The sequence below is a fragment of the Pseudoruminococcus massiliensis genome (assembly GCF_900291955.1).
GTDB classification, from domain to species: Bacteria; Bacillota; Clostridia; order Oscillospirales; family Acutalibacteraceae; genus Pseudoruminococcus; species Pseudoruminococcus massiliensis.
In genome coordinates, this window is record NZ_OLMR01000001.1 from 288,358 (window position 1) to 519,043 (window position 230,686).

The 230,686-nt window shown below is 38.2% G+C and carries 223 protein-coding genes, 7 tRNA genes, 4 pseudogenes and 2 other annotated features (1 of these 236 cut by a window edge); of the genes and pseudogenes, 91 read left to right on the forward strand and 143 right to left on the reverse strand.

Annotation, left to right across the window (positions count from 1 at the left end):
- The 4 genes in view from C9914_RS01325 to C9914_RS01340 are tightly spaced (at most 17 nt apart) and all read left to right on the forward strand, a layout consistent with a single transcriptional unit that may run on beyond the window.
- On the forward strand, positions 1–196 hold the 3' portion of the coding sequence (locus tag C9914_RS01325; RefSeq protein ID WP_106762858.1) for a YodL domain-containing protein. It extends 3,518 nt beyond the left edge of the window; 196 of the gene's 3,714 nt are visible here — the last part of the coding sequence; its start codon lies beyond the left edge, outside the window; its stop codon occupies positions 194–196.
- 3 nt (positions 197–199) lie between these two features.
- Complete coding sequence (locus C9914_RS01330) at positions 200–1,153, forward strand: hypothetical protein (RefSeq protein ID WP_005928610.1); 954 nt, start codon at positions 200–202, stop codon at positions 1,151–1,153.
- Positions 1,154–1,155: 2 nt separating this feature from the next.
- Positions 1,156–1,362, forward strand: a complete 207-nt coding sequence (locus C9914_RS01335; RefSeq protein WP_015542400.1) for a transposon-transfer assisting family protein — start codon at positions 1,156–1,158, stop codon at positions 1,360–1,362.
- A gap of 17 nt (positions 1,363–1,379) precedes the next feature.
- The gene (locus C9914_RS01340) at positions 1,380–1,724 is read left to right on the forward strand and encodes a cysteine-rich VLP domain-containing protein (protein WP_456238918.1); all 345 of its coding nucleotides are present in this window, start codon (positions 1,380–1,382) and stop codon (positions 1,722–1,724) included.
- 177 nt (positions 1,725–1,901) lie between these two features.
- On the opposite strand, the gene C9914_RS01345 is transcribed toward C9914_RS01340, so the two are convergent.
- From C9914_RS01345 to C9914_RS01365, 5 genes are all read right to left on the reverse strand, one after another.
- Entirely contained in the window at positions 1,902–2,270 is a 369-nt protein-coding gene (locus C9914_RS01345) for a DUF6050 family protein (protein ID WP_005928622.1), read from the reverse strand.
- A 4-nt stretch (positions 2,271–2,274) separates the two neighbouring features.
- The gene (locus tag C9914_RS01350) at positions 2,275–2,505 is read right to left on the reverse strand and encodes a helix-turn-helix domain-containing protein (RefSeq protein ID WP_005928624.1); all 231 of its coding nucleotides are present in this window, start codon (positions 2,503–2,505) and stop codon (positions 2,275–2,277) included.
- Between the two features lie 92 nt (positions 2,506–2,597).
- The gene (locus C9914_RS01355) at positions 2,598–3,938 is read right to left on the reverse strand and encodes a relaxase/mobilization nuclease domain-containing protein (protein ID WP_106762862.1); all 1,341 of its coding nucleotides are present in this window, start codon (positions 3,936–3,938) and stop codon (positions 2,598–2,600) included.
- The gene (locus C9914_RS01360) at positions 3,899–4,228 is read right to left on the reverse strand and encodes a plasmid mobilization protein (RefSeq protein WP_005422959.1); all 330 of its coding nucleotides are present in this window, start codon (positions 4,226–4,228) and stop codon (positions 3,899–3,901) included. Before C9914_RS01360 ends, C9914_RS01355 begins: the two co-directional genes overlap by 40 nt.
- A gap of 244 nt (positions 4,229–4,472) precedes the next feature.
- Positions 4,473–4,835, reverse strand: coding sequence for a helix-turn-helix domain-containing protein (locus C9914_RS01365; RefSeq protein ID WP_442477682.1), 363 nt, complete (start codon positions 4,833–4,835; stop codon positions 4,473–4,475).
- A gap of 157 nt (positions 4,836–4,992) precedes the next feature.
- Here C9914_RS01365 and C9914_RS01370 point away from each other — a divergent pair, with 157 nt between their 5' ends.
- From C9914_RS01370 to C9914_RS01425, 12 genes are all read left to right on the forward strand, one after another.
- On the forward strand, positions 4,993–5,175 hold the full coding sequence (locus tag C9914_RS01370) for a helix-turn-helix domain-containing protein (protein WP_005422953.1): 183 nt from the start codon (positions 4,993–4,995) through the stop codon (positions 5,173–5,175).
- Positions 5,168–5,866, forward strand: coding sequence for a VanR-ABDEGLN family response regulator transcription factor (gene vanR, locus C9914_RS01375; protein ID WP_106762864.1), 699 nt, complete (start codon positions 5,168–5,170; stop codon positions 5,864–5,866). Before C9914_RS01370 ends, vanR begins: the two co-directional genes overlap by 8 nt.
- A gap of 172 nt (positions 5,867–6,038) precedes the next feature.
- Positions 6,039–6,941, forward strand: coding sequence for a sensor histidine kinase (locus C9914_RS01380; protein WP_456238920.1), 903 nt, complete (start codon positions 6,039–6,041; stop codon positions 6,939–6,941).
- A 152-nt stretch (positions 6,942–7,093) separates the two neighbouring features.
- The gene (locus tag C9914_RS01385) at positions 7,094–7,924 is read left to right on the forward strand and encodes an efflux RND transporter periplasmic adaptor subunit (RefSeq protein ID WP_330421768.1); all 831 of its coding nucleotides are present in this window, start codon (positions 7,094–7,096) and stop codon (positions 7,922–7,924) included.
- A gap of 1 nt (position 7,925) precedes the next feature.
- On the forward strand, positions 7,926–8,639 hold the full coding sequence (locus C9914_RS01390) for an ABC transporter ATP-binding protein (RefSeq protein WP_005422944.1): 714 nt from the start codon (positions 7,926–7,928) through the stop codon (positions 8,637–8,639).
- Positions 8,629–9,816: an ABC transporter permease gene (locus tag C9914_RS01395; RefSeq protein ID WP_106763257.1), complete on the forward strand. Its 1,188-nt coding sequence runs from the start codon at positions 8,629–8,631 to the stop codon at positions 9,814–9,816. The genes C9914_RS01390 and C9914_RS01395 overlap by 11 nt, the downstream gene beginning before the upstream one ends.
- 26 nt (positions 9,817–9,842) lie before the next feature.
- A complete protein-coding gene (locus C9914_RS01400) occupies positions 9,843–10,328 on the forward strand; it encodes a hypothetical protein (RefSeq protein WP_181013427.1) in 486 nt (161 codons plus the stop codon).
- A gap of 54 nt (positions 10,329–10,382) precedes the next feature.
- Positions 10,383–11,339 carry a D-alanyl-D-alanine carboxypeptidase family protein gene (locus C9914_RS01405; protein WP_106762868.1) on the forward strand — a complete coding sequence of 319 codons (957 nt, stop codon included), beginning with the start codon at positions 10,383–10,385 and terminating at the stop codon, positions 11,337–11,339.
- A gap of 464 nt (positions 11,340–11,803) precedes the next feature.
- On the forward strand, positions 11,804–12,244 hold the full coding sequence (locus C9914_RS01410) for an RNA polymerase sigma factor (RefSeq protein ID WP_065532039.1): 441 nt from the start codon (positions 11,804–11,806) through the stop codon (positions 12,242–12,244).
- Complete coding sequence (locus tag C9914_RS01415) at positions 12,225–12,485, forward strand: helix-turn-helix domain-containing protein (RefSeq protein WP_022263773.1); 261 nt, start codon at positions 12,225–12,227, stop codon at positions 12,483–12,485. Before C9914_RS01410 ends, C9914_RS01415 begins: the two co-directional genes overlap by 20 nt.
- Positions 12,486–12,907: 422 nt before the next feature.
- On the forward strand, positions 12,908–13,144 hold the full coding sequence (locus C9914_RS01420) for a MerR family transcriptional regulator (RefSeq protein WP_022263774.1): 237 nt from the start codon (positions 12,908–12,910) through the stop codon (positions 13,142–13,144).
- A 3-nt stretch (positions 13,145–13,147) separates the two neighbouring features.
- The gene (locus C9914_RS01425) at positions 13,148–14,452 is read left to right on the forward strand and encodes a tyrosine-type recombinase/integrase (RefSeq protein ID WP_106762869.1); all 1,305 of its coding nucleotides are present in this window, start codon (positions 13,148–13,150) and stop codon (positions 14,450–14,452) included.
- A gap of 236 nt (positions 14,453–14,688) precedes the next feature.
- Here the strand turns inward: C9914_RS01425 and C9914_RS01430 are convergent, their stop codons facing one another.
- From C9914_RS01430 to C9914_RS01485, 11 genes are all read right to left on the reverse strand, one after another.
- Positions 14,689–15,393, reverse strand: coding sequence for a DUF4238 domain-containing protein (locus C9914_RS01430; RefSeq protein ID WP_022263776.1), 705 nt, complete (start codon positions 15,391–15,393; stop codon positions 14,689–14,691).
- Between the two features lie 158 nt (positions 15,394–15,551).
- Positions 15,552–15,968, reverse strand: a complete 417-nt coding sequence (gene mutT / locus C9914_RS01435) for an 8-oxo-dGTP diphosphatase MutT (RefSeq protein ID WP_022263777.1) — start codon at positions 15,966–15,968, stop codon at positions 15,552–15,554.
- Positions 15,969–15,975: 7 nt separating this feature from the next.
- Positions 15,976–16,731, reverse strand: a complete 756-nt coding sequence (locus tag C9914_RS01440; protein ID WP_106762873.1) for an HNH endonuclease — start codon at positions 16,729–16,731, stop codon at positions 15,976–15,978.
- Between the two features lie 255 nt (positions 16,732–16,986).
- On the reverse strand, positions 16,987–18,663 hold the full coding sequence (locus C9914_RS01445; protein ID WP_106762874.1) for a recombinase family protein: 1,677 nt from the start codon (positions 18,661–18,663) through the stop codon (positions 16,987–16,989).
- Positions 18,664–18,715: 52 nt separating this feature from the next.
- Positions 18,716–18,868, reverse strand: coding sequence for a hypothetical protein (locus tag C9914_RS11585; protein ID WP_021418918.1), 153 nt, complete (start codon positions 18,866–18,868; stop codon positions 18,716–18,718).
- A 97-nt stretch (positions 18,869–18,965) separates the two neighbouring features.
- Positions 18,966–19,337, reverse strand: coding sequence for a type II toxin-antitoxin system PemK/MazF family toxin (locus tag C9914_RS01450; RefSeq protein ID WP_106762876.1), 372 nt, complete (start codon positions 19,335–19,337; stop codon positions 18,966–18,968).
- 586 nt (positions 19,338–19,923) lie between these two features.
- Complete coding sequence (locus tag C9914_RS01465) at positions 19,924–20,352, reverse strand: RNA polymerase sigma factor (protein WP_106762879.1); 429 nt, start codon at positions 20,350–20,352, stop codon at positions 19,924–19,926.
- 520 nt (positions 20,353–20,872) lie between these two features.
- Positions 20,873–21,481 carry an L-2-amino-thiazoline-4-carboxylic acid hydrolase gene (locus C9914_RS01470; RefSeq protein WP_158546304.1) on the reverse strand — a complete coding sequence of 203 codons (609 nt, stop codon included), beginning with the start codon at positions 21,479–21,481 and terminating at the stop codon, positions 20,873–20,875.
- A 16-nt stretch (positions 21,482–21,497) separates the two neighbouring features.
- Positions 21,498–21,683, reverse strand: coding sequence for a cysteine-rich KTR domain-containing protein (locus tag C9914_RS01475; protein ID WP_106762882.1), 186 nt, complete (start codon positions 21,681–21,683; stop codon positions 21,498–21,500).
- Positions 21,684–21,703: 20 nt separating this feature from the next.
- Entirely contained in the window at positions 21,704–22,342 is a 639-nt protein-coding gene (locus C9914_RS01480) for a DUF998 domain-containing protein (protein WP_106762884.1), read from the reverse strand.
- A 12-nt stretch (positions 22,343–22,354) separates the two neighbouring features.
- Complete coding sequence (locus C9914_RS01485; protein ID WP_106762885.1) at positions 22,355–22,822, reverse strand: hypothetical protein; 468 nt, start codon at positions 22,820–22,822, stop codon at positions 22,355–22,357.
- Between the two features lie 120 nt (positions 22,823–22,942).
- On the opposite strand from C9914_RS01485, the gene C9914_RS01490 reads away from it, so the two are divergent.
- A complete protein-coding gene (locus C9914_RS01490) occupies positions 22,943–23,479 on the forward strand; it encodes a PadR family transcriptional regulator (RefSeq protein WP_106762887.1) in 537 nt (178 codons plus the stop codon).
- 237 nt (positions 23,480–23,716) lie between these two features.
- Positions 23,717–24,076, forward strand: coding sequence for a helix-turn-helix transcriptional regulator (locus C9914_RS01495; protein ID WP_074082584.1), 360 nt, complete (start codon positions 23,717–23,719; stop codon positions 24,074–24,076).
- A 26-nt stretch (positions 24,077–24,102) separates the two neighbouring features.
- Here C9914_RS01495 and C9914_RS01500 read toward each other — a convergent pair whose 3' ends face one another.
- From C9914_RS01500 to rlmD (C9914_RS01670), 35 genes and pseudogenes are all read right to left on the reverse strand, one after another.
- Positions 24,103–25,878: a lysozyme family protein gene (locus C9914_RS01500; protein WP_106762889.1), complete on the reverse strand. Its 1,776-nt coding sequence runs from the start codon at positions 25,876–25,878 to the stop codon at positions 24,103–24,105.
- Between the two features lie 35 nt (positions 25,879–25,913).
- The gene (srtB, locus tag C9914_RS01505; RefSeq protein ID WP_106762891.1) at positions 25,914–26,687 is read right to left on the reverse strand and encodes a class B sortase; all 774 of its coding nucleotides are present in this window, start codon (positions 26,685–26,687) and stop codon (positions 25,914–25,916) included.
- A 14-nt stretch (positions 26,688–26,701) separates the two neighbouring features.
- Complete coding sequence (locus C9914_RS01510) at positions 26,702–27,106, reverse strand: DUF6075 family protein (protein ID WP_106762892.1); 405 nt, start codon at positions 27,104–27,106, stop codon at positions 26,702–26,704.
- A gap of 15 nt (positions 27,107–27,121) precedes the next feature.
- Positions 27,122–29,455 carry a VirB4-like conjugal transfer ATPase, CD1110 family gene (locus tag C9914_RS01515; RefSeq protein WP_106762894.1) on the reverse strand — a complete coding sequence of 778 codons (2,334 nt, stop codon included), beginning with the start codon at positions 29,453–29,455 and terminating at the stop codon, positions 27,122–27,124.
- A gap of 94 nt (positions 29,456–29,549) precedes the next feature.
- A pseudogene (locus C9914_RS01520) lies at positions 29,550–29,891 on the reverse strand (PrgI family protein); the annotation flags it as partial.
- Positions 29,892–29,905: 14 nt separating this feature from the next.
- Positions 29,906–30,742 (reverse strand): hypothetical protein, encoded by an 837-nt coding sequence (locus tag C9914_RS01525; RefSeq protein ID WP_106762896.1) that lies wholly within the window; start codon positions 30,740–30,742, stop codon positions 29,906–29,908.
- A 91-nt stretch (positions 30,743–30,833) separates the two neighbouring features.
- Positions 30,834–31,190 carry a hypothetical protein gene (locus C9914_RS01530; protein WP_015560134.1) on the reverse strand — a complete coding sequence of 119 codons (357 nt, stop codon included), beginning with the start codon at positions 31,188–31,190 and terminating at the stop codon, positions 30,834–30,836.
- A gap of 14 nt (positions 31,191–31,204) precedes the next feature.
- On the reverse strand, positions 31,205–32,995 hold the full coding sequence (locus tag C9914_RS01535) for a VirD4-like conjugal transfer protein, CD1115 family (protein WP_106762898.1): 1,791 nt from the start codon (positions 32,993–32,995) through the stop codon (positions 31,205–31,207).
- Positions 32,982–33,179 carry a hypothetical protein gene (locus C9914_RS01540; RefSeq protein WP_025577673.1) on the reverse strand — a complete coding sequence of 66 codons (198 nt, stop codon included), beginning with the start codon at positions 33,177–33,179 and terminating at the stop codon, positions 32,982–32,984. Before C9914_RS01540 ends, C9914_RS01535 begins: the two co-directional genes overlap by 14 nt.
- Positions 33,180–33,194: 15 nt before the next feature.
- A complete protein-coding gene (locus C9914_RS01545; RefSeq protein WP_025577671.1) occupies positions 33,195–34,058 on the reverse strand; it encodes a hypothetical protein in 864 nt (287 codons plus the stop codon).
- 6 nt (positions 34,059–34,064) lie between these two features.
- On the reverse strand, positions 34,065–34,877 hold the full coding sequence (locus tag C9914_RS01550) for a PcfB family protein (RefSeq protein WP_106762900.1): 813 nt from the start codon (positions 34,875–34,877) through the stop codon (positions 34,065–34,067).
- The gene (locus tag C9914_RS01555) at positions 34,819–36,231 is read right to left on the reverse strand and encodes a relaxase/mobilization nuclease domain-containing protein (protein ID WP_106762902.1); all 1,413 of its coding nucleotides are present in this window, start codon (positions 36,229–36,231) and stop codon (positions 34,819–34,821) included. The genes C9914_RS01550 and C9914_RS01555 overlap by 59 nt, the downstream gene beginning before the upstream one ends.
- Complete coding sequence (locus C9914_RS01560; protein ID WP_106762904.1) at positions 36,231–36,560, reverse strand: plasmid mobilization protein; 330 nt, start codon at positions 36,558–36,560, stop codon at positions 36,231–36,233. The genes C9914_RS01555 and C9914_RS01560 overlap by 1 nt, the downstream gene beginning before the upstream one ends.
- Positions 36,520–36,672 carry a DUF3789 domain-containing protein gene (locus C9914_RS01565; RefSeq protein ID WP_006857326.1) on the reverse strand — a complete coding sequence of 51 codons (153 nt, stop codon included), beginning with the start codon at positions 36,670–36,672 and terminating at the stop codon, positions 36,520–36,522. The genes C9914_RS01560 and C9914_RS01565 overlap by 41 nt, the downstream gene beginning before the upstream one ends.
- Positions 36,673–36,763: 91 nt before the next feature.
- Complete coding sequence (locus C9914_RS01570) at positions 36,764–37,057, reverse strand: hypothetical protein (RefSeq protein ID WP_106762906.1); 294 nt, start codon at positions 37,055–37,057, stop codon at positions 36,764–36,766.
- A 74-nt stretch (positions 37,058–37,131) separates the two neighbouring features.
- Positions 37,132–38,121, reverse strand: a complete 990-nt coding sequence (locus C9914_RS01575) for a DUF3991 and TOPRIM domain-containing protein (RefSeq protein WP_106762907.1) — start codon at positions 38,119–38,121, stop codon at positions 37,132–37,134.
- Between the two features lie 81 nt (positions 38,122–38,202).
- Positions 38,203–40,029 (reverse strand): hypothetical protein, encoded by a 1,827-nt coding sequence (locus C9914_RS01580; protein WP_106762909.1) that lies wholly within the window; start codon positions 40,027–40,029, stop codon positions 38,203–38,205.
- 212 nt (positions 40,030–40,241) lie between these two features.
- Entirely contained in the window at positions 40,242–42,644 is a 2,403-nt protein-coding gene (locus tag C9914_RS01585; RefSeq protein ID WP_106762910.1) for an HD domain-containing protein, read from the reverse strand.
- 150 nt (positions 42,645–42,794) lie between these two features.
- Positions 42,795–43,124: a DUF6664 family protein gene (locus tag C9914_RS01590; protein WP_242972033.1), complete on the reverse strand. Its 330-nt coding sequence runs from the start codon at positions 43,122–43,124 to the stop codon at positions 42,795–42,797.
- Between the two features lie 77 nt (positions 43,125–43,201).
- Positions 43,202–49,714, reverse strand: coding sequence for an LPD25 domain-containing protein (locus tag C9914_RS01595; RefSeq protein WP_306373295.1), 6,513 nt, complete (start codon positions 49,712–49,714; stop codon positions 43,202–43,204).
- Between the two features lie 59 nt (positions 49,715–49,773).
- Positions 49,774–50,226, reverse strand: a complete 453-nt coding sequence (locus tag C9914_RS11695) for a TnpV protein (protein WP_306373296.1) — start codon at positions 50,224–50,226, stop codon at positions 49,774–49,776.
- Between the two features lie 786 nt (positions 50,227–51,012).
- Positions 51,013–51,219: a hypothetical protein gene (locus tag C9914_RS01600; RefSeq protein WP_006857236.1), complete on the reverse strand. Its 207-nt coding sequence runs from the start codon at positions 51,217–51,219 to the stop codon at positions 51,013–51,015.
- 275 nt (positions 51,220–51,494) lie between these two features.
- Complete coding sequence (locus C9914_RS12055) at positions 51,495–51,941, reverse strand: hypothetical protein (protein WP_456238919.1); 447 nt, start codon at positions 51,939–51,941, stop codon at positions 51,495–51,497.
- Positions 51,942–52,069: 128 nt separating this feature from the next.
- Positions 52,070–52,366: a hypothetical protein gene (locus C9914_RS01615; protein ID WP_330377985.1), complete on the reverse strand. Its 297-nt coding sequence runs from the start codon at positions 52,364–52,366 to the stop codon at positions 52,070–52,072.
- Entirely contained in the window at positions 52,353–52,655 is a 303-nt protein-coding gene (locus C9914_RS01620; protein ID WP_106762915.1) for a hypothetical protein, read from the reverse strand. Before C9914_RS01620 ends, C9914_RS01615 begins: the two co-directional genes overlap by 14 nt.
- 145 nt (positions 52,656–52,800) lie before the next feature.
- On the reverse strand, positions 52,801–56,943 hold the full coding sequence (locus C9914_RS01625) for a SpaA isopeptide-forming pilin-related protein (RefSeq protein WP_106762916.1): 4,143 nt from the start codon (positions 56,941–56,943) through the stop codon (positions 52,801–52,803).
- Positions 56,944–57,132: 189 nt separating this feature from the next.
- Entirely contained in the window at positions 57,133–58,080 is a 948-nt protein-coding gene (locus tag C9914_RS01630; RefSeq protein WP_106762918.1) for a ParB/RepB/Spo0J family partition protein, read from the reverse strand.
- A complete protein-coding gene (locus C9914_RS01635; protein WP_106762919.1) occupies positions 58,034–58,861 on the reverse strand; it encodes a ParA family protein in 828 nt (275 codons plus the stop codon). The genes C9914_RS01630 and C9914_RS01635 overlap by 47 nt, the downstream gene beginning before the upstream one ends.
- Positions 58,862–58,986: 125 nt before the next feature.
- Positions 58,987–59,166: a hypothetical protein gene (locus tag C9914_RS01640; RefSeq protein WP_106762921.1), complete on the reverse strand. Its 180-nt coding sequence runs from the start codon at positions 59,164–59,166 to the stop codon at positions 58,987–58,989.
- A 181-nt stretch (positions 59,167–59,347) separates the two neighbouring features.
- Positions 59,348–60,169 (reverse strand): hypothetical protein, encoded by an 822-nt coding sequence (locus C9914_RS01645; protein ID WP_106762923.1) that lies wholly within the window; start codon positions 60,167–60,169, stop codon positions 59,348–59,350.
- Between the two features lie 63 nt (positions 60,170–60,232).
- Positions 60,233–61,531: an AbiJ-related protein gene (locus C9914_RS01650; RefSeq protein ID WP_106762924.1), complete on the reverse strand. Its 1,299-nt coding sequence runs from the start codon at positions 61,529–61,531 to the stop codon at positions 60,233–60,235.
- Between the two features lie 100 nt (positions 61,532–61,631).
- Entirely contained in the window at positions 61,632–61,985 is a 354-nt protein-coding gene (locus C9914_RS01655; RefSeq protein WP_106762926.1) for an RNA methyltransferase, read from the reverse strand.
- Between the two features lie 131 nt (positions 61,986–62,116).
- Positions 62,117–63,067, reverse strand: a complete 951-nt coding sequence (locus C9914_RS01660; protein WP_283158613.1) for a PDDEXK nuclease domain-containing protein — start codon at positions 63,065–63,067, stop codon at positions 62,117–62,119.
- A 105-nt stretch (positions 63,068–63,172) separates the two neighbouring features.
- Complete coding sequence (locus C9914_RS01665) at positions 63,173–63,577, reverse strand: hypothetical protein (protein WP_055169603.1); 405 nt, start codon at positions 63,575–63,577, stop codon at positions 63,173–63,175.
- Between the two features lie 22 nt (positions 63,578–63,599).
- Positions 63,600–65,276 (reverse strand): 23S rRNA (uracil(1939)-C(5))-methyltransferase RlmD, encoded by a 1,677-nt coding sequence (gene rlmD, locus C9914_RS01670; protein WP_106762927.1) that lies wholly within the window; start codon positions 65,274–65,276, stop codon positions 63,600–63,602.
- 253 nt (positions 65,277–65,529) lie between these two features.
- On the opposite strand from rlmD (C9914_RS01670), the gene C9914_RS01675 reads away from it, so the two are divergent.
- Positions 65,530–66,222: a hypothetical protein gene (locus tag C9914_RS01675; RefSeq protein ID WP_106762929.1), complete on the forward strand. Its 693-nt coding sequence runs from the start codon at positions 65,530–65,532 to the stop codon at positions 66,220–66,222.
- Positions 66,223–66,385: 163 nt separating this feature from the next.
- Entirely contained in the window at positions 66,386–67,738 is a 1,353-nt protein-coding gene (locus tag C9914_RS01680; protein WP_242972035.1) for an alanine/glycine:cation symporter family protein, read from the forward strand.
- A gap of 101 nt (positions 67,739–67,839) precedes the next feature.
- On the opposite strand, the gene C9914_RS01685 is transcribed toward C9914_RS01680, so the two are convergent.
- Together C9914_RS01685 and C9914_RS01690 are read right to left on the reverse strand one after the other, a co-directional pair.
- On the reverse strand, positions 67,840–68,931 hold the full coding sequence (locus C9914_RS01685; RefSeq protein ID WP_158707306.1) for a DUF3810 domain-containing protein: 1,092 nt from the start codon (positions 68,929–68,931) through the stop codon (positions 67,840–67,842).
- The gene (locus C9914_RS01690) at positions 68,928–69,593 is read right to left on the reverse strand and encodes an HAD family hydrolase (RefSeq protein WP_158707307.1); all 666 of its coding nucleotides are present in this window, start codon (positions 69,591–69,593) and stop codon (positions 68,928–68,930) included. The genes C9914_RS01685 and C9914_RS01690 overlap by 4 nt, the downstream gene beginning before the upstream one ends.
- A 173-nt stretch (positions 69,594–69,766) precedes the next feature.
- Here C9914_RS01690 and C9914_RS01695 point away from each other — a divergent pair, with 173 nt between their 5' ends.
- A complete protein-coding gene (locus C9914_RS01695) occupies positions 69,767–70,339 on the forward strand; it encodes an adaptor protein MecA (RefSeq protein WP_106762935.1) in 573 nt (190 codons plus the stop codon).
- 142 nt (positions 70,340–70,481) lie between these two features.
- Here the strand turns inward: C9914_RS01695 and C9914_RS01700 are convergent.
- The 5 genes from C9914_RS01700 to C9914_RS01720 all read right to left on the reverse strand — a co-directional run bounded on the left by C9914_RS01700 (position 70,482) and on the right by C9914_RS01720 (position 70,950).
- Positions 70,482–70,555: transfer RNA gene (locus C9914_RS01700), tRNA-Cys, on the reverse strand.
- Between the two features lie 79 nt (positions 70,556–70,634).
- Positions 70,635–70,710 (reverse strand) — tRNA-Gly (locus tag C9914_RS01705).
- Positions 70,711–70,715: 5 nt separating this feature from the next.
- A tRNA-Phe gene (locus tag C9914_RS01710) sits at positions 70,716–70,791 on the reverse strand.
- 3 nt (positions 70,792–70,794) lie between these two features.
- Positions 70,795–70,871 (reverse strand) — tRNA-Asp (locus C9914_RS01715).
- 3 nt (positions 70,872–70,874) lie between these two features.
- Positions 70,875–70,950, reverse strand: a tRNA-Val gene (locus C9914_RS01720).
- Between the two features lie 365 nt (positions 70,951–71,315).
- Here C9914_RS01720 and C9914_RS01725 point away from each other — a divergent pair.
- The 5 genes from C9914_RS01725 to C9914_RS01745 all read left to right on the forward strand — a co-directional run bounded on the left by C9914_RS01725 (position 71,316) and on the right by C9914_RS01745 (position 77,841).
- Positions 71,316–73,091: an HSP90 family protein gene (locus tag C9914_RS01725; RefSeq protein ID WP_106762937.1), complete on the forward strand. Its 1,776-nt coding sequence runs from the start codon at positions 71,316–71,318 to the stop codon at positions 73,089–73,091.
- Complete coding sequence (locus C9914_RS01730) at positions 73,088–74,149, forward strand: hypothetical protein (protein WP_106762938.1); 1,062 nt, start codon at positions 73,088–73,090, stop codon at positions 74,147–74,149. Before C9914_RS01725 ends, C9914_RS01730 begins: the two co-directional genes overlap by 4 nt.
- Before the next feature lie 2 nt (positions 74,150–74,151).
- Positions 74,152–75,372 (forward strand): BaiN/RdsA family NAD(P)/FAD-dependent oxidoreductase, encoded by a 1,221-nt coding sequence (locus tag C9914_RS01735; protein ID WP_106762940.1) that lies wholly within the window; start codon positions 74,152–74,154, stop codon positions 75,370–75,372.
- A gap of 53 nt (positions 75,373–75,425) precedes the next feature.
- Positions 75,426–77,027 carry an NAD(P)/FAD-dependent oxidoreductase gene (locus C9914_RS01740; RefSeq protein ID WP_106762942.1) on the forward strand — a complete coding sequence of 534 codons (1,602 nt, stop codon included), beginning with the start codon at positions 75,426–75,428 and terminating at the stop codon, positions 77,025–77,027.
- Positions 77,028–77,286: 259 nt separating this feature from the next.
- Complete coding sequence (locus C9914_RS01745; RefSeq protein ID WP_158707308.1) at positions 77,287–77,841, forward strand: phosphatase PAP2 family protein; 555 nt, start codon at positions 77,287–77,289, stop codon at positions 77,839–77,841.
- A 379-nt stretch (positions 77,842–78,220) separates the two neighbouring features.
- On the opposite strand, the gene rsmA is transcribed toward C9914_RS01745, so the two are convergent.
- Positions 78,221–79,072, reverse strand: a complete 852-nt coding sequence (rsmA, locus tag C9914_RS01750) for a 16S rRNA (adenine(1518)-N(6)/adenine(1519)-N(6))-dimethyltransferase RsmA (protein WP_106762946.1) — start codon at positions 79,070–79,072, stop codon at positions 78,221–78,223.
- A 161-nt stretch (positions 79,073–79,233) separates the two neighbouring features.
- Between rsmA and C9914_RS01755 the strand changes: the two genes are divergently transcribed.
- From C9914_RS01755 to ilvN, 6 genes are all read left to right on the forward strand, one after another.
- Positions 79,234–80,355, forward strand: coding sequence for a THUMP domain-containing class I SAM-dependent RNA methyltransferase (locus C9914_RS01755; RefSeq protein ID WP_106762948.1), 1,122 nt, complete (start codon positions 79,234–79,236; stop codon positions 80,353–80,355).
- Positions 80,356–80,358: 3 nt separating this feature from the next.
- Complete coding sequence (locus C9914_RS01760) at positions 80,359–80,742, forward strand: hypothetical protein (protein WP_106762950.1); 384 nt, start codon at positions 80,359–80,361, stop codon at positions 80,740–80,742.
- Between the two features lie 228 nt (positions 80,743–80,970).
- Complete coding sequence (locus C9914_RS01765) at positions 80,971–81,255, forward strand: co-chaperone GroES (RefSeq protein ID WP_022263866.1); 285 nt, start codon at positions 80,971–80,973, stop codon at positions 81,253–81,255.
- 43 nt (positions 81,256–81,298) lie between these two features.
- A complete protein-coding gene (gene groL / locus C9914_RS01770) occupies positions 81,299–82,930 on the forward strand; it encodes a chaperonin GroEL (RefSeq protein WP_106762951.1) in 1,632 nt (543 codons plus the stop codon).
- Positions 82,931–83,568: 638 nt separating this feature from the next.
- Positions 83,569–83,814, forward strand: a binding site (T-box leader).
- An 87-nt stretch (positions 83,815–83,901) separates the two neighbouring features.
- The gene (ilvB, locus tag C9914_RS01775; protein WP_022263864.1) at positions 83,902–85,575 is read left to right on the forward strand and encodes a biosynthetic-type acetolactate synthase large subunit; all 1,674 of its coding nucleotides are present in this window, start codon (positions 83,902–83,904) and stop codon (positions 85,573–85,575) included.
- A gap of 7 nt (positions 85,576–85,582) precedes the next feature.
- The gene (gene ilvN, locus C9914_RS01780; protein WP_022263863.1) at positions 85,583–86,095 is read left to right on the forward strand and encodes an acetolactate synthase small subunit; all 513 of its coding nucleotides are present in this window, start codon (positions 85,583–85,585) and stop codon (positions 86,093–86,095) included.
- 372 nt (positions 86,096–86,467) lie between these two features.
- Here ilvN and C9914_RS01785 read toward each other — a convergent pair whose 3' ends face one another.
- Positions 86,468–86,965, reverse strand: coding sequence for a CarD family transcriptional regulator (locus C9914_RS01785; protein WP_022263862.1), 498 nt, complete (start codon positions 86,963–86,965; stop codon positions 86,468–86,470).
- Positions 86,966–87,302: 337 nt separating this feature from the next.
- On the opposite strand from C9914_RS01785, the gene C9914_RS01790 reads away from it, so the two are divergent.
- The 8 genes from C9914_RS01790 to rpmA all read left to right on the forward strand — a co-directional run bounded on the left by C9914_RS01790 (position 87,303) and on the right by rpmA (position 92,456).
- Positions 87,303–87,512, forward strand: coding sequence for a FeoA family protein (locus tag C9914_RS01790; RefSeq protein ID WP_022263861.1), 210 nt, complete (start codon positions 87,303–87,305; stop codon positions 87,510–87,512).
- A 111-nt stretch (positions 87,513–87,623) separates the two neighbouring features.
- Positions 87,624–87,848, forward strand: coding sequence for a FeoA family protein (locus C9914_RS01795; RefSeq protein ID WP_106763261.1), 225 nt, complete (start codon positions 87,624–87,626; stop codon positions 87,846–87,848).
- Positions 87,849–87,945: 97 nt separating this feature from the next.
- On the forward strand, positions 87,946–90,360 hold the full coding sequence (gene feoB / locus C9914_RS01800; RefSeq protein WP_106762953.1) for a ferrous iron transporter B: 2,415 nt from the start codon (positions 87,946–87,948) through the stop codon (positions 90,358–90,360).
- 21 nt (positions 90,361–90,381) lie between these two features.
- Positions 90,382–90,588, forward strand: coding sequence for a FeoB-associated Cys-rich membrane protein (locus tag C9914_RS01805; protein ID WP_022263858.1), 207 nt, complete (start codon positions 90,382–90,384; stop codon positions 90,586–90,588).
- Positions 90,589–91,024: 436 nt separating this feature from the next.
- Positions 91,025–91,396, forward strand: coding sequence for a FeoB-associated Cys-rich membrane protein (locus C9914_RS01810; RefSeq protein WP_106763263.1), 372 nt, complete (start codon positions 91,025–91,027; stop codon positions 91,394–91,396).
- Positions 91,397–91,542: 146 nt separating this feature from the next.
- Complete coding sequence (rplU, locus tag C9914_RS01815; protein ID WP_022263856.1) at positions 91,543–91,851, forward strand: 50S ribosomal protein L21; 309 nt, start codon at positions 91,543–91,545, stop codon at positions 91,849–91,851.
- Positions 91,851–92,171, forward strand: coding sequence for a ribosomal-processing cysteine protease Prp (locus C9914_RS01820; RefSeq protein ID WP_022263855.1), 321 nt, complete (start codon positions 91,851–91,853; stop codon positions 92,169–92,171). Before rplU ends, C9914_RS01820 begins: the two co-directional genes overlap by 1 nt.
- A 3-nt stretch (positions 92,172–92,174) precedes the next feature.
- The gene (gene rpmA, locus C9914_RS01825) at positions 92,175–92,456 is read left to right on the forward strand and encodes a 50S ribosomal protein L27 (RefSeq protein WP_022263854.1); all 282 of its coding nucleotides are present in this window, start codon (positions 92,175–92,177) and stop codon (positions 92,454–92,456) included.
- A gap of 141 nt (positions 92,457–92,597) precedes the next feature.
- Here rpmA and C9914_RS01830 read toward each other — a convergent pair whose 3' ends face one another.
- The 5 genes from C9914_RS01830 to C9914_RS01850 all read right to left on the reverse strand — a co-directional run bounded on the left by C9914_RS01830 (position 92,598) and on the right by C9914_RS01850 (position 97,932).
- Positions 92,598–94,931, reverse strand: a complete 2,334-nt coding sequence (locus C9914_RS01830) for an ATP-dependent Clp protease ATP-binding subunit (RefSeq protein ID WP_106762955.1) — start codon at positions 94,929–94,931, stop codon at positions 92,598–92,600.
- Positions 94,932–95,127: 196 nt separating this feature from the next.
- Complete coding sequence (locus C9914_RS01835) at positions 95,128–95,739, reverse strand: CDP-alcohol phosphatidyltransferase family protein (protein WP_106762957.1); 612 nt, start codon at positions 95,737–95,739, stop codon at positions 95,128–95,130.
- A 20-nt stretch (positions 95,740–95,759) separates the two neighbouring features.
- On the reverse strand, positions 95,760–96,473 hold the full coding sequence (locus tag C9914_RS01840; protein ID WP_022263851.1) for a CvpA family protein: 714 nt from the start codon (positions 96,471–96,473) through the stop codon (positions 95,760–95,762).
- Positions 96,474–96,784: 311 nt separating this feature from the next.
- Positions 96,785–97,039, reverse strand: coding sequence for a 30S ribosomal protein S20 (rpsT, locus tag C9914_RS01845; RefSeq protein WP_022263850.1), 255 nt, complete (start codon positions 97,037–97,039; stop codon positions 96,785–96,787).
- Positions 97,040–97,179: 140 nt separating this feature from the next.
- On the reverse strand, positions 97,180–97,932 hold the full coding sequence (locus tag C9914_RS01850) for an ABC transporter ATP-binding protein (protein ID WP_022263849.1): 753 nt from the start codon (positions 97,930–97,932) through the stop codon (positions 97,180–97,182).
- A 261-nt stretch (positions 97,933–98,193) separates the two neighbouring features.
- Between C9914_RS01850 and C9914_RS01855 the strand changes: the two genes are divergently transcribed.
- Positions 98,194–98,766 carry a PduL/EutD family phosphate acyltransferase gene (locus tag C9914_RS01855; RefSeq protein WP_022263848.1) on the forward strand — a complete coding sequence of 191 codons (573 nt, stop codon included), beginning with the start codon at positions 98,194–98,196 and terminating at the stop codon, positions 98,764–98,766.
- 159 nt (positions 98,767–98,925) lie between these two features.
- Here the strand turns inward: C9914_RS01855 and C9914_RS01860 are convergent, their stop codons facing one another.
- The 9 genes from C9914_RS01860 to C9914_RS01900 all read right to left on the reverse strand — a co-directional run bounded on the left by C9914_RS01860 (position 98,926) and on the right by C9914_RS01900 (position 106,986).
- Positions 98,926–99,465, reverse strand: coding sequence for a phosphatase PAP2 family protein (locus C9914_RS01860; protein WP_106762959.1), 540 nt, complete (start codon positions 99,463–99,465; stop codon positions 98,926–98,928).
- Between the two features lie 229 nt (positions 99,466–99,694).
- Positions 99,695–100,705, reverse strand: a complete 1,011-nt coding sequence (gene spoVAD / locus C9914_RS01865; RefSeq protein WP_022263846.1) for a stage V sporulation protein AD — start codon at positions 100,703–100,705, stop codon at positions 99,695–99,697.
- Positions 100,706–100,899: 194 nt separating this feature from the next.
- The gene (obgE, locus tag C9914_RS01870; protein WP_106762960.1) at positions 100,900–102,171 is read right to left on the reverse strand and encodes a GTPase ObgE; all 1,272 of its coding nucleotides are present in this window, start codon (positions 102,169–102,171) and stop codon (positions 100,900–100,902) included.
- Between the two features lie 35 nt (positions 102,172–102,206).
- Positions 102,207–103,646: an AAA family ATPase gene (locus C9914_RS01875; RefSeq protein WP_106762962.1), complete on the reverse strand. Its 1,440-nt coding sequence runs from the start codon at positions 103,644–103,646 to the stop codon at positions 102,207–102,209.
- 16 nt (positions 103,647–103,662) lie between these two features.
- Positions 103,663–104,550, reverse strand: coding sequence for an Hsp33 family molecular chaperone HslO (gene hslO / locus C9914_RS01880; RefSeq protein ID WP_106762964.1), 888 nt, complete (start codon positions 104,548–104,550; stop codon positions 103,663–103,665).
- A gap of 148 nt (positions 104,551–104,698) precedes the next feature.
- The gene (locus C9914_RS01885) at positions 104,699–105,241 is read right to left on the reverse strand and encodes a GNAT family N-acetyltransferase (protein ID WP_106762966.1); all 543 of its coding nucleotides are present in this window, start codon (positions 105,239–105,241) and stop codon (positions 104,699–104,701) included.
- Between the two features lie 31 nt (positions 105,242–105,272).
- Positions 105,273–105,914: a Vat family streptogramin A O-acetyltransferase gene (locus C9914_RS01890; protein WP_106762967.1), complete on the reverse strand. Its 642-nt coding sequence runs from the start codon at positions 105,912–105,914 to the stop codon at positions 105,273–105,275.
- 23 nt (positions 105,915–105,937) lie between these two features.
- On the reverse strand, positions 105,938–106,678 hold the full coding sequence (locus C9914_RS01895) for a class I SAM-dependent DNA methyltransferase (protein ID WP_106762969.1): 741 nt from the start codon (positions 106,676–106,678) through the stop codon (positions 105,938–105,940).
- A complete protein-coding gene (locus C9914_RS01900; protein WP_022263841.1) occupies positions 106,675–106,986 on the reverse strand; it encodes a YerC/YecD family TrpR-related protein in 312 nt (103 codons plus the stop codon). Before C9914_RS01900 ends, C9914_RS01895 begins: the two co-directional genes overlap by 4 nt.
- A 427-nt stretch (positions 106,987–107,413) precedes the next feature.
- Between C9914_RS01900 and C9914_RS01905 the strand changes: the two genes are divergently transcribed.
- From C9914_RS01905 to C9914_RS11880, 4 genes are read left to right on the forward strand one after another with little or no spacing between them, the layout of a single operon-like run.
- Positions 107,414–107,809 carry a hypothetical protein gene (locus tag C9914_RS01905; protein WP_106762970.1) on the forward strand — a complete coding sequence of 132 codons (396 nt, stop codon included), beginning with the start codon at positions 107,414–107,416 and terminating at the stop codon, positions 107,807–107,809.
- Positions 107,806–108,060 carry a hypothetical protein gene (locus C9914_RS01910; protein ID WP_022263839.1) on the forward strand — a complete coding sequence of 85 codons (255 nt, stop codon included), beginning with the start codon at positions 107,806–107,808 and terminating at the stop codon, positions 108,058–108,060. Before C9914_RS01905 ends, C9914_RS01910 begins: the two co-directional genes overlap by 4 nt.
- Before the next feature lie 10 nt (positions 108,061–108,070).
- Positions 108,071–108,370 carry a phage holin family protein gene (locus C9914_RS01915; protein WP_106762972.1) on the forward strand — a complete coding sequence of 100 codons (300 nt, stop codon included), beginning with the start codon at positions 108,071–108,073 and terminating at the stop codon, positions 108,368–108,370.
- A 2-nt stretch (positions 108,371–108,372) separates the two neighbouring features.
- Positions 108,373–109,374, forward strand: a complete 1,002-nt coding sequence (locus tag C9914_RS11880) for a GH25 family lysozyme (protein WP_106762974.1) — start codon at positions 108,373–108,375, stop codon at positions 109,372–109,374.
- Positions 109,375–109,420: 46 nt separating this feature from the next.
- Here the strand turns inward: C9914_RS11880 and C9914_RS01925 are convergent, their stop codons facing one another.
- On the reverse strand, positions 109,421–109,645 hold the full coding sequence (locus C9914_RS01925) for a helix-turn-helix domain-containing protein (RefSeq protein ID WP_106762976.1): 225 nt from the start codon (positions 109,643–109,645) through the stop codon (positions 109,421–109,423).
- Between the two features lie 328 nt (positions 109,646–109,973).
- Between C9914_RS01925 and C9914_RS01930 the strand changes: the two genes are divergently transcribed.
- Positions 109,974–110,846, forward strand: a complete 873-nt coding sequence (locus C9914_RS01930) for a hypothetical protein (protein ID WP_106762977.1) — start codon at positions 109,974–109,976, stop codon at positions 110,844–110,846.
- Between the two features lie 50 nt (positions 110,847–110,896).
- A complete protein-coding gene (locus C9914_RS11450; RefSeq protein WP_158707309.1) occupies positions 110,897–111,061 on the forward strand; it encodes a hypothetical protein in 165 nt (54 codons plus the stop codon).
- A gap of 107 nt (positions 111,062–111,168) precedes the next feature.
- Here the strand turns inward: C9914_RS11450 and C9914_RS01935 are convergent, their stop codons facing one another.
- Genes C9914_RS01935 through C9914_RS01945 form a run of 3 tightly spaced genes read right to left on the reverse strand, consistent with a single transcriptional unit; the run spans position 111,169 to position 112,252 of the window.
- Positions 111,169–111,789: a manganese catalase family protein gene (locus C9914_RS01935; protein ID WP_022264039.1), complete on the reverse strand. Its 621-nt coding sequence runs from the start codon at positions 111,787–111,789 to the stop codon at positions 111,169–111,171.
- Positions 111,790–111,791: 2 nt separating this feature from the next.
- The gene (locus C9914_RS01940; RefSeq protein ID WP_022264038.1) at positions 111,792–112,049 is read right to left on the reverse strand and encodes a spore coat protein CotJB; all 258 of its coding nucleotides are present in this window, start codon (positions 112,047–112,049) and stop codon (positions 111,792–111,794) included.
- Positions 112,046–112,252 carry a spore coat associated protein CotJA gene (locus C9914_RS01945; protein WP_022264037.1) on the reverse strand — a complete coding sequence of 69 codons (207 nt, stop codon included), beginning with the start codon at positions 112,250–112,252 and terminating at the stop codon, positions 112,046–112,048. The genes C9914_RS01940 and C9914_RS01945 overlap by 4 nt, the downstream gene beginning before the upstream one ends.
- Positions 112,253–112,499: 247 nt before the next feature.
- On the opposite strand from C9914_RS01945, the gene C9914_RS01950 reads away from it, so the two are divergent.
- Both C9914_RS01950 and C9914_RS01955 read left to right on the forward strand, forming a co-directional pair.
- Positions 112,500–113,195, forward strand: coding sequence for a hypothetical protein (locus tag C9914_RS01950; RefSeq protein ID WP_022264036.1), 696 nt, complete (start codon positions 112,500–112,502; stop codon positions 113,193–113,195).
- Position 113,196: 1 nt separating this feature from the next.
- Positions 113,197–113,913, forward strand: coding sequence for a queuosine precursor transporter (locus C9914_RS01955; RefSeq protein WP_106762979.1), 717 nt, complete (start codon positions 113,197–113,199; stop codon positions 113,911–113,913).
- Between the two features lie 87 nt (positions 113,914–114,000).
- On the opposite strand, the gene C9914_RS01960 is transcribed toward C9914_RS01955, so the two are convergent.
- Together C9914_RS01960 and C9914_RS01965 are read right to left on the reverse strand one after the other, a co-directional pair.
- Positions 114,001–115,551, reverse strand: a complete 1,551-nt coding sequence (locus tag C9914_RS01960) for an alpha-amylase family glycosyl hydrolase (RefSeq protein ID WP_106762981.1) — start codon at positions 115,549–115,551, stop codon at positions 114,001–114,003.
- 97 nt (positions 115,552–115,648) lie between these two features.
- Positions 115,649–116,110 carry a hypothetical protein gene (locus tag C9914_RS01965; RefSeq protein ID WP_106762983.1) on the reverse strand — a complete coding sequence of 154 codons (462 nt, stop codon included), beginning with the start codon at positions 116,108–116,110 and terminating at the stop codon, positions 115,649–115,651.
- Positions 116,111–116,520: 410 nt separating this feature from the next.
- Here C9914_RS01965 and C9914_RS01970 point away from each other — a divergent pair, with 410 nt between their 5' ends.
- The 4 genes from C9914_RS01970 to C9914_RS01985 all read left to right on the forward strand — a co-directional run bounded on the left by C9914_RS01970 (position 116,521) and on the right by C9914_RS01985 (position 120,729).
- Entirely contained in the window at positions 116,521–117,492 is a 972-nt protein-coding gene (locus tag C9914_RS01970; RefSeq protein ID WP_106762985.1) for a DUF4430 domain-containing protein, read from the forward strand.
- Entirely contained in the window at positions 117,482–119,422 is a 1,941-nt protein-coding gene (locus C9914_RS11710; RefSeq protein ID WP_106762987.1) for a DUF4430 domain-containing protein, read from the forward strand. Before C9914_RS01970 ends, C9914_RS11710 begins: the two co-directional genes overlap by 11 nt.
- Positions 119,422–120,282: an energy-coupling factor transporter transmembrane component T gene (locus tag C9914_RS01980; protein ID WP_106762989.1), complete on the forward strand. Its 861-nt coding sequence runs from the start codon at positions 119,422–119,424 to the stop codon at positions 120,280–120,282. Before C9914_RS11710 ends, C9914_RS01980 begins: the two co-directional genes overlap by 1 nt.
- Positions 120,283–120,348: 66 nt before the next feature.
- Positions 120,349–120,729, forward strand: a complete 381-nt coding sequence (locus C9914_RS01985; protein WP_022264029.1) for a Mini-ribonuclease 3 — start codon at positions 120,349–120,351, stop codon at positions 120,727–120,729.
- Between the two features lie 570 nt (positions 120,730–121,299).
- Here C9914_RS01985 and C9914_RS01990 read toward each other — a convergent pair.
- The 5 genes from C9914_RS01990 to panB form a co-directional block, all read right to left on the reverse strand.
- Positions 121,300–122,502 carry an MGDG synthase family glycosyltransferase gene (locus C9914_RS01990; protein ID WP_106762990.1) on the reverse strand — a complete coding sequence of 401 codons (1,203 nt, stop codon included), beginning with the start codon at positions 122,500–122,502 and terminating at the stop codon, positions 121,300–121,302.
- A gap of 369 nt (positions 122,503–122,871) precedes the next feature.
- Positions 122,872–123,255: an aspartate 1-decarboxylase gene (gene panD / locus C9914_RS01995; RefSeq protein WP_022264027.1), complete on the reverse strand. Its 384-nt coding sequence runs from the start codon at positions 123,253–123,255 to the stop codon at positions 122,872–122,874.
- 18 nt (positions 123,256–123,273) lie between these two features.
- On the reverse strand, positions 123,274–124,119 hold the full coding sequence (panC, locus tag C9914_RS02000; RefSeq protein ID WP_106762992.1) for a pantoate--beta-alanine ligase: 846 nt from the start codon (positions 124,117–124,119) through the stop codon (positions 123,274–123,276).
- 60 nt (positions 124,120–124,179) lie between these two features.
- On the reverse strand, positions 124,180–124,659 hold the full coding sequence (locus C9914_RS02005; RefSeq protein WP_106762993.1) for a pyridoxamine 5'-phosphate oxidase family protein: 480 nt from the start codon (positions 124,657–124,659) through the stop codon (positions 124,180–124,182).
- 14 nt (positions 124,660–124,673) lie between these two features.
- Positions 124,674–125,468, reverse strand: a complete 795-nt coding sequence (panB, locus tag C9914_RS02010) for a 3-methyl-2-oxobutanoate hydroxymethyltransferase (RefSeq protein ID WP_106762995.1) — start codon at positions 125,466–125,468, stop codon at positions 124,674–124,676.
- Between the two features lie 521 nt (positions 125,469–125,989).
- Here panB and C9914_RS02015 point away from each other — a divergent pair.
- The 6 genes and pseudogenes from C9914_RS02015 (at position 125,990) to C9914_RS02030 (ending at position 128,993) form a co-directional block, all read left to right on the forward strand.
- Positions 125,990–126,484: a hypothetical protein gene (locus C9914_RS02015; RefSeq protein WP_106762997.1), complete on the forward strand. Its 495-nt coding sequence runs from the start codon at positions 125,990–125,992 to the stop codon at positions 126,482–126,484.
- 11 nt (positions 126,485–126,495) lie between these two features.
- Positions 126,496–127,152 carry a DUF3592 domain-containing protein gene (locus C9914_RS11590; RefSeq protein ID WP_022264022.1) on the forward strand — a complete coding sequence of 219 codons (657 nt, stop codon included), beginning with the start codon at positions 126,496–126,498 and terminating at the stop codon, positions 127,150–127,152.
- A gap of 26 nt (positions 127,153–127,178) precedes the next feature.
- On the forward strand, positions 127,179–127,355 hold the full coding sequence (locus C9914_RS11455) for a hypothetical protein (protein ID WP_158707310.1): 177 nt from the start codon (positions 127,179–127,181) through the stop codon (positions 127,353–127,355).
- A 24-nt stretch (positions 127,356–127,379) separates the two neighbouring features.
- Positions 127,380–127,637 (forward strand): annotated as a pseudogene (locus C9914_RS12060) (hypothetical protein); the annotation flags it as partial.
- 21 nt (positions 127,638–127,658) lie between these two features.
- Positions 127,659–128,105, forward strand: coding sequence for a DUF3592 domain-containing protein (locus C9914_RS02025; protein ID WP_106762998.1), 447 nt, complete (start codon positions 127,659–127,661; stop codon positions 128,103–128,105).
- A 141-nt stretch (positions 128,106–128,246) separates the two neighbouring features.
- Positions 128,247–128,993, forward strand: coding sequence for a YebC/PmpR family DNA-binding transcriptional regulator (locus tag C9914_RS02030; protein ID WP_106763000.1), 747 nt, complete (start codon positions 128,247–128,249; stop codon positions 128,991–128,993).
- A 125-nt stretch (positions 128,994–129,118) separates the two neighbouring features.
- Here the strand turns inward: C9914_RS02030 and C9914_RS11715 are convergent, their stop codons facing one another.
- On the reverse strand, positions 129,119–133,057 hold the full coding sequence (locus C9914_RS11715) for an alpha-amylase family glycosyl hydrolase (RefSeq protein ID WP_106763002.1): 3,939 nt from the start codon (positions 133,055–133,057) through the stop codon (positions 129,119–129,121).
- Positions 133,058–133,424: 367 nt separating this feature from the next.
- Positions 133,425–137,852: a starch-binding protein gene (locus C9914_RS02040; RefSeq protein WP_106763003.1), complete on the reverse strand. Its 4,428-nt coding sequence runs from the start codon at positions 137,850–137,852 to the stop codon at positions 133,425–133,427.
- A gap of 696 nt (positions 137,853–138,548) precedes the next feature.
- Between C9914_RS02040 and C9914_RS02045 the strand changes: the two genes are divergently transcribed.
- The 3 genes from C9914_RS02045 (at position 138,549) to C9914_RS02055 (ending at position 144,028) form a co-directional block, all read left to right on the forward strand.
- Positions 138,549–139,253 (forward strand): ABC transporter ATP-binding protein, encoded by a 705-nt coding sequence (locus tag C9914_RS02045; protein WP_022263767.1) that lies wholly within the window; start codon positions 138,549–138,551, stop codon positions 139,251–139,253.
- A gap of 33 nt (positions 139,254–139,286) precedes the next feature.
- On the forward strand, positions 139,287–142,775 hold the full coding sequence (locus C9914_RS02050; RefSeq protein WP_106763005.1) for an FtsX-like permease family protein: 3,489 nt from the start codon (positions 139,287–139,289) through the stop codon (positions 142,773–142,775).
- Between the two features lie 491 nt (positions 142,776–143,266).
- Positions 143,267–144,028, forward strand: coding sequence for a formate/nitrite transporter family protein (locus tag C9914_RS02055; RefSeq protein WP_106763007.1), 762 nt, complete (start codon positions 143,267–143,269; stop codon positions 144,026–144,028).
- Positions 144,029–144,070: 42 nt separating this feature from the next.
- Here the strand turns inward: C9914_RS02055 and C9914_RS02060 are convergent, their stop codons facing one another.
- The 18 genes from C9914_RS02060 to C9914_RS02145 all read right to left on the reverse strand — a co-directional run bounded on the left by C9914_RS02060 (position 144,071) and on the right by C9914_RS02145 (position 158,160).
- Entirely contained in the window at positions 144,071–144,466 is a 396-nt protein-coding gene (locus tag C9914_RS02060) for a metal-dependent transcriptional regulator (protein ID WP_106763008.1), read from the reverse strand.
- Between the two features lie 145 nt (positions 144,467–144,611).
- Complete coding sequence (gene hpf, locus C9914_RS02065; protein WP_106763010.1) at positions 144,612–145,151, reverse strand: ribosome hibernation-promoting factor, HPF/YfiA family; 540 nt, start codon at positions 145,149–145,151, stop codon at positions 144,612–144,614.
- 118 nt (positions 145,152–145,269) lie between these two features.
- Complete coding sequence (locus C9914_RS02070) at positions 145,270–146,433, reverse strand: amidohydrolase (protein ID WP_106763012.1); 1,164 nt, start codon at positions 146,431–146,433, stop codon at positions 145,270–145,272.
- Between the two features lie 58 nt (positions 146,434–146,491).
- Positions 146,492–146,722: a hypothetical protein gene (locus C9914_RS02075; RefSeq protein ID WP_022263760.1), complete on the reverse strand. Its 231-nt coding sequence runs from the start codon at positions 146,720–146,722 to the stop codon at positions 146,492–146,494.
- Between the two features lie 31 nt (positions 146,723–146,753).
- Entirely contained in the window at positions 146,754–147,083 is a 330-nt protein-coding gene (hisE, locus tag C9914_RS02080) for a phosphoribosyl-ATP diphosphatase (RefSeq protein WP_022263759.1), read from the reverse strand.
- 54 nt (positions 147,084–147,137) lie between these two features.
- Positions 147,138–147,470 (reverse strand): phosphoribosyl-AMP cyclohydrolase, encoded by a 333-nt coding sequence (gene hisI / locus C9914_RS02085; protein WP_181013428.1) that lies wholly within the window; start codon positions 147,468–147,470, stop codon positions 147,138–147,140.
- Positions 147,451–148,212: a 1-(5-phosphoribosyl)-5-[(5-phosphoribosylamino)methylideneamino]imidazole-4-carboxamide isomerase gene (hisA, locus tag C9914_RS02090; protein ID WP_022263757.1), complete on the reverse strand. Its 762-nt coding sequence runs from the start codon at positions 148,210–148,212 to the stop codon at positions 147,451–147,453. Before hisA ends, hisI begins: the two co-directional genes overlap by 20 nt.
- Positions 148,213–148,252: 40 nt before the next feature.
- Positions 148,253–148,828, reverse strand: a complete 576-nt coding sequence (hisB, locus tag C9914_RS02095; RefSeq protein ID WP_106763015.1) for an imidazoleglycerol-phosphate dehydratase HisB — start codon at positions 148,826–148,828, stop codon at positions 148,253–148,255.
- A gap of 34 nt (positions 148,829–148,862) precedes the next feature.
- Positions 148,863–149,927 carry a pyridoxal phosphate-dependent aminotransferase gene (locus C9914_RS02100; RefSeq protein WP_106763016.1) on the reverse strand — a complete coding sequence of 355 codons (1,065 nt, stop codon included), beginning with the start codon at positions 149,925–149,927 and terminating at the stop codon, positions 148,863–148,865.
- Between the two features lie 301 nt (positions 149,928–150,228).
- Positions 150,229–151,515, reverse strand: a complete 1,287-nt coding sequence (hisD, locus tag C9914_RS02105) for a histidinol dehydrogenase (protein WP_106763018.1) — start codon at positions 151,513–151,515, stop codon at positions 150,229–150,231.
- Positions 151,512–152,162 carry an ATP phosphoribosyltransferase gene (gene hisG, locus C9914_RS02110; protein WP_022263753.1) on the reverse strand — a complete coding sequence of 217 codons (651 nt, stop codon included), beginning with the start codon at positions 152,160–152,162 and terminating at the stop codon, positions 151,512–151,514. Before hisG ends, hisD begins: the two co-directional genes overlap by 4 nt.
- Positions 152,163–152,185: 23 nt before the next feature.
- Positions 152,186–153,382, reverse strand: a complete 1,197-nt coding sequence (gene hisZ / locus C9914_RS02115; protein ID WP_106763020.1) for an ATP phosphoribosyltransferase regulatory subunit — start codon at positions 153,380–153,382, stop codon at positions 152,186–152,188.
- 157 nt (positions 153,383–153,539) lie between these two features.
- Positions 153,540–154,340, reverse strand: coding sequence for a hypothetical protein (locus tag C9914_RS02120; RefSeq protein WP_158707311.1), 801 nt, complete (start codon positions 154,338–154,340; stop codon positions 153,540–153,542).
- Positions 154,341–154,384: 44 nt separating this feature from the next.
- Positions 154,385–154,819, reverse strand: coding sequence for an NUDIX hydrolase (locus C9914_RS02125; RefSeq protein ID WP_106763024.1), 435 nt, complete (start codon positions 154,817–154,819; stop codon positions 154,385–154,387).
- Positions 154,812–155,042: an RDAC family protein gene (locus tag C9914_RS02130; RefSeq protein ID WP_106763026.1), complete on the reverse strand. Its 231-nt coding sequence runs from the start codon at positions 155,040–155,042 to the stop codon at positions 154,812–154,814. The genes C9914_RS02125 and C9914_RS02130 overlap by 8 nt, the downstream gene beginning before the upstream one ends.
- A 129-nt stretch (positions 155,043–155,171) precedes the next feature.
- Entirely contained in the window at positions 155,172–156,362 is a 1,191-nt protein-coding gene (locus C9914_RS02135; protein ID WP_022263748.1) for a trans-sulfuration enzyme family protein, read from the reverse strand.
- A gap of 389 nt (positions 156,363–156,751) precedes the next feature.
- The gene (locus tag C9914_RS02140) at positions 156,752–157,321 is read right to left on the reverse strand and encodes a Fe-S-containing hydro-lyase (protein WP_022263747.1); all 570 of its coding nucleotides are present in this window, start codon (positions 157,319–157,321) and stop codon (positions 156,752–156,754) included.
- Entirely contained in the window at positions 157,318–158,160 is an 843-nt protein-coding gene (locus tag C9914_RS02145) for a fumarate hydratase (RefSeq protein ID WP_106763265.1), read from the reverse strand. The genes C9914_RS02140 and C9914_RS02145 overlap by 4 nt, the downstream gene beginning before the upstream one ends.
- A 225-nt stretch (positions 158,161–158,385) precedes the next feature.
- Between C9914_RS02145 and C9914_RS02150 the strand changes: the two genes are divergently transcribed.
- Entirely contained in the window at positions 158,386–160,236 is a 1,851-nt protein-coding gene (locus C9914_RS02150; RefSeq protein ID WP_106763027.1) for a tetratricopeptide repeat protein, read from the forward strand.
- A gap of 68 nt (positions 160,237–160,304) precedes the next feature.
- On the opposite strand, the gene C9914_RS02155 is transcribed toward C9914_RS02150, so the two are convergent.
- Together C9914_RS02155 and pyrB are read right to left on the reverse strand one after the other, a co-directional pair.
- The gene (locus C9914_RS02155; protein ID WP_106763029.1) at positions 160,305–160,928 is read right to left on the reverse strand and encodes a flavodoxin family protein; all 624 of its coding nucleotides are present in this window, start codon (positions 160,926–160,928) and stop codon (positions 160,305–160,307) included.
- Positions 160,879–161,955 (reverse strand): aspartate carbamoyltransferase, encoded by a 1,077-nt coding sequence (pyrB, locus tag C9914_RS02160; RefSeq protein ID WP_106763031.1) that lies wholly within the window; start codon positions 161,953–161,955, stop codon positions 160,879–160,881. The genes C9914_RS02155 and pyrB overlap by 50 nt, the downstream gene beginning before the upstream one ends.
- Before the next feature lie 304 nt (positions 161,956–162,259).
- Between pyrB and C9914_RS02165 the strand changes: the two genes are divergently transcribed.
- Positions 162,260–165,592, forward strand: coding sequence for a GGDEF domain-containing protein (locus C9914_RS02165; protein WP_106763032.1), 3,333 nt, complete (start codon positions 162,260–162,262; stop codon positions 165,590–165,592).
- 81 nt (positions 165,593–165,673) lie between these two features.
- On the opposite strand, the gene C9914_RS02170 is transcribed toward C9914_RS02165, so the two are convergent.
- The 4 genes from C9914_RS02170 to speD form a co-directional block, all read right to left on the reverse strand.
- Positions 165,674–166,873, reverse strand: coding sequence for a saccharopine dehydrogenase family protein (locus C9914_RS02170; RefSeq protein WP_022263741.1), 1,200 nt, complete (start codon positions 166,871–166,873; stop codon positions 165,674–165,676).
- 18 nt (positions 166,874–166,891) lie between these two features.
- Positions 166,892–167,734, reverse strand: coding sequence for a polyamine aminopropyltransferase (gene speE, locus C9914_RS02175; RefSeq protein ID WP_106763034.1), 843 nt, complete (start codon positions 167,732–167,734; stop codon positions 166,892–166,894).
- A gap of 100 nt (positions 167,735–167,834) precedes the next feature.
- Positions 167,835–169,280 carry an aminotransferase class I/II-fold pyridoxal phosphate-dependent enzyme gene (locus C9914_RS02180; protein ID WP_106763036.1) on the reverse strand — a complete coding sequence of 482 codons (1,446 nt, stop codon included), beginning with the start codon at positions 169,278–169,280 and terminating at the stop codon, positions 167,835–167,837.
- 11 nt (positions 169,281–169,291) lie between these two features.
- On the reverse strand, positions 169,292–170,095 hold the full coding sequence (speD, locus tag C9914_RS02185; RefSeq protein ID WP_178085482.1) for an adenosylmethionine decarboxylase: 804 nt from the start codon (positions 170,093–170,095) through the stop codon (positions 169,292–169,294).
- Between the two features lie 270 nt (positions 170,096–170,365).
- Between speD and C9914_RS02190 the strand changes: the two genes are divergently transcribed.
- Positions 170,366–171,625 (forward strand): diaminopimelate decarboxylase, encoded by a 1,260-nt coding sequence (locus C9914_RS02190; RefSeq protein ID WP_022263737.1) that lies wholly within the window; start codon positions 170,366–170,368, stop codon positions 171,623–171,625.
- 133 nt (positions 171,626–171,758) lie between these two features.
- On the opposite strand, the gene C9914_RS02195 is transcribed toward C9914_RS02190, so the two are convergent.
- Genes C9914_RS02195 through C9914_RS02205 form a run of 3 tightly spaced genes read right to left on the reverse strand, consistent with a single transcriptional unit; the run spans position 171,759 to position 175,321 of the window.
- Complete coding sequence (locus C9914_RS02195; protein WP_106763037.1) at positions 171,759–174,020, reverse strand: SLC5/6 family protein; 2,262 nt, start codon at positions 174,018–174,020, stop codon at positions 171,759–171,761.
- Positions 174,007–174,939, reverse strand: a complete 933-nt coding sequence (locus tag C9914_RS02200) for an ABC transporter ATP-binding protein (protein ID WP_022263735.1) — start codon at positions 174,937–174,939, stop codon at positions 174,007–174,009. The genes C9914_RS02195 and C9914_RS02200 overlap by 14 nt, the downstream gene beginning before the upstream one ends.
- Positions 174,932–175,321, reverse strand: coding sequence for a GntR family transcriptional regulator (locus tag C9914_RS02205; RefSeq protein WP_106763039.1), 390 nt, complete (start codon positions 175,319–175,321; stop codon positions 174,932–174,934). The genes C9914_RS02200 and C9914_RS02205 overlap by 8 nt, the downstream gene beginning before the upstream one ends.
- A gap of 225 nt (positions 175,322–175,546) precedes the next feature.
- Between C9914_RS02205 and C9914_RS02210 the strand changes: the two genes are divergently transcribed.
- The 3 genes from C9914_RS02210 (at position 175,547) to C9914_RS02220 (ending at position 179,910) form a co-directional block, all read left to right on the forward strand.
- Positions 175,547–176,872: a dockerin type I domain-containing protein gene (locus C9914_RS02210; protein WP_106763040.1), complete on the forward strand. Its 1,326-nt coding sequence runs from the start codon at positions 175,547–175,549 to the stop codon at positions 176,870–176,872.
- A 159-nt stretch (positions 176,873–177,031) separates the two neighbouring features.
- Positions 177,032–177,445: an ArsR/SmtB family transcription factor gene (locus C9914_RS02215; protein ID WP_022263732.1), complete on the forward strand. Its 414-nt coding sequence runs from the start codon at positions 177,032–177,034 to the stop codon at positions 177,443–177,445.
- 2 nt (positions 177,446–177,447) lie between these two features.
- Positions 177,448–179,910, forward strand: a complete 2,463-nt coding sequence (locus tag C9914_RS02220) for a heavy metal translocating P-type ATPase (RefSeq protein WP_106763042.1) — start codon at positions 177,448–177,450, stop codon at positions 179,908–179,910.
- A gap of 366 nt (positions 179,911–180,276) precedes the next feature.
- Here the strand turns inward: C9914_RS02220 and C9914_RS02225 are convergent, their stop codons facing one another.
- Positions 180,277–180,501 (reverse strand): DUF6514 family protein, encoded by a 225-nt coding sequence (locus tag C9914_RS02225; RefSeq protein WP_022263730.1) that lies wholly within the window; start codon positions 180,499–180,501, stop codon positions 180,277–180,279.
- A gap of 159 nt (positions 180,502–180,660) precedes the next feature.
- Between C9914_RS02225 and C9914_RS02230 the strand changes: the two genes are divergently transcribed.
- Positions 180,661–181,389 (forward strand): LytR/AlgR family response regulator transcription factor, encoded by a 729-nt coding sequence (locus C9914_RS02230; RefSeq protein WP_106763043.1) that lies wholly within the window; start codon positions 180,661–180,663, stop codon positions 181,387–181,389.
- Positions 181,390–181,445: 56 nt separating this feature from the next.
- Positions 181,446–181,814, forward strand: coding sequence for an Hpt domain-containing protein (locus C9914_RS02235; RefSeq protein WP_022263728.1), 369 nt, complete (start codon positions 181,446–181,448; stop codon positions 181,812–181,814).
- 544 nt (positions 181,815–182,358) lie between these two features.
- Here C9914_RS02235 and C9914_RS02240 read toward each other — a convergent pair.
- From C9914_RS02240 to C9914_RS02255, 4 genes are all read right to left on the reverse strand, one after another.
- Positions 182,359–182,435 (reverse strand) — tRNA-Pro (locus C9914_RS02240).
- Positions 182,436–182,944: 509 nt separating this feature from the next.
- Positions 182,945–184,150, reverse strand: coding sequence for an aspartate kinase (locus tag C9914_RS02245; RefSeq protein ID WP_022263726.1), 1,206 nt, complete (start codon positions 184,148–184,150; stop codon positions 182,945–182,947).
- Positions 184,151–184,263: 113 nt separating this feature from the next.
- On the reverse strand, positions 184,264–185,508 hold the full coding sequence (locus C9914_RS02250; RefSeq protein WP_106763045.1) for a homoserine dehydrogenase: 1,245 nt from the start codon (positions 185,506–185,508) through the stop codon (positions 184,264–184,266).
- A 35-nt stretch (positions 185,509–185,543) separates the two neighbouring features.
- Positions 185,544–187,910 (reverse strand): transglycosylase domain-containing protein, encoded by a 2,367-nt coding sequence (locus C9914_RS02255; RefSeq protein ID WP_106763046.1) that lies wholly within the window; start codon positions 187,908–187,910, stop codon positions 185,544–185,546.
- A gap of 272 nt (positions 187,911–188,182) precedes the next feature.
- On the opposite strand from C9914_RS02255, the gene C9914_RS02260 reads away from it, so the two are divergent.
- The 12 genes from C9914_RS02260 to cdd all read left to right on the forward strand — a co-directional run bounded on the left by C9914_RS02260 (position 188,183) and on the right by cdd (position 199,782).
- Positions 188,183–188,533, forward strand: coding sequence for a BofC C-terminal domain-containing protein (locus tag C9914_RS02260; RefSeq protein WP_106763048.1), 351 nt, complete (start codon positions 188,183–188,185; stop codon positions 188,531–188,533).
- 678 nt (positions 188,534–189,211) lie between these two features.
- Positions 189,212–190,171, forward strand: a complete 960-nt coding sequence (locus C9914_RS02265) for a beta-ketoacyl-ACP synthase III (RefSeq protein WP_022263722.1) — start codon at positions 189,212–189,214, stop codon at positions 190,169–190,171.
- 89 nt (positions 190,172–190,260) lie between these two features.
- Positions 190,261–191,178, forward strand: a complete 918-nt coding sequence (gene fabD, locus C9914_RS02270) for an ACP S-malonyltransferase (RefSeq protein ID WP_106763049.1) — start codon at positions 190,261–190,263, stop codon at positions 191,176–191,178.
- Between the two features lie 62 nt (positions 191,179–191,240).
- A complete protein-coding gene (gene fabG / locus C9914_RS02275; RefSeq protein ID WP_106763051.1) occupies positions 191,241–191,987 on the forward strand; it encodes a 3-oxoacyl-[acyl-carrier-protein] reductase in 747 nt (248 codons plus the stop codon).
- 84 nt (positions 191,988–192,071) lie between these two features.
- Entirely contained in the window at positions 192,072–193,298 is a 1,227-nt protein-coding gene (fabF, locus tag C9914_RS02280) for a beta-ketoacyl-ACP synthase II (protein ID WP_106763052.1), read from the forward strand.
- Between the two features lie 104 nt (positions 193,299–193,402).
- Entirely contained in the window at positions 193,403–193,888 is a 486-nt protein-coding gene (gene accB / locus C9914_RS02285; RefSeq protein WP_106763054.1) for an acetyl-CoA carboxylase biotin carboxyl carrier protein, read from the forward strand.
- Between the two features lie 90 nt (positions 193,889–193,978).
- On the forward strand, positions 193,979–194,398 hold the full coding sequence (gene fabZ, locus C9914_RS02290) for a 3-hydroxyacyl-ACP dehydratase FabZ (protein ID WP_106763056.1): 420 nt from the start codon (positions 193,979–193,981) through the stop codon (positions 194,396–194,398).
- 5 nt (positions 194,399–194,403) lie between these two features.
- Positions 194,404–195,765: an acetyl-CoA carboxylase biotin carboxylase subunit gene (gene accC, locus C9914_RS02295; RefSeq protein WP_106763058.1), complete on the forward strand. Its 1,362-nt coding sequence runs from the start codon at positions 194,404–194,406 to the stop codon at positions 195,763–195,765.
- Positions 195,766–195,834: 69 nt separating this feature from the next.
- Positions 195,835–196,704 carry an acetyl-CoA carboxylase, carboxyltransferase subunit beta gene (accD, locus tag C9914_RS02300; RefSeq protein ID WP_022263715.1) on the forward strand — a complete coding sequence of 290 codons (870 nt, stop codon included), beginning with the start codon at positions 195,835–195,837 and terminating at the stop codon, positions 196,702–196,704.
- Between the two features lies 1 nt (position 196,705).
- Positions 196,706–197,512 carry an acetyl-CoA carboxylase carboxyltransferase subunit alpha gene (locus tag C9914_RS02305; RefSeq protein ID WP_022263714.1) on the forward strand — a complete coding sequence of 269 codons (807 nt, stop codon included), beginning with the start codon at positions 196,706–196,708 and terminating at the stop codon, positions 197,510–197,512.
- A gap of 199 nt (positions 197,513–197,711) precedes the next feature.
- Positions 197,712–197,918 (forward strand) — a binding site (T-box leader).
- A gap of 47 nt (positions 197,919–197,965) precedes the next feature.
- Positions 197,966–199,369, forward strand: a complete 1,404-nt coding sequence (cysS, locus tag C9914_RS02310) for a cysteine--tRNA ligase (protein ID WP_106763059.1) — start codon at positions 197,966–197,968, stop codon at positions 199,367–199,369.
- Positions 199,369–199,782, forward strand: coding sequence for a cytidine deaminase (gene cdd / locus C9914_RS02315; RefSeq protein WP_106763061.1), 414 nt, complete (start codon positions 199,369–199,371; stop codon positions 199,780–199,782). Before cysS ends, cdd begins: the two co-directional genes overlap by 1 nt.
- A 285-nt stretch (positions 199,783–200,067) precedes the next feature.
- Here cdd and C9914_RS02320 read toward each other — a convergent pair whose 3' ends face one another.
- The gene (locus tag C9914_RS02320; RefSeq protein ID WP_106763063.1) at positions 200,068–200,511 is read right to left on the reverse strand and encodes a hypothetical protein; all 444 of its coding nucleotides are present in this window, start codon (positions 200,509–200,511) and stop codon (positions 200,068–200,070) included.
- A 423-nt stretch (positions 200,512–200,934) separates the two neighbouring features.
- Here C9914_RS02320 and C9914_RS02325 point away from each other — a divergent pair, with 423 nt between their 5' ends.
- Positions 200,935–201,987 (forward strand): branched-chain amino acid aminotransferase, encoded by a 1,053-nt coding sequence (locus tag C9914_RS02325; RefSeq protein WP_408003179.1) that lies wholly within the window; start codon positions 200,935–200,937, stop codon positions 201,985–201,987.
- A gap of 125 nt (positions 201,988–202,112) precedes the next feature.
- Positions 202,113–202,189: transfer RNA gene (locus C9914_RS02330), tRNA-Arg, on the forward strand.
- A 206-nt stretch (positions 202,190–202,395) separates the two neighbouring features.
- On the opposite strand, the gene C9914_RS02335 is transcribed toward C9914_RS02330, so the two are convergent.
- Complete coding sequence (locus C9914_RS02335) at positions 202,396–202,767, reverse strand: group II intron maturase-specific domain-containing protein (protein ID WP_158707312.1); 372 nt, start codon at positions 202,765–202,767, stop codon at positions 202,396–202,398.
- 141 nt (positions 202,768–202,908) lie between these two features.
- Between C9914_RS02335 and C9914_RS11990 the strand changes: the two are divergent.
- Positions 202,909–203,054 (forward strand): annotated as a pseudogene (locus tag C9914_RS11990) (DNA polymerase); the annotation flags it as partial.
- Positions 203,055–203,209: 155 nt separating this feature from the next.
- Here the strand turns inward: C9914_RS11990 and C9914_RS02340 are convergent.
- From C9914_RS02340 to melB, 5 genes are read right to left on the reverse strand one after another with little or no spacing between them, the layout of a single operon-like run.
- A complete protein-coding gene (locus C9914_RS02340; protein ID WP_106763066.1) occupies positions 203,210–204,277 on the reverse strand; it encodes an aldose epimerase family protein in 1,068 nt (355 codons plus the stop codon).
- 16 nt (positions 204,278–204,293) lie between these two features.
- The gene (galT, locus tag C9914_RS02345; RefSeq protein ID WP_106763067.1) at positions 204,294–205,805 is read right to left on the reverse strand and encodes a UDP-glucose--hexose-1-phosphate uridylyltransferase; all 1,512 of its coding nucleotides are present in this window, start codon (positions 205,803–205,805) and stop codon (positions 204,294–204,296) included.
- Between the two features lie 10 nt (positions 205,806–205,815).
- Positions 205,816–206,808, reverse strand: coding sequence for a UDP-glucose 4-epimerase GalE (gene galE, locus C9914_RS02350; protein ID WP_101029117.1), 993 nt, complete (start codon positions 206,806–206,808; stop codon positions 205,816–205,818).
- A 34-nt stretch (positions 206,809–206,842) separates the two neighbouring features.
- Positions 206,843–208,123 (reverse strand): galactokinase, encoded by a 1,281-nt coding sequence (locus tag C9914_RS02355; RefSeq protein WP_106763069.1) that lies wholly within the window; start codon positions 208,121–208,123, stop codon positions 206,843–206,845.
- A gap of 1 nt (position 208,124) precedes the next feature.
- The gene (melB, locus tag C9914_RS02360; RefSeq protein WP_106763070.1) at positions 208,125–209,600 is read right to left on the reverse strand and encodes a melibiose:sodium transporter MelB; all 1,476 of its coding nucleotides are present in this window, start codon (positions 209,598–209,600) and stop codon (positions 208,125–208,127) included.
- A gap of 219 nt (positions 209,601–209,819) precedes the next feature.
- On the opposite strand from melB, the gene C9914_RS02365 reads away from it, so the two are divergent.
- On the forward strand, positions 209,820–210,842 hold the full coding sequence (locus C9914_RS02365; protein WP_207654829.1) for a LacI family DNA-binding transcriptional regulator: 1,023 nt from the start codon (positions 209,820–209,822) through the stop codon (positions 210,840–210,842).
- 467 nt (positions 210,843–211,309) lie between these two features.
- Here C9914_RS02365 and C9914_RS02370 read toward each other — a convergent pair.
- Positions 211,310–211,543: pseudogene (locus tag C9914_RS02370) on the reverse strand (SPFH domain-containing protein); the annotation flags it as partial.
- 10 nt (positions 211,544–211,553) lie between these two features.
- The gene (locus C9914_RS11995; RefSeq protein ID WP_106763074.1) at positions 211,554–211,694 is read right to left on the reverse strand and encodes an NfeD family protein; all 141 of its coding nucleotides are present in this window, start codon (positions 211,692–211,694) and stop codon (positions 211,554–211,556) included.
- Positions 211,695–211,762: 68 nt separating this feature from the next.
- Here C9914_RS11995 and C9914_RS12065 point away from each other — a divergent pair, with 68 nt between their 5' ends.
- The gene (locus C9914_RS12065) at positions 211,763–212,020 is read left to right on the forward strand and encodes a hypothetical protein (protein ID WP_106763075.1); all 258 of its coding nucleotides are present in this window, start codon (positions 211,763–211,765) and stop codon (positions 212,018–212,020) included.
- A 440-nt stretch (positions 212,021–212,460) separates the two neighbouring features.
- The gene (gene rlmD / locus C9914_RS02385; RefSeq protein ID WP_106763077.1) at positions 212,461–213,633 is read left to right on the forward strand and encodes a 23S rRNA (uracil(1939)-C(5))-methyltransferase RlmD; all 1,173 of its coding nucleotides are present in this window, start codon (positions 212,461–212,463) and stop codon (positions 213,631–213,633) included.
- Between the two features lie 55 nt (positions 213,634–213,688).
- Here the strand turns inward: rlmD (C9914_RS02385) and C9914_RS02390 are convergent, their stop codons facing one another.
- The 3 genes from C9914_RS02390 to C9914_RS02400 form a co-directional block, all read right to left on the reverse strand.
- A complete protein-coding gene (locus C9914_RS02390; protein ID WP_158707314.1) occupies positions 213,689–214,156 on the reverse strand; it encodes a hypothetical protein in 468 nt (155 codons plus the stop codon).
- Positions 214,157–214,226: 70 nt separating this feature from the next.
- Positions 214,227–214,709 (reverse strand): RNA polymerase sigma factor, encoded by a 483-nt coding sequence (locus C9914_RS02395; RefSeq protein WP_022265211.1) that lies wholly within the window; start codon positions 214,707–214,709, stop codon positions 214,227–214,229.
- A gap of 130 nt (positions 214,710–214,839) precedes the next feature.
- A complete protein-coding gene (locus tag C9914_RS02400; protein ID WP_022265212.1) occupies positions 214,840–216,540 on the reverse strand; it encodes an FtsW/RodA/SpoVE family cell cycle protein in 1,701 nt (566 codons plus the stop codon).
- 115 nt (positions 216,541–216,655) lie between these two features.
- Here C9914_RS02400 and C9914_RS02405 point away from each other — a divergent pair, with 115 nt between their 5' ends.
- The 3 genes from C9914_RS02405 (at position 216,656) to C9914_RS02415 (ending at position 219,222) form a co-directional block, all read left to right on the forward strand.
- Positions 216,656–218,269, forward strand: coding sequence for an ABC transporter ATP-binding protein (locus tag C9914_RS02405; protein ID WP_106763082.1), 1,614 nt, complete (start codon positions 216,656–216,658; stop codon positions 218,267–218,269).
- Positions 218,266–218,934, forward strand: coding sequence for an ECF transporter S component (locus tag C9914_RS02410; protein ID WP_106763083.1), 669 nt, complete (start codon positions 218,266–218,268; stop codon positions 218,932–218,934). The genes C9914_RS02405 and C9914_RS02410 overlap by 4 nt, the downstream gene beginning before the upstream one ends.
- A gap of 75 nt (positions 218,935–219,009) precedes the next feature.
- Positions 219,010–219,222 carry a hypothetical protein gene (locus C9914_RS02415; RefSeq protein WP_106763085.1) on the forward strand — a complete coding sequence of 71 codons (213 nt, stop codon included), beginning with the start codon at positions 219,010–219,012 and terminating at the stop codon, positions 219,220–219,222.
- Positions 219,223–219,342: 120 nt separating this feature from the next.
- On the opposite strand, the gene C9914_RS02420 is transcribed toward C9914_RS02415, so the two are convergent.
- From C9914_RS02420 to C9914_RS02475, 12 genes are all read right to left on the reverse strand, one after another.
- On the reverse strand, positions 219,343–220,257 hold the full coding sequence (locus C9914_RS02420; protein WP_106763086.1) for a bifunctional riboflavin kinase/FAD synthetase: 915 nt from the start codon (positions 220,255–220,257) through the stop codon (positions 219,343–219,345).
- A 15-nt stretch (positions 220,258–220,272) separates the two neighbouring features.
- On the reverse strand, positions 220,273–221,169 hold the full coding sequence (truB, locus tag C9914_RS02425) for a tRNA pseudouridine(55) synthase TruB (RefSeq protein WP_106763088.1): 897 nt from the start codon (positions 221,167–221,169) through the stop codon (positions 220,273–220,275).
- Positions 221,169–222,119: a DHH family phosphoesterase gene (locus tag C9914_RS02430; RefSeq protein ID WP_106763090.1), complete on the reverse strand. Its 951-nt coding sequence runs from the start codon at positions 222,117–222,119 to the stop codon at positions 221,169–221,171. Before C9914_RS02430 ends, truB begins: the two co-directional genes overlap by 1 nt.
- Entirely contained in the window at positions 222,106–222,468 is a 363-nt protein-coding gene (gene rbfA, locus C9914_RS02435) for a 30S ribosome-binding factor RbfA (RefSeq protein ID WP_106763092.1), read from the reverse strand. The genes C9914_RS02430 and rbfA overlap by 14 nt, the downstream gene beginning before the upstream one ends.
- A 177-nt stretch (positions 222,469–222,645) precedes the next feature.
- Entirely contained in the window at positions 222,646–225,030 is a 2,385-nt protein-coding gene (gene infB / locus C9914_RS02440) for a translation initiation factor IF-2 (protein WP_106763093.1), read from the reverse strand.
- A gap of 4 nt (positions 225,031–225,034) precedes the next feature.
- Positions 225,035–225,352, reverse strand: a complete 318-nt coding sequence (locus tag C9914_RS02445) for a L7Ae/L30e/S12e/Gadd45 family ribosomal protein (protein ID WP_022265220.1) — start codon at positions 225,350–225,352, stop codon at positions 225,035–225,037.
- On the reverse strand, positions 225,345–225,644 hold the full coding sequence (gene rnpM, locus C9914_RS02450) for an RNase P modulator RnpM (RefSeq protein WP_106763267.1): 300 nt from the start codon (positions 225,642–225,644) through the stop codon (positions 225,345–225,347). Before rnpM ends, C9914_RS02445 begins: the two co-directional genes overlap by 8 nt.
- A gap of 93 nt (positions 225,645–225,737) precedes the next feature.
- Entirely contained in the window at positions 225,738–226,841 is a 1,104-nt protein-coding gene (nusA, locus tag C9914_RS02455; protein WP_106763096.1) for a transcription termination factor NusA, read from the reverse strand.
- A 17-nt stretch (positions 226,842–226,858) separates the two neighbouring features.
- Positions 226,859–227,338 carry a ribosome maturation factor RimP gene (locus tag C9914_RS02460; RefSeq protein ID WP_106763098.1) on the reverse strand — a complete coding sequence of 160 codons (480 nt, stop codon included), beginning with the start codon at positions 227,336–227,338 and terminating at the stop codon, positions 226,859–226,861.
- Between the two features lie 196 nt (positions 227,339–227,534).
- On the reverse strand, positions 227,535–228,245 hold the full coding sequence (locus C9914_RS02465; RefSeq protein WP_022265224.1) for a PIN domain-containing protein: 711 nt from the start codon (positions 228,243–228,245) through the stop codon (positions 227,535–227,537).
- Positions 228,246–228,272: 27 nt separating this feature from the next.
- Positions 228,273–229,418, reverse strand: coding sequence for a hypothetical protein (locus C9914_RS02470; RefSeq protein ID WP_106763100.1), 1,146 nt, complete (start codon positions 229,416–229,418; stop codon positions 228,273–228,275).
- Between the two features lie 116 nt (positions 229,419–229,534).
- A complete protein-coding gene (locus tag C9914_RS02475; protein WP_022265226.1) occupies positions 229,535–230,494 on the reverse strand; it encodes a ribose-phosphate diphosphokinase in 960 nt (319 codons plus the stop codon).
- Between the last annotated feature and the right edge of the window lie 192 nt (positions 230,495–230,686).

Consider the following 230,686-nt stretch of genomic DNA (forward strand, 5'->3'; position numbering starts at 1 on the left):
TACGGTTGACGAACTGGAAGCAAAGGTAAAAGCCGGGGAACAGATTTCCCTTGTTGACCTTGCAGAAGCGATTAAGGCAGACAAAGAACGCGGCAAAGAAAAGCCCTCTATCCGGGCGCAGCTTAAAGCTGACAAAGAACGGACGGGGAAAAAGAAGAACGCAAAGCAGAAGTCGCAGGACTTGGAAAGGAGCTGACACATGAGCAAATTAAATAAATTTGAAGATGTAGACGTGTTCGCTTCCCTCGATGCGATTATGAAGCAGAATACAGGCTTTTACCAAAGCGATTTTGATATTGACAGGGAGATTATCGCAAAAACGGCGGCAAGCGCAAGTAAAGAGGATAAGACCCTCTTATGGTTTTGCCGCCCGTCCGGGACGCATTGCTTCCGGGAGCGTGACGTTTTCCTAAAGGACACCGCGCCCCATAATACCTGGCGTTTTTACATGGAGCAGACAAGCGACCGTATTCTTGCCTATGCAATCGAGCTGACAGGCAAGGAGCATGGAAAAATCAAGGGCAATCTGTATGAACTTGACTATTCCCGCCATTATGAGCGCGTCAAAGAAAAAGGGCTGCCCGCCGATACGGTAAAGCTGATTTATGAGCGCGGGGAGCAGATGATACCCGCCGGACAGTATTTCAACGGAAGCCCAGACCCGCAGTTTGGGAAGTTTGAACGCTTTGAAGCCATACCCAACGACCCGGACGCTCTTAAATGGCTCTTACGGGAGGAACACCGCAACAGGGAGCAGCTTCCACCGGGAGATTTTAAGGCCCATATCGCCGCATTGCATGACGGACTGATTGAAACGGAAGCACGGCGCATTGTGCGGGAAATGAAGCGGCATGACACGCCGAACAGCCCGAACAAGACCCATTTCATGGTGGAGCTTTCCCCAGCGTTCATGCAGCTTGCGAACACAAAGGACATTGACCGCCTTTTCTCCATGCTGCCTTACAAGACCCTTTCCTTTTCCAAAATCGAGGGCAGACATGGAACGTATGCGCTGATTGACAAGGGAGAGAACCGGGACAAAGAGATTAAAAAGCCCCGCCCCTCTGTCCGGGCGCAGCTTGCCGCAGACAAGAAAACAGCCGCCCCGAAAAAGTCAGCGGCAAAAAGAAAAAATCACGATTTGGAGGTATGAGCATGAATAGATTTACTGTTGAGGAAACAAACCTTTTGAGCATTTACCATGAGGGAAGCAAGGCGCAGCTTATTGAGAACATGACCGCTGCGCTGCCTTACATGGACGCGGGATTACGGGAGCTTGCAGAGCGCACCATTTCCAAAGTGAACGCGCTGACCGACGCCGAGTACAAAGAGCTTTCCGTTTATCCTGCTGATGAAGTATGACCGGGATTAAGCGGCTGATGCCGCGACAAAGCCGCAAGGTAAACACCCTTGTGAAAAAGGAGTGCTGCAACTGCGAGAATGGCAACTGTATTTTACTGGACGACGGGGACACTTGCGTATGCCCGCAGCTCATTTCCTATTCCCTGCTCTGTAAGTGGTTTCGGATTGCCGTACTTCCTCTTGATAAGCTGCTCTATGCGGAACTCTATCAGACCGAGGACAGAAAGAAATGTACCGTGTGCGGCGCGTTCTTTGCGTCCACCTCTAACAGCGTCAAATACTGCCCGGACTGTCGGAAGCGGATTACCCGCAGACAGGCAGCCGAGCGCATGAGAAAACGGCGCGCTCTTGTTACGCGGTAAGGGCGAAAAAAGCCTTGTTTTACAGGCTTCTGACAACCGTTTCCTCATAGGGCAAGGGCTTTATACCTTTTCCCTTAAAAACGGCGTTCTACTGCGTAACATTTCAGAACTGCACCCATAAGAAAACCGGGGCGCGGATAGTCTTTACTGACTGTCTGCGTCCCGGTTTTTCCTTTGCTATTTTTCCATGTTGATTTGAGGGGTTGCGCCCTTATCTGTGGTAAGTAAACGGTATATCGTAAGGGGGATATACCATGCAGCCACGACGAGCCGCCATATCAAAATGACCCCACCGATAATGCCGCCCAAAATGAAGTTGAGGGCAATGATACCCACCGTTCCGGCTATGTCATACCCATGCGGTACAAGCCATACGAACATACGGCGAATACCAAAGGGAATACCGCAGCACAGCCACACATAAAAGTAATTGGTCTGCCCGTCCTCTGTAAAGACGTTCTTAAACATGAAGAATAAAAACAATGCGATAACGGCGGGCAAAACGGTTCTCTTAAAAAAGTCTTTCCAAATTTCCCCGCGTGTCATGGTATCACTCCTTTTCTATTGGGAATTGTGGGATAGCTTCTAACAGTTTCAGTATGAGCGTTTGCCGTAAATCGTCGTCGATTTCCTCTTTTACGCTTCCGTCCGGCTGACGCTTTTTTACCATTGCAAGGCGGTTGATTTCGTCACCGTAACAAGCAAGCACTTTTTCCAACGCCCATTTTTCGCCCGCAACGGCGGCGCGTATCGTTTCATAGTCCGGCATTTCCTGTTCCATTCTCTGACACTTCCTTTGCTGAAAATGTATCACTTTGGTATGTAACTACTGTTTTTGATAGGAACTATTATATCATACAAGTATGAACAAAGCTACTCCCCGCGTTCTTTTCCTTTTTCCCGTTCCGGTTCTCTTGGCTGCCGTAAAATGCTGTCTATGTTCTGTTTGATAACGTCGTACTCTTTGACCTGTTTTTTCAGTCTGCCATAGTCGGCGTAAAGGGCTTCTTTCTGTTCCTGGAGCTTTTCATATTCCGATTGCAGCGCGGTGAGGTTCGGGAGCTTGGAAACGCCCGCCGCCTTTAATGCCTTTGCCGCTGCTTCATGCAAGATGATTTCGCGCTCATGAGCTGCCCGGTAACTGTCCTTATTTCTTGCTTTGCGGTATGCGTCATAGGCGGGTTTTGTCTTTTGGAACGTGGAAACATTCTTGATAAGCACCGCCATATCTACAAGCCGTTTTTCCGCGCTCTTTAATGCGTCTGCCGCCTGTTCGCTCTCTGTCTGTATCTCTGCGATTTTTGCGGTCAAGTCGGTGTATTGTTCAATCTTGTGTTCCGTAATAAAATTCATGGTCTTAGCTGCCTGTTTCAGATTGTGGATTTTCGCCCATTGTTCATAACCCCGGCTCTGCGCCGCCTTGATACTGTTTTCAATATCAATGAGCAGGGACATGCCGCGTTCTGTCTTGGGAGCTTTGGCGGTGCGGGTACGCTTGCCCTCTATCCGTTCCCGGATTGCTTCCTCTGTATAATCTGCGCCGAGGGTTTTCAAACGGGTAAACCGTTCCTGTCCCGGAACCAAACAGGACACATATTTTCCCCGTTTGATTGTGAAGCCTTCTGCCTGTAACCGCGCGAGCAATTCTTCAAAGTCGGACACTTGGGGGATAAGGGTATCGACGGCAAGTTTCAATTTTGCTTTGGCGGTTTTCTCTTTCTTATACACCGCATAATTCTTTCCCTTGCCGCCTTTCTCCGGCACAAGGACGGACAAGCCGTTTTCCCGGCACAGCCTGTCGCTGATGTTGCGTATTCCGTAATAGGTGCGCTTGTTGGAAACATACTTGTGGTAGTCTACAAAGTTTACCGCACAAAAAATGATGTGGTTATGGATATGCCCTTTATCTATGTGAGTGGTAAGGACGTATTCATATTGCCCCTTTGTTACCGCGTCGGCAAGCTGTTTTCCGATTTCATGGGCTTTCTCATAATCGACTTCCCCCGGCTCAAAAGATTGTATCAAATGGTGTGCGAGGTTGTTTCCTCTGTCAAGAGCTTGCGACAATGTAAATCCGAACTCAATATCTGCCGTTTCATAGCTGCACCCGAACGAGGACACCAGCATTTTCCCGTCCGTCTTGTTCGGGTTTTGGATATAGTCAAGGGCTTTTTTTAACGTGCTTTTAATAGGCTTAATCTTTGTAACCGCCATATCTCCGCAAGCACCTCCTTGATTTCTTCTATATCCTCTTGGTAGACGCTGCCCGTCGCATTGACGCGCTTTGCAATCTGATTGACATTGACCCCGATTTTCTGTATCTCCGCTGTCATAGCTTTTATGTCGGCATGGTCTATCTGAATGATATACCCGTCGATTGCCATTTTCCGCAAGTAGGCTTCCATGTTCCGGGTAGGGACGAGCTGCATTTTCTGTTCAATGAACGCCCGTTCTTCCTCTGTTACTCTGAATTTAATTTGTACTGTCCGTTTCCTGCCGTTCATCGGCTCACACTCCTTTCCATTCCGAGGGTTTGGGACACTTCCCAACAAGCAATTTTCAACCGACGCGCCGCAGCGCAGGAGGGCGAAAATACGGAAAGGGTACCCCTTTCCTATGCTTGCTAAGAAACTTTCTCCCTTTATCCCTACTACATGGAAAATCTGATTTTGCCAAAGCAGGACAAAAGAAAAACGCCGCAAACTGCGACGTTTCAAACTGCTTTTTCTATGAAGAAACGAGGGAACTTTATTCCCCCGTTGTTTCGTTGTTGGCTTCCTCAATCCCTTTTGCGGTAGCTGACAGGATTTTCAAATCCTTTTCGCTCATGCCGTCGAGCATGGTATCAAGCTGACGGCGGCGTGTGGACTTTTCCTGTTCCCGTTCCGGGAAAAAGAACTGGTCTACCGATACGTCAAGCAGGGTTACAAGCTCATACAAAATCTGCAAACTTGGGTGCTGCCCGCTGTTTTCAATGGACGCGATATATCGCGGCGCAATGTTCAGCTTATCCGCTAACTGGTTGCGGGAAATTCCCTTTGCTTTTCTTGCCGCTTTGATAGCCTGTCCGAAAGCCTTAAAATCAAACTTTTCTTTGCTCTGCTTCATAATCATTTCACCCAACTACATTGTATATTTCATCTCTCTTTCAAGATATGATTACACGCATCATAGTATGGATAGAAATAGAGCATATCATGTACTTGCTATTATTCGGTTATCCGAGTATAATTATATTGATAATGTTTGAAGAAAGGACGGTTACGATATGGAATATATGTCTTGTCCCGAAGCAGCGGAAAAATGGGGTATTTCTGAACGGCGTGTGCAGATACTTTGTAAAGAAAATCGAATACCTGGTGTTTCAAAAATCGGTTATATGTGGTTGATACCCAAGAGCGCAGTAAAACCATTTGATAAAAGGATAAAAAGGAGTGTAGACAATGAATGAAAAAATTTTAGTTGTAGATGATGAAAAAGAGATAGCAGATTTACTTGAAGTTTATCTTAAAAACGATAATTATATAGTACACAAATATTACAATGGAATTGAAGCATTGGAATGTATTCAGAAAACGGAAATTGATTTGGCGATATTGGACGTTATGCTTCCTGATATAGACGGATTCCGTATTTGCCAAAAAATTAGAGAAAATTTTTATTTCCCTGTTATTATGCTTACAGCTAAAATTGATGATGGCGATAAAATAATGGGGCTAACAATAGGTGCCGATGATTATATAACAAAACCTTTTAATCCCCTTGAAGTCATTGCAAGAGTGAAAACACAGTTAAGACGCTATCAGAAGTACAACAATCCAACAAAAAAGCAGTTTTTTCCAAAAAGTGAATATGACATTAGAGGATTGATTATCAATAAGGACACGCATAAATGCTTTTTGTTCGGAAAAGAAATATCTTTAACTCCTATCGAGTTTTCAATCCTTTGGTATTTATGTGAACATCAAGGCAAAGTTGTTTCAACTGAGGAACTATTTGAAAATATCTGGAAAGAAAAATATTTAGATAATAACAACACCGTAATGGCACATATAGGGCGGCTTAGAGAAAAATTAAATGAACCCGCCAAAAATCCAAAATTTATCAAAACAGTTTGGGGGGTAGGTTATGAAATTGAATAAAAATGAACAAAATTATCTGCTTACAATCCTGTTTAAAAGTTATATCTTACAGAGTGTAATTTGTTCGGGAATTATCTTAGTGTGTACGGTTTCGTTAGATATGGGACTTACTTGGGTACTGGATAGATATGTGGAACATTACTACCTGATATATAGGGGACTTTATGTTTATATGGTAGGGCTTATATTATGGGTAGTTTGCATTTTGTATTTGACTTATAAACTTTTGAAAAAGGTTGTTAATTATGTCTACGAGTTACAAGCTGCAACAGGAAAACTATTTGATAAATCAGTAGATTATATTGAACTCTCACCGGAACTAAGCGAAATTGCTATCAACATAAATCGCTTAAAGCAAGAAGCAGAAAACAATGCGCGACTTGCACAGGAAAATGAACAGCGCAAGAATGATTTGATTATGTACCTTGCACATGATTTGAAAACGCCGCTTTCTTCCGTCATTGGCTATCTAACACTACTGCATGATGATGAACAACAAATATCACAGGAGTTAAGAGAAAAGTATCTTTCTATTTCTCTTGATAAAGCAGAACGTCTTGAAGATTTGATAAACGAGTTTTTTGAAATCACACGATTTAACTTATCTAACATAACATTACAATACAGCAACATAAATTTGACCCGTTTATTAGAACAACTTATCTATGAATTTAAGCCCATATTAAAGGAAAAAAATTTGAAATGTACTCTCAATAGTACAAGCGACATTATGCTACATTGCGACGCAAACAAAATACAACGTGTGTTCGATAATCTCTTGCGTAATGCGGTAATTTACAGTTATACAGATACAGAAGTTGCAATAACCACAGAACTTCAAGAGAACACTATTGTAATTACTTTTGAAAATTTTGGGAATCCTATCGCAGAAGAAAAACTAAAACTAATATTTGAGCAGTTTTACCGAGTTGACACATCAAGAAATACTACAAGTGGTGGTGCCGGATTGGGACTTGCGATTGCGAAACATATTGTAGAACTACATAAGGGGACTATTGTTGCTCATAGTAAAGACGAGTGTATAAAATTTATAGTTACACTTCCACTTTCGTAGGAAAATCGTAAGAAATTCCGTAGCAAAAAAGAGGATTTTCTTGCGAACAATCATCAAAATTAAGGCTTTTATTTTGATACAATTATTGTATCAAGGTGAAAGCCTTTTATCTTTAAACGAAATATAATATACAATAACAAGGAGGTATGTTGGTGAAATACCAAAATCGAATTATGGCGTTACCTATGCTATGTATGATAATAATTGTGTTATCTGCCTGTTGTTTTGACGAGCAGAAAAATGAAACCAGTAACGTAAATCCAAAAGTACAATCCGTTGAAACGGTATCCGTTACTCGCGGTAATCTTACTCCAACGGTATCTGCTCACACAACTATTATTCCGGCTTTGGATTTTGTTTTATGTTCTTCTGTTGAGGGTACTTTTGAAGCCTGTTCCTCAGCCGGCAACAAAATTACTGAGGGTGGTGTGATTGGGAAAGTATCTGAAGAAGAAATAAAATCCCCAGTTGACGCAACGATTCTTTCTATTATCTCATCTAATGAGAGTGTTCCCAAAAATTATCCCTTAGCAACAGCTAAGTACACAGGTTTTGCTCTCAATATTGAAGCTGAAAATTTTTTGAAAATATTGCCGGAAAATGCAGCATTAAAAGCAAAGTTTCAAGTAGTTGATGGTGTGGGACCTACGGAAGCGATTGCAGTTGTAGTACCAGTATCAGAAAATGCAGAAAGCACATTGCAATGTTTAATTGGAAAAGATATTGATGTAAAACCCGGACAAAGTGCTACCGTTGTCATAACAGCCGAAACTAGAAAAGATGTGCTTTTGTTACCACTTTCAGTCATTGCGGGCAGACAAGGTAAGGGAATGGTAACCGTAATAAATGACGGAAAACAAATTCAAACAGAAGTTATGCTGGGTGCAACTGATGGTGCATATATAGAAATATTGTCGGGTGTAAATGAGGGCGATACAATTTCTTCTATTCCCCCAAACCTTGACCCAAGGAGTAATTTGTAACATGGAAAAAACGAATGGAGGAAATTTAATTCAAATAAAAAACTTGGTAGCGACTGTTAATTTGAATAATGGTGATACCTTAGTAACTGTAAACAAAGCAAATATGGAACTAAAGCGAGGAAACAGCTATGCTATTGTAGGCAAATCGGGTTCAGGAAAAACAAGCCTTATATCAATTATAGGTTTACTCAACCACTCATATCAAGGCGAATTTCTTTATAATGGTATGTCTGTTTCCACTTTAACAGATAGCCAGCTATCTATGCTTCGAGCAAGTAATATCGGTTTTGTTTTTCAAAACTATTCTTTAATTAAACATTTAAGAGTTTGGGAAAATATTGAGCTTCCTTTACTTTATTCCAAAAAGAAAATGAATACAAGACAGCGGAAAGAAGCAATACGAAATCTTTTGCAAAGTGTTGGATTAGAAGGAAAAGAAAATGATTATCCATCTAATTTATCAGGAGGCGAACAACAAAGAGTGGCGATTGCCCGCGCACTTGCAGTATCGCCGGAAGCCATTTTATGTGATGAACCTACTGGTGCTTTAGATAAAAAAACCGGAAAACAAATTATGGACCTTTTACATCAAGTTGTGCTTAAAAATGGCATTATGCTTTTAATAGTAACTCATGACCTCGATATTGCAAAGACTTGTAATACAATTTTTGAAATGGACGGAGGGAGGCTTCAATGTGTTAAATATGATTCTTAAAGACCTTCGTATTTCTCCTCTCCGCAATATTTTAACCAGTATTTCTATGCTTGTAGGAATTATAGCAATGATAGGTTCCGTTTTGGTTGGTACTCTTGGTAAAGAGTATTTAATTTCTGTTAATGCACAGATATACGGTTGGGTTCCAACATACTCCTTTTCAATAATGGATTGCCGTTTTGAAGATGCCGCTAAAATGCAGAATTTTTTGACAAAAGTACAGCAATTAGATGACTCGATAGCCGTTACTCTGTCTATGCAGGAAAATATAAGCTTTGCACCGATTCCATCCCTTTCATCATTGAAAGATAAAAATGACACACTTTATAAAGATTTTATACCTGTTGATGTCATTTTCACAACAACAGGTTACAATAAAGTCTATAATTTACCTATGTCATCGGGAAATTGGTTTTACTCCTCCGAAACAAACAATATTCTTTGTATGGTAGTAAATAAAGAGGCTGAATCCTATTTCAATACTTCGTATGCCGTAGGTAATCCAAAAAACAGCCTTGCATTAACACCGTTTAACGTAACTGGGATTGTAAATGACGGAAAGGATATACCTACAATCTATATTGACGTACAAGCAATAGAACAGCTTGTTCCTAATATGTGGCAAGTACAAAGTGCAAATATTTATTGGCACATGACTAATGGACTTACAACAAAACAAATGTATTCTGCCTTACAAGATATTTTGAAAGAAACAATAGGAGGTCATTTAGAAAATACAGGAAGAAGCGATATTGGTAATGCTTATGATTCTGTATTAGCTATGCTTCAACTAGGACTTTTAGTAACATCGTTTTTATTATTGTTTGTTTCTGTTTTGGGACAGATTAACATAGGTTTATCTTCTTTAGAACAACGTACACATGAGCTGTTGATTAGAAGAGCAATAGGAGCTTCCCGCGCAAATATTGTTACTTTGGTTTTAGGTACGCAACTGATTATTTCAATATTCGTTTGCATTGCGTCAATTTTACTCTCGCTACTTATCGTTGAAGGTATCAGTGTATTGCTTCCACCTGATTCACCAATAACAGCACCAAGTTATCCTATTTTTTCGGCTGTCATAGCTGTAATAACTTCTGTTATTGTTGCATTATTAGGCGGGTTATTGCCCGCAATAAAAGCAGCAAAACTGGAACCTGCATTAGCACTTAGATAAAAGTTTAAGAAATTGGAGGAATAAATATGAAAATATTATCTGCTAAAACAAAAATTCTTTTAGGAATGATTTTTACTTTAATGATATGCTTAATGTTTGCGGGGTGTTCTAATTCTGATACTACATCTGATTCAAGAGGATTTACAGACTTTGAGCATATCGAAGAAGAATATCTTGCAACCATTGACAGTTTGGATTGGCCAGATGGAGTTGAACTTCCTAAAAAGTTGGAAAATGAAGATACAGGGGCTTCTTTCCAAGTTGGCTATGGTGAAACAAGAGCTTCTAACTTGTGGGAATATTCATGGATGAAAGAATGGCTTGACACTTATAATACAAATCCGGAAAGAGCCGAAAAAGCATTAGAAGAATTGGAAAAAGCATTTGATATGCCATATATGGGAAAAGACAGGTGCGATGACGCTACTCGTAATTATTTGCGAGAAAATATTGACAAAGCAAAACTAGGTGATCCATCTGGTTTTAGGGAGTGTATAGATGTTAATTATTGATTGGTCTTACTAACAAGTAATTTTCAAGTACATTTAGGGAGGTGAATTAAGTAGATGAGAAGAAATTATAAGAGAAAAAAATTCCATGTAAGCGGTATCTGTATTTTTCTTGTTTTGATAATATTTAGTGTTGCTTTTGTATTGTGGGCAATGAAACCTGACAATTTTCGCAATGAGAAGAATAAAATCAACTCTTGGCTGAATGGAATTTCCTTTCAAGATTTTTATAATGCAAAATCCCTCATATTAGTTGACCTTTCTAATGACAATATATTTATTTCAAAGCGAGAAAACGAGCAACAGCTTCCTGCCAGCTTAGCCAAATTATTTGTCATTGAATACGCAGCAACACTTGCGGATTTAGATAGTATTGTTCCTGCAAATTATGAAGCAATCCAATTAACTAAACCTGGTTCATCTGTTGCGAATATAGACGCGAAAAAATATTTTCTCCACAATTTGTTTGCTGCCATGTTGGTTCCATCTGGAAATGACGCTGCTTATGTAGTCGCGGATTATTGTGGTTCTATTCTTTCACCACAAGCTAAGAATAGTCAAGAACGTATTAATGTTTTTATGGAACATCTAAATAATTACTTACAAAATCAAGGGTATGAAAACACAATTTTATATGACCCAAGCGGATATGATGTCAATGCTCTCACTACCGTTTCAGACCTAAAATCAGTATCTACTCACCTTTTAGAGAAGCAATGGTTTAGAGATATTGTTTCAAAGAGTAATTATACAGCTACTTTACCTGACGGAAGTACGCAGACATGGAGGAATACTAATACTTTTCTTGACCAAACATCAGAATATTACAATGAAAATGTTAAAGGTATCAAGACAGGTTCCTTATCTAATGACTATAATTTAGTTGTTCTTTATCAACAACATGGAAAGGAATTTTTAATATGTAGTTTAGGCTCTCAATCGGATTCTTCAAGATATGATGATGTGAATTATATTCTTAAAACAATAGATGAATCTGACTATTTAACTAAATGATTTCATCTGCCGGACGACGGCAAAAGAAAAAAAGCCGTCGCAGAGCAGACACATTTTCACGCGCCTACTCTATTTCGGCGGCTTTGATTATCAGAGCCGCCGTTTCTTTTTATCCATCTAAATTCCAACGACGACCCTCTACCATGTAAAGGCATGGCGGCTTTAGGAGGTAGCCGCCATGCACTTATCAACTTATCGACACAAATCGACATTCCCCCAATTATCAAAAAAAGTCTATCCCCTGCAACGGGGTATTTCGGGCATAAAGATGAACAATCACATCATCTAAATACTTTTTATGTTTCCTTTGCGTCTGTCTGCGCCTTGCAGATGGGCGCATTTTGCATTTTACAGAACTTTTTTCAAAGAAATTTTTGCTTTCGTCCAGCGTTTGAAAAAGTCGTCTGTATTATCACGCGAAAAGGGGAGGTACTACCACCTTTCGACAGAAAGGAGGTGAGAACATGGAACCTAATCGCAGAGAATTTCAAAAGCAATGTGCCTTTCAAAGTTTCTGTAAACGGGTGCTGCACAACGAAGCGTGCAACGCCCACGACGAAATCCGGCGACGCAGAAAACGGGAAGTATCGTTTTGCGACCTTGCCTTGCATGAGGAACGGCAGCTTTACACCGTTGACAAGTATTTTCAAGACGAAGAAGCTGAACCGCGTTATCAAATGGCAGGAAAAGAGATAACCCCGAAACTGCTGCTTGAAGCAATCCGCACTTTGCCGGAGGAAAAAAGGACTGCTATCCTGCTGTACTATTTCGAGGGCATGACCGACGTGGAAATCGGAAAGATGTTCAATACGTCGCGCAGCACGATACAGTACAGACGGACAAGCTCTTTTGAACTGTTAAAGAAATATTTGGAGGGACACGCTGATGAATGGGAAGAATGGTAAACAATCCGACTACCCGGAAATCGCCCTTGTTCCCTATCCCGTCATTGTGGCGGCGAGCAAAGGCGACCCGGACGCTATGAAAATAGTCTTGCAGCATTTCAGCGGCTACATAGCGAGCCTGTCCATGCGGAAGCTCTACGACGAGCGCGGCAACGTCTACTATGGCGTTGACGAGGACATACGGGAACGGCTGCAAGCAAGACTGATGAGGGCTATCCTCACATTTCGGGCTGATGAATAGTTGAGCATGACCGTAAAACGTCTTGTAACCCCTTTTCCGTTTTACGGCAAGCAGAACAGCCATCTTGTTCTTTGAAAAAGAAAGCGGCGCAAGAGAACGGCGACGCAGTATAGGGCAAATCGGATACGTTCCTTTTGTGCCGAGCCATACAGCGGGTGCGCCATGACTTCCCTTTCGGGAACGAGCGAACAACACTACACCGCAAAGCAAGTCAGCAGCTTGCGGGCGACGACACACAAGAGGGATAATGATACTCCCTTACAGCCACAGTCCGAGCGTTAGAAGCGTCGCAGGCAATGGGTAGGGCTGCGTGAGAACCACGCAGGAGTGAAATTCTCGTGGAGCTATGCTAATAGCCGTTCGATTAAAGCCCCTTTTATTCAAAAACATACCTTTGAGCCATTTTGAAAGGGGGTATTCCTATGGCTAAAAAGGAAACTACAAACCATGCCGCCCCTGTTTTGCCTATGCTGAAAACAGTAGAGCAAATGAGCAAGGTTAGCGGTATTGGAGAAAATAAATTACGCGAGCTTATGGATAACGGCGAACTGGAATACGTTCAAAACGGAAACCGCCGCTTGATTGCCGATACCGCTATATGGGATTGGTACGAGCGAGCGAAAAACGCCGTAAAGCCCCCGGCAGAGCAAGGGGGTTAAGTTATGGCAATCTCAACAAGACAGGTAAAAAACAAACGCGACAGCAACGGCGTACTGACCGGACGACCCGGCACAGTCTACGACGTAAACATAAAGTACACCGCCCCGGACGGAAAAAAGAAGTCGTATGCAAAAAAGGGCTTTGCCACCAAAAAGGAAGCAGCACAGCATGAAGCGGAAATGAAAACGAAGCTCCAAAATCCGGGGCAAGTTGCTTCTATTACTTCACAGAGGAAACAGACTGTCGCTGCCTATCTCAATGACTGGGTGGAAAGCTATGCAAGAGTGAACTTGCGCCCCTCTACTTATGACGGGTATAAAAAGACGATTGCAAACTATATCAATCCGTATATCGGCGGCGTTGCCCTCAATCAGCTTACCCCTGCTATGGTAGACAAGATGTTTCAGCAGATTATAGACAAAGGCTTGAAGCCGTCCACCGCAGCCGGGGCAAAACGTGTTTTGAGTGTGGCGTTGAGCCATGCCCGCAAATACCGCTATATCGAAACCAACGCGGCAAAAGATACCCTTACGAAGTTTGGGAAAGGCGACAAGACCCCTGACCCTTACACGCCGGAACAGGTGAAAGCCTTAATGCAGCGCGTCGAGGGTACTGTTTGGGAAATGCCTGTTATCTTGGGCGGGCTTTACGGTATGCGCCGTTCTGAAATCTTAGGCTTGCGTTGGCGCAATGTGGATTTGGAGAACAACACCTTTGATGTTACCGAGCAGCTACCTTTCAAGGTACCGCCAAAAACAAAAGTCATTGAAGAAATGGCACCGCCGAAATCCAACGGCAGAAAGCTACCCATTACGGAGCTTGCCCGCCCGTTCTTCCTCAAACAGCTTGCCATGCAGGAAGTACAGAAAGAACAGGCAGCAAAAGACGGAAAGCCTTACTATGACAATGACCTTGTTGTAGCAAAGCCGGACGGCGCACCTATCGCCGCGTCGTGGGTGTCCTCTCAATTTGGAAAGCTGCTTGAAGATTTGGATATGCCGCACATTCGTTTTCACGATTTACGACATACGGCAGCGACCAATATGCACCAACTGACAGGCGACTTCTATACGGTTGGCGAAGTCTTGGGACATACTCTTGCGGGTATCGGCGCGTCGCTTGGGCTTTCCATGAACTTTGAAGCTGTTACCGCCCGTTATGTGGACGTGCGGCTTGAACGAAAAAAAGAAGTTTTGGACGCTTACCATAGCGCGGTGGAAAAAGCAGCCCCGGAGAAACCAAAGGAAGCCGAGCCGAAAAAAGGAAAACGGGCAGCAAAGAAAAAACACAGCGAAATAGACCTTTAACCGCTGTATCTCTTTACTGCTCTTTACAACCTTTTATATGCCCGCGTGGAATTTGGGCACCATTTGGGCACCATTTACGGAAAAAGCACCATGAAAACAGAGGGTAAAAGAAACGCCGACAACTCACAAAAACGTAGTGTTCATGCGGGTTTTCGGCGTTTTCCTATCCCTTAACGGGCTTCTATTCATCTTGTGCGAGAGAGAAAAATTCTACTATTTTTTATTATTTAATAAGCTTATAATAAACAGAGATTATAAAATCCTTTGAAAACCCTTACAGTCGAGTACTGAAGTGAAGCAAGAGGATTGTCACTGGTATTAAATGTCTCAGGTTCATCTGCAACAGGAAAATGAAAAGATATATTAGATAAATTTGCCATTGCATGTGTATATATCACTCCAGAATCATTTAAATACTGACGATAAAATTTCAATAACAAATTATGTTTCATTTCTTCTGCAGCATTATCAAGTATAGGAAGTCCTCGTTCTTCTTCAGGAATGTCTATTTCATCTAAGCAAAGAACTTCCTTGCAAAGCCACTCCCATGCATCGTTAAACTGCATGTTAGATTTAATACTTCTCCAATCTAACGCCGTATAAAATTTCATTAAATACTCTTTATTAGCATTGGGAATAATTCCGTCCGCCGAATTAAATATTAAATTTTCAAGTTCTGAACGAACTGTCCTCCATGCATCTTCATATTTTGAAGACCATAATTCTTCTATATCTCGTATTTTTACTTTCTCTATTTCCGCTTTCAGTTTCTTCTTGCTTACAACAGATCCGTCCTTTCTCTGGATCGTCCAATTATCAAAGTCGTAATAAATTTTATTCAATTCTAGATTATCAGAAACAACTGCTTCTCCATAATGAAACTCTAAATCTTTGAGGCACGCAAAGATTTTATCTGCATCTTCTTGGGTTACAATGGGCATCCCAGCTACAATCGAATGATAGTTTGTTATTCCCGCTATATTATCTTTATTTCGCTCAACTACACTTTCTTTGTCCTCAAGAAAACGTATATATAAAGTACCATTCCCATGCAGATAGATATGTTCTTGGAATCAAATGATGATACTTTGCTTTTGTCTCACCCATTGAATCTCCCCCATTTCAAGTGTTTATTGAATAATTCTAATTTCTCAATCAGCTTCATATCAGCTGGTAACCAGTCAACGCTGTATAATTCATCTTTACAAAGCCAGCGCGCGTTCTCTGCTTCTTTGAGTGTTATTTCACCATCAGTCACAATGCACCAGAAGCAGTCCATACTTAAATGAAATGATGGGTAATCATATTCAATAGTGTCTATCAAATCGCCAACTTCGATTTTTACATCAAGCTCCTCTTGAATTTCCCTTACTAAGGCTTCTTGTGGTGTTTCCTCAAGTTCGATCTTTCCTCCAGGAAACTCCCATTGGCCCTTAAATTCACCGTATCCTCTCGCTGTGGCAAAAATCTTATCTTCGCTACGAATCACTGCAGCGACAACTCTAATCCTCTTCATATCTTCCTTATATAAACTCCAGCAACTTCTTTTCCATGCAGAATTCATACCCCATCTTTTTTAATCCAACCTTATCAAACTGAACGACTATCGTAGTTCCTTCAATCGCTGTAATCTTGCCAAGGCCAAATGCTTTATGTTTCACCTGTCTTCCGACAATATCGGTCGGTATTTCCATCTGCGGTTTTAGCTCTGGTTTCGGAACAATCGGTGCAACAAATACAGGCTTCTTTGTTCCTTTTTTCTTGGCAGCAGCCATCATTTTTGTATACTCAGCATCAACATTCTTACCACGATTTTCGTAGTCATCCATATCCTTAAATACAAACATTTGTGGCTTCTTTACATCATTATCTGGTACAGGCCTTATCGGGAACATCCATACTTTTCGATCATTACCATCTTCACCGGGCTGCACATCTGTGTATGGCTTGCTCACAAGTTCTATTCTTCCGCAGTAGATATATTCTCCAGCATCTATAACTTCAAACAGATGAACATCAACTCCATTATAATCAGACTCAGCCAATGTGGCATTCTGCGCCCAAAGAATGTCTTGGTCACCTGATTTGCCCATGCCTGTATAATGTAAACCCCCGCCGATCCACTTATCATGATAAAGACCTTTTGTATAATCCGATACGATAACAAGTGTATTCGTTGTTCTTGACCGGCGCATACCTCCCATATTTCCGCATTTGAATATTCCAACAATATCTGCGTTCTTTATAATTTGTCCTATTTTTAGTCCAGGATTAAACATAAATATGCCTCCAATTCTCCTCACATCCATTCCACTGCCTGCAAACACCCAAAATGGTCGAGTTGCCGGATTGGTTGTCACCCTTTTTCATTTTCCAAAAATCATCCAAAAATGCCTGACATCTAATCCGAGGTTACAACCTGACACACATTTTGCAGTAGATATGTTTTCCTACAAGAAAACCGAGCTTTCCGCAAGGCTTCTCTGATAATACTAACCTCGCAAAAAGCCCGGAAATACGCCACTTTTCAGCCTTTATTTATCTTTTCTTGACAGCAAACAGACCGTCTCAACGGTATTACCTTTTTCCCACAAGAGCCGCCTTACCTCTTGACCATCCCGATATATTGGGAAATTAAACTCTATCGACTTCAAAGGCTGCTCTGACTCCCCATTTGGATATATCTGAATTTCTTTTATAAGATAAGTAATAAGGCTTTTCTTTTCCTCGTCACTTATTATATCATAGAGCTTTCCGAAATTCAGCATAAGCTTGTAAATATTGTCCAGAGTGATTGTTTCCATTTCGATAGAACTTTTTCTCAGCTTTGCATCTTCAATCCGTTCTTCCAACTCTACAATCGTATCATACAAGGCATCAAGTCTTAAAGTCATGTCGTGGATTTTCCTTTCTCTGAAACGAGCATCAATAGGCAGATTATCAATCTCTCGTTCCAGACGGGCTTTATTCAAATCTACTTCTTTCAACTTACTCTCGTAATTGGCAAGTTCCTTATCAATAGCTGTTGTATCGGTCTGTACGCCAATACGCTTTTCAATCTCTTTTGCAAAATACTTATCGCTTACCAATTCCTTAACAGCTTCAATTACAAGCGGCTCAATATCTGTTTTTCTTAGCGATGCTTTATAATCACAATGATGTCCTCGCTCCTGCTTATTTCTGCCGCAAATATAATAGTAAACCTCTTTGTATGTGCCGTCTTTATTTGTCCAAGCGTGTTTGTTCGTATACATTGAACTTCCACAAAGGGGACACTTTAATATCCCCGTCAAAAGGTGTGACCTATCCTTACCGATTTTGGATGGCTGTTTAATTCCTGTCGCCATACGCTTTGCGTGAACCTTTTGCCACAATTCCTCGCTGATAATTCCTTCATGTTGTCCATCTTCCAGAATGTAATCCTCTGCATGAACCTGCTTATATTCATTTTTTGTACCTTTTACCTTTTCTCGTGTTCTTCTGCCATAAGCAATCTTTCCACAATAAACAGGATTATCTAATATCAACCGTATAAAATGACTGCTCCAAGTTTCCAATGTGCCGTTCTGACGAGGTATCTTCTTTATACCTTGAAGATTAAGATATTTTGCTACTCCGCCAAGTCCTATATCAGAATTAGCAAATTTATCAAATATAATTCTGATTGCTTCAGCTTCCGTTTCTTCTATCAAGAGCTGATTGTCTTTCAGATAATATCCGTATGGTGCAAATCCACCATTCCACCCACCTTGTCGTGCTTTTTCTCTCCGTCCATTCATTGTCTGTTCAATGATATTTTCTCTTTCTATTTCTGCAACCGCAGACAAAACAGAGATTAAAAGTTTTCCACTTGTCTGTGACGAGTCAATTCCTTCTTCAATACAAATAAGATTTATTCCATAAGATTGTACAAACTCTAATGAATTTAGAATATCCGCTGCATTTCTTCCGAAACGGGAAAGTTTATAAACCAGAATATAGTCTATCTCCAATCCGTTTTTTATATCGGAAAGCATTTTCTTAAATGCAGGTCGTCCTTCAATAGATTTTCCTGATTTACCTGCATCCTCATAGATACCGACAATTTCCATTTCTTCTCGGTCAGCAAATCGTTTTAATCCGTTTTTTTGTCCTTCAAGGCTATATCCGTCTACCTGCATTTCGGTACTTACTCTCGGATACAGGACACATTTCTTTCCTTCTCTGTTCATCGTACCACCTCCATAATTTTATAGGGAAATGTGATATGTAAGGCTGCGTAGCTTACGCAGCACAATCCAATTCTTGCAAAACTGTCTTTCCGTATTTTTCAACTATCTGCACCATAACATTGATAAATGAATTAAATACTTCGCTTTCATCTTTCATCTGTTCATTTTGCAATTCTGAATTTTGGATATAGTTTTCATTTCCCATAATGAGTACCTCCGCTATAAAACAAGCGGCTGTACTCTAAATTATAGAAATACAGCCGCATTTTTACCAATGTGCAAATTTATCGTTCTCGTCCCTTTTACACATCTGTTGCCTTCATTTTCTCCAATGCAACACTAATGGCAAGAGCCTTATCAACCCTTGCCACTATATCGTCTGGTATCATTCCCAAATACTGCTTTAGTCGCTGCTTATCAATCGTTCTTACCTGTTCAAGCAAAATGATTGAGTTCTTATCCAAACCTTCAAAATCATTGATTAAAGTGTGCGTCGGCAATTTTGCTTTAGCGTGTATTCGGCTTGTGATGGGTGCGACAATAACCGTAGGGCTATGCTTATTGCCGACATCGTTTGAAATGATAAGTACAGGTCTTGTTCCGCCTTGCTCCGAGCCGATAACGGGATTTAGATATGCGTAGTAAATATCTCCACGCTTGATTTTTCTTTCCATTATGTTTGACCTCCCAGATTTATTTAGGCAGGTATGTTCTGCCTATGTAGGCAGCCAAACAAAAGGAAGTATTTAAGGTCGGGAGAGTATAAACAAAATCTCTGTTCTTATGACCGCCTTTCGTTTGGCTGAATATGATAGGAGCATTTCAATTTGTCCTCGACACCCCGAAATGCTATGGGAAGTCGCCAAACGGTCAGCAGCGAACTGACACCACGGGAGTTCCACCCCAACTGTCGGTCTGACAGAGCCGCCCTCATTGCCTGCGACGTTTTTTTCACGCTCGGACTGTGACTGGACGGGAGTATCATTATCCTCTTTGTGGATTATGGCGAAATCGGGAGCTGCCCGATATTTTGAGTCGGTAAAGATAGGCTCACCACCTTTCAATCGCTCGCTGCCTTTTGACAGGTCGTGGCGTACCGCTGCACACGCTTATGCTCATCACAATCACAAAGAGAAAGTATTTGGCGAATGGGTATTCGGTTGTCAAGGAGCTATCCCGTTTTCGCCACACAAAGGAAAACAGGGTAAGAGGTTTTTGTCCTCTCACCCTGTAGCCCGTGGGAATATTCAATTTTCCCCTCTACTCAAAAAACTTTTTTAATTTTTCTTTGAGCCTGTCCATTCTTCTGTAAACAGCTTTTTCAGTAATATCCAGATACACCGCAATTTCACGGGTTGAATATCCTTGTACCTTCATCAAAGCAATCTGCAATGTAAGCATGTCCACCTTAATCAAAACTTGATAGAGGTGCTGATTTTCGATGCTGTCCAGAAAATCCTCAACCGTTTTGACTTCGGGCTGTGTAGTATCTTCAACAAGCTCGTCAAGATATGTACCTGTTTCCTGCACTCGCTGATAATACCGTCTGTCGGAATTAAAAATCGCCCAATCGTGAACACGGAGCTTCTCTATATCGTCCTCATTAACTCCCAAGCTCCGTAACTGTTTTTCCTCGGCTTCTTTCCAGAGCCGCCATTTCTTTTCTTCTCTGGCTTTGTTGTAAGCCATAATGTGTACCTCCAATCTGAATTTTTTGAGAAAATTCAGATTGAGGTGGGCTACGACAGCCACTGCCCGAAACAGGCTTCTCCTGCGTTCCAATAAAAAACGACAAACAAAAAGCCGCAAAGGTACTAAGACCTCTACGGCAATACGCATAATTATCTCTATGATATGGATATGTGACTTCTACTTGGAAAGTAGAAAAGTGCCACGAGCAAGCAAGGCTTTTTTTAATAAGTTATCCTCACTTCTGCGTGACACTATGTAAATAGCTGCTGCTTCTGACAAGCAGCGTGGTGGTCGTGCTTGACCAACACATAAAAATCCCCCCAAACTCAAACGGGTTTAGAGGGAAGATAAGTTTTTTTCAGGGCATGTCAAATCAGCCCACCAAAGCACCGTTTTTTTATTTGGTGGGTTGTGCGACCAATTCTGAAAAAAAGAGAGAGCCGATGATCTGTGAGTTTCTTCACAAGTTCATCGGCTCTGCGTCTTTGCGTCTGGCTCTTTGATGATTTGTATTTTTTTACTTTCCGCGAATAAAATGGAAATCGCAACAATTAGCGCCTTCCCCGATTGTTCCTAACCTTTCAAATCTAATTTTGGGTTTATATCCTGCAAAGGCAGTTACATCACTCTGGCAAAACACCGTGCACAATTCGGGACAACAATATTTTTCACACATTTCTTTATAAATACAGCGAACTATGTCAAAATGGATTTCTTTGTAATCATATCTTCTCCATTTCACCGTAAAACCTTCTATTGGATATTTTTTCTTCATGTGTGATTTAGCAAACATCTTGAACAAACTATATGTAAAAGGCATTTTTGTAAGCTTGGTATTTTCTTTTGCTTTATAGTTAGCATTGCGTTGTATTTCTTCATGAGCAACCGCAAGTGCTTTTTCTTTGGTAAAACCGTTTTCTATGAGGGTTATATATACACCTATTGTTGGTAGTATTCTGTTAAAAATATGCTCGTTCATCTCGTCATTTTCAAATCTTATTTCATATTTACATAGGTCGGTATATTTTTGACACATTAAAGAATAAAGCAACTCAGCTTGTTTTTTCCCGTATTCTCTTGATAAATCATCATATAAAAAATTCAAATCCGTTTCCTTATAATCCAAAATTAGCATCTCCGTTTCATACAATATTTAGTTTATCTCGATTATCAATAACTGTTACTTTCAGATACTTTGCTTCAATCAATGTTTCCTGTTTGCACTTCGGACAGTATAGAGGAAAATTCAAAAGAACAGTATCATCTCTGATTTGGTTACGAGTTTTGTTGCCACAAAAGGGGCAGAGTATCCATTCCGTTTTTTTCATTCCAATACCTCACTATCGCCCTAAAATATTAAATTGCTCATAGTCTTATAAATAAAAGGAATATATAGACAAAATAAAGTAAGGCGTTCCCATAACCCTTCATACTTCATAATGGTATTTTGAAATTGTTCTTTATCTCCCATAACAAAGCAGGCGAAGAAAATAAGAGATAAAACAAATGAGCTTATACTGATAATACCCTCCATTATGTCTTTTTGCTTAAATGATACAATTCCATTTAGAAGCGGAAAAAATAATAAAGCCATAAAACCGATTGCAGCACCTACACCATGTATCTTTGAAGCTGTAGTAATTATGTCTTTGCTTTCGTTTACACTAAAAAATCCAGAAATAAGCCCCGCACCAACAGCAAAAATTCCAATCGAAAGAAGCATGAAAACCGCCAGAACAGGAAACCTTGCTCTTAATGACAAAAAGTATGCACCTGCTGTATATGTTAAGAAACCTCCAAGCCAGATAAGCCATAAATTATAAACAAATCGGACAGGACTTTGCGGACTTCCTAAAGCACTCATAACCATTGTTTTGCCGTTGTATGCAGCATAAAACTGTTCTAATATCCACGGGACTAAAAACTCTCCTATAATCGTGAATAACAAAATTATATTGAATAACCGATTGTCTGCTATGTTCCTCATTTCGTTATTCTCCTAATATTTCTTTATGCTTCCTTGAAAGTTATGGGCTTTTTCCAACAGCGGTCCTTTTGCACCCATAGTAAATGCAATATCACTGCTGCGAATAGATAGCAACTCCATTCCAGATTGTAGTTCTAAGACCGCCAAAGTGCTATGTGGCAATTTAATCACACCATTTTTATCAATATCAAGCCAAGCATATTTACGCCCTTTATATTGCATAAACTCACCCTCTGAAAGCAAACAATCCCTTAATACAGGGCAATCCTCTAAAATATGCTTTAACTTTGAGTTTGACAGCAACGAATATGTAGTAATGCAAAAACCTCCTGTTATTTTGCTTCCTGTAAAGATAATAACTTTCCCATCTCGTGTTGCACCATACTCCAACAATGCTTGTGGTGGAATATGAATTGTTAAATCTGGGCGTATAACAGAAAGCCCAAATACAAATTTACCTCCTTTATTAAGCTGTGGCATAAAAACCTCCTTTTCAAGTATTCCATTTTCAAGTTGATTGTGGTATAATAGTAGTACTTATTAAAACTACTTTATATATAAAGTACTACAAATATAAAGAAATGTCAAGGAGGAAACCGCATGTTATCAAAGCCTGCCACTATGCTTTTAGGTCTTATTTATGAAAAGCCACTTAACGCATATGAGATAATAAAACACTTAAACTACATGAATGTAAAATGGTGGTTTAACATCGCTGATTCAACCGTATATTCTACGCTGAAAACTCTCGAAAAAAAGGAGTACATAATAGGCACAACCGAAAAAGTCGGGAATATGCCAGACCGTACTGTTTATAGTCTTTCTGACAAGGGGAAAGACGAATTTATAGCTACACTAAGGACATCCATCCTGAAATTCAATTATGATACAAACATCTTTTCTATTGCTGCTTTCTTTCTAAATACTTTTTCGCCTTGTGAACAGCGAGAGCTTTTGCAAAAACGCCTTAAGGCTTTACAGAAATACCGTGAAGGGATTGAAAAACAAATCAATCCTTTGTGGGAAAACGAGGTTTCTGCTATTCATTCCGCAAATGTAAAACGGATGATTGATTTAGTAGACGCTGAAATAACAGGAACAAATCGTTTGCTTGATAGCTGTAGTAAAAACGATTAGTATAAGTACATGAAAGAGCCGATGAGCTGTGAATTATCTCACAAGCTCATCGGCTCTGCGTCTTATGCGTCTGAATTTGCGATGATTAGTAGTAGCAAATTCTTTACATTTCGGTATTTACAACTCTTGCTATAGGATATTTTACTTCCTGTAACAAGAGATTTCAAATCGTTTAACTGGAAGCCACATCTCTGTAAAATATATAGGTAAGATTTTCAGAGTATAGGTGGTGAGCTAATGGACGAAAGGAACAATCATTTTGACTTCGATTTTACACCGATAGGACAGGCTATCAAAAAAGCCCGTGAAGCCAGAGGGATGACAAGGGAACAGCTTTCTGGGATAATCGGCTATGCCCCCAGACACATTCAATCTATCGAAAATGAGGGACAGTATCCAAGTATTGAGCTGTTTATTCAACTCATTACGATGTTTGATGTGTCGGTTGACGAATACATATTCCCAAACAAGGAAGTCGAAAAAAGTTCTGTCCGCAGACGCTTAGACGCACAGCTCAACAGATTAGATGATAAAGAGCTTTCCGTCATAGAAGCAACGGTAAACGGGCTATGTAAGGCAAAAGAGCCAGAGGAATAAACCTCTGGTTTTTCTTTTGCCCATTTTTAATAGGCAGGAACGCCGTAGCCATAGATGGAGCTGCTTCCAACCGTATATTGATTTTGCCTGCAAGCGTCTCCAGAGTTACCCTCCACGGTGTAAACGACACCGTTTTCGCATTTATCCACAATGCCTACATGGTCGGTTTCTCCGTCGCCCTCCCAATCAAAGAAAATAATATCGCCTGTCTGCGGCTCGTAGTTTCTGTCTTGCCATTGTCCGTTACCCTTAAACCAATTTGAGCCGTCCACGCAGCCAGAAAATTTAGGGATAATCCCGCTCTCAATATATCCGCATTGGTCGGCACACCATGACACAAAGCAGGCACACCATTCCACACGCCCCTCAAAGCCATACCAACTCCAATAAGGCTGACCGCCCTCATTTCCGAGCTGTGTCAAAGCGACCTCCACAATCGCCTGGTTACCGCCGCTTGTGAACGCCCGCCCGTATGGATAATACCGCAGCACATGGGCGGGATACTGCGTGTCGCCATAGCTGTCCCAACCTAACCGTGCCGCCTGCATGGTGGAAAACTCCACCGCATTGGCATAGGAATAGCCGCCATAGTTGGTCTTAGCCCACGAGATATAGCCATTACCGAAATTGTAACCTTGCAAGGCAAGTTTAATATGCTCCATATCAATCGGATTTTCTACCTCAGCAGAGATAAGGGCAGCCTTTAATTCCTGCACCCCGCACTCAACCGAATATTCTGGGTCTTTAATCCCATTTGGCTCGTGGGGATACCTTGTGTTAAAGCTGCCTTCCGCCGCCTGCATGGGGTCAAGTCCACGCCCGCCAGATTCCTGCATCATTACCGCCTTGATAAGCTCCACATATTCGGGAATACCATACTGTTTGGCATATTTCTGTATCAGCGGCTCATAGGCTTCCACCTCCGCACTGACAGGGGTATAGGCGTTACTTCCGCTTCCGCCGCCAAACAGGGAAACGGCACAGCCGAGCAGGACAACAATGAGAATAATCACAACTGCAATCCAACCACCTGCAATTAAAGCGGAAATCAGAGCTTTTGTACCTGCAATAATCGCCTTGACCGCAGCTATGGTGGCTCTGACCGTCGCTTTCGTTGCTTCGGCGGTTGCCTTTGCGGTGACTTTTGCCGCCTGTGCCGCCTTTTGGGCAGTTTTCGCAGAAGCCTTTGCCGCTACCTGTGCTGTTTTTACTGAGTTTTCCGTCGTTTTGATTGCCGCCTTAGAAGTTGCCTGTGCGGTTTTAATTCCCTTTTCGGTTGTCTTGACCGTTCCCTTAGCAGTTGCTTTCACCGCTTTTTCTGTATTTCGGGCTGTGGTCTTAATCATTTTTTGCCCCTGCTGTCGGGTCTTTATCAACTGCGATTTTGCTGTCTGGGAAACATCGGGGGCAGCGGAACGGCTTGCAGCCCCATGACGGATCTGCAAGCCGTGTTGCTCTGACATATTCTGTGCTGCTTTCTGTTCTGCTGCTTTGACAGCCCGACTTTGCTTGAAATCGGTTATTTTATCTTTTGCCTTACCGATATTATCCTGCGTTGTCTTGACTGCCTTTTGCCCCTGCTTATTGAACTGGTGGATACCTTCGTCCTTTACACGGTCTGCCGCAAAAGAAATCCTGTCCGTAGCATATTCTGTGGCAGAGCTTTCATCAGCGTAATATCCCTGTTCCGCCTTGTCCTTTATCCCCACATAGGCAGATTTCATACGCTCACTGGCTATGGTGGCTTTATCTATGGTCTTTATCGTGCCTTTAACCGCATCTCTGGTTTTAATATCAGCCATAGAAAACCTCCTTTCCCAGAGGATTTGCGTTCAAATCAGCCGACCTTTTTTGCCACTACAACGAGTCTGCCGTTCTGTGCGGAGTATTCGCAGGTGGAAAGGGTAATGAGCCTGTCGCCGTATTCAGCGGTCACACCTGTATCATGCAAAGCAAGCTCCTTGCACTTCCCGACATAGGAATTAAATTCTTCCTCATTCTCCGCATCAACAAAGTCGTAGTATCGGAAGCCCTCAGAACTGTACGCCACAGTCTTAAATACAGCGACGATTTCATACTCTGCCTGCTCTGTGAGGGTATCAAACTGAATAGTCTTGTGTTCCTCATAGAAGCTCTTGGACTTGTAATCCTCCAACGCTCCAAACATCTTGCCACCCTTGATGTGATGACCGTAGATAACCAGATTGTCACTTTCGGCAATATCACAATTCTCCTGCACATAAGGCGTACCTAAGTCGCTGTACTCTTTTTCAAAATTGTGCTTCAGATAAAAATTCGGATTGTTCCTGCTCTGCATCACAGGATAATTGATTGTCGTGCCGGCAATGGAAATCCAACCGACCATATCCTCATTCTGTAAATACAATTCCAGATACTTGGCAAGCACATCTTCTCCCTCGCTGACAGGGGCATCGTCTGGCACGGTTTCATCCGTTGGAGCCTGCTCTACCATCTCGGCAATCTCCTCAAAGGCTTCTGTCTGCTCGTCCACCTCTGCATAGTAATGATAAATGCGGAAGCCGCAAAAAGCCGCCGTACCTAACAGGCACACGGCGGCTACAACACAGATAATAGATTTATAATTCTTCATAGGCTTTTCCTTTCTTATCTTGAAATTTCCGTCTGTTTTCTGGGAGCAGGAAGCTCCCTGCAATATTCGGGGTATCTGACCTTGATACCCTCCATAAAGTAGGGAGCAAACTCACAGCAGAACAACTCCTCTGGCGTGAAATACCGTTCCCGCCCTTCCTCTGCATACCCGTTCCAAAGGTTAAAAGCAAGATGGCAGACCTTGACTGTTCCACTTGTCTGCCAGCCGCCGTGCATACCCTCTGGCTCGATGCAGTCCTCCTTGAAATTGAACATCTGGTTGATGTTCGCCCTCGTTTCCGAAGCGATACCCATCACATAGAAAAACGCCCTGTGATAACAGTCGTTCACTCTGCATTTCATCATATTTTCCAAAAAGAAATCACGATGATCCGTATCACGGAATTTAATATCAGCCATAAAAGACCTCCTTTCTTAGACCTCACCGAACTTGGTCGTCATCAACTTGTAAAGCTCGGTATTGCGTGGGAACTTGTTTACAAACGGTACAAGAGAGCTGCCAACTTTGAGTAATCCCTGTCCTGCACCGACATTCGTGATATAGCTCATCTGAAGGTCGGAGATATTAAGGAGCTTGGCAAGCTCAAGTCTGTCCGTAGATGCTTGGTTAAGCATAATGATAAATTCGCTGTTAGCAAGCATCGTCTTTGCCGTATGGCTCTGCAAAAGGTCGTCCACATTCTGCGTAATACCCGTACAGTACGCACCGTATTTACGCACACGCTTCCAGAGGGTAAAGAGGAAGTTTGCAGAGTATTCATGCTGAAAGAGCAGATAGATTTCATCAATGAAAATAAAAGTGTTTCTGCCTTTGGCTCTGTTCTGCGTGATACGGTTTAAGATGCTGTCAAGCACCACAAGCATACCGATAGGCTGTAACTGCTTGCCCAAATCCAGAATGTCATAGCAGATAAGACGGCTGTGGGTATCAACATTCGTGTGCTTTGCAAAGGTGTTGAGCGACCCGTCCGTAAACAGCTCAATCGCAAGGGCGATTTCCTGTGCTTCTGGCTCATTCTGTTTTAACAGCTCCTCACGGAAGTCCTGCAAGGTGGGCGGCGTTCCCATATAGTTGCCCTGCTGATAATAGCGGTACACGCTTGCCGTGCAGCGGTCAATGATGGATTTCTGCTTTGCTCCCAAGTTCGTGCCACCGATGAGCTGTTCGCAAAGGGATAAAATAAACTCCGATTTCAAAATGACAGGGTTTGCACCGTCACCGTAATCGGAGTTCATATCCATAGCATTGATGTGATTTTCACTTGTCGCAGAGATATGAATGACTTCTCCCTTCATTGCTTTCACAAGCGGGGAATACTCACGCTCTGGGTCAATGATGATAATATCAGCGTTGGGGTCGGTCAGAATGATATTCGTCATTTCTTCCTTTGCGGTAAAGGATTTTCCTGCACCCGACACACCGAGAATAAAGGAATTGCCGTTAAGGAGCTGCCTGCGGTTGGCGATAATCATATTTTTGCTGATAACATTCTGACCGTAATACACACCGTTTTCATGGTAGATTTCCTGCACACGGAACGGGATAAACACTGCAAGGCTCTCTGTTGTGAGGGTACGCAGGGCATCTATCTTCCGTACACCAAATGGCAGGGCTGTATTCAATCCGTCCATCTGCTGATATTTCAGCACCGCAAACTGGCACAAATGCTTTCTTGCGGTAGTCAAGAGAGCTTCTGTATCATTGTCGAGCTGCTCTTTGGAATCTGCCGTATGCACCATCGTCAGCACGGCAAACATCATTCTCTGGTCACGGATTGTCAAATCATCCAGAAATTCCTTGCTTTCTTTTCGCTGCTGTTCCAAATCATAGGGGATAACGGCAGAAAAATTGTTGTTCTGGTTCTGCTTCCTCTGCCAATTCGTGATATTGGTTTCCACACCAAGCAGACGGTTTTCCACCTCCCGCACGGCTTCATCTGTGGGAACGGGGATAATATCAACGGACAGCATCATATTCCTGTTCAGCTCACAAAGCTCCGCAACCATACTGTCCTTGATATATGCCGCATACTCTCTGAGAAAAATCACACGCCCATATCTGTCACCCATTCTGAAGCAGTCGCTCTCAAATTCAAAGGTATCAGGGCAGATAAAATCCTTGAAATCGTGACCTTTCCGCATCGTCTGGGTAATATCGAAGTGGAACGCTGTTTCTTCTCCTGTACGGTAGAAGTCGTGGAAGATACGCAGCTTGTCGCCTGCGTCCAGTTCCACACACTTCGACCCCAGACGGTTAAAGTGGGCGATAAGGTCAGCACCCACACGGGCGAAGTAGTTTCGGGCTTCCTCGATATTCTTCTTGCAGACAGATACGGTTACATACTTATCCTGTACGATGGAATTAGCCCCTGTCGCCTTATCCAGAAGCATTTTGTTGTATTCCTTGCGGTACTTATCCAGACCGTCATCAGCCATTGGGATTAAAATAGTCTGTTCAAAATCAGCTTTGTTCAAGCGACGGTTGTTGATAGTGATTTTCGTGGTCGCACCGCTGTCAAGGGAATTAAGAAGCTCCGAGTATTCAAGGAACATTGCTTCCTTATCCTCACGGCTTGCCACGGCATAGTTTATATCCTCAAATTTAAAGGTCTTTGCGTACTTGTTCCTGCCGACAAGGAATATGCCGTCCTCCCAGATTGTCTTAATCGGGATAACATTCTGTACCGACTTCGGCACAACAAACTTTTCCCTGTCCTGCTTGAACAGATTTTTAAGAGTTCTCAGCATTGTTTACCTCCTTGCTGCGTTTCGCTTTTTTCTTTTTCGTTTTCTTTGGTTTCGGTGTCCTGCCTTTCTGCTTTTTCCGTACTGTCGGCAACCCTTTTTCATGGGCTTCAATGGTCGGCTTCATCGTTTCGTAATAGAGATTATCTGGCAGGAACATCAGCTTTTTCGGCATCAGAAATTCCGATTTAATCCACGCCCAGACAAACTGCTCTGCGGTCATACCGTTGTATTTGATAAATCCCATTGCCGCAAAGGGGAACGCACCTAAGATACAAACCCAACTGAGGGTTTCCGTACCAAACCGTGGACGGAGAAGAAAATACAAACCCACCGCCACGCCGCAGGCAAGGACAGAAAAAATGAACTGTCTGAGGGACAGTCCAAAAAACATACTCTCCGTATAATTACGGATTTCCTTATTTATCTTGACTTCCAATCATAGCACCTCCCTTACAAGCCCATCATTTCTCTTACAACACGGTCTGCCATTTTGACCGCACCGACAAGGACGAGCATATTGAACACAAGCTCCCCGATATAGCTCCATACCATTGTAACCGCCGCCGCATCGGGATTGACCACAGGCGGAGAAGAAGCAAATAGGGAAAAGATAATGCAGGCAAGCACGATAACCGCACCTTCAAGGCATACAGCGGCATAGCTCTTAATGAAGCTCTTGCCGACACTTTGGCTCGGCTCTCCAGCAAAAGTGGAAAGGGGTACGGGTGCTATGGCAGTATAGATATACAGCTTGAAAAACCTGCCATATACCGACATAATCATTATGAATGACAGCACCGTAATAAACAGCCCGCCTATCAGCGTGACCGCCCATAGCGGGATACTCTCAAAAAATCCGCAGTCTTCAACGGCTGTCACGATTTCCTGCGGCAACACCGTCTGCTGTGCCGAGCCAAATCCTGCGGCATTCATAATCGTGGAAATCATACCCTGCACAATCTTAAACAGTGCCATCATCAGTTCTAATCCGTAGGTCACTGCACCTTTGGCAATGGCAAAGCGGATAAACAGCTTCAAAGCCTGCTCTGGTCGCTTGACTTCTGCAAAATTTCCGCAGGTACGCATCACACCCACAACAAAGAACAGCACGAGCAGGGCAAGTCCAATAGCCTGCACCGCACCGTGAATATCCACGATGACATTCCATATCGTGCCTCCCTTAAAGTTCTCTGGGGATTGGGTAATGAGCTGCCATATCTCGGCTAATTTCTTATTCCAGGTGTTTAGGGCGTTCTCTAAATTCTGTACCACCCAGTTATCAGACATTTGACCACCTCCTTGATGATATTAGATAACGGGAGCGAGTTCCGCACTCGGCGGATCTGCTCCCGTTATCTTTTTGTGTCAGTCTGTTATCTTAGCCTGTGATAAGAGTCAAGATTTCTTTTGCGAAGGTAATGACAACGCCGCCTGCAAGGGTCAAAAATCCGTTAGCTCTCTGGGACGGGTCATGGGATTTGAGAGAAAGACCAATCTGCACGATACCAAAGCCGAGCATAATCATACCAACAGCCCTCACCAGACCGAAAATGAAATCGGACAGATTGTTGACTACCTGAATGGGGTCATTGGCAGCAAAGGCGGTTACGGAAGTACCAAGCACAAATGTCATTGCCATAACAGCCATACAGTAATAACGGAAGCCTTTCTTAACCTTTCCAGTCATCGGCAGTTTCGTGGTTTTCTTGTTCTCGTTCTTCTTAAAAAGTTTCATAGGGTAAATCCTCCTTATAAATTGAATATTTCTTCCAAGTCCTCATCGGACAGAAGCTCATAGGAAGTGCTGACAGCTTTCACGCTCACGGCGTTATCTGGAATATCACTGTCAAACACAAGGGTTGCGACAGCCTGCGTAGGCTCTCCGTGGATATACGGCGGTTGCCCTCCGTCAGCCGTCAGCTTCACATTCGGGTGCTTCAAGATGTCATACTTGAAGTCCATAACGGGGCGTTCTCCACGCACAAAAAGAAGTGCGTAACGGTTATCAAGCATACGCACTTCGTCTGGGGTCATCAGCTCACGCCCCGAAATCTGATAATTTGTTGAATAGTTACCACTCCGCCCAGAGCTTTTCCCGTAGGTGTTGGTATCAATGGTTTCCTTGCCCAAAAGCTCTGACACATATTTGTGGGTGCTTTGCTCGTTGCCACCCAGATACAGAAACTCATCGCAGTTGCCAACAATGCTTTCCCATTGCTTTTCAAAAAGGGCTTTGAGCTGTGCCAGATTTTGCAGGATAATGGATACCGATACCCCTCTGGAACGCATAACGGACAGGATTTTATCAAAGTCATCAGGCAATGAAACATTCGCAAATTCGTCCATTATGAAATGGCAATGCACAGGCAGGCTTCCGCCGTACTTGTGGTCTGCCAGATAAAAAAGCTGTTGAAAGAGCTGGGTATAAAGGATACTGACAAGGAAGTTAAAGCTCGTGTCGTTGTCTGGTATCAGAGCGAACAGAGCGACCTTCTTTTCTCCCAGACTTGGCAGGTCAAGCTCATCGGTGGCGGTAAGCCCTGCAAGGCTCTCCAGATTGAATTTTTCAAGCCTTGCGGCAAGGGTTATCTGGATACTCTTTAAGGTCTTTGCACTACCACTGTGGTAATCCCTGTAATACTTTAGGGCGATATGCTCTGGGTTTACCATTTCCAGACGGTCAAACAGCTCGTCCAGAGGGCTTACATAGCTGTCATCGTCCTCTCGGACTTCGCCTGCACGGAGCAGCTCCATAACCATCGGGAAATTCTGCTCGTCTGGCGGTGCTTCATATTTCAGATAGAACACCAGAGCCAGAAGCAGCATACTCGCCGCCGTATCCCAGAACGGGTCTTGCGACTGTGAGCCTTTCGGCGTGGTCGCCTTAAACAAGTTTGTTACCAACCTCTGAACATCGTTATCGTTCCGCAGATAGACAAAGGGATTGTAACAATGGCTGCGGTGCATATTGATAAGGTCAAGCACACGCACCTCATAGCCTTTGTTTTCCAACAGACCGCCGATGTCACGGACGATTTCGCCCTTTGGGTCGAGTATTACAAAAGATGTGTTGCACTGCATAGCATTTGGCTTGCAGAAAAACCTCGTTTTTCCCGCACCAGAGCCGCCGCAGACTAAAATATTCAGATTCCTACGGTGCTTTTTCCCGTCCAACCCGATACGGACATTCTGAGTCAAGAGCTTATTGGCTGACGGGTCTTTATCTCGGTACTTCTTATTCAAAGCACCTGCGTTGCCCCATTTCGCAGAGCCGTGTTCCTCACGCCTGCGGTAATTCCTGAGTGTAGAGAAATAAACGCCGATGCCCATAGCGTAGGCAAGTAAAAAAATAAGGACAGTCTTTACGCTGTCCTCACATACCATTATTTCAAACGGATTGCCCATCGCCACAGGCAGACCTCGGATAATCTCTACAAGACCGCCGCTGACATAGGGTGCTGTCAGCAGGGCAAGCCATACGACAGGAAGTATGCCGCAGACAGAAAGGATTAGGCTCGTTTTCTGGTCATCGTTCCTCATTGCACCTGCAATGCACGACCTTAACCTTTTTTGTCGGAGCGTGTGCCACCTTGCTTATCAGCTCGTCAACAGGCTCGGTGGGGCGTTCCTCCTGTAACTGCCTTGTACGCAGGGTGTTTAAGGCGTTGATGACGATATTCTTATCGTACTTATCAAGTGCGATATGGTATCGTTTCTCTCTCATAGTCTGCACCTCCGATTAGCGTTCCTGCTCTTTGTTCTTTGCAGGCTTGTTCTTCTCCATACTCTTATACATATCGCTCTGGATTTCGCCCAGAACATCACGCATCGTGCCAAGCTCTCCCTTGAACGCCTGTGTATCCATTTCCGCATACTCTCTGGGAAGTCTGGAAAAGTCAAAACCTCTGGTATCCACGCCATAACGGGAGCTTACCATATAGGCAACGCAGAAGGATTTGAAATCGGAAGCATCACGGCTCTCGTTGTGCTTAAAGTCATAGACCGCCGCCGACACTTCTTTTGCCATACTCACGAACAGCACTTCCTCGGAAAGCCCCTTCTTGACAAAAATGGTCTGCTGAGAGCTGTCATAATAGGCAGGCAGTTCAAGCTCACCGACAGGAACACAGGGTACAGGGCTTGCATCAATCAGAGCCGACACAAGCTCACGCATGGATTTCGGCTCCTGTTCCTGCTGCCTGTCCTTTGCCGAGGTTTCGGAAATATCATAAACCACTTTGGCATTGTAAGAGACGCCCTTTGTCCCGTCCTCACGGGTGTATTCCTTGCTCGGCTCAAGGATAATGATTTTCTGTGCGTCCTTGTTCACATAGACACGGTTCGCTTTCCATTTGCTGTACTCTTTAAGCTGCGTTGCTTCGGGCATCTGTGCTGATACCAGAATAGCGTTAGCCACGGAGTAACGGTCAAAGCGACCCTGCACATCAAGATACTGACGGAAGCTGTCGCCGCTTGCCACCATTTCAGAGCAGGTATTGTCAATCAGCTCATAGGCTTCTTTCCGCTGTGCCTGCTTTGCGGCAGCCCATTCCTCTTTATCAAAAGGTCTGTTGCCGCCGCTGAATACATCGTAAATACTCATAGCTGTTTACCTCGTTTCTTTGGATTTTGGTTTCTTTTTCTTTCTTGGGGGCTGTTTATGCTCCGTTTTCCTGTTAGCACTTTTCGCCCTGTCGGAAGCACCGCTTTTGTCCAGGTCGGAAGTGCCAATCTCTGCTTCCTGCTCCTTGCGGCTCTCCTTGATTTTCCGCAGTTCCTCTCTGACAGAAGGTTTCTCCTTAGTCATAGTAGCCCCCTCTGCGGACTTCTTTGGCTGCTCTAAGGTAGGCTCGGACTGAGGGGATTTTTCTGCCTTTGCCACCGAGGGGTTTGGGGCGTTTTCCTCCTTCTGGACAGGCTTGCCCATAAGCTCGTCAAGCAGCTTGTCTTTCTCCGCCTTTTCCTGCACACCAATATCTGGCTCTGGCTGACCGTCCTTTGCATCTTTGGATTTCTCGGCTTCCGTCACAATAGAAGCGGTATCCACCGAAGCAAGATTAAAGCGTTCCACGATACGACTGATTTTCGATGCGTCCTCGGCACGGGCGATGACATCGACCTCCGCATTGGGGTCTTTGTTTTTCCTGTCCGTGAGGACACAGTAAAGCACACCGTATTTTTTCGCTTCCTGCGTGAACTTCTTTAAGTCGCCGTTTTTGACGGTAAAGACTTTCAGCTCCTTACCAGAACGGAGCATACTCGTCAGCCTTGCTTTGCCTTTGGTTTTCTTTTCTTCTTTGAGAATGGAATACAACAGGATAGCGATGTTCTTCGCACCTGCACCTGTAATTTTGGCAGCGACCTCAAAGCCCTCCAAGCTCATTCGGGCGATTTGTTCTGCCGCTTCGCCGCCTGTGTTCATTCTTCATCAGCTCCTTTCTTTGCTGTTCGTGTTCGTCTGCCCGTATCGTCTGCAATTTTTCCTTGAGGGTATCACTACGGGCGGAAATGCCCTCGCACAGTCTGACCTCCTTTCGGATAATTTTCAGCCGCCCCGAAATATCGGACAGCTCTGCCTTGACTGCTTCCTTTTCTTCGCCGCTTGTTCTGCGGGATTTAGAGTAAAGCTCCTTTCTCTTCTGAAGCAGGGCAGACATCTCCGTTTTCAGAGAGCCTTTATATGAACAAAGCTGCTCCGCCGTATCAATGTGATTGCGGCAAAGCAGCCTTGTTTCCTGTGTGATGGCTTCCATCTTCATAAGGTCGTCCTTTAAGAGATAATGAAGCCGTGCATAATTTTGTTTTCTGCCTTTTGGCAGGATACCGAGCTTGTAGCAGTAATGGAGATACAGTCCACGCAAGCCACCAATTTTCTTAGCGTTCTTCAAAGAGCCTTTGACCCGATAGACCTTAATCTGTGGCTGTGGCTCCGAGAAGCTCTGGAATTTGACCGCATAGGAATTTTCTCTGATACGCTCCATAATCCTGTCATTGGTGTATTCCTCTCCGAGCTTATAAAGCCGCTTGGGTCTTTGCCAGCCCTTGCCGATAATCGTCCAATACTTGCGGTTGGGGTCAAAGTTTATGCGGTAGCCCATTTCTGCCAACTGGCGGTCAAAGTCTTTCAGCGTGAATGATTTGCTGATAGCTTCGTCCACCGCCTGTCTTGCAACATTATCCCTCGTGGGTCGCCCCTGCTTTTCGGCTTGGTAAAGGGCGTAGGGCTTTTTCTTGCCGCTTGGGTGTTCGATGACGGACAGGGCATACTCACGGCAAAGCTCATCGGAGTGCTGACGGAGCAGCCGCAGATTTGCTTTGTTGTCGTGGTAGTGCATACCGTCAGCAAAAGAAACAGAGTTCACGACAAAGTGATTATGCAGGCAGTCGGTATTCAGATGGGTGGCAACGATGACTTGAAATCTGTTGCCCCACATTCGCTCAGCAAGTTTAACGCCGACTTCGTGAGCCTGCTCTGGCGTAACCTCACCGTGCTTGAAGCTCTGAAAGCCGTGGTAACAGACAATCTCGCTCATGTCGTTCCACCCCGCTTTGGTAATCATCATTTCATCTCTAGCGGTGGTCGGGTCACAGTTTACGCCTGTGACAAAGAAACGCTGCTCGGTCTTATTCTTATTAGTAGCGTACTCCATTACATCGACCATCGCCTGCAGGTCGGCTTCGGTGTATTTGGGGTTGGCTGTCTTTTCGGGATTTTCGGCATAGTCGATTGGGTGGTCGAGCCTGCCACGCACATCCCATATCTCGCAGACCGCCATTACGATGACCTGCGTGGAAGCAGATACCTTTTGCGAATTTCAATCTGAAATTCGTGCCACCTCCTTGCTTCCTCACGGAGCATCGGAGTATCCACAAAGCCGAGGGCGTTTGCCTTAACCGCAAGCTGATTGATACGGTTGCCAATAGCGGACAGCTCACGCATCATTTTATAGAACTCTGGGTCGGGCTTTTCGCAGAGCTGATAGCCCCTTACCATTTCTCTTAAAAAGGCTTCTTTTGAGCGACCCGATTTCCGCACAAGCTCATTAAGGTGTTCGGCTTCCTCCTCAGTCAGACGGAAAAGTATCTGCACATTTCTTTTTCGCATTGTCCACTTCCTTTCTCTCGGAAAGTCTGTTTATCTGCAAGCAGCACATACACGCAACGCCGAACAGACCGCCGAGCATTGTGCCGATAATGAAAAATAAGAACTCACTCATTCTTGAACTCCTTTCTGTTCTCACGGGGTATTAGGGGCTGACCCCTAACAAGCGAATTTGGCTAACCAAATTCAGTGCTTGGTAAGACATCTCATTCTTCGCAGTCCTCCTCATACATACACTCACCGCACACGGGGCAGAAGTACGGACAATCCGAACAATCCTCATTTTCCTGTAGTGTGTTCTCGCACGCACTATCAAGACTGTCCTCTCTCTGCTCGGTAATATCGGCTTCGCCGCAGACAAAATCATCATCAGTAAAGTTGATAAGGTCTGTATCGAACAGGATAATTTTTGTTTTTTCTTTTGCCTGTTCGGGGCTTTCTGCATAGACGGAAACGGTCTTTTGATAATGGGCGGTAAGGGTTACATCATACTTTTTCAATGGTTCATTCCTCGCTTTCAGCATTAAATTTTGATTTGGTTTCGGTATCTTTCTGGGAAAAAACTGCTACACAATCAACGGACATCACTCCTTTCACGCTTAGACTTTGGTCTTGTAATCCCCAGATAGGACAACAAAAAATCGTTGAAGTCCTTGCCGACAGGCGGTGGATCATCAACGATTTTGTAGTCTTTCTGCAACAGTTCTTTCAAAGTAGCGGTACAAAGCCTGCCTACCTTATCATTATCCAGATGCAGAACTATGGTCTTAATTTGTGGATTGGCACTCAAAAAAGTTGTGAGGGCTATGGGTATTTTGCTGTCCTTCATCTCTTTCTTTGGCTGATACACGCCCGAAAGAGAAAGCAGACTCTCCGATTTGCAGTCCTTGTCCTCGCATTTTAGATAAGTGGCATAGGACAGTAAATCAATGGCGGCTTCAAATAAATGCACGGTATCCGCAGGCTTCTTTGCCAGAAGTCGGAACGAATACCGCTTGTCGCTGCCCGATGCGTCCTGCTTGAAAGTGCTGCCGAGAGTGCCTCGCAGGGCGGCATATTTCGGTGTTCCGCTTTCGTCTTTGCCGATAAAAACAGCATTGTGATAATCGGCACTTTCATAAAGCGTGCCATCTGAGATACACTCCTGTATGAGCTGATAGTCAATACCACGCCCGAAAAGATACTGTATCACTCTGTTACAATCCTTATTTTTTGGCGGCAGAAGCAGAACTTTCGGCTCATCTTTCTTGGGAGTAGGGGGTGGCTTCCAGTCCGCCATAGTCTGTCCCGTGAGAATTTCCACGGCTTCCACAAAGTCATATTCCTTAACTTTGATAAGATAATCGAGGGCAGAATAGCCGCCGAAACCTCTCGACCACCAATACCATTTACCGTTGGAAATCTTTAAGCTGTCGTGTTCTGCGGTACAGTACACATTGCTTGTGCCTTTGACCTTAACAAGATTGCTCGGCTCAAACTCCCGCAGATAGGATAACAGGTCAATCTGTCGTATCCGTTCAAGCACATCTGGGTCAATCTGCACATAGGGTTGCTTAGTTCTCAATGGATAAAATCACCTCCAGAAATAGAAAAAACCGAGGGGCTTTCGTTAAATGAAAACCTCTCGGCTATGTATAATTTAATCCTAATTTGGTTGTTGTTGCATATCTTTTATTTTTAATAATGCGGCATTCACTTTCCCCAAAATTTGCTTAACATCTGTGTTGATATTACATCTAAACAAACCTTTAACCACTGACAGAAACTCCATATTAATTCTTAAATAGTCATATCCTTGGTCAATAACACTATTTAGTCTTTCCAATACATATTCCCAAAATTCTTTGCTTAAAAATTCATTCCTTAATTCCAATAAATCCTTTTTGTCATCTACCTGTCCATAAATTTTTTCGTAATATGGATTTACCAGCCAATATGCAACTTGAATAGGTCTGTATCTTTCCAGAGTATCATAGTCCGCTATTGTTTTATCTCCAATCATATCATTGAATAATGCCCCAAAACATTGATGCTCCTCAGACGAGCGTATTACACGTTCATAATATTTTTGATACCCATGAATAAAACGATACATCTTTTCAGTTTCGCTTTTTCTGGATAACATATGCACTAACATTCCCATATCTAATATCAATTCTTTTGCAAAAATTTCGTCTTGAATCTGTTCGTCTGGATTCCCCTTATACCTTCCGTGGGCAATTTTATTGCGAATCATATTGTTAAAATAATACATAAAATATTCAACCGCTTCTGGATAGATGTCGCTCTTAACTTCTTGCAAATGTCTAATCTTATCTTTTAAAACAGCATTTGAATAAATATCCATTTTGGAAAAACGTAAAAATGTTGTTGTATCCTGCAAATAATCTGCAAACATTCCTTCTATCTGTATTGGCAAGATGTTATTAAATACTTCATATTCACCTTGCTTATATAATTCGACTGCTTTTAGTAAAACGCGTTTTCTTTCTCGAAGACAAACACTCGATTCCAACTTATCTTGTAATTCCTCCAACAGTCTATAATCTAAAATCAACTTCTCCAAAGCGGCATTGTAATTAACAGAATTACTACTTTTATATAACTGTAAATCATCAATTTTAGGGATCTGTTGAATATAATTTTTATATTCATCTATTGCCTCATCATCCGATTTCGTATAACAAGAATACCGATATTGCTTTCTTGCATTTTCTAAGATAACATATATTTTCACTTTGAAAAACAGAGCATACGGTCTATCTAAATCATCTTCCGCTATATCTACATAATCCCGATATGATGAAAAAGAAAAATCCGCACCGTAAGAATCTTCTTTACTCAATTTCAAGGTTTCCTGTTTTTTCGCATTTTCAACGCTCTGCATATCTTGCATATCACAGAAATCTGACAACTTTGAAGTTACATAGTCAATTACAAACGTCAACATTTCTTTTCGTGTTCTTAAAGAATTACATTTCGAACTAAGTTCATAAAGTTTTTGTTCTTCAGTAGATATATCTCTCATAAAAGAATAACTTGGCGTGGCATTTTTTATTGCATCAGCAGAAGTCTTTGTTTGAGTAAGTTCTGTATCTATTTTATTTATCTCTGTTTGAAATTTTTGCATTACCACGCCATATTTCTGAACAAATATTTCATCATATTCTCTTTCAACATCAGTCCACACTTCAGACGGTAATTTTTTGAAATACAAAATTTTACACAATGCAACATAATAATCTTCCTGAGTTATACATTCCACATTCCTTGGTTTTATAGTTCTTATCACTGCATTTAATAAATGAGTGTCTGCATTTTCAACCTCATTTAGTACATGATTATAATACAGTTCTCCCAATTCCTTCATAGATGTCTTTGTAAAAATTTGATTGTCCATCCAATCATCTAATTTTTTTGTTATATATTGAAAAATATTATCACATATTTTTTGCTTTTCATCTGCTGTCATATCTGAACATCTCCCTGTTTTTTTATTATTATACTATATTTGCGAGAAGTTTTCTACTTGTGTGACTATGTAAAAGGCGGCATCAGCTCAACGCCAATGCCGCCTTTTACAAAATCAAACCGATATAAATTTTCGCCTTATTTAGATATTGGGATTACATTAACAGCGACAAAGTATTTACCCTTGATAAAACAATTACTGACTTTCACTTCTCACTCAAAGCTATTTGCAACTCGGCTAAACGTGTCTGTATTATTTTTTTGAATTATTTCATTCAATATTTTCCAATCAGATGACGAAAGAATATCCTTAAGTCTTCTACAAATAATTCGATATAAGTTTTCTTCAAAAGTCAACCACTTCTCATCATAAATAATCTGGTCTCTTGCAGAATTTAGATTCAAGTCACTATTTACACCAATATCCAGTCTGAAGGAAAAAGGAAATGGTATTTTAAGGACTGCTTTCGACATCCTATTCGAATAATCAGGAAACAAGTTGTAAGGAACTTCTATTCCATGTATAGATAATGAGGCTTTGGATTTAAATCTTTCCGACCATGATGTATTTGTATCAATTTCACCGTCTTCATCTACTGAAATGCTTGTTGATGTTTCTGTAATACAATTAGTTTTATATTTTATATTTGAAGACAGGGTATAAATCTCACCATCAATTTCAACATCTTTTGATAATATTTCAATTTCCTCTGCTGGCAAGCCATTTTTAGTAAGTATTCCTATACAACCTCTCCCTTTAAATCCATACTCTTCACAAGTCAAATCAATATCTATTTTACGGATATTTTTTGTATTATTCCAAGAATAATCTAATAAAGGTTCTAAATCTAAATCATCAAAATAATCACTTGAATATAATTCGCTTCCTTTGTTTGTTTCAATCTCAATTTGTACTGCTGGATTTGGCACAATGACTTTTATACACTGCATAAATTCTTCTTCATTCATTCTATCCCACGGATGCACTGGACGTAATGTTAATATAGTATCCGTTCCAGGTTCTTTTTTATCAGAATCCGAAATAACAAAAAGACTTTCATAACCTTCAATCGATATATGCAATGCTTCATCGCACTCGAATCTTTCTCTAATTCTCCTAGTTGTCACTTCCATAGAGTCACATACCATAAAACATGAAAGAATGCCTATACCAAATCTAGATATCGGAGTGAACGAAGATTTGAACGAAACCATTAACTCACTAAATTCTCGAGAAGAATAATATGAGCATCCGACATTGGTGTAATAATTATCAATTATATGCTGGTTCATGCCAACACCATTATCACTTACTCGCAAATAATCAACATTATTTTTTGTATATAATGACACCTTAACTTTAGGGGTGTACTCTATTCCCCATAACTCAGAGAGTTTTTGTCTAAGCAAACAAGCATCAATGGAATTTTGTAACAGTTCACGCAATGCAACTTCTGGCTTACCATACAGCTTAGTTCCCATTAACAAATCAATTATTTGTTTCTTACTTAATGAAAATTTTGTGTCATGGTAACGATAAATAGACTTTCCTGATATTATATCTTTTTTAGCTTGTATTTTTCTTCTATCTACTTGAGGTGGCAATGGAATTTTATAGACCTCCACATCAATATCCATTCCCTCATCTGATAGATTAGACAAAATAACAGTGCCATTCCTCAATTCTTCATCAATTTGATCGCAAAAAGCAAGAATAGTCGCTTCAATTGCAGGGTGTTCGCACTGAGCCGAAAATAAAAGTTTTCTGGGCGATATTGTCCATGCATTTATACTTTGATGCTTTTTCCATTCACTCAACGATACAGGATTTTTTACAGCTAGATGAGAAAACAGAACAGAAGGTGTTCTTTTAGGGTCAAAATCAATTATATCGGCTAATCGTAATACTGTTGCCACAAATGGAATACACAGGTATTCATCTTGACCACAGACTCTAAAGGTTTCCATTTGGAGTAAATATGTGTAACTTTCATTATGGCTAAAACAAATCGTTGCCAAATCCTCCGTTAAATCTGTATCTTGGTATACTATTTCCCCTGCCCAATACTTTGCGATAACTTCCCTTGCACGAATCGAATGAGTTGTTCTTATATATTCAGTAACAATATAATCTTCAAGAAGCTGCGCTTTCGAAAACTCTTGTTCTGTTTCAAGCCGTTCAATGTCAGCTAATTGATGTGTATACGTTAGACGAAAACGAGCAAACTTTTCTCTTTCTTCTTTTAATTCCTCGTCATATTCTGTCTCGGGAAGTTGATTTTTCCATGCTAATATATGCTTTTCATCAGGAGCCATACCTATATCATGTAGGAATACTGAAACAATCAACATGAATAAGTCTGGCGTAGATAATTTTCTCATGTTCTCTTGCGGAATAAGTTTTCCAATAATAGTGAGCATATTAAAAATATGAGTATCATCATGCAGGGTGAACTCAGGCATATTTTTAATCACTGTCTTTAGGCGTTCAACTGCAAAAGTACCAACTTTCGCTACAAGAGCCAATACTTCATGTTGATTATTCCTTTCACAATTATCTTTTAATTGCTGATAAACTACCGACTTATTTAATTGATTTTGCAAATATTCATTCATATAATATTCCTTTCGTGCATTTAACGGCTAAAATTCATAGCAGTATCACAACGTATTTTTCTTATCATACCATATAGATTAAATTTTTTCTATCTCTACTACTATGTAAAAAGACGGCATCAGCTCCACGCCAATGCCGCCCATTCTCGGTTATAGTATTCCTGCCTTTTTGAGATACCCAACGCTGTCATAGCACCCTCTGAAATAGATTGCTTCCTGCTGCATATCGCTGAGCCTGTTCCGAAGCTCCAAAACTTCTATCAAAGCCTTACACTCCTGCTCGGATAAATCACTCGGCTTTTCCGTATCCAAAACTGCCATCACTTTGGGATACTCCTTGTAAAGTTCCTCAATTTTTTCCTCTACGGAGCGGTATTCTGGATTTTCTTTTGGCAGCTTTGCAATAACGGAGCTTAGATATTCAGCAAAGATGTTGCTATGCACATCAACAAAGGTTTCAAATCTGAAATTATCAAGCACACCTTTCACCTCCGACATTTACTAATCTACACCTATTATACTTCCCAGAAATCAGCAATACAAATATGCAAACCGCATTATCTCTCCCGACTTGCACATTTTCTTTCGGGCTGTTCTTCTGTCTGCTCTGGCTCGGTATCCATAACGGAAGTATCTTTTTCATTCAGATTCAGCTCAATGTTAAGAGTGTTCAGCCGTTCTGTTTTTTCTTTCAGCTCATCTTCAAAGGCAAAAGGCTTCTTGATTTCCTCCTTTGCGATTTCAAGCTGTGCGATAGTTTCCGCCTTTTTGGTCTTGGCAGCTTCCAGTCTGGCGAGGAGCTTTGACAGCTCGTTCTCAATTCGGGTCAGATTTCCGAGAGCATCAGAGCCTAAATCCACCTTATGCTTTGCCTTTCCGCAGAGGTTCATACAGTAATGGGCGTTGACGGTATCATAATAAATCTCCATTCGGAAACCTCGATAGCTGCCGATTTCGGTAGGTGCAGACATCGGATAATCCTTGCAGATTGCAAGAAGCATTTCGCCTGCGTCTGCCTTTTCGGTGTAGGTCACGCCTTTTAGGGTCATCGGGCAGAACTTATCCTCGCCCTGCGGCTTGTGCTGCTCGGCAAGAGCTACATCATTTTCATAGCCTGCAATGCGTTCCTCATACTCCTTAATGGTCTGGGGATAGTATTTCAGCACCCTGTCCTCAAGGTCGTAATGTTCGGAAAGATAACTCTGCTTTAACACTCGGAGCTTGGAAACCTGTATATCCAAATCCATCTTTTCCTTAAAACGGGCATCGCCTGTGGCAAGCATTTTAACCTCCGCAAAGGACAGGGCAACCTCGTCCACATCTTCGGCAGAGCGTACAGGGCTTTTGCTCGTCATTATCTGGCTGATAAATTTCTGCTTGCTCTCCACCAACTGATAGAGGTAGGCATCAAAAGTTTGCTCGGTCACATAGCGGTAAACCTCCACCTCTGGGAACATATTTCCCTGCCGTTCAATACGCCCCTGCCTTTGTTCAAGGTCGGAAGGACGCCACGGACAGTCAAGGTTATGGATTGCTATGAGCCTGTCCTGCACATTCGTACCTGCTCCCATCTTAGGAGTAGAGCCGAACAGCACACGGACTTCGCCGCTTCTGACCTTGCCGAACAACTCTTTTTTCTGTGCATCGGTGTTCGCTTCGTGGATAAATCGTATCTGCTCCGCAGGGATACCACGGGCTATCAGTTTCTCCCTCATATCGTCGTAGACATTGAAAGTGCCGTCATTTTTCGGGGTTGACAGGTCGCAGAACACAAGCTGTGTCGCTTTGGTATCGGCGTGTTCCTCCCAGATGCGGTACACATTATCCACGCAGGCATTGACTTTACTGTCTGGGTCATCTGGCAGCATCGGGTCAATTATCCTCTGGTCAAGAGCCAGTTTCCGCCCGTCATTGGTTATCTTGAGCATATTGTCGATGTTCGGCTCGACAAGCCTTGCCCTGACTTTCTCAGCCCGCTTCGCAAGGGAAGCTACCATCTCGGTCTGTATCTCGCTCGGCTTGGTCTTAATATTGTGGTAATTGACCGTTGGCACAGGGAGCTTTAGCATATCGGCGGTCTGTATATCCGCCACCTCACGGAACATCTGCATCAGCTCTGGCAGGTTATAGAACTTGGCAAACCTCGTCTTAGCTCGGTAATTCGTGCCTTCGGGTGCTAATTCCAGAGCTGTAACCGTTTCTCCAAAGGTAGAAGCCCAACTATCAAAATGCTGCAAACCGTTCTGTGCAAGGGTATCATACTGCAAGTACCTCTGAACGGAGTACAGCTCAACCATTGAATTGCTAACAGGCGTACCCGTTGCGAAAACCGTGCCACGGTTGCCCGTGATTTCATCCAGATAGCGGCATTTCATAAAGAGGTCGCTTGATTTCTGAGCTTCGGTCTGGGCGATACCGCCTACATTTCGCATCTTGGTGTAGAGGTACAAATTCTTATAAAAATGGCTCTCATCAATGAAAAGCCTGTCAACGCCGAGCTGTTCAAAGTCGATGACCGTATCCTTACGCTTGGTGTCGTTAAGCTTTTCGAGCTTCGTCTTGATTGCCTTTCGGGTTTTCATTAGCTGTTTGACCGTGAACTGCTCGCCTTTGGAAGCCTGCACATCGTCAATGCCACGCTCAATATCATCAAGTTGCTTTTCCAACTGCTCCCTCTGGCGTTCTATGCTCATCGGGATTTTTTCAAACTGCGAATGCCCGATAATGACTGCGTCATAGTCGCCTGTGGCAATCCTGCCGCAGAACTTTTTGCGGTTTCCTGTTTCAAAATCCTGCTTTGTTGTAACAAGGATATTTGCACTCGGATAGAGCCGCAGATACTCGGAAGCCCACTGACCGACAAGATGATTCGGCACAACAAACATAGATTTCTGGCATAAACCGAGCCGTTTGCTTTCCTGTGCGGCGGCTACCATTTCAAAGGTTTTTCCTGCTCCAACCTTATGGGCAAGAAGCGTATTGCCGCCATAAAGGATATGGGCGATAGCGTTGACTTGATGGGGTCTTAGTGTGATTTCTGGACTGATACCTCCAAAAGTGATATGGCTTCCGTCATACTCACGGGGTCGCACAGAGTTAAAAGTGTCGTTGTAATAACGGACAAGGCGGTTTCGCCGTTCTGGGTCTTTCCATAACCAATCCTGAAACGCCTGCTTGATGACTTCCTGCTTCGCCTGTGCCGCCGTGGTTTCCTTTGCATTGAACACCGCTTTTTTATTGCCGTGTTCGTCATACACATAATCAAAGATACGGGTGTCACGCAGGTTTAAGGTGTCCTCAATAATACGATAGGCGGAAGCCCTTTTCGTACCATAGGTGCTGTCTGCCTTTATATTCCCCATATCGGAGCTTTTATTCTCTATGAACCAGTCACCGTTTATCGGGGTGTATCGTACCTTTAATCTTCCTGCGGCATAACTTGACGGAGTTAAAAGCTCCATCACAAACCGCTGTATATCTTCCTGCGGTATCCAAGTCGCACCCAGACGGACAGAGATTTCCGCCGCCGATAGGTCTTTGGGAATGACCTTCTTCAAGGCTTCCACATTAACTGCAAGCTCTGGGTCATTCTTGGCAGCAAGCTCCGCAACCGTCAGCTTGTTTCGGACATTTCCCGACAGATACTCGTCTGAGGCTACATAGGAAACAGGCTCACAGTTCGGTACTTTGAAGATAACACCTTGTAAATCCTGCACAAGCTCAGCCTGCGTTTTGCCTGTGAGCTGCTCCATATAAGGCAAATCAACACGGGCTTTCTCTCCGATAGAGAGGGCGAGGGCTTCGCTTGCGGTTTCAACAGAGGTAATCTCACGGTGGGGCTTGATAGTCCGCTTCGTGAACATATCTGCCTTCCGTTTGAAGTTGCCCTCATCATCAAGCACCTCCAGAGAACATAAAAGGAAGTAGCTCTCGTCTGAAGCAAAAGCAAGATAGTTTCCTCGGCTGTTGATTAGACCGTATTTTGCGGTATAAACATCATACAGACGGTTGAGGTTTTCCTGCTCGGTGCGTATCATTTCCTCTGGGTAATCCTCGGTCTGATACTCAATGAGCTTACGCACACAGTCACGGATTTGGATAAGCCCTTTGATACGGTTTTCTGCGGTCATCGACACAGAAGCAGGTTGCATACGGTCATTCTCTCGGAAGTAAACCCTGCCGTCCACCAGAGTAAAAGAGAAGTTACGCACATTCGGGTCAGCAGGAACGGAAAGCTCCTGCTCATCAGAGATTTCATCAACCCCATTATCAAGCTCTGGGATTTCGCCGTTTATCCTCTGAACTGCATTGGACAGAAACTCGGAAAGTGGTATATCCTTACAGGCTTTACAAACAGGCTCAAAAGTACCAAAGCGTGTGCTTTCCATCTTTATTTCGCCCAACACCATTTCGGGGTGTTCGACAAAATATCTGTTCATCGTAACACCGTTTTCGTCCGTATCAAGGTGTACCCAGTCTGGCTCTATATCCATCACTCGCTCACGCTTTTGCAGGATAAGAATATCGCTCGTGACCTCCGTGCCTGCGTTTGCCTTAAAGGTGTTGTCAGGCAGACGGATAGCACCTAAAAGCTCGGCTCTCTGGGCGATATACTTGCGTACCTCTGGACCTGCTTTATCCATCGTACCCTTTGAGGTAATGAACATCACAACGCCGCCGGCACGGACTTTATCCAGAGCCTTTGCAAAAAAGTAGTCGTGTATGAGAAATTTCTGGGCGTTGTATCGGCTGTCATTGACCCTTATCTCCCCAAACGGCACATTGCCGAGGACTACATCAAAATGGTCGTCTGGGAGATTCGTTTTCTCAAAACCCTCAATGGCAATGTTCGCTTTTTGGTAGAGCTGCTTTGCAATCCTGCCTGTGAGAGAGTCGATTTCCACACCGTGAAGCTTGCTGTTTTGCATACTTTCGGGAAGCAGACCAAAGAAATTGCCTGTACCGCAGGACGGCTCCAAGATATTGCCCTGTGAAAAGCCCAGGCGGTCAAGTGCGCCATACATCGCCCTGATAACAACAGGCGGCGTATAAAAAGCGGTCAGCGTTGACTCCATAGCGGCACGGTATTCCTCTGGGGAAAGGCTGGCATATAGCTCCTTAAACTCCCCCGCCCACGCCGCATTGTGTTCATCAAATGCCATAGAAAGACCGCCCCAACCAACATACCGAGATAGGACTTCCTGTTCTTCAGGTGTGGCAAGGCGGTTTTCGATTTCAAGCTCGTGCAGCAGGTTGATTGCCACCATATTGTTACGGAACTTTTCTTTTGCTCCGCCGATACCGATGGCATCATCGGTAATACGGAAATTATGACGGTCTGTGGCAGGAGCTTCCGTTTTTTCTTCGGGTGGTAATTCGGTTTTTTCCTGTTCCAATAGCTTTTGGATATATTCGATTTTCTCCACTCGGTTTATCGGAAAACCCACATTGTTCTGGAATGTGATGTCACGCAGGGACACATCGCCGCTGATTTTCCCGATGCTCTCAATAAGATATTTACGGTTGTCTATGATGATTTCCCTGCCTATGAGGTCGTCTGTGGATTGCTCCGTTTCAATGGCAGGAGCTTCTGAGCCATTCAGTTTATCGGCATACACCTGTGGTTTTTCTTCGGCTTCCTCGGCTGTCCTGTACCAATCACTTTCGGTAGCCATAATCTCATCAAGGAACTTCTCGTCCTCTTGGGTCAGCTCGGTGTGCTGTTCCAAAAATGGGATAAACTCATCTCTGCCACGGAGCAGGCTTTCTCGGTCATCTCCATATAGCTGTTCGCCCTTTGGCGATAAGGCATAATCGTAAAAATTCTTAATGTGGGCAATTAAATCGCCCTCACCATCGCCAATATCAAACCGCCCTTCATAGTTAAATTTCTCGCCGCCGATAACAGCCTTGATAACAAAATCTGTCTTGTGATACCACCCGATATTTTTATCGCCCTCACGCTCACGGTGCTGTTTCTCGTCCAAAATACCAAGCAGCTTATTACCCAGAGCAAAGCTCAAATCCGTATAGCGGTCATTAAGCTGTCTGTCATAAAAGGCAGGGTGTTCGGAAAAACCGATAGAAAACTGTATTCCGTCCTGCTTTTCCTCGGACGGTGCTTCTGTCCTCTGTTTCTCGGTTACGACCACCTTCAGATGGTCGTTTGCAGGATTTTCCGTTAGCTTTTCTTCAAAGTCAGCTCGGCTGTATTCCTGCCCCAAGATAGGGAACTCGGCATTTTGCAGGTAGACCTTTTCCTCAGTAAGTGTTGCAATCTCATATTTATCCGCACCGATATACACCACATCGCCCTCATTGTAGAGGTAGCAAAATGGGGGCAGCTCCCTTAATTCCTCGGTAAACTTCCACCCATTACTGCGGCTGAAAACTGAGGTCGTTTTCCATTGTACCTGTGCAAGAAAGTCTATGAGCTGTTGAACGGTTGAGGGGTCGGACAGATGCTGTTCCATTTGCTCGGCGGTAACATCTGCAAGGTCGCTTCGTTCCACAACAGATAACAGGTCTTTTTCGTACCTGTCCAAGTCACGGATAAAGTCAGATAGCCGCAAAGCAAGGGTATCCCGTTTGTCGGCAGGCGGCAGGTCACGGTGGGCGTCAATAAAACGCTGCCTTGCTATTTTCCTCTGGGTGTCAATCTCATATTGGGGAGCTGACATGCTCTCCAGATAATCGGCATAATGGTCTTTTTCTTTCGGATTGAGATAGCGGTTATCCTTAATCATCTCACGCAGACGCTTTTCAACCTGTGACCATTTCAACACAAGGTCGTGATTGGTATAAGTGCCGTTTCGGTCAATGGCAAGACCTTTGCTGTCATGCCAAGAATGACCGCTGAAACCATCGGGGAAGATGTGCGTACCGCCGCCCGTTCCATACTCATTTTTAAGGAACTCAATATTTTTCTGTCTGTCCTCGCCCTTTTGGAATTGGCGGTAGATACGGTATTTTCCGTCCGCAACGCCACTGCCTTTCTGAAGCACGGAGTCAATATCTTCTTTGGAAATAGTAAAAGCAGAGGCATTTTCGTCCTCTGCTTCGGCTATCATTTCGATTTGTTCATCTACGGTTGGAAGATTGACCCTAACCTCATCCTCTTTGGCAACGCTTACTTGTAAATCAGTTCGGTCAGTATCACTTCCTCCGCTTGACTGCGGATGTTGTTCATCATTCCGACCCACTGCATCGGTGCTTTCTCTTTCAGTTCCTCTGTCACGCCCTGCTCGGCTGAGAGCTGCTTCGTCAGAAGCTCCAACCTCTGGAGTGCTGTCTGCTCTACCTCGTGCAGATGCCCGTTCAGCCTGCCCGATGTCAGCAGATTGAGATAGGTCACTCGCTTGTGCTTCTCCAGATAATCCCTGTGCATCAAAGCGTACCTGCCAAGCGGAAGCTCTGGCTCTGTCGGTAATGTTAGGTCGGGAATAAGATAATCCCCCTGTCTGCTGTAAGTGATTTCGCTCATTGTATTCGCTCCTTTCGGGTTGTTGTCTGTCTTTATCATACTGAGCCTGCGTTCTTTGTGCAAAGGTGCGATTCTGGTCTTTTTCCGCCATTTGCACATTTCGGATAGACTGTGAGATTTCCCGTAACGCCATTTCCGCAATATCGCTCGTGGCAATGCCGATGGCGTTTATCGTTGCAGGGGTATTGAAATTTACAATATCCGCAACATCATCACGGTCAAAAAACTCATTCGTATCCAGACCGCAGCGGCTGATCAGCATAAAAGCAACGCTGTTTGCTGCCAGCCGCCTGTAAATGACTTCTATATTAAAGTCATCCAGTTCTTCCAAAAAGCTGTCTTTCGTGCAGTCCTTTAACTGAGAAAAATAGTCTTGCAGATTGTCCTCCACGGCGTTCTTTGCCGTTTCCATTAAGGCTGAAGCAAGGTCAGTGCTTTCCACATCTCCAAACCTGTCCGAGAGTCTTTCCATAACAGCCTGCTCGTATCGCTCATCCATCTGCCATATTGGAACAGGGCGGCTGCCATAATAGCCCTCGTGGGTGTCGGACACATCAAAATAGTATTTCAGCGTATTCCTGCGACCTTTCGGGTCAAATACGGCAATACCCTTGCTGTCCTTATTGACCCAACGCTTGAACTGCCTGTTCCAAGTTTCGAGCTTCGCAACGGCGACAGCATCGGGGCGTTGGGCGTATATTAAAAGCTGTTCGTCAAAACGGCATTTATAGTTGCGGCAGGCAGAGGACAGAAAGCCCTGCCACGCCTGCGGATTTTTTGCAACCGCAACGCCTGTACGCCGATACAGCTCTGTGATTAGCTGATACTTCGCAGCCATTCAACCTACACCTCCTTATCGTTTTTGTTTCAAATATTCCTGTTTGCTCACTCCGCACCACCGCCAAGAAAAGAAATGACCTTGTTCGATTTAATGCTCTTTTGCAGGTCATTGATGAGAGTAATATCCGCAACCGTGATGCCCTGCATAGAAAGAATATCGTCCATAGTCATAGCGGCAATCGCTTTTTCATCGGTAAAGCCTGCTTCCAAGACCTTATTCAAGACCTTGACGGCTTTCTGATTAACAGCCATATTCTAAATCCTCCTTATCGTTCTAAATCCTTGTGCTTCGGTGTTTTCTGCGGCGTTTGTTCCGCAGATTTCGGCTCATAGGTCGCCCCGTTTTTCTGCATACGCTCGGCAAACTCGCAGATGTGGTACAGATTGCTGCCGACTTCGGTATGGTATTCATCAATAAAGCGGCAGGGATACTCCCGTTTCTCTCCCCAAGAGGTCGTGACAATGACCTTTCCGCCGTCTGGGATACGGAACAGTTCTTTATATTGAGGGTCAATAAAGCGGATACCTCATTCCGCTTTCTGGATATGCTTATCAAGCCATTCCTTCACATAACAATAGCAGTAAAAATTATAGTCGCCTTTGGTGGGATTGCACCGAAGCAGAAAAGCGTGTTTCTCCGTATCTACACGGAAACCGTACTCAGTACAATAGTTGCCCTTTATCGCACTTTCTGGAAAATGCCTTGCAAACGCACTCATATCATAGCGGTTATGCAAAAGCCCTTTATCCTCCCGTAAAGCATTGATGACCGTATCAAGGTCTGCCTTAAATTCGTCAGATTTCCATTGGGGTCTGGTATCAAACCAAGTGGTGTAAAAGCCATAGCCCGTTGTGGCAAAGTCACCACGCAGATGCCCGATAGTGCCTGTCTGCCCCTCAAGCTGCATGCTCTGGGCATAGGTGTATTTCTGTTCTGTCGGGGTTAAAGGTCTTGTCTTTATTTCATTACTCATTCGGCTGCTCCTTTCTTTCCTTTTTCTCTTTCTGCTCGTCTAAAATCTTGCGGATACAGACATCGCAGAAAATAACTGACCCATCCTTATATCGGGGATAAGGACAGGTCGTGCAGTCATATTTTATTTTATCGCTCACGGTCATCACCGTTTTTCTGCTTCTGGGCAGGCTGATTATAGGGCATACGGCACTCTGACTGGTATCGTTCATTCAGCTTTTGCCGTGCATCATCAAGCTCATTCGTGTAATAACCCCAGAAATAATTTGAGCCGCCCTTGCAGTACCAACACACATAAGGGTTGGGTGCGTTGGGATTGTGACCGATGACAAGCTCTGTACTCCCGATAGTACAGCTCTCAATGATTTCATAGTTCTGATTGGAGCGTTTTTCTTCGTCCATAAGCACCTCTCTATTCTTTGGCATAACGCCGATAGGCTTTTTCGCCCGTGGCTCTCATTTTTTGAACAGGGCGGCTCCCTGCAAGCTCTGGATACCGTGCCTGCAGCTTGCGGCGTGTCCTGCTGACGCTCTCAAAGCTCGGCAGACCGAGATATTTGTGCTGCGTCATTATCTCTGCAAGCGGCATTGCCCCTGCATCCTTCAGACAGGCATTACAAAGTGCAAGATATAGCACCATATCGTCATTTCTGGCATCTTCATTCTTTTCCAGAACAGCCCTGACTTTCTTTTCAATGGTTTTAAGGTTTTTCATTGTTACCTCCATAAAGGAAAGGGCGGCATCTTTCAGCCGCCCAAACCACTTACTTATTCTTTCTGTTACGGATATTCAGCCATACCGCCGCACCCACAATGAACACGACAAGCACGATTGCGATAATGGTTTTAGCGTCCATCAATTAGTCCTCCTTTTTCTTCTTTCTGTTCTTATAGCCGACAAATCCGAGAACGCCTGCACCGACAACAGACAGAGCTGCAAGGCTTACCCATAAGCCCAGATTGAAGTCATCGCCTGTTTTCGGGGTATCCCTGAACTCATTGTGCATCTGCACGATAGCCGTAGCGTCCACCTTGACCGTTGCCTGTTTATCGGCAGGCAGGATATATCCTGCGGAAGCCTTGTCGCTTACTTCGGATACGGTATAGTCACCAATCCGCAAGCCCTCAATCACGATTTCTCCGTTCTTATCTGTCTTAAAGGTCTGGTCATAGTCCACGCCTGTCACACGGAAAGAGAAGCCCTCCACCTTACCGTCAGAGGAAGTCTTTACGATTTTAAGAGAGCCTTTCTGTGCTGCATTGATAAATCCTACACCCGCCTTATTTTCCACGGTGTAGGTCTTGCCGTTCTCCTCAACGGATACGGAATACACATTTTCATCAAGCACAAAGCCTGTCGGAGCTTTGGTTTCCTTTACCAGATATTTGCCGTAGCGGAGTTCACTCATCTGGTAAACGCCGCCGTCAAGTTCTTTCATTTCGCCAAGCAACGTATCGTCTTTATCCAGTTTCCCATCGCCATTGGTATCGGAGTAAACCTCAAATACCGCACCAGACAGCTTGTTGTCGGGATAATCCTCATCAACCTTTGTCAAAACGATATTGCCCTTAATGAAGTAGTTGACAAGTTCGATTTCCACAACTTCGTCCACCTTGCCGATAGTCACGGCGATTTCTTCCTCGGAGAGTACATATCCCTTCGGGCTTTCGATTTCACGGATTATCCAAGTTCCATACGGTACTTTGGCAAAAGAAAAACTACCATCATCTTTTGATGTGGTAGCTGCAATCGCATTTTCCTTTGTAAACTCGGTAGTTCCTGTCGTAAAGATACCGATAACTGCACCTCCCAGAGCCTTTCCGTCCTCATCAGATTTCTTACCGCTTACAGAGCCGTAAATAATGTCATTTGTGATAGCTTCGCCCTCATTGGCTGTGATGCGGACAGTTTCGGTATCCTGTCCTGCGTATTCAAAAATAACAGGGTATTTTGCATCACTGACAATATATGCGGAATTGGTCGAGATTTCCTGCACATAATAGCTGCCCATCGGCAGGTCGCTGATTGCTTTCCCGTGACCGCTTTCATCAAGGGAAATGACCTCAATCAGACCGTCCACAGGAATGGTCTTTCCGTCTGCGGCTGTGAGTTCCTCTGCCGCATACAATCCAAAGGTCACATCAAAAATTTCCCCGTTCTTGCCAATGCCGTAGGCATCATCAATGGCAAGGCTCTTGATGAGGTCGATTTCAACACGCTGTCTTTCATTATAGAAAGAAGTAGCCGTTTCCGTTACATCAACATTCTGTCCTGCATACACAAGCTCAACAGAATGGACTTCCTCATTCAGCACCATTCCATACGGAGCTGTGATTTCCTTAACCTCATATTTTCCGAGATACAGTTCTTTGGATTTTGCTGTACCGTCCTTTCCTGTCGTAACGGTATCCACAACCTCTCCCTTGTTTGCTCTGACCGTTCCGTCCAGAGTGACAATATCCTCGGCTGCGGTAATCTCATAGACTGCACCCTCAAGACCGCTGACAGAGAAAATCGGCTGATACAACCCCTTATCGCCTGCCACGGAGCTGAATACCTCGCCAGACTTTTCTACAGTAATTGTGCCTTTCTGTGCCATATTGGAACGTACTACCTCAATAACGGTAATGCCGCTTTCTTCCTCAGAGTTTTCCTGCACCACATCAAAATAAACAGGCTCGGAATTTAAGACATACCCATACGGGGCTTGTACTTCCACAAGGGAATAGCCTTTGCCGTATTCCAATGTCTGCGGTGTGATAAGGTCGCCGTCTGCCGTAGTATAGAAGGTGTCAATGGTCGTCACTTCGGGATAAGTGAAAGTCATAGTCACAAGATTTCCATTCGGGTCGTAAATCTGGAAGCCTGCACCTGCATACGGGATTGTATTGCCTGTTTCTGCATCTTTCTTTACAATTTTGATATAGCTCTCAAAGTTAGCGTTGTTGATAAGGTAGCGGTAGGTCTGACCGTCCTTGCTGATAAACACATCAAAGTCTTTCATCAGTTCACGCCCCTCCCAACCAGAGGTCTGGCGGACGGTATAAATGCCATACGGCATATCCTTTGTCTGGGCAAAACCGTTCTCGTCACATGTCAGCACATCACGCTCGGTTTCCTTTGCATTTTCATAGCTGCCTGCGGATTTGAGGAACACTTCAAATACCGCACCTTCTTCGGGTGTTTCAATCTGGGTTTCCCCGTTATCCGTATGCTTGATGAGTGCGATATTGCCTTTGATGACCTGTTCATTCACATCGTTTGCGGTACTGTTCAGCTCTACCGTGTATAGCTCTGGTTCTGCACCTACCTTGTGTATTGCGGTATCCAGAAGATACCCCTCGGACGGGCTGATTTCACGGACAGTCCAATCATTATCACAGATATAATACTTGGTCGTAAACTGACCGTTTTCATCAGTCGTGTAGGTGTCAATCAGTTCCTCACCTTTATAGATGCCGTAAACCGCACCTGCAAGGGAAGCATTGCCCTGCGGAGAACCTGTTTCTGCATCGGTCTTTGTCACAGTCACTTGGAATTTCTTCAATACATTATCGAAGCTGCGTTTTGTGACCTTGTTCCATTCAATCGGAGCTGTCTGGGAAGCAGGAACAACATAGCGGACTGCGGTATCCACTTCCTCAACCACATACGGGGTATCGCCGCTGATAAGGACATTTTCAAACTTTGCCAGACCGTTTTTATCAGTCACGGCATACTCGTCAACAGGCAAGCCGCTTAAAGATGTGCCGTAAAGGTGGAATTTCATTCCCTCCACCAGATTGTCCTCGGAAGTCTTGACGATTTCCAGACTGCCACGCTTCAAAGTATTGCTGAAGGTCACAGTAGAGGTTTTTCCTCCAATAAGGGTCACGGTCTGGGTTTTCTGCGGCTCATAACGGTCAATGGACTGTTCTGTGACGGTATAAGTGCCAGGGAATAATCCCTCCACGGAGACAGAGCCGTCCTTTCCTGTCTTAACTGTCTTATCGAAGTTATCACCTTTGATTGTAAAAGAGATGCCCTCCACAACTCCGTCCTCCGAAGTCTTTTTGAGGGCAATCGTGCCTGTCGGCGTTTCGATATTGATATATGCAGACACGGTATCAGCATTCTCCACACCTGTTACCAAGTCCTGCAAGTTCGGGTCGCCATAGGCAATGAGCTTTGCACTGCTGCTGACCGTCGGCACATTGTTCCTCTTTGCCGTAATGCGGACAGAACCGCTGATAGCTACGGTGGAGCTGATTGTCAGCTTATTTCCAGACTTCGATACACTCACATTGCTGTCAGAGCTTGAAAAGCTGTAATCAGAAAGGATGCCGTTGCTGTCTGTCAATGTGATGCTATACTTTCCGTCCTTGTAGGCAAGCTCCTTTGTGATGTCATTCTTACCGCCCGACATAAAGCTCGGAATGGTGTTATGCTCACGCAGCATTGCAACAATCTGGTCATACACTGCCCTTGCTCCGCTGTTGGCATAATTTGAACCGAAGTGCAGGCTGTAAACGGTAGTGCTTGTCTGGTTATATGAGCCTGTGGCTTCACGGCAGCCTGTGACAAACTCCCAAACGAGTGTCTGCGTGGCAAGCCATTTTTCATCATCACTTCCTGACAGATTATTTCGGTTGCCCTGATACCCATAGAGCAGGGCAAGCCCAACCGCCTTTTTCTGGTTGGCTGAAAGGGCGTTCCAAGTATCAGAGGAAGCCTTTTTTAAGGTGTTTCCTGTTTTCAGCGGTACTCCCGGCTGAATACAAAACGCATTCTCGCCATCCACAAACATACGGTACTTGTAATTTCCTGTTCCGCCTGCGGTATAGCCGCCGATATTCGCACTGGAATTGTACCTCATCGTATTACCGTTGCTGTCATAGGTGTGGGAAAAGGAAATCGTCCCGATGTCACCCGCAGCAAACGCCGTCGCAGGCATTATGGATAATGCCGTGACCGCAGCCATTACAAAAGCCGCAGCCTTTTTGAACAATTTAGGGATTTTCATAGTTACCTCCTGTAATTTGGATTGAATATTTTGCCTTACTGACCGAAAAAAGCTGCCCGTTATGGACAGCCTAAAGTATTTCTTTTCTCGGATAGTTACTGGCAGTAGTTAGGGGGTGAGGTGTGGAGAGGGGGAAGCCAAAATAATGGCTATCCACTCAAAAAGGCAGACCTCGCCCTCGGTGTGTGGCTATCTCTCGTGAGCCTTGTTCCGCTGCAAGTGTCGGTTATAAAACTCCAACGCTTTGACAACAAAATCCGTTTCCTGCCCTCTAGGAACAGTCTTGGGAATGAGCTTGGTTATCCTCTCGTCACGGAAAGCAGGTTTTTCCTTCTGGTTGGGCTTTTCTTCCTCCATAATGGACTGGATAACCTCGGAAGTGAGTTTACCGTCTTGGTTATACTTCTTCATTTTGATAGCCTGTGCCAATGACGGGGTAGCATCGTTGTACTCCATTGCTTCAAGCAGGGTGTATTGCTGTTCCTCGGTCAGATAGGAAATTTCAACCGCAGGACGAAAAGCAATCTGCCTTTCATCTACCATTTGCAGGATTTCGGGTACAAGCTCCGTTAGACGGATATAGCGGAAGATTTGATTTTTGCTTTCACCGACTTTTTCGGCAAGTTCATCACTTGAAGTAGCGAACTCAGAATTATTACCCACTGGGGAATAATTTTCTTTTGCGGGTCTGCCTGCCTGTCGTTTCATAGCTTCCAACCGCATTTTATACGCAAAGGCTTTTTCACTTGGTAGAATAACGGAGCGTTGGAGATTACTTTCCACCATCACAATAATGGCTTCGTCACGGGTAAGCTCTTTAACCTCGCATTTCAGCGTTTCAATCCCCGCAAGTTCACAAGCCTTTTTTCGCCTGTGACCGCTGATAAGCTCATACCGTCCGTCCTCTTTTAAGCGAACTGTCGCAGGGGTCATTACACCGTTTCGCTTGATACTCTCGACAAGCTGTTCCATATCCTCGTCCATTAAAACCTTGAACGGGTGGTCTGGAAACTCGTCAATCTCCGATATGGGAATATCCCTTATCTTAGAGAGCTTTGCTTCCTCACGGCTTTCGTCCGTTTGGAAAAGGTCATCGTATGCGGTCAGCTCGATTTTGGTTTCTCTGCTTCTCGCCAATCTCTGCCACCTCCTTTCCTAACTGCTCATAGGCTACGGCAACCTTGCCGCTTTTGTCGTAAGCAAAAATACTTTTGCCTTCTGCGGTAGCTTCCACCGCACGGATAGAATGTGGTATCTCGGTATCAAACACCTTGATTTTCTGACCATATGCACTTTTGACCGTTGCCGTAATTTCCTTAGAAATGTTGGTACGGGGCATTACCATAGTCATTAAGATACCGTCTATCCGCAGCTTGGGGTTGATTTGCCGCTTGACCATTGATACGGAGCGAAGCAAAAGCTCCAGACCTTTAGCCGAGAGATAGTGGGGCTGTGTAGGGATAATCACGCTGTCAGCCGCTGCCAGAGCATTGATGGTTATCATCCCTAAACTCGGCATACAATCAATAAGCACATAATCGTAATTCTTTTTAACCTCATTGACATAGGTTTTCAGCACACACTCACGGCTCATTGCATTGATTAGCCTTACCTCAAAGCCCGACAGCTCAATGTTTGACGGAAGCAGGTCAATGCCCTCTCTGTGGTGGATAATACCCTGTGAAACATCAAGCGTTTTATCGTCTATGATGTTCTGCATCACAGTAGAGAGCGTTATGGGAATATCGTCTGGTCTGTTATAACCCAGAACCATCGTGAGATTTGCCTGTGCATCAGCGTCAATCAGCAGGACTTTTTTACCCTGTTGCACCAGACTTACGCCCAGATTGACTGCTGTGGTTGTTTTTCCGACACCGCCTTTCTGGTTAGTCAGAGCAATCACTTTGCAATTTGACATAGATGCGTCCTCCTTTCACATAGATTTAGCCACTTTGTCAAGGTGGCTATGTAAACAGTACCAGAGAACGCAAAAAAGCCGCCTACTCTTAAAATCAATAAGAATAAGCGGCTTTGTAATTTGCCTTAGACATATTCAATTTTCATTCTCTTGGTCGGTGTATTTATGACCTTAAAAATAAGCTCGTCAACACAATCCGTATATCTGCCTTGCTGAATGAGCTGATTTTTTAACTCTACAAGGCTATGTATCAAAAGTTTTCTTTCGTGACTATCCAAATATATATGATATTTCTGTTCTCTCATAAATAGCACCCCCTCTTTGGCTTCATTGTATAATAGTAAAAAAGGACTGTCAAAACTATAACTTCACATTTCTTGGATTTACGATACAATAAATCACATTATACACATCTACTAGGTAATATAATTACCAATCCATAAAAATGTGATGATGCGTTCAAAGAGGATAATTACTTAATCATTTTCATTGCAAATCACAATCAGATGACATTAGCAAATTTTCTAATTTATTCTGAGCAAATCTCTGAAGATAAAAATACTTATCAATAATTTTATAATTCATATTTCTATCAATTTGTTCAAAACAAAAGTCTATTAACTCTTTTATAAAACTTTCACCAGACAGATAGTAATCCTGCAAGATTATATTATTCTCTGGAAAGTGCAGATAATTATAAATATATTTTTCATCAATATCCTGTTCAATGATTCCCTCACCTGTTCCTGGCATTTTAGGAACCAGTCCTGCCCCCAAAATAGATATATATTCAGGGTTTTTTGCAACTATTTTATATTTTACTGATGATATATTTTCTAAAACTGCTTCAGCAATATAATCATCTATAACAATACGAGGATGAATTGCTATTTCTGACTCCATCTTATACGCTTTATTCACCGCATCTCCAAAAAACATACTTTTTGAAGGGTCAACATAAGCATCACCATAAGATATTCCACCTCTAAAAAGAATTCTTTCTTTAATGAATCGTAAAAATATTGGCTCACAATTACACAATGCCACTTTAAATAGTTCGCCCTCATCTTTACGTTCATCAGATATTCCGTCTTTAAAGCCATAGAAAATATAAGCACAATCAGAAAATGTATATATTTTTCTAAAATACACCGTGTGCATCATATCATTTTGCTTGTTTCTTTCAAGCTCTTCATGAAAAATTTTGTTAATTTTATATGTCTCTTGAAAATCAACTCTATTTTGGCTTCCAAGAATATCTACAAATATGACTAAATATTTAGCGAAACCATTTGGCTCATTACTCATCAAAATCCACCTCTACTATTGTCCTTTTTCATTTAACTTCTTTATTACGCAAAGCTGTATCTGTTATAAACCTCGTCCATCCAAATACTGAATAGCTGTTGAAATCAAGGATAAGCATCGCTTATAAAAATACTCATAATGCCTTTTATCCTGAATATCCGTTTTTGTTGTTTCATGGTGTCGAATTCTAAAATTATTGCCAAGTATGGTAAGCTCATGAAATTCCTTTTCAAATAATTCTAAAAACGGCTGTTGATTATTACCCATATCCATTATGATCTTATTAACTGATTTCTTCTTATCTACAGTCGATGAGCAGTAATATGTCTTTAGTCTCTCAAATGCATCCCAAAGTTTCTCCACTGCAATTTGCAAATTGTTTTCATCATAATATTTTGAAGCCTCTTGTAATAACTCTTTCAGTCCTACTTCTTGAACAGCCACTAATGAATTTTTATTTATCTGGGTATCAAATGTATTCATTAGCTTCCCCTTGGAAAGCTGAAACGGTATCTCATTCAGTTTTAATATAGCATTAATCTGTGGTTCAAAGTCATCTGAGATACTATGTTTCGCAAAAAACTCTATTGCGTCCAACACGCAAAATGGAGAATTAGAAAGTATGAATGCTTGCAAATCAGCAGTTTCAACATATTCTTTTTTATCATTATAACACTTTGGCACATAAAATTGCCTTATTTCATTGAAAACATCCTCAGCTACTGTTGTATTATAATTCCATCCCGTTTCGTCAGTCGCTTGATATACGATATTATATCGCTCCAGAAACTGATAAATTTGATTTCTCGCTTTCCGCTTTATGGACAATACTATCTTTTTTGCTTTTATGTCCTTTGCATTTCGTTGAGAATATGGAATAAACAACGTATTATCTTCTTGCTGATATATTCTCCATCCATAAACATCACGATTGGATATTTTCTCAGCAGGGTAAATCTCATAACCGTCATTTTGTAATAGCTTGTTAATTGCCACTAAAAATTCTTTCCAGTATCCCTTATCATATCGAACAGCAGGGTGAAATACTTCACAAAGAAATTTTAAATATACTTCATCGCTACCATCTTGTAAATTGAATCTTTTGTCTTCAAAAACCCAGCAGTATGGATAATCATCATTATTCACTGTATGTTGCCAAATATCCTGTTCTGCATTTACAAATCTTGAATCAAAACTTGGCATTCTCTCTAAATCATATAATCTTTTAAGAAAATCTATTTCTTCAAGGCGACCATAATAATTGTAAGTAACGGTTCGGGTTTGAAAAAATTCGTCTATCTCCAATCCATTCTGAAATAAATCTAAAATATCTCGCTTTGTTATTTCTGTAATACGGTTCACTCCATTTTCCTCCCTTCAAACGTATTCAGCACTTATATATTACTTCACAAATATTTTAAAGAAAAGCGTACCACTATTTTTAATGATACGCTCATCATTATTAAATCACTTCAAAATGCTTCAATGCATCTTTTATCGCTTCCACTTTCTCCACCGTCGGATGCTTCCTCGGTTGCTTCAATTCCTCCACTGCATTAGGAGCATCATACATCGGCAAGCCTAAATCTCTCTTTACCTCTGCGATATATGCGGTATGTACCTTGAAGCCGTATTTTGCTTCTATGTACTCCTTTATCATTTTGTAGGTCACTCGCTCCTTGGGCTTGTATGTTTCAGCTCTTTTAGCAATATTATCAAGTGGAACTTTTCCCTCGCCCTCGCCAAACTCAACTTTTACGTTGATATGTCCGTCTGGCTTTTTGTGGGAAAGCAGTACAACCGTCTCAACATGCATACCAAATTAAAACATATCTCCACAAAACCACAGAAATATGATCAATAGTTATACAGTACTAATACTGCACGTGCATCCTCTTTCCCACAAAATATTAGTTTCATAAATTTTGCACCACCCTGATGTAAAATTTATTCTTTTTTCATACCGTCAATATATTCTTCATCTGTCTTGCCAGCTTCCAATGCTCGATATTCCTGATTTAATTCTCTCAACAATTCTTCTTCGCTTGGCAAATATAATTTATACTTTGAAGCAAAAATTTGTGTTTCATTTTCCGGCAATGTATATTTAACTACAGACTCACTCTTGTCTGCACATAACACAATACCTATCGGCGGATTATCTCCCTCATTCATAAGCTCTCGCTCATAATAATGAACATACATCTGCATCTGTCCTAAATCCTGATGTGTTAAGTCTCCAACCTTTAAATCAATCAATACAAAACATTTTAAGATGTAATTATAAAATACAAGGTCAATTCTAAAATGGCGTCCATCAAACGTTATTCTTTTCTGCCTTGCGACAAATGAAAAGCCTCTGCCAAGTTCCAAAAGGAATTTCTGCAAATGTGTAATTAACGCTTGCTCTAAATCACTTTCATAAAAATCATCATTGGGTGTCAGTCCAAGAAATTCCAGTACATATGGGTCACGGATAACATCTTCTGGGCTTTTTGCCATCTCCAATGTCTGAATTTCTGCCGCAACCTGCTCTTTATTTTTACTGGATAATAATCTTTCATAAAAGAAAGAATTTATCTGTCTTTCAAGCTGTCTGGTACTCCATTGTGATTTTACAGCTTCCTGCATATAAAATTCTCGTGCTTTATCATTTTCCACACGCATCAAAAGCCGATAATGAGTCCAACTCAATTCGCTACGCAGTGCGTAGCCATTTGGAAATATCAAATAAAACTGCCTCATATTTTTCAAATTGGCAACAGTAAATCCTTTTCCAAAATCTTGAGTCATTTGTTTCGATAATTCTTTCAATAAACCTGTCCCATACTCCGCCTTTTCGTTACCGCCCTGTTCTTCAATGATTGATTTTCCGATATTCCAATAGGCTTCGACCATTGCAAATTGGCTGTTTGATAGACTTTATTTCTTGCTGTTATCAAGATGTTCTTTATCTCATCATAAAATTTTTGTTCCATAAAAACCTCCGCAAGACACCTAGTTTTATTTGTATAAATCCTTTCTCAATCGATTTACAAGTATATTAAATTGTTCCTCACTTTTCTGGTAAATAAATTTTTCTAATTCCTTGACAAGACCATCATCTTTTGAAATTAACTTCAACTTAGGAATTGCCATCTTCAAATCATTTATTGCATTATTTCTATTTTCATCATCTGATAGCTCTTGTATATTATACCTTGCAACTCCTAAAGAAAATTTCGCTTCGGCTGGAAAAAGTACAATTTGCGCAAATACAATTATAGATTCATATACTCTCTTTTTTTCCTCAAAAACATACTTTTTCTTATCTTGCAATGGTTGAAAAATAAATGTGGACAAAATCAACGTTATTACAGAAGAACCTAATATACTAATAATTATGGAAATTACATTATCTATACTCATTTGCACCCCTTCCCTGCTACAATTAAATCACTTCAAAATGCTTCAATGCATCCTTTATCGCTTCCACTTTCTCTGCCGTCGGATGTTTCCGCGGCTGTTTCAATTCTTCTACCGCATTAGGAGCATCATACATCGGCAATCCTAAATCTCTCTTTACCTCTGCGATATATGCAGTATGTACTTTGAAGCCATATTTAGCTTCTATGTACTCCTTTATCATTTTGTAGGTCACTCGTTCCTTGGGCTTGTATTCTTCGGCTCTTTTAGCGATATTATCAAGCGGAACTTTTCCCTCACCCTCACCAAACTCAACTTTTACGTTGATATGTCCGTCTGGCTTTTTGTGGGAAAGCAGGACAACCGTCTCCACATGCCCTGTTCTTGGAAATAAATCCACAGGTATAACTTTAAAAGCAGAGTAACCTAATTCATTAAAAATTTTTAGGTCACGAGCAAGTGTAGCTGGGTCACATGATATATATATTACTCTTGGTGGAGAAAATTTTTCTGATATTGTATTAATAAGTGTAGAATCACAGCCTTTTCTTGGAGGGTCTATAATTATACAATCAGCTTTTATACCTTGTTGTGCCAATTTTTCTGCTGCTAAAGAGGCATCTCCACAGAAAAATTCTGCATTTTTAATATTATTAATTTCTGCATTAATTTTAGCATCTTCTATTGCTTGTGGAATTATTTCAACACCATATAGTCTTTTTACACTATCAGCCATAGTCAAGCCAATGGTACCTGTTCCACAGTAAAGGTCCAGCAAGGTCTCATCTGGTTTAAGCTCTGCAAAATCTCTTGCTATAGTATAAAGCTTTTCTGCTTGAGAGCGGTTAACCTGATAAAATGACAAAGGAGATATTCTAAATGAAAGTCCACAAAGCTTGTCTGTAATATATCCACTTCCAAAAATAGTCCTACATTCTTTTCCTGTAATCACATTAGTTTTATCACAATTTATATTTATAACAATCGTCTTTATTCGATTTTCCACAGCAATAAGCCTTTCACAAAGTTCATTTTCGTGTGGAAGTTTCTTGCCATTTATTATGATACACACCATAATTTCGTCTGTTTCCATTGCATGACGCATATACAGATGACGCAAAAGTCCACTATGCGATTTCTCATCGTATGGAGTAAGCTTATATTCATTTGCAAAATCAGTAAAGCAGTCAATTATAGGGTTAAATGCCTCTGAATGTAATAAACAATTATCAACAGATATAACTCTATGACTTCTTTGTGCAAAAAAACCAACAGTAATATTTCCATTTTTATCATAAGCAATAGGAAGCTGTGCTTTATTTCTATAAGCCATTATTCTATCTGATGGAATAATTTCTCCAACCAGTGAACCATCTATTCCACCTATTCTTGTTATAGCATCATAAACTCTTTGATGTTTAAACTTCAATTCCGCCTCATAGCTGATATGCCTAAACATACATCCACCGCATTTCAAGCTTATGGGGCAATCCGATGTAATTCTATCAGAAGATGGTGTAATAATATTTTCTACAATTCCAAAAGCATATTTCTTTAATACCTTCACAATTCGAACATTAAGAATATCACCAACAGCGGTATTTGGTACAAAAACTGCCATAGAATCAATGTGACATACTCCGTTTCCTTCGCTTGTAAGTCCAGTTATTTCAGTTTTATATATTTGATTTTTATTAAGCAAGAGAACCTCTCCCCTTAAAGATATTTTATATAATTATAGCATAATCAATTATTAATTATCAAGCAAACACTTATCACTCTGACTATAAAACATCAATTCAATTAAAATAAGATTGTCAATTCTTAATATAGCTATTTAAAATATTCATTAAATTACTTATAATTTATTCTATAAAAGCATAAAGTTTAATGCAGTTTAAGTGTATAATATAATTATTAATTTAATAGCATCTAATTTTTAAAGGAGAGGTAATATGAAAAAAATGACAGTAGTAATTTTAACAGCCGCACTGGCTGCTATTATGGCAGGTTGCTCAGGTAATTCTAATAATTCCCCAAGCAACACATCAACAGAATCTACAACATCTTCAAATTCTTCAACAGTAAGCACCAATGAAAGTAAAGCAAACAATGAAGAATCCAAAAATTCTTCAAAATCAGAAAGTAACACTTCAAAAGAAAACAGCAAAGGGTCCTCTAAATCCGAAAGTACAACATCAAAAAGCAACGATTCTAAAGAAAATACAAAAACAGAAAAAATCGCTGCAATCAAATATAACAATATAGAAATCAAGATTGATATGGAGGTTTCACCACTCCTTGAAAAGCTCGGTGAACCAGACCATAAAGAAACAATTGAAGCCGACGAAGAAAACTCCGAAGAATCATATTCTTATACATATGATAATATGACTATTTATGCTTACCTTAAAGATAAAAAGCAGTATGTAGCTGATGTTTCCATAAGTGGTCCTGGAGATGCGTCTACCGCAAACGGAATTAAAGTTGGTGCGTCTAAGGATAATGTAGCTAAAATATATGGTAAAGTCACTGATGAAAATATGGCATCTTATGAAATAGATAAAAATGTTATAATGTTTATTTTTGAAGATGACTCTGTTACTAATATATCTCTTAGCCGAGGACTTAGCGACGAAGAATTATAATTAAACCAAGTAGGCGAATACAATTCCCCTTAATTACAAGGTAAAAGTATTCGCCTATTTTTTTGCAAATTTAAATTTTCTCAAAATACATAGTTATATTCAAATAACATACTCATCTATATACAAGCATATAAATTATAAATGTTTTGTAGAAGGTGAGTTTGTGGAATTTGTCGTAAAAATAAACCATGCTATAAATTCAATTGTATGGGGACCTGTTGCCTTAGTTGCATTACTTTTGATTGGAATATTTTTTTCATTCAGACTTAGCTTTTTACAAATAACCAAATTCAAGCTTTGGTGGAAGGAAACTATCGGCTCACTTTTTTCCAACGAAAATAAATCCGCCGAAAAAGGCAAAATAACACCATTTCGAGCTATGGCAACCGCTCTCGCTGGTGCAATAGGTACAGGCAATATCGTGGGTGTAGCAAGTGCCATTTCACTTGGCGGTGCGGGTGCTATATTCTGGATGTGGATTTCAAGCATTTTTGGTATGGCAACCATATTTGCCGAAAATGTTCTCGGTGTGAAATATCGTGAAACAAGAAACAGCAAATATGTCGGCGGACCTATGTACTATATAAAAAACGGACTGCACTGCAAATGGCTTGCGGCTATTTTTGCAATAGCTTGTACATTAGCCTCTCTTGGAATGGGAAATATGACTCAATCCAATGCTGTTGCAGGAGCATTAGAAGTCGGCTTCGATGTTTCACCTGTTGTAACAGGAACATTTCTGACAGCCTTAGTCGGAGTTGTAATATTTGGCGGTATAGAAAGAATATCATCATTTACAGCAAAAATAGTGCCTTTTATGGCAATTCTCTATACTCTTGGAGCATTGATTGTTGTATTCATAAATATTAAAAAAATCCCCGAAGCATTCGGGGAAATTTTTTCATCAGCCTTTGATATAAGCTCTATGGCTGGTGGATTTATGGGTTATGGAATGTCACGAGCCTTAAAATACGGAATTTCAAGAGGTGTATTTTCTAATGAAGCGGGCTTAGGAAGCTCGCCGATAGTTCATGCAGCTGCTGATACTGATAATCCTTGTAAGCAAGGAATGTGGGGAATATTTCAGGTTTTTGTTGATACTATTGTTCTGTGTACGCTTATGGCTCTGTGCATAATCTGTACAGGCTCCCACAAGACAAACCTCGATGCTGTTGCAGTAAGCTCCTACTGTTTTGAAAGCGTTTTCGGCACTTTTGGAAAATATTTTATGTCGCTTTCAATAACACTTTTTGGAGTAGCGACACTTGTTTCGTGGTCATATTTTGGTGAACGCTCTGTTGAGTATCTGACAAACGGACGCTTTATCAGCTCATACAGAATCGCCTATACTCTTATTACTTTTGTTGGTTGTATACTCAACCTCAACCTTGTTTGGGAAATCTCCGATACCTTCAATGGACTTATGGCTATACCAAATATGATTGCTATTGTCTTGCTTTCAGGTGTAGTCAAAAAAGAGTATGATAAATATAAGCTAAATTATAATTCTATATAATGTAATATGGTATTTTCATACTTTCCATATTTCTATTTAAGCATAAATATCTTCTTTTCTACACTTTTTACTTATATATTTATTAAAAATTTTCCTTTCAGTCATTTCCTTGAATAAGCCAAAAGTAAATCTACCATTCTGCCATAGCTTTTAGTTCCGTCATCTTGAGAATTAGCTTTAAGATATGAATCATTTATGCTTGATGCCACCTCAGCAACAGGTGTTTCATACTTAGCCCAATATTCGTTATTTGCGTTCAAATCAGACTTAGCCTTGTCGCTCAAATAACTGAAAACCTCCTGATATTTTTCCACATCAGAACTATACAACGCATTTACCGAATGAATAAAAGCAAGCATATATCCCGAATATTGCACCTCTGCATTATCGCTGTTTATACAAGCAAGATAAGCTATAAAATTAGCCTCGTCCTCTCTCGCAAAGCCTCTTAGATGTGAAAGCTCGTGGCACATTGTTGCTGGTATACTAAATTCAGGCACAGCTACATTTACATTAGCTTCAAATGTGAATGGAAAAAAGACTCCAGTTATCTGAGTATATGACATCAATTCAGAGAGCATAACAGATTTCGTTTTTGAATATCCGCCAAAAATAGTTGGATATTTTTCATACAAGCTGTTCATAGCTTTTTGAGTTTCAGCCTTTGCCTCATTTAGGCTTGTAAGTGTCATAATTCCATCATTTTCAGAAAGATTTTCACGAGCCTTAGACGCATTTTTCGCAAGGTCTATGCATAAAGAATAAAGCTCATCAACAGTGGACTCACGAATTTCTATACCATTTGTTTCAGCAAAAGTATTTCTGTAATAGCAAATTCCAAAATTCGTTATAAACAGAAAAAATACAAGACTTACTGCACAGATAACATTCAAAAATGCTTTATATGCTGTTTTTCCCCTACTTCCCTTTTTCTTTATAATTTTCACAATAGAAACCACTATATAAGTTAATGCAAACGGAGCAAGCATAACCACTATAAATTCCGCAAGTGAAAACGGCAATAACGCTGAAAGAAAATTCCAGGCCTGTGATATATAATGATAGATATTAACTGTATACCATTCCGCAAAGGCGGAATTATTTTTTGCAATTAAAACCAAAATAAAGGCTATTGGAGCAAGCAATCCAATAAATAATCTCTTATAGCCGAATATAGCTTTTAGAATTTTCACTTCAATTCACCCTTAATAAGCGGAATAGCCTCATCAAGACTCTTAAAACGCCTATAAATCATAGGAAGAATTTCCTCTGTCGGCTCTACCATATCAGGCACCATAATAGGCTTCATTCCCGCATTATAAGCCGCCTTAATTCCATTTATAGAATCCTCAAATACAATGCAGTTCTCAGGCTCAACAGAAATTCTTCTTGCTGCCTCAAGGAATATATCAGGTGCAGGCTTTCCATTCTTTATGTTATCTCCACCAACTAAGTCCTCAAAGTGTGGAAGTATTCCCGCATCAATAAGCTCCTCTTTTGCCGTAGATTCCCTTGTAGAGGTTGCAACACAAAGTCTGTAGCCCTCTTGCTTTAAAGCCTCTAAAAGCTCAAAAAGTCCTTTCTTTACAGGAACTCCATTTGTCCTGAAATAATTATGCACAAATTTAGAAACATTAGGCTTAAAGCTGTCATAATCAAAGCCTTTGCCCATTCCTTCATTAAATTTTCTGCGTGTATCATCATATGTAAGTCCTATACAGCTCTTAGCCAAATTAAGAATTTCCTTACCATAGCCAAACTTGTTCATAGCGAACTCATAGCCCATAAGGACGATTTTTTCAGAATCTATCATCAGACCGTCCATATCAAAAATTGCACCTTTATTCAACATCATCTCTCCTCCCGAAATCATTTATAAAATATATTTTATCAACATTATCCCCTTGCTGTCAATATGAGGTTCAATTATATATCAAGGTAATGATTTACAACCTTAAATATCCACTTGCACACTGCCTGTCTATCTAATATTATATTATATAGATAAAAACTACGGTGGTGCTTGATATGACTATTGAACAGATAGATAGCAATCGAATACTTATTGCACTCTGTGATGATGATATGAAATCCTTTTCGCTTGAATTTGAAAGTATGACACTTTCCAACCCTCATGTCAAAGAAATGATACAGCGGTTATTAAAATTTGCAAGTAACGAAACAGGAATTTCCGTAAAAAACAAAAAAATGCTTATAGAAGCCATTCCATATATAAACGGCTGTCTTTTTCTTATCACTCTTTCACAGAAAACTCACAAAAGAAAGATATATAAAATCAAAAACCCCCGCCCAATAATAATAGAATTCATAGAAATCGAAGATATGCTTCGGTGTATTTCTATTGTCTATAAATCAAAAATACAATACATTCATTCAGATTTATATAAATATGGCTCTCGATATTTTTTAATAATAAAGCCTGTCCGAGGAATTTCACGCAGACTTGAGGCTTTTTTATATGAATATGGAGAAAAAATTTCAGGTGGAAATTTAACCGTATCTAAACTAAGAGAATATGGAAAAATCATTGCAAAAGATACAGCTATCGAAAAAATCGGCAAAGCCCTTGTCAAAAAGTAATCACTTATAAAGCTTAAAAGTTTTGCTTAAGGCAGTGAGCATCAGCTTCCAAGATACATTCCACAAAGTAAGAGCTATAATCAAACCCATATTAAAATAAGCACAAAAAATCCCGAACGCATAAGCATTCGGGATTTTAATTTGGAGGTGCCACCCAGATTTGAACTGGGGATCAGGGTTTTGCAGACCCACGCCTTACCGCTTGGCTATGGCACCGAATAAAAAAGGTGCTTAACTTTCTAAGCACCTTTCGGAAGCTTAATAAAAAATATGTATTAAACATTCCTTTTAGAACTGGAGCGGATGACGAGGCTCGAACTCGCTACCTCCACCTTGGCAAGGTGGCGCTCTACCAGATGAGCTACATCCGCAGATATGGTGCCTTCGGGCGGAATCGAACCACCGACACGGGGATTTTCAGTCCCCTGCTCTACCGACTGAGCTACAAAGGCAAATGGCGACCCGGATCGGGTTCGAACCGACGACCTCTAGCGTGACAGGCTAGCGTTCTAACCAACTGAACTACCGGGCCAAATGGTGGGAACAACAGGGCTCGAACCTGTGACCCCCTGCTTGTAAGGCAGGTGCTCTCCCAGCTGAGCTATGCTCCCATCTGTCTGGGTTTGTCATCTGGCGTTCTCGCCAGCGACAGGTATTATATTATCACAACACCCTCAGAATGTCAACACTTTTTTTGAATTTTTTTCAAAAAAAATTTCAAAAGCCTGAAAAAGCTCTATTTTATGCGATTTTTAGGAATTATATTTTTCAAAATTTTTTCAAAACTCTTCTGAAATTTTCAAATAAATAGCTCTGTATCTTATTTTAAGATACTTAAAACAAATATTATCATTCTAATTTTAAAGGCAACATCAGAAAATTAAAGTAGCATTGCATAAGAATTATTCTATATAAGAATTTTATACTATTCTTACTGTGATATTCTTATTTATATCTATTTTCAGGAGCGATATATATGTCAGAAGAAAACAGATTTAAAGTCAATCTGCGTGGTATGATTGACATACTATCTAATCATCTTTATAGTTCGCCAGATGTTTTTATTCGTGAACTTCTCCAAAACGGTACAGATGCTATTTCCGCAAGAAAACTTTTTGATAAAAAATTCAGCAACGGCACAATCACTATTGAGCCTAAAATTATAGCTGGCAAGAAAACTATTATATTCAGTGATAACGGAATTGGGCTTTCATATGATGAAATAAACCAATTTTTAGCTGTTATTGGGCAATCCTCCAAGCGTGATATTATCACAGGAAGAATTTCCGAAGAATTTATCGGTCGTTTCGGAATAGGCTTGCTCTCTTGCTTTATGGTTACAAATGAAATCCGTTTAACAACACATTCCGCTAAAACTGGTGAATACCTTGAATGGATAGGTACTCCAGATGGCATTTATAAGATAAATCATCTTGAAAGCTGCCCTGACGGAACTTCTTTCTATATAACATTAAACAAAAATTCCGAGGAATACTTTGAGGCTGATAGAATTATTGAGCTTGTAAGATATTATGGACTTCCGCTCCCATTCCCTATTATGCTCAAAACCGAAGAAGGTTCTCAACGCATAAATACTGTTGTTGACTACAATAGCGATATGCATGATTCGATAATGTCATTCGGCAAGGACCTTTTCGGCATTGAATTTATGGATTATATCCCATTAAATTCCCCTACAGGGCTTTTCAGCGGTGTTGCATATATTCTTCCTTATAGAATAGCAGCCACAGCAAAGAACAGCCATAGAATCTACCTAAAGCATATGCTCCTCACCGAAAACGGCAGTACACTTTTGCCAGAATGGGCATTTTTTGTAAGGTGCTTTATAAATACAAATTCTCTGCGTCCAACTGCATCTCGTGAAGATTTCTACGAAGATGATACTCTCGAAGCCGCAAAAGAAGAAATTGGAGAATGTATCGAAAGCTATCTTATGAGCCTTTCCAAGACAAAACCCGATATATTAAGAAAAATGGTTTCCATACATAACCTTGCTATAAAGAGTATGGCTATCGACAACAATGAGCTTTTCAATATCTTTATAGACTATCTTGAGTTTGAAACCACCTCTGGAATTATGACTGGCTCACAGATAAGAGATTTCGATGAGCCTTTCACGGTTGCATTCCAAATAGATAAATTCAAGCAATATTCGCCAATATTCTCTGCACAAAATAATCTTTTAGTTAATGCTGGCTATGTCTATGATGATAAACTAATATGCAATCTAATTGATGAATATGAGCTTGATGCAACAGCTCTTGACGAAGAAATGTTTCTGCAAACTCTTGAAGATATTCCGCTATCAGAGCATAGTGAATATCGTAATTTTCTTGATATTGCCAATGAAACACTTATAGACTTTGATTGCCAAGCGGAAATCAAAGCATTTCAGCCTTATGAACTTTCTGCTCTTTATATTATGGACGAGCAGGCAGAGCTTTTCAGACAAATTCTCCACGCAAAGGAAAATAGTGATTCACTTTTTGCAGATATTTATGATGCTTTTGCAGAAGAAATTGACAATCACCACACCACTACACTTGTATTTAATAGTGAGAATACTCTCATACAAAATCTCAAAAATATAAGCCAAGCTCAACTTACAAATATCATTAAGATACTTTATGTTCAATCATTATTGCTTGGACATTATCCACTCAGAAATAACGAAATTACGATTATGAATAAAAGTATCGAAGGGCTTATAAACGGAGGTATATTAAAATGATTGATGGATTTGAAATACAAAAACGATATGAAAGCCTGCCACATGGTGAACTACGATTACAGGCTATTAAAAATGCTATTGCACTTGCTGACGCTGAGAAAGATTACGAATTTATGTATATTTTTAGAAGTGACCTTATGAGTGAAAGTGAGCTTTATGGCGACAGCTTTCAGGCTTTTCTCACATTTCCAGAGATGATAAAAATTTTCGATGAACACGAAGAAGAGCTTGAGAAGTACAAACACGACTATATATGGGAATTCAAGTGGATTCTCTCGGACTGTGAAGACTTTTACCAAGTTTCAAAAACAAAGGCTTATGAGCTTTTTGCCGAATTCAGAAAGCGTTGTGAAAGATACGGATACTCACTAAGACCTTACTATCAATGTCTCTATCACTTTGAAAAAGCTTGCGATAAACAAGCTGCAAAAAAGGCATATCAACAATTTATTCTTGCAAAGCGTGATGAATTAGCCGATTGCTATGCCTGCGAATTAAATGCGATGGTTGACTATGAGCTTAATACAGCCTCTATGGGAAGAGCCTTAGAAACAGCTTATCCTATACTTTCAGGACAAGTAAGCTGTACTGAAATACCTGATGTTACATATAACAATATTATGCACCGCTACTATGAGCTTGGCGACTTTGAAAAAGCTGAAGAGTATCGTAAAAAATGCTACCGCAGGATTTCAAAAAACAGCTCCTATCTGTTTATTATAGGTGATATGCTTAAGCTTTACTCAAAAACAGATTTAACTAAGGGTGTAAAACTCTTTGAAAAGCATTTAGATTGGGTATTTACTTCCAAAAATCCTCATTCAAATATGAAATTTTATATGGGTGCGGCGGCAGTATTTACAAAACTCGCACAGAAAAAAGATGAAGTTAAACTAAAGCTTCCCGAAAAATTTGAGCTTTATAAGGCTGATGGCATTTACAGTACAAAGGCTCTTGCTGAATATTATCAGAGCAAAGCTCTTGACCTAATCAACAAATTTGACAAGCGAAACGAAAGTGATTTCTATATGAAAGAATACAACTACGCTATGGAGTAAATATGGATATTGCAATAATCGGCGGTGGTGCAAGCGGTCTTTGTTCCGCAATATGTGCCGCAAGGAACCTCAGAAAAAAAGGCTTATATGGTAAAGTAACTGTTCTTGAACGCAGTCAAAAAGTCGGCAGAAAGCTACTTGCTACTGGAAACGGTCGCTGTAATCTTATGAATGATAATATTTCTCTTTCAAGCTTTCATGGCGACATTAAAATCGCAGAAAGTGTATTTTCTCGCTTTAGCTATGATGAAATATCAGAATTTTTCTCATCTCTCGGACTTCTCACAAGAGCCGATTCTATGGGTAGAGTTTATCCCTACTCAAACCGAGCTGATACTGTGCTTTCAACACTGTTGCTTGCTTGTAAGCAATACGGAGTTGAAATTATAACGGATTTCACTGTTCTTGATATAAAGCGTCATAAGGACAAGCTTGAAATTATCTCGGAAAGCTGTAAAATTTCAGCCTCAAGCGTAATAATTGCCTGTGGTTCACGAGCAAATAAAGGCTTAGGCAGTAACCTTGGCTACGAACTTCTCGGAAAAATCGGCGTAAGCTATTCCCCACTCTTTCCGTCACTTACAAGCGTTGCCGTTTCTGAAAATATCTCAATGCTTAAAGGTGTTCGTGTTCGTGGAAATGTTAAGTTTCTTGCTGATAAGCAGATAATTCACAGCGAGGACGGCGAAATTCAATTCACCGATAAATCACTTTCAGGAATATGCGTTTTTAATATTTCAAGATATGCAGGCGAATTTTTCAGAATTGGCACTATAAACGGAAACAACTGCGAAAATATCAGAATTGAGCTTAATCTTATGCCGGAATATTCCTTCTCGGAAATAATCTCAATACTTCAAAATCGCCGAAAAGCCTTCCCAAAAGCCGATTGTAAAGAGCTTCTTGCAGGAATCCTTGATGAGAAATTAGCAAATTATATCGCAAAGAAAATTAATACAAAGTCGATAAATGACAGCGTAATCAAGCGTCTTGCGAATATTCTCTCAAAAATGGATTTCACGCCTATAAAATCTGACAATAACGCTACTGCACAAGTTACAGCTGGCGGTGTCACAAGCAAAGAAATTGATGTAAATACTCTTGCTTTAAAGTCAGATAAGCGAATAAAATTCTGTGGCGAAATATTAGATGTTGATGGCGATTGCGGAGGCTATAATCTCTCATTTGCGTGGGCAAGCGGTATGCTTTGTGCAGAGCTATAAATATTTTACAAAAACTTACTATCAATTTAGTAGGACAAGAAAGGTAAGCAAATATGATTAGAATTACTTCTGTTTCTCTGCCGATTGGCTTTACAGATAAAACTGTGCGAAAAGCTGTTGGCAAGAAACTCAGAATTGATGAGTCGCAAATCAGCGGTGCATCACTTTATCGCTGTTCTATTGACGCACGAAAAAAGGATAATATCCACTATACCGCAACTATTGATGTAAAGCTTTCGGGTGGTGAAAATACTATACTTAAACGCTATGGTTCTTCAAGTATTTTTAAAGCCGAACCATATAAATATCAGCTTCCCGAAAACAGACGAAAGCTAAATCAAAGACCGCTTGTTGTCGGGAGCGGTCCTGCGGGACTTTTTGCGGCTCTTATTCTCGCTCAGGCAGGAGAAAAGCCGATACTTATCGAGCGTGGCAGAGATGTAGATTCCCGTATAAGAGATGTCGAAAATTTCTGGAAAACAGGTATTCTCGACACGAAATCAAATGTTCAATTTGGTGAGGGCGGTGCAGGAACTTTTTCTGATGGAAAGCTGAATACTGGCACTAAGGATACTCGTGCAAGAAAAGTTCTTGAGGAGTTTGTTGAAAATGGTGCTACCGAAGATATTCTCTATCTTGCGAAACCCCATATCGGTACAGACAAGCTAAGACCTACTATAAAGAACATTCGCAAAAAGATAATATCTCTCGGCGGAGAGGTTTTCTTTGAAACAAAACTGACTAAAATTCTCACCAAGGACAATACTGTTATCGGTGCTGAAATTCAGCATGGAGAATCCACCGAAATAGTTGAAACAAATGATATTATTCTTGCAATAGGTCATAGTGCAAGAGATACCTTTGAAATGCTTGATAAAAACGGAATACTTATGGAGGCAAAGCCTTTTTCTGTTGGAGCAAGAATTGAACATCTGCAAAAAACAACTGACATTGCACAATTCGGTACAGAATCTGAAAAGCTTAAGCTCCCACCTGCCGACTACAAACTTGCTGTTCATCTTAAAAACGGCAGAGGTGTCTATACTTTTTGTATGTGTCCGGGTGGCTTTGTTGTTGCCGCCGCAAGTGAGGAAAACCGCCTTGTAACCAATGGCATGAGCCTTTATGACCGAAGTAATGTAAACTCGAACAGTGCTTTACTTGTTGGAATCTCTCCAAAGGATTTTGGCAGTGACAATGTTCTTGCTGGTATGGAGCTTCAAAGAAAGCTTGAAAGCTCAGCTTTTAAACTCGGTGGCGGTGGATATAAAGCACCTTGTCAGCGTGTGGGAGATTTTCTGAACCGCACAAAGAGTACAGCTTTTGGTGAGGTTCTTCCAACATATAAGCCAAGTGTTACGCTTTCTAATCTTGATAACTGTCTGCCTGATTTCATAACAGAATCTATGCGTAACGGTATTTTTGAAATGGATAGGCGTTTAAAAGGCTTCGCCTTAAATGACGCTCTCTTGACCGCAGTTGAAAGCAGAAGTTCATCTCCTGTGAGAATTATGCGTGATGATACCTTACAATCCCCAACACTTCGTGGGCTTTATCCCTGTGGAGAAGGTGCTGGTTATGCGGGTGGAATAATCTCCGCCGCAGTTGATGGCATAAAATGTGCTGAAATGCTCATTTCCAAAAAACAACAATAATAAACATAATTTTACTACATCAGCTTAATATATTTCGCTCTCTATAGATAATGACCAAAGCTTAAACTAAACTTTTAATTGGCAACGCTCTTATGCACCTACTTTTAGCAACTTATTCACCGCAAATACAATTAAAAGTTTAAAATTACACTTAATGTGTATATCTATATTTCAATTATAGAATGAAAATTTCTATATGTCAAGTATTTGCACACATTTTGTGTAAAAGTATATTTTTATGCCTAAGGAGGTTATTTTTATGGATTGGGAATTTGCTTTTCTTGATTCTATCAGAGACAATTTTTCAAATCCTGTCTTTGATGAAATTTCAAAATTCTTTGGCGATGCTGTTATTCCTATTATAATTGTGGCTATGATTCTTTTGATTATATTCAAAAAGACCAGACGAACAGGCATTGCCCTACTGATTTCAACTGTATCTGTTGTTATCATAGGAAATTTGATTCTAAAGCCTGCAATCGCAAGGGTTAGACCTTATGATGTCAATACTGCGGTTCAACTAATAGTAAGTGCGGAACACGATTTTTCGTTCCCATCGGCTCATACTTACTTTGCGTTTACAACTGCTACGGTAATCTTTATGCGATACAAAAAGGTTGGTATATGCTGTTACATTCTTGCTATACTTATGGCTTTATCAAGAATGTATCTATATGTGCATTATCCTACCGATGTTATTGCAGGAACTATATTTGGAATAGGCTTTGGTATAGCTGGATATTTCATTGAAAAGGCTTTATATAATTTCATTTCAAACAGGAAGTACAAGGCAAAACACGAAAAAAATGAATAGAGCGTAAAAAAGCGATAAGGCAATTCGTTTAGCCTTATCGCTTTTAAATTTATAGCAAGCCTCTAACCTAAGACAACTTAAAAGTTTCGCTCGAGCCTTTTTAAAGGCTCGCAGGGTTGAGGGACGGAGTCCCTCATGGGTTTTAAGGGCAACGCCCTTAACTTGTCTTGCCTCCTTATGGGCAAACTTTGCTCGCCACTAAAATTTCTTTTGGTAGCAACATTAGTAAATAATGGCGGACAAAATCCGCCATTTAGGTGCAAAGAATGTTAAGGGCTTCGCCCTTAAAACCCACCAAAGGCTCCGCCTTTGGAAACTGCAAGCTTTTGAAAAAGCTTGAGCAAAACTTTTAACTGTCGTTAGAGAAGTTGATTTAGCATTACAACAAATAATCTGCAAGCTTGCAGAAATCCTGCATAGAAAGTTCTTCCGCTCTCGCTGTTGGCTTTAAACCACAGCTTTCAAGAGCTTGTGCAATATCTGACTTTGAAACTCCAAGTCCTGATGAAAGCGAATTTGAAAGAGTTTTTCGTCTTTGTGCAAAGGCTGATTTAACTAATCGGAAAAATTGCTTTTCATCTTTTGGCTTAATCGGTGGTTCTGCAAGAATATCAAGCTTTATAACCTCGGAATCAACCTTTGGCGGTGGTACGAAACTTCCTGCACTTACTTTGAACAGCATTTCAGGTTCAGCATAATACCTTACTGCAATACTTACAGCACCAACATCTCTTGTTCCCGGTTCGGCACAAATTCTTTCTGCCGCCTCTTTCTGAACCATAACAGTAAGAGATTTTATAGGAAGTTTTTCCTCAAGTATACGCATAATTACAGGCGAGGTAATATAGTATGGCAGATTTGCACAAATAACTACATCTCCGCCATTGAACTCTTCCTCAATAAGCTTATGAAGGTCAAGCTTCATAGCATCACCATTGATGATTTTTACATTATCACAGCCTGACAAGGTTTCGTCAAGAACTGGCAAAAGTCTTTTATCAAGCTCTATTGCAACAACCTTATTTGCAACCTTTGAAAGTTCTCTTGTTAGAACACCTGCTCCTGGCCCGATTTCTATTACTCCACAATTTTCGGACGCTCCACAATACTCAGCCATCTTTGGACAAACTGTTGGATTTACAAGGAAATTCTGTCCCAATGCCTTAGAAAATGTAAATCCATGTCGGCTTAAAACAGATTTCATATAAGCTATATCAGTTAAATTTTGCATATCTACTCCAATAAAAATATTTTTTCTTTATTATACAACCTATGCCCTAAAATCGTCAAGATAAAACACTTTTTGACTTATATAACCTTCTAAGTTCGGCTTGCAAGAATCGGAATATAATGTTAAACTAATTATACTTTATTATAGAATTGGGGATTATTATGAGTGAAAACAGACTTGTTGCAACCTGTCTTTTAGGTTTAGAGGGCTTAGTCGCTGATGAACTTCGCAGAATGGATATTAAAAATGTAGAACCTCAGAATGGCAGAGTTCTTTTTTCGGGAAATCAGAGCGAAATCGCAAGGGCTAATATTTGTTCGAGATATAGCGAAAGAATACTTATAGAAATGGGCAGCTTTAGAGCATTAAGCTTTACCGAGCTTTTTGACAATGTAAAAAAACTTCCTTGGGAACAGTGGATTGGCAAAGATGACGCTTTTCCTGTCACTGGCAGAACTCTTAATTCTAAGCTTTCAAGTATACCTGACTGTCAATCTATCATCAAAAAGGCTATTGTTGAAAGACTTAAAACAAAGTATCGCATAAGCTGGTTTGAGGAAAGTGCTTCGTCTGTAAAGGTTAAATTTCTTATTATGAAAGATGTTGCAAGTATTATGATTGATACCTCTGGTGTCGGACTTCATAAGCGTGGCTATCGTGAAAATGCCGCTTCTGCACCTATTAAAGAAACTCTTGCGGCTGCTATGGCAGATTTATCACATATCAGACCATTCAGCAGAGTTATTGACCCATTCTGTGGCTCGGGAACTATTCTTATAGAATCAGCTTTAAAGGCTTTGAATATTGCACCCGGACTCCGCAGAAGATTTATTGCTGAAAAGTGGTCCTGTGCTGACCAAAATGCTTGGAGAGCCGAGAGAGAAAGAGCTCAGGACCTCATAGACCGCAGTGCTGAATTTCAGGCTTATGGCTACGATATAGACCCACAAGCAATAGAGCTTACAAACGAAAACGCAAAAAAAGCCGGTGTTGCTGCAAGAATCCATACAGAAGTAAGAAGTATTGCGGATTTCTCGTCAGACTTGCCGAAGGCGGCTGTTATATGCAATCCACCATATGGTGAAAGACTTCTTGATATTCAACAGGCACAGGATATTTACCGCACAATGGGAGAAAAATTTCTTAAGCGTGAGGGTTATAGCTATTGCATAATCAGCCCTGATGATAAATTTGAGGAAATTTTTGGCAGATCTGCGGATAAACGCAGAAAGCTTTATAATGGTATGATTAAGTGTCAAGTCTATATGTACTTCAAGAGGTAAATTGTGAATTATTTTACATTTGATAGTCTTTGTTTTAATATTTCAAACTCTGAGCAAGTTATAATTCTTATGATTTCGGCGAAAAGTGAGCATAGAGACTTTAAAGAATTTATAAATCGTGCTGTTGAAAGATGGTATGAAGAAAAATTATGTTATATAGGGATAGCTTTATCTGAACTAAAAGCACAAATAATAAACATACCTATATCCAATGAAGATAAACAATGTATGTTTCAAATGATTGAGGGTATGAACGAAAGAGTTCATATTCAGTTTGAAGAAATAGAAAATATAATAACCGTATTTGAAAGCGAATGGAATGACTGCACCTACGCTTTTGAAACAAAGAATTGCAGATATTATTTTAATTGGATGACAACTGCTTAATTTTGACATAGATTTACACTATGGATAATATAGAATTTAAGATAATGCAAAAAAGCAAAATCATATATTAAAGATTAAAGCTATATGAGATTGTTAATTTTTTTTGAATATGACATTTAGTACTTGATTTTTTCGTTGGAAAGTTTTACAATATATTTAGCACTCAAGAACAGAGAGTGCTAAATATTAAAAATCAATTTGCTATTATTTTAAAGGAGGCAATTTATTATGACTATCAAACCATTAACTGACAGAGTAGTCATTAAAGCGGAAGAATCAGAGGAAACAACTAAGAGCGGTATCGTTCTTACAGCTTCTTCTCAGGAGAAACCTCAGTTTGCAACTGTTGTTGCTGTTGGTGAGGGCGGAATCGTTGACGGCAAAGAAGTCAAGATGTATGTTAAGGTAGGCGATAAGGTTATCACAAGCAAATATTCTGGCACAGAGGTTAAGCTTGACGGTGAAGAATATACTATCGTTCGTCAAAACGATATTCTCGCAATCGTTGAATAATTTCAGCATTTCTAATATTTAATAGTAATTGGAGGAATATATCATGGCTAAACAAATTATATATGGCGAAGATGCAAGAAAGGCTCTTCTCAGCGGTATTAACCAACTCGCTGATACAGTTAAAATTACTCTCGGTCCTAAGGGCAGAAATGTTGTTCTTGATAAGAAGTTTGGTGCTCCACTTATCACAAACGACGGTGTAACTATTGCTAAGGAAATAGAGCTTGACGACCCATTCGAGAATATGGGTGCTCAGCTCGTTAAGGAAGTTTCTATCAAGACTAATGATGTTGCTGGTGACGGTACAACTACTGCTACACTTCTTGCTCAGGCTCTTATCCGTGAGGGTATGAAGAATGTTACAGCTGGTGCTAACCCAATGGTTCTCAAGAAGGGTATTCAGACAGCTGTTAATACTGCTGTTGAGGCTGTAAAGGCTAACTCTAAGGTTGTTTCTGGCACAAATGATATTGCAAGCGTTGCTGCTATTTCTGCTGCTGATGACTTCACTGGCAAGCTTATTGCAGAAGCTATGGAAAAGGTAAGCAAGGACGGCGTTATCACTGTTGAAGAATCTAAGACAGCTGAAACATATTCAGAGGTTGTTGAAGGTATGATGTTCGACAGAGGTTACATTGCTCCTTATATGGTAACTGATACAGATAAGATGATTGCTGACCTCGACAACCCATATATCCTTATCACAGATAAGAAGATTTCTAACATTCAAGAAATTCTTCCAATCCTTGAGCAGATTGTTCAGGCTGGCAGAAAGCTCCTTATCATTGCTGAGGACATCGAGGGCGACGCTCTTACAAACCTCGTTCTTAACAAGCTTCGTGGCGTATTTACTTGCGTTGGTGTTAAGGCTCCTGGTTTCGGTGACAGAAGAAAAGAAATGCTCCGTGATATTGCTATCCTTACAGGCGGTCAGGTAATTTCTTCTGAAATCGGTCTTGAACTCAAGGATACAACTCTTGACCAACTCGGTCAGGCTCGTCAGGTTAAGGTTGACAAGGAAAATACTATCATTGTTGACGGTGCTGGCAACGCAGACGAAATTAAGGGCAGAGTTGCTCAGATTCGTGCACAAATCGAAACAACTACTTCTGACTTTGACCGTGAAAAGCTTCAGGAAAGACTTGCAAAACTTGCTGGTGGCGTAGCTGTTATCAAGGTTGGTGCTGCAACAGAAGTTGAAATGAAGGAAAAGAAGCTCCGTATTGAGGATGCTCTTGCTGCTACAAAGGCTGCTGTTGAAGAAGGTATCGTAGCTGGTGGTGGTATCGCCCTTATGAACGCTATCCCAGCTGTTGAGAAGGCTATTGAGAGTGCAACTGGCGACGAAAAGACAGGTATGCAGATTGTTCTTAAAGCACTTGAAGAGCCAGTTCGTCAAATTGCAGAAAATGCAGGTCTTGAGGGTTCTGTTATCGTTGCTAATGTTAAGGCTGCTAACAAGGTTGGCTATGGCTTCAACGCATTCACAGAAGAATATGTTGATATGATTGATGCTGGCATCATCGACCCAACAAAGGTTACTCGTTCTGCACTTCAGAATGCTGCATCTGTTGCAAGTATGGTTCTTACAACAGAATCACTTGTAGCTGACATCAAGGAAGAAAAGGCTGCTGCTCCTGCTATGGACCCATCAGCTATGGGCGGAATGTACTAATTCATTAACCGTTGATTTTGGACGCATTTATAGTTAAAATTATGCGTCAGTTTAAATAGATTACGACTTTTTTCACAATATACTCCTAAAACAAAAGGGACTGTTCGAGAAATCGGGCAGTCCCTTTTGTGTGGGTGCCGACCCACGGCGAAGACGCGTAATCGCTCGGCAAGCCTCGCTCGACACTTATAAGGTAAGCTTATGGACGCGAATGACGAAACTACCGATTAGTTAGCAGATTTCTTTAAGATAAATAAAAGTTTTGCTCAAGCTTTTTCAAAAGCTTGCGGTTTCCAAAGGCGGAGCCTTTGGTGGGTTTTAAGGGCGAAGCCCTTAACATTCTTTGCTCCTAAAAGGCGGACTTTGTCCGCCATTATTTACTAATGTTGCTGCCAAAAAAATTTTAGTGGCGAACTTCGTTCGCCCTTTAGGGGCAAGAGATATTAAGGGCTTCGCCCTTAAAACCCACGAGGACTCCGTCCCTCGACCCTGCAAGCCTTTAAAAAGGCTTGACCTAAACTTTGAGTATCTTAGATAAGTACCTTAGTAAAGCAGTAAGAAGATACAAAACGATTTATTGTTTTAATTAGATATTGACAAATTCTGAAATTATATATACAATATATTAAGTAACATTTTTAAATGCTATGATGCGGAGGAGTAATTCGCTGGTTGCCGAATTAAGAGAACTGTCGGTTGGTGAAAGACAGTTCGGCACTCGAATGAAGGTCGCCGCTGAGCAGTTTTGCTGAAACTCTATGAGCATTAAGCAAAAACGCACGACAAGCGTTATTTCGTCATACATTTTACGGCTATCGCCGAGATGTAATTTTCAGAGAGTGGTACAACGAAGTTCCATATCCTTATGAGCCTTCGTCTCTTTTGAGAGATGACGGTTATTTTTTTACTTATTTTTACAAAATTTTATGCTTTAAACATAATTTAAGCATATAAAATGGAGGAGATATATTATGAAGCTTACAGGTGCAGAAATCATCGCAGAATGTTTGCTCGAACAGGGTGTTGACACTGTTTTCGGCTATCCGGGCGGTGCAGTTCTTAATATTTATGACGCACTCTATAAGTATAGTGACAAAATTAAGCATATCCTTACAGCACACGAACAAGGTGCTTCTCATGCGGCAGACGGTTATGCAAGAACCACTGGAAAACCTGGTGTTGTTATTGCAACTTCTGGTCCTGGTGCAACTAACCTTGTAACTGGTCTTGCTACTGCTTATATGGATTCTATTCCTATGGTTGCAATTACAGGTAATGTTTCAACCGACTTGCTTTCTCGTGATAGCTTCCAAGAGGTTGACATTACAGGTATTACTTTACCAATCACTAAGCATAATTTTATCGTAAAGGATATTGCTGACCTTGCAAATATTATTCGCAAGGCTTTCAGAATTGCCACTTCTGGCAGAAAAGGTCCTGTTCTCGTTGATATTCCTAAGGATATTACAGCCATAAGCTATGAATATGAACACGCTCCAATTCGTACTTATGAGAATGTAACTTCATCAAAGAATTATGAATTTGAAGCTGTTGCTCAAGCTATTAAAAACGCTAAGCGTCCTATGATTTATATGGGCGGTGGTGTTCTTCTCTCTGAGGCTACTGAACAGCTTATTAAATTTGCGGAAAAAATTGAATGCCCTGTATGCTCATCTGTTATGGGTCTTGGCGGTTTCCCTGCTTCACATAAGCTTTTCCTAGGTACTCTCGGTATGCACGGTGCTTACGAAACAGGTAAGACAACTGCCAACGCTGACCTTATCATTGCGGTAGGTGCAAGATTCTCTGATAGAGTTGCAGGTGATAGGGAGAAATTCGGCGAAAATGCTACAATCATTCATATGGATATTGATAAGGCAGAAATTAACAAGAATGTTAAGTCTAAATTTAGCCTTATCGGTGACTTAAAGGATACTCTTACAACTCTTACAGCTCTTTGTGAAAGCAAGAGTAATCCTGAATGGCTCAAGGAAATTTCAGATTGGAAAGCACAATTTGACAAGACTCCTGAATATAACTCAAAGGATTTCGCTCATGCTTACCATATCATAGAGTCTGTTCAAAAGCTTACAACTGCTGATGATATTATAGTAACTGATGTTGGTCAACATCAGATGTGGGTATCTCAGAAATATAAATTTGAGAAGCCAAGAACATGGTGTACTTCTGGCGGTCTTGGTACTATGGGATATGGTATGGGTGCTGCTATTGGCGCTCAGACTGCTAACCCTGACAAGCGTGTTGTACTCTTTACTGGTGACGGCAGTTTCCATATGAACCTTAACGAAACAGTAACTTTAAAATCATACAATCTTCCGATTATGGTTGTTGTTATGAATAACTCTGTTCTCGGAATGGTTCGTCAATGGCAAAAGCTTTTCTACGGACACCGTTTCTCTCAGACCGACCCTCACAGAGCAACTGATTTCGTTGAGCTTGCAAAGGCTTTTGGCATTGATGGTATGAGAGTTCACAATGACAGCGAGGTTGAAAGCGTTCTTGAAAAGGCATTTAACCTTAAAAAGCCTGTTATTGTAGATTGTGTTCTCTCCCCTGACGAAAATGTTCTTCCGATGATTCCTCCGGGAAAAACTGTTGACGATATGATTACAGAAATGGAGTGAGTTTAGAATGGTACACAAGCAGATTATCGGACTTTTTGTAAGAAACTACACAGGTGTTCTTCAGCGTGTAACAAGTCTTTTTACACGCAGAGGCTTTAATATTGACAGTCTTACTGTCAGCCCAACAAATAAAGAGGGTTACTCAAGAATTACTGTAAGAATCCTCGGTGACGATGAACAGCTTTCACAATTCATAAATCAAATGATGAAGTTGAATGATGTGAAAAAGGTTGAAGTTCTTCCTGAAAGCAGCTCTGTAATTTCAGAATTAATTTTCATTAAGGTTAAGATTAACAGCGAGGACAGAAATAAGATTCTTACAGCTGCATCTTCATATCACGCTTCTGTTGTAGATTTAGGAGAAACCTCTGCTACATTCAGAGCTTCAGGCTTACCTTCTGAAATTGATGAGCTTGTTTCAAGATTAGAACCATTCGGCATTATGGAGCTTGTTAGAACAGGTGCTATTGCCCTTCATTCAGGTGATGAGTGTATAGCAGACGATTTAGACATAGACTGACGGCGAGTGATTAGCTGATAAATTTTACCAAGACAATTAAAAGTTTTGCTCAAGCTTTTTCAAAAGCTTGCAGTTTCCAAAGGCAGAGCCTTTGGTCGCTCTCCACAGAGAGCGAAACACTTAATACTTCTCTAAGCGCAGGAGGGTAGAAAAACATTCCAGTGGAATGTTTTTCGTAGGGAACCCTCGCAGTGGGTTCCCTGATTGCGTGTATATTAGCTATCAAAACATAGAATAGCTTAATAAGTCTTACTCGTAGTGCATACAATAAATTAATTCTTACAGATAACGAAACCATCAATTAGTTGATAAATTTCAATAAAACAATTAAAAGTCTTACTTAGAACTCTTAAAGGTCTAAGTAAGACTTTTTTAGTTTATTCTTGATGATATGAACTTTGGAACTTCATCTGCTCTGATATTAAGAACAAGCGAAAATTCGGAATATAGCAATCTTTCTGCCTCTTTCATAAGCTGTTCATCTGAAAGGTGCATCTTTTTTCCATTTTTCAGCTGTTCTTGTTTATGTATATAAAGCTCTCGTATCATATTCAGGATTTCTAAACGATTGCCTGATGATAAAATTGTTCTGTAATGTTCTTTTCTTTCGTTATCATCTATAATCCAATTTATAGGCTTTGATGAAGCAGTTGTTATTAAATCACATATTTCTCCCTTAGATAAAATTCTTTTAATTCTATTGGTGAGGAGTTTATTATTTACAGGTACGAATATTGTCATTGTTTCATTGCTGAGCGGTGTTAAGATATAGTAATCTTTGATTACACCTGAAAATTCCTTTTGGCAAATATCTGTAATTCTACAAACACCATTTGCACCATATAATACAGTATCGTTTATGCTAAACATATTATCCTCCTTATTAAATTAACATAATTTATTTATAATTTTAATAATATCATAAAATTAAAATTATCGTAATACTTTACATTTAAAATTGTTTAAAATGCTTATAGCTGTTCATAACACTTTTGTGCAGTTTTTATAGTACAACCAAGCGGTTTTATGCGATTTTTAAAAAAATTTTTGACACAGTATTGCTTTTTTCTTATATTCGACTATTTTTTAAAATAGCCTTGACAAATCGGTTAGTATGTGCTAATTTATATATAGGATAGTTAATATTTCCTAACTCATTTTGAAAATAGGCAAATTGCGTCTATATAACTGAAAAGGAGTGAGCTATATGCCTTTAACTATGGCTGAAACTGGCGTAGAAAACCAGATTAAGAAAATTGGTGGCAAAAGTGATGTAAGACTTTTTCTTGAAAAACTTGGTTTCGTAGTAGGAAGTATAGTAACTGTTATTTCTCAAAACAATGGCAATCTTATCGTTAATATTAAGGATACTCGTGTTGCTATAAGCAAAGAAATGGCTTGCAAAATTATGATTTAATTTTGCTTGAATTTAATATATGATTTCAGAATTTATAAAGTAGGAGTTAAAGTTATATTTTCTCCTACTTTTAAATTCCTTAAATAATCAAAATTGAGAAAGGGAGAATGTATCATGACTCTTAGAGATGCAAAGGTTGGCGAAACTGTTAAAGTCGTCAAGCTTCATGGAGAGGGTGCTGTTAAGCGTCGTATTATGGATATGGGCATAACTAAAGGTGTAGAAATCTATATTCGCAAGGTTGCTCCGCTTGGTGACCCTATTGAAGTCACTATTCGTGGCTACGAGCTTTCTTTGAGAAAAGCTGACGCAGAAATGATTGATGTTGTTAAGTAAATTACTTCATCATCGTGCTTAGTCTTTGTTTTATGCTTAGGAATGTCTGAGCACTATGCAAAGGTTAGGCTAAACTAATATTTTGGGAGGAAAAGCTATGTCGATTAAAATCGCACTCGCAGGTAATCCAAACTGCGGTAAAACGACTTTATTTAACGCCTTAACCGGTTCTAATCAATATGTCGGTAACTGGCCGGGTGTTACAGTCGAGAAAAAGGAAGGTAAGCTCAAAAGCAATAAAGATGTTATTATTATGGACTTGCCGGGTATATATTCCCTTTCTCCTTATACTCTTGAAGAAGTTGTTGCAAGAAACTATCTTATAACAGAGCGTCCTGATGCTATTCTTAACATCATAGACGGTACTAACCTGGAAAGAAACCTTTATCTTACAACTCAGCTCACAGAACTTGGTATTCCTGTTGTTATCGCTATAAATATGCTCGATGTTCTCGAGAAAAAGGGCGATATTATCAACATTCAAGAGCTTTCTAAGAAAATTGGCTGCCCTGTTTATGAAATTTCTGCTCTTAAAGGCAAGGGTATTCAGGAAGCTGCCGATGCAGTTGTAAAATTTGCTAAGGAAAACAAGAAGTTTGAAGTTGCTCACGTTTTTGCTAAGAATGTTGAGGATATTCTTGAAAATATCGCTGAAAAGCTTCCTAAGGATATTCCTGAGGAGCAAAAACGATTCTATGCTATTAAACTCTTTGAGCGTGACAGCAAGATTCTTGAAACAAGAGAAGATTTTCCAGATATAGAGTCTATCATTGCTGACGCTGAAAATGAATTTGATGATGACTCCGAAAGTATCATCACAAATGAAAGATATACATATATCAGCAGTATTATTAAGGGCTGTTACAAGAAAAAGAGCAAGGAAAAGCTTTCAACTTCAGATAAAATTGACCGTATCGTAACTAACCGTTGGCTTGCACTTCCAATCTTTGCAATAATTATGATTATTGTCTATTATGTTTCTGTTACATCTGTTGGTTCTCTTGTTACTGACTTTACTAATGACCAGCTCTTTGGCGAAGATGGCTGGTATCTTTTCGGAATAGGCAGAAGCGACTATGATGCTGCTACTGATAAATTCGTCGAGGAGAATATTTTCAACCACAAGACGGAAATGGAAGCTGAACTCCAGAAGGCTGTTGATGAACATATAAAGGGCTCTGAAGAAATTCTTGCAGCTGTTCAGGACGAAGATTTTGATGCCTTTGAAGAGGCTATGGGTTCGTATAGTGTAGCTCTCGAAAGTGAAGGAATTGATATTTCTGAATATTATAATGATGATATTATGGAAAATGCTCCAGACAAAGCTGATTATGGTGTCTACATTCCAGGTATTACAACACTTGTAAGCAACGGTCTTGAGGCAATCAACTGTGTTGACTGGCTCTCAGCACTTATAGTTGACGGTATCGTCGGCGGTGTTGGTGCTGTTCTTGGCTTCGTTCCGCAGATGCTTGTTCTCTTTATCTTCCTTGCATTCCTTGAATATTGCGGATATATGGCTCGTATCGCATTTATTATGGATAGAATCTTCAGAAAGTTCGGTCTTTCTGGTAAGTCATTTATTCCAATCCTTATCGGTACAGGTTGTGGTGTTCCTGGCATTATGGCATCAAGAACAATCGAAAATGACCGTGACCGTAAGATGACTATTATGACCACAACATTTATTCCTTGTGGTGCTAAGCTTCCTATCATCGCTATGATTGCAACTGCACTCTTTGACGGTGCATGGTGGGTTGCTCCAAGTGCTTACTTCCTTGGTATCGCTGCAATCATTATTTCTGGTATCATTCTTAAAAAGACAAAGATGTTTGCTGGTGACCCTGCTCCATTCGTTATGGAGCTCCCTGCTTACCATCTTCCAACAGTCGGCTCTATTCTCCGTTCAATGTGGGAGCGTGGCTGGTCCTTCATCAAGAGAGCGGGTACAGTTATTCTTCTCGCATCAATTATTATCTGGGCTGGTTCTTCCTTCGGTATGGTTGATGGTTCATTCGGATTCAGCACAGAAATGGAACTTAACGACAGTGTACTCGGTATGATTGGTAATGCTATCTGTTGGATTTTCGCACCTCTCGGATTTGGCGAGGCTACTGCTACAATCGCTACTATCATGGGACTTGTTGCTAAGGAAGAGGTTGTCGGCGTATTTGGTGTCCTCGACTTCGAGGGTCTTGGTGCTCTTGCTGGATACGCATTCCTCGCATTCAATCTTCTCTGCGCTCCTTGCTTCGCAGCTATCGGTGCTATCAAGAGAGAAATGAACAGTGCAAAGTGGACATGGTTTGCAATCGGTTATCAATGCACATTTGCTTATGCAACTGCTCTTGTTATCTATCAGCTCGGTATGCTCTTCTCAGGACACTTCGATGTATTTACAATTATTGGCTCTATCGTTGCTTTCGCAATTATCGCTTTTGTTATTTATCTTCTTGTAAGACCTTATAAGGAAAGCACAAAGTTTACTCAGAAAGTTAAAATCAACGCTTAATCAGTTAAGGAGATGTTTCTTATGCTACAATTTTTAGCGACCTATGGTTCTTCAATTATTATTGCTCTTATTGTTGCTTTTATAGTATTTCTTGTAATAAGAAGTATGGTTAAAGAAAAAAAGAGCGGTAAAGGTGGCTGTGGCGGTTCATGTGCTTCCTGTGGTGGCTGTTGTGCAAGCTGTCACCCAACACAAGAAACATCAAAACACCAAAAACTAAATAATTAACTAAGGAGAGGGAAAGATTCGTCTTTCCCTCTTATCTATACGCTAAATGTTTTTTAGCTAACAGACTTGCTTTAAGACGATTAAAGTTTAGGTCAAGCCTTTTTAAAGGCTTGCAGGGTCGAGGGACAGAGTCCCTCGTGGGTTTTAAGGGCGAAGCCCTTAACATCTCTTGCCCCTAATGGGCGAACAAAGTTCGCCCATTTTTCGACTAATGTTGCTGACAAAAGAAAAAGCGTCGGACAAAGTCCGCCGCTCAGGAGCAAATAAATGTTGGGCTTCGCCCAAAGGTATTTCGCTCTCTGCGGAGAGCGACAAGGGCGTTGCCCTTGACCTATGAGCCTTTGAAAAGGCTCAAGCGAAACTTTTAATTGTCTTCTGGATAGCCTTTGAGCTAATTAATACATTTCTTCTTAAAAATTAACGTGAGGTGATATATATGCCAAGCTATGTTTCTACGATTATTATTTGTGCAGTTTTAGTTTTGATTGCATTCTTTGCAATTAGAAACTATATTAAAAAGCTCTCTAATGGCTGTTGTGGTGCAGAGGGTGACGGCATTCAAAAGGTCAAACCAAGTGATACAAACAAGAATAACTATCCTTTTTCAAAAACTATCGAAATTGAGGGTATGACTTGCAAAAACTGTGCCACAAGAGTGGAAAATGCTTTTAATTCTATTGATGGTTTCTACGCAAGTGTAAATCTCAAAAAGAATCAAGCTACTATACTTATGAAAGAAAATAAAGATGATGCCTTACTCAGACAAATTGTCCGTGACGCAGGCTATAAGCCTATAAGCATTCACTAAGTAAACAGACCTAATTTTTATAAAAAATAATTGACATTCCTCTTCCCTTGTGATATAATTTATAAGCCGCTTATCAGAGGCTTTTTTAAGCGAGCCTGAATGCTCCGCCTCAACATAGCGAGTTTAATAATAGGCAGGTGCCAAAAATGTACGCAGTTATTGAAACAGGCGGAAAGCAGTACAAGGTATCTAATGGCGATACTATCTATGTAGAAAAGCTTGACGCAGCAGAAGAGTCCACAGTTGACTTCAAGGTTGTAGCCGTAAGCACAGATGATGGCTTCAAGGTCGGTACACCTTATGTCGAGGGTGCAAAGGTATCAGGTAAGGTTCTTAAAAATGGTAAGGGCAAGAAGATTACTGTCTTTACTTATAAGCCTAAGAAGAGCGAAAAACGCAAAATGGGCCACAGACAGCCTTACACAAAGGTACAAATCGAAGCTATCGAAGCATAATGATTAATGCGGAATTTTTCTCTTTACCCACAGGCGAACTAATCGGTTATCGTATAAAAGGTCATTCAGATATGGCAGAAAGCGGACAAGATATTCTCTGCGCTTTCGTTTCGAGTGCAGCTATACTTACCGCTAATACTATTTCTGAGGTCATTAAGGCAAAAGCCGATATTTATGACGATGATGGCGAAGTTTATGTTATGATAAAGAGAAGTGACGCAGTGCTTTGTAAGGATATTCTTGAGGGCTTAAAGCTTCACCTTATAAACACTGAAGAAATGTATCCGAATAATCTTACTGTAAACTATACGGAGGTGTAACAAATGCTAAAGATTAATATTCAGCTTTTTGCTCATAAAAAGGGACAGGGTAGTTCTCACAACGGTCGTGAATCTGAGTCTAAGCGTCTTGGCACAAAGCGTGCAGACGGTCAGACAGTTCTCGCTGGCAACATTCTCGTAAAGCAGCGTGGAACACACATTCACCCAGGCAACAATGTTGGCCGTGGTTCTGATGATACTCTCTTTGCTAAAATTGACGGTGTTGTCAAGTTTGAGCGTGTTGGTCGTGACCGCAAGCAGGTTTCTGTTTACGCAGCTGACTAATAACAACTGATTTTTAATGGGAAATCCTTCAGGGGTTTCCCATTTTTGTTTTTATTGTTTTTCGATTACAACTTTCAAGTGTCTGCAAAATAAAAAACATAGCCCATTTCTGAGCTATGTCTTTTTTATTATGATTGTATCTTAGAGTACATCAAGCTTTAATTCGTCGCCATCTGCTCCGAGATGAATTCTGCCAATCGGAATGCTTCTATTATCAATAATTGCAGAGGCTATCTTATCTTCAACCTCTTTGCGTATTACATTTCTAAGGTCACGAGCACCACTCTTACCACCATAAGCCTTCTTAGCAAGAGCTTTCTGTGCATTCTCATCAAATGTAAATTCTATTCCCTTTTCTGCGAGAGAATCTATATATTCGCTAAGCATAAGCTTTGCAATCTTGACAAAATCGTCCTCACTAAGATGACGGAAAACTATAATCTCATCTATACGGCTTATAAATTCAGGTCTTAAAAACTCTGACAAGGCTGCATAAACCTTTTCTTTAGTTGCGTCTTCTTCTGTTTTGCCAAAGCCGAGTGCATTTTCTTTCTTGTTGCTTCCTGCATTGGAGGTCATAACGATAACTGTATTCTCGAAATTAACCTTTCTGCCGTGAGCATCTGTGATAACGCCTTCATCAAGGATTTGTAGGAGAATATTTAAAACATCAGGGTGAGCCTTTTCGATTTCATCAAAGAGCAATACGGAATATGGTCTGCGACGAACCTTTTCGGTAATCTGTCCTGCTTCATCGTAGCCGACATATCCTGGAGGCGAACCGATAATCTTAGAAACTGAATGTTTCTCCATATATTCGGACATATCAAGTCTTATAAGAGTTTCTGGAGTGTCAAAAAGCTCCTTAGACATAACCTTTACAAGCTCTGTTTTACCCACGCCAGTAGGTCCTACAAAGATGAATGATGCTGGTCGTCTTCTTGGGCTTATCTGAACTCTTGTACGCTTAACCGCTGCCGCAAGAGCTGAAATAGCTTCATCTTGACCAATAAGCTTCTCACGAAGCTTATCTTCAAAACCTGCAAGCTTATTAAGCTCGTTATCCTGAACCTTTGATGCAGGAATACCTGTCCAAAGCTCGATAACATGAGCTATATCGCCCTCTGTGACCTTGCAGCCAAGCGCTTCATCTTTAATATCATCAACAGCCTTTTCCGCAACAGAAATATCATATCTTAACTTTGCAAGCTTTTCATAATCAACATCTGTCTGGCTCTCAATATCTTCCTCTTGCTTTTTCATATCATCAAGCTTCTTCTTATTTTCGTCATACTCCTCAAGTCTGACATTTCTGAGTGAAGCATAGGTGCAAGCTTCATCAAGCAAGTCGATTGCCTTATCTGGCAAGAATCTGTCTGTAATGTATCTTTCTGAAAGTCTTACTGTTTTACGGACAATTTCATCTGTAACAGCTACTCTATGATATGTTTCATAGTAATCTTTGATGCCGGAAAGAACCTTTATTGTATCATCAATAGATGGCTCTGCTACTGTGATTGGCTGGAAACGCCTCTCAAGAGCAGCATCATTTTCGATGTACTTTCTATATTCAGCAAAGGTTGTTGCACCTATAACCTGAATAAGCCCTCTTGAAAGAGCAGGCTTCAGAATATTTGCTGCGTCCATAGAACCCTCTGCTGCACCTGTACCAATAAGGGTATGAATTTCATCAATGAACAAAATAATGTTTCCGTCCTCTTGAGCCTCATCAATAACACCCTTAATACGGCTCTCAAACTGTCCTCTGAACTGAGTTCCAGCTACAAGTGAAGTAAGATTGAGCAGGAAAATTTCCTTGCTTTTAAGGCGGAATGGAACATCACCACTTGCTATTCTAAGAGCCAAGCCCTCTGCAATAGCTGTCTTACCTACACCAGGCTCGCCTATAAGGCAAGGGTTATTCTTTGTTCTACGGCTGAGAATCTGAATAGCTCGCTCAATTTCTTTTTCACGACCTATAACTCTATCAATCTTTCCATCTTTAGCTTTCTTGATTAAGTCATCACAATAAAGCTCAATATGCTTTCTCTTTTTTTGCTTTTTCTTATCTTCCTTTTTCTTATCTCTATCAGACTTCTTGCCATCTACTGAAGACTTATCGCCCTTCTTGGACAATTCATCTTCTGGTTTGCTCATAGAAAAAAGGTTTTTAAAGAACGGTGGGAATGTTGGTGCGCCACCTGTTGTATAACCGTCATCGCTTTCATCATCTGGGTCTGTGCTATCGTCTGAAAGATTTGCCATATCTGTGTCTGCACTCATCAGTTCGTCCATTTGCTCCTGCATAGCATCGAAATCTTCCTCGGAAATTCCCATCTGATTCATAATATCTGTAACCTGCTTGATATTCAATTCCTTAGCACAAGAAAGGCAGTAGCCTTTTGTATCACTACTGTCGCTTCCTGTACTTACAAATACGACAGCAGGTCTTTTTTGACATCTTGAACATAACATTGTTTTCCACATCCTTAATTTAGGAATACATAATTATCGAGTTAATTATGTCTTACTTAACACAATAAACGCTTATATTTTTAGCTTTTAAAATGCGTCATAAAAAATTTATATCCTATTTTCTTAAAAAAGTCAAGCGAATTAAGGTATTTAACAGCATAAATAACCAACTTATTTGCATATGATAAAATATGGTTTATTTAGCTTTAGATTCGCTTTCAATCTTATCTATATCATTATTATTTCTATTTTTTATAAGCTTAACAAAAATTATAGCATAGCTTACAAACGCAACTATCATAGCAATAAGTGTAAGGCTCATAAGAATAATATCTAAAACATCATTTTTATAATTAAAAATAGCACTTAAACAAACCATAGTTGTAATGCTTACATAAAATATTGCTGTTGCAACCTTACCATACCATTTTGCAGCAGGTGGTCTTATCTTCATACAAAGTAAAACTGCACCACCAATAAGCATAAGTATATCTTTAGACATAAGTATAATAACAATAGGCCATACACTTGGGAATAATATTGCAAGACATATAACAACTGCAATAAGTGTAAGCTTATCAGCTATTGGGTCTAATATTTTTCCAAGCTGTGTGACTTGATTAAATTTTCGGGCTATAGCTCCATCGAACATATCAGAAAGCCCTGATATTAATAAGTATATGCCTGATTCTATAAATCTCTCATTCAAAAAAGAAATAACCAATGGAACAATTACCACAATACGAATAAACGAAAGGATATTTGGTATGGTTAGATTCTTCTTTAGAATATCTACTCCCTTGCTCATAAATTCTCTCCTTGAAAATATTATGCACCAGTAATAATCGAAATAATAAACGATGGAATATTTACATTATAAATCAATTTGAATAAAATACTTGAGTTTACAGCGTTATTAAAAGCATTATACGAATCTGCGTCCAGAGAAAGAACAATCGCATCAACTAAAATAATTAAAGTCATTATAATAAATATAGCCTTAACTAAACCAAATAAAGCACTAAAAATATTATTAAATATTTTTAAATCGTTATTAGCAAAATATTTAGAAAACTTAGATGATAAGGTTATTATAATAACCATAAAAATCGTAAAAAATACAACCATACTTATCTTTGTCATATATGAAATGACATATGGTGAAATCTGCTGCTCAATAGCTTCTGTAATAGTATTTGAATTATTTACTGTGCTTGAATTTAAAAAGTTTGATGAATTTATGCCATCAAAGCCTAATGAATTTTGAACCATTTTAGGCAACGCATTAAATATATTTTCAGAGATAAACCCACCATCTTTATAAATAACTGAATCTACCGAATTCATTATTGCACTTTTAAAGCTTATATTATATCCTGCTATTGCAAAGAACCAACCTAAAAAAGCAGAACCAACCGCCGATAATATTCCTCCAACAAATTCGATTATTGATGTAATCAAACCTCTTTTTATGCTCGTTGCTGTAATCAAGATTATAATAACCACAGTAGTTATATCCAAAGCAACACTCAACATATCCATAAAAATATCTTCCCTCTTACCACCACAATTATCTGTTTTTTAGAACAAAAATATCGAATAAATTTTCACCATCACGAATCGAATATTTTGTAGAATAACAGATAAATATATAATATCACATAAGAGGAAAAAGCACAACATCTAAATTTAATAGAGTTTATACTTAGTTTTTTATAAAGTATTACAATAAAAGAGTTTTACATTATTTATATGGCACAAGCTTTTTAAAGTGGTAAAAGAAAAACGCCTTTCGGAACTACCGAAACAGCGTTTAAACTTAGCCTTATTGGCCATTATAAATCAAACTATAATCAGACAGCAGCCTTACGGACAAGTGCTGATTTCTTTCTAGCAGCGGTATTCTTATGGAGAAGACCCTTAGAAACTGCTCTGTCGATACTGCTTACAGCAGCACGAACTGCTTGCTCCTTATCTGCCGCATTGTTTTCGATAGCTGTATTTGCCTTCTTAATAGAAGTTTTAAGTGCGGAATTAGCAGCCTTATTTCTCGCAGTCTTAACAGCGATAACCTTAACACGCTTCTTAGCTGACTTAATATTAGGCATATGTGGCACCTCCTTTTTAAATGCTCTCGTAATAGATATAATAACATAATCCGGGCAAAATTGCAAGCATTTTTTTATTTTTGATAACTTATATGTCCTAAGGTTTATTTATATCAAAAAATATGTTTAAATGCACAAGTTTATTTTTTATTTTTAGATTCGTAAACTTTTAAGACATCTTCTACCTTGCCATCGCAAATAACTGTACCACTTTTGAGATATATTGCACGAGTACAGACTTCTTCGACATTATCTTTATTATGGCTGACGAAAAGAACTGTTACTCCTGATTTAATCAAATCTTTAATTTTGTTTTTACACTTCTTTTTAAAGCTTGCATCACCAACGCTGAGAGCTTCATCAACAACAAGTATATCAGGCTCTATATTGATATTTATAGCAAAACCAAGACGCATTTTCATACCGCTTGAATAGGTTCTGACAGGCTGGTCTATATATTCGCCAAGGTCGGCAAACTCTACTACTCTATCCTCCATATTACCTTTGATTTCCTTATCCTTTAAACCAAGAAGGTAGCCTTTGAGATATATATTTTCTCTGCCTGTCATTTCATTTGAAAAGCCTGCTGTAAGCTCAAGCAAGGCAGCAACTCTGCCCTTTACTATAATATCACCTGTATCAGGAAATGATACTCCTGTAATCATTTTTAAAAGAGTAGATTTACCAGCACCGTTGTTGCCAACTATGCCAACAGATTCACCTTTATAAATCTTAAAGCTTACATCATTGAGTGCCTTATGCTTATGAAGCTTTTTAGAATGATAAAACAACGCTGAAAACTGCTCTCTGCTACTTTTATATAATGTATAGGTTTTACTTACATTTTTAAATTCGATAATAGGCGTTTCTTTAGCCTCAATCTCGTTGCTCATATACGCACCCTTTCATAATGAAATAAGCTTATTATTTCATTAGACTGATGATATAAAAATCATACAGCCGTAATTTTCCTACTATAATAAGAATTTTACATTCATAAGTATTATTTGTCAATAAGCGTATTGATAGACTTATTTAAAATTTGAGTTTAAAATTTATGGAAATCATAAAATTACAGAATAAAAATACTTTACATTCGCCAAAAACAGGTATAAAATAAAACTATAAATCATTTATGATTGGAGAAGATAACAATGAAGGTTATGGTTGAAACATCTGCACGCCATGTGCATGTAACACAGGAAACTCTTGAGAAGCTCTTTGGTGCAGGAGCTACTCTTACTAAGAAAAAAGAGCTCTCACAGCCTGGACAATTTGCAAGTATGGAAAGAATTACTATTGTTGGCCCTAAGGGAGAAATGAAGAATGTTTCTATCCTTGGTCCTGTCAGAAAGGCTGACCAGGTTGAGCTTTCACTCACTGATTTAAGAAAAATCGGTATTGCTGCTCCTGTTCGTGAATCTGGTGACATTGAGGGTACTCCTGGATGTAAGCTTATTGGTCCTGCTGGTGAAGTTGATATTGAAAAGGGTGTTATCGCTGCAAAGCGTCACATTCACTTCACACCCGAAGATGCAGAAAAATTTGGCGTTAAGGACAAGCAGATTGTCAGCGTTGAAGTTGGTGGAGAGGGCAGAAAGCTTATCTTCGGAGATGTTGTTGTAAGAGTAAGTGAATCTTATGCAGCTGCTATGCACATCGACACAGATGAATCTAACGCAGCAGGTCTTCCTGGAACTGTTGAAGGGGAAGTTATTGTTGGCTAAAAGCTAACAAATAATATATAAAATAATATATAAAATAATATATAAAATAATATATAAAAAAACGGCAGGGCTTTACTTTAAATGAACCGACCTCCAAATCGTTAGATTTTGGTCTAACTTTTTTGGGGTCGGTTCAAAATAAGCTCTGCCGTTAATTATTTAAGAAAAATTCAACACTGAAATGGAGTATATAACTGGAACTACTATACAGCCTGTTATAATTCCTAAAGCCACACCTGCTAAAACATCTGTAATGTAGTGAACCAAAAGATATGTACGAGAAAATGCAATTAATGCTGCTAAAAAGAGCATCGGAATTGCAAGTATTGGGTGCATAAAGAACATAACTGTTGTTGCTGCAAATGACGAGGTTGTATGTCCAGACGGAAATGAATAGTGCGGAGGATTTTTTATTAAAAGTTGTTCTTCGCTGACCTTATGACAAGGACGAACTCTGCCAACAATATTTTTTATCGTAACCTCTCCACAAAGCCAAGAAACAATAATTGCTATTATTATGGCTATTCCAGAGGTTCTATATTTCTGAAAAGGCAATAAAGCTATTGCAAGAACAAACCATACTAAGCCACTATTTCCAATAGTTGTTGCACCAACCATTATTTTGTTCAACCGCTTAGTACGCAGTTTTGAAATTCTATCAAGCATACGGTTGTCCCAATCCTGAATGCGACTAAGCATATTACTCACCTCCGAAACAAAATTCAGCAAAATATATCCGACAAGCCTTTTCACTTGCCGAATACATTACTATTCTTATTTATTATAACACATTTTAAGATAAAACGGTATACATTTTTCTCGGAAATGAGTACCAACATTTTATACTTTTTTTGATAAATCTGCACAGAATATAAAGTTTTATATCAAATTTAGCATAACTATATATAGTATCAATTGTATTTAAAAATTATTCAGATTCAAGCTCTATAAGATGTGCTACTCCTGGGATACTTTCACCCTGTTGTGCCGAGGTTGGCGACATTAAAGCTCCAGTTGCAATAAACAATACTCTTTTAAGCTCACTATTTTTCATTTTTTGTAATACATATGAACAAAATACCGAGCCACTGCAACCACAACCCGAACCGCCTGCGTGAACATCTTGAGAATTTATATCGAAAATCATCAAGCCACAGTCATTATGCTGACGACTTATCTGCAAGCCTTCCTTTTCGAGCAATTCTAAAAGCAAGGTTTTTCCGACCATACCGAGGTCACCTGTTAGAATTAAATCAAAATTTTGTGGCTTTTCTTTTGTATCTGAAAAATAATCAAGTATAGTCTGAGCCGCCGCAGGAGCCATCGCCGCACCCATATTATTGGCATCTTTAATACCCATATCAGTGATTCTTCCGATTGTTATACGCTTGATTTTTACGCCACTTCCACCTCTCTGAATAATTGCGGCTCCAGAACCTGTAACTGTCCATTGAGCAGTCGGTGTTCTCTGTCCTCCATATTCAAGCGGAAAACGGAATTGTCTTTCTGCTGAACAGAAATGTGACGATGTAACAGCGACACATCTATCAGCGGCAAAGCTATCTGCGAACACTGATGCCATTGAAATTGTCTGAGCCATTGTAGAGCAAGCTCCATATTGACCAAGGAAAGGTATTCCCAAGGCACGAAGCCCAAATGTTGAGGAAATACACTGATTAAGTAAATCTCCTGCGAAAATATAATTTATACTTGAGGCATCTATATCCGCCTTTTTTAGAGCTAATTCTACCGCAGACTTTTGTAGAAAGCTTTCAGCTTTTTCCCAAGAGGATTCGCCAAATTTATCATCGCTGTATGTTTTGTCAAAATATTTAGCAAGAGGACCTTCTGCCTCTTTATGACCAACAATAGCAGCATTATTTAATATTCTAACATCATTTTCGATTTCAAGAGTATATTTTCCTATTCTTTTTGGCATATCTTATGCATCCTCCAATATGAGATTTCATAGATATTATTTCCAAAGTAGATTTATTTATTCAAAAATAAAATCGGTGGATTTAGTCCACCGATTTAGAAATCAAGAGAATTTAAGGGCTTTGGCCTTAAAGCCCACGACCTTACAAGCCTTTAACAAGGCTTGAGCGAAGCTTTTAATTTATATAATATATTTTATTCGATATAGTCAAATTCAATTTCGTAAATGTCTACTGGGTCGCCCTCAGCTATGCCAGCTTCTTTAAGAGCATCAATAACGCCTGTTTTTATAAGCATACGCTGGAAGTACTGTACGGATTCGCTGTCATCAAAGTTGATTGAACGAATAAGCGTAAGCAACCACTCGCCCTCAACAAAGAATATACCGTCCTGAACTGTAACCTTGACTTCTTGCTTACCAAGCTCGTCCTCCTCTATAACCGGAGCTGGCTCTGGCTCGTAGTGAGAAATAGGAGGAAGTTTAGAGAGCATCTCTTGAATACGCTTTAAAAGCGGTTCTGTCTGATATGCAATAGCCGCCATTATTGGGAAAAATTCATATCCTTGGTCTTCTATGAACCTTCTGAAATCTTCAACAGCCTCATCTGTTGTAAGGTCACACTTGTTACCTGCAACAATCATTGGACGCTCTGCAAGTTCTGGATTGAATTTTTTAAGTTCTTCATTTATAATACGGAAATCTTCTTTCGGGTCTCTGCCCTCACTGCCTGAAACATCAACTATATGAACAAGCATACGACAGCGTTCAACATGACGCAAGAACTGATGTCCTAAGCCTACGCCTTCACCCGCTCCCTCAATAAGTCCAGGAATATCTGCCATTACAAATGAGCTTCCCTCGCCCATTCTGACAACACCCAAAACTGGAGTTATTGTTGTGAAATGATAGTTAGCAATAACAGGCTTTGCCTCACTTACAACTGAAACAAGTGTACTTTTGCCAACATTAGGATAACCAACCAAGCCAACATCTGCAAGAAGCTTTAATTCAAGAGAAACCTCCATACTCTCTCCGGGCAAACCAGGTTTTGCAAAGCGTGGAGTTTGTCTTGTAGGTGTTGCGAAATGAGTATTTCCCCAGCCACCTCTACCACCCTTTGCAACAATAACAGGCTCATCATCTGAAATATCAGCAATAATTCTGCCTGTATTAGCATCTTTAATAAGAGTTCCACGAGGTACACGAATAACTAAATCTTCAGCTTTCTTACCATTACAGCGAGCACCTCTGCCGTTCTCACCCTTTGCTGCTTTATACTTGCGTTTATAGCGGAAATCTGCCAAGGTTGAAAGGTTATCATCAGCCTTGAAAATTATATTTCCTCCTCGACCGCCATCTCCACCGTCCGGACCACCTGCGGCAACATATTTCTCTCTATGAAAGGCAACCGCACCATCTCCGCCGTCACCTGCTGTTATCTGTATCTTAGCTACATCTACAAACATTATAAATTTCCTCCTTTTTAAAAAGATTAAATCTTCTAAAGTGTTTCTCCATCAACTAATAATATTTTATTATATCTATAAAATTTCTCACAGCCAAATTCTTCAATAAATCTAAGTGTATATATATTTATTGAAAGCTCTGTTACAAAGACAGTCATTTCCTGAGTTGCTCCAAAAATAAGCTCCATAAAATCAAAGGCATATTCCAGCGACTTAGAAAGCTCATCAATGTCATTATCAAGTAGTGCTGTATCTGCATCAAAAAGATTTTTAAGAGTATCAAAGCTTTCAGAATATTTTGAATTTTCTATATATTCTTTAAGCTTTTTGGCAGTGGCTTTTAGAACTTCTGCTCTTTCGAGCGTTATTCCCTCACTGCCATATTCTTCTCTTAAAGAATTTATTTGAGCAAAAAGCAACTTTGAGATTTCTCCGCTCTCAGAAGATTTAATCTCTTTCAAAATATCAAATATTTCAGTAATAGTATTATTCTTAAACAGTACCGCCTTTGCTCTGTTTGCAAGCTTAGAAACAAGTATAGATACTACACTAAGTCTTTCATCAAATGGTGCACCGCTAAGCTTTTTGAGATTATAGTTTTCAAATCTGCCTGCAAAAACCTCATCAATCGGATATTCTTTTTCATAACGGATATAAAGCTCATAATAATTTGCAAAATCTACCGCAATTTTTCTATGCTGAATAAACTGATAAACTATACTATCACTTATCTGTACTCCCATCTGTTCATAAATGCCCATAGTCTGCGACAAATCTTCCCAGCCACGGGCTGTGGCAAATTCTGTTCCATCTACGCTTTCTTCAATTCGATAGAAATTATTTCGTCTTAAATCAAGATAGGAAATAATCGCAGGGTGAATCCCTTTTTTATAAGCATATTCTTTCCAGACAGGGAAATTTTCTCTTACATCTATACGCTTTACTCTATCGAGTGTTACTATATCAAGCTCTCGGACAGATTTATTATATTCTGGTGGGTTTCCTGCAGTAGCAAGCACCCAGCCATTCGGTATATCTGTATTGCCAAAACGCTTGAATTGCAATAATTCAAGTATTGCAGGAGCAAGAGTTTCTGAAACACAGTTAATTTCATCTATAAAGAGTATGCCCTCTTTAAGTCCTGAACTCTCTATTTTATCATAAACAGCAGCAATAATTTCACTCATGGTATATTCTGTAACAGAATATTCCTTGCCCATATAATCTTTTTTTACAATAAAAGGCAAGCCTACTGCACTCTGTCTTGTATGGTGAGTAATTGTATAGGAAACTAAGGCAATTCCACATTCCTTTGCGACTTGCTCCATAATCTGAGTTTTGCCTATTCCAGGAGGCCCCATAAGTAAAATTGGCCTTTGATGTACTCTTGGAATTATATACTCACCCTCTGAGTTTTTACTCAAGTATGCCTTAACTGTATTTATAATTTCAAGCTTTGCTTCTTTAATATCCATTATATAACTGCCCCGATTATTTTGAATTTCTGCGTTTTACAAGCTCCTCTAATTCTTGCTTTGTGAATTTATACTTCTTATTGCAAAATTGGCAAGATGCTTCCATAAAACCTCTCTCGTCAGGAAGTGAGAGAATTTCTTCATCTTTAAGTGTGCTTAAAGAATTTTCAACTCTTTCACGACTGCAATTACATACATAATTTATATTATTCTCATCAAGAACCTCAAGATTAAAGCCCTCAAGAGCCTTTTTGCAAATATCAAGTATACTCATACCCTTTGCAAGCATAGTTGTCATAGGCTCTAAAGTACGGATATTGGCCTCAAGCTTATCAATAGTTGCATCATCGGCCATAGGAAGTAATTGAATGAGGAAACCGCCCGAAAGCATCATTTCATGGCTTTCTTTATCAAGCAAAACACCAAGAGAGCATACAGTCGGCAACTGCTCGCTTCTTGCATAATAGTTCGTAATATCCTCGGCAATCTCGCCCGAAACAAGCTCAATCTGTCCAAGATAAGGCTCACCCTGTCCGAAATCCTTCATAACATTGAGAATACCATTTTTACCGACAGCTTCAGCAACATTTATCTTACCATTTTCATAATAAGCAGTAGGACAACCTGGGTTTACACAATATCCTCGGCAATTTCCCTTACTGTCGCCAACAGCTATAACCGCTCCCAAAGGTCCGTCACCGTTCACACGAAGAGTAATTATGCCCTCTTTACTCTTTAGTTGAGTTCCCATAAGAGAAGCTGCTGTCAGCAATCTTCCGAGAGCTGCTGTTGCCGCTGGGGAAGTTTTATGAAGCTTTTGTGCAGTAAAAACTATATCTGAGGTTTCTGCTGCTGTAACAGCAATAGCACCATCATCAGTAATACATCTTATAATTTTATCCATTAAATATCATTCCTTTATTTTTATTTTAAAACAATATAAATTACTGTTCGGTTCTACATTTTATAATAGTATTTGTTTCCTCCGCATAAATAGTTAGTCCCTATTTTGCTTATCAAGTCTTTCATCACCCATTAGCTTTACCTCAAAATTATGACCTTATTATTGCATAATAACTTGCATCACAAATGCCTTGATTATTTCTGTCGGAATTCTTTTTAGTACCCTCATAAATCATTCCGCACTTTTTCATAACCTTACCTGAATTTGGATTCCTTGGGTCATGTCTTGATTCAACACGCTTTACGCCAACCTCATCAAAGAAAAAGTCTATCAATGCTTTGAGAGCCTCGGAGGTAATTCCTCTGTGCCAATATTCTCTGCCTATGCAATAACCCATATGCACCATTTCGGTTTCGTCATCTTTGGCAACAACTCCAATAGAACCAATAGGCTCATCATCACCCTTCAAGGTTATTGCCCAGTTATAATTATCATCGTTTTTATACGATTCAACCCAATCAGCAAGAACCATTTTTGTAATATCAACACTGCTATGGGCAGGCCAAGTCAAATATTTTGTGACTTCATCATCAGATGCCCAATTTCTATACATAGCGTCAGCATCATCTAAAGTAAATCTGCGTAAAATCAATCTTTCGGTTTCTATATTTTTAGTTCCTATGTGCTTCATTGTTATCACCTTTTTTGAAAACATATTTATTTCAGTTTTTATCTAATTCTTTTATTTTTTCTATATCGTGGCTGCACAGTACATCTAAATTCTTAAAAATTTTTTCCGGAGACCAATCCCACCATTTTAATTTCAAAAGGAACTCTATCATTTTATCGTCAAATCTTTTTCGTATAACACGGCAGGGATTTCCTGCTGCAACTGAATATGGCGGAATATCTTTAGCAACCGTTGTGTTAGCTCCTATTATACAGCCATCACCAATATGAATTCCCGGCATAACTGTTACATTCTGTCCAAACCAAACATCATTTCCTATAACGGTATCACCTTTTATCGGTAAGTCACATAAAGATGGCGTGCTTATTTCCCAACCGTTTCCCATAATATTAAACGGATATGTTGTAACACTATTCATTCTATGATTAGCGCCATTCATAATAAATTCTATGCCTTTTCCTATAGCACAAAATTTGCCAATTATCAGTTTATCGCCTATAAATTCATAATGATGCGTTACATGTCTTTCAAAATTCTCAGGATTATTTACATCATCATAATAGGTGTAATCTCCAATAATAATATTTGGATTCTTCACAACGTTTTTTATATAACATAAGCTTTTAATATTTGGATTAGGATAGATACTATTCGGATTTGGTCCATAATTCATAAAGATACATCTCCATATTTTTATCAATTATTAACTGCAACAAATATTTTTCTTTCGCTTTCGGGTTTTGGCTCATCAAAGCTCATATCGTCATATATCGCAAGAATTTTTAAGCCTGCTTCACTAAGCCATTGGGTTAAATCCTCATCGCTGTATGCTCTCTCTGAAAATTCTTCTGTTTCACGGAAATATAAGCCGTTCTCATCAGGAATAAAGAAATCGAGAGTTATATTTACTATATCGGTTTCCTTATCAAGCTCATTCTGCCATGAACAGAAAACTTCGTCTGTATCAAAGACAAAGCAATTATCGCACAAGACTTCCCTATGCTTATAGATTGTATTTACATCAAAAATAAACAATCCGCCCTCAGAAAGATATTTGGCAACTCGCTTAAAGGTTTCTTTCACATCTTTAGGATTTGTTAAATGATTTATACTATCAAGAGTACATATACAAGTATCAATTTCGCTTGCAAGATTTAATCTTTGCATTTTTTGGCATATAAATAAAATTTGCTCATCTTCAGAACATTTCTGCTGTGCCTCCGAAAGCATATCAATAGACGCATCAACGCCAAAAATATCAAAGCCTCTGCGATAAAGTTCAAGGGTAAGAGAACCTGTTCCACAAGCCAAATCGAGTGTTGTTCCAGCTTCTCTGCCAAAGGATTTTATAAGCTTTTCGATATATTCGGCTCTGTCTTTATATTCAACATTTCCTGTTAAGCCGTCATAAAACTCTGCAAATGCGTTATAGCTCATTCCTTATCTTCCTTTTTTTGATTTTCAGCAAGGCGTTTAAATGCCTGTGTATAGCCATCACTGCCATATGACAAGGCACGATTTACTCTGCTTATTGTTGCTGTACTTGCTCCTGTATCCTTAACAATATCTGCATAAATTTCGTGGTTTGAAAGCATATAGGCTACTTTAAGTCTTTGAGCCATTGCGTGAATTTCCTGGACTGTGCATAAATCGTCAAGGAAGCTATAACATTCTTCTACGGAATTAAGATTTAATATAACTTTGCAAAGAAATTCTGTATCTTCATTTACAATTTTCGGGTTCATAGCATTTTCCTCCGATAATACCATTTTAATGTAATAAAATTTTAGCATATAAAAGCACGAAAGTAAAGGTGTGAAATATCTTATTAATATCTCAAGTTCAATAAAATAAGGTAATTAAAATTTTTATCAAACATAAATCAATAATAACTTTTAAAGATTTAGTTATTAAGTTAATACACAGAATGTGTCTTTTCACTTGACATAATCAAACGAATGTTCTATAATTAAATATAGAAAGTCTTGATGAAATTGCTATATAAAGCTTTCTCCGTCAGCTTTATATTAAAGTCCGAACATTGCTGAGAGCTTTCTTATGCGTAATATTAACAATTTTCCTTAGATTTATTTTAAGGTGGTTTGTAATATAACGCTATTTTTTAACAAGTTGAATACACATTTAGTGTATGGATATTAAAAAGGAGGAATTATGACAGAAATTATCGTTTCGGCTAATAAAAGTATTAGTCTAAAAAAAAGTGAAAACTCCTATTATGGAGAATCGTTAGCTGATATTTTTAAGCTACTTATTCCCTATCATATAAATGGAATTTTGGCTGAAAATGCTGACATTAGCTTTTGTTTTGCAACTCCTGCTGGAAATATAGAAAAAATTTCGCTGAATGATTATGGCTTTGTGGCAACAAGGTTGAGAAGTTACCTTACTTTTTATTTTCGTCCAAATAAAATTTTCTATAACAGTATCGGCAAGGTGAAATGTTGGATTGAGTTTAAAAAAGGTGAGATTCTTATCAAATCTGACTTCTGCGAAATTGAAATTCACAAGCATTTTTATAACAAATTGCAGGAGGAAGTCATAAAATGAATATAGAAATCATATTAAGTTTATTATCTGCACTTTGTTCGCTTATAGGCTCTCTTGGCGGTATTTTAGTTACTTCAAAGCTTAATCTCTACCGTCTTGAGCAGCTCGAAAAAAAGGTTGACAAGCATAACCACCTTGTTGAAAGAATGTACGAAATCGAGAAAACCGTCACAACAGCAACCAGTCTTTATGATGAAGAAATCAAGGTTATCAATCACCGTATCAGCGACTTAGAACAGGACTCAAGATAAGGGAGGGAATATGTTGGATATAACTGATTTTATAAAACCTGAGCTTCTTATACTTGTACCCGTACTCTATATAGTAGGCTTAGGACTTAAAAAAACTTCGCTTTCAGATAAATTTATTCCATTGATTCTCGGTGCAAGCGGAGTAATTCTTTCAGCAATCTGGATGTTTACCACCTGTGAAGTATTCGACCAACGCTGTATTCTTACAATAATTTTCGCATCTATAACACAAGGTATCCTCTGTGCTGGAGCGAGTGTTTATGCAAACCAAATTTACAAACAACTTTTTAATAAAAAGGGAGAGAAATAATTTTGCAAGAGAAATTAATTGATGTATCAACCTGGAATGGTAATATCGACTGGGATAAGGTCTATAAATCAGGCGTAAGATACGCTATGATTCGTTCGGGCTTTGGCGTAGAAAACCCTAATCAAATTGACAATAAGTTTGTACGCAATATCACAAATGCTGTTAGAGCAGGTGTAAAATGCGGTATCTATCATTATAGTTATGCAAAATCTGCTGCTGAGGCTAAAAAAGAAGCTGATTTTTGCTTAAAAACAATAAAAAACTATGAGATAGATTTGCCAGTTGCTTTTGATATTGAAGATTCTTCGCAAACAAATTTAGGCAAAGACGCTCTTACAAACATTGTTATTGCTTTCTGCGACAAGATTAAATCTGCCGGTTATACACCGATGTTGTATTGCAATCCAAGCTGGCTTAATAGCTATCTTCATAAAAATAAGCTAATCGGTAAATATGACTTGTGGTTAGCTCATTGGGGTGTATCTTCACCTGCTTTTAAATGCACTATCTGGCAATACTCAGACAGTGGCATAGTTTCAGGCATTTCTGGAAATGTAGACCTTAATTATATTTATAAGGATTATGGTTCAAGCCCAAAACCAAGCAAACCAACTTCTACAAAACCAACTGAAAAGCCTGATAAAACTACTTCAACTATTAAAGTAGGCGATAAGGTTACTGTTAAAAATCCGATAATCTATGGCACAAATAAAACCTTTGTTGTCTATGAAAAACAATATGATGTTATAGAGATAGTTGGTGACCGAGCTGTTATTGGTATCGGAAATCAGATAATTTCAGCTATTGCTGTAAGCAATATTAGCAAGGTTGGAAACACAACTTCAACTACAAAATCAGATAAAGTTTATTATACAGTTAAGAGCGGTGATACACTTAGCTATATCGCATACAGATATAGTACAACAGTAGATAAGCTTGTATCGCTTAACAATATCAAGAACAGAGATTTAATCTATGTTGGACAACGAATCAGAGTAAAATAATTCAATAATATAAAATGCACTGTTTGATTTTCAGGCAGTGCATTTTTTATACAAACAATTCATCAAAACTTACATTAAGGAGTTCTTTAAAAAGTTTCAGTTCATCAGGATATATATGTCTTTGACCTACTTCTATTTTTGCTAATGCACTTCGTGTAATATCACAACCATTTATTTGCATTTGCGCAGAAAGACACTCCTGTGTGAGATTTGCTTTTTCTCTTAGAAACCGAATATTTTTACCAAGCTTTTTCTCATACTCAATATTCATACCAAAATTCTCCTATTTTATACAAATTTTTTTGAAATAGCTTGATTTAATTTTATAGTTGTGCTATTATTATTTTGCACCTATATAGGTGCAAAACGGTATGTAAATCTTCTACCTTAATAGTCAATATATAGCAATTAAAAAAATACATTTCTGTTTTAGATACAAATATATTGCTTTGTTAAAATCAAAAAGGAGGTATGCATATCAATATTCAAAAATATTTAATTATTAAGGGGGTTGAGGATAATTTTTATTATTCAAAAGAAATCAAAATTTCTACTCTGATTAAGCTTTAAAAATACGGTTATATAAGGAGATAAAAATTATGGGACTTTTAGGAACACTTGCACCGCTTTTATTTGCAGCAATATATTTACTGGCATTTACAATAACGCCTGTTGTACTTGCAAGACAACTGTATATAGGCAAAACAACCACAAAATTGATAAAAATATTTGGAACTATTCCAATTGGTTTTGTTCTTTTGCGTGGATTACTTCAATTTATAAAATTTTTCTTAGAATGGAGAGTCCGTTTTTTAAGTACATATCAAATATTTGAATATGACCAAATCTTTCAGTTAAAAAAAACAATCAATGTTTTCAATTCTATTGATACAGTTATTTCTATTATGCTTATAGCTGTAGGCTTTCTTCCTATTATCTCATGGATAATATTATTTGTTGATATGATTAAAGATAAATGCTTTAGCTCTAAAAATGAAGCAATACCTCCTTTTGTTCAAATCTCGATATACGCAATAGAATTTATAAGCTTATTTCTTCCAATTACAAATCATTATGGCCTCTTTGACTCTAGGAATAATAGCTTTTTTGATTTATTCAAATATAGCTATGCTAAATTTCTAAACGGTATAATCCAAAACGGTATAATCCAAGACGGTATAATCGACACCACATTTATTACGATGATTTTAATAATAATTATAGGAATAATTCTAAATATCATATTCAGAGATTTAAGAAAAACTATACTCTATGATTTATTGGCACAGTTTATTTATCTAATCATTATATTAGCAACTTCACAAGATCTAATGGATGAGATGAGCTTATGTTTCTTGGCTATGTATATTTTGTCCATACTTTCCAATATATATGTGGTTGTTATAAACAGTTGGTCAATCGAAAAAACACACCAAAATACAATGAAATCTACAAATTACGGACAATTATAAATATAAGAGAGATATCATTAAACTTATATTTATAATTTTAGGATTTGCTTTTGCAGTCTCATCATCTGTACGCCAACAATCTCGCCAACGATGGCAAGGGTGTTCTTAGTTGGGATTTAGAACTTGATTCTAAAGGTTATGAAGAGTATAACAGTGCAGTAATTGATTATGTTACCTCAAAAAAGGAATATTATAATGTATCAGAAATAAAATAACATACTAAAGCTAAAGGGTGAATAAACTGCTATGCGGTTATTCACCCCTTTTTATATAAGAAAATCCTACACCATTATATGATGCAGGATTATTTTTATATAACTTATTATTTCTTGTCCTTTTTAACCTCGCATTTATCAAAGCTTGGATTGAAAGCATAGAAATTTTTACTATCAAGCTTATCTGTCGCTATTCTCAAGCCCTCACCGAAACGCTGATAATGCACTATCTCTCTTTCTCTCAAGAAGCGTATAGGGTCTATAACATCTGGGTCATCACAGAAACGAAGTATATTATCATATGTCGTTCGTGCCTTTTGCTCCGCCGCCATATCTTCGTGTAAATCTGTTATCGTATCACCCTTGACTTGCATAGATGCCGCTGTATACGGAAAACCTCCTGCAGCTTGTGGATAAACACCTGTTGTGTGGTCTACAAAATAATCAGCAAAGCCAGCTTTTTCGATTTCTTCAGGTGTAAGATTTCTTGTAAGCTGATATACTATCGTTCCAACCATTTCGAGATGAGCCAATTCTTCTGTGCCTATATCTGTCAATATTGCTTTAAGCTCTGGAAACGGCATAGAAAATCTTTGACTCAAATACCTTAGAGATGCACCTAATTCACCATCTGGACCGCCGTATTGCGTACATATTATTTTTGCGAGCTTTGGATTAGGATTTTTTATTCTTATAGGATATTCAAGCTTTTTCTCGTAAACCCACATAGCTAATTACCCTCCTCGTTGTTATCCCATGGCCACGGATTTGAAATCCACGCCCAACGGTTGGCATTATCTCTTTTTGCCTGAATAGGTCCGAATTTTTCTTCATATTCCTTTCTAAGGGCATTGCTCTTGGCATTATAATCGGCAAGCTTATCTGCAACCGCCTTATCATTTGGGTGTGTATCAAGATAAATATGAAGCTCAATAACAGCAAAATCATATGATGAGATTCGTTTCATAAGTCTTTCTCTCTCTGTCATTTTTCAGCACCTCCACACTCCTCACAGTTCGGGCAGAAGGGCTTGTCTAAGCAAGGAAACATAGTTCCACTTGAAATTCCTTGCTCTACACCATAAAGTCTTTGAGCATTCTGATATGGAACATATGCCATAGCTATCACCGGATTATCAGGAAGAGGAGAAATATTATATTCCATAGCCTTTTGCCTTATAATATCTTCCATACAAATAAACTCCTTTCATAAATTATCAATACATAATATGCAAAATTCTGCTGATTGCTACCAAAAAAATTTGACAGTGATTGAAATATATGATATTATAAAAATTACGGCAGTTCGTAACCATCCTGCCATGACAAAGCCAATAGGTACTTTGTCTAATCAAAACTAAGGAGGAAAAGGCATAAGGCATTGTTATGCCCTTTTTAATACACCTCTTTTAGGGTGTATTTTTTATGCCGAAAAAAGTATGGAAAGGTACAATATTATTTCCGAAAAGAACAAACGGGAAATAGTTCTTCTTCGAGGCTCAGGCTGCGTTTATAAGAAATGCACCTTCTGTGACTACTACACAGACAGCTGTAAAAATCCGCAGGAAAACTATCTTCTCAACCAATCTGTCTTAGAACAGGTCACTGGTCAGTATGGCAACCTTGAGGTCATCAATTCAGGCTCGGTCTTTGAGCTTGACGAAAAAACTCTTGACCTAATAAAAAGTATTTGCCACGAAAAAAAGATTTCAACTATTCATTTTGAGTCGCACTATCTCTATCGAAAGAAAATTCCTGATTTGAGAAAATATTTTTCAGAGTTCGACCTTAAAATGAAGCTTGGTCTTGAAACATTTGACTATGATTTTAGAGAATCCGTTCTGCATAAGGGTATTAACGAAAAAAATCCATCTATTATTGCAGAACACTTTGATGAAGCAAATTTTCTCTTTGGAATCACTGGTCAAACCGTTGAAAGTATGAAGCAAGATATTGAGCTGGGTTTGGAAAATTTTGAAAGAATCTGTCTTAATATTATGTGTGACAATACAACGGGGGTTTCACCAGATAAAGCTGTTATAGACAGCTTTATTAAACAGCTCTACCCTATTTATAAGAATAATGAGCGTGTTGACATCTTAATTAATAATACTGACTTTGGAGTGGGTGACTGATATGAATGAGATTTTACTTATTAGTTCTGTAATTTTTATCTATGGTACGGCACTTGTTGGCTATAAATTCTTTGGAAAAACTGGTCTTTACTGTCTTTCAGCAGTAGCTACTATTCTTGCAAATGTTGAAGTTATATTGCTTATAAACGCATTCGGAATGGAACAAACCTTAGGAAATGTACTCTTTGCTGTAACTTTCCTTATAACCGACATTCTTTCAGAATGTGAAGGCAAAAAGGCAGCAAATAAAGCCGTCTTTGTGGGAATTTTTTCATCAATATTCTTTTTGATTTTATCACAAAGCTGGTTGCTATATACTCCAAGTGTAAACGATACTATGATGGATTCTGTAAAATCAGTTTTCGGAAACACTCCAAGAATGATTATTTCATCACTTCTTGTTTATGCAATAAGCCAATTCTTTGATGTATGGCTTTACCATAAATGGTGGGGCTTTACTGAAAAGAAATTCGGCAATAAGAGAAAATTCCTATGGTTGAGAAACAATGGTTCAACACTTATAAGTCAAATTCTTAACACTGCACTCTTTACATTCCTTGCCTTTGTAGGAACATATGACTTACCAACTATGATTTCTATATTCTTCTCAAGCTATATAATTTATGTATTTACAAGCCTTTTAGACACACCATTCGTCTATTTGGCAAGACGAATCAAGGATTCTGAGGTAAAAAAATCTAATAATGTAGCTGAGTAAAATTAAAAATTTTAAACATAAAGATACATAAAAACAGCGGTATATTACGAGCTTTCTGTAATATACCGCTGTTAATTTTTTAGTTTATTAGTCTACTTTAATAACCACCAATGATTGTGGGAGCATTGTAATTTCTTCATTTTCAACACAAGCCTTGCCTATCGCAAATACTTGTTCACCATCAAACTTGCATGGTGCTTTCTGCTCTTTATCTGTTGGGTTTACTGCAATAACGAATTTACCACGCTTAAAGATAAACGGATACTTTCCGCTCTCTGCATAAACAACCTCAAAGTCACCATCAGACTGCAAGTCCTCATTTTCGTGGCGGAGCTTGATTACCTTACGAATAGTATTAAGGATAGAATCTTCGTCCTTCTCCTGTGCAGAAACTGTTGGTGCATCTGCTGAAGTATCAACAGGAAGATAAAGCTTATCAGCCGAAGCAGTAGAGAAACCATGATTTGCGGAATCGTCCCACTGCATAGGTGTTCTTGTTCCTGTACGGCTAAATCCGCCTTCCTTGCTTTGCAAGCCCTCCATAAACTTCATACCAATTTCATCACCATAATAAAGGAATGGCACACCTGGCATTAAGAATACAAATGAATATGCAAGCTTTGCCTCAAGAGGACTAAACATCTTAGTCATTCTTGGGGTATCGTGGTTGCAGGTAATAAAGCTAATATAACCTTTGCCCTTTATAGCCTTTAATTCGTCGAGATAATCATCAAGGAATTTTGTAATATCGCCCTTGCCATTCTTTGAGAAAACAGCCTTGCATTCCCCTGTTTCCTTATCCTTTTCTCTGAAAAGATAACGATAACCATTGTTATCATGGTCGAGGTAGAAATCACTGTGGAAGCCTGCACCGATTGATGTATGAGGTCTGCTCCATTCAGAAATAATTGCTGCCTCAGGATATTCCTCATCAAGCATCTTTCTGATATTACGCCAAACCTTGCAGGTTTCTGGCTTTTCGCCGTCCTCATTCTTAACGAGTGAGTCTGCCATATCTACTCGGAAACCATCTGCACCCTTATCAAGCCAAAAACGCATAACATCTTTCATAGCTTCAACTGTTGCCTGACAATCTGGGTGGCTTGGCGGGAGCTGCCAATTTGGGTGTGTAATCTCTGCAAAACCATAGTTCAAAGCTGGCTGTGAACTAAAGAAATTTACAAGATAGTTGCCATCACGATTTGTGATACCACAGACAAATTTATATTGTGGCGGTGCTTCCCATACACTATCTGTCCATATATAACGGTTTGAGAACTCATTTTTTTCAGGCTTCTGACTTTCGATGAACCATTCGCATTGGTCGGAAGTATGTCCTGGAACGAGGTCAAGAAGAATCTTAATTCCCTTTTCGTGAGCTTTATTAAAAAGCTCAATGAGGTCATCATTTGTGCCATATCTTTCTGCGACAAGCTTATAATTACGAACATCATATCCTGCATCCATAAACGGTGAATCAAATATAGGATTTAGCCAGATAGCATTACAGCCAAGGGATTTTACATAATCCAGCTTGGAAATAATACCAGCAATATCACCTATACCGTCACCATTGGTGTCGCAAAATGTCTGGGGATAAATTTCATAAAAAACAGCATCTTTTAACCACTGTGGCATTTCTAATACCTCCAATAAGCTTATTTTTATATATTTTAACATATTATTCTCGATATTACAAGGAATAATAGTATATTTTGCTTAAACATAATAATTATTATTTAAGCTCGTTAAACCTATTGTATCTTATATTAATATATTCATCTTTTTTTCTGCCAGTAGAAATCATATATTCGCCTGTCCTCTGTCTACTAATAGTAATATTCTTTTTGCCTGCTTCAAGTAAAGCTTTAAGTTCATCAGAATTAATTATAACTAATTCTCCCTTTGAAAAAATATCTACTATGCAGACAAGCATTATAAAAAATTTTATTCCACTATTTAAATATTCATTTAGTTCATCAAGCTCTTTTTCTATATTAAAAATCCAATTATCGTATAAACCATTGTTACTTATACTACTGCTTTTAATATATAGCTCACATTCTTTATTATTTACTGAAATCTTATATATATTCCTTCTTTTTCCACTTGATACAAGTGTTGGATATATTCCGTTACTCATTAAAGCTGATATAGCAGCTCCATAAGCAAAGTCACTTTTTTTTAATTCCGACATAACCACTACCTCACAATGAAATTATTTTATATATTATATCATACTATAATTTACTTTGCAATTATAGTTATATTATGATTTTATAAATTCTTGACCTGAAAAAGGAAAAGTGATATACTAATTTTAAATAGAATATTTTCAGACGGAACTGAGGGAAATCAGTGAGAATCTGATGCAACCGCCATTACCGTATGTTGAGGCTTTAGCCAAGATTAAGTCGGGTCGCTCGCTGTTTGATTTATAAACTTATTGATACTTTCGGGCATTTGGGAAAGTACAGAGTAAGGAGTTATTAAGTATTTAGCTTGATAGCTTGTTTTCTGTGCCAATTTGCAGTTTGTGAATTGGCTTTTTTTGTTTTCTCTTTTTCTCGAATTTATTATAAAATTTTTATTAAGGGGAAAATCAAAATGAAATTTAAAAGAATCTTATGCTCTGCTTTAGCAGCAGCTCTTGCAGTCAGCTCATTCAGCATTTCTGCATTTGCTGATGATGAAAAGCAAATGTCCGTGACAGTAAGAATTGAGGGAATCAACAAGAATTTATACTATGATACTGTTGAGGTTCCTTATACAGGCGATAATCTTACAGTTCAGAATGCTCTTATGTATGTTGACGAAAAGAACGATGATATTACTATCAGTGGCATTGAGAGTGGCTGGATAACCGCTGTTAATGATGATATGCAAGCTACCTTTGGTGGCTGGGATGGTTGGCTCTATACAGTAAACGGAGTTTCTCCGACAGATACAGTCAACAATTACAATCTTTCTGAGGGCGACAGCGTTGTTCTTTATTACGGTGACCCATATGGTGTTGGTATGCAGTATCCAGAGGTTGATGCTTCTAAAATCAGCGAGGGTATTCTTACATTCACAAGCCAAGATACAACATATGATGCAGATTATAACCCAAGCATAAGCACAAACCCTGTAACAGACGCAACTGTTGAGTGGGGTACTGATAATGGCACTGTAAGCTATACAACCGACGAAAACGGTTCTATCAACATTGAAGATAAGTACTTAACAGAGGGTAAGCATTCTCTTTCTATAAGCAAGCTTAGTGAAAATGGTATTCCGCTTGTACTTCGCCTTGCACCTGATTATGAGATTAATGTTCCTGCAAAATCTGATGAATCAAGTGCTGAGAGTTCAGAAGTAAGTCAGGAAAGCTCTATTGAATCAAGCACAACTGAAAGCTCACAACCAGAAGTAAGCACAGAATCTTCAGCAGAACCAACAAGCACAGTATCTACAACATCTCAAAACGGTAAAGCACCTTCAACTGGTGATTCATCAGCAATGACTATCGTTGCTTTAACAACTGCTATGGCTTTTGCAGTAATCTTAATGACAAGAAAGAGAAACAATGAAAAATAATTTTGCGAGTAGAATAATTTCAATTATGCTTCTTGCAGTTATGTTGGCAGGGATTTTTATTCCTGCCAATTTTTACATAACAGCAGAGGCAGTAGCTAATGATACAGAAAGCGTCATTGATGGCATATTAAAATGGAAACAAAATGGCTCAGCACAAAATCTTGCTGATGAAATTAGCGATAGCATGGGAAGTAGTATTTCTGATTGGTATGCAATTTCAATTTCACGATATAAATATAATATTGATTTTTCAAATTGTGTCAAATCTCTTGATAAATACATAAATTCCGCTGAAAATCTTCGTGCTACTGATATGCAGAGAATTGCTATAGCCTATACTGCTATGGGGAGTAAATCTGATTATATTAAAACTGCACTCAATGGTTCTATTGGTAATCTTGGAATTATGAGTTATGCTTATGGTCTTATTATGCTTGATTGCGGGACATACTACGGCAGTATGACACGAGATGAAATCATCAATAAAATTTTGTCTATGCAGTTTTCTGACGGTGGCTGGGGACTTATGCAAAATTCTGATGTCGATGTCACAGCTATGACCATTCAAGCTTTGGCAAGATACTATAAGCACAGCGATGTCAAAAATGCTATTGATAAAGCTCTTGATTATCTGTCAAAAAGGCAACAGACTGACGGTGACTTCAAAAGCTATGGCACTCCTAATGCAGAAAGTACTGCACAGGTTTTGCTTGCATTAAGCACTATGAAAATTAACTGCAATACTGACAGACGATTTATCAAAAATGGAAATACAGTTTATGATGGACTTTTGAAATATCATAATTCTGACGGAAGTTTTTCTCATACATATGGTGGCAACAGCAACCAACTTGCAACTGTTCAAGCTTTATATGCAACCATTTCACTTTGGCGATTTGAAAGAGGAAAAACCGCTTTCTTTGAGTTTGTCAGCAATAGTATTCAAAGAGAAATTAGCACAAAGCCTGAACCAAAACCAAATAAAGATAATTCAAAACCAAATAATTCAAACTCTATAAGTTCTAAGCCTGATAGTTCAAGCAGTAGCAATAACAGTAATAGAAATGATACTTCAAGCTATTCTCAAGCTTCTCAGACAAGTAAGCCAAGTCAAAGCAGCCGTATAAATTCGAATATTTCAAGCAAAATCGAAGGTTCAAAAACCGAACTTTCAACAAACAGCAAGCAAAATGTTGAAAACTCAGCCATAAGAAAAGCTGAAAGTAGCGAAACTACTACTTTAGAAAGCTCAAAAACTGAATCTATTGAAAATTCTGATATAGAAGAAATATCCGAATATAACAAAGAAAGTTCAAATCTTTCAAAAATAGAAAGCTCTGACACTACTGAAACTCAAGCTGTAAATTATAATCTTATTATTGCTTTATGCTTATTGGGAATTTTTGTTATAATCTTTGTTGTACTTATTATTCGTAAAAAGCTAAACAAAACAAATATTATAGTTCTTGTTGTGTTATTTGCATTTTTAACAGGTATTTCACTTACTATAAAGATTGAAACGCCAAACCAATACTACAATGAAGCTTCGGATAATAAGCAAAATACCAAGACAGTAACTATATCAATCTCTTGCAAAAATGCTATCGGAAAAACTGATAATAAAAAAATTCCTGAGAATGGAATTATTCTTGATGATACAGAGTTTTCAATTTCAGAGGGTGATACTGTTTTTGATGTGCTTGTTTCAGCAACAAAGAAAAATAAAATACAAATTGATTATGATAGCTCAAACGAAACTGTATATGTCAAAGGAATAAACGGCTTATATGAATTTGATTGCGGAGAACTTTCGGGCTGGATGTATAAAGTAAACGGCGAAACACCAAATGTCGGCTGTTCGGGCTATAAACTTAAAGACGGCGATGTAATAGAATGGGTTTACACTGCTAATATTGGAAAGGATTTATAATGAGAGCTTTTTCAGAACACAACCCTATTGCTATTTTTATGCATTTTATGCTGACAATAATCATAGCAATGTTTATACAAAATCCAATAATATTACTGCTTGCCTTGTTTGGCTCGATACTCTATTATGCGGTAACTTTTAGAAAAATCTCTGCAAAGAAGCTTATTTTCTGGATATTGCTTTTTTTACTGATTTCGCTTATAAATCCTATATTTTCGCACAAAGGCGAAACGGTTTTATTATTTATAAACGGAAAAGCTATAACTCTTGAGGCTCTTTTCTATGGCATAAATAACGGAATTATGATTCTTGCGGTTATGATTTGGTTTCTTGTTTTCTCGGAAATAATGACTTCTGATAAGGTTATGTATATCTTTGGAAAATTCAGCCCACGACTTGCACTTCTTGTATCAATGTCGCTTAGATATATTCCACTATATCGACAAAGGGCAGGTATTATCAACAACGCTCAAAAAACTATGGGCTTATATAAAGAAAGTAATATAATAGATAATGTAAAAGGTGGTATTCGTGTAACCTCATCTCTAATAACTTGGTCGCTCGAAACCTCTGTTGATACTGCGGATTCCTTTGCTGCTCGTGGCGGTGAGTTAAAGCATAGAAGTTCATTTTCTCTTTTTAAATTTCGCAAGAATGATACAGTTTTGATTATAATTTCTATTGTGTTATTTTCAGCAGTAATATCAGCACAAGCTGTGGGTATTCTTTCAGTTGATTATTATGCCTCAGGAAATTTTTTCAGCAAGCTTAGTTTTGGAATTATTGCTATTATGGCGTATTCGGCATATTTCATACTATCAGTAATTCCATTTATAACCGAAATCTTAGCACGAAAATAGCTGTAATTTGACAAGTAATCCTCAGAGCGGTATAATATCAACATATTATTATTGAGGAGCGGTATAATGTCAAGAATTGAAAACTCTCCCTGTGACCCTAAATTATTAAGTCCGTTAGCTTTAGCTTTTGTTGGTGACGGAGTTTACGATTTATTTGTGCGTGAAAGGCTTGTATGCGAGGCTAATCGCCCAGTAAAAAAGCTCAATGAAGAAAAGGTTTCCATAGTAAGATGTTCTTCACAAGCAAAGCTTGTTGAAAAGCTTATGCCAATTCTGACTGAAGAAGAGCTTGATGTACTTAAAAGAGGCAGAAATGCTCATACACAGCATATCCCGAAAAATGCAACATCGGCAGATTATCATTCAGCTACAGCTTTGGAAGCTTTATTAGGATATTTATATCTCGCTGGCAGAATTGAAAGAATAAGAGAATTATTAAAAAGTTAAAAGCTTATCAACTTCCCCAAGATACTTAAAGTTTAGGTCAAGCCTTTTTAAAGGCTTGTAGGTCAAGGGCAACGCCCTTGTCGCTCTCCGAAGAGAGCGAAATGCCTTTGGGCGAAGCCCAACATTTATTTGTCCTTGAGCGGCGGACCTTGTCCGCCGCTTTTCCTTTTGTCAGCAACATTAGTCGAAAAGTGGCGAACTTCGTTCGTCACTTAGAGGGCAAGAGATGTTAAGGGCTTCGCCCTTAAAACCCACCAAAGGCTCTGCCTTTGGAAACTGCGAGCCTTTAAAAAGGCTCGAGCGAAACTTTTAATGTCTTGGGAAGTTGGTTAGCTAAGCGGTAGTTTCTTCAACCGCGTCAATTAACTTAGTATATACACTACGAGCGAGACTTGTCGAGCGATTCCGCGTCTCGGGAGCGGCGGCTCGCCGCCTTGACCTAAACTTTAAATGTCTTGGGGAAGTTGGTTAGCTAATCGGTAGTTTAGTTTTCTCCAACTCTAACCATAAAACAAAAAATGCAGTCAGGCTAATTTAGTCCGACTGCGTTTTTTCATTTCACTGAATATTTTATTTATCACAAAGCGTTTTCAAAAGCTTATATATATTTTCTGATGAGTTGCCCTTAGAATATCTCTTTATACTTGCTCTCATATCCTCTAAGATTGTATCATCTGTCAAAAGTTCTGTTATAGTATTTGTACACTCTTTACCCTTAATAAGTCTTACTGCCATATTTTTAGCAGTTAAAAATTCCACATTCTGTTCTTCTTGTCCCGGAATAGGCTTATATGCAGCTATCGGAAGGTCTGAAGCTATCGCCTCAGAAACCGTTAAACCACCCGGTTTTGTAACTATCAAATCTGAAATATGCATATATCTCGGAATTTCCTCTGTAAAATACAAAAGCTTAGTTGGCTTAGATGGCTTTGGCTTTCTTGGCTTTTTAACAGTCTTGAAAAGGTGTTCTTGCTCAGAATTAAATTCTGCAATAAGAGCATTCTGCAAAATTGTCTTAGACAAATATCTATCAAAGGTTTCGTAAAGCTTTTCGTTTCTGCCTGTTATAAGTATAACCTGAAAATCTGGTTCTGCATTAACGATATTATGATAGATTTTCAGAACATCTGTTACACCAAAGCTACCTGCCATAATCAGAACAGTTTTTAAATTTGGGTCTAAACCTTCTTCTATAAGAATATCTCTGCGTGAAACTTCATTATAGAATTCTTGCTTCACAGGTATTCCAAAAGGATAGACTTTTTCTCTTGGAACTCCACGAGCCACCATATCTTCAACCATTTCTCGGCTTGAAACAATATAAGCATTAACATTTTCATTTATATATGTTTTGTGTGGTGCAAAGTCTGTTATTATACTTACAACAGGAATATCAATTTCTCCATCACCTTTGAGCATTGCTGCCATTTCTGAAGCAAAAGCATGAGTTGTAATAATAACATCAGACTGATATTTTTCTATGATTGGCAAAAGCTTTTTGCCAATCTGTGATGTAGCAATATTAACAGCTTTATTAAGAGAAGTATCTTTATCAGATGTCTTATAAATACCGCCATACATCTTAGGGGTTTTTGTTGCAAGGTAAACATAGCCACCTGTAACAACCTTATTAAGTGTTGGACTTACAACCTGAATTGCATCTATAATATTAACCTCAGCATCGCTTTCTACACTCATAATATAGTTTTTAAGTGCATTTGCAGCACTCATATGTCCTCCGCCTGTTGTTGCGGAAAGTATCAAAATCTTCATATAGTTTCCCTCCGAAAAATTTTGTAAATTAAGCAAACGAATTATATTTGAGGTATATTATACAGCAACTCTATATTTTTTTCAATAAAAATATTTTGCGAAATCAATACTATGTTTATTTAATACGAGCTTGAATATAACTATAATTCATAATAACTATGAAAAATTATCATAATTAAAGTTTTAAGCAACATTCATCTTTAAGAAAACTCCTTGAGAGGATTCCCTACGAAAAGCATTCCACTGAAATGTTTTTCTACCCTCCTGTGTTTTAAGAAGTATAAAGTATTTCGCTATCTGCGGACGGCAACCAAAGGCTCTGATTTTGAAAAAGCTTGAGCAAAACTTTTAATTTATACAGAACTCAAACTATTTAATTTCTCCATGCTTTTCGTAATCAGTAATCTGACTTACGGCATTTTTTTCATCAACAAAAACAACCTTTGGTGTATGAGTTCTTGCTTCATCAGGCGTAAGTGTGCAATAAGACATAATTATAATCTTATCACCAGTAGAAACACATCTTGCAGCTGCTCCATTAAGACAAATTACACCTGAACCTCTCTCACCCGCAATAGTATAGGTTTCAAAACGAGAACCATTATTTATATCTACTATCTGAACCTTTTCATATTCAAGAATCCCTGACGCTTCAAGAAGGTCTATATCCACTGTGATACTTCCAACATAATCAAGCTCTGCCTGAGTAACTATTGCTCTGTGGATTTTCGCTTTAAGCATCTCGATTTGCATTAGTACTTCCTCCCTGTTTTAAACGGAAAACGAAAAATTATCTATAAGTCTTGTCTTACCTATCTTAACAGCAATAGCAACAAGAACATCATTTTTTATTGCTTCAACATCTTGCATAGTAACTGCATCTACAACAGAAACATAATCAATCTTTGCAAGTGGTTCTGTATTTATAACTTCTGTTATTGCAGCTATAATCTTTTTGCTGTTGGTTTCGCCTGTTTTGATAACATCCATACCTTTCTTGAGTGAACGACTCAAAACAAGTGCGGCTTTTCTTTCATCAGGGTTAAGATATGTGTTTCTTGAGCTTTTAGCCAAACCATCAGCTTCTCTTACGATAGGGCAACCAACAATCTCTATATCAATATTGAAATCTCTTACCATACGCTTAATAACAGCTAATTGCTGTGCGTCCTTCTGACCGAAATATGCTCTATCTGGCTTAACTATATTGAAAAGCTTGAGAACAACTGTGCATACTCCTCTGAAATGAGTAGGTCTGCTCTTTCCACAAAGATTTTTTGTGATAATATCCATATCTACAAAAGTGCAGAAATCATCATAATACATATCGCTTACATCAGGTCTGAAAATTAAATCTGCACCTGTATCCTCACAAAGCTTTGCGTCACGCTCTGGGTCACGAGGATAGCTTTCTAAATCTTCTGTTGGCCCGAATTGTATCGGATTCAGAAAAATACTTACAACGGTTCTGTCATTTTGTGCGACAGACTTCGCAATTAAGCTTTGATGTCCTTCGTGCAAGTAGCCCATAGTTGGCACTAAACCAACAGTTAAGCCTTCCTTACGCCACTCATTAACAATATCTCTAACTTCTTGAACAGTTTTTACTATTTTCATTTTCTATTCCTCCTAATTAAGAGCTTTACTCTTAAAACCTACAATATATGCTTTTCTAAATTACTTATTTATAATCAATCTTTTTGCAGATAAGTCTTCAACTTTAAGCTTTATAATACAAGTATGCTTTACTGCCTCTGGTTCAAATTCAAATTTTTCGCCGCTTGGCTTTGCATATTGGTTCATTAAAAGTTTAAGTGCTTCTAACTTTTCATCATCAGCAACATATTCAATTTTACCATAGCCCATTACACTCTCATATTCAGCAACAGACTTACAAGCAATATCATATGTAAGAACAGAAAGCATATTTTCCATAACAAAGCCGACTTTATTATTTTTCTTAATCAAATCGTGCTTTTTTCCAACATCTGCACCATGAAAATAGAGCGTAATTTCTTCGCCATCAATTTTCATTCCAAAATTCATTGGCACAACATATGGATATTCATTAGAAAATGAAATATGGCATACTTCACAGCGTTTCATAATTTCAACTATCTGTGAAAAATCTGTAATTTCTCTATCTGTTCTTCTCATAATATCACCCTTAATTAAAAGCTATGCTCATCTGTTGGAAAAGCTCCGCTCTTAACTTCACTATCATAAGCCTTAAAAGCTTCAATCATTTGCTCTCCTATATTAGCATAAGCCTTAACAAATTTAGGTTTCATTTTATCATACATAGCAAGCATATCCTGATATACAAGAACCTGTCCATCACAATATTTGCCCGCACCGATTCCTATAACAGGTACATTAACTGCCTCTGTTATTGCCTTGCCAAGCTCTGCTGGAACACACTCTACAACAATAGCAAATACTCCCGCTTTTTCAAGAGCCTCTGCATCATCTATAAGCTTTTGTGCGGCCTCATTTGTTTTTCCCTGAACTTTAAATCCGCCAAAAGCATTGACAGATTGTGGAGTAAGACCGATATGTCCCATAACAGGAATTGAAGCTTTAACTATTGCAGAAATATGCTCTGCAAATTCTGCTCCACCTTCTAATTTAACAGCACCAGCTCTGCCCTCTTTCATAAGTCTGCCGGCATTTATAACAGCATCATAAACACTTGTCTGATATGACATAAAAGGCATATCTGTGACAACAAGAGTATTCTTTACACCTCTTGCAACAGCCTTGCTATGATGAATCATATCTTCCATAGTAACTGAAAGAGTATCTTCATATCCAAGCATAACCATACCGAGAGAATCACCGACAAGTATTGCGTTTATTCCTGCGGAATCTACAAGGCTTGCTGTAGTATAATCGTATGCTGTAAGCATACTGAGCTTTTCTCCCTTTTGCTTTGCATTTTTAAAGGTTACTGCGGTATTTTTCATAAATTAAATTCCTCCGATTCTTTCCAAATATAGTGAAAGTCCGATTTTTTGCATAGATAATTTTTTGAATAACACAAAAGTCCTGTTTCAAATAAGAATATAGGCTTTTGCTAAAAATCGTCCTGCGACGCTATTATATCATATTGCAAGCCAAAAGTGAACTATTATTTTTATTTCGGCACTATCCCCATATTGCATAATATACTACTTGACTTTATATATTTTTTGAAATATAATATGTTTAAAATTAAAAACATCAAAGGAGATTAATATGTCAATTAAGGGTAATGATTCTAATTCAAAAGGCATAACACTTAAAAAGGAAGAGCTATTTTCGCAAGAAGCGTATTTATAGGTTTTCCCGCAACAATTCTTATTTTAGGCTTTATTACATCTAAAATTTCAAAGAAAAAACGAAAACAATTAGATAAAAATGAAGAATTACAACAATATCAAAATCCTTATGAAAATAGCCGCACTTATAATAATATAAACAAATTTTAATTCAGGAGAAATTTTATATGAATACTCAAAATAAAAAAATAATTCCAAAAATAATAGCATTGATAGTTGTATTAATAATTGGAATAACAAGTATTTTGATTATAACAAGCCTTAACAATAATGACGGCAAAGCGAAAATACAGGCAAGTACTGTTCAAATAGAACGAAAAAATGGAAGCTTAGAATGGTATGCCCTTTATAAGGTTGATGGCAAAAACTATGCTACAATTTTAGATGGAGATAATTCAGCTCTTTCCCAATTTGGAAAAATAGATATTTCATACGATATAAATGACCCTAATATAATATGGCGTGATAATAATACAAATACAATTATAATCAGCGTAATCATTGGTATTACAATCTTAATATCTATAATAATAGTTTTATCAATGATAACATTTAAACCAAAACAGTTAACAATAGGAAAAGTGGTATATCAATATAATACATCTTTAGAAAATCATATCTTAGAAACTGCTATTAATAATAATGATATAAATAAATTTTAAGGAGGATTAATATGCCATCGACAAAAAAATTTAGTATAGGAAAAAAGGTTGCTTTAATTATTATAATTTCTGTAATAGTTATTATAATACTCTCTTTATTTATATTTAAATTCTTTTCTGGTAGTATGGGAGAGCACTCTTTTGATGAAGAAAACTTAAAAGCTCAGGGAATGGTTGCTGTAGAAGCAACTGTCACCGATTATTTAAACGAAAGTATTAATATTCATAATGATGATGATTTTAATGACTATTTAGTTTCATATTATGTTGACGACAAACCATACTCATCAATACTAAAAGGCGACCAAACGGGAATTTCAATAGGCGATAAATTTACTGCATATTATAATCCAAATGACCCATCAGATATAATTCGACCCCTTCAATCAAGTACAACTATTATTTTTACTTCAATTATTGCATTTTCCTTTATTACTTTTATTCTTCCCATTGTTGCTGTTATTGTATTAATAGTAGTTATAGTAAAAAAAGTAAATAAGCAAAAAAGAGAAGTCATAAACAGAGGAGAATATAACAACCCTTACAATTATAATAACATTAATAATCCTACATACAACAATCCTTATAACTATAACAATATCAATAATAATTCAAATAATCCAACATATTACAATCCTTATGATTACAACAATGATGATTATAAATAAATTATAATATGGGAGAAAAATTTATTATGAAGTTATCAACTTATATAAAATCTAATAGTATAAAAACAATCTCAATTCTCGTCCTTTGTCTTACACTGTTTGTAGTTTTGTTCGGTGTTGGCTGTTCTACCAAAAAAGATAGTGATATTGAGGTACAGGCAACTGTTACTAATATTGAACGAGGATATGACAAATTTGAGTGAAAAAATTATGAAAGACATTTCGTAACTTATACTGCAAATGGAAAAACATACACCTCTATTTTAAATGGAAATGTATCTGACTTAAAAATAGGAGATATTATAACCGCTTATTATAGCCCTGAAAAGCCTGAAAAAATATCCCGACCAATGCAAAATCAATCTTATGTAATTATAATTGGAATAGCATCTTTTCTGATTATAGACCTTATAATAACAGTTATACTCCGTAAAAAGGGCATACTTAACAAGCACAGATATATTCCAAAAAAATACAGATTTTAATTTACTGGGGGAAAATTTACTTTGAAAAAATCCGCAGGCATACTTGCAATATTATTAGTAGATATATTTTTTGGCTTTATATTGATAACTGGCTTTATGGCAGTTTATAATGGTACTGCTCAAAGTCTTGAAAACCACGGATATTTGCCAGTAGAAGCAACATATGTTTATGAAGATTACATTAAAGGTAGTAATAAGAAGCTTGAGGAAGCTCATTATCTTAAATATAATGTCAATGGGGTTAGTTATACATCATATATTACTGGAAATACTTATGGTATAGATGATATTGGCAGCAAATATACAGTATATTATAATCCATCTAATCCATCAAAAATCGTTTGTCCTAATTCAGCATCATCAAGAGTTTTAATTCTTATTATCTTATCTTTAGTTTCTATTATACTCATTATTTTCAATATTAGAAAATTTTCAAAAACATCAAGAAATAAAAAATATAAATACTAAGTGCTTTCTTAGAAATAAAATAAACCTCAAAAGCTGATACTTGATATTGCCTCAGAAATATGATAAAATAGGTAATATATATTGGGAAATATCGCTTTGTAATATTTCACGAAATTAATTTATTCTTGGAGGTTTATCTATATGTCAGGACATTCAAAATGGAGTACCATTAAAAGAAAAAAAGAAAAAACTGATGGTGCAAGAGCAAAAGTATTTACTAAAATCGGTCGTGAACTTGCTGTTGCAGTTCGTGAGGGCGGAAGTGCTGACCCAAATGTAAACTCAAAGCTTAAGGATTGTATTGCTAAGGCTAAGGCTAATAATGTTCCTAACGAAAACATTGAGCGTATTATCAAAAAGGCTGCCGGCGAGGGCGATTCAAATAACTACGAATCAATCACATATGAAGGCTACGGTCCAAGCGGTGTTGCACTTATTGTTGAAACACTCACAGATAACCGTAATAGAACAGCTGGTGATCTCCGTCATTACTTCGATAAATTCGGTGGAAATATGGGTACTCCTGGTTGCGTTTCCTTTATGTTCTCTAAGAAGGGTGTTATTCTTATAGAGAGTGAAGGTCTTGAAGAGGATGCTGTTATGGAAGATGCACTTGATGTAGGGGCAACAGATTTCTCCGCAGAAGATGGCGTATTTGAAGTTCAGACAGAGCCTGATGATTTCAGTGCTGTAAGAGATGCTCTTGAAGAAAAGGGTTATACATTTGTTTCAGCTGAGGTTGAAATGGTTCCAAGCACATATACAAAGCTTACTGACGAAGAAGCTATAACAAAGATGCAAAGGCTTCTCGATGTTCTCGAAGATAACGATGATGTTCAGAATGTTTTCCACAACTGGGAATATGATGAACCAGAAGAAGATGAATAATCCTCTATAATAAAATAAAAACACAGCTCAATGTGTAATGAGCTGTGTTTTTTATTGCCCTATATATGAAAACACCTCCTATCGAAAAATCTGATAGGAGGCGTTTTTATAGGTATCTAATTAGCTTATTTTACTGTAACAGTAAAATACTTTGTAACAGTCTTGCCTGTTGAGTCTGCAACCTTAACTGCATACTGATAGCTGATTGCACGAGCTGGCTTATGTGTATAGCTTGTTGCTGTTGTTGTTCTTGTGAGAGCTGTCCAGCCTGAAGCACCCTCTGGCTTGCAGAAATATCTATACTTATAAGGAGCTGTGCCATTTGTTGCCTTTGCTGTCATTGTAACTGTCTGTCCTTTTGTGATAGAAGTTGCACTGATTGTTGAAGCATTTTTAAGAGTTGCAGGTGCACTTACCTTAATTGTGAAATACTTTGTGCTTGTCTTACCCTTTGAATCTGCAATCTTAACAGCATACTGATAGCTGATTGCACGAGCTGGCTTATGTGTGAAGCTTGTAGCTGTTGTTGTTTTTGTGAGAGCTGTCCAACCTGAAGCACCCTCTGGCTTGCAGAAATATCTATACTTATAAGGAGCTGTGCCACCTGTTGCCTTTGCTGTCATTGTAACTGTCTGTCCTTTTGTGATAGCAGTTGCACTGATTGTTGAAGCATTTTTAAGAGTTGCAGCTGCACTTACCTTAACTGTGAAATACTTTGTGCTTGTCTTACCCTTTGAATCTGCAACCTTAACTGCATACTGATAGCTGATTGCACGAGCTGGCTTATGTGTATAGCTTGTTTCTGTTGTTGTGCCTGTGAGAGCTGTCCAACCTGAAGCACCCTCTGGCTTGCAGAAATATCTATACTTATAAGGAGCTGCGCCACCTGTTGCTGAAGCTGTCATTGTAACTGTCTGTCCTTTTGTGATAGCAGTTGCACTGATTGTTGAAGCATTTTTAAGCTCTGTTGTTACTACACCTGCTACTGTAACCTTAGCTGTTGCTGTGAGGCCATTAGAAGTTGTTGCTGTAATTGTAGCTGTACCTGCTGAAACTGCTGTAACAACACCATTTGATACAGTTGCAACTGAATTATCACTTGATGTCCAAACAACTGTCTTGTTAGTTGCATTTGCAGGAGTTACTGTTGCTGTAAGCTTTGCTGTCTGATTAGCATTTAAGCTAAGTGAAGCCTTATCAAGAGTAATTCCTGTTGGCTTAACTGCTTCTACTTTTCCAACAGTTTTAACATAACCAGTTGAATTGTAATAACCATTTTTAACATACTTAAGGTCCCCAGTTTGATTGGTGCCATCATTGAATATAACCATCAAATTAGAATCTGTTGTGTCATATTCAAGGCCATAAAGTCCGTCACCGAGGTCTTTCATTGCAGTACCAGGCCAAGCAGCACCTACTGTTTGATCATTACTAAAGAGATAAGCATTAATATTAGAGCCCCAGCCTGATGGTTTCTCAAAGTATATGCCGTCGCCATCAAGATATGTTATTTTCTTGCCAGTAACTGTTACTGTTGCTGTTGCTGTCTTACCATTAGAAGTTGTTGCTGTAATAACAGCAGTACCCTCTGCAACACCAATTACCTTGCCCATAGATACAGTTGCAACTGATGTGTTGCTTGATGTCCAAGTAACATCCTTATTGGTTGCATTTGAAGGAGTTACTGTTGCTGTGAGAGTGGTTTCCTTTCCTTCCATAACAGTAGCTGTTGTAGGAGAAATTGTAATACCTGTTGGCTTTATTATATTCGGATTTTCACTTACCTTAACAGAAACTGTTGCAGTAAGTCCATTAGAAGTCTTTACTGTGATTGTAGCTGTACCTACGGAAACACCTGTAATCTTTCCGCCTGCTACTGTTGCAACTGCTGGGTTGCTTGATGTCCAAGTAACTATCTTGTTTGTTGCATTATCAGGTGTAACCTTTGCAGTAACTTTTTCGGAGTTGCCTTCAAGGATAGAAACAGAAGACTTGCTTACAGAAATACCTGTTACAGGAACTACTTCAATAGGCTCAGGTGCGATAGGTTCTGCTGCGCCACCGTCTGTTAGGTAGTCACCGTTAGTAATAACTCTGCCTGGTGCAGGAGTCTTAGCTGTGTCAAGAACATAAACCTTCATATTGCCCTTACCTGAAACGCTTGCAGTAAGTGTGCCGTCGGTTACATTCTGAACGTCGCCTGTAATTGCGTCAACATATTTGCCGTTAGGAATACCTGTGAATGTTGAGTCGCCTGAAATTGTTACACATACAAAGCTGTCTGTCTTATCATCAGTATAGCGTCTTTTGAATGAAAGCTTGCCTGAGCAGCCTTCTGTTGAATACTGACCTTTACGGAGAGCAGGAATAGCCTGACGGACTCTGTTAAGTCTTTGAATATGCTGTGAAAGTGGGTGCATAAGTGTATCTGCAACTGCACCGCTGACATTACCATATACACCAAAGTCAGTTGCTGTTATTGTGCCTTCGATGTTGTCGCCGTAATATGCACGACCTGTATCTTCAAGAGGTGCATTAGGACCTACATCAATAGGAGCACCTTTTTTGAACTCAATTTCAGAACCATAGTAGATACACGGAATACCACGGAATGTAAACATAAGTGAAAGATTTTCTGCCCATGTACTCTGATCCTGGTCAAATCTCTTGTTTTCAGGAGCACCGTCCGGAGCATAGTCGTGTGAGTCAACATAGGTAACATTCCATGTTGCGTCATTGTAGGTCGTATCGCCATTCTTTGCAACCTGGAAAGCACTTTCTGCTGTCTTGAATGACCAGTGCATCGGGAAGTCGATAACACTCAGTCCTGAGAACTGGCTGTAATCAGGTGTGTGATAGTCGTTTCCGTCCAGCAAAGCGTTCTGGCTGGTTGGCTGTTCAGAAATATTATCTGCATTATCCTTTGTATTCTGTATTGCGGATTCGTAGTTTACTTCCCAGTCAGTATCACTCCACGGATAGTCTTTTGTGTCTTTCCATGTATAAAACGGAGTTGACATTGACGGTGACTGTCTGTACCAGACGTTGCCGTTATCTCTTGTGCAGACTTCACCAAACATAAAGAAGTCTTTGCCGTTTCTCTCGCCTGCCGCCTTGAATGCGTTATTGAACACCTTGTTGAATGTAAGACGGCTTATGTGTCTTGTAGTATCTACACGGAAAGCATCGACACCCATATCAATATATTTTGAATATGTGTCTACAAGATAGTTATAAACAATCGGGTTTTCTGTATTTAGGTCAACACAGTCGCCTGCTATCTGTGCAATCTGACATGTATAATCGTCCCAGTTAAAGTTGCCGTAATGATGATAGAGATTGTTTACATCGTGGTTTACACCGTCAGTATTCTTCATAAGCGCAAGTCTTGCAGCATACTGCCTTGCAGGTAGAAGGCTTTCATAGTTATCAGGCAAACCAGAATTAGGAAGTCGTTTAAGACAGTCAACAGAACTTAAATCGCCCTCCTTAGTAAACATAGGCACAAGATTTCTCTCACCGAAGTTGCCTGTATGGTTAAAAACAACGTCCTGAATAACCTTCATACCCTTTGCGTGACAAGCGTCGATAAGATCCTGATATGTACAGTCATTTGATTCATATCTCGGGTCAACCTTGCTCATATCAAAAGCGTGATAGCCGTGGTAATCGTATCCGCTACAATTCTCTACAACAGGTGTAATCCAGATTGAAGTAAAACCGAGTGCCTTGATGTAGTCGAGTTTCTCAATAACGCCCTTAAAGTCACCACGCCAAGCCGGGTCATTCAGGTTATACTGTGTACCGTCCCAGCACTGTACATCGTTTGACTCATCGCCGTTATAGAATCTTGTAACAATCATAAAGTAAATAGATTCATCACGGAAATCGGTACGGGAATTTGCGTAAATAACGCCTCTTTCTGAGTTAGAAAGAACATTTGGACTTGCCGCCTCTGCTTTTAACGGATTAAGAAATATTCCGCTTGAAGCAACTGCAGCTACTGCAAGAAATCCTGAAAGACAACGCTTTAAGACTCCAGCAGTACTTTTTTTTGTTTGCATTGCAAAACCTTCCTTTCAAATTTTTGTTTTGTTAAACAGTACGAAATCATCACAGCACAATCTATAATTTCGTACAACCACGCACTTTTATTATAACTTAAATTCTTCCTTTTTTTGTTCTACATAAGAAATAAAAGTAATTCTACAATTAAAGCATAATATGGGCATTTTTGACAGTATCATTAGACATTTTCACTAATAATTTCATTTAATATAATGTTATTTTATTTTAAAGTAATAATGTTTTATTTTTAATTTTAATATATAAATGTATTTTTATAATTTTATCAAGGCATAAAAACACCTCCTATAGAATATCTCCAATAGGAGGTGTAATTATAAAGCCTTAATTATTTATACAATTAAACTATTTAACATTAACTGTAAAGTACTTTGTAACAGTCTTGCCTGTTGAGTCTGCAACCTTAACTGCATACTGGTAAGTGATTGCACGAGCTGGCTTATGTGTATAGCTTGTTGCTGTTGTTGTGCCTGTGAGAGCTGTCCAGCCTGAAGCACCCTCTGGCTTGCAGAAATATCTGTACTTATAAGGAGCTGTGCCACCTGTTGCCTTTGCTGTAAGCTTGATTGAAGAACCCTTTTTGATGCTTGTTGCACTGATTGTTGAAGCATTTTTAAGAGTTGCAGTTGCACTTACCTTAACTGTGAAATACTTTGTGCTTGTCTTACCCTTTGAGTCTGCAACCTTAACTGCATACTGGTAAGTGATTGCACGAGCTGGCTTATGTGTATAGCTTGTTGCTGTTGTTGTGCCTGTGAGAGCTGTCCAACCTGAAGCACCCTCTGGCTTGCAGAAATATCTATACTTATAAGGAGCTGTGCCACCTGTTGCCTTTGCTGTAAGCTTGATTGAAGAACCCTTTTTGATGCTTGTTGCACTGATTGTTGAAGCATTTTTAAGAGTTGCAGTTGCACTTACCTTAACTGTGAAATACTTTGTGCTTGTCTTACCCTTTGAGTCTGCAACCTTAACTGCATACTGATAGCTGATTGCACGAGCTGGCTTATGGGTGAAGCTTGTTGCTGTTGTTGTGCCTGTGAGAGCTGTCCAGCCTGAAGCACCCTCTGGCTTGCAGAAATATCTATACTTATAAGGAGCTTTACCACCTGTTGCCTTTGCTGTCATTGTAACTGTCTGTCCCTTTGTGATAGAAGTTGCACTGATTGTTGAATTATTTGCAAGAGGAAGTTCTGGGTTTGTACCACCCTCTGCTGTATAAGTCTTAGTTGTAGTAGCTGTTGCACCCTTTGAATCAGTAATAATACACTTAATTGTGTGCTTACCACTTGTGAGATTCCAAGTGTAGCTATCCTTAGAGGAGCTTGCCTGTACTGTTTTACCATCAACGATAAACTCATACTTATAGCCTGTTTCTGAACCACCGTAGCCGATGCCCTTAAGTGTAAGAGCTGTGCCAGCCTCCTGAGGAGCTGAACGGTCAGCACCGAAGTTCACCTGAAGTGGGAGGCCTTGTGGAGGTGGTGGTGGTGTGATTGAACCCTTACCAACATTTGCAAGAGGAGCTGTGATAACATCAATATCGTCCTTCTCAGCAGATGTACTTGGGTCAGCTGCATAGTCGCCTGTTGTATTATCGAGCATAGATACATCGAAAGGAACGCAATCGAGAGCAGACTCACCACGAGTTGCTAAGAACATTGCACCAATACCATTATTAGTAATATAATCCTTTGTAATGCCAAGTGTAGAGAATGGAATCTTTATCTCATAGAATGAGTCATATTTTGTATTATGAGTACCACTTGAGCCTGAGAATGTTTTATAGTCTACCCAGTCTGCATCATTGTTGCAAACATCACTTGGGTCAACTGAACCGTTAAGTCCCATAATAGAGCTGCAAATATTGCCTTCTGCCATCTTATATTCAATGCCACCATCTTTAAATCCAACACAGCCATCTTCATAGTCTGTGTTACCATTAGCGTCAACAGCCTTAAATATAGAAGGCTTGCCAAGACCTGGCTTACCGCTCATATAGAGCAATCTGTCAACATGGCTTGTTTTGCTATCAAATTTAAGACCCATCTTCTTGCCCCAGATAGGACCACCAGTTGTGTTTTTATTAGACATTGGTGTGCTGTTAGGGTCGATGCTGAGAGCAAGAATCAATGGAACATCAAGAACACGACCACCATCACTAAGAGGACCATCTCCCTCTCTTGCCCATGTGTCTGTTGTGTTTACCATCTGCCATGCAACATAGAGGTTATCATTATCCCATGCTGCATAAAGAGCGTATGTATCGAGAACGCAGTTCTCATGACCGCCCTTATAGTGATTAGCAACATCCCATGCTGCACCCTGTGCGATAAGCATATCTTCAGACCAATCACTGAAATCACCATCAATAGTGATTGTAGCTTCTTTACCAACGCCCTTGCCATTAGTTGAGTAATATTTTGCAAGAGAGCTATTTGAAAGTGTGCCTGTTGTTGCTGCTGTTGCAGCTACTGCTCTTGCAGCTGCCTTAGCTGTGTATGATTTAGTTGAAGATGTCTTTTTAACATATACCTTCTTATAGGTAAATGTATAATTCTTTGTTTTACCCTTAGAATCTGTTGCAGTAGCCTTGATTGTTACATCAGAGTCACCGATTTTACCTTCGCCTATTGTAGCCTTTGTTGAGCTTGTGAAAGTCTTTGTAGGACCGTTATCAACAGAGTATGTACCAGAAACTGCATTTGAAAGTCCGAGTGTAACATCATAAGTTTCTGTTGTGAAAGAAGAACCAGAAGCTTTGTCAGCTGTTACAACTGGGTCTGTTGCAGGAGGAGTTACTGTATAATTTTCCCAAGTGTTGCCAGCCTTAAAGATTTTTGATGAACCACCAATATCAAGACCTGGCTGCATATTAGCAGGGTATCTATTAGTTTTTGAATTTGCACTTTCACTAAAGATTACTCTGCCGTTCTCAAAACCACTTGGCACTTCGAGCTTGTAGTAGCCTGTTGCACTATCCTTTGTCATAGTAGCACCTGGCCATGCAGCTACGCATTTAGAAGTAGAACCATCACCTGTATAGATATAAGCGTAAACACTGCTCCAGTTGTAGCTTGAGTTATCGAAATAAATTGTTGTGACAGCAGTTGCGTCTTTCTTTGTGTAAGTATATTTTGCTGTTACAGTAGTACCATCTGCTTTTGTGCCAGAAAGGCTAAGCTTAACAGTGCCACCAGCAACAGTAGAAGCACCTACTGTAATCTTTTGGCCATCTTTGTAAGAACCAGACTTTCCTTCAGATGTTGTATACTTAGCGTTTGTAACATTTTTAGCACTCAATGTAACAGAAAGTGTATCTGTTGTGAATGTTGTGCCTGTTGCAGGTGATGCAGAAACGCTGCTTCTTATAGGATTATCAGTTGGATTATAAACAACTGCGATACCTGTATCGCCGATTTGACCAGAGATAGTTGTTGATGTAACTGTCCAAGTATTACCAGAAACTTGGTCTGTATATGTACCTGGAGCAACAAGACCTCCACCATTAGGTACAGTAACATCTTTGTTTCCACCATTACCAGCTACAATAACTGCACCCTTTTCACGGCATACTACTGAACAGTTATCACCTGTTGTATCATATTCCTTCTGACCTATCATAGCATTTTTAAATTTATTAACCTCTGCAACCTCAGGGCTCATAAAGTGTGTGCTACCCTTTACACCAGCCTTAATTGAATTTTTGCTTGTTTCAAATGGACGAGAGAAATAAAGAGCGGATGCTTTGCCTTGTGAGGCAATAACTGCATAAGCACGGTCGATTTTATTTTGGCTGATAAACTGTGATGAATCCCAGTTACCATCTGCCTTATCGTTTGAATATGTATCGTGGCTTTCTGCCCAATATACTAACTTATCCTTAGAAACACCACGCTCTGAAAAATTACCAATAGAGCTTGTTATTTCATTGCTTCTAAATGCCATTCTTACATTTGCACAGTATCCGCTATCTGTGAAACTTATATATTTGCTGTATTCCTGAATAAGGCTTTCAGCAAGTGTTGGGTTGTTAGCAACAGGGTCATCAAGGATTTCTCCGTAATGCCACAAGCCCGTTCCCTCTGTAACCGTCGGCCAGAAGTTACAGCTTTCACTTGGCAAGCTGATATGCTTTGCTGCGTCCCATCTTATACCGTCAACGCCCAAGCTCTTAAGCTCTAAAAGGTAATTTTTAACGACTTGCTGAACATATGAATTTTCGGAGTTTATGTCAGGCATACCGATGTCACGATGAGTTATCTGCCAACGGTTAGAATAATCAATACCACCAGATTCGTTGTGCCAATACTGACCATCTTTAAGGTCATTCTGAATATTAGAATGGTCACCTGCAAGGTGATTTGCAACAACATCGACTACAACTTTAATTCCATATGTGTCTGCCTCAGCACAAAGAGCTTTTAGCTCATCTTTTGTGCCAAGGTCATTATTGCCAACATAGAAACCAAGTGGCTGATAAAGCCACCACCATGTTCCAGAACCACCGCCAACCTGAGCCGGTGATGTTTGAATAGCACTAAAACCTGCTTCTGCAATGTTTTGAAGTTCTGCCTTAATGTCATTATATTTCCAATTGAAGCAGTGAAGAATAGCACCATCTTGAATGTTGTCTGCTAATCCATAATCATTAGCCGCAGAAACTTCTTCTGTTGGCTGAACTGACATAAGAACAGTGAGCATAGACGCCGCCATAAGAAGTGACATAAATATACTCATTATCCTTGTACTAAGTTTTGTTTTTGTTTTAAACAAATTTTTTCCCTCTTTCCTTTAATATTTAGTCAAGCAGTTTGTTTTCAGCTAAAAAAATAATTCCTTAGATAAGATAATATAAAGCCTCCACGATTATAAAGCTTATCCTTAAAACTACCTTTGATGCTTCGTCAGCTTGGCGTAAATTCACCTCCGTTAATGCCTTTCAAATGGTGGATTAAACGGTAATTAAGGAACAATCCTTCCTTAATCTTCATATACAAAGATAACCTTTTTTCCCTTTTTTTTAATTCTCTATTGTAATTATAAAACCAAATTCCAGTATTTCGTATGGTTTACTAAATGCCACTTTTTTATTTTAGTTAATATGCTCAAGAAATATGAATAAATAATGAACAAATCTTGCAAATTATTTTTTTCTTTCAAGAAATTTTTAAAATTTATATACAAAATCAAAATCCATATTCAATTTTTTTAAGTTTCATTTATATATCTATTATAAAAATAGACAAAATCATCAACTATAAAAGTATGATACATTATGAGCACTTTTCAATATTCCGCTCAAATTATTTTCCAATAATTGTATTTAATAAGCCTTGTTTATTGACATTATGCACATTAAAAGGTAGAATTATATTGTATTATCGAAGTAGTATAAATACCTGCTTTTCGATATCGACAATTCTCTTACATTATATATGTAAGAATTTCTAAATAAGGGAGTGAAAATTTATGCCTGCTTTTGTTGAATTTCAAAATGTATTCAAAACCTATAAAATGGGTGAAATCGAGATAAATGCTGTCAATGATGTTTCGTTTGCTATAAATGAGGGTGAGTTCGCCGTTGTTGTAGGTCAGAGCGGTGCGGGCAAGACAACTATATTAAATATTCTTGGTGGAATAGATAACTGCTCAAAAGGAAGAATATTTGTTGGCGGTCGTGAAATAAGCCGTTTAAGAGGTAAGGAATTGGCGGCTTATAGAAGATATGATATAGGCTTTGTTTTTCAATTTTATAATCTAATTCCAAATCTTACCGCAAAGGAAAATGTTGAGCTTGCAACTCAAATTTGTAAAGACTCTCTCGACGCAGAAAATGTTCTCATTGATGTTGGACTCGGACACCGAATCAATAACTTTCCTGCACAGCTCTCAGGCGGTGAACAGCAGAGAGTTTCAATAGCAAGAGCCTTAGCCAAAAAGCCTAAGCTTTTACTTTGTGACGAGCCAACGGGTGCTTTGGATTTTAATACAGGTAAAAATATTCTCAAGCTTCTTCAAAGTAAGTGTCAAGAAGACGGAATGACCGTTGTGCTTATCACTCATAACTCAGCCATTACACCTATGGCAAACCGAGTCATAAGTATGCGAAGCGGTCAGGTAGTAAGCAACACCATTAATAAAGAGCCTATGAATGTTGAAGACATTGAATGGTAAGTCTATGGCACTTATTGGAGGTGATATATAAAAATGAAATCTCTCAGAAAAAATATATTCCGAGAAATTTGGCAGACCAAATCGAGATTTATTTCAATACTTGCAATTATTGCTTTGAGTATCGGATTTTTCTCTGGAATAAAATCATCTGCACCAAGCCTTATAAAAACGGCTGATGATTATTTTATCGAAAATAACCTTATGGATTTCAGACTTGTTTCAACGGTCGGCTTTGATAATGACGATATTTCCGCAATAGAAGAATCCGAAGATGTAATGCAGGTTATGCCGTCATATATGGCAGATGTCATTACAACCCTTGGAAACCACGATTCCGTTGTAAGAATACATTCTGTACCAGAAGCCGAAAGCGGTACACCAATCAATAAGCTTAATGTTACTGAGGGCAGACTTCCGCAAAATTCTGGCGAATGTGTCATAGAAAATTCAACTCTCGGCTATGGTAATCTTAATATTGGTGATACGCTAAAGATTCAGCCAAATGTCGGAGATACCAAGACAAGCACATATCTTAAAAAAACCGAATTTAAGATTGTTGGTAAAGTAGAATCTCCTATGTACATAACCTTTCAGCACGGCAATACCAATGTTGGAAACGGAACAATCTCATTTTTTGCAATGATTCCTGCTGAAGATTTCGCATATGAAAAATATACTGAGCTTTATGTTAAAACAAAGGCGTCTGCCAGTGGATATTCAGCGATTTCCGATGATTATAAAAATATGATTAAGGACGAAACCACTACCTTTGAAAATCTCTCAAAAGATGCCGCAGACCGCTTTAACTCAGGAACTCTTGCAGACGCTAAAAAGAAATTGGCTGACGCTAAGAAAGAATATGCCAATAAAAAAGCTGAGGCAGAGCAACAGCTTGCAGATGCTAAGAAAAAATTAGATGACGGACAAAAAGAGTTTGATGAAAAAATTGCCGCCGCAGAAAAAGAAATCAAAGAAAATGAACAAAAACTAAAAGACGGCAAGGCGGAACTTGAGTCCTCTAAAAAAACTTATGAGAAACAAATTGCTGCCGCAGAAAAAAAACTCAAGGACGGCGAAGCAGAGCTTGAAAAAGGTAAAAAAGAATATCAGGACGGACTTGATAAGTATAACAAAGAAATCAAAGCCGCCCAACAAAAAATTGATAATGCTAATTCTGAATATCAAGAGCAGTACAATAAATTTACATATGAAACCAAGCCTCAAGCCGAAGAAAAGCTGAATGACGCAAAAGAACAGCTTAATAACCTTGATACACTTCTTACTATTGCAAATGCTTCTCTCGATATTCTGAAAAAGATTCCAGAGGAATATCTAACAGACTTAGAAAAACAGAAAATCAAAGAGCTTGAAACAAAAATTGCTGAATATCAAAAGCAATATGATGAGGGTTTAGCACAATATGAGGCTGGCAAAAAACAACTCAACGACGGTGAAAAAAAGCTTGCGGAAGCTAAACAAAAGCTTGATTCCGCCCAAAAGGAGCTTGATATAAAGAGCAGCGAAGGCAAAGCTACCTTAGACGCAGCCAAGGATAAAATCACCAGTGCAGAAGGTAAACTTCGTGAAGGCAAGCTTGAGCTTCAGATTCAAAAACTTTCTGCCGAAGCAAAATTCAAAGATGCCGAGCAAAAAATATCTGACGGAGAAGAAAAACTCGCCGCAGGAAAGACAGAGCTTGAAACTCAAAAAACAGCTGGTCAAAAGAAAATTAATGAGGGTAAAGCTGAATATGAATCAGGCAAAAAAGAAGCCGAAGAAAAGCTCGCAGAGGGCGAAGAAAAAATCAAAGATGCAGAAGATAAAATCGCAGATATTCCTAAATACAAATGGTATGTATATAACAGAGATGATAACAAGGGCTATTCAGGACTTGGAGAAGATGCCGAAAGAGTTAATTCTGTTGCCGTTGTATTCCCTGTATTCTTCCTTATAGTTGCTGTTCTTGTCTGCATTACAACTATGACAAGACTGGTCGAAGAACGCCGAACAGAAATCGGCACACTAAAAGCACTTGGATATACTCCGCTCTCAATTATAATGAAATATTTCCTATATGCTGCTATTGCGGCTATCTTAGGAAGTATCATAGGTTCACTCATAGGTATTGCGACACTGCCGAGAATTATAGTTCAAACCTACGGCATACTCTATACTCTTCCAGAAATGCACCTTTCAGTAGATTATGGAGTTGTGTTAATATCATCAGCCGTTGCTATAATAGCAACCTGTGCAGTTGCAATATTCACCTGTTTAAAGGAATTAAAGCTTAATGCCGCAACTCTTATGCGACCTAAAGCTCCTAAACCTGGTAAGCGTATTCTTCTTGAAAAGATGCCATTTATATGGAAGCATATGAACTTCACATCTAAGGTTACAGCGAGAAATCTTTTCAGATATAAAGCAAGATTCCTTATGACAGTTATAGGCGTTGCAGGCTGTACAGCACTTATAGTTGCTGGTTTTGGATTAAAAGCATCAATTTCAGTTGTTGCAGAAAAACAGTTTGGAGATATTACAAAATACAGTGCAGTTATGGCTCTCAAAGAATCTGAACGCTATGAGAAGTGCAAGCCTCTACTTGATAAACTTTCAAAGGACAAGAACTTCTCAACTATACTTGCAAGTAACACAAGCAGTACAAAGGCTTATGTAGATTCTTCAAAGAAACAGCTTGAACTTAGCTGTATAATACCGCAAAATAATGAAGATTTCAAAAAGCTTATTGACCTTAGAACTCGTGTTAACAAAACACCTGTTGAACTAACTGATAAAGGCGTTGTAGTAACCGAACGTATGTCAGATATACTTGGTGTAGGCATAGGCGATAAATTCACTATGCTTATATCTGATGAACCTTATGAGGTTACAATTACTGGCATTACTGAAAACTATGCAAGCAACTATATATATATGATGCCAAGCTATTATGAGCAACTCACAGGAAATAACATTCGATATAATACTATTTATGCTCAAATAAACAATACAAACAGCGAGCTTGAAAGCTCCCTTGCAACTAAATGGATGAAAAATGATAATATTATCACAATAAGCTTTGTTTCTGATATTATCTCATCTGTTGACGATATGCTTCAATCATTGAATGTCATTGTTCTTGTGCTTATCATTTGTGCAGGTGCTTTAGCAACAGTTGTTCTCTACAACCTCACAAATATAAATATTGCAGAGCGTGTTCGAGAAATTGCTACTATTAAGGTGCTTGGCTTCTATAATGGAGAAACTGCTGCATATATCTATCGTGAGAATATCGTTCTCACAATAGTAGGTGCAATAGTCGGACTTCTCTTAGGTTCAGTATTCACAAGATTTATTGTAGAAACTATTCAGATGGATATGGTTATGTTCTCTAAAGAAAATAATCCAATGAGCTTTGTATGGGGCTTTGCACTAACAGCGGTATTCTCAGCAATCGTAAATATCATAATGTATCGCAAGATGAAGAAAATAGATATGGTTGAATCTTTGAAATCCGTTGAATAATCTTTCAAATATCAAAAATGACTTACCCGTTTTCGAGTAAGTCATTTTTTGTGGCGAGCCGCCGCTCCCAAGTCGCGTAATCGCTCGACAAGTCTCGCTCGCAATAAGTTAGGGGGGTTACTCACGCGTAGGACTAAACTACCGATTTTAAGACAATTAAAAGTTTTGCTCAAGGCGGCGAGCCGCCGCTCCCAAGTCGCGTAATCGCTCGACAAGTCTCGCTCGCAATGAGTTAGGGAGGTTTATTTACGCGGAGGACTAAACTACCGATTTTAAGACAATTAAAAGTTTTGCTCAAGCTTTTTCAAAAGCTTGCAGTTTCCAAAGGCAGAGACTTTGGTGGGTTTTAAGGGCAAAGCCATTAAAATTTCAAATGTTTTAATAAAAAAATCTCCTATTATAAAATAGAGAAAATAGTTGTATTTTAGCGAATGATTTATTATAATATAGTTTGGTTTGTTTAACCTATAAAAAGTAAAGAAGGGTTCAGCTTGTTTAGTAAAGAAATAGACTCATTATGTGATGCCGCCATTAAGAAAAGTGATATGTCGAAAAACTCTCCGCTAAGATATATGACTTCAGCAATTATCGCAGGTTTTTTCATTGTTGTAGCGATTATCCTATCTAATATCACTGCTGCGGTTTTCTACAAAAGTTCTCCTGAGCTTTCAAAGTTTCTTGGCTCAATCTTATTTCCAATAGCAATCATACTTATAGTTTTTGTTGGTGGTGACCTTTTCACAGGCAACAATATGACTATGGCATTCGGGCTTTACAACAACAAGGTGAAATTCAGCAGCGCTTTAAGAGTCTGTATTATGAGCTATACAGGAAACTTTATAGGAACATTTATTCTTGGTGGATTATTAGTTTTAAGCGGTTGTGCAAGTGAAGTATTAACCGATTACTACTCAGCAATCATACCGGGAAAATTAGAGCTTGACCCTCTTACATTATTTATTCGAGGTGTACTTTGTAATTATCTTGTATGCCTTGCGGTATTCATAGGTACAAGAATGAAAACCGAAAGTGGAAAGCTTATTGTTATGTTCTGTATAATAACAGCCTTTGTTATTGCAGGCTTTGAACACTGCATAGCAAATATGGGAATTTTCACCATTGCCGCTTTTCTTCTCGGTGGACTTCCAACACAAGAAGTAATAAACAACTTCATATTCGTAACGCTTGGCAATATATTTGGTGGAACAATCCTCTTTGCCCTACCATTACAGATTGTAACAAAAAGAAAATAACAAAAAATGCTTGCAGAAAATAAACTCTGCAAGCATTTTTATTTATTCATCATTTTTATCATTTGTTTTCGACATAAATTCTTTTGTAAAGACTTTAATAGCCTCAAAGGTTTCTGCACTTATAACATGCTCTATTCTGCAAGCATCCTCAACAGCAGTTTCTTCATTGACACCAAGACGCATAAGCCAAGTAGAAATCCACTTATGACGCTCATACATAGTTTCAGCAATTTTTTTTCCTTTATCAGTAAGGGTTATATATCCGTCGCTGTCAACATTAACATAGCCATTCTCACGAAGATTTTTCATAGCAACACTGACACTTGGCTTTGAGAAACCAAGCTCATTTGCAATATCAATAGAGCGAACATAAGGATTTTTAATTCTTAACATTAGTATAGTTTCGAGATAATTTTCTGCGGATTCGTGAATTCTCAATCTTCCCACCTCTGGTAGTGTAAAATTTTATAGATTATTTTTATTATTTTAACATAATTTTATGCAGTATTCAAGTATAAATTATTAAAAACGAAATGGAGCAGTACAAAACGAACTGCTCCACTTCATTCAGTTTAAATTTTTATTATTCACCATCTGGCTCAAGAAGTCCATATGTGCCGTCATTTCTTCTATAAACAACATTAATTTCGTTTGTATCGCCATTTCTGAACATATAGAACTGATGTCCGATAAGGTTCATTTCAAGAATAGCCTCATCAACTGTCTGTGGCTTAACAGGGAAACGCTTTGTTCTGACAACCTTATATTCTTCCTCAGTAGCTTCACTCTCAGTTTCGCCAACTGGAGCAAAATATTGGTCAATAGAATCTGCACGCAGACGCTTGCTAAGCTTAGCCTTATTCTTTCTGATTTGACCGCCCAAAATATCGACAACGCTGTCAAGTGCATCGTTCATTTCTGATGCTGAACTCTCTGCACGATAAAGCATTCCATTATCTCTAATAGTAACCTCGACTACTTGGCGATTCTTTTCAACTGTTACAGTAACAGTGACATTTGCTTCTTCACTGAAAATACGCTCAAATTTGCCGAGCTTCTTGTTTACACGCTCTTTAAAATTATCTTTTAGTGTGACCTTTCTTCCAACGATATTAACATTCATACTTAGTGCCTCCTTGATTAATCATTAGGACCTTTGCTAAGATGATTATATCACAATAAACAAAAAAAATAAAGCATTTTTTTAAAAATTATCAGAAAGTTATTAAATTTATCATAAATTATGAATTTATGAACTTGCCTCCTGCTATAACAGCCTTTGGCTTTTTCATAACATCAAGTGGAGAATCGTTAAAGAGTACAATATCAGCATCTTTTCCGATTTCTATTGAACCTACTCTGTTATATATCTTACAAATCTTTGCAGCAGTTGATGTAATTGCACGAATAGCGTCATATTCGTCCATACCCTCACGAACTGCAACAGCCGCTGTCAATGGCAAAAATTGAATCGGTGTTTCTGGGTGGTCAGTAATAATAGCAGTCTTAATGCCATTGTTGCTCATTATTCCAGTTGCCGCTCTGCTAAGATTTTTCAGTTCAGGCTTACTTCTATCCGTCATATAAGGACCTGCAAGAACTGGAATATTTTCCTCTTTAAGCTCATCAAGAATCATATATCCCTCTGTTGCGTGAACTAATACTAAATCAAGATTAAATTCCTTGGCAATGCGTATAGCTGTAAAAATATCATCTGCCCTATGTGCGTGGAAATGTGCAGGAATTTTTCTCTCTAAAAGTGGAATCAAAGCCTCGCATTTTGCATCATATTCTGGCTCGTCAAGCTCATCATCGTTCTGTGCCTTTGCCTTATCTTCCATATAGCGTTTAGCCTTGTATAAGGTTTCTCGGATAAGTGCCGCAGTAGCCATTCTTGTAACTGGCATCTGACTTTTATCATTATAAACACTCTTAGGATTTTCTCCAAGGGCAAATTTCATAGCCGCTGGAGCAGCTACAATCATTTTGTCGATACGCTTGCCATAGGTTTTGATTGCGGCAAATTCTCCCGCAATCGGATTTGCACTTCCTGGTCCTGTCAGAATGGTTGTTATTCCACCCTCTAAAGCCTCCTCAAAGCCACGGTCAAATGGATTTATAGCGTCAATCGCACGAAGCTGTGGTGTAATCGGGTCTGTTGATTCGTTTCCGTCATCACCCTCAAAGCAAAGTCCGTCCTCAAACATACCTAAGTGTGTATGTCCGTCTATAAAACCTGGATAAGCACTTGCACCATCAGCATCTATAAGTTCATCACCACTTGGAGCATAACTCAGCATATCCCCTACTTCAAAAATTTTTCCATCTTTAATTTTTATGTAGCCATTTTCTATGATAGTATCTTCATCATTCATTGTGAAAATTTTTGCATTTATTATATCCATAAAAACCCCCATATTTAGAAACACGCAAGAAATAATCCTGCGTGTCGCTAAAATCAAATTATTTTCTTTTCTTGTTTTTGGCTTTTTCTTTATCTTCTTTTCTATCTCTCATTTCAAGAAGAATTGCTATAATTTTTACAACAGCCCAGCCAAAGCTAAAGGTTATTACCTGAGTTATTATCATTTCTAATGACCAGCCGAGCAGTAATCCAACTACAACTACAAGAATTGCCAAAACAACAACATAGCATATAAGTTCAATAATAAAATTTCTTATAGCTCTTTTCATAAGTAAACCTCAGTTCTTAATCCTCACAAAATCAGGTGTTCTTATCTACCTGATGAAATTGCTTGAGATTGCCTGTTTTGTTGCTTCTCTTATCAAGCTCTGCCATAACATCTTCAACAGCGATTCCCTGGTCAACCATCATAACGAAAAGGTGATAGATAAGGTCTGAAATTTCGAGAACTGTTTCAGAATTATCGCCATTCTTTGCAGCAATAATTGTTTCACTGCATTCTTCGCCAACCTTTTTAAGAATCTTATCTAAGCCCTTATCAAAAAGATAGCAAGTATAAGAACCCTCTTGCTTATTAGACTTTCTATCAAGAATTGTTTCGTAAAGTTCCTTTAATGTATCATTTGTCATTTTAATCATACCTCTCATTATATTTTTAAGGGCTTAAAACCCACAAAAAACTTTTTATAGCAAATCTCTAAAGAAACAGCTATGACTTCCCGTATGACAAGCCGCTCCAGTTTGTTCAACAGTTACAAGCAATGTATCCTTGTCGCAGTCGCCCTTGATAGAGATAACCCTCTGAAGATGTCCAGAAGTTGCACCCTTATTCCAAAGCTCTTGTCTTGAACGGCTATAAAACCATGTATAGCCTGTTTCAAAGGTCTTACGCATGGATTCACGATTCATATATGCAAGCATAAGAACCTCGCCTGTATCTTTTTCCTGAATTATCGCAGGAATAAGCTCAGATTTCTGAAAATAATCATCTATAAAATCAAGATTGCTGGTAGTCATAGCTTGCACCCTTTCCTTTGTTTTCGGCAGCATTGGCAATTTCAACAGCCGCTCTTAAATCAAGACTTCCCGAATAAATGGACTTTCCGCAGATTGCACCATAAACATCAAGGTCAGTAAGATTGATAATATCCTTGAGGTTAGCAACACCGCCAGAAGCAATAATTCTGCAAGAAACAGCTGCTTTAAGCTCGTCAAGCTGATTAAGATTAGGACCTGAAAGCATACCGTCCTTAGAAATATCAGTGAAAATAATATAGCTTACGCCGATTTGCTCCATACGCTTTGCAAGCTCTGTGAAGCTGATTTCTGATGTATCAGTCCAGCCCTCCGCAGAAACCATTCCGTTAAGTGCGTCAATCCCTACGGCAATCTTTACGCCGTATTCCTTTATAGCTTCTTTTACAAGCTCTGGATTTTTGACAGCCGCAGAACCAAGAATAACTCTGTCTATACCCTGACTGAGATAATACTCGATAGAAGCCATATCACGAATACCGCCACCGACTTCTATATGAAGTGAAGTATTTTTGCGAACATCAAGTATAACTTTAGAGTTTTTTCTTTCGCCGTCCTTAGCACCGTCAAGGTCTACCATATGGAGCCATTTTGCACCCTGCTCAGCAAAGCTTTTTGCAGTATCAACTGCGTTTTCAGCGACCTTATGAACGGTAGAAAAATCACCCTTATATAGACGGACACAAGCACCGTCTTTAATATCAATAGCAGGTAAAATAATCATCTAAAATCAATCCTTTCATAATCAAGGAAATACATTTTTATCAAAGAACACCCTTTGTTGAAAGAGTTCCCTTGCCAGTTTCTTTCACAGCCACAGCAAGAGCGTGTGCAACAGCCTTATAAATGCCCTCTGTTGCATGATGTGAATTTGTGCCATACAAAAGCTTAATATGAAGTGTGATTCCTGCGTTAAAAGCCAAGGCTCTCATAAATTCCTCTGTCATACAGGAATCATAACCGCCTATTCTCTCCTCTTTGAATTCAGCGTCAAAAACGAGGAACGGTCTGCCACTTATATCAAGCGAACAAAAAGCAAGTGATTCGTCCATAGGAATATGGAATGAACCATATCTTGCAATACCCGACTTATCTCCGAGAGCCTCTCCGAGTACCTTTCCAAGCACAATAGCAGTATCTTCAATAGTATGGTGACAGTCAACCTCAAGGTCGCCCTTTGTTTTAACCTCAAGACCAAAACCGCCATGAACGCCGAATGCCGTGAGCATATGGTCGAAAAAACCTATTCCAGTATCAATCTTTACATCTCCGCCGTCAAGGTTGAGCGAAACTGAAACATTCGTTTCCTTTGTAACTCTTTCGAGCTTTGCACTTCTCATTTTAAGCAACCTCCTCTGCTGTCGGTTTTCCGATTTAGCTTAACTTCGCAAAAAACTTTTCGAGAACCTCAAGAACGATTTTATTTTCTTCCTCTGTACCTGTTGAAATTCTGATGTGACTATCCTTGAATAAACGGATAGCTATACTATTTTCAGCAAGGAAGTCTGTAATCTCTTTTGATAAATCAGTCTTAATATATACGAAATTAGTACAGGTCGGATAAACAGTCATTGGCACGGAATATTTCTCTTTCAATGCCATAATTCCATTATACAGTGATTTTGTTAAAAATATAAGGCTTTTACGAGAATTTTCCAAAATTTCTGTATTTTTATATATAATTGTACCGATTGCTTGCGAAATTGAGTTCACATTGTACGGTGCTTTAACACTTCTAAGTGCTTTTGTAATAGTTTCATTAGCTATTGCAAAGCCTAAACGCAATGCAGCCGAACCAACGGCCTTAGATGCTGTCTTTAAAATGATAAGATTATCATACTTTTCAACCTCATCTAAAAGAGATTCATTCCAGAAATCCATATATGCTTCATCAAGCACAACCATAGAATTAACGCTTGTAATAAGCTTTCGCATTTCTTCCTTAGATGCACCCGAGCCTGTTGGATTGCAAGGATTTGAGAAAATAATCAAAGCAGCATTTTCTTCATTAGCCTTTTTGATAACCTCATCAACATTAAATGTTAAGTCATCATTCTTGTCTGCTATAACAACTCTATGACCGCCTGTAGTGGCATAAAAGCCATACATTGAAAAATCAGGACTTACTGTCAAAACTGTTCCGCCATCTTCAATCATTGTATAAATGATAAGAGAAATTAATTCATCAGAACCATTTCCAGCGGTAACTGTTTTCGGAGAAAGTTTATAATAATTTGAGAAAGCTTTTATAAGTTCAGTGGCTGTTGGGTCAGGATAGCGGTTAAACTGAACATTTTCAATAGCTTTTTGAATATCAGCTTTTAATGATTCAGGAAGCTGATAGCAAGATTCATTTGCGTCAAGGCGAATATTATATGTACCGCTTATAGGCTCATAAGGTTCAAGTGAACGAACCTTTTCGCATAAAATATATGACATAAAAATCATTCCTTTTTTATAGTAATAAAGCTGTTAGACAAATTTTTAAATATTTAACTTTCAGGGAACCCCCTCCGAGGGTTCCCTACGAAAAACATTCCACTGGAATGTTTTTCTACCCTCCTGCGGTTTAGGAAGTATAAAGTATTTCGCTCTCTGCGGAGAGCGAACAAAGGCTCTGCCTTTGGAAACTGCAAGCCTTTGAAAAGGCTTGAGCGAAACTTTTAAGTTTTATCACATCAACATAAGTATTAGATAAATAACGGGAATCCTTACGGATTCCCGTCTGGAAAGTTTGTTCTTATTTCTTTCTTACAATAATAGAATTTGCGTGAGCGGTTAAGCCCTCTGTATTTGCAAATCTTATAATGTCATCTCTGTCGTTTTGGAGAGCCTCATCTGTATAGTAAATAAAGCTTGATTTCTTAACAAAGGTATCGACAGAAAGCGGTGAGAAAAATCTTGCTGTACCAGATGTTGGAAGAACATGGTTAGGGCCTGCAAAATAATCGCCAAGTGGTTCTGGAGAATAGTTACCTAAGAATACAGAACCCGCATTATCAAGCTTGCCGACATACTCCATAGGATTTTCACAGCAAACCTCAAGATGTTCAGGAGCAAGCTCATTTGCAAGCTCTATTGCTCTCTCCATAGTGTCACAAACGATAATAACACCGTAGTTATCGAGGGAATATTCAATAATATCCTTTCTTGAAAGCTCCTCAACCTGTCTGTAAATTTCCTTTGTTGTATCCTCTGCCAACTTATCAGAAGTTGTAATAAGAATAGCAGAAGCAAGCTTATCGTGTTCGGCCTGACTCATAAGGTCAGCCGCAAGGAATTTTGGATTTGCACTTTCGTCTGCAAGAACGAGAATTTCGCTCGGACCTGCAATCATATCAATATCAACTGTTCCGTAGAGCAACTTCTTTGCGGTAGCAACGAAAATATTACCAGGACCAACAATCTTATCAACCTTAGGAACAGATTCAGTACCATATGCAAGAGCCGCAACAGCCTGAGCACCTCCCATAAGGAAAACTCTGTCAACGCCTGCAATAGCTGCGGCTGCCATAATATCTGGATTAGGCTTGCCGTCCTTGCCCGGAGGAGTTACCATAATAAGTTCAGAAACTCCAGCAATTTTTGCAGGAATAGCATTCATAAGAACAGATGACGGATAAGCTGCTGTACCGCCCGGAACATAAAGACCTACACGCTTTAAGCCACGAATACGCTGTCCCATAATAACACCGTTATCTTTAGTTGTAAGCCAGCTTTGTTGTTTTTGTCTTTCGTGGAAATTGCGAATATTGTCAGCAGCCTTTTTAAGAGTTGCAATAAATTCAGGGTCACAATCAGCAGTAAGAGCTGTAAGTTCTTCCTTTGGAACTTCAAAAGCGTCAGGAGCTTTGCCGTCAAACTTAATAGTATACTCACGAACAGCTTTATCACCGTTCATCATAACATTATTTATGATTTCGCTTACTGTTTCTGTTACATCTTTATTGGTGTTACGGCTTCTTTCGCCGAGCTTTGCAAGAAATTCTACTTCTTGAACACCATCTGCTTTAATTTTTCTAATCATGAGGATTTTCTCCTTTCCTCTTCCATCTTTTGTGCCAATGCCTCAATTTCTGCTTTTCTAAGCTTTAAGCTTGCTGTATTTGCAATAAGTCTTGCAGAAATCGGAGCAACATTATCTTCTATAATAGTAAGTCCGTTTTCTCTAAGAGTAGAACCTGTTTCAACTATATCAACGATAGCATCTGCAAGTCCGAGGAGTGGTGCAAGTTCAACAGAGCCCTCAATCTTGATAACTCTTATATCCATACCCTTGCCCTCGAAAAAGTTTCTTGCAACATTAGGATATTTAGTTGCGATAGTCTTTTCTCCATAGCCTGAGAAAAATTCCTCAGCACTTCTTCCACCCTTGCCAGCAAGTGCGAAACGACACTTACCAAAACCAAGGTCGAGTATCTCAAAGAAACAACTACCGTTTTCCATAATAGTATCTTTTCCAACAACGCCTAAATCGCATACACCGTTTTCGACATATGTAATAACATCAGCAGCCTTTGCAAGAACAACCTCAATATCTCCATCACCTATCGGAAGAATGAGCTTTCTGCCCTTTTCACGAACGGCTGTGCAGTCATATCCTGCCGATTCAAGCAAGCCTATTGTATCCTTTTCAAGTCTGCCCTTTGTAAGAGCAATTCTTAATGGCTTCATATATAATAAAATCCTTTCAAATCTTAATTTAAGAGAACAGTTTCGACTTCTTCATTAACGAAGTCAATTCTTGCTATACCTTTTTTCTTTGCATATGCAATAGCCTCATCTCTTGTAGAGAATACGCTGTTCTCGCAGATAAGTCCGCTCTGTGTGAGTGCTTGATAATGCTTTATAGACTTAACCTCAAAGCTATCATCACCATGAACAAGTACATCAGGCAATGGCTTCATTTTAATCTGACCTCTTGAAAGCATAACCTTTGCAAGAGTGTCTACATTTATACCGAAACCACTTGCAGGCATAGGTGAATCGAAAATATCAAGCAACTTATCATAACGACCACCGATAAGCACAGGTTCACCTGAACCCTCAACATAGCCTGAAAAAACTATATCGCTATAATAGTCATTTCTTTGAGCAAGTCCGAGGTCAATCATAAGTCTTTCACCAAGACCAAATTTTGTAAGGCAATCATAGATTTCCTTGAGATACTCAAGTGGACGAAGTGCGTCCTTATCATCACAAAGCTCAGATGCCTCGTTAAGAACTTCCTCACCACCAAAAAGTCTTGGCAATCTTCTGATTGCTGCAACAGCCTTAGTCTGCTCAAGGGTATCAAGAAAACTATTAAGTGCGGAATAGTTCTTTGCCTCGATGAATGAATGTATATCCTCACGCTCATTATCAGATACAGGAAGCTTATTCAAAAGAGCCTTAAAGAAGCCAGCATGACCAAGTTCTATTCTAAAATCAGGAACACATCTTGTCAATGCCTCGATAGCAGTAGTAATGATTTCAAGGTCTGCACGCTTACCAGAAATGCCTAAAAGCTCTATACCTGTCTGCATAACCTCGTTACTTCTGCCTGTTAAGCCACGATTATTTCTATAAACTCTCTGATTATAATAAAGTCTGATTGGCAAAACCTCGTTTTGAAGTCTTGTAGCAGTCATTCTTGCTATCGGGAGAGTTGAGTCTGGACGGACAACCATAAGTCTGCCCTTAGAATCACTCAATTTAAACATATTTTCCTGCGGAATCTGTGCAGCAGGATTTGAGAAAACATCATAAAATTCAACTCCAGGAGTCAAAACCTCATGAAATCCTCTTTGAGAAAAGACCTCGCCCAAAATATATGAAACCGTCCTTGTGGAAAGGCATTCCTCAAAGAGGAAATCCTTTGTACCCTCAGGAGTAATTTTACTGTAATTTTTCATAATATACCTCATCTCAATTTTGTGCTTTTGCTTTAGCACGCTAATGTAATAATAGGATAACACAAGCATATGATTTTGTCAACCATATTCTTAAATTTAAAATGACCATCATCCTAAAAGGTCGCAGGTAATTATATTCTTAATTTTAATGATATAATCACTTTAAATATTCATTGTAATTTATACATTCTATATATTCCTCAATCAATATATGTATAACTGCTTCATATTTATCAAACAGAGCACTTGTACGGTAATTAAACAGTTTGCTAAGCTCATTTTTATCTGAAAGATTCAAATCATCAGGAAGAATACAAAGCAATGATAGATTCGGCTCGGTTTTAAAGCTGTACGTTTTGCTTATAAAAGCATTATCCAGAATATAAATTCTAAGCTTGTTATCTTTAATAAAGCCTTTAAAATTCATTGCATTATATAAGAAATTCAAAAGCTCGGCATCTGGTTTATTGCCAATATTAAAAACTGTCAATGTATATTCTTTATCCAGCCTATCAAGAAAATCACTGTCATCAGCACAAATTAACTCGCAATATTTTTCTGCATTTTTAACCTTATAAAATTTAGAAAGAGTATACTTTTTCCATGGAATATAAACCGCAGCTGCGGCATAAATTGCAAGTGGTATGAAAATCACAAACCCAGTATAACACATAAATCCTGCAACTGCTATAAATACGAGTAAACTAATTATAAAAACAAGTACCGCTTTCAAAACATCTGATTTTTTCTCAAATATTATTGCATCTGCAAAGTTATCGTATCTTATTGAGCTTGCAGATTTTCTATGCCTGATAAATATTATAGCAGGCGAAAGTAATATAATAAATCCCGCAAAAATTGCAGTGAAAACAATCGTTGCATAAACTGCATCGCCCTTTAAATCAAGTAAGCCAAAAAAACAGACAATAAGTAAAAAATCAATAAATAGTACTGCCAAGCCTATAAGCTCCCAAAATAGATAAGGATGTTTTTTATGAAATTTCATATCATTCTTTCCTTTTTTAAATAATTCAAAACATATTGAAAAATATCAGGCTGAATTGTTGGGTATGTCCAATTTTCGGGAACTTTATCAGTTATGATAATTTTTTCAATCTCGCTATGCAGTTCTGTTTCAAAGCTTCTGATATTTGCATAATACAGCATACCAAAGGTTTCCGCACCATTAAAATTACCTTTTTCAGTGACAGAATAAACTCCGACAGGCTCAATTTCAAAATCTACTGCACCTGTTTCTTCATAAAGTTCACGCTTTGCAGTATCGTCTATGGTTTCATTTTCTTCACGATGTCCACCGGGAATTTCGAAGGTATCTCTTTGCTTATGCTTGCAAAAAATATATTTTCCGTCGTACATAGCAAAGATAACTGCAAATTTCAGTAAACTATCATCAACGCTATCATAAAACTTAACCATTATTCTTACCCTCCTCAACAGTAAAGATCATATTATCCTCTGCAAACTTAACGGATTTATTTAGCTTTGCGAAATATCTTTCAAGTTCGTGCTTAGCGTCCTCATTCGGTTCATCAAGATTAAAATATTGACCTCCGCAGGCATCGTGAAAGTGAACATATACAGAAAGTTTTTCGTCCATATACTTTTTAAGTTTAAGGACTTCATCATAAGTAAAAGCCATAATTTTCCCTCTTACAATAAAATAGGGCTGATATAAAATCAACCCTAAGACAGCTAAAAGCTTACAGTTTTCAAATACATAGAAACTATCTTAATACTTCTCAAAACTCAAGCTATCATCAAATTTTAATTATTTTAGAATACCAGACTTACGAAGTGCCTGATCGAGGTCAGCAATAATATCTTCAGCGTCCTCAAGACCGACAGAGAAACGCATAAAGCCATTATGGAATTCTTCTGGATAGAGATACTGTCTTTCGTCATCTTCGCCGAGGAATACGATAAGACTTCCCTCGTGTCCAAGAGAAACAGCAGAAACAATCATTTTAAGCTCACTTATAAACTTATTGATTGTATCGTGGTCAGCTTTAAGTCCAAATGAGAATACACCACCACAACCGTTTGGCATTTGCTCCTTTGCAAGCTCATAATACTTACTGCTCTTGAGTCCAGGATATGCAACAAAGCTTGTGCAAGGAAGTGACTCGAGGTATTCAGCAACAGCCTGAGCATTCTCGTTGTGCTTTTTCATTCTGAGTGGAAGTGTAACCGAACCACGCATAATAAGCCAAGCATTCATCGGGCTGATTGTAGCACCGAGATTAACCTGAGATTGTGCTCTGATAATATCAAGATATTCTTTCTTACCGATAATAGCACCACCCATAGCATCGCCATGACCATTAATATATTTTGTAAGACTTTCAACAGTAAAGTCTGCACCAAGCTCGCAAGGACGCTGATTATAAGGTGAAGCAAAAGTATTATCACAGGAAAGAAGAATATTATGCTCGTGTGCGAGGTCTGCAATAGCCTTAATATCAGTAACATTGAGAGTTGGGTTACCTGGAGTTTCGATATGAATAAGCTTTGTATTAGGACGAATAGCCGCCTTTACAGCATCAATGTCTGTTGTATCAACAATAGTAGTTTCAATATTAAACTTATTGTTGAAAAGCTCATTCAAAAGACGATATACAGCGATATATGTAACGCTTGAGAAAATAACATGGTCACCGCTCTTGAGAAGTGCAAAGAAAAGACCTGAAAGAGCCGCAACACCACTTGCAAGAACTACGCAATCCTCACCGCCTTCAAGAGAAGCAAGCTTTTCTTGGAGATAACCTTGGTTAGCACCGCCGTTTCTTGTGTAGATATTTACATCTGCATCACTCCAGTTAAGAGTTGTTGCGTCATAAGGGAGTACATAGCTGTTAGCCATTGTGATAGCGTGCTTAATAGCACCTGTGTTAGTGTCGATACCATTGCCAGCGTGTACGGCACGGGTAGCGAAGCTTTGTTTTTCGTTGGTATTGCTCATAGTTTTCATTTCCTCTCTGATTATAATTTTACGGAGTGCCTCCGCCGTCAAGACGCGGAATCGCTCGACAAGTCTCGCTCGTAGTAAGCATAAGCAGCTTGTTCATGCGGAGAAAGTAGCTACCGAGTGAGCTAATATATTTCGCCCCTACAATAGTTTACTAACTTAATCTAAGACAGATAAAAGTTTCGCTTGAGCCTTTTCAAAGGCTCACAGGGTCGAGGGACGGAGTCCCTCGTGGGTTTTAAGGGCAAAGCCCTTAACATTCTTTGCCCGTTAATTGGCGGACAAAGTCCGCCAATTAACGCTTTTGGTAACTATTTTTCTGAAAAATAAATGCTGACCATAACTTCTAAATTAATAATTTTTCAAAGCCATTATATCAAGCATTATTTTCTGTACTTTTCTGCACCAAATTTATATACATCATTGCCAAAAGAATCAACAGCAACTACTGCTGGAAAATCCTCTATAACAAAACGATATATAGCCTCTGTGCCTAAATCTTCATAGGCAAGAACTTCACTGCTCTTAATACTCCTTGAAATAAGAGCCGCCGCACCGCCTATTGCTGCAAAATAAATGCCCTTGTTTCTGATGATAGCGTCAATAACAGGCTGAGTTCTTGCACCCTTGCCTATCATGCCTTTCAAACCTAAATCAAGCAAAATAGGAGAATATTTATCCATACGATAGCTTGATGTAGGACCAGCAGGGCCTACTGCGTGACCAGGCTTTGCAGGTGCAGGGCCTACATAGTAGATAACCTCACCTTTAATATCAACAGGAAGTTCCTTTCCCTCTTCTATAAGCTCATAAAGCCTTTTATGAGCGGCATCACGACCTGTAATAAGACTGCCTGAGATAAGAACGCTATCTCCTGCGTGAAGTTCTTTTATATCATCATCTGTAAGCGGAAGAGTTATTTTAATTTTTCCGTCATCTGTCTTTATAATCATATAACTGCCTCCTTATGTCTTGCAGCGTGACAACAGATATTAACCGCAACTGGCATACCTGCAATATGTGTTGGATATGTTTCAACATTAACACCTATTGCTGTTGTATTTCCACCAAGACCTGCTGGGCCAAAACCCATTTTATTTATTTCTTCTATGAGTTCGTCCTCAAGCTTTGCATAGCGTGGGTCTTCATTTTTAGTATTTATCGGTCTTAGAGTAGCTTTTTTGGCAAGCTGTGCCGCTTTCTCAAATGTTCCACCGATTCCAACTCCGACAACAATCGGTGGACATGGATTAGGACCTGCATATTTAACTGCATCAAGTATAAATTGCTTTACGCCCTCAATTCCAGCAGATGGTGTAAGCATCTTAATCTGAGACATATTCTCACTGCCAAAGCCCTTACAGCCAGCAAGAATTTTAATCTTATCTCCCTCAACAATATCAGTATAAATAATTGCAGGAGTATTATCTTTAGTATTGACTCTATCAAAAACAGGGTCAGTAACAACAGATTTTCTCAAATACCCGCCGACATATGCTCTGCGGACACCCTCCTCAACAGCTTCTTTAAAATTGCCATCAATAACAACTCTTTCGCCATATTCAACAAAAAGAACAGCCATTCCTGTATCCTGACAGATAGGTATCTTCTCCTCCGCAGCAATTTTATTATTTTCTAAAAGTTGGGCTATAACAGCCTTTCCGACAGGCGATTCCTCATTTTTCTGTGCATTACAAAGGGCCTCGCTTATATCATTTCCAATATTATAATTCAAGTCTTTAAAAAGCCTTTCTACTGTATCAGTAATTGTTTCCGCTTTAATAGTGCGTATCTCCATTTCTGAAGCTCCTAACATTTAATATTATCTTAAAAACAGCTATTTATATATTATACAGCATATTTCAACAACTTTCAATGCTGAATAAAGCAAAAAATCGTTGATTAGATATATCTGCTATTTGTAAATTATGAATTTTCTGTGAATTTTTTTCTTGACATGAGTTACTATTTATAATAGAATAAATATGTATTTTTATATAAAAAAGGAGGGTTGGATATGAATGAGGCTGATTTTCAAATCATAAATTCAAATAATGAAATAAGGTGGCTCGATGGTTCACCACTTTTTATTTGTTGTGCTAACTTATATAAGGAAAATGATTCTAATGAACTTTTTGCCAATATAAAGTTTATGAATATCCAGCCCGAAACTCTTAAATCAATTAAAATAGACATCATATGCTATGGCATAATAAGAAATGAAATTGCACGCATCGAAAACTATTCATTTGAAAATATTAATGCAAAAAGAAATGAGTGTTTCGGAGACGATACTTTAATTCCAATAGAAAATCCTGAAACTATGTCTATTGATATTATTCTTAATAGTGCTATTGATTCTGACGGAGAAGAATGGATTAACGAAAAAGCTCAGCATTTTAATGTTTCTATTAAACAAAATAATATATCCTCATATATGGGCAGATATTTTGAAAATTTAAGAAATTCATGGTCTAAAAAGGGACTTCCTCTCGATAAGCTGCTTTATGCACCACAAATAGGAAGTAATTATTGGCTTTGCGTTTGTGGTACATTCAACTGGTCGGTCGAAAGTTCTTGCTGTAAATGTGGCGCAGAACTTGAATGGCTACTTGAAAACACCGATGTATCAAGTATGAACCGCAATGAAAAACTTTTTAAACATCAAAATAACGAACAAGAAATTTCACCAGCTGAAACTCAAATTGATACTTCAAAAGAACAGGAAGCTTCTCTAAATATTCAGTCTAAACCAAAGAAAAGAAAGAAAGAAAAAAAGTCTGGATTCAGGTTTGGCAAAAGCAAAATAGCTGCATTTACAATCATACTTCTTTTTGCTGCTGCATTAACATTCTGTACCTACTATTTTTTGATTCCTGCAAGCAATTACTATCAGGCAACAGCATTAATAAATGAGGGAAAATATGACGAGGCAATAGATTCCCTAAGCAAATTAAATGGCTATAGTGACAGCAAACAAAAAATTCTTCATGCCAAGTATCTTAAAGCAAAAAATCTTTTTAATGATAAAAAGTATCTTGAAGCGGCTGATATTTTCCATCAGATAGATTATAGTGATTCCTCAGAAAAATACCTTGAGGCTATGTATAAATATGGTGAATTTCTGTATTCCAACGGAGATTATATTTCTGCTCTTAAAACACTTTCAGATTTATATGGTTATGAAGATTCTGAAAAGCTTGCAGAAAAGGTCGAAAATATCGTTATGAACAAAGCTGATGAATTTTATAATAAGGGTGAATATTCAGATGCCAGCCAACTTTTTATGCAGATATATGAAATAACAAAAAATACAGATGCTCTTGAAAAGGCAAATTCTGCAACATTAAGTCAGGCTAACTACTTATATGACACAAACAAATATGTAGAAGCCCTTAAGCTCTATGAATCATTATCTGGCTATGACCATGTAGATGTAACCCTAAAAAAGCTTGACGCCTTAAAAAAGATATTAAGCACATCAATTCATATTGGCGGAAGCTCATCAGTATGGGAAAATACAACTATGCAGTGTATAACCTGCCATTCACCAACACTTGTATATCAATTCATCTTAAAAGCTAATGGAAAATTCATTTTCTATCGTTATTGCACTATGCATAATACAGAAGATGATTACGAAATCATCAAAGGTCAATATAAAATAGAAGATGATACAATTTATATTCTTAAACACAATGGTGGCTCGACTAAATGGGTTAAATTTGCTACGATTGAAAATCTTAGCTTTGACAATACTATTTCGAGCAAAAATGCCAGACTTGTTATAACGAATCCATTCGATAAAAACCACACCTCGCTTTCCCTCTATGGAAATATAGTTGGAGAAAATCCATCTCCTATCTAAATTAAAACCTCTCATACCAGATTTAAATTTCTGATATGAGAGGTCTTTTAATATAAAATTATGTAAATTTAAACTATATCAGCCAAGCTTTTTGCCAGTTCGTAAGCTTGCCTTTCACATTCAGTGGTATCCTTGATTTTATCTGTTTCTGCTATACTAACCTTTCCGAAAAGCTCAGTGTTTATAATTGTAAACATTCTCGAAAGCTGTTTTTCTATAATCTCAAAACCACTTTTATCATCACTTCCACAAGTAAGTAATAAAATTGCTTTTTTATGTTTTTTTATAGGTGGCTTAATACCAAGTGAAAACCTCTTTGAAAAATATCTTTGGCTTCTATCTATTAAAGCTTTCAGTGGTGCTGGCACAGATAAATTATATACAGGACTTGCAAAAACCAAAGCCTCTGCTTCGTTAAGAAGTGTATTATATTCATCTAAATCATCAAATACACATAAATCAGCGGTTTCACATTTTCCACAGTGTATACAAGGCTTAGGCATAAGCTTATAGCAATCTATAATCCTAACATCATATTCATTTTTTGCAACACTTAAAAATGAATCAAGCAATTTTTTAGTATAACCATTTTTTCTTGGAGAGGAAAAAAGAACAAGCATAACCGGCTTGTTCTTTTTGTTATTATTTATGAGTGCTGTTTTCACAATATTCGCAGACAAGCATATCACCATATTCCTTAAATCTCTTAGGCAAATATGTTTCTTGATGAGTTATGCAATGCTCATTTGTACAGATAACATCTTTATAAGGACCATCATTTTTATATTTTTTTAGTACCTTTTTTTCGCCATTAAGCATTGTCATAAATAGAGCCATTCTTGCATACATTCCATAAACTGTCTGTTGAAAGTACTTGGCTCTTTCGTCATCATCAACCTCATAATCTATCTCATCAACTCTTGGAAGTGGGTGAAGTATACGAAGGTCAGATTTACCTAAATCAAGTTTTTCCTTATCAAGTACAAAAACACCTTTTTGGCGTTCGTATTCTTCATCATTTTCAAAGCGTTCTCTCTGTATTCTTGTCATATAGAGAACATCAAGTTCGCTCATAGCTTCTTTAAGACTTGTAAGCTCTGTATATTCACAACCAGCATTATTCATAACATCTTTAATATATTGTGGCACTGTAAGCTCTGGAGTAGATATAAGCACAAATCTATTGCCTTTAAACCTGCTCATAGTTTTTATCAGGGAATGAACTGTTCTGCCATATTTCAAATCACCACAAAGACCAATGCAAAGATTATCAAGTCTGCCTTTTTCATTATATAGTGTTACAATATCAGCAAGAGTTTGTGTTGGATGAAGATGACCACCATCACCAGCATTTATAATCGGTGCCGGAGAATACATTGCTGCCGCCTCAGCAGAACCCTCTAATGGGTGACGAATTGCGATAATATCAGCATATCCACCTATAACCGTAAGCGTATCTTTAAGCGTTTCACCCTTAGAAACAGAGGAATTCATTGGGTTATCGAAGCCTATAACATTACCACCAAGACGCATCATAGCAGTTGAAAATGACATTCTGGTTCTTGTTGAAGGTTCATAGAAAAGAGTTGCAAGTATTTTTCCCTGACAAGCATTTGCATATTCCGACGGATTAGCTTTAATCTTATTGGCAAGGTCAATTATATCGAGAATCTCTTTAACAGAGAGATTCTCAAGGTCAATAAGGTTTTTAGATAACATAAAAATCAGTCCTTCCCTATTTTCACTATATTCTAACAGATTTCACCTGAAATATCAAGTATTCACAATAAAGCAAGACAACTAAATATTTAATAAATTTTATTTTAAATTAAACCAACTGCAACGAAGAAAATATATAAAAAGCCATTGAAATTTTTAATAAAGTGATATATAAGCATCTAATTATTATAAAGAAATATATAAATTGATATTAAATAGTTTATGGTTAAACTTAATAAAATAATATTGAAAATAAGGAAATTATTTGGTATAATAATTTAAATATTGTGTGGAGGCTTAAATTATGGAATCATGCTCACAGTTATATATTCGTAAAATAATTGATTCAATTCTTAACAATATAAAGCAAAGACATAACAATATACTTTTTGTTAAATATTATAACACTCTTAATCTTCAAGAATCAGAACTAAGAGAAGTATTTGAAACACAAGACGATGACATTTGCTTTTTATATCATGAATTTTCTTCAAAATATATGCACAGTGTTTTTGAGCCTTTCCTCGACTGGATTATGGAGCTTTATCAGAAATTTTATAGTGATGTCGCAATAGATGAGTTTCTTGAAAAAGCTGATGTATATTTTCAGGCTCGCTCTGTAATAAAAAGTTATATCGAAACAGGCGAATGTCAGCGTGATGAAGATTTGATTTTCGCAGAATACGAATATGAAGCAAAGCGTTTTACTAAATCAGTCTATAACATTCTTGAATATGTTTCTAAGGAGCATACTCTTTTTATGCTTCTTAATAAATTACATTTTGCAGAACAATCCACTATAAAGCTCCTCATTGAACTTGTTAATCATAATAAAGAAAATATCGCCCTTCTTGCTAATTATAATGAAGTATATAATGTTCCAGAATATACAAAAAAAGATTGGGACACTATGATTGATTATATTGATAGCAACAATATGATTGTTGACTGGAGCTTACAAGATGGACACGCCTCAGAAAGTGAAAGAGTAGAGCTTTTTGACCCTATCCCGAAAGATATAAATCCTTATGTCAGACTTATCAACAATATGGTTTCATGTGTAATGATAGGTCAGGCAAATTATTATCTTGAGCAAATTCATAATAAATTTGAGATTGAGAAAATCACTATTCCTCTCAAGGATAAGCTTTCTTATTTAAAGCTTTATAGCATAGTCGCATTATGCCTTGATAATTCAACAACGGCACTTATGCTTTGTGATAATATAAATAATTCCATCAAAATGACAACAAGCCTTGAGGAAAGATTCAGTTGTTCATACATTTCAGCTTTAATACAATTAAGATATGGGCAAAAAGAAACTTCAAATAAATATATTCAAGAATGTTTCGACCTTTCTGATGAAATTGATGATGAAGAATATAAATTTAAGGCAAAGCTTTTAGATTATATTATCACCTCAAACTGCTGGAAGAATATTTATTCTTGGGATGTAAATCTTATTATAGATGAAAATTTCGCAAATGATGCAATCAAGTATAAATATTATAATCATCTTGCATATATCTATCTTTTTGGCACCTGCAATGATATTCTATACTTTGTAAATGGCACTGATGGAATTGAAAATGCGGAATACTTCAAGCGTGGTATGGCTCTTGCAAAAAAAATTAATAATGAATCTATTATGATAAATGCATGGCAGAAAAATGTTATGATGGCATCTTCTTATGGCTATTTTTCATTAGTAGATTATTTTTATAAAAAAACTCTTGAAATTATAGAAGGTCAGAATAATAAATTTGAGGAATCCAATGTATATAATGGGCTTGGATATAATCGTATTGTTAGCGAAGAATACGATGTTGCCAATAAATATTTCAACAAGGCACTTGGTATTCTCTACAAACTCAATAATCCATATCGGATTTGCGAAACACTCTATAATATGGCAACTAATGCTATACTTGCACATGAATATTATACTGCTATTAATTATCTCACAATAGTTATTGAACTTCTTGACGCTCTTGATGAGCATCAAATGAGAATATGCAACCTCGGCAAGATTTACGGTTTTATGGTTCTATGTAATTACTATCTCGGAATAGAGTATAATGCTAATCTCTATTTCAGCAAGCTCGAAAGGTCAGTTTCTCATATGCTTGAAAAGCCTGTTGAATCAAGCTTTTATTTATGGGACGATGATATGTTCTTCTATTTTTTCACTGCGGGCTTAATTGCAAAAGATGATGATATTGAAAAAGCCCAAAAATATTTTGACAGGGCAAGAATTCATCTTTTCCGTTCAACAGGAAACTTATTCTTTGCATATTATCAATTTGCGATTGCACAATATGACCTTTATGAAATTCAGGGAAGACACAAGGAGGCTGTAGAGATATTAAACGATGCACTTGATTTTTGCGAAACACATAATTATCAATTCAAAGCAGAAATTCTTCGTGCAAAGCTTGAGGGCAGAACATTGCCACATAAAAAATTTGACCTTAAGCTTGAAAGTGTAACTCAAAAACAACTTGAATTAATGTCTAAGCGTTGTAAAATTGAGCACGAACTAAGTAATAAGAATAAGGGTATCAATTTCCTTCTTTCATGGCAAGATTTGCTCAATAAGGATTATTCTACTGATAAAGAACTTGTCAATAGTGCTATGAACAATATTCAGAATAGCTACAATATAGATTGTGCTTTGTTTATAGAAATGAAAAATAATTCTCCAAAAATTTCTTATAAAAGCAAAAGCATTAGTCTGACTGATAAAGATATTCAAACTATAACTAACTTCTTCTTAGATTATAGAAAAGAATTTATTACATCTCGTTTTGACAAAACTTTTGATGATTATGATTGTATTCTTAACATTTTCGGAAAAATAAATGTTGCATCATTGATGTGTATACCTATGTATATTAATGAAGTTCTAAAAGGCGTTATGATTTCTATTGTGAAAGTTCATGAGAATTTAACTTCTAATATCCACTTTTTTGGAAACACAGACCTTATTATATTTAAATTTGCGGCTATGCAAATTTTAGATGCTGTTGAACGCCTTAATGCTAAGATAGAAATTAAAGCCATAAATGCAAAGCTTCAGAAAAGCTCCGTTACTGACCTGCTCACAGGCTTGCTTAATCGTCAAGGCTTTGCGAAAAAGCTTGAAGACTTCTCAGATTATTCCACAAAACAAAATTTTGAGGAACAAGAAACAACCATTCTATATATCGACCTTGATAATTTCAAATACTGCAATGACACCTTCGGTCACGATATTGGCGACCTTATGCTTAAAAAGCTTTCTTCTCTATTTACCGAAATAGTTGGAGATAAAGGATATTGTGTTCGTTACGGCGGAGATGAATTTATAATAGTTCTTCCAGGTTCTTCTACGGAGTTTGGTATAAAAATCTCAAAGCAGATTTATAAAAAAATCGAAGAAAATGGATACTTTATAAATGACATTGCTAACGCATTAAAGCGACCTATTGAAATTGATGCACAGCACAGAATTTCCTGCTCTATTGGTATTTCAACATCACAAAAATATAATCAGGAATCAATTATGGAATGTCTAAAACACGCTGATTCAGCCCTTTATGATATAAAGAAAGGCACTAAGCACGATTTCAAGGTTTGGCAAAAGGTTCAAAAATAAATTAAAAATAAAACAACTCGGATTATAAACCATTCAGGTAAATAATTCGAGTTGTTATTTTTACTGTAATTTACTAAAAAATCAATCTACTAAATCTGGATTGAAGCTTTCTTTCCATGGAAGTCCCCATTTGTTGAGTGCGTCCATAAATGGGTCTGGGTCGAATTCCTCTATGTTATATACGCCAGGCTTTTTCCACTTGCCTGTGAGAATCATAGCTGCACCTATCATTGCAGGAACGCCTGTTGTATAAGAAATAGCCTGTGAGCCTACTTCCTTATAGCACTCCTCATGGTCACAAACATTATAAAGATAATATGTTTTATCCTTGCCGTCTTTCTTACCTTGGAAGATACAGCCTATGTTTGTCTTACCCTTTGTGCGTGGTCCTAAAGATGCTGGGTCTGGAAGAACAGCCTTTAAGAACTGAAGTGGAACAATTTGCTTGCCCTCAAATTCAATTGGCTCAATAGAAGTCATTCCAACATTCTCAAGGCACTTGAGATGTGTAAGATAGCTCTGTCCAAAGGTCATAAAGAAACGAATACGCTTAATGCCCTTGATATTAAGTGCAAGCGACTCTAATTCTTCGTGGTGGAGAAGATACATATCCTTCTCGCCTATCTCTGGGAAATTATAAACTCTCTTGATTTCCATAGGCTCTGTTTCTACCCACTTACCGTCCTCAATATAGCTTCCCTTTGCGGAAACCTCACGAATATTGATTTCAGGGTTAAAGTTTGTTGCAAACGGATAGCCGTGGTCGCCTGCGTTGCAATCGAGAATATCAATATAATTGATTTCATCAAACTGGTGCTTCTGTGCATAAGCGGAGAAAACACCTGTTACGCCTGGGTCAAAGCCACTGCCTAAGAGAGCAGTAATTCCCGCCTCCTTAAATTTCTCACGATATGCCCACTGCCACTTATACTCAAACTTTGCGGTATCGAGTGGTTCGTAGTTAGCTGTATCAACATAGTCTGTCTTTGTTTCAAGGCAAGCGTCCATAATTGTTAAATCCTGATATGGCAAAGCGACATTTATGACAATATCAGGCTTTTCTTTATTGATAAGAGCGACAAGCTCTGCAACATTATCTGCGTCAACCTGAGCAGTTGTAATTTTTGTTTTTCCACCATCAAGCTTTTCCTTGAGTGCGTCGCACTTAGATTTTGTACGGCTTGCTATACAAATTTCCTCAAAAACCTCTGAATTTTGGCAGCACTTATGAACTACTACGCTTGCAACACCGCCTGCACCAATTATCAATGCCTTTGACATTTTGATTACCCCCTAAATTTATCCTAAAGCTTCTAATACATAATTTGGCAAAGCAAAGCTACCCTTATGAAGCTCTGTATTATAGTATCTTGTCTTTAATCCACGCTTATTCCATGCATCTGCATCAAGGTCTTTTATCGGGTCGAACTTCTTTGAAGCAAAGCCAAACAGCCAATGACCTGACGGATAGGTTGGAATATGTGCCTGATATACCCTTACTATCGGGAAAAAGTCCGCTATCTTCTTATGAGCAAGACGCATAGCCCTTGCATAAACTGAATAATATGGGCTTTCGTGCTGATTTACAAGAATACCGCTCTCATTGAGAGCCTTATAGCAGTTACCGTAAAATTCCTTTGTAAAAAGTCCCTCTCCAGGACCTACCGGGTCGGTTGAATCCACTATAATTAAATCATACTGATTTTCACAGCTACGAACATATCTCAAGCCGTCATCAATATGTATAGTAACCTTTTTGTCGAGAAGCTTGCCTGAAACATCAGGTAAATATTCAAGACAGGCATCTACAACCATTTTATCTATTTCGACAAGGTCTATATGTTCTATATTATCATATTTTGTAAGCTCGGCGGTTACTCCGCCGTCACCTGCTCCGATAACAAGAACATTCTTAATATTTGGATTAACGGAAAGTGGAATATGTGTTATCATTTCGTGATATATAAATTCGTCCTTTTCGGTCAGCATAATTCTGTCATCAAGGATAAGAATTTTACCAAACTCGGGAGTAGAAAAAATTTCTATTCTCTGATAGTCTGATTCTGCCGCATAAATCTGCTTATCACAGCGAATCGAAAAACGGACATTATTCGTCTGCTCTTCAGTATACCAAAGCTCCAAAAAATCAACTCCTTAAAAAATATCTGCAAATAAATTATACCACACTTATTTGGAATTTAAATATTATATAAGTAAATTTTACTAAAACATTATCAAAAAATCATTTCAGAACATTCAGCTTTTCTGTGTTCATATCTTCTGTGCCGAGAAGTGTTGCACCTTTTTTCTTTGCATAAAGAATATAATCGAGCGAATCCTTTGTTACAAGCTCACCCGGAGCAAGAATAGGTATTCCGGGCGGATAACACATAACAAATTCCGCACAAACCTTGCCGACAGTTTCTTCTATTGGAAGCTGTATCTTTTCATTATAAAATGCGTCTTGCGGAGAACATACTACAATAGGCTTTATATATTCGTGGTCGAGCAAGCCTGCACTTGTCTTGGAATAAAGACGCTTAATCTCTGAAAGTGCCGCAACAAGTCTTTCAACCTCTAAGATTCTGTCACCGACAGAAATTATCGCAAGAATATTGCCAATATCGCCAAATTCAATCTGAATTTCATACTTGTCACGAAGTAAATCATAGACTTCTATTCCTGCTAAACCAATATCTCTTGTATGTATAGAAAGCTTTGTCGGGTCAAAGTCGAAAACTGTATCTCCGTTAATAAGCTCACGGGAAAATGCGTAATATCCGCCAAGCTTATTTACTTCACTTCTGCCATAATTTGCAAGCATTGTTACATTTTCGAAAATCCTTTTGCCATTAAGAGCGAGATTTCGGCGTGAAATATCGAGCGATGAGGTCAAAAGATATGAACCGCTTGTTGTTTGGGTGAGATTTATAATCTGGCGGACATAACCTGCATTCATACTTTCTCCGAGCAAGAGCAGGGAGCTTTGAGTCAGAGAACCGCCTGTTTTGTGCATACTTACAGCAGACATATCTGCTCCGACACGCATAGCCGCAAGAGGCATATAGTCGCCAAAATAGAAATGTGTTCCATGGGCTTCGTCAACAAGAACTTTCATTCCTGCCTTATGGGCAATCTTGACGATTTCACGAAGATTGGAACATACACCGTAATAGGTTGGGTTATTGACTATAACAGCCTTTGCGTCAGGATTTTCGTCAATGGCTCTCTGTACATCTTCAACAGCCATTCCAAGCGGTATGCCAAGCTGTGTATTAAGTCCTGGGTCAACATATACTGGAACAGCTCCGCAGACTATAAGGGCATTTATAGAGCTTCTATGAACATTTCTTGGCATTATAATCTTTTCGCCACGCTTACAGACACTCATAACCATAGCTTGTACTGCACTTGATGTTCCGTTCACCATAAAAAAGGCATGAGCTGCACCAAATGCCTCTGCTGCAAGCTCTTGTGCCTCTTTAATAACGCTTACTGGGTGACAAAGATTATCAAGTGGCTTCATAGAGTTGACATCTACACTCATACACTGCTTACCGAGGAAATTAGTCAGCTCACTATTTCCTTTTCCCTGCTTATGACCAGGGACATCAAATGAAACTATTCTATTTTCTTTGTATTCTAAAAGTGCTTCATAAAGTGGAGCGTCGTTCTGTGAAAGACTCATTTCTGCTTACCTCAATCATAAACATTTGTACCGCTGAAAATCTCTATCATTTCCTTGCGGAGATTGTTTGAGATTTCAAGGCGTTCTTTCGGTGGAAGCTCATAAACATCAGTTTTGAATAGATAATTCTTAAGCTCAATTTCTTTAATGAGCATCTGAGTATGAAAAATATTAGATTGATATACATTAACATCAATAGCATCATATCTGCGGAGAGTTTCCTCTCGGATATAGTCCTGAATTGATGTCATCTTATGGTCAAGAAACAGCTTTTTGCCACTTTGGTCACGAGTAAAGCCACGAACTCTGTAATCTATCGTGATAATATCGGAATCAAAGCTATCAATAAGGAAATCGAGTGTATTAAGTGGGGAAATTGTTCCGCAGGTTGATACATCAATATCAACTCGGAATGTTGCAATAGCATTATCTGGGTGATATTCTGGATAAGTATGCACTGTAACATGGCTTTTATCAAGATGTGCCGCAATCTCTTCACGCCATCTGCCACAGTTACAAGATTCGTCTATCGTTTCAGGATAGCCTTTTTCAGAAATAAGCAAGGTTACACTCGCTCCTTGTGGGTCATAATCCTGCTTAGAGATATTAAGCACACTCGCTCCTATCATATCTGTAACATCACAAAGAATATTCGTTAAACGCTCAGAATTATACTGCTCGTCTATATACTTTATATAGTCTATTTGCTCACGCTGAGATTTAGCATAACAAACATCATAGATATTGAAGCTAAGAGTTTTTGTGAGGTTGTTAAAGCCATATAGCTTAAGCCTTTTTTCCAACCCTAACATCACGACCTTTCAGGCAAAATACATCAATTTACTATATCACAAAACCGAGCGGAAAGCAATGATTTCAGAAATAATTTATATAGTTTATACTACAGTGATTGCATAATCAAATATTCAGTCAGCAATAACTTAATGATTATGCACAAACATTTCGTATATTATTTAAAATGCTTATCTTGACAAGTAATACAAAAATGGTATATATTATATTTGTTGAAATTTTTTATTTTTTCGATAAAATCGGAAAAAATGAAATAAATGGAGGGATTTATAATGAAAAAGGTACCTTTTATCACTAAGGAACAGGCTGAGGAAATTGCAAAAAAATATCCTACTCCTTTCCATATATATGACGAAAAAGGCATCAGAGAAAACGCCAGAAGACTTTATGACGCTTTCTCTTGGAATAAAGGTTTTAAGGAGTTTTTCGCTGTAAAAGCTACTCCTAACCCTACAATTCTTAAAATCTTGAAGGAAGAGGGTTGCGGTACAGACTGTTCTTCCTACACTGAGCTTCTTATGAGCAAACGCTGTGGCTTTGATGGCTCAAATATTATGTTTAGCTCTAATGATACTCCAACAAGCGAGTTCAGATATGCTAACGAAATCGGTGCAACAATAAATCTTGACGATATTACTCATATTGACTTCGTTAAGCAAGCTTGTGGAAAAATTCCTGAAAGAATTTCCTGCCGATATAATCCAGGCGGAAAGTTCTCTATTGCTAATACTATTATGGACAACCCTGGCGATGCAAAATACGGTCTTACAAGACCACAGATGACAGAAGCTTTCAAAACTCTTAAAGAGCTTGGTGCCAAAGAATTTGGTATTCACGCATTCCTCGCAAGTAACACTGTTACAAATGAATATTATCCTATGCTCGCAAAAATCCTTTTCACAACTGCTGTTGAGCTTGCTAAGGAAACAGGCGTTCATATCGGATTTATCAACCTCTCTGGTGGTGTCGGAATCCCTTATACACCAGATAAAGAGCCTAACGATATTTATGCTATTGGTGAGGGTGTTCGCAAAGCATATGAGGAAGTTCTTGTTCCTGCCGGAATGGGCGATGTAGCTATCTATACAGAGCTTGGACGCTTTATGCTTGCACCTTATGGACATCTTGTAACAAGAGCAATTCACGAAAAGCACACACATAAGGAATATATCGGCGTTGATGCTTGTGCTGTAAACCTTATGCGTCCTGCAATGTATGGTGCATATCATCATATTACAGTACTTGGCAAAGAGAATGAGCCTTGCGACCATATCTATGATATTACAGGTTCACTTTGCGAAAATAACGATAAATTTGCAATAGACAGAGCGTTGCCTAAGATTGATATGGGTGATTTACTTGTTATACATGATACAGGTGCACACGGCTTCGCTATGGGATATAACTATAATGGTAAGCTTAAATCAGCTGAACTTCTTCTTCGTGAGGACGGCTCTGTGCTTCAAATTCGTCGTGCAGAAACTCCTGATGACTATTTCGCAACACTTGAAGGATTTTGGGATAAAATTTAAAATTCTCTCCCCTTTAGATTTAAACGAGTTTTAAATTCATATCATTAATTAAACAAGACGGCACAGCAAGAGAACTAATCTCAAGCTGTGCCGTCTGCTTTATATGGGAATGTTAAATGTAAAAATATGCAAATTAATTTTCAGGCTCAACATAATTAGTATGATTACTACACTTACTTAATATTCTGTTAATCTCATCATACTGTTCATCAGTTATATTTACATAGACTGTTTGGCTTTGTGAATTCATAGAATATCCGTTTATTCTATCACCATCATATGAATATTCCAAGTTTACATTTGTAGATAATGAGCATTGAATAAGATTATCTTTTTCTACATCTACATCTTCTGATATGGCATTGATGATTATATTTGATATTTTGCGTAAATCTGAAATATACTTTTTATCAATGCCAGAATCAGTATAATTAACATTATATCTTTTAAGTGTTCCATCTACTGATGGATTCATCATAAGGTCTTCGTCACCAACATTATCATTGTAATATTCAAGTGTAAAATAGTTATCTTTATTCTTCAAATCTGAAAAATCCAGTCTGAAATATTCAGCACTACTTTCATTTTTCTTTACTGTATCTACTATATTATCTTGGATAAGTTTAGACATTGTTTTATTAAGGTACTTATTGTATGTCTTTGGAGTAATTTTAGCATCTATAAGATAATGCTGAGAAAAGCTATTCATACCAACATAACCTATTGTTACTATGCTTGTAGTATTATCTATATTATAATTATTATAAATATCATTATCTCTATAGCTTAGCATACTCTTATCTTCATTACTTGCTGAATTAAATTCTTCTTTATATATTTTCCAAAGTTCATTTAATTCATCTTTTGAAAAATCAATATTTGAAGTATCAATATTTATTGATTTTAATTCTTTATCCGTTGGTAAGCTATATATTGCATTCTCATATTCTTTGTTTTTATGAATATATGAATCTAATGATAAATTCTCACTTCCACCAAGTTTATTTATATTGACATAAACTCTTCTCTTAATATCTCTGCCTGATGAGCAATGGAATATTACATCATAATAAATATAATTTTCACTATAGAATTTACTAAAATCATCTTCTTTAACTTTTTCTACAGTTTCTACCAATGATGATTGCATACACTTAATAAGTTCTTTATCATCAAATTTAATATTCTCGGTTTTATATTTATAATAGTTATCATTAATATATACAGTGTTTAAATAATCATTATTATATGAAATGCTAACTGATGAAATTTCTGATGGTTCTGGAATATCATTTAGTATAAAGTTTCTTTCACTTACACAGGCAATAATAAATATCGCATTAGCTAATATTGCAATGAGATAAAATGGTATAGAAATGAGAAGTTTTTTAGCACTCTTTGTTGTTATCAGCTCATACAAGAAATATGCAAGCAAAGAAACTAATATTCCTATAAGCCAAAACTCAGTATAAACTTTCAAACCACAAGCAAGATTAAAGCTTATAAGTAAAAGTGGGATTGAGCCAAGAAGTATTCTTACAACTGGTTGAACGCCCTTATATGCTGCACTCTTACCTGCTGATTCTGATTTTCTGAATTTATGAATGAAAAAGCCAATTACAAAATAGATTATTGCTAAGATTAAACTATACCATTGAGTTGAGGCGTTCAAAATAGGCGCTGTTTTCTCTATTAAAAATGAATTATTATATATAAATGGTGCGAAAATTATATTATTATAAATATCTGTCAAAGACATAAATGAAACATCTGTAATCTTAACTGATGTATTTATTGCTGTTGTATACAAGAGAATTATAACTCTTGGCAAGAACATTATTATAAGAGTTATAATAATATTTGTAAATATAGTTCCTGAAAGACCTTTTGCTAAGAGAGCGATTGAAGCTACCAACATAGCTAAGATTATGGAAGATATTATTGTCGGCCAGACAAATTCTATGTTTATTACGGTTTTTAATGAAAGTGCATAGATAGTAAACGAAAGAAGTGTACTTACAACTACTGTAACTATACTCCATATAAGTGCGGTAACGGTATATGTAAGATAAACACAGGTTTTACTTAATGGAATAGAATGATAAAAATCCGATGCTTTTCTTATATTCATAAAGTTAAAAAGCAAAAATATCATAACTATCGGCATTATATATTGTATTAAAAATATTGGCATTGAAAATGTGGCAATATCTATTGTAAAGTATGGCTGGGCTTTAAGTGTATCATAATCCATAGATGCATATGAAATAAGCCTTAACAACGGATAGCCACATGATGCTAAAACAGAAATTATCGCGAAACATATTCCCACAACCCTTGTCTGCTTGATTCCTTCGAGCATAAGTGCAGGACTGAAAAATTTATTTCTTTTCATTTTTCTCTTCCTCCTTTTCAAATACATCTTCAAATTTATATCCCATCTCGCCCATTTCAAAGATAAATACTTCTTCAAGTGAGAGCGGAAGTATATCAAGGATAATTGGTTTAAAGCCTGAAAGAATTTCTATAACCTTATCTTTATCACCACGAATAATAGAATTTGATACCACACCGGTTTTCTTAAAGTCGAGAACTTCTATTCCATTATCTGTGAATAGTTTTTTGTCGTAATCAATATTAAACGCAGCTTGAATTTTGAAAAGTGAAGTTTTGAGATTTTGAACATCACTTTCAAAAACAACTCCGCCCTTATGCAAAAGTGTAAGCTGGTCGCAGGTGTCCTCAAGCTCTCTCAAGCTATGGCTTGTGATAACGGCTGTTGCCTGACGCTCGCATATGTCATCAAAAATCAAGTTTTTGACAAGATTTCTCATAACTGGGTCTAAGCCATCAAAGGTTTCATCAAAGAACAGATACTTTGTCTGACAAGACAAGGCACAAATTATAGCAGCTTGTCTTTTCATACCCTTACTAAAGCTTGCAATCTTCTTTTTGGGGTCAAGTCCGAATTTATCTACAAGCATTTTATATCTTTCAAAACTGAAATTCGGATAGCAAGCATTATATAATTTAGCCATTTTATTTAATGTTGCCTGAGATATAAAATAAAGTTCATCTGGAACAAAAACAAAATCACTTTTTGCTTCTTGATTTTCCCAAACCGGCTTTTCGTCTATGCTGATTTTACCCTCATCTGGCTTATAAATTCCTGTGATAAGCCTTAAAAATGTACTTTTACCAGCACCATTACTGCCAACAAGACCATAGATGCAGCCTTCTGAAATTTCACAATTCATATTTTTTAATGCAATAAAATCATCAAATTTTTTTGTTACATTTTCAACTTTAATCATTATGTTCCCCTCCATAAAATAATTTTACTTTATCAATAATTTCATCTATTGTCATACCTGAGAGTTTAAGTTTTTCTACAATAGTTTTTAATTCTGAGTTTGATGTTGACATAAGCTTTTGCACTACTTCCTTTGCATTACATGAAACATATCTTCCTACTCCTGGTACAGAATAAGTAATTCCCATTCTTTCAAGCTCATTATATGCCTTTTGAACTGTATTAGGATTTGTACCACATTCTCGTGAAAGATTTCTGACAGATGGAATCATTTCATCTGATTTTAAAACTTCAGTAACAACTAAGTTTTGTATCTGTTCAACGATTTGTTCATAGATAGGTTTATGACTCATCTTATCTACAACAACTAACTTTTCGTACATATTTACTCCTCCTTTTCTGTAAAATAGGTGTATTAACTATGTTAGTACAGTTATACACCATAAACCCATTTTTGTCAATAGCTAAATGAAAGCTTTTTAATAATTATATATAGTGATTACATCTACTCATATGTATATTTATAAGTGATTTTGCAAATTGCAGACAAAATATTATAAAATTCGACATTATTATAGTATAATACATACAAGGAGGTATATTATACTATGGTAAAAAGAATTACTGTAATATTTTTAATCTCATTGCTTTTAATATATCCTCTTAACAATCTTTTAAATACCTCTGCAAAGTCCAACAATGAAAACTATATCTTAAGAGGCTTTTCATATGGTTTCTATAAAATTATAAATAACAGAAAGGCTACCTGCACTTCTATTACAAGTCAAGGTGAAGAAACTACAATATTTTGCAAAAGCGATTACGAAATCTCTAAGACTGTAACATCTCTATCATATCTTTACATACTTGTTAATTCTGAGGAATATAACACAATATTTACAATTTTAAGAAATGGCTCTGTTGACACATCATATATTCCTGAGAATAATATTATTCCATCAAGCTTTACTGCAAATGACGATTACATATTTTTTATAAGCAATGACGAAAGCTATACTATTTCTATCAAAAGGAATACTCTCGAAACTACTACAAGCTTCTTTTCAGAAAAGGTAAAAAAGCTATTTTGCTATAATGAAAAAGTTTATGCCATTACCGCAAGCTCTTTATATCGCCTTGATAATCCAAATATTCCAATTAAATGCGATATTCCATCTTTTAATGATTTAGAACCTGTTTTCTATGACAATATCTTCATAGATGCAAATGGCAAGGTCTATTCTTTTAGTTTTGACAATGGTTTTAAATACATAAAAACACTTAATTACAAAAAAGTGTTTATACTTAATGATATTTATTATGGAGTAAGTGGAAATCATATAAATAAGTTATCTGAAAATAGCTCAATAACAAGCAGATATAGCTTTTCGGAAAATATTGATGACATTGCTGTGAATGGAAATAAAATTGCCCTGCTTAGTTCTGAAAATGTAAAACTTATTACTGAAAAGGATTTTAAACCAATAGAAAATTCAAGCACAGAAAGCTCTAATCCAATATCAAAACCAAGTTTTGATGGCTTTACCGACTATGAAAATGATGACAATTACATAATAGTTCCACAAGGTACAACTATCGCTATACTACTTAAGAAGCATATAAATTCTGCAAAAAATTCAAGTCTTATATTTTATGACAATAAAAACAGAAAAATATCTTCTGGCAATCTTGGAACAGGGTTTTCACTTGAATATTACGAAAATTCCTTTTTGAAATATAAATATACAATTATAGTTATGGGAGATATAACTGGAGAAGGCTCTGTCAACACTTATGATAAGAGAAAACTTACAGATTATCTGCTTGGAAAACTTGAATTAACCTCTGCACAAAAATATGCAGCTAATTTAGACGCAAACAACTTAATAGATTCTATTGATTTATTACTACTCAATCGCCTTATATTACAATAAATTGCACAAGGTTTATATTAAAATCTTGTGCAATTATTTTTTATTCAATTTATTTTTTAATTATAGGTATTGACAAGTTGATTTCTGAGCATTATAATATAACTAACATATGAACAATTGCTCATATGTTTAAAGAATAGATTAGGAGTGTGTTCCCCTATGGATAATAACGAATTAAATAAAAACTTTGAGGAATGTGTTTCTTGCAACGATAAGGATACTTGCGAAGAAGTTTGTATTCATACTGATGCTGTTGTAAGAGCAAAAAATAATACACCTGACCTCGATATTCTTTTCTCTCTTGCAGAACTTTTTAAAATGTTCGGTGATACTACAAGAATCAGAATTATGTGTGCTTTATTTGAAAATGAACTTTGCGTATGTGATATTGCCGAAGTCCTTGGTATGGGACAATCAGCCGTTTCACATCAGCTGAGATTACTAAGAACTGCTAATCTTGTAAAGGTAAGGCGTGATGGTAAATCATCTTTCTATTCACTTGATGATGAGCACATACAGAAAATTTATGAACTTGGTTTAGACCATATTTTAGAAAAAAGAAAGGGAACTTGATTATGAGTACAATAACAAGAAAATATACCCTTGAAGGTCTGGATTGTGCAAACTGTGCTATGAAAATTGAGGATGCTATTACAAAAATTGATGGTATTGAGAATGTTTCTGTTGTTTTTGCAACAAAAACACTTTCCCTTAAAAGTGGTCTTGATGAACATGAGCTTTTCGACACATTAAAAAAAACAATAGATTCCGTTGAAGATGGCGTTACTCTCATAGAAAAAACTAAAGCTCATAACGAACATCACCACGAAGACGGTAAACATTGCGGTTGTGGTCATGAACACCACCACGAACACCATGAGCATGAACATCATCACGAAGATGGCGAACATTGCTGTTGTGAGCAAGAATATCACCACGAACATCATAATCATAGCCATTCTCATAACAAAACAAGAAAGTATACTTTACAAGACCTCGATTGTGCTAATTGTGCTATGAAAATTGAGGAGGCTATCGCAGGACTTGATGGCATTGATAATGTTATTGTTACATTCGCAACAAAAACTCTTGCACTTGAAAGCAATCTTAATGAAAAGGAACTTTTCGATACTCTCCAAAAGACAATAGATTCTGTTGAAGATGGTGTTACTCTTATTGAGCAGAAAGCCACTAAAGAAAACCAATCGGAGAAAAAAAACTTTAACAAGGATAAACTGATACTCATTGAAACAGGTATTGCTATCGCTTTAACGGCAATAGGCTTGGCAGTTTCTTCTTTTGTTTCACCTGAATGGATTGGCAAAATTATAATTGCTGTTGGTGTATGCTTCTCTGGATATAGAGTAGTCATTAAAGGTCTAAAAACACTCTGTAAGTTAAAGCTTGACGAAAATGTACTTATGATGATTGCTGTTGTTGCTTCATGTGTACTTGGCGAGTTTTTCGAGGCTGCCGCTGTTACAATCCTTTTCAATATCGGTGAATATATCGAAGATAAGGCTGTCAGCAAGTCAAGAAAAGGTATCGAAGCACTTTCTATGATTCGCCCTGATAAAGCACATTTACTTAAATCTGATGGAACTATCCTTACAGTAGACGCCGAAGAAATTCAACCTGATGATATAATTATTGTAAACCCATATGAGCGTATTCCTCTTGACGGTATCATAATTGATGGCGAAAGCTCTCTCGATACTTCTGCTCTCACCGGAGAAAGCATTCCAAGAAATATTGCAAAAAATTCAGATGTTATGTCTGGTATGATGAACCTTGAGGGTGTTCTTACTATAAAGGTAACAAATTCTTGTGAGGACTCCGCAGCATCTCGTATTCTTAAACTTGTTGAAGAAAGTGCCGCGCAAAAGGGCAATTCTGAAAAATTCATAAGCCGTTTTGCAAAGGTATATACTCCGATAGTATTTTTAATGGCATTAGTTCTTGCCGTAGTTCCTCCACTTATCGGCTTAGGTGACTTCACAACATTTATAAATCGTGCATTAGTATTCCTTGTTGCATCTTGCCCTTGTGCATTGGTTATCAGCGTTCCGCTTGGTTTTTACTCTGGAATAGGCTCTGCATCTAAAAACGGTGTTCTTATAAAGGGTGGTAAATTTATAGAAGCAGTTTCTAAGGCTAATACTGTTGCTTTTGATAAAACCGGTACACTCACAAAGGGTGAACTTGCTGTTGCTAATGTTAAGCTTCTTGGCAAAATGTCTAAAGATGAAGTTCTTGCTATTGCGGCTTCTGCTGAGGAATATTCCTCTCACCCATCGGCTCTTGCTATTAAAAGAGCTGCTGAAAAGCTTCATAAGGTTTCACTTACTGACCACAAAGAAATTGCTGGCAAGGGCGTTTCTGCACAATATAATGGCAAGGCTATTCTCTGCGGAAACAAAAAGCTCTTTAATGACAATAATCTAAAAAGTGGCATAATATATCTCTCTGTCGATGGAAAAATTGTTGGTGAAATCGAAACAAGTGATGAAATTCGTGCAGACACAAAAGAAACCCTTAACAAGCTCAAGGCTTTAGGCATTGAACATATAGTAATGCTTACAGGTGACGGCGAAATTGCTGCAAAGAAAATTGCTGATGAATGTGGTCTTAATGAATTTAAACATTCGCTTATGCCTGAAGAAAAGGCAAGCACTGTTAAAGAGCTTCAAAAGGACGGAAAGGTCATCTTCGTTGGCGATGGAATAAATGATGCTCCTGTGCTTGCTGCTTCAGATTGCGGTTTCGCTATGGGACTTGGCAGTGATGCCGCTATTGAATCAGCTGATGCTGTTCTCACAAACGGAACCTTGGCAAAATTGCCTACTGCAATTAAAATAAGCAGAAGTGCTATGAAAACAGTTCGCTTTAATATTGCTTTTGCACTTGCACTTAAAGCTATTGTTCTTATACTTGCTGCGTTTGGATATGCACCTATGTGGATTGCCGTTATAGCTGATACTGGACTTTCAGTTCTTACTGTTCTCAATGCTGCAAGACTTCTTAAAAAGAAATATTAAGTTAATTTCAAAATTTAACAATAATTCAAAAGGACAGCACCGTTATTAGTGCTGTCCTTTTTCTCACCTCCAATAGTAGCCTTACAGATTAAAAGGGAATAAAACACATTTCTGTGTCTAAAATCTAAAGGCACTATGTAGAATTAAGATAAATATGTATAAAGTTGACAATCAATATTATTTGCTTGAATTGAACTGAAAAATGTTGATTTTTGTTTTAGTTTGTGATACAATACTTTTGTGGACGCAAGTCAAGTGTATACATATTTATAAATTATAGGATACGAGAGATTAAAATTTACATTTTAAAGCAGTTGAACTTTAAAGTTATGATTATGATTTCTTCGGGAATATAGGGAGATTCATTCAACCGACTGCATCTTCAACTACTTCTTTAAGGTGTATAAGCTCTAAATTATTTTTATTGCATAATTCTACAAGCTTCTTTGCCCTTTCCTTCTCAAGAAATACATCTGAGATAGAAATAAGAATAATATTTGTCGATTTAAGGCAAACAGCTATTCCATAAGCAACATAGCTTCCAAATTCACAATTTTGCAAATTCTCCTTAATAACCTTATATATATACATTTTAATCTCCCTTTTCAGCTTTATTCGCTGTCCTATGACTTTATTATATCATTAAAAATCATTTTTGATTGTTGCTTGTGAAATAAACACAATTCGCATTGAATCAAGCATTGCTTGACTAAATATATCATTTATAAATTAAGAAAGGATTTTAATTATATGAATATTGCAATATGTGATGATAATCTTTTAGATAGAGAACTGATTGTAGATTTACTTGAATGTTATTTCTTTAATAAATCTATTTCTTATAGCATAGACCAATATGAGAATGGTGATAACCTTATCTATGAAATTGAAGATGGACACCCTTACGATATAGTAATTCTTGATATCTTTATGGGAAAACTTCTGGGAATTGAAGTAGCTAAAAATCTTAGAAAGCTTAAATTTAATGGAGAAATCATTTTCCTGACAGCAAGTTCTGACTTTGCTGTCGATAGCTATGATGTAAATGCTGGAGGATATATACTAAAACCCATTTCATATAACAAGCTAAAAAAAGTTATTGACAAAATAACTCTAAAGCTTGGAACAAATAGCTATTGCGTAAGGCAAAGAAGTAATTTCTTGCTTATTCCATATAATGAAATTGTTTATATAGAAAGCAATAACTCAAAATGTATTCTACACAGAAATAATGGTGAAAAATATAATATCTATAAAAAGCTTAATAAAATTGAATCGGAACTCAATGATTCTCGCTTTTTAAGAAGTCATCAAAGCTATCTCGTTAATATGGATTATATAATTGAGGCTGGAAATCAATTTCAACTCTCTACGGGAGATGCTGTTCTTATTAGACAAAGACATGTTAAAGAAATTCGTAATCAATATCTTAAATATAACGAAAAACATAATACTCATATGGCTTCAATTTCTAATTGATAAACTTAATTATCTTAAAATAATACTATAAATCTATATGATAAAGGAGAATAGTTATGATTTTAGAAAATTTTTATGCTAAAATCGGCGGAAATTATAATGAGGTTTTAGAAAGATTATTAAGCGAAAAACGCATAACAAGCTTTGTAATACGCTTTTTAGATGATAATAGTTTTGAAACGCTATGTCAATATCTTGATAATAAAGATTATGATTCTGCGTTTAATTCGGCTCACAATCTAAAAGGATTAGCACAAAATCTTGGATTTACGAAATTAGCGAAATCTTCAGAAAAATTAAGCAATGCTCTGCGTTCTGATAATCAAGATGTTTTAATGACATCTCATACTCTTATCAATGATGTAATAGCTGACTATAAAGAGGTTAAAGCTGCTATAAAAAAATTAAAGAAACAATTAAAATAATTTTTCTTTTAATTAACAATCCTGATGAAATAGTAAATAAGAAAAATGGAGGTGATATAGGATTTATGTTTGTTTCTATTACGGTAGAAAAATATAATGATATAGTTTGTTTTCATAACTCTGTAAGTGAGTTTTATTTTAAGATTATTATGAAAATAACATAAAAATATGCAATAGGACTATCAATATCCTATTGCATATTTTTTATTATTCGAGTTTTATAAACTGTTTTTCAAAAAATCATACGAAAAAAATACTATGACATACTCAATCCACATTTCTTTTAGGGTAATCCAAAATATAGGCATTGAAAGCACTGTAGACTCGTCTTAGATGGTATAAACTATCATAAGGTAACCTCCATAGAATAACATCATCAGAGTAAAAACAAGGCCTTGAGGATTTGTTTTGGTATAATTTTTCTCTTTCTAAAATAAAAAAATCCGCCTGACATTTATACCTGTCATGCGGATTTTTTGAGGTGATTTGGAAATGTATATTTTCCAAGAAAAAAGCCCTTACCTATTGGTAAGGACTTTTACTATGGTCGAGGTGACAGGACTTGAACCTGCGGCATCTTGGTCCCAAACCAAGCACTCTACCAAACTGAGTTACACCTCGTTTTCTCACAGCTTCATTATTATACTATATGCAATTCATTTTGTCAACACTTTTTCTAAACTTTTTAAAAAAATTTTAAGTTATAATTTGCTGCTTATTTGATAGCTAATATTTTATAATCATTATGAGTATTTCGTTTTCAAAATTCCCTTTATAAAGGGATTTTTCCTCTTATAAGCAATAGTCAAATATGCCTTATAGAAAAATGTCTTCAAAAACTAAAAGTTTTTCTTTTTTATCAATTTCAAATTTTCAGCACACAATTATATTTAAGGGAACCCCCTGCGAGGGTTCCCTACGAAAAACATTCCACTGGAATGTTTTTCTACCCTCCTGCGCTTTGTGAAGTATAAAGTGTTTCGCCGTCTGCGGACGGCGACAAGGGCGTTGCCCTTGACCTACAAGCCTTTGAAAAGGCTTGAGCGAAACTTTTAATTTCTATAAAAATAGGTTCACAACGAATCTGTTGTGAACCTACTTATTTTCATATCTTAGCTTAATATAAAATATTAGTCAAAGAACTTTGAGTGGATAGCTGAAACCGCCTTATCTGCATCATCTGCATTGATAAGAACTGAAACCTTGATTTCACTTGTAGAAATCATCTGAATGTTGATTTGTGCATCAAAGAGTGCCTCAAACATCTTTGTAGCAACGCCTGCATGGCTTTCCATACCTGCACCAACGATAGAAATCTTTGCAACATCTTCTGAGAGAGTTACAGACTTACCGCCGACAACAGAGATAAAGTCTTCCATGATAGCAACTGCTTCTTTGCCGTTTTCCTTAGCTACTGTGAAAGCAATATCCTTTGTGCCGTCACGACCGATTGACTGAAGAATAATATCAACATTTATGCCCTTAGAAGCAAGCTTGGAGAAAAGCTTAAACGCAAGACCCGGAACATCCGGAACACCAACAACTGAAATACGAGCAACATTTGTATCCTTAGCTACACCGCTGACCAACATTTTTTCCATTTTAACTGCCTCCTTAACGATTGTGCCTGGTGCATTTGTCATACTTGAAAGCACCTCAAGCTCTATGTTATATTTTTTAGCCATTTCTACGCTTCTGTTATTCAAAACCTGTGCGCCGAGAGTTGCAAGCTCAAGCATTTCATCATAAGAAATTGTATTGAGCTTCTTTGCGTTTTTGACCTTTCTTGGGTCGGCTGTATAAACGCCCTCAACATCTGTGAATATCTGGCAAAGGTCTGCGTGTGCTGCTGCTGCAATAGCAACTGCACTTGTATCAGAACCACCACGACCAAGTGTTGTAACATCATTATAACGATTAAGTCCTTGGAAACCTGCAACAACAACTATGTTGTTCTTATCAAGCTCTTTCATGATACGGTCTGTGTTTACACGCTTAATTCTTGCACTTGTATAAGCGGAGCTTGTTTCAAAGCCTGCCTGCCAGCCAAGAAGTGAAACAACTGGATAGCCAAGCTTTTCGATAGCCATAGCAAGAAGTGCTATTGACATCTGCTCGCCTGCTGCAAGAAGCATATCTCTCTCACGCTTGGAAGCATTAGGGTTGATTTCGTTTGCTTTTTCGATAAGGTCATCAGTTGTATCGCCCTGTGCAGATACAACAACAACAACACTGTTGCCCTTTTTATATGTATCTGTAACTATTTTAGCGACATTCATTACTCTTTCAGCATTTGCCACAGAGCTTCCGCCGAATTTCTGAACTATTAAACTCATCTGCAATTTCTCCCTCTTTTTATTTTATATATACGCTTATTTTGGTTCAGCTCATATGAGTTAAGCCAAGCAACGCAATAAACAAGATTATTATATCAGATTATCTTTAAAAATTAAAGGTCTGAAATTCTGATTTTTGAAAGAACCTTTATGCCATTATCTTCAAGAGCCTTAATAGCTTTCTCTATATCAGATTCTTTCATATCGCCTGTTGTGAAAGCAAATTCATTTTCCTTAGCACCGTTTCTTGTAAGAGGCTTAACACCTATAAAAAGCTCAGTAGCTTTTTCAAAAGCTAACTTCGTATTGTTAGACTCTGCTCTTACATAAACGCTCATAATTGTATTTGCATAAGGTTCTACATCGCTCTCTGAACCATCTGCCCAACCAAGATACTTTCTTGCAGAAAGATGCTTAACGCAATCGATAATATCAGCAACAACAGCACTTGCGGTAGGAAGCTTACCAGCACCCTTACCATAAAATACAACATCTCCTGTTGCATCGCCACGAACAAGAATACCGTTGAATACATCATCAATACCAGCAAGCTGACTGCTACGCTCAATGAACATAGGCTCAACTGTAATATCGACCTTACCGTCCGCAAGCTTCTTAACCTGACCTATAAGCTTTACTACTCCGCCCCATGCGTCTGCATAAAGAACATCGTCGAGGGTGATTTCTGTTATGCCCTTTGTATTAACATAATCCGGATAAATATGCTTGCCATATGCAAGAGAGGCAAGAATACAAATCTTTCTGCAAGCATCATCGCCCTCAATATCAGCCTTAGGATTTCTCTCGGCATAGCCAAGCTCCTGAGCCATTTTGAGCGCATCTGCAAAAGGCATTTGCTCACGAATCATCTTTGTAAGAATAAAGTTTGTTGTACCATTGAGTATACCAGCAATCTCTATAACATCATTTGCTGCAAGGCACTGGCTCATTGGACGGATAATTGGAATGCCACCACCTACGCTTGCTTCAAAGAGGAAATTTGCGTTCTTTTCCTGTGCGATTGCAAGAAGCTCTGCACCTTTCTTAGCAACAAGCTCTTTATTTGAAGTTACAACGCTTTTGCCTGCCTGTAAGCAGCGTTTAACGAAATCATAAGCAGGATTGACTCCACCCATAACCTCGGCAACAACTTTAACTTCTTCATCGTTTAAAATATCCTCAAAATTCTTTGTAAATCTATCCGCAAGAGGACTATCAGGAAATTCTCTTATATCAAGGATATACTTGATATTGATTTCTTCCTTTGCTCTTTTTGCAATGCTTTCGGCGTGGCTTGTTAAAACTTCTACAACGCCTGAACCGACTACACCATGTCCCATAACCGCTACTTGTACCATTTTTATATCTCCCTTACATTTTATATTAAATAATTTTATCTTGTTTCTGTTGAGCTTGTCTGCTCTGGTTCAGATGTTTCTATAACTGATTCTACGCTCTCTGTTGAGCTTTCCACACTCTCAATACTTTCTGTACTCTCTGTTGAGCTTTCTCCACTCTCTGTACTTTCGATACTTTCTGTTGAGCTTTCATCGCTTGTATCAGAAGTAGATGATTCATCAGACCGGCTATATTCTGTATTGCTTGATTCCGGAGGTGTAATAACTTTTCCGTGGGTAGAAATACAAGTTCCAGGCATATTATCCGATGTATAATAGCCCGTTACTGTATCTGGGCAAAGTGAATTTGCAAGCAAACCAGTTTCTCGACAGAACTTCTGAGGAATAACTGTATCTGGTATGTTGAAATCTTTATGTTCCTTAGTTTTGAGATATTCTGTCATAATCTCAGACCAAAGAATATGATTCTTACCCTCTTCTTCTTGATTTATTGAGGCAGGAATATCGTGTCCTTGCCAAATGCCTGCAACAGCATAAGGAGAAGCACCTACAAACCAGTTGTCATAGGTATTATCAGTAGTACCTGTCTTGCCTATAATATCCCAGCCAGTAACTGCTGCACGATAGCCAATGCCCTCTTTATCACTGACAACCTGATGGAGCAATCTATTCATGATTGCCGCTGTTTCTTCACTTATAGCACGAGAGGAAACTCTCTTATCTCTTTGATCAAGAATAATATTGTTATCTTGGTCAGTCACATAATAGTAGGTATATGGCTCATAGTATGTTCCACCATTACAGAATGGAATATATGAAGCTGTCATTTCACGGACAGTTGTTCCTCCGTGAACACCACCCATAGACATAGCAACGATATTTTTTGAGTCTTGGTCGGGGTCAAGATGTGCAAGCTTAAACTTATTTGTAGCATAGTTATAGCTTTCTCTCATACCTATTTGATTTAGAAGATTAACCGTTGCTGCGTTTGATGAAATTTCAAGGGCTGTCATAACTGTAATATTGCCACGATAGCCTTCGTACCAGTTATTAGGGCCTGCTATGGTATTTCCATTTGCATCATAAGCCCAATCCTGAATAGCTGTATCTGAAATCAATGATGAGAAATTAACTATCTTATCTTCAATAGCTGGAGCATAAACCGCAATAGGCTTAATTGTTGAACCTGGCTGTAGGTATGCACCATTTGCTCTATCAAAGAGGAATAATCCATCCTTTTCTTTACGGCTGCCTATGGTTGCAAGTACCCTGCCGTCAAGTCCCATCATAATATAACCACATTCAAGCTTTTTATCCTTAGGAGTTTTCCACTGAAGAACCTTTTTCTGTGCTATGCTCTGTGCTGTTGGGTCCATTGCTGAATATATTTTAAGTCCTTCTGTATAAAGCTTTCTTTCAGCTTCGCTTTCACTTATATTAAGATTTTTTTGCAAGGCCTCAGAAACTTCTCTAAAGAGCATATCATTATACCAGCTTTGAGTGGTATCTTCGTCCTCGTCATCATTATAGCTATATCCAACAAAGGTCATTGTTGCCGATTCTTTCATAGCCGCTTCATACTCAGACTGAGTAATTCTGCCCTGTGAATACATCTCGCCGATAACAACTTCACGACGCTTTTTATTATTCTCAGGATAAGCAAGAGGATTATAAACCGCAGGATTCTGTGTAATACCTGCAATAGCCGCACACTCTGCAATAGAACACTCATTTATATCTTTATCAAAATAAAGATTTGCAGCAGCCTGAACACCACTGCAACCACTTCCGAAGTTTACTATATTAAGGTAAGCTTCAAGAATTTCCTCTTTAGTGTATTGCTTTTCGAGGTCCAGTGCGTGAAATATTTCTGTAATCTTACGATTAAGGCTGACATCATCATTCTCTGTAACATTCTTAACAAGCTGTTGTGTTATTGTAGAGCCACCGTAATCAGCACTTCCTGTAATAAGGCTTAATACAGCACCACTTGTACGAATCCAGTCAACACCCTTATGGTCATAGAAACGCTTGTCCTCAATAGAAACAACTGCATCTGTCATCGCCTTTGGAATATTATTATAATCAACCCAAACACGGTTTGCTGTGTTATAAAGGTTTTGGTCGAGCGTTACTGTTCCGTCATCATTCGTGACATAAATACTACTGGTTATATTTTTCTTTGCATTTCTGAGGTCCAGACTGAATGGCTCGTTTGCTACATCAATTATATAAGCCACAATAGAAATTATAACTACTACACCAGTAATAGCTCCAACCAGCAAGACAGTAAGAAGTATTCTCTTAACAATCCCCCAAACTCTGGATAAAGCTGGGTGGTTCTCTGTTAAAATCATCACGCCACCTTCGTCAGAATAATTACTTATATCAGTATTTTTCATTCACGACAACCCGCCTTTCCCGAAAAATAATTCGTTCTAAAAAATCAAAAATAATCATAGCTTGCTTATCTTACATATAAGAATTGAATGTTATCCTTAGTATTATACCATAAAATCAAAAAAATGGAATGAAAAATTAAAAAATTCAAAATATATTTGCGATTTACCTAAATTTTAAAGAAATTTTATAGCATTTGACGAATAAATCGCCATATTTCTGGCAAAATTAAGCTTGAAAAATCCAAATATTTCATAAAAGGAGAGTAATTATAATGAAAAAAATGATTGCTGTTACAGGTTGCTTTGTGATATTCTGCCTTGTTATAAATGGTATACTGATTCCCTCTTTGCCAAGTGTAAATGCTGAAAACACTCCTCCAACTACACAGACAAGCTATATTGAAGAAAGCTCTGAAGCTTTATCTAAATCTGAAGAATTTTACACTTTAAAGGAATATAATGGGAAAATTGCTGTTTACTCATCAAATTCGGACAAGCCGATAGAAATAACAAACGCATCTACTGCTAAACTTCCAAAAAGCGACCAAGAGGCTCTAAAAGATGGTATCAAAGCCGAATCTAAGAAAGAGCTTAATCGTCTTTTGGAGGATTTTTGCAGTTAATAACAATTTTGAAAAGGATTGAGCAAGATTTTTAAGTGCTTTAAGTGAAAACCTTGTGGAACTATCGTTACTAACAAAAGGAATTTGAGAGTGGGACTTCGTCCACCGCTTGAGAAGAACGATATGTTAAGGGCTTTGCCCTTAAAACCCACGAAAGGCTCTGTCCCTCGACCCTGCAAGCTTTTGAAAAAGCTTGAGCAAAACTTTTATCTGTCTTAGATAAGCCAATTAGCTAATCGGTAGTTTAGTCCTCCGCGTGAAAAATTTCTCACGCTTATCACGAGCGAGACTTGTCGAGCGATTCCGCGGCTTGACAGCGGCGGCACGCCGCCTTGAGCAAAACTTTTATCTGTCTTAGATAAGTTAATTAGCTAATTGATAGTTTTATCATTCGCAGCAACAATCTTCTCTAATACATTACGAGCAAGACTTGCCAAGCGGTTTCGCGGCTTGTCCTGTGCGGTCACGCACCGTTTTGGGAGCAGCAACCCGACACCTATGTCGCATAATAACTTGACAAAGGCTGTATTATATATTAAAATAAAATGTGCATAATATGCCAAAGAAAATTATTTTTATACAATACTACAATGTTTAATTTTCCTTGAAAATTCGACTTATTCGGTCGAATTATTTCGTAAATCAGATATTTATTTCAAAAACGGAGGAAAAGTTTTTATGAGTTTCAGCATTCTCGGAACAGGCAAGGCTGTGCCTGATTATATCCTTACAAATGATGAGCTTGCAACTATCGTTGAGACAAACGATGAATGGATTCGTACCAGAACAGGTATCGAGGAAAGAAGAATCTGTAAGGACGAAACTATTACTGAGCTTTGCGTAAAAGCAGCTAAAGAGGCACTTGATGATGCAGGTATCACTGCTGAACAGCTTGACCTCATTATTTGCTCTACTATGCGTGGCGAAAATCTTACACCTTCTCAGGGCTGTATGATTCAAAAGGAAATTGGTGCAAAATGCCCTGCTTTCGACCTTAATGCCGCTTGCTCAGGCTTTATCTATGCTCTTGATGTTGCAGATGGCTATTTTGTAAGAAAAAAGGTAAAGTATGTTCTTGTCGTTTCTATGGATAACCTCTCTAACATAACAAACTGGAAAGACCGTTCAACCTGTGTTCTTTTCGGTGATGGCGGTGCTGCCGCTGTTCTTGGCGAGGGTGATGACCTCCTTGCAATTCATCTTACTGCCGCAGGAAATGACGAGGTTCTTCGTATTCCTCACGGTGAAAACTCTTCTCCGTTCTATGAACATAAGCCTGAACCTGCACTTCTTCAAATGATGGGTAATGATGTTTATAAGTTTGCTGTAACTGCTATGCCTGAGGGTATAAGAACAGTCGTTGAAGAGGCTGGTCTTCAACAGAGTGATGTTAATTGGGTTATTCCTCATCAAGCTAATATCAGAATTATTAATACAGCCGCAGCAAAGCTTGATATTCCAAGAGAAAGATTTTTCTGCAATATCAATCACTATGGCAATACTTCTTCAGGAAGTGTTCCTATTGCTCTCCACGAAGCAAGTCAGGCTGGACTTCTCAAGAAGGGTGATATAATTGCTCTTTGTGCTTTCGGCGGTGGTCTTACAACAGGAAGCTGTATTATTCGTTGGTGTAAATAATTTGTTTTCGGTATGAAATCTGCTTTTTTCGGAATCATATCTAAAATAATGCTTAAAATACGATAAATTTAACGGAGGTTAAAAGTCTTATGGCAAAAACTGTTTTTGTTTTTTCAGGACAAGGTGCTCAATATCCATCAATGGGTAAAGAACTATATGAAAACTCACCTGCCGCAAAGGCTGTTTTCGATATGGCTGAAACAATTCGTCCCGGAACTATTAAACAATGCTTCGAGGGTACTAAAGAAGAACTTAGTATAACTATCAATACTCAACCTTGTATGTTTGCAGTTGACCTTGCAGCTGCAGCCGCAGTTAAAGAGGCGGGCATTAACCCCGATTACATAGCTGGCTTCTCTCTTGGCGAAATTGCTGCTGTAGCTTTCGCAGGAATCTTATCATACGAAGAAGCTTTTAAACTTGTATGCAGACGAGCAGAGCTTATGGATAAAGCTGCAACCGAAAATAAGGGTGCTATGGCAGCTATCCTTAAGCTCACAACAGATAAAGTAGAAGAAATCTGCAAAAAATATAATAAGGCTTGGCCTGTAAACTATAACTGCCCTGGACAAACAGTTGTTGCTGCCTCTGAGGATGAAATTGACGCTCTCTGCGAAGATGTAAAGGCTGAAAAGGGCAAGGCTGTTAAACTCGCTGTAAGCGGTGCTTTCCATTCTCCATTTATGGAAAGTGCATCTAAGGGACTTGCTGAATACCTAAATGGTATTACTCTTAGCGAACCAACTATCCCTGTTTATGCTAATCTCACTGCAAAGCCTTATACATTATCAGACGCTAAGGAACTTCTTGCAAAGCAAGTTATGAACCCTGTAAAATGGCAGACTACTGTTGAAAACCTTATCGCAGAGGGTGCAGATACCTTTATTGAAGTTGGTGTAGGCAAAACTCTTGTTGGCCTTGTTAAAAAAACAAGCAAGGAAGTTACTGCTGTTAATGTTGAAAACAAGGCTACCTTAGATGAGGCTAAGGCTGTTGTTCTTGGTTAAAGCTAAGAAATAAAACGAGCCTTCAGCTTTAAAGGGTTTAACCTTGAAAGGAATGAGTATAAATGTTTGAATTAACTAATAAAAACGCAATCGTTACTGGTGCTTCAAGAGGTATCGGCAAGGCTGTTGCTTTAAAGCTTGCTGCTCTCGGTGCAAATGTAGCTGTTGTATATGCAGGAAATGCTGAAAAAGCTAACGAAACTGTTGCAGAAATTGAGTCTCTTGGTGTAAAATCTAAGGCATACTGCTGTGATATTTCAAGCTTTGATTCTGCAAAAGAACTTATCGCTTCTGTAATCGAGGAATTCGGCGGAGTTGATATTCTTGTAAATAATGCTGGTATCGTTAAAGACTGCTTGGTTCTCTCTATGAAAGAAGAGGACTTTGACAGAGTTATTGATGTAAACCTCAAGGGTACATTCAATATGATTAAGAATGTATATCAGCATATGATGAAAAAGCGTCGTGGCAGAATTATCAACCTTTCATCTGTTGTTGGTCTTAATGGCAACGCTGGTCAGGCTAATTATGCTGCTGCTAAGGCTGGTATTATTGGTATGACAAAATCAGTTGCTAAAGAGCTTGCTGCTCGTGGTGTAACTGTTAATGCTATTGCTCCTGGTTTTATCGGAACTGATATGACTGCCGCTCTCAGCGACAAAAACAAGGAAGCTATAATGGCATCTATCCCTGCAAAGAAAATGGGTACTCCTGATGATATAGCTAACACTGTTGCATTCCTTGCAAGTGACGAAGCTTCATATATCACAGGTGAAGTTATTAAGGTTGATGGCGGTATGGCGATGTAATTTGCCTTTCGCTTGATATATTTAGGAGTATAATTGTTGGAACACTCGGAATTTGTCTGAGTTATGAGAAAGGAATTGTTTTAAATGAGAAGAGTTGTTATAACCGGTATCGGTGCTGTAACACCTGTCGGAAACGATATAGAAACAATGTGGAATTCACTTGTAAATGGTAAAAATGGCATCGACTATATAAAGAGCTTTGATACAGAAAAGCTCAAGGTTAAGGTTGCTGCTGAAGTTAAGGACTTCGACCCAACAAAATATATCGAGAAAAAGGAACTCAGAAAGACTGACCTTTTCTGTCAGTATGCTATTGCAGCAGCTTGTCAGGCAGTCGAGGATAGTGGCATTATCGGTACTATTGAAGACGAAAAGCTTGGTGTTTATGTTGGTTCTGGTACAGGTGGTATGCACACATTTTTCACTCAATGTGAAAATATGATTGCCGAGAAAAAGATTTCTCCATTCTTTATTCCTATGATGATAGGTAATATGGCTGCTGGTCTTATTGCTATCCGTTTTAGTGCAAAAGGTCCTTGCCTCCCTGTTGTCACAGCTTGTGCTACATCAACACACGCTGTCGGTGAAGCTTTCCACGCAATTAAGAACGGTTATGCAGACGCTATCATCACTGGTGGTGCTGAGGCCGCTATTACACCTCTTGCAATAGCAGGTTTCTCAAGCTGTATGGCTCTTTCCACAAGAAATGACCCGAATAGCTCATCTATCCCATTTGACAAACGCCGTGATGGCTTTGTTATGGGTGAGGGTGCTGGTATACTCGTTCTTGAAGAATACGAACACGCTGTTGCTCGTGGTGCTAAGATTTATGCAGAGGTTGCAGGATATGGCAATACCTGCGATGCACACCATGTTACAGCTCCAGACCCAGAGGCAGCTGGTGCAGCTCGTTGCGTAGAAATCGCATTAAAAGAGGCTGGTATCACTGATGATGATACTCTCTATATCAATGCTCACGGCACAAGCACACCTGCAAATGATAAGACAGAAACAGCCGCTTTCAAGAGAGCTCTCGGCGAAAAGGCTTATGACGCATATATCAGCTCAACAAAGTCTATGACAGGACATATGCTCGGTGCAACAGGTGCAGTTGAAGCTATTGTTGCTGCTCTTGCTGTTAAGAACGGAATCGTTCCTCCTACTATCGGACTTGAAGAGCCAGACCCAGAATGTGACCTCAACTATGTTCCTAACAAGGCTGTTGAAGCACCACTTACTGCTGCTGCATCAACTACATTTGGTTTCGGCGGTCACAACGCTTGTATCGCTTTGAAGAAAGTAAGCGAATAAGAAAATTTTTAATAAATCTATAAAAGCCTTTTAAATAGCTTATTAAATGGCTTTGCCTTTAAACAAAACGGAGCGGTAAAAAGCCGCTGAAAGGAATGAATCAAATGCCAATTTTTGATATTGACGAAATCAAGGAGCTTTTGAACGCATTCGATAGCTCAAAAGCAACTGAGCTTGAAGTAAGAGGAATGGACGGCGAAAGATTGATATTCAAGCAAACAACAGCCGCTCCTGTTATTGTTGCTAATGAACAGCCTATAATAGCACAACAGCCTACTACTGTTACAACTACTATTCCACAGGCAGTTTCCAACGATGCACCGTCTACTTGCACAAAGGAAGAAGCTGTTCAGGAAGGCACTCCTATTCCATCTCCTATGGTAGGTGTTTTCTATGCGGCATCTTCACCTGACGCTGAGCCTTATGTTAAGGTAGGTTCTAAGGTACATAAGGGTGATGTTCTTTGTCTGATTGAGGCTATGAAGCTTATGAACGAGGTTACTGCTGAAAAAGACGGCGAAATCGTAAGCATTTGTGCTGAAAACGGTCAGGTTGTAGAATACGGTCAGGCTTTATTTATGGTAAAATAAAATATCAATTCGGAGTTTGAAAGAATTTCGACTTCTTTAGGTCGTGATTCTTTCAAGCTTTGTTTTGTTTGTGAAAGGAATTGAAAAACAGTGAATAAGGAAGAACTTAAAGCTATTATCCCTCACAGAAATTCTATGCTCCTCATTGATGAGGCCACAAAAATTTCAGAAGATACTTCTGTCGGCAAGAAAACTATTGTCGGTGACGAATGGTTTCTTGATGGTCATTTTCCGGGCAACCCTATTGTTCCGGGAGTTATACTCTGCGAAATGATGGCTCAGACAAGTGCTGTTATTATTGCTGAAAAATCCGCAGTAAGCACCCCATACTTCACAAGCATTGAAAAGGCTCGCTTTAAAGAAATGGTTCGCCCTGGCGATACATTTGAGATTGAATGCAAACTTACAAAAAATCGTGGTATGTTCTATTTTATCGAGGGCAAGGGTACTGTAAACGGTAAACTCTGTGTTAGTGCCAATTTCTCTTTTGCTCTTATTGAAAGGGAGTAAAGACATTGTTTTCTAAAATATTGATTGCAAACAGAGGCGAAATTGCTGTAAGAATTATTCGTGCCTGCCGAGAGATGGGCATTTCTACTGTTGCTGTTTATTCTCAGGCTGATAAGGACGCTCTTCATGTCAGCATAGCTGATGAAAGCTACTGCATTGGTGGTCCTCAGGTTGGCGACAGCTATCTTAATATGGCTGCTATACTTACAGTTGCTGTTATTTCTGGCGCTCAGGCTATTCACCCAGGATACGGACTTCTTTCTGAAAATGCAAAATTCGTTTCACTTTGTGAAAAGTGTAATATTGAGTTTATCGGTCCTTCAAGCGAAATGATTTCTAAGCTTGGCGACAAGGACGAGGCTCGCAGAACTATGAGAAATGCAGGCGTTCCTGTAACTCCTGGTACTGATATAATAGAAGATGTAAATATTGCTAAGGAAAAAGCCGCAGAAATCGGATATCCTATCCTTATAAAAGCTCGTTCTGGCGGTGGCGGTCGTGGTATTCGTCTTGTACATAACGAGGACGAATTTGAAAACGCTTTCCACTCGGCATCAGCAGAGGCTCAAAGTGCTTTTGGTGATGGTGCTGTTTATATTGAAAAGTACCTCAAGCCTGTTAAGCATATTGAAATGCAGTTACTTTGTGATAAGTTTGGCAATGTAGTTTGCCTTGGTGAGCGTGAATGCTCTGTTCAGCGTAAAAATCAGAAGCTTATAGAGGAAAGCCCCTCCCCTGCCATCACTCCTGAAATTCGTGCAAATATGATGGAAGCTGCTAAAAAGGCTGCTCTCGCCGTTGGCTATGAAAATGCTGGTACAGTAGAATTCTTGCTCGATAAAGACAAGAATTTCTACTTTATGGAAATGAATACAAGACTTCAGGTTGAGCACCCTGTTACAGAAATGGTCGTAGGTATCGACCTTGTTCAATGGCAAATCAGAATTGCCGCAGGTGCAAAGCTTTCTATGACGCAGGATAAGATTTTTATTCACGGAAGTGCCATAGAATGCCGTATCAACTCAGAAGACCCTGATAATAATTACCGTCCAAGCTGTGGTACTATCAATCTTTTACATATTCCTGGTGGCCCTAATGTTCGTTTTGATACTGCTATATATCAAGACTATACTGTACCGCCATATTATGATTCTATGATAGGAAAGCTTATTGTTCAGGCTCGTTCTCGTGAGCTTGCTATAAGAAAAATGAAAATGGCTCTCAGTGAGCTTATTATTCAGGGCATTACTCATAACAGAAATCTTCATTTAGATATACTATCTGATAAGGAATTTGTTGACGGCACTTATACAACAGGCTTTATGGAAGATTTTGATAAACGCCGTAACAAACAAAAGGACGAGTAATTTGCTCAAAGCTAACTATAATATATCTACAAGCCTTTGGGTACTTTGAGCGGAAAGGAAAAAGCTTTAATGTTTAATTCTGATATTTTTAATTTTATGAAGCCAAAAAATGAGCTTGAAAATCAGGGCGAATGGGCAGAAACCCGTCCATTTATTCCAGATGAGCTTTGGGTTAAATGCCCTGCTTGCAAAAATATGATTCTTACCTCTGACCTTGAGGATAACCTAAAGGTTTGTAGCAAGTGTGGTCATCACTTTCGCACAAATGCTCGCTACCGCATAAATATAACCGTTGATGAAGACAGCTTTAAGGAAATGGACGCTGACCTCGTTTCTGAAAATATTCTTGATTTTCCTGAATATACCCGCAAGCTTAAGACATCAAAGATGTCAAGCGGAGAGAATGAATCTGTTATCTGCGGTACAGCAGAAATTGAGGGTTCTAAGACTGTGCTTTGCGTGATGGATTCATCTTTTATGATGGGCTCTATGGGAACTGTCACAGGCGAAAAAATAACTCGTGCATTTGAATATGCAACGGAAAATAACCTACCTGTTGTCGTTTTTACTGTTTCTGGTGGTGCAAGAATGCAGGAGGGTATCCTCTCTCTTATGCAGATGGCTAAGACAAGCGGTGCTGTTAAGCGTCACAGCGACAAAGGCTTGCTCTATATAACAGTACTTACAGACCCTACAACTGGCGGTGTTACTGCAAGCTTTGCTATGGAGGGCGATATTATTCTTGCTGAACCAAAAGCCCTTATCGGTTTTGCTGGACCAAGAGTTATAGAACAGACTATTCGTCAAAAACTTCCTAAGGACTTTCAGACAGCTGAATTTCTCCTTGAAAAAGGCTTTGTTGATGCTGTTGTCAACCGCAAGGATATGAAAAAGACACTTTCAAAGCTTTTGAAGCTTCATTCTAAGGAGGGAATCTAAGATGAGTGCGATAGATAAAGTTAATGCTGCAAGAGCAAATAACAGACCTACTTCAATCGACTATATAAATAAAATATTCGGAGATTCCTTTATAGAGCTTCATGGCGACAGAAAGTTCGGCGATGATAAGGCTATTGTCGGCGGTATAGCAAAGCTTAATGATATGCCTGTAACAGTCATTGGCATAGAAAAAGGCAGAAACCTCAAGGAAAGAATGGAAAGAAATTTCGGTTCTGCTCACCCTGAGGGCTACCGCAAAGCTCTAAGACTTATGAAACAGGCTGAAAAGTTCAGACGACCTGTCATCTGTTTCGTCGATACATCAGGTGCATATTGTGGTATTGGTGCTGAGGAGCGTGGTCAAGGTCAGGCAATCGCCGAAAATCTTATGGAAATGATGACTCTCAAAACACCTATTCTTACTATTCTCATCGGTGAAGGCGGAAGCGGTGGTGCATTGGCACTCGCAGTTGCAGATGAGGTATGGATGCTTGAGAATGCTATTTATTCTGTTATCTCTCCTGAGGGCTGTGCAAGTATTCTTTGGAAAGATTCGAGCAAAACTGCTGAAGCATCTGAATGCTTGAAAATAACCTCTCAGGACCTTTTCTCTATGGGCGTTATAGAAAGAATTATAAGAGAGCCAAAAGACCTTGACAGCAAGCTTTTTGACGGTTTAAAGCATATTATTGAACAGACTGTCAGCAAAAAGCTTGAACAGCCAATAGATGTTTTGCTCGATAACAGATATAATCGTTTCAGAAAATTTGGCAAGGATTCTGCTGCTTATCTTAGAAATGATGAGTAATTAAACATAAAATAAAGTTTTACAATCATTCACTTGCTTGACTTTTATGATTAGTCGGTATATAATTTGAAACACAAATAACTCAAACACAAGCCATATCGCAAATAGCCTTGTGCTTTCGTTTAAGCAAAATTATTCCACTGAAAATAGAATTCGTGCTATCAAAGCTTTTGAACTCATTACTTCAACAATTAATATATAAAATGCGTTTAATGGGAGAAGTAGTAATATTCGCCTATCACAGAGAGGAGGTCATAGCTGAAAGACCTCTATATGCGATATTATGAAATGCACCCGTCAGCACACAGTAGGAAATGACTGTGCGTATTGTCTGCGTTAAGGATTTTAATGAGGACAGAATTTTTCTGTTAAATTAGGGTGGAACAGCGATAATCTCGCCCCTGAACTTTTTCAGGAGCGGGATTTTTTTATATTATAAAAAGGAGTGTTTTTATGAAGATTTTTAATACCTTGACAAGAACGAAGGAAGAATTTATCCCTATCAAAGATGGCGAAGCTAAGATTTATGCCTGCGGACCAACAGTTTATAACTATATTCATATCGGTAATGCAAGACCTATCTGCGTTTTTGATATTCTAAGACGCTACCTCGAATACAGAGGTTTTAAGGTTACTTTCGTTCAGAATTTTACAGATATTGACGATAAAATTATCAACAAGGCTAACGAAACTGGCTCGGATTATATTTCTGTTTCAGAAAAATTTATCAAGGAATATAAAATTGATGCTAAGGGCTTGAATATTCGTGAGGCAAGCGTTCACCCAAGAGCTACTGAAAATATGAATGAAATCATTGATATGATTAAAACTCTTATTGACAAGGGCTATGCTTATGCTGTTGATAATGGAGATGTCTATTTCAGACCAGCAAAATTTAATGAATATGGTAAGCTTTCACATCAGCCTCTGGAAGATTTGGAGGCAGGTGCAAGAATAAATATCGGCGAAAGAAAAGAAAATCCTATGGATTTCGCTCTTTGGAAAGGTGCAAAGCCAGGCGAACCATCTTGGGAAACTCCTTGGGGAAATGGTAGACCAGGTTGGCACATTGAGTGTTCTTCAATGGCAAGAAGATACCTTGGCGAAACTATTGATATTCATTGCGGTGGTCAGGACTTGATTTTCCCACACCACGAAAATGAAATTGCTCAAAGTGAATGCTGCAACGGCGTTCCTTTTGCACATTACTGGATGCACAACGGCTACATCAATGTTGATAATAAAAAGATGTCCAAATCGCTCGGAAACTTCTTTACAGTAAGAGATGTTGCTGAGAAATACGGCTATGAGCCTATTCGTTATCTAATGGTTTCTTCACATTATCGTATGCCAATTAACTACTCTGTTGAAATTATTGAGCAGTGCAAGGCATCTCTTGAGCGCCTTTATAACTGCAAAAATAATCTTGAATTTGCTATCGAAAATGCAGCTGTTGCTGAAAATGACGGCGATAATGCACTTATCGAGGCTTACGATAAGCACCGCCAGAAATTCATATCTGCTATGGACGATGACCTCAACACAGCAGATGCTATAACTGTTATGTTCGAGCTTGCAAAGGATATAAATACAAATATCACTAACACACCTTCAAAGAAGCTTGCTGAGGAATCACTCAAAATCTTTATGGAGCTTGCAAATGTTCTTGGTTTGCTTTATGTAGACGAAAAAACTTCTCTTGATGATGAGATTGAAGCACTTATCGCACAAAGAAATGAAGCTCGTAAAAATAAGGACTGGGCAACAGCAGATAAGATTCGTGACGAACTTAAAGCAAGACATATCGTTCTTGAAGATACACCTCAAGGTGTTAAGTGGAAGATTGTGAATGACTGATGTATAGGCTGACTAATAAAGAAATTTCAGACTTGATTCATACAGCCTTTTCTATAAGGAAATTAAGCTATTCTCCTTATTCAAAATTTGCAGTTGGTTCAGCATTACTTTGTGATGACGGCGAAATCTATGGTGGCTGTAATATTGAAAATTCATCATATCCTGTTGGAATATGTGCGGAGAGAACAGCTATTTCTAAGGCAATTTCATCGGGTAAGCGTAATTTTAAGGCTATTACAATAGTTGGTGGTTTTATGGATAATTCAAATTTGGATTATTGTCCACCCTGCGGAATGTGCCGACAGTTTTTAAGTGAATTTTGTGATAAGGATTTTGTAATAATCTTAGCAAAATCTTTAAATGAATATAAATTAATTGGCTTTGATGATATATTGCCATTTCCGTTCAGCTAACCATTTTTCTAAAACAATTAACAGCTTTTCTTACCTCTTAAGGAGTGGGCAATGTCCGCTCCTTTTTACTAATATTTCTCGTTTTATTAATCTCCTATCCCCTTAAAATCAAAATTTCTTTCTCATATACTTTCAAATATTACTACTCCCTTAACATAAAAATTCCCCCTTACGGTTAAATGTTTACTTACATTTCTACCGTAAGGGGGTGTTCTTTCATTGTATGTCTTTACTGGACTTGTTTAATAATGCGAGAGTTTTTCAACTATTATGTATATGTTTAAATTACATTACATTGTTGTTTGCACCATTCTTTAAGAAATATGCTGCGATAGTATAAAGAACAGGAAGTGCAAGAGCAGAAACAATAGATATGATATTGAACTCGCCTGATGAAATATTAAGGATAATGCTTGCGATACCGATAACAATATTGATGATACCAAAAATAAAGCATACATTTGCCTTTTCTGGCTTATTAGCATTAACAACACCAAGAATACCAGCAACAAACTCTGCAACGCTTGCTATTATAGCTATAATAACTGCAAGAGTAAGAAGTCCACTAACAGCTGAAGCAGTTGCACTATCTGCGATAGCATTTGCAGCTGTTGCTAACAAAACAGAGCCAAAAAGAAGTATCAATGAAGCTACGATTGAAATAGCTCCAAAAATAATTGAAAGAATACCTGTAACCTTTAACATTTTACCTGCTGACTGTTGATTCATAATAATTCCTCCTAAAAACTTTCTATATGAAAGTGTAATATTGTAATGATTAAATTATATAATATCAAGATTAAAAAATCTATTCGCATTTTATACAAATATTTACTATTAAATTTACTATTATTTATATAAAAGATTAAAAATATTAAAATTATAAATATAATCTATATCATAATTTATCAAACTTCGAGAGTAGAGTATTAATTAACATTATAAAATTATATTTAATACTATTCATTTATTTTTTCTTTTATGAATAATTACAAATTAAAAGCTTCATATTTGCTTCAATTTATACCCAAAAATAATATTTTTTAGCTTTTATTATAAAATTTTTCAAGAAAAAGTTGTATTATTAAGCTATCAGTGATATAATAATAACTGGTAAATTTCCAAAAGACAAAGAAATTTGTTAAAATAAAAATAAAACAAGGTGATACTAAAATGGCAAAGAAAGATATTGATTGGGCTAATATCGGTTTCGGTTATATCCAAACAGAAAAAAGATATGTTACTAATTTTAAAAATGGTGAATGGGATAAAGGAGGTCTTATAGAAGACCCTAATATTGTTCTCAGCGAATGTGCTGGTGTTCTTCAATATGCACAGACAGCTTTCGAAGGCTTAAAGGCATATACAACAGTAGATGGCAGAATTGTTACATTCCGTCCTGACCTCAACGCAGAGAGAATGATGGATTCTGCAAAAAGACTTGAAATGCCTGTTCTCCCTAAGGAACGCTTCCTTGAAGCTATTGATGAGGTTGTAGCTGCAAATAACGAATATGTTCCTCCATATGGTTCAGGTGCTACACTATATTTAAGACCATATATGTTTGGTACAAATCCTGTTATTGGTGTTAAGCCTGCAAATGAATATCAGTTCAGAGTTTTCGCAACTCCTGTTGGTCCATACTTCAAGGAAGGTGCAAAACCAGTTACAATTAAGGTCAGCGATTTTGATAGAGCCGCTCCACACGGAACAGGTCATATTAAGGCTGGTCTTAACTATGCAATGAGCCTTCACGCAATTGTTACAGCTCACGCAGAAGGCTTTGACGAAAATATGTACCTCGACCCAGCAACCCGTACAAAGGTTGAGGAAACAGGCGGTGCTAACTTTATATTCATAACAAAGGATAATACAGTTGTTACACCAAAATCAGACAGTATCCTCCCATCAATCACAAGACGCTCAATTATGTATGTTGCTGAACATTATCTCGGACTCAAGGTTGAGCATAGAGAGGTTGAGTTTGCAGAGGTTAAAGACTTCGCAGAGGCAGGACTTTGTGGTACAGCAGCAGTTATCTCCCCTATCGGTAAAATCGTTGACCACGGCAAAGAAATTTGCTTGCCAAGCGGTATGGAAGAAATGGGACCTATTACTAAAAAGCTCTATGAAACACTTACAGGTATCCAGCAAGGTAAGATTGAAGCTCCAGAGGGCTGGATAAGAGAAATCAAAGTTAAATAATTAAACATACTATCCACCAATTGAATTATTAAAATTCAGTTGGTGGTTTTCTGTATTTCAAAATTTTATTACCACACAAAATATTGACAAAGTGATAGCATAGTGATAAAATTATTGATACAGTTGTTTCCGTAGCTCAGCTGGATAGAGCAATCGCCTCCTAAGCGATAGGTCGGGTGTTCGAATCACCTCGGGAACGCCAAAAACTCCGCCGGAAAACCCAGTAAAATCAAGGGTTTCCGGCGTTTTTTCATTTTTACGAAGAAACAGCAAAAACGAAAAAATCACAAATTTTCATTAGCAAATTCTCCGTCTGCTAATGGAATTTAGGAATCGAGTAGGAGGCTACCCATTAGTTGAGTAGCCGACCTCTCACACCACCGTGCGTACCGTTCGGTACACGGCGGTTCAATAATTTGAGTGCAGTACCTTGTATTTGTGGAATATGTCATCATATCCCACTGATGCAAGGTATTCGCTTGTTAATGACTTATGCAAAATATGGCTGTTGGATATTCTCCAATAACCCTTTCTGCTGTTCGCCCACTCCCAAGCCTTTGAATTGTTTATCCCAAGCCTGACGAGATTATCGTGCTTAGTCTTTATCCTCTTCCATTGTTTCCAGTAGATTTGCCGTATTCTTCGCCTCAACCATTCGTTAAGACTTTTTATTTTGCTTTCCATATCCGCAATGGAATAATATCCAAGCCAGCCTGTTGTATATCTATTTATTCTTTTGAGAATATTCTCAACTGACCTTGCTTGTTTTCGACTTGTCAATTCTCAGATTTTATCCTTGAACCGCTTGATACTTTTACCGTGTGGGCGTATTCCTGCTTTCTTCCTTGTTTTATATAGTGAAAACCAGAGAAATTTCAGTTTCAGCGGACTTCCTGTCTTACTTTTCTGCTGATTAACTTTAATTTACCGCAAAACCACATGAGTGATTTGGCGGTGCACGAAGTCTTGTAAAATGCTGAAATTATGACGCACTCAGTATTCTTTATGATAATATTTCTGACACACTTTCACAGCTTATCCGCACTGCTTTTATTCCACAGCTCGGCACATAACCGCTAAAACAGAATATTTTTAAGACGATGTAATACTGTAAAACATGAAACATCCTCATAGATTAAAAATCAAGGACCACCCAAGAAAAATAGGTGGTCCTTGATTTTAGAGAGATTTTATTTTTAAAGGAGTTAGAAATCAGCTCATTTTATTTGTTTATACCAAAAATATATTTTGTAGTTTGTGTATAGTTTTCGTTTGCTTTTAATATTGTCGTAGGAAAAGTCTTGTGATTTACAGCATCGGGAAAGCCCTGGGTTTCAAGACAAAACGCTGAATTTTCTCCGTATGTCGCTGAATCCTTTCCCATATTGGACAAAACATCGACATAATTTGCTGTATATACATGAACACCTTTTTGAGAAGTATAGCATTTTAATGTGATTCCGCTATCAATGCCCTCAGCTTCGGCTGCAAGCACAAATTCTTCATCAGAATGATTCAGCTCAAACATATGATCAATACCGTTTGCAAAACCAATCTGTTCGTTTTTTCTGTCAATACCATTTCCAATTAACTTGGGTTCGGTAAAATCAAAAGATGTATTCTTAACAGGAGTTATCTCTCCTGTGGGATTGAGGTTTGAATTTATCGGTATGAAGAAATTTGCATTTATTTTCAGCTTGTGATTTTCTGTAACTTTACCGCTTTTATGTCCGTTAAGATTAAAATATGAATGATTGGTCAGATTGCATATTGTGTCTTTGTCAGAAACTGCCGACCATTTTATCGTAAGTACATTTTCATCATCAAAGGTGTAGCGTACAAAGACCTTCATATTTCCGGGATAGCCCTCATCACCGTCGGGACTATCAAGCATAAATAGAACTGTATTTGGAACTTTATCATCAACTACCGCAAGCCACACTTTGCGGCTAAAGTTGTTAAATCCGCCGTGTAGATGGTTACTCCCATTGTTTACAGAGAGCTGATAATCTTCTCCGTTAAGAGTAAATTTGCCGTAAGCAATTCTTCCGCAACATCTTCCGACAGTAGCACCGAAGTATGTTCCGTCAAATTCATAACCGTCAATGTGCTCATAGCCGAGAACTACATCTCTAATACTACCGTTTTTGTCGGGAACTTTTATCGAAACGACACTTGCGCCTAAATCACATAATGTCACGCTTGCTCCGCTGTTATTTTCTATTATATAAAGATGAGTGTTTTTACCTTTGGATGTAGGTTCAAAATTCACTACCCTTACCTTTGACATTTTAGCACTTCCTTTACTACAGCGTCTTTATAAATTTATCAAAAGCCTTTTGTCCTTCAGGAGTTCTTTTGAATACACCTGCATCCAAAAGAACTTTAAGAAACACCTTTCCTATCTCATTTTGAATTATTGAATCAATATTATTTTCATTGATTTCATCATACTGCGAAACAAATTCATTTACCCATTCGGAATGTTTGCTGATTTTCGGAATTTCACTTACATCCTTGTGATTAAGAATAGCATCCTTTAAAATAGCCATTTCATCTTTAAGCCTTGAGGGCAATACTGCCAGTCCCATAACTTCAATAAGGCCGATATTTTCTTTTTTTATATGATGCAAATTTGCATGAGGATGAAATACTCCCAGAGGATGCTCTTCACTTGTGATATTATTTCTGAGAACGAGGTCAATGACAAATTTTCCATCCTTTGTAAAAGCAATCGGAGTGATAGTGTTGTGAATTTCACCATCTGTTTCGGCAAAAATGCCAACATTTGCGTCCGTGTACGCTCTCCAACTCTTTAGAATATAAGAAGATAATGAAATAATGCTGTCCTTGTTTTTACCTGTCAATCTTACAACTGACATAGGCCACTTTACAATTCCGCACTCCACATCATCAAAGCCGTTAACAATAAACTTTCTTTCAACCTCTGCCCTATTAAGTGCAAAGCTGTATCTGCCACCCTGAAAATGTTCATGTGTAAGTATTGAACCGCCTACAATCGGCAAATCAGCATTCGAACCGATTATATAATGCGGAAACTGTGAAATAAAATCAAACAGTTTTCTGAATGTGGAATCATTGATTACCATTGGTGTATGCTCACCGTTAAATACAATACAATGTTCATTGTAATAAACATACGGAGAATATTGCATAAACCAGTTATCTCCGTCAATGGTGAGCGGAATAATTCTGTGATTATCTCTTGCAGGATGATTTACTCTTCCGGCATATCCTTCATTTTCCTTACAAAGCAAACATTTCGGATAGCCCGACTGTTTTTGAAGTTTTGCCGCTGCAATAGCTTTCGGATCCTTTTCAGGCTTTGAAAGATTTACCGTGATATCAATATCACCGTATTCGGTTGATGTTTTCCACTTTAAGTCTTTTTTAATACGATATCTTCTTATATAATCGGTATCGCAGCTGAATTTATAGTAGCTATCGGTTGCAAGTTTAGGAGAAAAGCTATAATTCTGCCAAAATTCTCTTATTACTTCTGACGGTCGCTTAACAAGTGAAGCCATAAGTTTCACATCAAATAAGTCGCGATATGTTACTGTATTTTCGGGAATAATTCCTTTTTCGTATGCATAATCAAGAAGTCCCGACAAAATTTCTTCAAGAGTATCCTCGTTATCTGCTGTAAGGCAAGTACAACTGTCATCGGGTTCATCCATATTGAACAACGACAAAAGCCTATTTTGCGTGTAGATTATATCCTCTTTTTCAATAAGCCCTGTATTGATTCCGTATGAAACAAGTCTTAATATTAAGCCGTAAACGCTGTTCTTCATAAATACCGCCTCACTTACTATAGCCGTTGGGATGTGTTGAATGCCATTTCCACGCTGTTTTAATTATTGTTCCCAGATCATCATACTCAGGTTTCCAGCCAAGTACAGTTTTCGCCTTATCGCTTGATGCAATCAATACAGCAGGATCGCCGCTTCTTCTGCTTTCTTCAACAACCTTAATATCTTTCTGTGTAACCTCCTTTGCTTTTTCAATTACCTCACGGACAGAAAAACCTACACCGTTGCCAAGATTGAATATATCACTTTTACCGCCCTTCATAAGATATTCAACTGCAAGAATATGAGCCTGTGCAAGGTCAGTGACATGGATATAATCACGAATACAAGTTCCGTCAGATGTGGGATAATCAGTACCAAAAATACTTATGTGGTCACGGGTACCCTGTGCCGCTTGAAGAATAATCGGAATAAGGTGGGTTTCAGGATTATGTGCCTCACCGATTTTTCCGCTGATATGTGCTCCGCATGCATTGAAATATCTGAGAGAAACATATCTTAAACCATGTGCTTTTTCAACCCAATAGAACATTCTCTCCATGGATTTTTTTGTTTCTCCGTAGCAGTTTGTCGGATTTGTCGGATCGGTTTCAAGAATAGGAGTTCTCTCAGGCTCACCGTATGTTGCCGCTGTTGATGAAAATACAATCTTATCAATTCCGTGAGCAACCATTGACTGAAGCAAAACCTTTGTGCCATTGAGGTTATTATCATAATATTTGAGAGGGTTGGTCATACTTTCACCGACAAGTGAATTGGCTGCAAAATGAATTACGGCATCAATACCTTTTTCTTTATCAAAAACGCTGTCAATTTCACTTCTGTTTCTGAGATCGCCTTTATAAAATTTTGCTTTGGGATGAACCGCCTCGATATGACCTGTTTCAAGGTTATCGAATACAACAACCTCATTACCGCTTTCAATAAGTCTGTAAACTGTATGCGAACCGATATATCCGGCACCGCCTAAAACAAGAATTTTCATTTTGTCCTCCTTAATAAACACAAAACCTACATAATTACATTACTTTTATTCCGCCGTATTTTCTCACTTTGAGAACATGGCATGAGTTTTCTCCGAAAATTTTATTTATAAATTCTTTGTAATTACTTACAAAATCATTTTTGACAAACGCCTGAATTGTACCTGCAAATCCACCGCCGTGAACACGGCACACGCCGTAATTGCGAAGAAGGCTTTCGCTGAGTGCAAGGGCTACCGAGATGTTCTGATGTTGAATATCTCTTGTTGTATATACATTCTGAAGATACTTAAACGATGAATTACCGGATTTTCTGATTGCGTCAAGGAATTCATCAAACTTACCGTTTTCAAGTGACGAAACGGCATTTTTAACGTTATGCTCCTCATTAAAGAAATGAATTGCACGAAGTACCGGTCTGTCGCCAACAGCCTCACGAATTTCGTCAAGGCGAATATAAAATTCGTTTGAATCACAATCTCTCAGATAATCTTCTCCGAGAAAATTTGCAACCTTTTTCATTTCCGAGGGAATCATAGCATAATCATCTGTAAGATCAACATGATCGCCCTTTGTGTCAACAATACAAAGACTGTAATCATATTTTTCAAATTCGGTAGGTATTTTCTTAACAATTGGCTTTGTCGGATCTTTAAAGTCAATGTTAACCATTCCTCCGACTGAACAAGCCATTTGATCCATAAGTCCGCACGGCTTTTTGAAAAATACATTTTCAGCATACTGAGAAATCTGAGCAATCTCAACTGAATTTATTTTCATATCATTATATAAGCCAGAAATAATAGTTCCGACAACTACTTCAAAAGCTGCTGACGATGAAAGTCCTGCACCAACAAGTACATCACTTGTTGCATAAGCATTGAATCCACCAATTTTGTATCCATGATCCTTAAGTCCACGAAGAACACCTCTGATGAGGCTGACCGTTGTGCCTACCTCATCATTATTAACTTCGAGGTCATTTATATTGAGAGTAATCATATCATAACCGTCAGAAACAAATCTTACAACATCATTGTTATTCTTGGCCGACACAGCAATAGTATCAAGATTAATGGATGTTGCAAGCACCATTCCATGCTGGTGATCTGTATGATTACCGCAAACCTCACTTCTGCCGGGAGCACTGAATATTGCTACTTTATCAGGGCAAAAAATTGTTTCATACTGCTCAATTGCATGAACATATCTTTTTTTCTGATAATCAATCATTGATGAATCTATATATATATCAGTGAAAAGATTATCAAATTCGCCGTTTGTAATTTTTTCAATTGCTGTTTTAGTATCAATCATTTTATTTACCTGCCTTTTCCGCAACTGTAGGAAGGAACATAGAAGGCTCTGTGTTACCGCTTTCATCAAGCTGTTGTGTCATATCAATCTTGCCTTCTCTTCTTGCACTGATTGTGTTTATAACCTTCTTCATCATACAGTCATTGAGTTTATATTTCTTTCTGTAAACAACATAAGCAATAAGCATACAAACCGCAGGAACAATGCACATAAGTGTACTGATTGATGCTACTGTTGCAAATGACTGTTCCTGTCCCGGGATATACTGTGTGCTTCCAAGTGCCGCGCCAATACCGAGTGCTGTAAGAGCTGCTGTGAATTTTACGATAAGTGTCTGGAGTGAGAATACAACGCCTTCATTTCTTGTTCCAAGCTTAAATTCACCGTAATCAACAACATCTGCAAGGAATACTGTTGCACAACCAAGTTCAAGACCTGTACCAAGTTTTACAATAACACCTGAGATTGATGTGAGCACAACATTGTGCGGAGCAAAAATACCTACGAGCAAAAGCATTATAAGACCAAATGCAGGTAAAATACACGCAAGAAGGAACGAAGTTTTTCTTGAAAGAAATTTTGCAACCTTAGGGAATACGATAAGACCTACAACCTCTGCGATTGATGCGCTGATCATAAATGATGACATCATTCCTGCGTTGCCGCAAACATATTTGAAATAATATGTAGCAACACCCATAATGCACTGAATGCCGATGTTGTAAAGGAAGATAAGAGTTACCGCCCAACGAAGTTGATCATTCTTGCCGATGATTGAGAAAATATCTTTAAACTTAACTTTCTTTTCCGGAACAGAATCATCTCTCTTTTTCGGAAGATTGATTACTGTAATACCGATTGTAAGAATAAATACAATTGCAATTATGATTGCAAATCTGTGATAACCTGCCTGATTTGTTGTGCCGCCGCTGAGAGCCTCAATAATTTGAACACCAAAGCCTGCAATAACAAGTGACTGACCGATACTTGCAAAGATTCTCGGAAGTACCGAAACTTTTTCTCTCTCCTCAGGATTTGAAGTAAGGTTAGGAATAATTGACCAATAAGGAATATCCATAATTGTGTAAGTCATACCCCAGAGTATGTAAGCTGCTGTTGCAAATACGCAAAGTCCAACGCCATCGAGGTGGAAGTCTGTGAATAAAACAACAAATACAATTGAATTAACCAGCGTACCTATTACAAGCCATGGAATAAATTTACCCCATCTGCTGCGTGTGTTATCAACAATCATACCCATAAACAAATCATTAAAGGCATCCCATAACTTTGCAACAAAGAACATTATGCCGATAAATACCGGGTTGACCTTGATGATGTCTGTGAAATAAATCATTGAAAATGTGGCAATCATACCATAAATCATATCTTTGCCGAGGGCACCTAAAGCAAAGGTGTATTTGATTCTACCTGGGATTTTGCCATCAAGTCTTGGTTGTGATGATGTCTGTTTCATGATTTTTCCTCCTTTTAATTTTAAATGAAACGCCGTGACAACCTGCACAAAAGATTTCGTCATTATTTAATAATAATGTTTCTTTTGTTTTTATGTTAACTAAATTATACGGTTTGTTTCGTAAACTGTCAATAGTTTTTGGTAAACATTTTTGCTTTCTCCGTTTTTTACTAAACAATACTTGATTTTTTAGTAATATTTCACTATAATGGTAGTGAGGTGATTCAATTGGCTACAATCAGAGATGTTGCCAAAAAGGCAAATGTATCAGTAGCTACTGTTTCAAGAGTGCTTAATAACGACACTACCCTAAGCACCTCGCTTGAAACGAAGCAAAAAATATTTGCAGCAGCTAAAGAACTTAATTATGTAAAGAAAAAAAGGGTTACATCAGCACCTTCATGTCGCATTGGAATTCTACAATGGTTCTCTTCCAAACAGGAAATTGAAGATAATTATTACTTTTTGATGAGACAGGGTATCGAGGACTACTGTTCAAAAAATAATATAAGTATTGTACGAACATTTAAAACAGATAATGACTATCAGAATGTACTCTGCGATGTTGATGGCATAATCTGCCTCGGGAAGTTTAGTAAACAAGAAATAAAATTACTGCATTCATTGAATAATAAAATTGTTTTTCTTGATATGACCGTTGAGAATATTGAAATCACATCCATATCGCTCGACTTTCGTCAGGCAGTGTCCGATGCAATTAAATATCTATATGATTTAGGCCATAGAACAGTTGGCTTTATCGGAGGCATTGAACAGCTTGAGGACGGAACGATATTTCCTGATAAACGACTCAACACTTTCACAGACATTTGCGATGCACTAAACATTAAATATGATGGGTTTATTATGCAGGACAAATTTTCAACATCATCCGGTTATAAAATGATGTCAGAAATGATCAGCAAAGGAAATCTCCCCACAGCTATTTTTGCGGCAAGCGATCATATTGCAATCGGTGCAATGAGAGCTCTGCAAGAAAACGGTTACAAAATTCCTGAGGATATTTCTGTTATGGGATTTGATAACACGGAGCTTTCGGGATATACAAACCCTCCGCTCACTACGGTAAACGCACCTGTATATGCAATGGGTATTTACGGCATTAGATTTATTTTGAATATGATGAAATCTAAAAGCACCGATTATTATTCTCCTATGCGTGTCTATCTGCCTTGTCCAATAAAAGTTCGCAACTCATGTGCAAAACCTAAAAAATTATAATTATCGTCGTTATTAAACGATTATATGCCATAATAAAATTATCGTTATACGGTTGATTTTGAAAGTAGTCTGCCCTCTTAACCGACTACTACTTGACTACTTTTGAAGAATCTAATATAGCACATTTGGCGTGATTTGAGTCGGCGATTAGTCAGAAATATAAAAATGAATCTGCCTCTTATTTATAATTAACATTTTTAAAGAATCTCATATGCATTTTTGCAAAGTAAAAATCCACCGGCTAAGCCGGTGGATCTTTACTATATTCTCAACATCTCTCACCCTCTCTATTCTACCGTCCTCATCAGTCATTCTTGTAACACGAAAAAACAAGTTTACAAGAATTTTAGGCATAAAAAAAGAGCCCAATGGCTCAGATGTTAAAAATATTAAATAAGTAATTGTTATTGATTATTTCTAATTCTGCGATATTTCCTTACTTTTTAAGATTTACAAGAAGGTATCGTTTTATTCACTCCATGCTGCGGTGGAAAATCAATTACCTGCTCTTTTAATGATACTTTCTTTGAAATCTTGTCGATAAACGGAATTTTTACATGCAAGCCTGTTGACCATGTTACATGATATGTTCCGAGTCTTTCAATTACATATGCGTGTGCCTGCGGTACTACTTTTACATTGCTTACGATTACTATAAGCGGGATTAAAAGGATAATTCCTAAAATAATAAGTCCTAACATTATTTACCTCTCATTCTATTACGGGTTCTACTATGAGCTTGACGCCTTCTATTGCGAGAACCTTAACTTTTGTTTTTTTAAAAAGCGGTGCTTTGTCGGACTTTACCGTCCATGTTTCCGCACCAACCTTTGCCTGTGCTTGTTTCGTCAATGTCGGTTAAATCTGTGAGCATAAACCCGACTTGACCGATGTGGCGGTCTGCGTTTGTTCCCGTTGTCTTGTTACGCTTTTTAAAGCGTTTTACAAGTGGTCGTGTCACAATCAGCGAAACAAGTGACACTGCAAGGAACACAACCGACTGGATTGTTATGTCGCTTGTAAATATAGTTGTTATGGCAGCACAAACCGAGCCGAGAACGAACCATATTGATACAAGCTGTGTTGTAAAGCCTTCGCAAAGCAACATGAATATTGCAAAGCCTATCCACACTATCGGCATATATTGCCCCATAGAGCTGTCACTGCCGTATGACTGACTGTACTTGCTGACAAGGTTAGTTGTTGAATTTTCAGCCTTGCCTATGTTTTATATTTGTGTTATACTACTATTGCATAATAATTGCTTAAGAAGTACATCCCAAAACTACCACCTTATGCGACAACTTTTTTAGAGGGCGTGCTAACACCTTGCTAACAGGAATACACACAACTCGTTTGTGTTAGCACATTTTAGGTGGTAAAAGGCAACCACGTTTCCTGCTGAAAACCGCATTAGGATGGGAAAAGTTGAGGTTTGTTTATCTTGGAAATAACGCTTCGGAATGAACTCCTAAGCGATAGGTCGGGTGTTCGAATCACCTCGGGAACGCCAAAGCCGAAATTCCTACGAAAGCAAAGGATTTCGGCTTTTATTTTTATTTTAAATTTATATAACTAAAGTAATAAGAAATTTTTTAAAAATAAAAGAGGAAATATTATGAGCAATACAAAAGATAATATAAAAAGAGGAAGCTGTCCTGTCTATAAAAAATGCGGTGGCTGTCAGCTTCAGAACCTTACATATCAGGAACAGCTTGCCTTTAAGCAAAAAAAAGTTTCAAAATTTCTTTCGCAATTTTGCAAGGTTCAGCCAATAATAGGAATGGAAAATCCTTTTCATTATCGCAACAAGGTTCAAGCCGCATTCAGAACCGACCGAAATGGCAGAATAATTTCGGGTGTTTATCAATCAGGAACTCACCGCATAGTTGGTATTGATGAATGTATGATTGAAGATGCTATAGCTGATAAAATAATTGTTACTGTTCGTAAAATGCTTAAATCCTTCAAGCTTACAACCTATGATGAAGATGCTCAAAGAGGATTTTTAAGGCATATTCTTGTCAAACGAGGTTTTGCAACAAATGAAGTTATGCTTGTTCTTGTAACAGGTACACCAGTTTTCCCGTCTAAAAATAATTTTGTCAAAGCTATAACTAAGGAATTTCCCGAAATAAAAACTGTTGTACAGAATATAAATCCATACAGAACAAATCTCGTGCTTGGTGATGTACAAAAAATTCTTTATGGCAAGGGATATATAGAGGATATTTTGTGTGGCTGTAAATTCCGAATCTCACCAAAAAGCTTCTATCAGATAAACCCTATACAAACTGAGGTGCTTTATGGCAAGGCAATAGAATTTGCTAAGTTAAAGGGCAACGAAACTGTACTCGATACCTATTGTGGCATTGGTACAATAGGTATTATTGCCGCAAAGAATGGTGCAGGTTCAGTAATCGGAGTAGAGCTTAATAAAGATGCCGTCAAAGATGCTGTACAAAACGCAAGAGCAAATGACCTCAAGAATATCAGATTTTATCAAGGTGATGCAGGCGAATTTATGGAAGTCGCCTCGGAAGAAGATGAAAAGCCTGATGTAGTTTTTATGGACCCTCCGAGAGCGGGTAGTGATAAAAAATTTCTTTCTTCCCTTATTAAAATGTCACCAAAAACGGTAGTATATATTTCTTGCAACCCTGAAACTATGGCAAGAGATTTATATTACCTCACTCAGAATAGCACCTATAAGGTTAAAAAAATTCAGCCAGTCGATATGTTTCCACACACAAGCCATATAGAAACTGTCGCATTATTAACTAAATCATAAAAGTAAAACCGAGAGTTCAAATAACTCTCGGTTTTATAATATCTAAAAATATAATTTACTTTACAATATCTGAAGAATTTTTCGATGGTGTTTCATCAACATCACCTGTTGTATTCTTATCACCGAAAACAGCCTCTTCCGAATACTTATCATCGTATTCAACAGTAGCCTTGCCACTGTCATCAACAGAAATCATAAATCTCTTATTATTAGCTTCCTCGTCACTTACACTATATTCATAATACTCATCGCCTGTTTCAGAATCTTCTTTTAGTGTAAGTTTATTGCCATTTTCGAGTGTTGCAGTAGTTGTCTTATTACCATTCTCATCATAACTTACATCACCCTCAATAGCTGTCTGCTTGCCATTATCATTGATAAACCAACCCATAACAGTCTTTCCAAGCTCACCATCTGTTGCAGCATTTGCAACGATACCTGCTGATGCAACACAAGCCACACAAGCAGCTATTGCTATAAGTTTCTTTGATACTAATTTTCTTTTCTTCTTTGTTTCACTCATTTTAATTACCTCCGTTACTTTCTCGTTTGAAGCATGAATTTGGGAAAATGTGCTCTTATAAAGTTCTTTGTTATTCATCAGTCCATACCCCCTGAAGTTTAGACCTTAACTTTTCTCTTGCTCTCATAAGTTGTGTTCGTATTGTCGATGGATTCACCTTGAGAATATCCGCAATTTCATCTACCGAATAATCTTCGTAATAATACATATATACGCTTATTCTGTATTTTGAAGGAAGCTCCATAACCGCATAATATAAATCGCTCTCCTCCTTATGCTCGAATATCAGTTCCTCTCCAACCTCATCAAGTGGAATAACTTTTTTCTTAAAAGGTGAAATCAATAATTTCTTACTTTCATTGACAGCTACTCTTAGAAGCCAATTACGAATATGCTCCTCATTTTCAAATTCCTTATTGCATTTATAGTATTTCAGCAATACATTTTGCACTATATCATCTGAATCAGACCTGTTGCGACTATAATTAAATGCTATTCTAAAAATGCTATCTGAATATTTCAGAGCTATTCTTGTAAATTCTTCATCGTTCAATACATTCACTTCCTTAGCAAGTCTTTGAAAGCCGCTTTCATAAGTTATATCTTTTTAAAGTCTAAAATGTCCCAAAATTTTCTAAAATTTTTTAAAAAAATTAACCGCCACAAAGGACGGTTAATTTACATCAAATTTCTATTACATCATCGCCATTTGGCATAGTAGCTTTTTTAAGGCTCTTTCGTTTCATAGCATAGGTTCTTTCGTCAGCCGCCTTAATAAATGCTAATAAGCACCAACAGCTCATCATACTTGAACCACCTGCACTTATAAATGGCAATGTAACACCTGTCAGCGGAAGTATATCTGTTGAACCAAATATATTAAGTGATGCCTGAAATACAAGCAAAGCTGCTGCTGAACACGCAGCTATTGAATAAAATGAGGAACGACTTCTTGTTGTAACCGCTCTCGCATATAGAACAAGTCCTGCAAGAGATACCGCAATAAGGAGTGCTATTATAAAGCCCATTTCCTCACATACAAGACCGAAAACAAGGTCACTTTCCGAAGCGAAAATATTTTGCAAACCGCCTGTTCCAGCACCAGTACCGAAAAGGCCTCCGCTTGCTGAATATATCAGCGTTCTTACTTGTTGATAGCCTTTATCGTCAGGGTCAAGCCAAACATTTCCCCATATTGCAAATCTGTTTGCGATATACGGACGAGCTGTCAATACGAGCATTGCACCAAAAACTGCGGCAGATATTGCAAGAATTACTGTCTTAATATCACCTGAACGCATAAAAGCTATTACAAGGAAGGTTACAAAGAATATAACCGCCGTTCCGAGGTCACTCATTATAAATAAAGCACCTATACATATCGCAGTAAATATAATAAATTCGGTAAGGTTCTTTTTAGTGAGCAAGCTATCAAGAGTTGAAGCACCAACAAATATATATGCTATCTTTACAAATTCTGATGGCTGAATCGAAACTGGACCTATTACAATCCAGTTTGCCGCACCATGTGTAACCTTGCCAAGTGCAAGGTTTAAACCAAGAACTACAACAGCAGCTATTGTTATAATTAATCGCCATTTCATAACTCTGTCGGGAATTTCAATAAATTTCAGCAGCAAACAAAAGCCAATAACACCAATAATCGCACTTGCAAGCTGTACCCAGCCTGTCTTGGTGCTATGTGATGACGCAAGCAGTATTCCTATTGAAGATAAGAATAATGCAAGAGATTCAAGCTCAAAAGTCACTCGCTTTATGCAAAGCCTTGTGACAATAAAAAATACCCACATAAATACAATATAAACTGCGGCTATTGGTGCAACATCAAGATTTTCAAGATTTATGCAGATTTCTGCCGCAAACATAATCGTAAATAGTGTAACTAAAAACAATAAAAAAGATGGTGCTATTGTTCTTTTAGGCGGTTTGGATTTTTTGGTACAGTGTTCTTCCTGAGAATTATCACCATAGTCATCTGCCCTTCGTACAACAAGAATTGTTCCACCAATATTTATTCTATCTCCGATATAAACAGCTGTTCTGCCTGTTATGGGTTTATCATTGACAGTAACACCAGCCTTAGAACCCGTATCCGTTACAAACCAGCCAGCTTCACGCCTTAATAATACAGCGTGGTCACGAGATACCATAGGATTTGTCAGACGAACATCGCTTCCTCGACTTCGTCCAATAGAAGTTTCCCAATATTTTACTGGATAAACTTTTTGAGAATCCTCGTCCTCAAGAACTATCAAAGCCCCCTCATTTCTACGATTATATCTTAGTGAAACAAAAGTACGGATAACTATTGCAAGTGCAATAAACGGCATAATAAGCCTTAAAATCCACGATACATAATCCATAAATATCAGCCTCCTTTGAGGGTTAAGAATATCTTATCACACGAGTAGTCACTTGTCAAAAGTTTATTAAGAGGTTATAATAATAAGATATATCGGATTCCTAAGGATGGTTTATATGAAGCAATTAAGCGTTCAAAATCTTTCATTTTCTTACTCTGACAAAAAAATTCTTGATAATATATCTTTTAACATTTCAAAAGGCGAATTTGTTACTCTTTGCGGAAAAACTGGTTGTGGCAAAACTACACTTCTACGACTTTTAAAAAAAGAACTTCAGCCAAAAGGCAAACTTAGTGGTAAAATACTTTATAATAATATTCCGCTTGAAAATCTTGATGAGAAAGATTCTGTCTGCAAAATCGGTTTTGTAATGCAAAATCCTGATAGCCAAATAATAACTGATAAGGTTTATCATGAACTTGCTTTCGGACTCGAAAGTCTTGGTCTTGAAAATTCCGTTATAAAACGAAAAATAGCTGAAACTGCCTGTTATTTCGGAATTGAAGATTTATTTTATAAAAATATTCATGAGCTTTCGGGTGGTCAAAAACAGCTTTTAAACCTTGCTTCTATAACAGCAATGAACCCTGAGCTTATGATTCTTGACGAACCAACGGCACAGCTTGACCCTATCGCAAGAGAAAATTTTTTTAACACCCTTAAAAAGCTTAATCGTGATTTATCCATAACCATTATAATCACAGAACATACTCTTGAGGATATTCTTCCGATAAGTGACCAACTTCTTGTCCTCGAAAACGAAAAAATAATCTATAATGACTCACCCGAAAAAATTTATAAAATTGCTGAAACAAATTCCTATATCTTTAAGGCTATGCCATCAGCAGTAAGAATTTCTGCACCATTTTTAAAACCAAATGAGCCTTGCCCTTTGACAACAAAGGGTGCTATACAGTATATAGCAAAGAATTTAAATGTAAAGCCGTTTTCTATTCCTAAAAAAAATCATTCTGAAAACGCAATTTTAAAGCTTAAAGATGTTTCATTCCGATATAGCAAAGATAGCTCTGATATTTTGCATGATTTATCACTTGAGCTTTTTGAAGATGAAATACTTTTCGTTCTTGGTGGAAATGGTGCAGGTAAAACCACCTTTCTGAATATTGTTGCAGGGCTTCTAAAATACAGGACAGGCAGTATAAAACTTTTTGAAAAAAAAATAAGTTCTTATAAAGATAAAACATTATATAAAAATAATCTTGCACTTTTGCCACAAGATGTAAAAGCTGTTTTCGCAAAAGATACTGTCAGAGAGGAATTAGCTGAAACTGGTGCAAATCCTACTGATTATGGCTTTAATATTACACATCTACTCAAAAAGCACCCTTACGATTTAAGTGGTGGTGAACAACAGCTTTGTGCCTTGATTAAAGTTCTTGCAAGTAAGCCTAAAGTTCTTTTGCTTGATGAACCTACAAAGGGTGCTGACTCAATTCTAAAACAACAAGTAGCCAATATTCTTTTAAAATTAAAATCAAGCGGAATTTCTATAATCGTTGTAAGTCACGATATAGAATTTGCGTCAAGCTGTGCAGATAGATGTGCTATGCTTTTCGGCGGAGAAATCATTTCTGAGGGCGAACCTCACGAATTTTTCTCACAAAACAGCTTTTACACAACCGCCACTAATAAAATTATGCGTAGCTTTGATAAAAATATAATCACCGTAGATGAAGCTATATCGTCACTTATATGGAGGGAAAAATGAAAACTGCTTTAAAATATATAATCCCTCTTGTGCTTATTCCGATAACAGTTATTCTTGGGGCGTGTATTTTTAGTGAGAAGTCTTATTCCTTTGTTTCGATGGCAGTTGCGATATTTTCTTGCTTACTTTTCTACTTTGCGTATGAAAAGAAAGGTAAAACTCGCCGACTTATCATTGTTTCTGTAATGACAGCTATTGCAGTTATTGGAAGATTTATCTTTGCACCAATTCCAGCTTTCAAGCCTGTTACTGCTGTTGTTGTACTTACTGCTGTATATCTTGGCAGTTCGGCGGGATTTTTAACCGGTTCTTTCAGTGCCTTAATTTCAAATTTCTATTTCGGTCAAGGTCCTTGGACACCTTTCCAGATGCTTGCTTGGGGAATTATAGGCTTTCTTGCTGGAATACTACGCAATAAACTGAAAAACAGAATTATTCTTTCACTGTATGGTGTCTTTGCAGGTATACTTTATTCTGTAATACTTGAGCTTTGGAATGTCCTTTGGTACAGCAACAGCTTTGACATAAATTTATACCTTGCCTTTCTCCTTTCTTCTCTGCCCCATACTGCGATTTATGCGGTATCTAATGTTATATTTCTTATGCTTATGTATAAGCCCATCGGAAGTAAGCTTAAAAGAGCCGAACAACGAATTTTTGCATAAATTCACAAATTGAACCACCTAAGCATATTGTATAGTTGAAGTTACTATGCAAATAATATGTCTGAGGTGGTTTCTTTGCAATATGACAATTTACACGAATTAATATCGTCAAGCTCAGGAACAAGAAAATATTTTCTTTCCCTGCCATTTAAGATACAAACTCAGCTTTATGAGCATAATAACTATATACATTCCTCTGCTGACTTACGACTTCGTTTAACTCAAATTGAAAAATATAATCGCTCTGTTATAGTATCTGAAAGCCTTAACGATAACTTTCTTAATTAATATATTTTATCTTCAAAAACAAAAACGCAGACCGTCAGCAACTCGGTCTGCGTTTTTATTTATATATTTTTAGGAGAAAGTTGTAAGCTTGTTCATTCACTAATATATACGAATGAGCTTTTAAAAATCTTTCGGAATTCTCTTAACAACTTCACTATCCTTTAATATCTGATTCTTTAATTCTGATATTGATGCAAATTTCTGCTCTGCACGAACGAAATCAAGCAATCTTATATCTACTTTCTTGCAATAAAGATTGCCTGAATAATCGAGTATCCAGGTTTCTGAAACAGGTTTATCACTGCCAACTGTTGGCTTAACTCCAATATTAGTAACACCACGATATTCTTTGCCGTCTATTGTAACAATTGACGCATAAACTCCAAACTTAGGCAAACAGAAATTTTCTGGGAAAGCTTGATTTATAGTTGGTATGCCAATAGTTCTGCCAAGCTGTCTGCCATGAACTACTTCAAGGCAATAGCCGAATTTATGTCCAAGCATTTTATTTGCTGATAAAACTTTACCATTTTGCAGTAAATTTCTTATTCGACTTGAACTTATACACTCACCGTCATAAAGAATAGGTTCTCTGGAAACGGTTTTGCAATTATACTTCTCGCAAATTTTTGCAAGAGCATTACTATCGCATTTACCGCCCTTTCCGAAATGATAATTAAAGCCACAAACAACTCCCTTGCACTTCAAATTATCAACAAGAATTGTTTTGACAAATTCTTCACCACTAAGGCTCATCATTTCTTTAAAATCAACTATGTAAAGCAAATCAACTCCTAAGCTCTCAATAAGACGAATTTTTTCTGATTCTGTTGTAAGAAACATATCTGATTCACCTGTGAGAATACTCTTAGGTCTGCGTGAAAATGTCAGAACGCAAGACTTCACTCCAAGAGCCTTTGCATTTTCTACTGCTGTACATATAACATCTTTATGTCCAAGATGTACTCCATCAAAAAAACCAAGTGCTGTAAAGCTTTCATTCTCAGACGGAATTATATCATAAACTATCTTCATCAAAACACCCGTATATCAAAATTGCTTTTTTACGCTCAATTCTTCCTTTTCTTTATTTACATATCCTAAGCCAAGAAAAACATCACTCGAATTATAAACTCTATAATACGCTCCATTCTCAGAATTATCATCTACATCTGTTCTTGAAAGCATAAGCCCACCGCCGTTTTTAAACCTTACGGCTTGAGCCTCTGTAACTTTAACTGACGGATAACACGCAAAAACGCTCTCTGTCAGTCTAAGATATTCTTCAAGCATACCATTCTCTGAAAGTTCCTTTGCTTTCTCAAGTGTGATTGCATCATCAAGAGTATAGCCACAAGCTGTAACTCGTCTTAGTGAGGTCATAACCGCACCACAACCAAGAGCTTGTCCTATATCATCGCAGATACTTCTTATATATGTACCTTTAGAGCATTTTACAAGAATTTTTGCTGATTGAAGCTGCTCATCAAAATTCAACAAATCAAGCTTATAAACCGTTATAGGTCGAGCCTCTCTTTCTGTAACTAAGCCTTTTCTTGCAAGCTCATAAAGGCGTACACCGTCCTTAGAAACTGCCGAATACATTGGCGGAAGCTGCATTATATCTCCACGAAATTGTGGCAAAACAGCCTCTAAGTCTTCTGATTTAACATTAGATTCTGTCTGTGAAAGAACTTTGCCCGTAATATCAAGTGTGTCAGTAGTAATTCCAAAGCTGAATGTTGCCTCGTATTCCTTATCGCTTTCTGGCAAAAGTGATTGTGCTTTTGTTGCATTCCCGATAAGAATAGGCAGAACGCCTGTTGCCATAGGGTCAAGCGTTCCTGTATGACCGATTTTCTTTTCACCACAAATTCTTCTCATCTTAGCAACAACATCAAAGGAAGTATAGCCATTTTCCTTATCTATAACTATAATACCGTTCATTACTTACCCTCTAATGCTTGTCTAACAACTTCTATAATCTGTTCTATGGCTTCATTAAGAGTACCTGTTATCATACAGCCAGCAGCAGCCTTATGACCGCCACCGCCAAAATTTGCACAAATAGCTGATGCATCAAGCTCGTCTGTTGTTCTTACAGAAACCTTAAACTTGCCATTATTCTTTTCACGAAGTGTTATGCCAGCCATAACCCCCTCTATCTGTCTTGGCAAGGAGGATACTCCCTCCATATCATTATCGACAGCACCAGATTCTTTCATCATATCAATAGTTGCATAGGCTATTGCACATCTGCCGTCAAGATAAAACTGTATAGAATCCATTACTCTGCGTTCGATTTCAAGCCTTGAGCGTGACTTTGTTTCAAACATAAGGCGGTTAATCATCCCAGACTCCGCACCGCAATCTATCATATCAGCGGCAATTCTATGAGTTTCTGCTGTAACATTTGTATATCTGAAACAACCTGTATCTGTCGTAATACCTGTATAAATGGCATTAGCTATATCTTTGTCAAACTCAACATTCATAAGTCTGATAAGCTTTGCAATAACCTGTGCTGCGGCTGCGGCACTGGCTTCAACATAATATTCTTTTGCATATTTAGTATTCGAGCCATGATGGTCTATGCAAAGGTCTATCTTATCAGCATAGTCTGAAAGCTTTTCACCAAGAAGTTTTGTATCTGCGATATCAACGCTGACAACAAATTCCTCATCAAATTCGAGTTTTTCGAGTTTATCAGTAAAATATGAATACTTCTCAGGGAATGGGTCTGTGCAATCGACCTTAACATTCTTACCAAGCTTACGCAATGCCATAGCAAGAGCATATCCCGAACCGATAGTATCGCCATCAGGGGAACGGTGTGTCAATATAAGAATTTTATCTTTAGATAAAAGCATTTTAGCAGCAGATTCAAGCGTTATCATGTTTATCTTCCTTTACATCGTTCAGGATTCTGTTAATATTTGCACTATATTCAATAGAATCTGTTGCAATAAAAGTCAATGCCGGAACATGGCGGAGAGTAAGTCTTGAACCAAGTTCACTTCTTACATAGCCAGCAGCATTTTTAAGAGCCTTTACAGCCTCTTTTGCGGATTCCATACCACTCATAGAGCTTATATAAACCTTACAGTATGAAACATCGCTCGAAACATCAACTCTTACTATGCTTATAAGAGAATTATGAAGTCTTGGGTCTTTCATTTCTCTCAATATGGCAGTAAGTTCACGCATAATATCTTCGGAATTTCTTACTGATTTAAAGCTTTTCATTATTTTAGCCTCCTTACATATTTCTATTATACGAAATAATCATCGAATTAAAACTAAATTATTATTTTTCTATCTGAAATTATCTTTATTACACGAAAGCGGCAGCTATTGCTACCGCTTTTTTCACAACGATTCGCCGTTATTATTTAGTGTAATAATTATCTAACAAGTATACAGTTATTCAGTATATTCCTGCATCTCGTAAACCTCGAAAATATCGCCGTCCTTCAAATCGCTGAAACGCTCAAGTGTAATGCCGCACTCAAAGCCAGCAGCAACCTCCTTGACGGAATCTTTAAATCTCTGCAATGATGCAATCTTATCATCAGCTATGACAATACCATCTCTTACTACTCGAACATCTGCACCTCTTACTGCCTTGCCTGAGAGTACATAAGAACCCGCAACTATACCAACATTTGTAATCTTATAAGTTGTACGGCACTCTACTCTGCCAAGCTCAACCTCTCTTACCTTTGGTGCAAGCATACCCTTCATAGCGGACTGTATTTCCTCTATGCAGTCATAGATAATTCTATAAAGACGCATATCAACACCATCACGCTCTGCGTTTTCAGCGGCAACTGGGTCTGGACGGACATTAAAACCAACAATAATTGCATTAGATGCAGATGCAAGCATAACATCAGATTCTCTGATAGCACCTACGCCACCATGAATGACATTAACTCTAACCTCGTCATTAGAGAGCTTTTCGAGTGATTGTCTGACAGCTTCAACAGAACCCTGAACATCAGCCTTAACGATAACTTTAAGCTCTTTAACTTCGCCAAGCTGCATCTGGTCAAAGAGATTATCAAGAGTAACCTTTGTCTGATTGCCCCACTGTTCTTCCTTCTGCTTTTCCTTACGCTGTTCAACAAGTTCACGAGCAAGTCTTTCGTCAGAAACTGCATTGAATATATCGCCACCTGATGGGACATCATCAAGACCTGTAATCTCAACAGGGAATGATGGACCTGCTTCCTTAACCTTTTCACCCTTTTCGTTTGTCATTGCTCTTACACGACCTACGGCTGTGCCAGCAACGATAATATCTCCAACTCTGAGAGTACCATTCTGAACAAGAACAGACGCAATAGGACCTCTACCCTTATCAAGACGAGCCTCGATAACAGTACCCTTTGCAGGACGGTCAGGGTTAGCTTTAAGCTCTTTGATTTCAGCGACAAGTGTTACCATTTCAAGGAGGTCATCAAGACCTTCCTTTGTGTGTGCTGAAACTGGGATAACCGGAACATCACCACCCCATTCTTCAGGGACAAGTCCATATTCTGTAAGCTGCTGCTTAACTCTTTCAGGGTCAGCATTAATCTTATCCATCTTATTTATAGCAACTATAACAGAAACACCCGCAGCCTTTGCGTGGTTAATAGCCTCAACTGTCTGTGGCATAATACCGTCATCAGCAGCAACAACAAGTATAGCTATATCAGTAACCTGAGCACCTCTTGCTCTCATAGTTGTGAAAGCTTCGTGTCCTGGGGTATCAAGGAAAGTAATGTCATTTCCATTGACATTAACTCTATAAGCACCGATATGCTGTGTGATACCGCCTGCCTCTGTTGATGTAACATTAGCGTGACGAATAGCGTCAAGAATAGAAGTCTTACCATGGTCAACGTGTCCCATAACAACTACAACTGGAGCACGAGTTACGAGATTGTCGTCATCGTCTTCGCTATCGTCAATAATTCTTTCTTCGATAGTAACAACAACTTCCTTTTCAACCTTTGCATGGAATTCCATAGCTGCAAGTGATGCCGTATCAAAGTCGATAACATCATTAACCGTTACCATAGTACCCATCATAAAGAGCTTTTTGATAACTTCTGCTGCTGTTGCTTTAAGTCTGAGAGCAAGTTCTCCAACAGTAATTTCATCAGGAATAGAAACAGTGATAGGCTTTGCCTTTCTCTCTGCTGCAATTCTCTCTAAGCGTTCCTTTTCTGTTTCACGCTTTGCACTTCTGGATTTTCCACGCTGCTGTGAACGCTGAGTGAATTTCTGCTTCTGAGTAGTAGTCTTGCTTTCGCTCTTCTTTCCGCCACCAAGCTTCTCACTTGCCATACGGTCATACTTCTCATTATAACGCTCAATATCAACCTGAGCTGCTCTTGTATTTATAACTCTGCCACGAGATTGCTCCTGCTCAATGACAGGCTCTTCTTTCTTTGCCTGTGCTTTTTGTGCAGGCTTTTTATCCTGTGGCTTATCTTGCTTTTTCTGAGAATTATTCTGCTGATTATTTTTCTTTTGTCCTTGCTTTTGGTCGCCCTTAGACTTTTCATCTTTAGCCTTTGCAGGCTTATCAGCTTTTTCTGCCTTTTCAGGTTCAGAATCTCTTGAAGCATAATATTTATCAAAGTTTTCAACCTGATTTTTCTGGGTGAAATACTCAAAAACTACATTAAGCTCTTGGTCTGTAAGAACATTTCCGCTCTTCTTTGTTACACCACAGCATTCCTTGATAGCCTCTATAACGGCTTTGCTTGGAACATTAAGGTCCTTAGCCACTTCACTTACCTTATATTTAATCATATAATCAATTTCCTCCTGTCATATCATTGCAAAGCATAACGAGCTTTTTTGCAAAGCCCTCATCATCTACTGAAATAATGCCCGAGGTCTTTCCTATCGCCATTCCGACCTCATTCATAGATATATTTAACGAGATAGTCTCGGTTTTTGTGCGTTCTACGATTTTCAGAATTTTACTTCTTGAGCGTTCTGATAAATCATTGCACAAGAGCAGCAGTCTTGACCTTCCGTGAATCATAGCATCAACCGCAGGGTCGAAACCAAGTGAAAGTCGACCTGCTCGCCTCGCCAAACCAAGAAACGATAGAATTTTTTCATTCACCAGAAAATTCCTCCTCGAGCTTGTTATATATTTCTTCCGAAATCTTGCATGAGAAAGCTCTTTCAAGCCGTCTTGCTTTTTTCGCGGAGGCAAGGCAGGCGTTGCTGCGGCAAATATATGCACCTCGACCAGGCTTTTTTCCAATAAAATCTACTGAAATCTCACCTGCTTGAATAACCTCGCCATTTTCGTCCTTTAAATCAGGAGCTTTTACAATTCGCACAAGCTCTTTCTTTTCCTTCATTTCTCCACAGCCTATGCATTTTCTTAAAGGTACTTTCTTTTGTCGCATTTTTCTTTTCTTCGCCGCCTTTCTATCCTTTATTTTGGGAACATTGCCATTCAATTTTTCAAACCCCTTATAGGAGCTTTATGCTTTTAATAATTATTCTAAACCGTCACCGATATACTCTTCCTTTTTGTCGGAAGTATCTTCCTCGTCCTCACCAAAGAAACCGCTTTCTGGGCGAATATCAATCTTCCAGCCTGTAAGCTTTGCTGCAAGTCTTGCATTCTGTCCCTTATTACCGATTGCAAGTGAAAGCTGACTATCAGGAACAGTTGCCTTGCATACCTTTTCGCCGTTAGGGTCAACCTCTACCTTAACAACTTCAGCAGGTGACAATGCAGCAGCAATAAACTTAACTGGGTCTTCGCTATATTCAACAACATCTATCTTTTCGCCGGCAAGCTCATTTACGATTGCCCCTACTCTTACGCCACGAGGTCCGATACAAGCTCCTCTTGGGTCAACATTCTCATCACGGCTGAATACAGCAATCTTTGTTCTTGAGCCAGCTTCTCTTGAAACAGATTTAATCTCAACGATACCATCATAAATTTCAGGAACTTCTTTCTCAAAAAGACGCTTAACAAAGTCAGGGTGAGTTCTTGAAATGATAACACGAGGTCCTTTTTCTGTGTTCTTAACATCTGCAACATAAACCTTGATTGTATCGCCTTCGTGAATAACCTCTCCAGCAACCTGCTCGCCTCTTGGAAGAACAGCCTCTGCCTTTCCTATACGGATTGTAGCATTGCCTGTTTTAGGGTCAACTCTTTCAACCTGTGCAGAAACGATTTCCTGAACCTTGCTCTGGAACTCAACAAGAACTTGGCTCTTCTCACCGTCACGAATACCTTGACGAATTGTGTTTCTTGCAACCTGAACAGCTATTCTGCCAAATTGCTTAGGGTCAAGCTTTACGCCGACTTTATCTTCAAGCTGAGCCTTTGCGTTAATAGCACGAGCATCTTGGAGTGAAATCTCATAATCAGGGTCGAAAACTTCTTCAACAACTTCCTTATTTAAGTAAACATCGAATTTGCCCTTTTCTGGGTCCATCTCGACTCTTGCATCGTTGTTTCCGCCGTAAGCACTCTTACAGGCAACAAGTATAGACTTCTCAATTTGAGAAAGCATATATTCAACAGGTATTCCCTTTTCCTTTTCGAGAAGCTTCAATGCTTCAAAAAGCTCTGTATTCATTTTCCAATAACCTCCAATTATATTAAAAAGTCATCTAACTTTATATAGACCGTATTTTTCTTTTGAATAGTTGTTTTTTCGTTGCCATCAAGCATAAGAGTTACGCTATCCTTATCGTGTGCTATAAGTGTGCCTTTAAGCTCACGAACACCATTTTCGTTTGGACGAATAAGCTTAATCATTATCGGAGCACCGAGAAATTCTTCAAAATGCTCATCACGAATAAGGTCACGCTCTATTCCTGGTGAAGAAACCTCAAGACAGTAATTCTGCTCTATCGGGTCGAGCTTATCGAGCGGTTCGTCTATTGCTCGGCTCATAGCCTCGCAATCATCTATGGTAACACCGCTTGGCTTGTCGATAAAGATTCTAAGATACCAGACAGCACCTTCCTTTTGAAAACGAACATCCCAAAGGTTAAGACCAAGTTTTTCGGCGATAGGCTTTGCCAAATCCCAGACGACTGAAACTGTATTTCCCTGTTTTTTCTCTGCCATACGCTCCTCCTCTAAGTAAAAGTCCTTAAACACGATAAAAGAGCGGGTCGCCCCACTCTTTTACAATTCCTATTCTTGTTAATAATTTTAACATATAATTTCGATATATGCAAGGGTTTTATGCGAATTAAATATTGATTTCTAATTACTTTTTCAAAAGCAAACATAATATAACATAAATTTTATTGATTTAAAGTTATTTTTTTGAAAACTTTTTGATTATTGGTTTAACAATATTATATATCCCTAAATAATCATAAGCATAAGTTTCTTTGAGTTCTTGATATACATTATCTGCAAAAAGTCTTTCATCATAGTGCTTTACGACTATTGATGCCACTTCGTTTATAATTAGAGGATAATGAGCATCTTTTATTGCTTTCTGTACCTCAAGATTAAGCTGTACTCTCTTTTGTGAATTATCTGTGCTTTTATGTTTTTCAATAGTACTTGATACTGATTCCTTGGTTGAATTACTCTTTGACAAGGTGGTGATTTTTTTAACCTCTTTAACAGATTTTTGTGTCGAATTATTTTTTGATGTTGAATTTATACTAACTTGCTGTTTAATATCCTTAGAACTTAATTTTTTTAGCAAAAGAATGCTTTGTTTATAGTCATTATCCTTGCTTACAATTACATATCTGCAATTACTACCATTCTTTCCAATCAAATAGCCAAGAACAGTAACAAGGCTCATATCTAATGATTGCTTTCCTACGGGAATATTATAAAAATGTAACTTTGCCTTATTAATTTTAGAAAGTACTTCCATACTGATTTTAGGGGTATTTTTAGTATAAAAAATATATATGTGGTCATGCTCTCCTAACTCATCAGAAGATTCTAAGCCTTTTTCATTAACATTTTCAAAATCGACCAAATAATATGTTTCAATATTAGCCATAATTCACACTCCTATATAATCCTTATTTCAATATAAAACTAAAGTGCTGCCATAGATTTCGCATTTGCAATCATATTTATTTTCTGTGCCTGATTTTGTATCTATAATATAAATAGCTTTATTATCACTACTTGTAATGATAAAGCGGTTTTCTATACAAGCAACAAACTTGCCAAAGGCTGTTTTATACTTCCCCTTAAAGTCACTCATCATACTTTCAACAAGAGTTTTATCCTCATCAATGGTGAGTTTGTATGTTTGACCTGTACGATTTTCAACATAGTATGTTTCATTATCTTCACAGGGCAGAAGCTCTGCGAGAGCCTCTATTTTTTTGCTTTCAAAATCATATGAGCATATTTTTTCAACACCCGATTTAAAGTGTGTAGCCTTCATATATAGCTTTTTATCAGTTATTGCGGCATAACGCACCATGCCTTTAATATCAGCACTTGCAACACAGCGAACCGTCAGGTTTTCCTTGCCATTTTTAAGTTCAAGCAAAGCAGAATCCAAATCGCAAATCCATATGTTATCACGAATATCCGCACTAATCCATCTTTGTTCCCTGAAATAATATAGCTTTGTTTCTTCATCACCCCAAGGGTCGAGAATAATTAGCTTATTGCCCTCAGTGGTCTTAACTGTAAATAAGCTATCGCAACCAACTTTTGAAATCAGAGGACAGCGTATAAATGATTTCTTATCCTGTTCTATATCGTAGATATAAGCAAGTGTATCACATTTTGTCAAAGCCTTATACTGCTTAAAGAAACCTTTGCTTTTTTCATCAGGTGCAGCTGTAAAGATAATATTATTTGCATCTATTGCCTTACATTCGTAAAATCTTCCCGTAAAATTCAGCTTTCTGCGACTAAGTTCCATTCCACTGCGTCTATCAAGCTCAACTACCCATATACTGCTTGAACCGTTTTCAAGCACAAGAAGTATTGTTTCTTCAAATGCAAAAATATGCTGTACAAAAGATGAATCCTCAAGGGTATAGTTTGTAACCAGCCTTTCTCTGCGAGTATCACGATTATATTCGAGTATATAGAGATTACTAAGCTCGCCCTGAAGCTTTTCTTCTGCGTAATATATAAAATCATCGTCAACATAAAAAAGCTGAATCCGTCTTTTCTCAAAAACATTTCTTATATCAACAACTTTCATTTATATCACCTGACTTTCGCTAATCAATAATCAAGAAATTTATCTCTAATTATAAACTTAGGGAACCCTAAAGAAGGATTCCCTAAAGTTTGTTTTATGTTATGCAGCTTTAGAAATTAAAGTGAGATAGAGGAAACCGGCTTATCCTCATAAATTCTCTCGATAGCCTCTGCAAATACAGGAGCAACTGGGAGCATTGTGAACTTATCAAGCATCTTATCCTGTGGTACAGGAATTGTATCAAGAAGAATAAGCTCCTTGATTGGACTTTCCTTAATTCTATCAATAGCAGGACCAGAAAGAACACCATGTGTCGCACCAGCATAAACCTCAATAGCTCCGCCAAGCTCGATTGTAGCCTTAGCAGCGTTGCAGAGTGTACCTGCTGTATCAATCATATCATCAACAAGAATAACCTTCTTGCCCTTAACATCACCGATAATGTTCATAACTTCACATACATTTGCTCTTGGACGACGCTTATCAATAATAGCAATCGGGCAACCAAGGCGTGTAGCAAAGTTTCTTGCTCTTGTAACAGAACCAAGGTCGGGGGATACAACAACATAATCATCTGGGTTGTCGCCAATCATCTTCTTGAAGTAGTTAGCAAGAAGAGGAGCACCGAGGAGGTGGTCAACAGGAATATTGAAGAAGCCTTGAATCTGTGCAGCGTGAAGGTCCATAGTAAGAAGTCTGTCAGCACCCGCTGTTGTGATAAGGTCAGCAACAAGCTTTGCTGAGATTGGGTCACGAGGCTTAGACTTTCTGTCCTGACGAGCATAGCCGAAATATGGTACAACGGCTGTAATTCTTGCTGCGGAAGCACGACGCATAGCGTCAATCATAATAAGAAGCTCCATAATATTATCATTAACAGGAGCACATGTTGACTGAACAATAAAGCAGTCTGAACCTCTTACTGATTCATGAAGTGAAACAGCGATTTCGCCGTCGCTGAAGCTTGAAACATCGGACTTGCCGACAGGAATTCCAAGACAAGCAGCTATCTGCTGTGCGACAGGAATGTTAGAGTTACAAGTGAAAATCTTGATGTCCTTACCATGAAAATTCATTACTGATAATCCCCCTAAATTTTCTATGAAGTTTTTAATATCTGTTTAAAAACAGACTTCGCCCAAAACGGGGCGTTTCCAATTAATATTGTAATACTAACTGCGAAAAAAATCAAGTTTTGGAGTATCTTCGCCAAAAAATTGTAAAGACTAACAATAGAACAGCCATATATTAAGTAAAAAAGTAGTAAA

Bases quoted from the DNA above. Each gene is read 5' to 3' on its own strand.
- C9914_RS02420 (WP_106763086.1), bottom strand. From the start codon at position 220,257: ATGAAGATAGTTTATGATATAATTCCGTCTGAGAATGAAAGCTTTACA.
- C9914_RS02130 (WP_106763026.1), bottom strand. From the start codon at position 155,042: ATGGCTTTTACTTATGATGAAGTCCTTAAACTTAAAAAGTATATGGAC.
- C9914_RS01540 (WP_025577673.1), bottom strand. From the start codon at position 33,179: ATGAGAGAGAAACGATACCATATCGCACTTGATAAGTACGATAAGAAT.
- C9914_RS01895 (WP_106762969.1), bottom strand. From the start codon at position 106,678: ATGAGCTATAACGCATTTGCAGAGTTTTATGACGGCTTAACAGGAAAT.
- C9914_RS01550 (WP_106762900.1), bottom strand. From the start codon at position 34,877: ATGAACACAGGCGGCGAAGCGGCAGAACAAATCGCCCGAATGAGCTTG.
- C9914_RS02430 (WP_106763090.1), bottom strand. From the start codon at position 222,119: ATGATAACGCTTGAATCTGCTGCTAAAATGCTTTTATCTAAAGATAAA.
- C9914_RS02460 (WP_106763098.1), bottom strand. From the start codon at position 227,338: ATGGCAGAGAAAAAACAGGGAAATACAGTTTCAGTCGTCTGGGATTTG.
- C9914_RS01665 (WP_055169603.1), bottom strand. From the start codon at position 63,577: ATGAGTATAGATAATGTAATTTCCATAATTATTAGTATATTAGGTTCT.
- C9914_RS02135 (WP_022263748.1), bottom strand. From the start codon at position 156,362: ATGAGCAATACCAACGAAAAACAAAGCTTCGCTACCCGTGCCGTACAC.
- C9914_RS02260 (WP_106763048.1), top strand. From the start codon at position 188,183: ATGAAAAAAATGATTGCTGTTACAGGTTGCTTTGTGATATTCTGCCTT.
- rlmD (WP_106763077.1), top strand. From the start codon at position 212,461: ATGAGCAATACAAAAGATAATATAAAAAGAGGAAGCTGTCCTGTCTAT.
- C9914_RS01855 (WP_022263848.1), top strand. From the start codon at position 98,194: ATGAAGGTTATGGTTGAAACATCTGCACGCCATGTGCATGTAACACAG.
- rplU (WP_022263856.1), top strand. From the start codon at position 91,543: ATGTACGCAGTTATTGAAACAGGCGGAAAGCAGTACAAGGTATCTAAT.
- C9914_RS02235 (WP_022263728.1), top strand. From the start codon at position 181,446: ATGATTTTAGAAAATTTTTATGCTAAAATCGGCGGAAATTATAATGAG.
- hisZ (WP_106763020.1), bottom strand. From the start codon at position 153,382: ATGAAAAATTACAGTAAAATTACTCCTGAGGGTACAAAGGATTTCCTC.
- C9914_RS02305 (WP_022263714.1), top strand. From the start codon at position 196,706: ATGAGTGCGATAGATAAAGTTAATGCTGCAAGAGCAAATAACAGACCT.
- C9914_RS01360 (WP_005422959.1), bottom strand. From the start codon at position 4,228: ATGAACGGCAGGAAACGGACAGTACAAATTAAATTCAGAGTAACAGAG.
- C9914_RS01400 (WP_181013427.1), top strand. From the start codon at position 9,843: ATGAAAATATTATCTGCTAAAACAAAAATTCTTTTAGGAATGATTTTT.
- C9914_RS01620 (WP_106762915.1), bottom strand. From the start codon at position 52,655: ATGAAAAACCTTAAAACCATTGAAAAGAAAGTCAGGGCTGTTCTGGAA.
- C9914_RS01355 (WP_106762862.1), bottom strand. From the start codon at position 3,938: ATGGCGGTTACAAAGATTAAGCCTATTAAAAGCACGTTAAAAAAAGCC.
- hisA (WP_022263757.1), bottom strand. From the start codon at position 148,212: ATGATTATTTTACCTGCTATTGATATTAAAGACGGTGCTTGTGTCCGT.
- vanR (WP_106762864.1), top strand. From the start codon at position 5,168: ATGAATGAAAAAATTTTAGTTGTAGATGATGAAAAAGAGATAGCAGAT.
- fabD (WP_106763049.1), top strand. From the start codon at position 190,261: ATGGCAAAAACTGTTTTTGTTTTTTCAGGACAAGGTGCTCAATATCCA.
- C9914_RS01900 (WP_022263841.1), bottom strand. From the start codon at position 106,986: ATGAACCCGAAAATTGTAAATGAAGATACAGAATTTCTTTGCAAAGTT.
- C9914_RS02225 (WP_022263730.1), bottom strand. From the start codon at position 180,501: ATGTATATATATAAGGTTATTAAGGAGAATTTGCAAAATTGTGAATTT.
- ilvB (WP_022263864.1), top strand. From the start codon at position 83,902: ATGAAGCTTACAGGTGCAGAAATCATCGCAGAATGTTTGCTCGAACAG.
- C9914_RS01745 (WP_158707308.1), top strand. From the start codon at position 77,287: ATGGATTGGGAATTTGCTTTTCTTGATTCTATCAGAGACAATTTTTCA.
- C9914_RS01580 (WP_106762909.1), bottom strand. From the start codon at position 40,029: ATGACAGCAGATGAAAAGCAAAAAATATGTGATAATATTTTTCAATAT.
- C9914_RS01990 (WP_106762990.1), bottom strand. From the start codon at position 122,502: ATGAAGATTTTGATACTTTCCGCAACAACAGGCGGAGGACATATGAGT.
- C9914_RS01430 (WP_022263776.1), bottom strand. From the start codon at position 15,393: ATGCCCATTGTAACCCAAGAAGATGCAGATAAAATCTTTGCGTGCCTC.
- truB (WP_106763088.1), bottom strand. From the start codon at position 221,169: ATGAACGGTATTATAGTTATAGATAAGGAAAATGGCTATACTTCCTTT.
- cysS (WP_106763059.1), top strand. From the start codon at position 197,966: ATGAAGATTTTTAATACCTTGACAAGAACGAAGGAAGAATTTATCCCT.
- C9914_RS02045 (WP_022263767.1), top strand. From the start codon at position 138,549: ATGCCTGCTTTTGTTGAATTTCAAAATGTATTCAAAACCTATAAAATG.
- C9914_RS01595 (WP_306373295.1), bottom strand. From the start codon at position 49,714: ATGATAGCCGAAGCAGAGGACGAAAATGCCTCTGCTTTTACTATTTCC.
- rbfA (WP_106763092.1), bottom strand. From the start codon at position 222,468: ATGAAAAGCTTTAAATCAGTAAGAAATTCCGAAGATATTATGCGTGAA.
- C9914_RS01485 (WP_106762885.1), bottom strand. From the start codon at position 22,822: ATGCCACAGCTTAATAAAGGAGGTAAATTTGTATTTGGGCTTTCTGTT.
- spoVAD (WP_022263846.1), bottom strand. From the start codon at position 100,705: ATGCCAAAAAGAATAGGAAAATATACTCTTGAAATCGAAAATGATGTT.
- C9914_RS02210 (WP_106763040.1), top strand. From the start codon at position 175,547: ATGGTAAAAAGAATTACTGTAATATTTTTAATCTCATTGCTTTTAATA.
- C9914_RS01935 (WP_022264039.1), bottom strand. From the start codon at position 111,789: ATGTGGGTTTACGAGAAAAAGCTTGAATATCCTATAAGAATAAAAAAT.
- C9914_RS01525 (WP_106762896.1), bottom strand. From the start codon at position 30,742: ATGTCTGATAACTGGGTGGTACAGAATTTAGAGAACGCCCTAAACACC.
- C9914_RS01925 (WP_106762976.1), bottom strand. From the start codon at position 109,645: ATGAATATTGAGTATGAGAAAAAGCTTGGTAAAAATATTCGGTTTCTA.
- C9914_RS01840 (WP_022263851.1), bottom strand. From the start codon at position 96,473: ATGGATATGTTGAGTGTTGCTTTGGATATAACTACTGTGGTTATTATA.
- C9914_RS02340 (WP_106763066.1), bottom strand. From the start codon at position 204,277: ATGTCAAAGGTAAGGGTAGTGAATTTTGAACCTACATCCAAAGGTAAA.
- rpmA (WP_022263854.1), top strand. From the start codon at position 92,175: ATGCTAAAGATTAATATTCAGCTTTTTGCTCATAAAAAGGGACAGGGT.
- C9914_RS11585 (WP_021418918.1), bottom strand. From the start codon at position 18,868: ATGGGAAATGAAAACTATATCCAAAATTCAGAATTGCAAAATGAACAG.
- nusA (WP_106763096.1), bottom strand. From the start codon at position 226,841: ATGAATACAGAGCTTTTTGAAGCATTGAAGCTTCTCGAAAAGGAAAAG.
- C9914_RS11455 (WP_158707310.1), top strand. From the start codon at position 127,179: ATGAAGTTATCAACTTATATAAAATCTAATAGTATAAAAACAATCTCA.
- C9914_RS01885 (WP_106762966.1), bottom strand. From the start codon at position 105,241: ATGAAGCACATAGGAACTAAAAATATAGAAACCGAAAGATTGATTTTA.
- C9914_RS01765 (WP_022263866.1), top strand. From the start codon at position 80,971: ATGACTATCAAACCATTAACTGACAGAGTAGTCATTAAAGCGGAAGAA.
- srtB (WP_106762891.1), bottom strand. From the start codon at position 26,687: ATGAAGAATTATAAATCTATTATCTGTGTTGTAGCCGCCGTGTGCCTG.
- C9914_RS01965 (WP_106762983.1), bottom strand. From the start codon at position 116,110: ATGTCGGAATTAAAAAAAAGTGACTTTGCTTATGGAGCTGCTATATCA.
- melB (WP_106763070.1), bottom strand. From the start codon at position 209,600: ATGAAACAGACATCATCACAACCAAGACTTGATGGCAAAATCCCAGGT.
- panB (WP_106762995.1), bottom strand. From the start codon at position 125,468: ATGAAAAATACCGCAGTAACCTTTAAAAATGCAAAGCAAAAGGGAGAA.
- C9914_RS01490 (WP_106762887.1), top strand. From the start codon at position 22,943: ATGTTATCAAAGCCTGCCACTATGCTTTTAGGTCTTATTTATGAAAAG.
- C9914_RS01530 (WP_015560134.1), bottom strand. From the start codon at position 31,190: ATGAAACTTTTTAAGAAGAACGAGAACAAGAAAACCACGAAACTGCCG.
- hslO (WP_106762964.1), bottom strand. From the start codon at position 104,550: ATGGATAAAATTATAAGATGTATTACTGATGATGGTGCTATTGCTGTT.
- obgE (WP_106762960.1), bottom strand. From the start codon at position 102,171: ATGTTTGTAGATGTAGCTAAGATACAGATAACAGCAGGTGACGGCGGA.
- hisE (WP_022263759.1), bottom strand. From the start codon at position 147,083: ATGACAAATGATACATTAAAGGAACTTTACGAAACAATTCTTGATAGA.
- C9914_RS01380 (WP_456238920.1), top strand. From the start codon at position 6,039: ATGGTAGGGCTTATATTATGGGTAGTTTGCATTTTGTATTTGACTTAT.
- C9914_RS02005 (WP_106762993.1), bottom strand. From the start codon at position 124,659: ATGAGAAGAACAGATAGAGAAATTACAGATTTTTCACAGATAGTTGAA.
- C9914_RS01660 (WP_283158613.1), bottom strand. From the start codon at position 63,067: ATGGTCGAAGCCTATTGGAATATCGGAAAATCAATCATTGAAGAACAG.
- C9914_RS01785 (WP_022263862.1), bottom strand. From the start codon at position 86,965: ATGTTTAGCATAAACGATACTGTATTATATGGTGCAAATGGTGTTTGT.
- panC (WP_106762992.1), bottom strand. From the start codon at position 124,119: ATGAAAATAGTAAAAACTGTTCAAGAAGTTAGAGATATTGTTAATGAG.
- C9914_RS01945 (WP_022264037.1), bottom strand. From the start codon at position 112,252: ATGGAAGATATTATAAGGCAAAAGGCTATGGAATATAATATTTCTCCT.
- C9914_RS02265 (WP_022263722.1), top strand. From the start codon at position 189,212: ATGAGTTTCAGCATTCTCGGAACAGGCAAGGCTGTGCCTGATTATATC.
- C9914_RS01625 (WP_106762916.1), bottom strand. From the start codon at position 56,943: ATGAAAATCCCTAAATTGTTCAAAAAGGCTGCGGCTTTTGTAATGGCT.
- C9914_RS02320 (WP_106763063.1), bottom strand. From the start codon at position 200,511: ATGAATCAACAGTCAGCAGGTAAAATGTTAAAGGTTACAGGTATTCTT.
- C9914_RS01535 (WP_106762898.1), bottom strand. From the start codon at position 32,995: ATGAGGAACGATGACCAGAAAACGAGCCTAATCCTTTCTGTCTGCGGC.
- C9914_RS02050 (WP_106763005.1), top strand. From the start codon at position 139,287: ATGAAATCTCTCAGAAAAAATATATTCCGAGAAATTTGGCAGACCAAA.
- C9914_RS01950 (WP_022264036.1), top strand. From the start codon at position 112,500: ATGGAAAGGTACAATATTATTTCCGAAAAGAACAAACGGGAAATAGTT.
- C9914_RS02070 (WP_106763012.1), bottom strand. From the start codon at position 146,433: ATGGATATAATAAATGCAAAAATTTTCACAATGAATGATGAAGATACT.
- C9914_RS01465 (WP_106762879.1), bottom strand. From the start codon at position 20,352: ATGGCTTACAACAAAGCCAGAGAAGAAAAGAAATGGCGGCTCTGGAAA.
- C9914_RS02400 (WP_022265212.1), bottom strand. From the start codon at position 216,540: ATGGATTATGTATCGTGGATTTTAAGGCTTATTATGCCGTTTATTGCA.
- C9914_RS01420 (WP_022263774.1), top strand. From the start codon at position 12,908: ATGGCTAAAAAGGAAACTACAAACCATGCCGCCCCTGTTTTGCCTATG.
- C9914_RS01545 (WP_025577671.1), bottom strand. From the start codon at position 34,058: ATGAGTATTTACGATGTATTCAGCGGCGGCAACAGACCTTTTGATAAA.
- C9914_RS01915 (WP_106762972.1), top strand. From the start codon at position 108,071: ATGTTGGATATAACTGATTTTATAAAACCTGAGCTTCTTATACTTGTA.
- C9914_RS02015 (WP_106762997.1), top strand. From the start codon at position 125,990: ATGAATACTCAAAATAAAAAAATAATTCCAAAAATAATAGCATTGATA.
- C9914_RS01480 (WP_106762884.1), bottom strand. From the start codon at position 22,342: ATGAGGAACATAGCAGACAATCGGTTATTCAATATAATTTTGTTATTC.
- C9914_RS02150 (WP_106763027.1), top strand. From the start codon at position 158,386: ATGAATGAGGCTGATTTTCAAATCATAAATTCAAATAATGAAATAAGG.
- C9914_RS01565 (WP_006857326.1), bottom strand. From the start codon at position 36,672: ATGAGTGAGTTCTTATTTTTCATTATCGGCACAATGCTCGGCGGTCTG.
- C9914_RS01425 (WP_106762869.1), top strand. From the start codon at position 13,148: ATGGCAATCTCAACAAGACAGGTAAAAAACAAACGCGACAGCAACGGC.
- galE (WP_101029117.1), bottom strand. From the start codon at position 206,808: ATGAAAATTCTTGTTTTAGGCGGTGCCGGATATATCGGTTCGCATACA.
- C9914_RS01980 (WP_106762989.1), top strand. From the start codon at position 119,422: ATGAGAGCTTTTTCAGAACACAACCCTATTGCTATTTTTATGCATTTT.
- C9914_RS01790 (WP_022263861.1), top strand. From the start codon at position 87,303: ATGCCTTTAACTATGGCTGAAACTGGCGTAGAAAACCAGATTAAGAAA.
- C9914_RS02245 (WP_022263726.1), bottom strand. From the start codon at position 184,150: ATGAGTTTAATAGTTCAGAAATTCGGCGGAAGCTCTGTGGCAAATGCT.
- C9914_RS01730 (WP_106762938.1), top strand. From the start codon at position 73,088: ATGATTGATGGATTTGAAATACAAAAACGATATGAAAGCCTGCCACAT.
- C9914_RS01390 (WP_005422944.1), top strand. From the start codon at position 7,926: ATGGAAAAAACGAATGGAGGAAATTTAATTCAAATAAAAAACTTGGTA.
- C9914_RS02075 (WP_022263760.1), bottom strand. From the start codon at position 146,722: ATGAAAAGAGCTATAAGAAATTTTATTATTGAACTTATATGCTATGTT.
- C9914_RS01415 (WP_022263773.1), top strand. From the start codon at position 12,225: ATGAATGGGAAGAATGGTAAACAATCCGACTACCCGGAAATCGCCCTT.
- fabF (WP_106763052.1), top strand. From the start codon at position 192,072: ATGAGAAGAGTTGTTATAACCGGTATCGGTGCTGTAACACCTGTCGGA.
- C9914_RS01985 (WP_022264029.1), top strand. From the start codon at position 120,349: ATGTCAAGAATTGAAAACTCTCCCTGTGACCCTAAATTATTAAGTCCG.
- C9914_RS02465 (WP_022265224.1), bottom strand. From the start codon at position 228,245: ATGGCTAATATTGAAACATATTATTTGGTCGATTTTGAAAATGTTAAT.
- C9914_RS01850 (WP_022263849.1), bottom strand. From the start codon at position 97,932: ATGAGCAACGAGATTGAGGCTAAAGAAACGCCTATTATCGAATTTAAA.
- C9914_RS01830 (WP_106762955.1), bottom strand. From the start codon at position 94,931: ATGTTATGTTCAAGATGTCAAAAAAGACCTGCTGTCGTATTTGTAAGT.
- galT (WP_106763067.1), bottom strand. From the start codon at position 205,805: ATGAAGAACAGCGTTTACGGCTTAATATTAAGACTTGTTTCATACGGA.
- C9914_RS02405 (WP_106763082.1), top strand. From the start codon at position 216,656: ATGAAGCAATTAAGCGTTCAAAATCTTTCATTTTCTTACTCTGACAAA.
- C9914_RS02100 (WP_106763016.1), bottom strand. From the start codon at position 149,927: ATGTCATATATTTTATGCGAAAAGGTTCGTTCACTTGAACCTTATGAG.
- ilvN (WP_022263863.1), top strand. From the start codon at position 85,583: ATGGTACACAAGCAGATTATCGGACTTTTTGTAAGAAACTACACAGGT.
- C9914_RS02155 (WP_106763029.1), bottom strand. From the start codon at position 160,928: ATGGTGATATGCTTGTCTGCGAATATTGTGAAAACAGCACTCATAAAT.
- C9914_RS01640 (WP_106762921.1), bottom strand. From the start codon at position 59,166: ATGAGAGAACAGAAATATCATATATATTTGGATAGTCACGAAAGAAAA.
- C9914_RS01450 (WP_106762876.1), bottom strand. From the start codon at position 19,337: ATGGAAAGAAAAATCAAGCGTGGAGATATTTACTACGCATATCTAAAT.
- C9914_RS12055 (WP_456238919.1), bottom strand. From the start codon at position 51,941: ATGAGTAATGAAATAAAGACAAGACCTTTAACCCCGACAGAACAGAAA.
- C9914_RS01340 (WP_456238918.1), top strand. From the start codon at position 1,380: ATGCCGCGACAAAGCCGCAAGGTAAACACCCTTGTGAAAAAGGAGTGC.
- rsmA (WP_106762946.1), bottom strand. From the start codon at position 79,072: ATGCAAAATTTAACTGATATAGCTTATATGAAATCTGTTTTAAGCCGA.
- C9914_RS02470 (WP_106763100.1), bottom strand. From the start codon at position 229,418: ATGAAAGTTGTTGATATAAGAAATGTTTTTGAGAAAAGACGGATTCAG.
- C9914_RS01510 (WP_106762892.1), bottom strand. From the start codon at position 27,106: ATGGCTGATATTAAATTCCGTGATACGGATCATCGTGATTTCTTTTTG.
- C9914_RS01645 (WP_106762923.1), bottom strand. From the start codon at position 60,169: ATGAGTAATGAGCCAAATGGTTTCGCTAAATATTTAGTCATATTTGTA.
- C9914_RS01600 (WP_006857236.1), bottom strand. From the start codon at position 51,219: ATGGCTGTTAATCAGAAAGCCGTCAAGGTCTTGAATAAGGTCTTGGAA.
- C9914_RS02125 (WP_106763024.1), bottom strand. From the start codon at position 154,819: ATGGTTAAGTTTTATGATAGCGTTGATGATAGTTTACTGAAATTTGCA.
- C9914_RS01410 (WP_065532039.1), top strand. From the start codon at position 11,804: ATGGAACCTAATCGCAGAGAATTTCAAAAGCAATGTGCCTTTCAAAGT.
- C9914_RS02355 (WP_106763069.1), bottom strand. From the start codon at position 208,123: ATGATTGATACTAAAACAGCAATTGAAAAAATTACAAACGGCGAATTT.
- C9914_RS01515 (WP_106762894.1), bottom strand. From the start codon at position 29,455: ATGCTGAGAACTCTTAAAAATCTGTTCAAGCAGGACAGGGAAAAGTTT.
- C9914_RS02410 (WP_106763083.1), top strand. From the start codon at position 218,266: ATGAAAACTGCTTTAAAATATATAATCCCTCTTGTGCTTATTCCGATA.
- C9914_RS01585 (WP_106762910.1), bottom strand. From the start codon at position 42,644: ATGAATGAATATTTGCAAAATCAATTAAATAAGTCGGTAGTTTATCAG.
- C9914_RS02180 (WP_106763036.1), bottom strand. From the start codon at position 169,280: ATGAGTCTTTCACAGAACGACGCTCCACTTTATGAAGCACTTTTAGAA.
- C9914_RS02390 (WP_158707314.1), bottom strand. From the start codon at position 214,156: ATGAGTGAAACAAAGAAGAAAAGAAAATTAGTATCAAAGAAACTTATA.
- C9914_RS01675 (WP_106762929.1), top strand. From the start codon at position 65,530: ATGAAAAAAATGACAGTAGTAATTTTAACAGCCGCACTGGCTGCTATT.
- C9914_RS01910 (WP_022263839.1), top strand. From the start codon at position 107,806: ATGAATATAGAAATCATATTAAGTTTATTATCTGCACTTTGTTCGCTT.
- hisB (WP_106763015.1), bottom strand. From the start codon at position 148,828: ATGAGAAGTGCAAAGCTCGAAAGAGTTACAAAGGAAACGAATGTTTCA.
- C9914_RS02170 (WP_022263741.1), bottom strand. From the start codon at position 166,873: ATGTCAAAGGCATTGATAATTGGTGCAGGCGGTGTTGCAAGCGTAGTA.
- C9914_RS02220 (WP_106763042.1), top strand. From the start codon at position 177,448: ATGAGTACAATAACAAGAAAATATACCCTTGAAGGTCTGGATTGTGCA.
- C9914_RS02475 (WP_022265226.1), bottom strand. From the start codon at position 230,494: ATGAATTTTCATGGTAAGGACATCAAGATTTTCACTTGTAACTCTAAC.
- C9914_RS01615 (WP_330377985.1), bottom strand. From the start codon at position 52,366: ATGCCAAAGAATAGAGAGGTGCTTATGGACGAAGAAAAACGCTCCAAT.
- C9914_RS11715 (WP_106763002.1), bottom strand. From the start codon at position 133,057: ATGCAAACAAAAAAAAGTACTGCTGGAGTCTTAAAGCGTTGTCTTTCA.
- hpf (WP_106763010.1), bottom strand. From the start codon at position 145,151: ATGAATGTTAATATCGTTGGAAGAAAGGTCACACTAAAAGATAATTTT.
- C9914_RS01930 (WP_106762977.1), top strand. From the start codon at position 109,974: ATGGGACTTTTAGGAACACTTGCACCGCTTTTATTTGCAGCAATATAT.
- C9914_RS01740 (WP_106762942.1), top strand. From the start codon at position 75,426: ATGATTAGAATTACTTCTGTTTCTCTGCCGATTGGCTTTACAGATAAA.
- C9914_RS01560 (WP_106762904.1), bottom strand. From the start codon at position 36,560: ATGCGAAAAAGAAATGTGCAGATACTTTTCCGTCTGACTGAGGAGGAA.
- C9914_RS01755 (WP_106762948.1), top strand. From the start codon at position 79,234: ATGAGTGAAAACAGACTTGTTGCAACCTGTCTTTTAGGTTTAGAGGGC.
- rnpM (WP_106763267.1), bottom strand. From the start codon at position 225,644: ATGCGACAAAAGAAAGTACCTTTAAGAAAATGCATAGGCTGTGGAGAA.
- C9914_RS01690 (WP_158707307.1), bottom strand. From the start codon at position 69,593: ATGATGTTGAATAAAGGTGCAATTTTTGATATGGACGGTCTGATGATA.
- fabG (WP_106763051.1), top strand. From the start codon at position 191,241: ATGTTTGAATTAACTAATAAAAACGCAATCGTTACTGGTGCTTCAAGA.
- C9914_RS01875 (WP_106762962.1), bottom strand. From the start codon at position 103,646: ATGGATATTAAAGAAGCAAAGCTTGAAATTATAAATACAGTTAAGGCA.
- panD (WP_022264027.1), bottom strand. From the start codon at position 123,255: ATGCAAATCGAGATGCTTAAAGCGAAAATCCACAGAGCAATAGTTACT.
- C9914_RS01495 (WP_074082584.1), top strand. From the start codon at position 23,717: ATGGACGAAAGGAACAATCATTTTGACTTCGATTTTACACCGATAGGA.
- C9914_RS01905 (WP_106762970.1), top strand. From the start codon at position 107,414: ATGACAGAAATTATCGTTTCGGCTAATAAAAGTATTAGTCTAAAAAAA.
- C9914_RS02250 (WP_106763045.1), bottom strand. From the start codon at position 185,508: ATGGTACAAGTAGCGGTTATGGGACATGGTGTAGTCGGTTCAGGCGTT.
- hisD (WP_106763018.1), bottom strand. From the start codon at position 151,515: ATGATTAGAAAAATTAAAGCAGATGGTGTTCAAGAAGTAGAATTTCTT.
- C9914_RS01330 (WP_005928610.1), top strand. From the start codon at position 200: ATGAGCAAATTAAATAAATTTGAAGATGTAGACGTGTTCGCTTCCCTC.
- C9914_RS01940 (WP_022264038.1), bottom strand. From the start codon at position 112,049: ATGACAGAGAGAGAAAGACTTATGAAACGAATCTCATCATATGATTTT.
- C9914_RS01890 (WP_106762967.1), bottom strand. From the start codon at position 105,914: ATGAATTATGGACCAAATCCGAATAGTATCTATCCTAATCCAAATATT.
- C9914_RS01835 (WP_106762957.1), bottom strand. From the start codon at position 95,739: ATGAGCAAGGGAGTAGATATTCTAAAGAAGAATCTAACCATACCAAAT.
- C9914_RS01440 (WP_106762873.1), bottom strand. From the start codon at position 16,731: ATGTTTAATCCTGGACTAAAAATAGGACAAATTATAAAGAACGCAGAT.
- C9914_RS01960 (WP_106762981.1), bottom strand. From the start codon at position 115,551: ATGCCACAGTGGTTAAAAGATGCTGTTTTTTATGAAATTTATCCCCAG.
- C9914_RS02205 (WP_106763039.1), bottom strand. From the start codon at position 175,321: ATGTACGAAAAGTTAGTTGTTGTAGATAAGATGAGTCATAAACCTATC.
- C9914_RS01370 (WP_005422953.1), top strand. From the start codon at position 4,993: ATGGAATATATGTCTTGTCCCGAAGCAGCGGAAAAATGGGGTATTTCT.
- C9914_RS01955 (WP_106762979.1), top strand. From the start codon at position 113,197: ATGAATGAGATTTTACTTATTAGTTCTGTAATTTTTATCTATGGTACG.
- C9914_RS01475 (WP_106762882.1), bottom strand. From the start codon at position 21,683: ATGAAAAAAACGGAATGGATACTCTGCCCCTTTTGTGGCAACAAAACT.
- feoB (WP_106762953.1), top strand. From the start codon at position 87,946: ATGTCGATTAAAATCGCACTCGCAGGTAATCCAAACTGCGGTAAAACG.
- C9914_RS01735 (WP_106762940.1), top strand. From the start codon at position 74,152: ATGGATATTGCAATAATCGGCGGTGGTGCAAGCGGTCTTTGTTCCGCA.
- C9914_RS11590 (WP_022264022.1), top strand. From the start codon at position 126,496: ATGCCATCGACAAAAAAATTTAGTATAGGAAAAAAGGTTGCTTTAATT.
- C9914_RS02230 (WP_106763043.1), top strand. From the start codon at position 180,661: ATGAATATTGCAATATGTGATGATAATCTTTTAGATAGAGAACTGATT.
- infB (WP_106763093.1), bottom strand. From the start codon at position 225,030: ATGATTAAATATAAGGTAAGTGAAGTGGCTAAGGACCTTAATGTTCCA.
- C9914_RS01695 (WP_106762935.1), top strand. From the start codon at position 69,767: ATGACTATTGAACAGATAGATAGCAATCGAATACTTATTGCACTCTGT.
- pyrB (WP_106763031.1), bottom strand. From the start codon at position 161,955: ATGTTATCTAAAAACCTTATTGACCTTGAGAATCTCTCTGTTAAAGAG.
- hisI (WP_181013428.1), bottom strand. From the start codon at position 147,470: ATGACTACCAGCAATCTTGATTTTATAGATGATTATTTTCAGAAATCT.
- hisG (WP_022263753.1), bottom strand. From the start codon at position 152,162: ATGAAGCCATTAAGAATTGCTCTTACAAAGGGCAGACTTGAAAAGGAT.
- C9914_RS01350 (WP_005928624.1), bottom strand. From the start codon at position 2,505: ATGGAACAGGAAATGCCGGACTATGAAACGATACGCGCCGCCGTTGCG.
- C9914_RS01860 (WP_106762959.1), bottom strand. From the start codon at position 99,465: ATGCTTAGTCGCATTCAGGATTGGGACAACCGTATGCTTGATAGAATT.
- C9914_RS11695 (WP_306373296.1), bottom strand. From the start codon at position 50,226: ATGTGCAAATGGCGGAAAAAGACCAGAATCGCACCTTTGCACAAAGAA.
- C9914_RS11710 (WP_106762987.1), top strand. From the start codon at position 117,482: ATGAAAAATAATTTTGCGAGTAGAATAATTTCAATTATGCTTCTTGCA.
- C9914_RS02140 (WP_022263747.1), bottom strand. From the start codon at position 157,321: ATGATTATAAAGACAGATGACGGAAAAATTAAAATAACTCTTCCGCTT.
- C9914_RS01395 (WP_106763257.1), top strand. From the start codon at position 8,629: ATGATTCTTAAAGACCTTCGTATTTCTCCTCTCCGCAATATTTTAACC.
- C9914_RS02165 (WP_106763032.1), top strand. From the start codon at position 162,260: ATGGAATCATGCTCACAGTTATATATTCGTAAAATAATTGATTCAATT.
- cdd (WP_106763061.1), top strand. From the start codon at position 199,369: ATGTATAGGCTGACTAATAAAGAAATTTCAGACTTGATTCATACAGCC.
- accD (WP_022263715.1), top strand. From the start codon at position 195,835: ATGTTTAATTCTGATATTTTTAATTTTATGAAGCCAAAAAATGAGCTT.
- C9914_RS01725 (WP_106762937.1), top strand. From the start codon at position 71,316: ATGTCAGAAGAAAACAGATTTAAAGTCAATCTGCGTGGTATGATTGAC.
- C9914_RS01345 (WP_005928622.1), bottom strand. From the start codon at position 2,270: ATGACACGCGGGGAAATTTGGAAAGACTTTTTTAAGAGAACCGTTTTG.
- C9914_RS02195 (WP_106763037.1), bottom strand. From the start codon at position 174,020: ATGAAAAGAAATAAATTTTTCAGTCCTGCACTTATGCTCGAAGGAATC.
- C9914_RS01805 (WP_022263858.1), top strand. From the start codon at position 90,382: ATGCTACAATTTTTAGCGACCTATGGTTCTTCAATTATTATTGCTCTT.
- C9914_RS01405 (WP_106762868.1), top strand. From the start codon at position 10,383: ATGAGAAGAAATTATAAGAGAAAAAAATTCCATGTAAGCGGTATCTGT.
- C9914_RS02030 (WP_106763000.1), top strand. From the start codon at position 128,247: ATGTCAGGACATTCAAAATGGAGTACCATTAAAAGAAAAAAAGAAAAA.
- C9914_RS01810 (WP_106763263.1), top strand. From the start codon at position 91,025: ATGCCAAGCTATGTTTCTACGATTATTATTTGTGCAGTTTTAGTTTTG.
- C9914_RS02190 (WP_022263737.1), top strand. From the start codon at position 170,366: ATGAAAAAGGTACCTTTTATCACTAAGGAACAGGCTGAGGAAATTGCA.
- C9914_RS01635 (WP_106762919.1), bottom strand. From the start codon at position 58,861: ATGTCAAATTGCAAAGTGATTGCTCTGACTAACCAGAAAGGCGGTGTC.
- C9914_RS01820 (WP_022263855.1), top strand. From the start codon at position 91,851: ATGATTAATGCGGAATTTTTCTCTTTACCCACAGGCGAACTAATCGGT.
- mutT (WP_022263777.1), bottom strand. From the start codon at position 15,968: ATGAAGAGGATTAGAGTTGTCGCTGCAGTGATTCGTAGCGAAGATAAG.
- C9914_RS01970 (WP_106762985.1), top strand. From the start codon at position 116,521: ATGAAATTTAAAAGAATCTTATGCTCTGCTTTAGCAGCAGCTCTTGCA.
- groL (WP_106762951.1), top strand. From the start codon at position 81,299: ATGGCTAAACAAATTATATATGGCGAAGATGCAAGAAAGGCTCTTCTC.
- accB (WP_106763054.1), top strand. From the start codon at position 193,403: ATGCCAATTTTTGATATTGACGAAATCAAGGAGCTTTTGAACGCATTC.
- C9914_RS01445 (WP_106762874.1), bottom strand. From the start codon at position 18,663: ATGAACAGAGAAGGAAAGAAATGTGTCCTGTATCCGAGAGTAAGTACC.
- C9914_RS01555 (WP_106762902.1), bottom strand. From the start codon at position 36,231: ATGGCGGTCTGCGAGATATGGGATGTGCGTGGCAGGCTCGACCACCCA.
- C9914_RS02215 (WP_022263732.1), top strand. From the start codon at position 177,032: ATGGATAATAACGAATTAAATAAAAACTTTGAGGAATGTGTTTCTTGC.
- C9914_RS02255 (WP_106763046.1), bottom strand. From the start codon at position 187,910: ATGAAAAATACTGATATAAGTAATTATTCTGACGAAGGTGGCGTGATG.
- rpsT (WP_022263850.1), bottom strand. From the start codon at position 97,039: ATGCCTAATATTAAGTCAGCTAAGAAGCGTGTTAAGGTTATCGCTGTT.
- C9914_RS02200 (WP_022263735.1), bottom strand. From the start codon at position 174,939: ATGATTAAAGTTGAAAATGTAACAAAAAAATTTGATGATTTTATTGCA.
- C9914_RS01500 (WP_106762889.1), bottom strand. From the start codon at position 25,878: ATGGCTGATATTAAAACCAGAGATGCGGTTAAAGGCACGATAAAGACC.
- C9914_RS01335 (WP_015542400.1), top strand. From the start codon at position 1,156: ATGAATAGATTTACTGTTGAGGAAACAAACCTTTTGAGCATTTACCAT.
- C9914_RS01655 (WP_106762926.1), bottom strand. From the start codon at position 61,985: ATGCATGTTGAGACGGTTGTACTGCTTTCCCACAAAAAGCCAGACGGA.